Origin of the sequence: Sphingobacterium sp. SRCM116780 (assembly GCF_021442025.1) — a bacterium.
Classification (GTDB): Bacteria; Bacteroidota; Bacteroidia; order Sphingobacteriales; family Sphingobacteriaceae; genus Sphingobacterium.
This window is the reverse complement of sequence record NZ_CP090446.1, coordinates 749727-980412: the sequence shown is the minus strand read 5'-3', so window position 1 is coordinate 980412 and position 230686 is coordinate 749727. Positions and strand designations below refer to the sequence as shown.

210 protein-coding genes, 10 tRNA genes, 1 pseudogene and 1 riboswitch (2 of these 222 only partly in view) are annotated in these 230686 nt (G+C 35.4%); of the genes and pseudogenes, 100 read left to right on the top strand and 121 right to left on the bottom strand.

What is annotated here, in order from left to right; all coding sequences use genetic code 11:
- On the bottom strand, positions 1 to 977 hold the 5' portion of the coding sequence (locus LZQ00_RS04290; RefSeq protein ID WP_234512221.1) for a bile acid:sodium symporter family protein. It extends 4 nt beyond the left edge of the window; 977 of the gene's 981 nt are visible here — the first part of the coding sequence; its start codon is at positions 975 to 977; its stop codon lies beyond the left edge, outside the window.
- A 172-nt stretch (positions 978 to 1149) separates the two neighbouring features.
- Between LZQ00_RS04290 and LZQ00_RS04285 the strand changes: the two genes are divergently transcribed.
- Complete coding sequence (locus LZQ00_RS04285; RefSeq protein WP_234512219.1) at positions 1150 to 2355, top strand: pyridoxal phosphate-dependent aminotransferase; 1206 nt, start codon at positions 1150 to 1152, stop codon at positions 2353 to 2355.
- 110 nt (positions 2356 to 2465) lie between these two features.
- Here the strand turns inward: LZQ00_RS04285 and LZQ00_RS04280 are convergent, their stop codons facing one another.
- From LZQ00_RS04280 to LZQ00_RS04235, 10 genes are all read right to left on the bottom strand, one after another.
- A complete protein-coding gene (locus LZQ00_RS04280) occupies positions 2466 to 3881 on the bottom strand; it encodes a Gfo/Idh/MocA family oxidoreductase (protein WP_234512217.1) in 1416 nt (471 codons plus the stop codon).
- Between the two features lie 45 nt (positions 3882 to 3926).
- Positions 3927 to 5315, bottom strand: coding sequence for a DUF1080 domain-containing protein (locus tag LZQ00_RS04275; RefSeq protein ID WP_234512216.1), 1389 nt, complete (start codon positions 5313 to 5315; stop codon positions 3927 to 3929).
- 96 nt (positions 5316 to 5411) lie between these two features.
- The gene (locus tag LZQ00_RS04270) at positions 5412 to 6260 is read right to left on the bottom strand and encodes a sugar phosphate isomerase/epimerase family protein (RefSeq protein ID WP_234512214.1); all 849 of its coding nucleotides are present in this window, start codon (positions 6258 to 6260) and stop codon (positions 5412 to 5414) included.
- Between the two features lie 510 nt (positions 6261 to 6770).
- Entirely contained in the window at positions 6771 to 7694 is a 924-nt protein-coding gene (locus tag LZQ00_RS04265) for a YARHG domain-containing protein (RefSeq protein ID WP_234512213.1), read from the bottom strand.
- Between the two features lies 1 nt (position 7695).
- Positions 7696 to 8343, bottom strand: coding sequence for a DUF2306 domain-containing protein (locus tag LZQ00_RS04260; protein ID WP_234512211.1), 648 nt, complete (start codon positions 8341 to 8343; stop codon positions 7696 to 7698).
- Between the two features lie 55 nt (positions 8344 to 8398).
- Complete coding sequence (locus tag LZQ00_RS04255; protein ID WP_234512209.1) at positions 8399 to 9670, bottom strand: glucose-1-phosphate adenylyltransferase; 1272 nt, start codon at positions 9668 to 9670, stop codon at positions 8399 to 8401.
- 1 nt (position 9671) lies between these two features.
- Entirely contained in the window at positions 9672 to 11090 is a 1419-nt protein-coding gene (locus LZQ00_RS04250) for a glycogen/starch synthase (RefSeq protein ID WP_317259289.1), read from the bottom strand.
- On the bottom strand, positions 11090 to 13000 hold the full coding sequence (gene glgB / locus LZQ00_RS04245) for a 1,4-alpha-glucan branching protein GlgB (protein WP_234512207.1): 1911 nt from the start codon (positions 12998 to 13000) through the stop codon (positions 11090 to 11092). The genes LZQ00_RS04250 and glgB overlap by 1 nt, the downstream gene beginning before the upstream one ends.
- Before the next feature lie 24 nt (positions 13001 to 13024).
- Complete coding sequence (locus LZQ00_RS04240) at positions 13025 to 15481, bottom strand: glycoside hydrolase family 31 protein (RefSeq protein ID WP_234512205.1); 2457 nt, start codon at positions 15479 to 15481, stop codon at positions 13025 to 13027.
- Between the two features lie 113 nt (positions 15482 to 15594).
- Entirely contained in the window at positions 15595 to 16839 is a 1245-nt protein-coding gene (locus tag LZQ00_RS04235) for an ABC transporter permease (RefSeq protein WP_234512203.1), read from the bottom strand.
- Positions 16840 to 17031: 192 nt separating this feature from the next.
- On the opposite strand from LZQ00_RS04235, the gene queA reads away from it, so the two are divergent.
- The gene (gene queA / locus LZQ00_RS04230; protein ID WP_234512201.1) at positions 17032 to 18081 is read left to right on the top strand and encodes a tRNA preQ1(34) S-adenosylmethionine ribosyltransferase-isomerase QueA; all 1050 of its coding nucleotides are present in this window, start codon (positions 17032 to 17034) and stop codon (positions 18079 to 18081) included.
- Positions 18082 to 18167: 86 nt separating this feature from the next.
- Positions 18168 to 18866: a 2-C-methyl-D-erythritol 4-phosphate cytidylyltransferase gene (locus tag LZQ00_RS04225; protein WP_234512199.1), complete on the top strand. Its 699-nt coding sequence runs from the start codon at positions 18168 to 18170 to the stop codon at positions 18864 to 18866.
- Here the strand turns inward: LZQ00_RS04225 and LZQ00_RS04220 are convergent.
- The 9 genes from LZQ00_RS04220 to LZQ00_RS04180 all read right to left on the bottom strand — a co-directional run bounded on the left by LZQ00_RS04220 (position 18863) and on the right by LZQ00_RS04180 (position 25720).
- The gene (locus tag LZQ00_RS04220) at positions 18863 to 19015 is read right to left on the bottom strand and encodes a lmo0937 family membrane protein (protein ID WP_234512197.1); all 153 of its coding nucleotides are present in this window, start codon (positions 19013 to 19015) and stop codon (positions 18863 to 18865) included. The two genes, LZQ00_RS04225 and LZQ00_RS04220, sit on opposite strands and share 4 nt — an antisense overlap.
- Before the next feature lie 83 nt (positions 19016 to 19098).
- Positions 19099 to 19863 (bottom strand): MBL fold metallo-hydrolase, encoded by a 765-nt coding sequence (locus tag LZQ00_RS04215; protein ID WP_234512195.1) that lies wholly within the window; start codon positions 19861 to 19863, stop codon positions 19099 to 19101.
- A complete protein-coding gene (locus LZQ00_RS04210) occupies positions 19860 to 20132 on the bottom strand; it encodes a hypothetical protein (protein ID WP_234512193.1) in 273 nt (90 codons plus the stop codon). Before LZQ00_RS04210 ends, LZQ00_RS04215 begins: the two co-directional genes overlap by 4 nt.
- A 59-nt stretch (positions 20133 to 20191) precedes the next feature.
- Positions 20192 to 21319 carry a glycosyltransferase gene (locus tag LZQ00_RS04205; RefSeq protein ID WP_234512191.1) on the bottom strand — a complete coding sequence of 376 codons (1128 nt, stop codon included), beginning with the start codon at positions 21317 to 21319 and terminating at the stop codon, positions 20192 to 20194.
- A gap of 8 nt (positions 21320 to 21327) precedes the next feature.
- The gene (locus tag LZQ00_RS04200) at positions 21328 to 22278 is read right to left on the bottom strand and encodes a glycosyltransferase family 2 protein (protein WP_234514784.1); all 951 of its coding nucleotides are present in this window, start codon (positions 22276 to 22278) and stop codon (positions 21328 to 21330) included.
- Positions 22279 to 22379: 101 nt separating this feature from the next.
- Complete coding sequence (locus LZQ00_RS04195; protein WP_234512189.1) at positions 22380 to 22976, bottom strand: DUF4199 domain-containing protein; 597 nt, start codon at positions 22974 to 22976, stop codon at positions 22380 to 22382.
- Positions 22976 to 23650, bottom strand: coding sequence for a hypothetical protein (locus LZQ00_RS04190; protein ID WP_234512187.1), 675 nt, complete (start codon positions 23648 to 23650; stop codon positions 22976 to 22978). The genes LZQ00_RS04195 and LZQ00_RS04190 overlap by 1 nt, the downstream gene beginning before the upstream one ends.
- 3 nt (positions 23651 to 23653) lie before the next feature.
- Positions 23654 to 24919, bottom strand: a complete 1266-nt coding sequence (locus tag LZQ00_RS04185; RefSeq protein ID WP_234512186.1) for a dihydroorotase — start codon at positions 24917 to 24919, stop codon at positions 23654 to 23656.
- A gap of 237 nt (positions 24920 to 25156) precedes the next feature.
- Positions 25157 to 25720, bottom strand: a complete 564-nt coding sequence (locus LZQ00_RS04180) for a UbiX family flavin prenyltransferase (RefSeq protein WP_234512184.1) — start codon at positions 25718 to 25720, stop codon at positions 25157 to 25159.
- Between the two features lie 356 nt (positions 25721 to 26076).
- On the opposite strand from LZQ00_RS04180, the gene LZQ00_RS04175 reads away from it, so the two are divergent.
- Positions 26077 to 26730: an ankyrin repeat domain-containing protein gene (locus tag LZQ00_RS04175; RefSeq protein ID WP_234512182.1), complete on the top strand. Its 654-nt coding sequence runs from the start codon at positions 26077 to 26079 to the stop codon at positions 26728 to 26730.
- A 1-nt stretch (position 26731) separates the two neighbouring features.
- Here the strand turns inward: LZQ00_RS04175 and LZQ00_RS04170 are convergent, their stop codons facing one another.
- Both LZQ00_RS04170 and ribD read right to left on the bottom strand, forming a co-directional pair.
- Positions 26732 to 28009 carry a DUF2851 family protein gene (locus LZQ00_RS04170; RefSeq protein ID WP_234512180.1) on the bottom strand — a complete coding sequence of 426 codons (1278 nt, stop codon included), beginning with the start codon at positions 28007 to 28009 and terminating at the stop codon, positions 26732 to 26734.
- A gap of 48 nt (positions 28010 to 28057) precedes the next feature.
- Positions 28058 to 29107 carry a bifunctional diaminohydroxyphosphoribosylaminopyrimidine deaminase/5-amino-6-(5-phosphoribosylamino)uracil reductase RibD gene (ribD, locus tag LZQ00_RS04165; protein ID WP_234512178.1) on the bottom strand — a complete coding sequence of 350 codons (1050 nt, stop codon included), beginning with the start codon at positions 29105 to 29107 and terminating at the stop codon, positions 28058 to 28060.
- Between the two features lie 190 nt (positions 29108 to 29297).
- Here ribD and prmC point away from each other — a divergent pair, with 190 nt between their 5' ends.
- Positions 29298 to 30152 (top strand): peptide chain release factor N(5)-glutamine methyltransferase, encoded by an 855-nt coding sequence (gene prmC, locus LZQ00_RS04160; RefSeq protein WP_234512176.1) that lies wholly within the window; start codon positions 29298 to 29300, stop codon positions 30150 to 30152.
- Between the two features lie 141 nt (positions 30153 to 30293).
- Positions 30294 to 30369: transfer RNA gene (locus LZQ00_RS04155), tRNA-Lys, on the top strand.
- Between the two features lie 95 nt (positions 30370 to 30464).
- Here the strand turns inward: LZQ00_RS04155 and LZQ00_RS04150 are convergent.
- The 5 genes and pseudogenes from LZQ00_RS04150 to LZQ00_RS04130 form a co-directional block, all read right to left on the bottom strand.
- Positions 30465 to 30653 (bottom strand): annotated as a pseudogene (locus LZQ00_RS04150) (transposase); the annotation flags it as partial.
- 37 nt (positions 30654 to 30690) lie between these two features.
- Entirely contained in the window at positions 30691 to 31674 is a 984-nt protein-coding gene (locus LZQ00_RS04145; protein WP_234509124.1) for a transposase, read from the bottom strand.
- On the bottom strand, positions 31667 to 32020 hold the full coding sequence (locus tag LZQ00_RS04140) for a transposase (RefSeq protein WP_234509126.1): 354 nt from the start codon (positions 32018 to 32020) through the stop codon (positions 31667 to 31669). Before LZQ00_RS04140 ends, LZQ00_RS04145 begins: the two co-directional genes overlap by 8 nt.
- 56 nt (positions 32021 to 32076) lie before the next feature.
- A complete protein-coding gene (locus LZQ00_RS04135; protein ID WP_234512175.1) occupies positions 32077 to 32886 on the bottom strand; it encodes a transposase in 810 nt (269 codons plus the stop codon).
- Positions 32879 to 33232: a transposase gene (locus tag LZQ00_RS04130; RefSeq protein ID WP_234509126.1), complete on the bottom strand. Its 354-nt coding sequence runs from the start codon at positions 33230 to 33232 to the stop codon at positions 32879 to 32881. The genes LZQ00_RS04135 and LZQ00_RS04130 overlap by 8 nt, the downstream gene beginning before the upstream one ends.
- A gap of 465 nt (positions 33233 to 33697) precedes the next feature.
- Between LZQ00_RS04130 and LZQ00_RS04125 the strand changes: the two genes are divergently transcribed.
- The 5 genes from LZQ00_RS04125 to LZQ00_RS04105 all read left to right on the top strand — a co-directional run bounded on the left by LZQ00_RS04125 (position 33698) and on the right by LZQ00_RS04105 (position 38222).
- On the top strand, positions 33698 to 34810 hold the full coding sequence (locus tag LZQ00_RS04125) for an acyltransferase family protein (protein WP_234512173.1): 1113 nt from the start codon (positions 33698 to 33700) through the stop codon (positions 34808 to 34810).
- A gap of 258 nt (positions 34811 to 35068) precedes the next feature.
- Positions 35069 to 35458 (top strand): hypothetical protein, encoded by a 390-nt coding sequence (locus LZQ00_RS04120; RefSeq protein ID WP_234512171.1) that lies wholly within the window; start codon positions 35069 to 35071, stop codon positions 35456 to 35458.
- A gap of 336 nt (positions 35459 to 35794) precedes the next feature.
- The gene (locus tag LZQ00_RS04115) at positions 35795 to 36745 is read left to right on the top strand and encodes a pentapeptide repeat-containing protein (protein ID WP_234512170.1); all 951 of its coding nucleotides are present in this window, start codon (positions 35795 to 35797) and stop codon (positions 36743 to 36745) included.
- 382 nt (positions 36746 to 37127) lie between these two features.
- A complete protein-coding gene (locus LZQ00_RS04110; RefSeq protein ID WP_234512168.1) occupies positions 37128 to 37610 on the top strand; it encodes a hypothetical protein in 483 nt (160 codons plus the stop codon).
- A 102-nt stretch (positions 37611 to 37712) separates the two neighbouring features.
- Positions 37713 to 38222 (top strand): hypothetical protein, encoded by a 510-nt coding sequence (locus LZQ00_RS04105; RefSeq protein WP_234512166.1) that lies wholly within the window; start codon positions 37713 to 37715, stop codon positions 38220 to 38222.
- Between the two features lie 146 nt (positions 38223 to 38368).
- Here LZQ00_RS04105 and LZQ00_RS04100 read toward each other — a convergent pair whose 3' ends face one another.
- Together LZQ00_RS04100 and LZQ00_RS04095 are read right to left on the bottom strand one after the other, a co-directional pair.
- On the bottom strand, positions 38369 to 38863 hold the full coding sequence (locus LZQ00_RS04100; protein WP_234512164.1) for a hypothetical protein: 495 nt from the start codon (positions 38861 to 38863) through the stop codon (positions 38369 to 38371).
- A 75-nt stretch (positions 38864 to 38938) separates the two neighbouring features.
- Complete coding sequence (locus tag LZQ00_RS04095; protein WP_234512162.1) at positions 38939 to 39340, bottom strand: EthD family reductase; 402 nt, start codon at positions 39338 to 39340, stop codon at positions 38939 to 38941.
- Positions 39341 to 39664: 324 nt separating this feature from the next.
- On the opposite strand from LZQ00_RS04095, the gene LZQ00_RS04090 reads away from it, so the two are divergent.
- Positions 39665 to 40171 (top strand): DinB family protein, encoded by a 507-nt coding sequence (locus LZQ00_RS04090; RefSeq protein ID WP_234512160.1) that lies wholly within the window; start codon positions 39665 to 39667, stop codon positions 40169 to 40171.
- A gap of 268 nt (positions 40172 to 40439) precedes the next feature.
- Here the strand turns inward: LZQ00_RS04090 and LZQ00_RS04085 are convergent, their stop codons facing one another.
- A complete protein-coding gene (locus LZQ00_RS04085; RefSeq protein WP_234512158.1) occupies positions 40440 to 40766 on the bottom strand; it encodes an Imm30 family immunity protein in 327 nt (108 codons plus the stop codon).
- A 523-nt stretch (positions 40767 to 41289) separates the two neighbouring features.
- On the opposite strand from LZQ00_RS04085, the gene LZQ00_RS04080 reads away from it, so the two are divergent.
- A complete protein-coding gene (locus tag LZQ00_RS04080) occupies positions 41290 to 42084 on the top strand; it encodes a helix-turn-helix domain-containing protein (RefSeq protein ID WP_234512156.1) in 795 nt (264 codons plus the stop codon).
- A gap of 61 nt (positions 42085 to 42145) precedes the next feature.
- Positions 42146 to 42823: a DUF6624 domain-containing protein gene (locus LZQ00_RS04075; RefSeq protein WP_234512154.1), complete on the top strand. Its 678-nt coding sequence runs from the start codon at positions 42146 to 42148 to the stop codon at positions 42821 to 42823.
- Positions 42824 to 42963: 140 nt separating this feature from the next.
- Here the strand turns inward: LZQ00_RS04075 and LZQ00_RS04070 are convergent, their stop codons facing one another.
- The gene (locus LZQ00_RS04070; RefSeq protein WP_234512152.1) at positions 42964 to 43737 is read right to left on the bottom strand and encodes a type 1 glutamine amidotransferase domain-containing protein; all 774 of its coding nucleotides are present in this window, start codon (positions 43735 to 43737) and stop codon (positions 42964 to 42966) included.
- 97 nt (positions 43738 to 43834) lie between these two features.
- A complete protein-coding gene (locus LZQ00_RS04065) occupies positions 43835 to 44401 on the bottom strand; it encodes a Crp/Fnr family transcriptional regulator (RefSeq protein ID WP_234512150.1) in 567 nt (188 codons plus the stop codon).
- A gap of 199 nt (positions 44402 to 44600) precedes the next feature.
- Here LZQ00_RS04065 and LZQ00_RS04060 point away from each other — a divergent pair, with 199 nt between their 5' ends.
- A complete protein-coding gene (locus LZQ00_RS04060) occupies positions 44601 to 45119 on the top strand; it encodes a transposase (protein WP_234509135.1) in 519 nt (172 codons plus the stop codon).
- Positions 45116 to 46144, top strand: a complete 1029-nt coding sequence (locus LZQ00_RS04055) for an IS3 family transposase (protein WP_234509986.1) — start codon at positions 45116 to 45118, stop codon at positions 46142 to 46144. The genes LZQ00_RS04060 and LZQ00_RS04055 overlap by 4 nt, the downstream gene beginning before the upstream one ends.
- A 504-nt stretch (positions 46145 to 46648) precedes the next feature.
- Here LZQ00_RS04055 and LZQ00_RS04050 read toward each other — a convergent pair.
- The 7 genes from LZQ00_RS04050 to LZQ00_RS04020 form a co-directional block, all read right to left on the bottom strand.
- Entirely contained in the window at positions 46649 to 46870 is a 222-nt protein-coding gene (locus LZQ00_RS04050; RefSeq protein ID WP_234512148.1) for a transposase, read from the bottom strand.
- 339 nt (positions 46871 to 47209) lie between these two features.
- Positions 47210 to 47437, bottom strand: a complete 228-nt coding sequence (locus LZQ00_RS04045) for a hypothetical protein (RefSeq protein WP_234512146.1) — start codon at positions 47435 to 47437, stop codon at positions 47210 to 47212.
- 904 nt (positions 47438 to 48341) lie between these two features.
- Entirely contained in the window at positions 48342 to 49229 is an 888-nt protein-coding gene (locus tag LZQ00_RS04040; RefSeq protein WP_234512144.1) for a helix-turn-helix transcriptional regulator, read from the bottom strand.
- Positions 49230 to 49588: 359 nt separating this feature from the next.
- Positions 49589 to 51487 carry a hypothetical protein gene (locus LZQ00_RS04035; RefSeq protein ID WP_234512142.1) on the bottom strand — a complete coding sequence of 633 codons (1899 nt, stop codon included), beginning with the start codon at positions 51485 to 51487 and terminating at the stop codon, positions 49589 to 49591.
- 45 nt (positions 51488 to 51532) lie between these two features.
- Positions 51533 to 51718: a hypothetical protein gene (locus LZQ00_RS04030; protein WP_234512140.1), complete on the bottom strand. Its 186-nt coding sequence runs from the start codon at positions 51716 to 51718 to the stop codon at positions 51533 to 51535.
- Positions 51719 to 51927: 209 nt separating this feature from the next.
- Positions 51928 to 52881 (bottom strand): helix-turn-helix transcriptional regulator, encoded by a 954-nt coding sequence (locus tag LZQ00_RS04025; RefSeq protein ID WP_234512138.1) that lies wholly within the window; start codon positions 52879 to 52881, stop codon positions 51928 to 51930.
- Between the two features lie 999 nt (positions 52882 to 53880).
- Complete coding sequence (locus tag LZQ00_RS04020) at positions 53881 to 55683, bottom strand: hypothetical protein (protein WP_234512137.1); 1803 nt, start codon at positions 55681 to 55683, stop codon at positions 53881 to 53883.
- A gap of 378 nt (positions 55684 to 56061) precedes the next feature.
- Between LZQ00_RS04020 and LZQ00_RS04015 the strand changes: the two genes are divergently transcribed.
- Positions 56062 to 56250 carry a hypothetical protein gene (locus LZQ00_RS04015; protein WP_234512135.1) on the top strand — a complete coding sequence of 63 codons (189 nt, stop codon included), beginning with the start codon at positions 56062 to 56064 and terminating at the stop codon, positions 56248 to 56250.
- Between the two features lie 371 nt (positions 56251 to 56621).
- Here the strand turns inward: LZQ00_RS04015 and LZQ00_RS04010 are convergent, their stop codons facing one another.
- Complete coding sequence (locus LZQ00_RS04010) at positions 56622 to 58418, bottom strand: fimbrillin family protein (RefSeq protein WP_234512134.1); 1797 nt, start codon at positions 58416 to 58418, stop codon at positions 56622 to 56624.
- A gap of 555 nt (positions 58419 to 58973) precedes the next feature.
- Here LZQ00_RS04010 and LZQ00_RS04005 point away from each other — a divergent pair.
- Positions 58974 to 59162 carry a hypothetical protein gene (locus tag LZQ00_RS04005; protein ID WP_234512132.1) on the top strand — a complete coding sequence of 63 codons (189 nt, stop codon included), beginning with the start codon at positions 58974 to 58976 and terminating at the stop codon, positions 59160 to 59162.
- Positions 59163 to 59327: 165 nt separating this feature from the next.
- Here the strand turns inward: LZQ00_RS04005 and LZQ00_RS04000 are convergent, their stop codons facing one another.
- Positions 59328 to 59702, bottom strand: coding sequence for a helix-turn-helix transcriptional regulator (locus tag LZQ00_RS04000; RefSeq protein ID WP_234512130.1), 375 nt, complete (start codon positions 59700 to 59702; stop codon positions 59328 to 59330).
- Between the two features lie 1642 nt (positions 59703 to 61344).
- Here LZQ00_RS04000 and LZQ00_RS03995 point away from each other — a divergent pair.
- Positions 61345 to 61417: transfer RNA gene (locus LZQ00_RS03995), tRNA-Lys, on the top strand.
- Positions 61418 to 62305: 888 nt separating this feature from the next.
- On the opposite strand, the gene LZQ00_RS03990 is transcribed toward LZQ00_RS03995, so the two are convergent.
- Positions 62306 to 63052, bottom strand: a complete 747-nt coding sequence (locus LZQ00_RS03990; protein WP_234512129.1) for a hypothetical protein — start codon at positions 63050 to 63052, stop codon at positions 62306 to 62308.
- Between the two features lie 162 nt (positions 63053 to 63214).
- Between LZQ00_RS03990 and LZQ00_RS03985 the strand changes: the two genes are divergently transcribed.
- The 6 genes from LZQ00_RS03985 (at position 63215) to LZQ00_RS03960 (ending at position 69468) form a co-directional block, all read left to right on the top strand.
- Complete coding sequence (locus LZQ00_RS03985; RefSeq protein WP_234514837.1) at positions 63215 to 63523, top strand: hypothetical protein; 309 nt, start codon at positions 63215 to 63217, stop codon at positions 63521 to 63523.
- Positions 63442 to 64671 carry a serine hydrolase domain-containing protein gene (locus LZQ00_RS03980; RefSeq protein WP_234512127.1) on the top strand — a complete coding sequence of 410 codons (1230 nt, stop codon included), beginning with the start codon at positions 63442 to 63444 and terminating at the stop codon, positions 64669 to 64671. Before LZQ00_RS03985 ends, LZQ00_RS03980 begins: the two co-directional genes overlap by 82 nt.
- Positions 64672 to 64961: 290 nt before the next feature.
- A complete protein-coding gene (locus LZQ00_RS03975; protein ID WP_234512125.1) occupies positions 64962 to 65963 on the top strand; it encodes an SPFH domain-containing protein in 1002 nt (333 codons plus the stop codon).
- Positions 65964 to 66039: 76 nt separating this feature from the next.
- Positions 66040 to 66219, top strand: coding sequence for a hypothetical protein (locus tag LZQ00_RS03970; protein ID WP_234512124.1), 180 nt, complete (start codon positions 66040 to 66042; stop codon positions 66217 to 66219).
- A gap of 33 nt (positions 66220 to 66252) precedes the next feature.
- Positions 66253 to 67443: a hypothetical protein gene (locus LZQ00_RS03965; protein ID WP_234512122.1), complete on the top strand. Its 1191-nt coding sequence runs from the start codon at positions 66253 to 66255 to the stop codon at positions 67441 to 67443.
- 288 nt (positions 67444 to 67731) lie between these two features.
- Complete coding sequence (locus LZQ00_RS03960) at positions 67732 to 69468, top strand: family 43 glycosylhydrolase (RefSeq protein ID WP_234512121.1); 1737 nt, start codon at positions 67732 to 67734, stop codon at positions 69466 to 69468.
- Between the two features lie 48 nt (positions 69469 to 69516).
- Here LZQ00_RS03960 and LZQ00_RS03955 read toward each other — a convergent pair whose 3' ends face one another.
- The 4 genes from LZQ00_RS03955 to LZQ00_RS03940 form a co-directional block, all read right to left on the bottom strand.
- The gene (locus LZQ00_RS03955) at positions 69517 to 69954 is read right to left on the bottom strand and encodes a carboxymuconolactone decarboxylase family protein (RefSeq protein WP_234512119.1); all 438 of its coding nucleotides are present in this window, start codon (positions 69952 to 69954) and stop codon (positions 69517 to 69519) included.
- 165 nt (positions 69955 to 70119) lie between these two features.
- Entirely contained in the window at positions 70120 to 71580 is a 1461-nt protein-coding gene (locus LZQ00_RS03950) for a PLP-dependent aminotransferase family protein (RefSeq protein WP_234512118.1), read from the bottom strand.
- Positions 71581 to 71835: 255 nt separating this feature from the next.
- Positions 71836 to 72270 carry a carboxymuconolactone decarboxylase family protein gene (locus tag LZQ00_RS03945; protein WP_234512116.1) on the bottom strand — a complete coding sequence of 145 codons (435 nt, stop codon included), beginning with the start codon at positions 72268 to 72270 and terminating at the stop codon, positions 71836 to 71838.
- Positions 72271 to 72489: 219 nt separating this feature from the next.
- On the bottom strand, positions 72490 to 72849 hold the full coding sequence (locus LZQ00_RS03940) for a winged helix-turn-helix transcriptional regulator (RefSeq protein ID WP_234512114.1): 360 nt from the start codon (positions 72847 to 72849) through the stop codon (positions 72490 to 72492).
- Positions 72850 to 72938: 89 nt separating this feature from the next.
- Between LZQ00_RS03940 and LZQ00_RS03935 the strand changes: the two genes are divergently transcribed.
- A complete protein-coding gene (locus LZQ00_RS03935) occupies positions 72939 to 73310 on the top strand; it encodes a DoxX family protein (protein WP_234512112.1) in 372 nt (123 codons plus the stop codon).
- Positions 73311 to 73463: 153 nt separating this feature from the next.
- Here the strand turns inward: LZQ00_RS03935 and LZQ00_RS03930 are convergent, their stop codons facing one another.
- On the bottom strand, positions 73464 to 74318 hold the full coding sequence (locus tag LZQ00_RS03930; RefSeq protein ID WP_234512111.1) for an AraC family transcriptional regulator: 855 nt from the start codon (positions 74316 to 74318) through the stop codon (positions 73464 to 73466).
- A gap of 122 nt (positions 74319 to 74440) precedes the next feature.
- Between LZQ00_RS03930 and LZQ00_RS03925 the strand changes: the two genes are divergently transcribed.
- From LZQ00_RS03925 to LZQ00_RS03900, 6 genes are all read left to right on the top strand, one after another.
- Positions 74441 to 77575, top strand: coding sequence for a SusC/RagA family TonB-linked outer membrane protein (locus tag LZQ00_RS03925; RefSeq protein WP_234512109.1), 3135 nt, complete (start codon positions 74441 to 74443; stop codon positions 77573 to 77575).
- A 3-nt stretch (positions 77576 to 77578) separates the two neighbouring features.
- Complete coding sequence (locus tag LZQ00_RS03920) at positions 77579 to 79081, top strand: RagB/SusD family nutrient uptake outer membrane protein (RefSeq protein ID WP_234512107.1); 1503 nt, start codon at positions 77579 to 77581, stop codon at positions 79079 to 79081.
- 20 nt (positions 79082 to 79101) lie between these two features.
- A complete protein-coding gene (locus tag LZQ00_RS03915; protein WP_234512105.1) occupies positions 79102 to 80070 on the top strand; it encodes a hypothetical protein in 969 nt (322 codons plus the stop codon).
- Between the two features lie 22 nt (positions 80071 to 80092).
- Positions 80093 to 81607: a hypothetical protein gene (locus LZQ00_RS03910; protein WP_234512104.1), complete on the top strand. Its 1515-nt coding sequence runs from the start codon at positions 80093 to 80095 to the stop codon at positions 81605 to 81607.
- A 92-nt stretch (positions 81608 to 81699) separates the two neighbouring features.
- Positions 81700 to 83256 carry a sodium:solute symporter family transporter gene (locus LZQ00_RS03905; RefSeq protein WP_234512102.1) on the top strand — a complete coding sequence of 519 codons (1557 nt, stop codon included), beginning with the start codon at positions 81700 to 81702 and terminating at the stop codon, positions 83254 to 83256.
- Between the two features lie 287 nt (positions 83257 to 83543).
- Entirely contained in the window at positions 83544 to 84119 is a 576-nt protein-coding gene (locus tag LZQ00_RS03900; protein ID WP_234512100.1) for an AAA family ATPase, read from the top strand.
- Between the two features lie 89 nt (positions 84120 to 84208).
- Here the strand turns inward: LZQ00_RS03900 and LZQ00_RS03895 are convergent, their stop codons facing one another.
- From LZQ00_RS03895 to LZQ00_RS03885, 3 genes are all read right to left on the bottom strand, one after another.
- Positions 84209 to 85483: an ATP-binding protein gene (locus LZQ00_RS03895; RefSeq protein ID WP_234512098.1), complete on the bottom strand. Its 1275-nt coding sequence runs from the start codon at positions 85481 to 85483 to the stop codon at positions 84209 to 84211.
- Positions 85484 to 85823: 340 nt separating this feature from the next.
- A complete protein-coding gene (locus LZQ00_RS03890; protein ID WP_234512097.1) occupies positions 85824 to 86789 on the bottom strand; it encodes a D-2-hydroxyacid dehydrogenase family protein in 966 nt (321 codons plus the stop codon).
- A 526-nt stretch (positions 86790 to 87315) separates the two neighbouring features.
- Positions 87316 to 88473, bottom strand: coding sequence for an AbiH family protein (locus tag LZQ00_RS03885; RefSeq protein WP_234512095.1), 1158 nt, complete (start codon positions 88471 to 88473; stop codon positions 87316 to 87318).
- Between the two features lie 259 nt (positions 88474 to 88732).
- On the opposite strand from LZQ00_RS03885, the gene LZQ00_RS03880 reads away from it, so the two are divergent.
- Complete coding sequence (locus tag LZQ00_RS03880) at positions 88733 to 88873, top strand: hypothetical protein (protein WP_234512093.1); 141 nt, start codon at positions 88733 to 88735, stop codon at positions 88871 to 88873.
- A 207-nt stretch (positions 88874 to 89080) separates the two neighbouring features.
- Positions 89081 to 89647 carry a hypothetical protein gene (locus LZQ00_RS03875; RefSeq protein ID WP_234512091.1) on the top strand — a complete coding sequence of 189 codons (567 nt, stop codon included), beginning with the start codon at positions 89081 to 89083 and terminating at the stop codon, positions 89645 to 89647.
- A gap of 77 nt (positions 89648 to 89724) precedes the next feature.
- Here LZQ00_RS03875 and LZQ00_RS03870 read toward each other — a convergent pair whose 3' ends face one another.
- Positions 89725 to 90447, bottom strand: a complete 723-nt coding sequence (locus LZQ00_RS03870) for a hypothetical protein (RefSeq protein WP_234512089.1) — start codon at positions 90445 to 90447, stop codon at positions 89725 to 89727.
- A 123-nt stretch (positions 90448 to 90570) separates the two neighbouring features.
- Positions 90571 to 92412 carry a hypothetical protein gene (locus LZQ00_RS03865; protein ID WP_234512087.1) on the bottom strand — a complete coding sequence of 614 codons (1842 nt, stop codon included), beginning with the start codon at positions 92410 to 92412 and terminating at the stop codon, positions 90571 to 90573.
- 120 nt (positions 92413 to 92532) lie between these two features.
- Here LZQ00_RS03865 and LZQ00_RS03860 point away from each other — a divergent pair, with 120 nt between their 5' ends.
- Positions 92533 to 93855 (top strand): hypothetical protein, encoded by a 1323-nt coding sequence (locus LZQ00_RS03860; protein WP_234512086.1) that lies wholly within the window; start codon positions 92533 to 92535, stop codon positions 93853 to 93855.
- A gap of 1158 nt (positions 93856 to 95013) precedes the next feature.
- Here the strand turns inward: LZQ00_RS03860 and LZQ00_RS18490 are convergent.
- Together LZQ00_RS18490 and LZQ00_RS03855 are read right to left on the bottom strand one after the other, a co-directional pair.
- Positions 95014 to 95115, bottom strand: a complete 102-nt coding sequence (locus LZQ00_RS18490; protein WP_411028065.1) for a RagB/SusD family nutrient uptake outer membrane protein — start codon at positions 95113 to 95115, stop codon at positions 95014 to 95016.
- Positions 95116 to 95188: 73 nt separating this feature from the next.
- Positions 95189 to 95268 (bottom strand) — tRNA-Leu (locus LZQ00_RS03855).
- 230 nt (positions 95269 to 95498) lie between these two features.
- Here LZQ00_RS03855 and LZQ00_RS03850 point away from each other — a divergent pair.
- Positions 95499 to 96455 carry an aldo/keto reductase gene (locus tag LZQ00_RS03850; RefSeq protein ID WP_234512084.1) on the top strand — a complete coding sequence of 319 codons (957 nt, stop codon included), beginning with the start codon at positions 95499 to 95501 and terminating at the stop codon, positions 96453 to 96455.
- 36 nt (positions 96456 to 96491) lie between these two features.
- On the opposite strand, the gene LZQ00_RS03845 is transcribed toward LZQ00_RS03850, so the two are convergent.
- The 3 genes from LZQ00_RS03845 to LZQ00_RS03835 all read right to left on the bottom strand — a co-directional run bounded on the left by LZQ00_RS03845 (position 96492) and on the right by LZQ00_RS03835 (position 102259).
- On the bottom strand, positions 96492 to 96923 hold the full coding sequence (locus tag LZQ00_RS03845) for a c-type cytochrome (RefSeq protein WP_234512083.1): 432 nt from the start codon (positions 96921 to 96923) through the stop codon (positions 96492 to 96494).
- Positions 96924 to 97082: 159 nt separating this feature from the next.
- Positions 97083 to 99269 (bottom strand): glutamine synthetase III, encoded by a 2187-nt coding sequence (locus LZQ00_RS03840; RefSeq protein ID WP_234512081.1) that lies wholly within the window; start codon positions 99267 to 99269, stop codon positions 97083 to 97085.
- A 185-nt stretch (positions 99270 to 99454) separates the two neighbouring features.
- A complete protein-coding gene (locus LZQ00_RS03835; protein WP_234512079.1) occupies positions 99455 to 102259 on the bottom strand; it encodes a prolyl oligopeptidase family serine peptidase in 2805 nt (934 codons plus the stop codon).
- 137 nt (positions 102260 to 102396) lie between these two features.
- On the opposite strand from LZQ00_RS03835, the gene LZQ00_RS03830 reads away from it, so the two are divergent.
- The gene (locus LZQ00_RS03830; protein ID WP_234512077.1) at positions 102397 to 103131 is read left to right on the top strand and encodes an SIMPL domain-containing protein; all 735 of its coding nucleotides are present in this window, start codon (positions 102397 to 102399) and stop codon (positions 103129 to 103131) included.
- Between the two features lie 85 nt (positions 103132 to 103216).
- Here the strand turns inward: LZQ00_RS03830 and LZQ00_RS03825 are convergent, their stop codons facing one another.
- The 5 genes from LZQ00_RS03825 to LZQ00_RS03805 form a co-directional block, all read right to left on the bottom strand.
- On the bottom strand, positions 103217 to 104068 hold the full coding sequence (locus LZQ00_RS03825; RefSeq protein ID WP_234512076.1) for a hypothetical protein: 852 nt from the start codon (positions 104066 to 104068) through the stop codon (positions 103217 to 103219).
- Positions 104065 to 104448 carry a GntR family transcriptional regulator gene (locus LZQ00_RS03820; RefSeq protein ID WP_234512074.1) on the bottom strand — a complete coding sequence of 128 codons (384 nt, stop codon included), beginning with the start codon at positions 104446 to 104448 and terminating at the stop codon, positions 104065 to 104067. The genes LZQ00_RS03825 and LZQ00_RS03820 overlap by 4 nt, the downstream gene beginning before the upstream one ends.
- A gap of 1 nt (position 104449) precedes the next feature.
- Entirely contained in the window at positions 104450 to 105265 is an 816-nt protein-coding gene (locus LZQ00_RS03815) for a hypothetical protein (protein WP_234512072.1), read from the bottom strand.
- Entirely contained in the window at positions 105249 to 106100 is an 852-nt protein-coding gene (locus LZQ00_RS03810) for an ATP-binding cassette domain-containing protein (protein ID WP_234512070.1), read from the bottom strand. The genes LZQ00_RS03815 and LZQ00_RS03810 overlap by 17 nt, the downstream gene beginning before the upstream one ends.
- Before the next feature lie 457 nt (positions 106101 to 106557).
- Positions 106558 to 107742, bottom strand: coding sequence for a thiolase family protein (locus tag LZQ00_RS03805; protein ID WP_234512068.1), 1185 nt, complete (start codon positions 107740 to 107742; stop codon positions 106558 to 106560).
- A 382-nt stretch (positions 107743 to 108124) separates the two neighbouring features.
- Between LZQ00_RS03805 and LZQ00_RS03800 the strand changes: the two genes are divergently transcribed.
- Both LZQ00_RS03800 and LZQ00_RS03795 read left to right on the top strand, forming a co-directional pair.
- On the top strand, positions 108125 to 109315 hold the full coding sequence (locus LZQ00_RS03800) for an acyl-CoA dehydrogenase family protein (RefSeq protein ID WP_234512067.1): 1191 nt from the start codon (positions 108125 to 108127) through the stop codon (positions 109313 to 109315).
- 48 nt (positions 109316 to 109363) lie between these two features.
- On the top strand, positions 109364 to 111478 hold the full coding sequence (locus tag LZQ00_RS03795; protein ID WP_234512065.1) for a 3-hydroxyacyl-CoA dehydrogenase NAD-binding domain-containing protein: 2115 nt from the start codon (positions 109364 to 109366) through the stop codon (positions 111476 to 111478).
- An 85-nt stretch (positions 111479 to 111563) separates the two neighbouring features.
- Here LZQ00_RS03795 and LZQ00_RS03790 read toward each other — a convergent pair whose 3' ends face one another.
- The 3 genes from LZQ00_RS03790 to prpB all read right to left on the bottom strand — a co-directional run bounded on the left by LZQ00_RS03790 (position 111564) and on the right by prpB (position 115110).
- On the bottom strand, positions 111564 to 113015 hold the full coding sequence (locus LZQ00_RS03790; protein ID WP_234512063.1) for a bifunctional 2-methylcitrate dehydratase/aconitate hydratase: 1452 nt from the start codon (positions 113013 to 113015) through the stop codon (positions 111564 to 111566).
- A 63-nt stretch (positions 113016 to 113078) separates the two neighbouring features.
- Positions 113079 to 114233: a 2-methylcitrate synthase gene (gene prpC, locus LZQ00_RS03785; protein ID WP_234512061.1), complete on the bottom strand. Its 1155-nt coding sequence runs from the start codon at positions 114231 to 114233 to the stop codon at positions 113079 to 113081.
- The gene (gene prpB / locus LZQ00_RS03780; protein ID WP_234512059.1) at positions 114217 to 115110 is read right to left on the bottom strand and encodes a methylisocitrate lyase; all 894 of its coding nucleotides are present in this window, start codon (positions 115108 to 115110) and stop codon (positions 114217 to 114219) included. Before prpB ends, prpC begins: the two co-directional genes overlap by 17 nt.
- A 694-nt stretch (positions 115111 to 115804) precedes the next feature.
- Here prpB and LZQ00_RS03775 point away from each other — a divergent pair.
- A complete protein-coding gene (locus LZQ00_RS03775; protein WP_234512057.1) occupies positions 115805 to 116383 on the top strand; it encodes a porin family protein in 579 nt (192 codons plus the stop codon).
- Between the two features lie 291 nt (positions 116384 to 116674).
- Here the strand turns inward: LZQ00_RS03775 and LZQ00_RS03770 are convergent, their stop codons facing one another.
- On the bottom strand, positions 116675 to 117253 hold the full coding sequence (locus LZQ00_RS03770) for a hypothetical protein (RefSeq protein WP_234512056.1): 579 nt from the start codon (positions 117251 to 117253) through the stop codon (positions 116675 to 116677).
- Positions 117254 to 118331: 1078 nt separating this feature from the next.
- Here LZQ00_RS03770 and LZQ00_RS03765 point away from each other — a divergent pair.
- The 5 genes from LZQ00_RS03765 to LZQ00_RS03745 all read left to right on the top strand — a co-directional run bounded on the left by LZQ00_RS03765 (position 118332) and on the right by LZQ00_RS03745 (position 121749).
- Positions 118332 to 118568 carry a helix-turn-helix domain-containing protein gene (locus tag LZQ00_RS03765; protein ID WP_234512054.1) on the top strand — a complete coding sequence of 79 codons (237 nt, stop codon included), beginning with the start codon at positions 118332 to 118334 and terminating at the stop codon, positions 118566 to 118568.
- 13 nt (positions 118569 to 118581) lie between these two features.
- Entirely contained in the window at positions 118582 to 119409 is an 828-nt protein-coding gene (locus tag LZQ00_RS03760) for a VanW family protein (RefSeq protein ID WP_234512052.1), read from the top strand.
- Between the two features lie 283 nt (positions 119410 to 119692).
- Positions 119693 to 120283, top strand: coding sequence for a TetR/AcrR family transcriptional regulator (locus LZQ00_RS03755; protein WP_234512051.1), 591 nt, complete (start codon positions 119693 to 119695; stop codon positions 120281 to 120283).
- Positions 120284 to 120290: 7 nt separating this feature from the next.
- A complete protein-coding gene (locus LZQ00_RS03750) occupies positions 120291 to 120518 on the top strand; it encodes a hypothetical protein (RefSeq protein WP_234512049.1) in 228 nt (75 codons plus the stop codon).
- Between the two features lies 1 nt (position 120519).
- Positions 120520 to 121749 carry an MFS transporter gene (locus tag LZQ00_RS03745; protein WP_234512047.1) on the top strand — a complete coding sequence of 410 codons (1230 nt, stop codon included), beginning with the start codon at positions 120520 to 120522 and terminating at the stop codon, positions 121747 to 121749.
- Positions 121750 to 121849: 100 nt separating this feature from the next.
- Here LZQ00_RS03745 and LZQ00_RS03740 read toward each other — a convergent pair whose 3' ends face one another.
- On the bottom strand, positions 121850 to 123541 hold the full coding sequence (locus LZQ00_RS03740) for a sodium/sugar symporter (RefSeq protein ID WP_234512045.1): 1692 nt from the start codon (positions 123539 to 123541) through the stop codon (positions 121850 to 121852).
- A 188-nt stretch (positions 123542 to 123729) separates the two neighbouring features.
- Here LZQ00_RS03740 and LZQ00_RS03735 point away from each other — a divergent pair, with 188 nt between their 5' ends.
- Together LZQ00_RS03735 and LZQ00_RS03730 are read left to right on the top strand one after the other, a co-directional pair.
- Positions 123730 to 124293 (top strand): hypothetical protein, encoded by a 564-nt coding sequence (locus LZQ00_RS03735; protein WP_234512043.1) that lies wholly within the window; start codon positions 123730 to 123732, stop codon positions 124291 to 124293.
- On the top strand, positions 124290 to 124751 hold the full coding sequence (locus tag LZQ00_RS03730) for a hypothetical protein (protein WP_234512041.1): 462 nt from the start codon (positions 124290 to 124292) through the stop codon (positions 124749 to 124751). Before LZQ00_RS03735 ends, LZQ00_RS03730 begins: the two co-directional genes overlap by 4 nt.
- A gap of 6 nt (positions 124752 to 124757) precedes the next feature.
- Here LZQ00_RS03730 and LZQ00_RS03725 read toward each other — a convergent pair whose 3' ends face one another.
- The gene (locus LZQ00_RS03725; protein WP_234512039.1) at positions 124758 to 126629 is read right to left on the bottom strand and encodes a M1 family metallopeptidase; all 1872 of its coding nucleotides are present in this window, start codon (positions 126627 to 126629) and stop codon (positions 124758 to 124760) included.
- Between the two features lie 184 nt (positions 126630 to 126813).
- Here LZQ00_RS03725 and LZQ00_RS03720 point away from each other — a divergent pair, with 184 nt between their 5' ends.
- The 4 genes from LZQ00_RS03720 to LZQ00_RS03705 all read left to right on the top strand — a co-directional run bounded on the left by LZQ00_RS03720 (position 126814) and on the right by LZQ00_RS03705 (position 131452).
- Positions 126814 to 128145, top strand: a complete 1332-nt coding sequence (locus LZQ00_RS03720) for a BamA/TamA family outer membrane protein (RefSeq protein ID WP_234512037.1) — start codon at positions 126814 to 126816, stop codon at positions 128143 to 128145.
- A gap of 63 nt (positions 128146 to 128208) precedes the next feature.
- Entirely contained in the window at positions 128209 to 130290 is a 2082-nt protein-coding gene (locus tag LZQ00_RS03715; RefSeq protein WP_234512036.1) for a TonB-dependent receptor, read from the top strand.
- Position 130291: 1 nt separating this feature from the next.
- Positions 130292 to 130774, top strand: coding sequence for a GNAT family N-acetyltransferase (locus LZQ00_RS03710; RefSeq protein WP_234512034.1), 483 nt, complete (start codon positions 130292 to 130294; stop codon positions 130772 to 130774).
- 78 nt (positions 130775 to 130852) lie between these two features.
- Positions 130853 to 131452 carry a hypothetical protein gene (locus LZQ00_RS03705; RefSeq protein ID WP_234512032.1) on the top strand — a complete coding sequence of 200 codons (600 nt, stop codon included), beginning with the start codon at positions 130853 to 130855 and terminating at the stop codon, positions 131450 to 131452.
- Between the two features lie 42 nt (positions 131453 to 131494).
- Here the strand turns inward: LZQ00_RS03705 and LZQ00_RS03700 are convergent, their stop codons facing one another.
- Genes LZQ00_RS03700 through LZQ00_RS03690 form a run of 3 tightly spaced genes read right to left on the bottom strand, consistent with a single transcriptional unit; the run spans position 131495 to position 132739 of the window.
- Positions 131495 to 131845, bottom strand: a complete 351-nt coding sequence (locus LZQ00_RS03700; protein WP_234512030.1) for a hypothetical protein — start codon at positions 131843 to 131845, stop codon at positions 131495 to 131497.
- Position 131846: 1 nt separating this feature from the next.
- Positions 131847 to 132392, bottom strand: coding sequence for an RNA polymerase sigma factor (locus LZQ00_RS03695; RefSeq protein WP_234512028.1), 546 nt, complete (start codon positions 132390 to 132392; stop codon positions 131847 to 131849).
- On the bottom strand, positions 132392 to 132739 hold the full coding sequence (locus LZQ00_RS03690; RefSeq protein WP_234512026.1) for a DUF6249 domain-containing protein: 348 nt from the start codon (positions 132737 to 132739) through the stop codon (positions 132392 to 132394). Before LZQ00_RS03690 ends, LZQ00_RS03695 begins: the two co-directional genes overlap by 1 nt.
- 106 nt (positions 132740 to 132845) lie before the next feature.
- Between LZQ00_RS03690 and LZQ00_RS03685 the strand changes: the two genes are divergently transcribed.
- From LZQ00_RS03685 to LZQ00_RS03655, 7 genes are all read left to right on the top strand, one after another.
- Complete coding sequence (locus LZQ00_RS03685) at positions 132846 to 136205, top strand: DEAD/DEAH box helicase (protein ID WP_234512025.1); 3360 nt, start codon at positions 132846 to 132848, stop codon at positions 136203 to 136205.
- Between the two features lie 34 nt (positions 136206 to 136239).
- Positions 136240 to 137100 (top strand): alpha/beta fold hydrolase, encoded by an 861-nt coding sequence (locus tag LZQ00_RS03680; RefSeq protein ID WP_234512023.1) that lies wholly within the window; start codon positions 136240 to 136242, stop codon positions 137098 to 137100.
- 110 nt (positions 137101 to 137210) lie between these two features.
- Positions 137211 to 137606, top strand: coding sequence for a DoxX-like family protein (locus LZQ00_RS03675; protein WP_234512021.1), 396 nt, complete (start codon positions 137211 to 137213; stop codon positions 137604 to 137606).
- On the top strand, positions 137590 to 138330 hold the full coding sequence (locus tag LZQ00_RS03670; RefSeq protein ID WP_234512019.1) for a DUF2071 domain-containing protein: 741 nt from the start codon (positions 137590 to 137592) through the stop codon (positions 138328 to 138330). The genes LZQ00_RS03675 and LZQ00_RS03670 overlap by 17 nt, the downstream gene beginning before the upstream one ends.
- A complete protein-coding gene (locus LZQ00_RS03665; RefSeq protein WP_234512017.1) occupies positions 138318 to 139067 on the top strand; it encodes a methyltransferase domain-containing protein in 750 nt (249 codons plus the stop codon). Before LZQ00_RS03670 ends, LZQ00_RS03665 begins: the two co-directional genes overlap by 13 nt.
- Positions 139060 to 139470 (top strand): hypothetical protein, encoded by a 411-nt coding sequence (locus LZQ00_RS03660; protein WP_234512016.1) that lies wholly within the window; start codon positions 139060 to 139062, stop codon positions 139468 to 139470. Before LZQ00_RS03665 ends, LZQ00_RS03660 begins: the two co-directional genes overlap by 8 nt.
- A 36-nt stretch (positions 139471 to 139506) precedes the next feature.
- A complete protein-coding gene (locus tag LZQ00_RS03655) occupies positions 139507 to 140283 on the top strand; it encodes a Cof-type HAD-IIB family hydrolase (RefSeq protein ID WP_234512015.1) in 777 nt (258 codons plus the stop codon).
- On the opposite strand, the gene LZQ00_RS03650 is transcribed toward LZQ00_RS03655, so the two are convergent.
- The 4 genes from LZQ00_RS03650 to LZQ00_RS03635 form a co-directional block, all read right to left on the bottom strand.
- On the bottom strand, positions 140276 to 140890 hold the full coding sequence (locus LZQ00_RS03650) for a hypothetical protein (protein WP_234512014.1): 615 nt from the start codon (positions 140888 to 140890) through the stop codon (positions 140276 to 140278). The two genes, LZQ00_RS03655 and LZQ00_RS03650, sit on opposite strands and share 8 nt — an antisense overlap.
- A 9-nt stretch (positions 140891 to 140899) precedes the next feature.
- Complete coding sequence (locus LZQ00_RS03645) at positions 140900 to 141262, bottom strand: iron chaperone (protein ID WP_234512012.1); 363 nt, start codon at positions 141260 to 141262, stop codon at positions 140900 to 140902.
- 93 nt (positions 141263 to 141355) lie between these two features.
- On the bottom strand, positions 141356 to 141955 hold the full coding sequence (locus LZQ00_RS03640) for a DUF502 domain-containing protein (protein ID WP_234512010.1): 600 nt from the start codon (positions 141953 to 141955) through the stop codon (positions 141356 to 141358).
- A 48-nt stretch (positions 141956 to 142003) separates the two neighbouring features.
- Positions 142004 to 144445: a bifunctional UDP-N-acetylmuramoyl-tripeptide:D-alanyl-D-alanine ligase/alanine racemase gene (locus tag LZQ00_RS03635; protein WP_234512008.1), complete on the bottom strand. Its 2442-nt coding sequence runs from the start codon at positions 144443 to 144445 to the stop codon at positions 142004 to 142006.
- A gap of 72 nt (positions 144446 to 144517) precedes the next feature.
- On the opposite strand from LZQ00_RS03635, the gene LZQ00_RS03630 reads away from it, so the two are divergent.
- The 3 genes from LZQ00_RS03630 to LZQ00_RS03620 all read left to right on the top strand — a co-directional run bounded on the left by LZQ00_RS03630 (position 144518) and on the right by LZQ00_RS03620 (position 145279).
- Positions 144518 to 145006 (top strand): regulatory protein RecX, encoded by a 489-nt coding sequence (locus tag LZQ00_RS03630; protein WP_234512006.1) that lies wholly within the window; start codon positions 144518 to 144520, stop codon positions 145004 to 145006.
- 99 nt (positions 145007 to 145105) lie between these two features.
- A tRNA-Gly gene (locus LZQ00_RS03625) sits at positions 145106 to 145181 on the top strand.
- A gap of 13 nt (positions 145182 to 145194) precedes the next feature.
- Positions 145195 to 145279, top strand: a tRNA-Leu gene (locus LZQ00_RS03620).
- Between the two features lie 91 nt (positions 145280 to 145370).
- Here the strand turns inward: LZQ00_RS03620 and LZQ00_RS03615 are convergent.
- A complete protein-coding gene (locus LZQ00_RS03615; protein ID WP_234512005.1) occupies positions 145371 to 145832 on the bottom strand; it encodes an SRPBCC family protein in 462 nt (153 codons plus the stop codon).
- 204 nt (positions 145833 to 146036) lie between these two features.
- On the opposite strand from LZQ00_RS03615, the gene LZQ00_RS03610 reads away from it, so the two are divergent.
- The 4 genes from LZQ00_RS03610 to nudK all read left to right on the top strand — a co-directional run bounded on the left by LZQ00_RS03610 (position 146037) and on the right by nudK (position 149180).
- Positions 146037 to 147026 carry a GlxA family transcriptional regulator gene (locus LZQ00_RS03610; protein WP_234512003.1) on the top strand — a complete coding sequence of 330 codons (990 nt, stop codon included), beginning with the start codon at positions 146037 to 146039 and terminating at the stop codon, positions 147024 to 147026.
- 135 nt (positions 147027 to 147161) lie between these two features.
- Complete coding sequence (locus LZQ00_RS03605) at positions 147162 to 147458, top strand: hypothetical protein (RefSeq protein ID WP_234512001.1); 297 nt, start codon at positions 147162 to 147164, stop codon at positions 147456 to 147458.
- A gap of 37 nt (positions 147459 to 147495) precedes the next feature.
- Positions 147496 to 148404 carry a hypothetical protein gene (locus LZQ00_RS03600; RefSeq protein WP_234511999.1) on the top strand — a complete coding sequence of 303 codons (909 nt, stop codon included), beginning with the start codon at positions 147496 to 147498 and terminating at the stop codon, positions 148402 to 148404.
- 197 nt (positions 148405 to 148601) lie between these two features.
- Positions 148602 to 149180 (top strand): GDP-mannose pyrophosphatase NudK, encoded by a 579-nt coding sequence (gene nudK / locus LZQ00_RS03595; RefSeq protein WP_234511997.1) that lies wholly within the window; start codon positions 148602 to 148604, stop codon positions 149178 to 149180.
- Positions 149181 to 149322: 142 nt separating this feature from the next.
- Here nudK and LZQ00_RS03590 read toward each other — a convergent pair whose 3' ends face one another.
- Genes LZQ00_RS03590 through LZQ00_RS03580 form a run of 3 tightly spaced genes read right to left on the bottom strand, consistent with a single transcriptional unit; the run spans position 149323 to position 153624 of the window.
- A complete protein-coding gene (locus LZQ00_RS03590; protein WP_234511996.1) occupies positions 149323 to 152001 on the bottom strand; it encodes an outer membrane beta-barrel family protein in 2679 nt (892 codons plus the stop codon).
- Positions 151967 to 152980, bottom strand: coding sequence for a FecR family protein (locus LZQ00_RS03585; RefSeq protein WP_234511994.1), 1014 nt, complete (start codon positions 152978 to 152980; stop codon positions 151967 to 151969). Before LZQ00_RS03585 ends, LZQ00_RS03590 begins: the two co-directional genes overlap by 35 nt.
- A gap of 38 nt (positions 152981 to 153018) precedes the next feature.
- Complete coding sequence (locus LZQ00_RS03580; RefSeq protein WP_234511992.1) at positions 153019 to 153624, bottom strand: RNA polymerase sigma-70 factor; 606 nt, start codon at positions 153622 to 153624, stop codon at positions 153019 to 153021.
- Positions 153625 to 154402: 778 nt separating this feature from the next.
- Positions 154403 to 154501, top strand: a riboswitch (TPP riboswitch).
- Between the two features lie 64 nt (positions 154502 to 154565).
- Between LZQ00_RS03580 and thiS the strand changes: the two genes are divergently transcribed.
- The 10 genes from thiS to LZQ00_RS03530 all read left to right on the top strand — a co-directional run bounded on the left by thiS (position 154566) and on the right by LZQ00_RS03530 (position 161637).
- On the top strand, positions 154566 to 154772 hold the full coding sequence (thiS, locus tag LZQ00_RS03575) for a sulfur carrier protein ThiS (RefSeq protein WP_234511991.1): 207 nt from the start codon (positions 154566 to 154568) through the stop codon (positions 154770 to 154772).
- A 27-nt stretch (positions 154773 to 154799) separates the two neighbouring features.
- Positions 154800 to 156614 carry a phosphomethylpyrimidine synthase ThiC gene (gene thiC / locus LZQ00_RS03570; protein WP_234511989.1) on the top strand — a complete coding sequence of 605 codons (1815 nt, stop codon included), beginning with the start codon at positions 154800 to 154802 and terminating at the stop codon, positions 156612 to 156614.
- Entirely contained in the window at positions 156611 to 157201 is a 591-nt protein-coding gene (locus LZQ00_RS03565) for a thiamine phosphate synthase (protein ID WP_234511988.1), read from the top strand. The genes thiC and LZQ00_RS03565 overlap by 4 nt, the downstream gene beginning before the upstream one ends.
- Entirely contained in the window at positions 157174 to 157920 is a 747-nt protein-coding gene (locus LZQ00_RS03560; RefSeq protein WP_234511986.1) for a hydroxymethylpyrimidine/phosphomethylpyrimidine kinase, read from the top strand. The genes LZQ00_RS03565 and LZQ00_RS03560 overlap by 28 nt, the downstream gene beginning before the upstream one ends.
- The gene (locus tag LZQ00_RS03555; protein WP_234511984.1) at positions 157910 to 158536 is read left to right on the top strand and encodes a thiamine phosphate synthase; all 627 of its coding nucleotides are present in this window, start codon (positions 157910 to 157912) and stop codon (positions 158534 to 158536) included. Before LZQ00_RS03560 ends, LZQ00_RS03555 begins: the two co-directional genes overlap by 11 nt.
- Entirely contained in the window at positions 158524 to 159294 is a 771-nt protein-coding gene (locus LZQ00_RS03550; protein WP_234511982.1) for a thiazole synthase, read from the top strand. Before LZQ00_RS03555 ends, LZQ00_RS03550 begins: the two co-directional genes overlap by 13 nt.
- 10 nt (positions 159295 to 159304) lie before the next feature.
- Entirely contained in the window at positions 159305 to 160423 is a 1119-nt protein-coding gene (gene thiH / locus LZQ00_RS03545; protein ID WP_234511980.1) for a 2-iminoacetate synthase ThiH, read from the top strand.
- A gap of 12 nt (positions 160424 to 160435) precedes the next feature.
- Positions 160436 to 161146 carry a HesA/MoeB/ThiF family protein gene (locus LZQ00_RS03540; protein WP_234511978.1) on the top strand — a complete coding sequence of 237 codons (711 nt, stop codon included), beginning with the start codon at positions 160436 to 160438 and terminating at the stop codon, positions 161144 to 161146.
- 317 nt (positions 161147 to 161463) lie between these two features.
- Positions 161464 to 161539 (top strand) — tRNA-Gly (locus LZQ00_RS03535).
- Positions 161540 to 161552: 13 nt separating this feature from the next.
- Positions 161553 to 161637, top strand: a tRNA-Leu gene (locus LZQ00_RS03530).
- A 626-nt stretch (positions 161638 to 162263) separates the two neighbouring features.
- Here LZQ00_RS03530 and LZQ00_RS03525 read toward each other — a convergent pair.
- Positions 162264 to 163292 carry an IS3 family transposase gene (locus LZQ00_RS03525; RefSeq protein WP_234511977.1) on the bottom strand — a complete coding sequence of 343 codons (1029 nt, stop codon included), beginning with the start codon at positions 163290 to 163292 and terminating at the stop codon, positions 162264 to 162266.
- Positions 163289 to 163807: a transposase gene (locus LZQ00_RS03520; RefSeq protein WP_234509135.1), complete on the bottom strand. Its 519-nt coding sequence runs from the start codon at positions 163805 to 163807 to the stop codon at positions 163289 to 163291. Before LZQ00_RS03520 ends, LZQ00_RS03525 begins: the two co-directional genes overlap by 4 nt.
- Positions 163808 to 164202: 395 nt before the next feature.
- On the opposite strand from LZQ00_RS03520, the gene LZQ00_RS03515 reads away from it, so the two are divergent.
- The 4 genes from LZQ00_RS03515 to LZQ00_RS03500 all read left to right on the top strand — a co-directional run bounded on the left by LZQ00_RS03515 (position 164203) and on the right by LZQ00_RS03500 (position 167245).
- A tRNA-Gly gene (locus LZQ00_RS03515) sits at positions 164203 to 164278 on the top strand.
- A 13-nt stretch (positions 164279 to 164291) separates the two neighbouring features.
- Positions 164292 to 164376 (top strand) — tRNA-Leu (locus LZQ00_RS03510).
- Between the two features lie 585 nt (positions 164377 to 164961).
- A complete protein-coding gene (locus tag LZQ00_RS03505; RefSeq protein WP_234511976.1) occupies positions 164962 to 166467 on the top strand; it encodes a hypothetical protein in 1506 nt (501 codons plus the stop codon).
- 16 nt (positions 166468 to 166483) lie between these two features.
- The gene (locus LZQ00_RS03500; RefSeq protein WP_234511974.1) at positions 166484 to 167245 is read left to right on the top strand and encodes a hypothetical protein; all 762 of its coding nucleotides are present in this window, start codon (positions 166484 to 166486) and stop codon (positions 167243 to 167245) included.
- A 61-nt stretch (positions 167246 to 167306) separates the two neighbouring features.
- Here LZQ00_RS03500 and LZQ00_RS03495 read toward each other — a convergent pair whose 3' ends face one another.
- Positions 167307 to 167573: a hypothetical protein gene (locus LZQ00_RS03495; protein ID WP_234511972.1), complete on the bottom strand. Its 267-nt coding sequence runs from the start codon at positions 167571 to 167573 to the stop codon at positions 167307 to 167309.
- 209 nt (positions 167574 to 167782) lie between these two features.
- Between LZQ00_RS03495 and LZQ00_RS03490 the strand changes: the two genes are divergently transcribed.
- Positions 167783 to 168508, top strand: a complete 726-nt coding sequence (locus LZQ00_RS03490; protein WP_234511970.1) for an acyl-[acyl-carrier-protein] thioesterase — start codon at positions 167783 to 167785, stop codon at positions 168506 to 168508.
- Between the two features lie 37 nt (positions 168509 to 168545).
- Here LZQ00_RS03490 and LZQ00_RS03485 read toward each other — a convergent pair whose 3' ends face one another.
- The 13 genes from LZQ00_RS03485 to LZQ00_RS03425 form a co-directional block, all read right to left on the bottom strand.
- Positions 168546 to 169178, bottom strand: a complete 633-nt coding sequence (locus LZQ00_RS03485; RefSeq protein WP_234511969.1) for a gluconate 2-dehydrogenase subunit 3 family protein — start codon at positions 169176 to 169178, stop codon at positions 168546 to 168548.
- 19 nt (positions 169179 to 169197) lie between these two features.
- A complete protein-coding gene (locus tag LZQ00_RS03480) occupies positions 169198 to 170625 on the bottom strand; it encodes a Gfo/Idh/MocA family protein (RefSeq protein WP_234511967.1) in 1428 nt (475 codons plus the stop codon).
- A gap of 19 nt (positions 170626 to 170644) precedes the next feature.
- Positions 170645 to 172333: a GMC oxidoreductase gene (locus tag LZQ00_RS03475; protein WP_234511965.1), complete on the bottom strand. Its 1689-nt coding sequence runs from the start codon at positions 172331 to 172333 to the stop codon at positions 170645 to 170647.
- A 48-nt stretch (positions 172334 to 172381) separates the two neighbouring features.
- Positions 172382 to 173629 (bottom strand): nucleoside permease, encoded by a 1248-nt coding sequence (locus LZQ00_RS03470; RefSeq protein ID WP_234511964.1) that lies wholly within the window; start codon positions 173627 to 173629, stop codon positions 172382 to 172384.
- Between the two features lie 93 nt (positions 173630 to 173722).
- Positions 173723 to 174643 (bottom strand): hydroxypyruvate isomerase family protein, encoded by a 921-nt coding sequence (locus tag LZQ00_RS03465; protein WP_234511962.1) that lies wholly within the window; start codon positions 174641 to 174643, stop codon positions 173723 to 173725.
- Between the two features lie 16 nt (positions 174644 to 174659).
- Positions 174660 to 175697, bottom strand: a complete 1038-nt coding sequence (locus LZQ00_RS03460; RefSeq protein WP_234511961.1) for an FAD:protein FMN transferase — start codon at positions 175695 to 175697, stop codon at positions 174660 to 174662.
- Between the two features lie 16 nt (positions 175698 to 175713).
- Positions 175714 to 177027 (bottom strand): Gfo/Idh/MocA family oxidoreductase, encoded by a 1314-nt coding sequence (locus LZQ00_RS03455; protein ID WP_234511959.1) that lies wholly within the window; start codon positions 177025 to 177027, stop codon positions 175714 to 175716.
- A 30-nt stretch (positions 177028 to 177057) separates the two neighbouring features.
- Positions 177058 to 177984, bottom strand: coding sequence for a formylglycine-generating enzyme family protein (locus LZQ00_RS03450; protein ID WP_411028064.1), 927 nt, complete (start codon positions 177982 to 177984; stop codon positions 177058 to 177060).
- 237 nt (positions 177985 to 178221) lie between these two features.
- The gene (locus LZQ00_RS03445; RefSeq protein ID WP_234511956.1) at positions 178222 to 178818 is read right to left on the bottom strand and encodes a hypothetical protein; all 597 of its coding nucleotides are present in this window, start codon (positions 178816 to 178818) and stop codon (positions 178222 to 178224) included.
- A gap of 3 nt (positions 178819 to 178821) precedes the next feature.
- A complete protein-coding gene (locus LZQ00_RS03440) occupies positions 178822 to 179565 on the bottom strand; it encodes a hypothetical protein (protein ID WP_234511954.1) in 744 nt (247 codons plus the stop codon).
- A 170-nt stretch (positions 179566 to 179735) separates the two neighbouring features.
- Positions 179736 to 179999 carry a 50S ribosomal protein L27 gene (gene rpmA / locus LZQ00_RS03435; protein ID WP_045753477.1) on the bottom strand — a complete coding sequence of 88 codons (264 nt, stop codon included), beginning with the start codon at positions 179997 to 179999 and terminating at the stop codon, positions 179736 to 179738.
- Positions 180000 to 180042: 43 nt separating this feature from the next.
- Positions 180043 to 180354, bottom strand: a complete 312-nt coding sequence (gene rplU / locus LZQ00_RS03430) for a 50S ribosomal protein L21 (RefSeq protein ID WP_234511953.1) — start codon at positions 180352 to 180354, stop codon at positions 180043 to 180045.
- Positions 180355 to 180446: 92 nt separating this feature from the next.
- A complete protein-coding gene (locus LZQ00_RS03425) occupies positions 180447 to 182489 on the bottom strand; it encodes a M13 family metallopeptidase (RefSeq protein ID WP_234511951.1) in 2043 nt (680 codons plus the stop codon).
- A gap of 119 nt (positions 182490 to 182608) precedes the next feature.
- Here LZQ00_RS03425 and LZQ00_RS03420 point away from each other — a divergent pair.
- The 5 genes from LZQ00_RS03420 to LZQ00_RS03400 all read left to right on the top strand — a co-directional run bounded on the left by LZQ00_RS03420 (position 182609) and on the right by LZQ00_RS03400 (position 189327).
- Positions 182609 to 182696 (top strand) — tRNA-Ser (locus tag LZQ00_RS03420).
- 407 nt (positions 182697 to 183103) lie between these two features.
- Positions 183104 to 186292, top strand: a complete 3189-nt coding sequence (locus LZQ00_RS03415; RefSeq protein WP_234511949.1) for a P-loop NTPase fold protein — start codon at positions 183104 to 183106, stop codon at positions 186290 to 186292.
- A gap of 612 nt (positions 186293 to 186904) precedes the next feature.
- Positions 186905 to 187783, top strand: a complete 879-nt coding sequence (locus tag LZQ00_RS03410; RefSeq protein WP_234511947.1) for a lipocalin family protein — start codon at positions 186905 to 186907, stop codon at positions 187781 to 187783.
- Positions 187784 to 187874: 91 nt separating this feature from the next.
- Positions 187875 to 188780 (top strand): lipocalin family protein, encoded by a 906-nt coding sequence (locus LZQ00_RS03405; RefSeq protein WP_234511945.1) that lies wholly within the window; start codon positions 187875 to 187877, stop codon positions 188778 to 188780.
- Between the two features lie 106 nt (positions 188781 to 188886).
- On the top strand, positions 188887 to 189327 hold the full coding sequence (locus LZQ00_RS03400; RefSeq protein ID WP_234511944.1) for a VOC family protein: 441 nt from the start codon (positions 188887 to 188889) through the stop codon (positions 189325 to 189327).
- 247 nt (positions 189328 to 189574) lie between these two features.
- Here the strand turns inward: LZQ00_RS03400 and nrdI are convergent, their stop codons facing one another.
- Positions 189575 to 189967, bottom strand: a complete 393-nt coding sequence (nrdI, locus tag LZQ00_RS03395; protein WP_234511942.1) for a class Ib ribonucleoside-diphosphate reductase assembly flavoprotein NrdI — start codon at positions 189965 to 189967, stop codon at positions 189575 to 189577.
- A 587-nt stretch (positions 189968 to 190554) separates the two neighbouring features.
- Here nrdI and LZQ00_RS03390 point away from each other — a divergent pair.
- Together LZQ00_RS03390 and LZQ00_RS03385 are read left to right on the top strand one after the other, a co-directional pair.
- Positions 190555 to 191307, top strand: a complete 753-nt coding sequence (locus LZQ00_RS03390) for an SDR family oxidoreductase (RefSeq protein ID WP_234511940.1) — start codon at positions 190555 to 190557, stop codon at positions 191305 to 191307.
- A gap of 215 nt (positions 191308 to 191522) precedes the next feature.
- Positions 191523 to 191963: a GNAT family N-acetyltransferase gene (locus LZQ00_RS03385; protein ID WP_234511939.1), complete on the top strand. Its 441-nt coding sequence runs from the start codon at positions 191523 to 191525 to the stop codon at positions 191961 to 191963.
- Positions 191964 to 192068: 105 nt separating this feature from the next.
- Here the strand turns inward: LZQ00_RS03385 and LZQ00_RS03380 are convergent, their stop codons facing one another.
- Together LZQ00_RS03380 and LZQ00_RS03375 are read right to left on the bottom strand one after the other, a co-directional pair.
- Positions 192069 to 193475, bottom strand: coding sequence for an MFS transporter (locus tag LZQ00_RS03380; protein WP_234511937.1), 1407 nt, complete (start codon positions 193473 to 193475; stop codon positions 192069 to 192071).
- Between the two features lie 79 nt (positions 193476 to 193554).
- Complete coding sequence (locus LZQ00_RS03375; RefSeq protein ID WP_234511935.1) at positions 193555 to 194475, bottom strand: helix-turn-helix domain-containing protein; 921 nt, start codon at positions 194473 to 194475, stop codon at positions 193555 to 193557.
- Between the two features lie 576 nt (positions 194476 to 195051).
- On the opposite strand from LZQ00_RS03375, the gene LZQ00_RS03370 reads away from it, so the two are divergent.
- Positions 195052 to 195522, top strand: coding sequence for a hypothetical protein (locus tag LZQ00_RS03370; RefSeq protein WP_234511933.1), 471 nt, complete (start codon positions 195052 to 195054; stop codon positions 195520 to 195522).
- 47 nt (positions 195523 to 195569) lie between these two features.
- On the opposite strand, the gene LZQ00_RS03365 is transcribed toward LZQ00_RS03370, so the two are convergent.
- From LZQ00_RS03365 to LZQ00_RS03355, 3 genes are all read right to left on the bottom strand, one after another.
- A complete protein-coding gene (locus LZQ00_RS03365; protein ID WP_234511932.1) occupies positions 195570 to 195965 on the bottom strand; it encodes a VOC family protein in 396 nt (131 codons plus the stop codon).
- Between the two features lie 510 nt (positions 195966 to 196475).
- Positions 196476 to 196928: a nuclear transport factor 2 family protein gene (locus LZQ00_RS03360; RefSeq protein WP_234511931.1), complete on the bottom strand. Its 453-nt coding sequence runs from the start codon at positions 196926 to 196928 to the stop codon at positions 196476 to 196478.
- A gap of 122 nt (positions 196929 to 197050) precedes the next feature.
- Positions 197051 to 198358 (bottom strand): serine hydrolase domain-containing protein, encoded by a 1308-nt coding sequence (locus tag LZQ00_RS03355; protein ID WP_234511930.1) that lies wholly within the window; start codon positions 198356 to 198358, stop codon positions 197051 to 197053.
- Positions 198359 to 198593: 235 nt separating this feature from the next.
- Here LZQ00_RS03355 and LZQ00_RS03350 point away from each other — a divergent pair, with 235 nt between their 5' ends.
- A complete protein-coding gene (locus tag LZQ00_RS03350) occupies positions 198594 to 199493 on the top strand; it encodes a LysR family transcriptional regulator (protein WP_234511929.1) in 900 nt (299 codons plus the stop codon).
- Positions 199494 to 199625: 132 nt separating this feature from the next.
- Here LZQ00_RS03350 and LZQ00_RS03345 read toward each other — a convergent pair whose 3' ends face one another.
- From LZQ00_RS03345 to LZQ00_RS03330, 4 genes are all read right to left on the bottom strand, one after another.
- Positions 199626 to 200609, bottom strand: coding sequence for an aldo/keto reductase (locus tag LZQ00_RS03345; RefSeq protein ID WP_234511928.1), 984 nt, complete (start codon positions 200607 to 200609; stop codon positions 199626 to 199628).
- 479 nt (positions 200610 to 201088) lie between these two features.
- Entirely contained in the window at positions 201089 to 203362 is a 2274-nt protein-coding gene (locus LZQ00_RS03340; protein WP_234511927.1) for a xanthine dehydrogenase family protein molybdopterin-binding subunit, read from the bottom strand.
- A complete protein-coding gene (locus tag LZQ00_RS03335; protein ID WP_234511925.1) occupies positions 203346 to 203987 on the bottom strand; it encodes a hypothetical protein in 642 nt (213 codons plus the stop codon). The genes LZQ00_RS03340 and LZQ00_RS03335 overlap by 17 nt, the downstream gene beginning before the upstream one ends.
- Positions 203988 to 204029: 42 nt before the next feature.
- Positions 204030 to 204494, bottom strand: a complete 465-nt coding sequence (locus tag LZQ00_RS03330) for a (2Fe-2S)-binding protein (protein WP_234511924.1) — start codon at positions 204492 to 204494, stop codon at positions 204030 to 204032.
- A gap of 291 nt (positions 204495 to 204785) precedes the next feature.
- On the opposite strand from LZQ00_RS03330, the gene LZQ00_RS03325 reads away from it, so the two are divergent.
- On the top strand, positions 204786 to 205916 hold the full coding sequence (locus LZQ00_RS03325; protein WP_234511922.1) for a cysteine desulfurase family protein: 1131 nt from the start codon (positions 204786 to 204788) through the stop codon (positions 205914 to 205916).
- A gap of 8 nt (positions 205917 to 205924) precedes the next feature.
- Here LZQ00_RS03325 and moaCB read toward each other — a convergent pair whose 3' ends face one another.
- The 11 genes from moaCB to LZQ00_RS03270 all read right to left on the bottom strand — a co-directional run bounded on the left by moaCB (position 205925) and on the right by LZQ00_RS03270 (position 217241).
- Positions 205925 to 206839 carry a bifunctional molybdenum cofactor biosynthesis protein MoaC/MoaB gene (gene moaCB / locus LZQ00_RS03320; protein WP_234511920.1) on the bottom strand — a complete coding sequence of 305 codons (915 nt, stop codon included), beginning with the start codon at positions 206837 to 206839 and terminating at the stop codon, positions 205925 to 205927.
- A 1-nt stretch (position 206840) separates the two neighbouring features.
- Positions 206841 to 207269 carry a molybdenum cofactor biosynthesis protein MoaE gene (locus LZQ00_RS03315; RefSeq protein WP_234511918.1) on the bottom strand — a complete coding sequence of 143 codons (429 nt, stop codon included), beginning with the start codon at positions 207267 to 207269 and terminating at the stop codon, positions 206841 to 206843.
- A 4-nt stretch (positions 207270 to 207273) separates the two neighbouring features.
- Positions 207274 to 208398: a HesA/MoeB/ThiF family protein gene (locus LZQ00_RS03310; RefSeq protein WP_234511917.1), complete on the bottom strand. Its 1125-nt coding sequence runs from the start codon at positions 208396 to 208398 to the stop codon at positions 207274 to 207276.
- A 1-nt stretch (position 208399) separates the two neighbouring features.
- Positions 208400 to 208627, bottom strand: coding sequence for a MoaD/ThiS family protein (locus LZQ00_RS03305; protein WP_234511916.1), 228 nt, complete (start codon positions 208625 to 208627; stop codon positions 208400 to 208402).
- A gap of 76 nt (positions 208628 to 208703) precedes the next feature.
- A complete protein-coding gene (locus LZQ00_RS03300) occupies positions 208704 to 209438 on the bottom strand; it encodes a sulfite exporter TauE/SafE family protein (protein ID WP_234511915.1) in 735 nt (244 codons plus the stop codon).
- Between the two features lie 6 nt (positions 209439 to 209444).
- On the bottom strand, positions 209445 to 211208 hold the full coding sequence (gene glp / locus LZQ00_RS03295) for a gephyrin-like molybdotransferase Glp (protein WP_234511914.1): 1764 nt from the start codon (positions 211206 to 211208) through the stop codon (positions 209445 to 209447).
- On the bottom strand, positions 211208 to 212188 hold the full coding sequence (gene moaA / locus LZQ00_RS03290) for a GTP 3',8-cyclase MoaA (RefSeq protein ID WP_234511912.1): 981 nt from the start codon (positions 212186 to 212188) through the stop codon (positions 211208 to 211210). The genes glp and moaA overlap by 1 nt, the downstream gene beginning before the upstream one ends.
- Positions 212189 to 212194: 6 nt before the next feature.
- On the bottom strand, positions 212195 to 213325 hold the full coding sequence (locus LZQ00_RS03285; RefSeq protein WP_234511910.1) for an XdhC family protein: 1131 nt from the start codon (positions 213323 to 213325) through the stop codon (positions 212195 to 212197).
- Between the two features lie 70 nt (positions 213326 to 213395).
- Positions 213396 to 215603 carry a xanthine dehydrogenase family protein molybdopterin-binding subunit gene (locus tag LZQ00_RS03280; RefSeq protein WP_234511909.1) on the bottom strand — a complete coding sequence of 736 codons (2208 nt, stop codon included), beginning with the start codon at positions 215601 to 215603 and terminating at the stop codon, positions 213396 to 213398.
- A gap of 70 nt (positions 215604 to 215673) precedes the next feature.
- Positions 215674 to 216651 carry an FAD binding domain-containing protein gene (locus tag LZQ00_RS03275; protein ID WP_234511907.1) on the bottom strand — a complete coding sequence of 326 codons (978 nt, stop codon included), beginning with the start codon at positions 216649 to 216651 and terminating at the stop codon, positions 215674 to 215676.
- Entirely contained in the window at positions 216648 to 217241 is a 594-nt protein-coding gene (locus LZQ00_RS03270; RefSeq protein WP_234511906.1) for a (2Fe-2S)-binding protein, read from the bottom strand. The genes LZQ00_RS03275 and LZQ00_RS03270 overlap by 4 nt, the downstream gene beginning before the upstream one ends.
- A 1403-nt stretch (positions 217242 to 218644) precedes the next feature.
- Between LZQ00_RS03270 and LZQ00_RS03265 the strand changes: the two genes are divergently transcribed.
- Both LZQ00_RS03265 and LZQ00_RS03260 read left to right on the top strand, forming a co-directional pair.
- The gene (locus tag LZQ00_RS03265) at positions 218645 to 219262 is read left to right on the top strand and encodes a hypothetical protein (RefSeq protein ID WP_234511904.1); all 618 of its coding nucleotides are present in this window, start codon (positions 218645 to 218647) and stop codon (positions 219260 to 219262) included.
- A 44-nt stretch (positions 219263 to 219306) separates the two neighbouring features.
- Positions 219307 to 219873 carry a YdcF family protein gene (locus tag LZQ00_RS03260; RefSeq protein WP_234511902.1) on the top strand — a complete coding sequence of 189 codons (567 nt, stop codon included), beginning with the start codon at positions 219307 to 219309 and terminating at the stop codon, positions 219871 to 219873.
- 131 nt (positions 219874 to 220004) lie between these two features.
- On the opposite strand, the gene LZQ00_RS03255 is transcribed toward LZQ00_RS03260, so the two are convergent.
- Both LZQ00_RS03255 and LZQ00_RS03250 read right to left on the bottom strand, forming a co-directional pair.
- Positions 220005 to 220175: a hypothetical protein gene (locus LZQ00_RS03255; protein WP_234511901.1), complete on the bottom strand. Its 171-nt coding sequence runs from the start codon at positions 220173 to 220175 to the stop codon at positions 220005 to 220007.
- Positions 220176 to 220251: 76 nt separating this feature from the next.
- A complete protein-coding gene (locus LZQ00_RS03250; RefSeq protein WP_234511899.1) occupies positions 220252 to 220851 on the bottom strand; it encodes a ferritin-like domain-containing protein in 600 nt (199 codons plus the stop codon).
- 229 nt (positions 220852 to 221080) lie between these two features.
- Here LZQ00_RS03250 and LZQ00_RS03245 point away from each other — a divergent pair, with 229 nt between their 5' ends.
- The 3 genes from LZQ00_RS03245 (at position 221081) to LZQ00_RS03235 (ending at position 223334) form a co-directional block, all read left to right on the top strand.
- Positions 221081 to 221437: a hypothetical protein gene (locus tag LZQ00_RS03245; RefSeq protein WP_234511897.1), complete on the top strand. Its 357-nt coding sequence runs from the start codon at positions 221081 to 221083 to the stop codon at positions 221435 to 221437.
- A 339-nt stretch (positions 221438 to 221776) separates the two neighbouring features.
- On the top strand, positions 221777 to 222349 hold the full coding sequence (locus LZQ00_RS03240; RefSeq protein ID WP_234511896.1) for a DUF4142 domain-containing protein: 573 nt from the start codon (positions 221777 to 221779) through the stop codon (positions 222347 to 222349).
- Between the two features lie 199 nt (positions 222350 to 222548).
- On the top strand, positions 222549 to 223334 hold the full coding sequence (locus LZQ00_RS03235) for an alpha/beta fold hydrolase (protein WP_234511894.1): 786 nt from the start codon (positions 222549 to 222551) through the stop codon (positions 223332 to 223334).
- A gap of 69 nt (positions 223335 to 223403) precedes the next feature.
- Here LZQ00_RS03235 and LZQ00_RS03230 read toward each other — a convergent pair whose 3' ends face one another.
- A complete protein-coding gene (locus LZQ00_RS03230; protein ID WP_234511892.1) occupies positions 223404 to 223952 on the bottom strand; it encodes a hypothetical protein in 549 nt (182 codons plus the stop codon).
- A 268-nt stretch (positions 223953 to 224220) separates the two neighbouring features.
- Complete coding sequence (locus LZQ00_RS03225; protein WP_234511890.1) at positions 224221 to 225171, bottom strand: hypothetical protein; 951 nt, start codon at positions 225169 to 225171, stop codon at positions 224221 to 224223.
- Between the two features lie 179 nt (positions 225172 to 225350).
- Between LZQ00_RS03225 and LZQ00_RS03220 the strand changes: the two genes are divergently transcribed.
- The 3 genes from LZQ00_RS03220 (at position 225351) to LZQ00_RS03210 (ending at position 226879) form a co-directional block, all read left to right on the top strand.
- Entirely contained in the window at positions 225351 to 225677 is a 327-nt protein-coding gene (locus LZQ00_RS03220; protein WP_234511888.1) for an ArsR/SmtB family transcription factor, read from the top strand.
- Between the two features lie 112 nt (positions 225678 to 225789).
- Complete coding sequence (locus tag LZQ00_RS03215; RefSeq protein WP_234511886.1) at positions 225790 to 226251, top strand: DUF6428 family protein; 462 nt, start codon at positions 225790 to 225792, stop codon at positions 226249 to 226251.
- A gap of 13 nt (positions 226252 to 226264) precedes the next feature.
- Positions 226265 to 226879: a low molecular weight phosphatase family protein gene (locus LZQ00_RS03210; RefSeq protein ID WP_234511884.1), complete on the top strand. Its 615-nt coding sequence runs from the start codon at positions 226265 to 226267 to the stop codon at positions 226877 to 226879.
- Positions 226880 to 226986: 107 nt separating this feature from the next.
- Here the strand turns inward: LZQ00_RS03210 and LZQ00_RS03205 are convergent, their stop codons facing one another.
- Positions 226987 to 227637, bottom strand: a complete 651-nt coding sequence (locus LZQ00_RS03205; RefSeq protein WP_234511882.1) for a metal-dependent transcriptional regulator — start codon at positions 227635 to 227637, stop codon at positions 226987 to 226989.
- 128 nt (positions 227638 to 227765) lie between these two features.
- On the opposite strand from LZQ00_RS03205, the gene LZQ00_RS03200 reads away from it, so the two are divergent.
- Complete coding sequence (locus tag LZQ00_RS03200) at positions 227766 to 230066, top strand: TonB-dependent receptor (RefSeq protein ID WP_234511881.1); 2301 nt, start codon at positions 227766 to 227768, stop codon at positions 230064 to 230066.
- 534 nt (positions 230067 to 230600) lie between these two features.
- Positions 230601 to 230686: the 5' end (the start) of a ferritin gene (locus LZQ00_RS03195; RefSeq protein WP_234511879.1), read on the top strand. Its footprint extends 469 nt past the window's final position; only the first 86 of its 555 coding nucleotides appear in the window; the start codon lies at positions 230601 to 230603; its stop codon lies beyond the right edge, outside the window.

Genomic DNA, 230686 nt, shown 5'->3' with positions numbered 1-230686 from the left:
TTTTTAACATCCATTCTTTTCGCATAGCGTTGTGCAATGATACTCGCAACAAATATCTGAAAAGCATGATAAATCATAATGGGGAAAAAGACAAGTCCGAATCCCAATCCAACGTGTGTGAAAATAATTTTCGCAAATACAGATCCATGAGTTAACGACTTTTTTGATCCACAAAAAATGGCAGTAATTTGATCTTCAATTGGAAATTTCAATAGTTTACTAGCACTATACCAAATCAGAAAGTACACCAAACCGAACAGGACTATTACACCTAAAAAAACAGCTATAAAATACCAAACGTCTACAGTATCAAAGATCTTTTCAATAAAAGAATCGGCAAAACTTTTATAAACAATCAAAAGAATAATTATTTTATCAAATGTACTGAGTCCCTTTGAAAACTTACGTGCCCATTTACCAAAATAAGGCTGTAAGACCACTCCTAATATTACAGGAAGTATAATCTCCAAAAACAAGCTCAAATAAACATGTCCAAAATCAAATTCATGATCAACTGTTAAAAACAAACCCATCCAAAGAGGCGTGACTATCACACCAATAATCCCTGAAATGCTTGCATTAAAAATAGCAGCAGGCATATTTCCTTTTGCAATCGATACCATGACCACGGAAGAAGAAACCGTAGAAGGTAATGCCGCCAAAAAGAAAAATGAAAGCCAGAACTGCTGTTGTATCTCTGTTTTTACAAAAGGTAGAAAAATCAAGACCAATAATGGAAAAAGAATAAAGGTGGACAAATGAACCAACAGATGTAGTTTCCAATTGGATAGCCCTGCCTTTAAATCAGAAAAACTCAATTTTAATCCATAAAAGAAGAAGATAAAGGAAATGCCTAATGTTGTGATTGAATCTAAGGAATACCGACCTTCTATCAAAGCCAAATTAGGATAAATATAAGCTAAAATAATAGCCACAAATAACCCAATAACAAAGGAATCTATTTTTATTTTCATCATATCCGCATATGCTAATCATCTACAAAAAGCATGCGTCAAAACTACAAGTAATTTTAAAATAAATAGAAGTATCTATTATTTTACATTTTTTTTAAAAAAAGGAAGCTATCGTTTGTCTTTTTTCTTAAAATTAACGTATTATTTATATTCTAAATAATATCTTTGTCTTATCATGAGCACACAATCATATTTATCAGATAGGATAAACAAGTTATCCGAATCGGCTACGCTTAAAATGACTAAGCTTGGTCGCGAATTAGCATCAAAAGGCGTTAATGTTATCAGCTTAAGTGTTGGTGAACCAGATTTTAACACACCTGATCATGTTAAGGAAGCTGCAAAAGCAGCGTTAAACGAAAATTGGACGCGTTATTCTCCAGTACCCGGATACCCAGAATTGCGTCAGGCTATTGTGAATAAATTGAAGATTGAAAATAATCTTGATTATGATATTTCTCAAATCGTAGTTTCAACTGGTGCTAAACAATCTTTATCAAATATTATCTTGACATTGATCAATCCAGGTGACGAAGTTGTCATTCCAACTCCTTATTGGGTGTCTTATTCCGAGATGGTTATTTTAGCAGAAGGAAAATCTGTTTTTATTAACACAGAGATTGAGAATAACTTCAAAATTACACCTGAGCAACTAGAAGCGGCGATAACACCAAAGACTAAGTTATTCATGTTCTCTTCACCGAATAACCCTACAGGTACGGTATATAGCAAAGATGAATTAGCAGCTTTAGCAAAAGTTTTTGAGAAACACCCACATGTATTCATTTTATCAGATGAGATTTATGAACACATTAATTTTGTCGACAAACACGAATCCATAGCACAGTTTGACAGCATCAAAGACCGCGTTATTATTGTAAATGGTTTCTCTAAAGCATTTGCAATGACGGGATGGAGATTAGGCTACATTGCTTGTAACAAAGAAATTGCAGCGGCAAATGATAAATTACAAGGGCAAACCACATCAGGAACTTGCTCCATCTCGCAACGAGCTGGTATTGCAGCATACGAACAAGGATTAGAAACCGTAAATAAGATGAAAGAAGCTTTTGCTCGTCGTCGTCAATTGGTCTACAATCTATTATTAGATATTCCGGGTGTGAAAACGAATTTACCAGAAGGTGCTTTCTATTTTTTCCCTGAGATTAGTTCTTTCTTTGGTAAAAAAGATCACGATGGCAATGAAATCAAAAACTCTTCTGACTTGTCTTTATACTTATTAAACGTAGGACATGTTGCAACAGTAGGAGGTGATTCGTTTGGAAATGATAAATATATTCGTTTATCCTATGCAGCCTCTGACGAAAGTTTAGTCGAAGCATTGAAACGTATCAAAGAAGCATTAGGAAAATTAGCATAAATATGCTTTTAAAAATGAAATAACAAAAGCGAGCGTTCTAATCAGAACGCTCGCTTTTGTTTATGAACTGTTGTTTTAAATATCGTTTATCAAAAAACATCATTACCGATCTATACTACATAATACTGTTCCCAACCTTTTCGAGGCGGAGGTCCCATCAGCATCGCATTGGCAAACTTATCGTTTATAATTTCTTTTTTTATAGGATCAAATAAAATTTTATTATTCATTTTTTGTGTCATCACACCCAAGCAAAACACTTGGCTCAACGGCCCTGCAATCTCAAAAGGCGAACGCGTTTTCTCTTCCCCCCTACATGCTTTCAGAAAATTAGCAAAGTGATTTGAAGGAGAAGATTGTACCTCAGGAAGGTGATTTGCTAGATCTTTCGCTTTGGCTTCTGGGATAATCTGTAAGGTACTACCATGAGAATCACCCTTAAAGATAAGGTCTTTACCATAAATGATCTTACCAGGATTTAGTTTTACAGGTTGTAAAGCTCCAGTACTAGGTGCAGGAATATTTGGATCTAGCCCAGAAACACCATATCCATCTGGTATAGGAGGTAGATTATCTAACCCATCATACCAATTAATATCTACAGCAGGCATATTCTTTCGCTTTGGAAAGTGAAATTTAAGCGTTGATGACATTGGAAAGAAAAAGGAGTTATGACCATCCAATTTGACTGCTTCAACTTCCGTTGGAAGACCCAGCTCTAAAAACTCATGTGCTGTATCCAGAAGATGTGCACCCCAATCTCCTAAAGCTCCCATACCAAAATCAAACCAACAACGCCACTGTCCATTGACGTAATCTTTATTATAATCATGTCCAATAGTCTGCATTTGCCACAGATCCCAATCAAGAGATTCTGGAATACGCTCAGGATAAGGATAACCTTGTATTTGTGTATCCCAACCATGCCATCTTCTTGGCATATTCATATGTGCATCAATGCGGGTCACTCCATTAATAATACCTGCATCTTTCCAAGCTTTAAATTGAAAATAGTTTCCTTCCGAATGCCCTTGATTACCCATTTGGGTAACAACTTTATTCTGTTTTCGAGCCTTTTGCATCATCAACTCTACTTCCCAAAATGTACGGGCCATGGGTTTTTCCACATAAACATGTTTGCCCAAATCTAAAGCCATCATGGTAATAGGGAAATGAGAGAAATCTGGTGTCCCAATTGATACTGCATCAAACTGATTGCCCATTTTATCAAATAGCTGTCTAAAATCAGTAAAACGGGGTACATCAGGGAATTGTTTAAGAATTTCTTGTGTATGTTTTGCGCCCATATCCACATCACATAAAGCAACAATATTACATAGGCCTGTTTTGTAAAGTTCTTTAATAATATCAGATCCCCGATTACCGATCCCTATGCAAGCTAAATTTACACGTTCATTGGGTTTTGCCAATGCAACATTACCCAATAAACTATTAGCTGTGACAACTGCTCCACCCGCCACCACAGACTTTTTCAAAAAACTTCTTCTCGATATATAATGGTTCATAATAAATATTGGTCTAGTTTAAAATTTTAATGCATCACTTTCTTTTTACAAGACTTTTATTTTAATGTTACGATAAGATACATTGTCTCCATGATCCTGAATTAAGATATGACCTTTTTCAGCTTCACCAAATGCAGTCCAATCTTTATATTTACTAATCGCCACTAGATCCCTAAAAGCTTGTCCACCTCGTTGATACTCCAGCATTTTAACCCCATTGAGATAATGCGTAACCCGATTATCAGGTGTCACAACAATACGTCCCCTATTCCACTCACCAATAGGTTTCCTTGGTCGAGGATCACGATTGGAAGTGATCAGATCATAGAGCGAAGCCAATGTACGGTTTCCATCTCGACCTAATTTAGCATCAGGATGCTTCTCATCATCAAGCACTTGATATTCCAATCCAATAGCTGATCCATTGGTTTGTTCCTTCAATGTTACAAAATACTTCACACCACTATTCGCACCAGGTGTTAACTTAAACTCAAAAGAAAGATCAAAAGCCTGATACTGATCTTTTGTGATGATGTCTCCCCCATTTGTCGACTCAGCCCCATCAGCTTTTTGAACACTGATCACCCCATCGGCAATCTTCCATCCTTTCTCTGGAAATGCTTCTGATCGTGTACTACGCCAATTACTGTTATCCTTACCATTAAAAAGTAATTGGTAACCTGAAGCCTTTTCCGCTTCCGAGAGTTTATTAGGAGTTAAATTAACCAAGTAGATATCTTTCGAAAATGCTTTCTTTTTGAGATTTTCAGTCTGGATTTGAATATTTTTAAAAAACACTTGTTTACCATCAAGATCAACAGGAACACTATGCACCTGCAAACCAATAAATCCCTCTGTATCTATTGTATCAATCACGTAGGCAACAGGAATGTCATTGATCCACGTTTTGGTTTCATTACCAATAGCTTCTATCCGAACATGATTATATTCACCTGGTTTATAAGCAGATTTTGCAGATTCATTTAAATCTAGCGGATATAACCATCCACGACGAGCTTCATCATAAATCCCACCTGTCCAAGCACGTTCTGTAGGATCGATTTCCACCTGACGTCCATATACTTTACCCTGTCCTTTATTAGCATCCTGATCCAAATGACTACGGATCTGCACGCCTGAATTCGTGCTATTCCCTTCCAACTTAATATCCAATTCCAAGACAAAATCGCCATATTCCTTTTCCGTTATTAAAAAAGAATTAGGGGTACCTTTGGTCATCGTTCCCACAATAGCTCCATCTTTCACGTTGTAAGGAGCCTGTCCACCAACAGTTTTCCATCCCGCCAATGTATGCCCATTGAACAAAGGTTTCCATTGCGCTTGTACATTATCGGCACTTAATGTCATCAGAAAAACCGATGCAATAACAGATAATGTATATCCTTCCCTATTCAAAAATTTTCCTTTTACCATGCGTCTATAATTTGTAAATCTTCAGTACCAATTCAGATTTCAGTTTAAAAACTAATTAACTTCGTCCATAATTTGTATTGACAATGACTTGTCTTTTTATTTTCCTGCAGCCACTACACCATTAAAATATCCTGCAGATTCGGCCAATCCTGCCAAAGGATCTTTCATATCTTTTTCAAACTCTAAACTACACACTCCTAAATACTTGATCTTTTTTAACCCACTGACGAATTTTGGAATATCAATGATACCCCTACCTAACTCACATGTATTTCCTTCAGCATTTGCTGTTGTCACATTTTTTAAATGAATATCAAAGATTCTATCTTTATATCGGATCAAGTCTTTGACCGAATCTTGTGCATCCCTTACATTATGTCCCATATCAAAACATAAGCCCATTCTTCCATCTAAGTTTTTTATATGATTATAGACAACAGTTGCATTGGGGTATATTTTATCTTCAGGTCCATGATTATGTATAGCATAACGAATATCATATGCTTTCACTTTTTCAGCGACATATTCCAAATCTTTTACCTCTGGAATACCAATTATCAAATTCACACCTACCCTTTTTGCATATTCAAAAGCATTGTCTATTTCTTCTCTTTTCTTCATATAAATAGGTCCAACCGCATATCCTTTCACATTAGACTCCGATAACTGTTTATGAAAAGCCGATATTTCTTCTGTGGTGCTTTTATAGGGTAGATGAAAATCTTTAATACTTAAATATCGAATATCCATCCTTCTCATCATGATCAAAGATTGTTCAAGATTGAAATTAACAAAACTATAACCCGCTATTCCTAGTCGAATAGGTGATTTATGCGCTAATGATTTGCGAGTTTGTCCTGATACAGGAGCAATCAAAGATGTTCCTGTATATACAGCAGACAGTCCGAATAAGCTTTTAAGAATAAAGTTTCTTCTCGAATTCATGATGATATTTATTTATAATTAGCTAAAAAGCAATTTAAAACAATAAGATTTCTCTATCCTTCAAAGCACGACACTATGCAAATCGGTAAAATCAATCAAGCGGTAGAAAAATAATTTATATTGGTTGAAAACTGTTTTGCACCCAATCAGATCAATCATAATCAAATTATGGATGTATCAGATACGCTAAATTACATACCCTATACACAATAATATCAATTTTCATTGCTATTTTAATGAAAAATCAAATATTTATTTACGAAAACGTTAGCGTATCAAGAGGTTAAAGCAAACGGTCTAGGTAGAGTAATCAACCTTCATTACCTGATAAGTAAGTAAATGTTGGCTGATTTGGAGACAGAAAAGATATTAGGAGAAGGTTTGAAAATCAACAATTGTATTATCATTCTTATTCATCAATAGACGTGATCAGAAGAACAGTTTAATTCTATTCAGTAATTGATTTTCAAACCTTTTCTCAAAATTTTATTCTAAAACAACTTGCGTTCATTAACGACCAAATTGTTCATAATTGTCAGTCGCATATTTTTCAAATCGTGTTAGTAAAGCAATATTATCACGTTCCAATTGTGATAATTCTTTGGTTACATCATTTGAAACGGGCACATACCAATCTACAGGATCAAAAAACTGACGTACATTGATTTTTGTAAAAGCATAACCATGGCGTGCAAAAATAGTATTACGAATGATTTCCAAGTCTAGTTTTTTTAAGTTTTTCAATTGTGCTTCTGTCAATCTACTTTTTGAAGCATTCAAAGTAAAAACAACTGGTGATGCTGTACGATATAGATTATTAATATAGGTATAAGTTGAATCACCATTTGCTATAGTTTGTTTTTCCTTTTTCGGGTTATACCAATCTATTAGATCCCCTCCACTATCGTCGTTAAGTAACATGAGATTCGGATTATAAACAAACTGCTTTTTCGTTAATTTGAAATTACGCTTATTCACTTTCACTGTTTGATCAAATGCTGTCCAAGATCCTGTCAAGGTATCTTTATTCAATTTAAACTCAAATCTTCCATCTGATTTTTTATTGCCTGGTTCATCTAGAATAAAAGAAATTTCATTTCCATTTTCTTCCATTTTACCGACTAAAGGTCTTAAATTACCTTTGACAACATTTTGAGCAATTACCGTATCTGCTGTAATTCTTTTGATAGTCAGATTTATCTTGGGACTATAATCAAAATCAGCTGGAAATTCTCCTAGATTTTCAACAATTCGTTCTGCGATTTTTCCATCGACCGTAAAGTTGCCCACCCAATTTCCATACAGTTCTTTATGCATTTCATTTTCAATAACTGTAGCTATAGTGTCATTTAGAGCGGTTTTCTTTTTCTCTGTTTTATTATGACAGGAAATCAGCACAGCAAGGCCGAATATTACAAAATAAAGTCTTTTCATCTTATTTATTTTTATTATGGTTAATGATCCATTGCGCAATTAGCAGGTTTGGCACCCAACCTAACCAAGCGACCAATTGGTACAGATCCATTGGATTGGGGTGAAAAAAGTAAACAAGTACTACTTTCCAATAGCGCAAAGTCAACGCCGAACAAGTTAAAGAAAAGCTTCGAATCATAAAATTTTTATGGGCTATAAAATTTCCTTGTTTTGCCTTCCATATTGCTTGAAGCGTAAACAAAAACCACAATATGGCCAATAAAGTAAATGCAAGTTGAGCAATTATTCCCCCATTCGCTTCGCAACCAATCAAAAAACCAGAAGGTGCAGCAAATATTAAAATGGCAATCACATATATATAGCCAAGCTTTTTATGTAAAACTGGATATTTCCTTAAGAAAACTTTATTAAACTGTGTAAATCCAGCAGGCAAGGCTAGGATAGCAAAAGCAACATGTACGTAGAAAGCATATTTGTACCAAAAAATCTGCGTAATTTCTGTTTGTTTAATTTGTAAAAATGAAGCATCAAGTTCTAAATGACGATAACCCCAGATAATCTCTAGCATCAACGTACAACTATAGGCAAACAAAAGTATAAGACATAAAACAAATACTTTATTTTTCCAATCAACAATCATCACACACATGATAATGAATTAAGGTAATTATGCTCCCATAATTACCTTAATTTCAGTATTCAATTTAACAGCCAATCGTAGTACCGTTCACGATAACAGCTTCTTTTTTGACAACGACGATACCATCATAAACTGAATAAGTATCAAAATCACCATCTTTCAAATGTTTTCCACCCTTTATCCGTACATTATTGCCAATACGACAATTTTTATCTAGAATCGCATTTTCAATATAACAACGTTCACCCACTCCTACTGGTGGAGGTGTTTGTGAATTTCCCAATTCCAATACCTCTTCTAGTTGTTCGTAATAATCACTCCCCATCATGTACGTGTTTTTAACCACAGTACCATGTCCTATACGCGAACGAATTCCGATAATCGATCGTTGAATTTTATCACCATTTAGAATACATCCATCTGCTACAATCGTATTATTTAACGTTGTACCTGATATTTTAGATGGCGGAAGCATACGTGCCCTGGTATAAACCGTCTCGTTGAATAAATTAAAATCAGGAATATCATCGGTTAAGCCAATATTTGCTTCAAAAAAAGAACTTATGGTACCAATATCTGTCCAATATCCATCAAATTGATAGCTCAGTACATTTTTAGAACCTATACTTTCCGGAATGATCTCTTTTCCAAAATCCATTCCCGGGTTTTCTTTTAGCAAAGAGGTCATTACACCTTTTGAGAAAACATAAATACCCATCGATGCCAAATAGTTTCTGCCCTGCTTACCCATCTCTTCCGAAACTTCTGAACTCCAGTTCACTAATTCTTCTTTATTTGGCTTTTCAACAAATGATGTAATGACGTCATTTTCATCAGATTTTAAAATACCAAATCCAGTTGCATCTTTTCCATTAACAGGAATGGTAGCAATGGTTACATCACCCTTGTTTTTAACATGGAAATCAACCAAGGCTGAATAATCCATTTGATACAATTGATCTCCCGATAAAATAAGGACATAATCGTAATCCACGTTCATCAAGTTTTTTTGCGTTCTCCGCACTGCATCTGCAGTTCCTTCAAACCAACGATCCCCTTCATTATTTTGATCTGCGGCTAGTATATCAACAAAACCTTTACTAAAAATACTGAAATTATAAGCGTTTTTTATGTGCTTATTTAAAGAAGCGGAGTTAAACTGTGTCAGTACAAAGATTTTATTATATCCAGAATTTAAACAATTCGAAATCGGAATATCCACCAAACGGTATTTACCAGCAATCGGTACAGCTGGTTTTGAGCGCTGTTCGGTCAAAGGGAACAAACGAGTACCTCGTCCTCCCCCTAAAACAATAGAGACTACTTTGTGAGACATATTAGTTTAATAATTTAGTGTACAAATCCAAGTATTTTTGAGCTGATTTATGCCATGAAAAATCCAATTTCATTTCCCTATCTCTAATCTCTAGCAACAAATCGCCCTGATTTACAATTTCTAAAGCCCTCATTACCCCTTCTACCGCATCTTCTACTCGTGCCTCTGGGAATACAATACCATATCCACCTGGTTCTTGCACATCAATAACTGTATCTTTTAACCCTCCAATACCCCTTACGACTGGAATTGTTCCGTATTGAAGTGCATATAATTGGTTTAAGCCACAAGGCTCTACACGCGAAGGCATCAACAACATATCCGTAGCCGCATATACTTGATGCGCAAGCGATTCGTTATAACCAAAATAGACTGCGATCTGTTTCGGATATTTTTCCAAAACCTGCTGCAAATCCGATTGAATATTCTGATCACCAGAGCCTAAAATAAATATAATCATTTTAGCCTTAACTTTCCCTAAAAGTTGATCAATTATTTCAGCTAATAATTCTGCACCTTTTTCAGTAGCAAATCGACCAATAAATGACATGAGAGGCAAAGAAGCATCTAATTTATACTTTTTGCACAAGGCCTTTTTATTCTTCAATTTACCCTTACTAACCGTATTTAAATCGTAATTAGCATCGATCAACGTATCCACTTGAGGATTCCAATAATCGGTATCAATGCCATTGACAATACCATATCCCTTTTGAGATTCAGATTCAAATAAAGACTGTAAACCATTGGCATCCACATACAATTCTTTCAGATATCCTTCTGACACTGTCGAAAATGCATCGCAACATTTCACTGCTGCTGCCATTGGATTAATCAAACCGTCCCAATCCAATAATCCCCATCGCCAAGTATCAAAACCTGGCAATAAAATTCCTTTATTCCAATTCATCCAACCTTGATACTGACCATTATGAACAGTAAAAAGTGTTTTCACATGTGCGAACTGTTGAAATTCATGCGAATACTTTAACAAGAAAGGTACTAATCCCACATGATGATCATGGCAATTGATTAGATCAGGTGTTAACTGATCAGCTTTTAACCAATGTAAAAACGCATGCTGAAAAGATAACCATTGATCAGCCTCATCAGGATAACAGTAAACTTCCTCCCGATCCAACTTCCCAGGTATTCGGATCAGATATAAAGGAAAACCGAGTTGATCGTTTGCCTCTTTCAAGACTTCATACTGCAACAGTTCAGAACCCTGATAAAAAGAACCCGAAGCGATTGAATCGAATTCATTTTCTTGTGTGAACTTCCGATCATACCAAGGCATCACAACAGATGCATCAATCCCTAATTTACGCTGATATTTAGGTAAAGCCCCTAAGACATCAGCCAGCCCTCCCACCTTTGCTATAGGAAAGCATTCGACACTTAAATGTATAACTTTCATTATGCTTTTCGTTTTAAGATTACACCTCCTAACGGTGGCAATGTCATGCTTATTGATTGATCTAATCCCATCCAGTAAACCGTTGATGATTCGTATCCAGAAGCAACTACACCACTTCCATAAAAATCAAGCTGGTCTGAATTCAGAACTTCTTCCCATGTTCCTTGCTTAGGAACACCTATCCGAAAATCTTGGCGAACCACTGGTGTTAAATTCAAAACAACTAATAAATCATCTTTCTCCTCATAACCCTTGCGCAAATAAGCATACACACTATTTTTATCATCCCCTTGCTCTATCCATTGAAATCCTTCTCCAACAAAAGCTTTTTGATAAAGAGCTGGTTGATTTTTATACGTGCGATTCAAGGCACTGATGAATTGTAACATACCTTGATGAGGAGCATATGCTGTTAAATGCCAATCCAAAGATTTGTTTTCATTCCATTCTGATGTTTGACCAAACTCATCACCCATAAATAACAATTTGGTTCCCGTTAACGTAAACATATACAGATAAAGCGCTCTCAAATTCGCGAACTTCTGCCACTCATCACCAGGCATTTTATATAAAAGAGACTGCTTTCCATGAACAACCTCATCATGAGACAAAGGCAACATAAAATTTTCATGATAAGCATATACAGTTGCAAAAGTCAATTTATGATGGTGATAGCTTCGATTAATAGGATCTTCTTTGAAATAATCCAACGTATCGTGCATCCATCCCATCATCCATTTCATCCCAAACCCTAAGCCACCTAAAAATGTAGGTCGACTCACAGCTGGCCATGAAGTGGATTCTTCAGCGATAGTTTGTACATCAGGAAAATGTTCATAAACGGCCTCGTTAAACTCTTTCAAAAACTGAACAGCCTCTAAATTTTCTCTTCCGCCAAATTCATTCGGTTCCCATTCTCCCTCATTTCGAGAATAATCTAGATAGAGCATAGAAGCTACGGCATCGACCCGTAAGCCATCCACATGATAGCGATCCAACCAGAAAAGAGCATTACTAATCAAAAAAGATCGCACTTCATTCCTTCCATAATTAAATATATAGGATTTCCAATCTGGATGAAATCCCTTTCTCAAGTCCTCATGCTCATACAAACAACTACCATCAAAGCGATGTAATCCATGTGCATCACCAGGATAATGAGAAGGTACCCAATCCAAAATAACACCTATATTATGCTGATGCAAAGATTCGATCAAGTACATCAGATCCTGAGGCCCTCCGTATCGAGAAGACGCGGCAAAATAACCCGTAATCTGATAACCCCAAGAAGGATAAAAAGGATGTTCCATGACCGGTAAAAACTCAACATGCGTAAATCCTGTTTCTACAATATAAGGTACCAATCGATCTGCAATCTCTCGATAATTGAGCATACGATCAGGATTTGAAGGGTCGCGTTGCCACGACCCTAAATGCATTTCATACACAGACATTGGACGATCTAATCCATTGAATTGTGCTCTTTGCCTTAGCCATTTTGTATCTTGCCATTCATACCACGTTGTTCCCACAACAGAGGCAGTCTTAGGCGGTAATTCGTTGATCAAAGCAAATGGATCTGCTTTCTCCAATCGCTCCCCATTCGTCGATTGGATATAGTATTTATATACTTCGCCACTCCCTATAGCTGGAATAAAGCCTTCCCAAATACCACTACCATCCCATCTTACATACAGTTGGTGTGCATTAGGGTTCCATCCATTAAAATTTCCGATAACAGAAACTTCACTTGCATTAGGAGCCCAAACGGCAAAATAAACACCGGATTGACCAACGTGTTCAACAACATGAGATCCAAGTTTCTCATATAATTTATAATGTCTTCCAGCCCTAAATAAGGATACATCAAATGCTGTAAGTAATGAAAAAACTTCTACTGGTTGACTCATAGGATTAGGTTTAATGATCGTAAATTATGCTATAATTAAGTTTCTAAAATCTTTTTCTACCAAGGCATATTCATTACCTGATTCGTCTCTTGACAATTCAACCTCTACACCATCCACCTTGATAGTTTTTACCTCGAAAGGAATACCAACTAAATAGATTTTATAATCATCAAACCTTTCGTTGTATCCACCTTCTACTTGTTGTAATATAACTAAATTATGATCAGTTCCCTCTACCAGAAAGTGTTTTTCTGCATACGCACCCTGCTCATAAGCAAACGTATCGCCATGATCTGTGTAGATGTAAGAATCAAATTTACCCTTACTGAAATAAATATTCAGTCTTAAAGCATCTATTTTTTGCTCATAAGTGTATTGCATCACTGGATATTCAGGAATAACACTACCCCCTTTAATAAAGATAGGCATCTCATCCAAAGGTGTATCAATGGTATATTCTTGTAATCCTGTATACATTTTTTGATTAAAATAATAATACCAGTCTCCTTCAGGTAAATAAACTACTTTACTTTTTTGACCAGGATTCAATACTGGTGAAACTAAAATTTTATCTCCAAAACAAAACTCTTCTTCACGTAATAAATTTTTTGGAATATGTTGTTCTATCAACGAAATCGGTCTTAAGATAGGTTCACCATAGCGATGTTGTTGCCAAAATATCGTATAGATGTAAGGCAACAATTTGTATCTCATTTCAATAAACTTCTTACAAATCGCTTCCCATTCTGGACCAAAACTCCAAGGTTCACGGTCACGCGTATCTCCTGCAGAGTGTACACGCATAAATGGAGAAAAGACACCAAATTGCATCCAACGTGTAAATAATTCACCATCAGGTTCTCCCGTGAATCCTCCTATATCCGTTCCACAGAAAGAAAGTCCCGAAACAGATAACCTTTGCAATTGTAAAAGACCGATACGTAAATGTTCCCAAGTAGCGATATTATCTCCTGTCCAAACAGAGGAATAGCGTTGTGTACCAGAATAAGCAGCTCTTGTAATCGTAAATGGACGTTTATTTTTATATAAATCTTTCAACCCATCATAAGTCGCACGCACCATCTGCATACCATATACATTATGTGCCTTACGGTGTGATCCTCTAAATCCATCATAATGATGTCTCACATCATCAGGAAAAGTCCCACGTCCAAATACTGCAGGTTCATTCATGTCGTTCCAAAAACCAGCAACACCATCTTCAACCAGACCTTTATATAAAGTACCCCACCAATCTCTCACTTTAGGATTCGTAAAATCAGGAAATTGACATCTTCCTGGCCAAACAAAACCTTCCATAAAATAATCATCTCCACGACGACAAAAATATCTGTTCTCCTGTCCTTCTTTGAATACCCAATAATTTTCATCAACCTTGATTCCAGGGTCAATCATGACAACGGTTTTAAATCCATTAGCAGCTAGATCAGCGATCATTTTTCTAGGATCTGGAAAATATTGCTTATTCCAAGTAAAACAGCGATATCCATCCATGTAATCAATATCTAGATAAATCGCATCACAAGGGATCTGTCTTTTTCTAAATTCGGATGTAATATCACGGACATTTTTCTCTGGATAATAACTCCAACGACATTGGTGATAGCCAATACCCCACATCGGTGGCATATAATGCGTTCCCGTGATCTTATGATAGCGTTTCACAACATCCATCATATTAGGGCCGTGAATATAATAATATTGCATCTCGCCTCCTTCAGACCAAAAGCTTGTCCGTTGTTTATTTTCTGAAGCAAAATCAAAAAATGTTCTAAAGGTATTATCAAAGAAAATACCATAGGCTTCCCCCCCCGTTACACCGATATAAAAAGGGATTGTTTTGTATAGAGGATCTTGGTTAAAAGCATAACCATAAGTATCGGAGTTCCAATTTTTAAATCGTTTGCCCCTCAAATTTAGATTAGTCGCTTTATCACCTAAACCAAAGAAAGCTTCGTCTTCGTGTGCTTTTTTACTACAATACACATAGTAGCCTCCAAAGTCAGGATTCTCTTCCCAGTGCATCGGTTTATCATCTGTGTTGAAAACCTTACCTGAAAGATCTTGAAATGAAACTAAAAAATCAGCTTTACGAATCGAACAAACAACTTTATTTGTTCTTACGTAAAAACTAACCTCATCCTCGTCTGCAGAAAAAGACACTGCATGGTGATCGGTATCAATCACTGCGTATGAAAAATCATCCAAAAAGGATCCTTGTGGAGCTAAGCGAACACGAATAATTTCATCTGAAACCACCTGAATTTCAACTTTAGCTCGACCATCTGTAAAATAGAAAGTATTTCGATTCTTAGAATAACCTCTTACTTCTGTGAGGTATTTTTTCTCTATTGTAGGTAAGTCTAATACAGGATTGTTGACATGCTGAATATTGCCATCCAATGATTCCACATCCAACAAGTCACTTGCAAATTCCTCTTTTTTTCCTGAGTCTGCCATTGTAAATTTCTTTTAAATAATTTAATAAGTTTAAGTTGAACTTAAATTACATAAAAAATACAAAAAACCATCACTCGATGACGAAAAAAAAGAACTATATTTTATTTCATAGCTTATTTGCTACGTATTGCCTCCACTGGATCTAATCTAGAAGCCATTAATGCGGGCACAATACCCGAAATAAGCCCAATCAGCGTAGAAATCAATACTGTTAATAGCACCATTTTCAAACTGACAACAATAGCCATCCCTATCGCTAATTTTACTAATAAGGTGATGAGGTAAACAATTGTTAATCCTATAGCGCCCCCTAGAAGGCAAAGAATAATCGATTCAATTAAAAATTGTGAAAGAATAAAGAAATTTTTAGCGCCTAAAGCTTTTTGAATACCAATGATATGTGTCCGTTCCTTAACACTGACAAACATGATATTAGCAATACCAAACCCACCAACTAATACAGAAAATATACCAATACAAAATCCAGCTAGATTAACAATCCCAAACATTTTATCCAATTGAGAAGTAATCATGGTGGTTTGATTAATAGAAAAATCATCATCTCGCTGTGGTGCTATCCGATGAATAGAGCGCATCAATACTTTTATTTCACTTTCTGCTTCTGCTAGCGAGTATTTTGATTTGACACTAATCGCTATACTAGGAGAAAAATTATCATAATTAACTAAATTTCGAGCAAGCTCAAATGGAATGAAGGCACTATTATCAGGAGATGTATTGATTAATACACCCTCTCCTTCTTTCTTTAATACCCCAATAACCTGAACCTTCCGTCCCAACATGGACACATATTTTCCTAAAGGATCTGCATTTGGAAAAAGCCCCTCTGCAATAGACGCGCCCAATACAGTAACTAAAGCACCTGCTCTTGTTTCACTTTCTACAAAATATCTTCCCTTCTCCACATTTAAGTTTTGAATGCTATATTGATCTTGTGTCCCTGCAGATATGGATACACCTGAAGCATTATTATTTTTATATTTAATAGTTGAACTTTCAATCTGGATAAGATAAGCCATTTTATCGGCTGTTGTCATTCGTTCCTTAAGGGATAAATAATCTTCATACTTTGGCTCTGGTCGGTTTAGATATTTCCACCAAGGAAAATCAGGTCCTCCAGTCCAAGGCCACTTTTCAATATATAGGGTATTTGACCCTATTTTTTTGACAGAGTTCTCGATATTATTCCGTAGTGTATCAACAGCTGAAAAAACACCAATAATCGTTAAAATACCTATTGTAACCCCCAATAGGGACAATAGGGTACGTGTTCGGTTATCTTTCAGAGCCGTTAGTGCAAATTTTGCACTTTCTTTTATGAGACCAAAAATTAGCATATTCTGCTTCTAAAATACAATTTAGTTTTGATTTTATGTCAAAATCAATTCATTAATCAATTTAATGCTGAAATAAACTCAATTTTAACTAAAAAAGTTACTACCTTTGTATGCTTATTTATGCTCCTATAATTCCATTATTTGGAGCTTAAATCAATATAAAAGCAATCATTTAAAATATCAATATTAAAGATGAAGTTATCTCAATTTAAATTCAACTTACCAGAGTCTCTCTTGGCGTCTGAACCAACAGAAAATCGTGATGAGTCACGCTTAATGGTTTTACACCGTGATACTGGTAAAATTGAGCATAAAATTTTTAAAGATGTATTAGATTATTTTGATGACAAAGATGTCATGATTTTAAACAATACAAAAGTTTTCCCAGCACGTTTATATGGTAATAAAGAAAAAACTGGCGCTACTATCGAAGTTTTCTTATTACGTGAATTAAACAAAGAACTTCGTTTATGGGATGTTTTAGTTGATCCAGCTCGTAAAATTCGTGTAGGAAATAAACTTTACTTTGGAGATGATGATCTACTAGTCGCTGAAGTTGTCGATAACACAACTTCTCGAGGACGTACTATCCGTTTCTTATTTGACGGTACAGATGAAGAATTCCGTCGTAATATTGAGATCTTAGGGGAAACACCTCTTCCAAAATACATTAAACGTAAGGCTACTCCTGAAGACAAATTTCGCTACCAAACGATCTATGCGAAAAATGAAGGTGCCGTAGCAGCTCCAACTGCAGGTCTTCACTTCTCTCGCGAACTGATGAAACGTTTAGAACTAAAAGGAGTTGATTTTGCAGAAGTAACTTTGCATGTAGGTTTAGGAACATTCAGAACCGTTGAAGTAGAAGATTTGACAAAACACAAAATGGATTCTGAGCAATTCATTATCACAGATGAAGCTGCTAAAATTGTCAACAAAGGTATTGATGCGAAAAGAAGAATTTGTGCTGTTGGAACTACTTCCATGCGTGCTATCGAATCTTCTGTTTCAGCAGATCGTCATTTGAAAGCTGCTAACGATTGGACTAGTAAATTTATTTACCCTCCATATGATTTCAGTATTGCAAACTCAATGATCACGAACTTTCACACACCAGAATCTACATTGCTGGTAATGATTGCAGCATTTGGTGGTTACGAACATGTTATGAATGCATATGAGCAAGCTGTTAAAGAAAAATACAGATTCTACAGCTATGGTGATGCTATGTTGATTATCTAATCAACGTTATAAAATATAAACGTGGATAAGTGTTACATTTATCCACGTTTTTTGTTTTCAACCAATTATTTAGTATATGATATATCATGATGGATCAAAATTTTGTTTTAATAGTAGCAGCTGGTAAGGGAAGTCGTATGCAGTCTGATTTGCCTAAGCAATACCTACTCTTGCATAATAAACCTGTTTTAATGCATACGATTGAACAATTTTATGCAAGTAAAACACAACCTCAGATTATCGTAGCCCTCCATCCTGAAATGGAGGGGTTTTGGGAATCATTATGTCAAGAATATCAATTTCATATTCCGCATGCTATTACTTATGGCGGTAGCAGTAGATTCCAAACAGTAAAAAAAGGAATTGCATATATCAAAAACCTCCAGCTCCAATCAGATCATTGTGCTATTGCGGTACATGATGCCGCCAGACCTTTGATAGCAATCGAAACAATAGATGCTGCATTTGAAAAAGTAAAAGAAGGAAAAGCTGTTGTTGTGGCTAAACAAAGTACAGACTCTGTTCGGTTAACAACAGCAAATAAAAGCGAAGCTATAGATCGCAATATTGTTTGGCTTGTGCAAACACCTCAAATTTTTGAAGCAAGCTTATTGGAACGAGCTTACCAACAAGAAGAAGAGGTCACATTTACAGATGATGCTTCTGTAGTTGAAAAATTGGGCAATTTCATTGAAATTGTTCAAGGTCATTATACCAATATCAAAATAACCTATCCAGAAGACATCGAAATTGCCCAGTTTTATTTAAAAAAACTAAAATATTAAGCGTTACCCCGTATTACACGTAATAAAACTACAATTATAGCAATTACTAATAAAATGTGGATAATTCCTCCCGTATAAAAATTTCCTAGAAAACTAATCGCCCAAATAATAACCAATATTACAGCGATGATGTATAATAAATTTCCCATAAATATTAAATTTTTGTTATTCAATTCATGTATATAACACTAATGATATAACATACAAAAGCTAATATTGTTCGCGAAATAAATTAAAGGTAAATTTCTAATTGATCATAAGCTAATGCAATTTGCTCTGGTAGTTCAGACGAAACAAGAGCATGTAATCCCATTCGGTGACCGATATGGGTCAAATATGTTTGCTCTGCTCCTATTTCCCGAGCAAATGAAATTGCTTCATCTAAATTCATATGGGAGATATGACTTTCTTTTTGCAACGCATTAATAACTAACACTTTTAGGCCAGTTAATTTTTCCTTTGTATCTGTTGAAAAAGTTTTTGCATCTGTGATATAGGCAAAATCATCTATACGAAAACCTAAAACTGGCATATTATGATGCATGACCTCCAATGGAAGAATTTCTTTACCAAATAAACTAAAGGATTGTAAAGGTTCAATTTCAACTAATTCCAATTGTGGTATTCCTGGATATTTAGTACTGGAGAAAGCATAATAGAATTCTCTTTTTAAAGCATCATGGAGTTCTTTTGTACCAAAAATGTCAATAGAGGATTGTTGTTTAAAATTAAACGCTCTCACATCATCCAAACCAGCAATATGATCTTTATGCGCATGTGTCATCAAGACCGCATCCAGATGCATGACCTGTTCCCTCAACATTTGATATCGAAAATCAGGACCTGTATCTACAATAATATTTTTATCATCATAGCTGATCAATATAGAAGAACGCAACCGTTTATCAAAATGACTGTTTGATCGACAAACAATGCATTGACAAGCTATAACAGGTACACCCTGCGAAGTTCCCGTTCCTAAAAACTTGATTTTCAACTTACAGATTTTAATTTAGTAATTTGTGCATATATAGTCAGATGTTTCTCCTTAATAAGAGACTCATCTACTTCAATTTCATTCAGAATACTAATCAAGGATTGAATTTTCATTTCTAGATTAGAAAACTTATTGACAACCACTACATGTGAGTTTTGCAACATACATGCTCCTGTCTTGAATGTTCCTTTTTCATATCGGACTTTATAACCCTGATCTTTAAAAAGTTCTTCAATCTTATCGATATTACCTTGTGTAAATGCTACCAATTTTTCTTCTAATTATAGGATTGCTTCTATTCAAATATACTAATTTTTAGATTTAAAAATCAGCGTCCTAATCGAAAAATTTCATCTCCAAACGTCTCCCAGCTGTATTTCTTCTTCTCTTCTTTTATATTTTGGATGAAGATTTCTCTTTTATTTTCTTGATAAAAGCTTACAATCCCGTTTGCAATATCAGGTACATCCGGTTCTACAACAAGTCCGACAACCTGATCATGTACGAGTTCTGGAAGTCCTCCGACTTTGGTCACAATCATAGGAAGATCATAGTGATACGCAACTTGTGTGATACCACTTTGTGTTGCTGTTCGATAAGGTAAAATAACAGCATCAGCAGCACAAAAATATTTTCCGACTTCATTATTCGGAATAAAAGAAGTGTGCAAATAGATACGTTCTTGTAAGTTATATTTTTGAATCAACTCTTGATAAAACTCTTCATCACCATAAAACTCTCCAGCTAGCAATAACTTAACATTTAAATCGCTTAGTTCAGATTTTGACAATGCTTCTAACAACATGTCCAAACCTTTGTACTGACGAATAAAACCAAAAAAAAGCACCACCTTTTCCGTCATTGGAATAGCCAATTGTTCGCGTGCCTGTTCTTGGCTGATTCCAGGTCCATAATTATCATACAAAGGGTGTGGGGTATAGACTGCTGGCACTTGAGGACTGATGATCTTCAAATCATCCAATACACTTTTGCTCATTGTCACACAGCCATCAACAGATTTTAAAAAATATTTTGCTAATAGCCTATCTCCTATTCTTTGCTCATGTGGAATAATGTTATCTGCAATGCACACAACTTTAGTATGCTTATTCTGACGCACTAATCGTTGAATAGTGCCCAAACATGGTCCAAAAAAAGGCATCCAAAACCGCACAATCAACAAATCATATTTTGCCTTTTTAAGCGCTAAACCAACTTGAATCCAATTAAAAGGATTAACAGAATTTACTTTGGAAAAAATTCGTAAACCTAAAGGTGCAGGCTCGTCCGAATATTGCGATTTACCAGGGAATAGAAAATTAGGATACTGCAACGAAAACGAATAGATATCCACTTCATGTCCCATCTGCTGATAATGCTCAGCCAATCGTTCATTGAAAGAAGCAATACCACCACCTCGCAATGGATAGGCAGATCCTAAAATAACAATACGCATATCGATTATTAAATTACTTTCTCGATCTGATAATTATTACGATCCGTACTATTTCTAGAAACCAACTCTGCTAAAAATCCTGTCAAGAACAATTGCGTACCAATAATGATTGCTGTCAAAGACAAGAAAAATAAAGGTTGATCTGTAATATCTCGGAAAGGTGTTCCTGCAGCAATACTCATCAATTTATGACAGATCAAATACAACGTGATGACCAACCCCACCAAGAAGCTAATCACCCCCATAACACCAAAAAAGTGCATAGGGCGCTTGGCAAATTTTCCAACAAAGAAAATAGACATTAAATCCAAAAACCCTTTTACAAAACGACCAGCACCGAATTTAGTCGTACCATATTTACGTGGATAGTGTTGTACAACTTGTTCTTGAATATTTGTAAACCCAGCCCATTTAGCGATCACAGGAATATAACGATGCATTTCACCATAAACCTCAATATTTTTAACAACATCTTTACGATACGCTTTCAATCCACAATTAAAATCATGCAAATTGTGAATACCAGACATACCGCGAGTCACGGCATTGAACAATTTCGTAGGTAATGTCTTTGTTATCGGGTCATAACGTTTTTGTTTCCATCCAGAAACTAAATCTGCACCCTTATTCATAATCCGATCGTACAATTCAGGAATTTCATCAGGACTGTCCTGCAAATCAGCATCCATTGTAATGACAGCATCCCCTTGAGCTGCGGCAAAACCAACATTTAACGCCGCCGATTTACCATAATTACGTCTAAATTTGATTGCCGTAATGTTATTGTTGCTCTTTTTTAACTCTTCAATAACTGCCCAAGATTTATCTTTACTTCCGTCATCCACTAAAATTATTTCGTAAGAAAATTGGTGCTTAGTCATTACACGGTTTATCCATGAGGTCAACTCTGGCAAAGATTCTTCTTCATTAAAAAGAGGAACAACAACTGAAATATCCATATGTACGTTGATCATTGTCAATTTATTCACTTTATAAACAAATTAAGGTATCGTCTACTTGACAACACCTTATTGTATTAATTTTTTTTAATTTATTCTTTTTAAACTACAGGATTACCCAAACTCTTTTGACCATTCTTGGTCAAAGCTGCCAATAAAACCGCAAACAAAAAATAAGGTAACAATGTAATGATAAAACCTTTCACTCGCGCTCCAAATGTCATCGTTGCAACAGATTCGTTATCTTTTTCCATCTGTTCAATATTGGTATCTATTGTTTTCTGCTTCTCTTCTTCATTTGCAAACTCAGTACTCTTTTCCATACTTTCAATCCGAGCATTCATCATGACATGGAAATTTTCTTCCTGAATCGTAGGTTCAACATACGTTAAATAAGAAAAAGTACCTACAGAAGCAATTAAATGATTGATGACAAGCATAATATAGATGCATTTCAACGCTTTGGTAAAATCCCAAAAACCGCCCATTTTTTTCCGTAGAGAAAAAGTCAATACAACAGTAACCCCAATAAATAAAATGAAATTAAAAAACGGATTGGTGTATTGTAATAAAAAAGACCCTTCTAGTGGTCTTACCACATAAATGGAACATAATCCTAAAACAAAAGAAATTACGCCTAATACAACACCATATAGGATACTCGTGATCTTGCTGTTTTTATCTACACCAACTTCCATTATCCTTTGTAAAAGTTAACGATGATCTGATAAATTGCTGCATCAAAAGCTTTATTTCCACTTTGAGACTCATATTCAGCAAATTGTGCCTCATTCGGATTAATCTCACTGAAGAAACTTAAGATAGCATAGAACAATTCATATACTTCTGTGCCTGGTTGAATTGTTTTTGCTGTTTTTGCAATTTCGGCAAAGGTACTTTCTACTAGAATCTGGTTAGCAATAATATCTTCATAAATCTCATGCTCATCTTGAAATTCATCTTCGTCAACCAACAAGAATTCTTTTAAATAATCGTCCAAGTCTGGTTCAATTTCATCATCCTTACACTCACGTAAATACAAAAATATATTTAACAATTCTGTACCACGATCGATCGTCTCATCTTCAATTTTTTCCCATTCCTCAGAATCTAGATAATCTTCTTCTAATTTTTGAACATCTGTAGAGAAAAAATTCATCAATAATAAATCGACATATACTTCTCTTAATTCATCAAATAGTGGATAGTCATCAAATGCTTCATCTAATAAAGCTAATTTATCAATGTATTTTCCGTCGGTATCAAAAACAGTTTCAACTCTCGCTAAAAACGCTGTTTTTGTATCGATGTTATCTACTCTACCATATGTACTGATACCTGCTGCAACAGCTGATTTAATATTCGCTTCCATCCTTTAATTTTTTATGATTTGACCATTATTGATCACTAATTTAACTTTACCTTTCAACTCTTCTCCAAACAACGGACTATTTCTTGATTTAGATTTATTTGATTGTTGATCGAATCTCCAAGTTTCAGCCAAATTAAATACAACTAAATTCGCTAGTTCACCTTCTTCGATTTTAGGAACTTGCAATCCCACAATCTGACGCGGATTTACAACTAATTTCTCTACGATTTGCGTTTCATTCAATCCCGCTTTAATCAACAACGGTAATACGGTTTGTAAACCAATAATACCATTTTTTGCAATGTGAAACTCCACATCTTTAAATTCAATTTCATGTGGCGTATGTTGTGATACCACGGCATCAATCACGCCATCTTTTAATCCTTTTATTAACGCTTTTGCATCATTTTTGGTACGCAATGGTGGATTTACTTTATAATTGCTATCAAATCCAACTACATCATCATCTGTAAATACCAATTGATGCGCGGCTACGTCACAAGTCACACGAATTCCTTTTGACTTCGCTTTTTTAATTAAGTCAACAGCCTCTACCGTACTAATGGAAGTAAAGTGAATAGGAGCTTCTGTATATTCAGCGAGGTACAAATCGCGAGAAACCATCAAAGATTCTGCTAGATTGGGAATACCCTTCATACCCAAATAAGTACTCATAATTCCTTCATTCATTTTATTTCCACCTGCCATGGAAGCATCTTCAGCATGAGCTATGATCAAACCTCCAAATCCTCGCGCATACAATAAAGCTCGGCTCATCAGTCCAGCCTGCTGAATACTTCGATTGCCATCACTAAAAGCAATAGCACCCGTCTGTTTCATATCATACAACTCTGCCATATCACTACCCTCTCGTTTTTTGCTCACAGCACCAATAGGTAAAACATCAACCAAATTGCCTTTTGCTGTATTCACAATTAACGCTACTTCTGCACGACTTTGAATAGCTGGCTCCGTATTGGGCATAACCGCTACTGCAGTATAACCGCCCGCTGCTGCTGTTGCTGATCCCGAAGCAATATCTTCTTTCGTTTCTAATCCAGGTTCGCCAAAATTGGCATTTAAATCAAAAAAACCGCCAGAAAGAATATTTCCGGAACCGTCTACTATTTCTATGTTTTTATCAGCGACTTCAATGGATTTTGCAATTTTTGAAATTTTTCCTTTTTCAATGAATACATCAACCACCTGTTGGTCAAATTCATTTCCTGGCAAAACCACTTTTACTGAAGTAATTAATACGCTTTTCATATGCTTAAGAAGTTGAAATTATGGGATTTGAATAGTAATAATGAGTTGCAATTTTAGGGCATAACGTCATCTTTCCTTTACAGGCATTCCATAAAAATAACAAGTTTTCTCTTTGAATATTAGAGGAAGGGCAATTTTTAACACGTGTAGCTTTAGACTGCTTCATTTCAAAAAACAAAGTTACAAAATAGTATCGATTCTTTATTGAATTTTAGAAAATATTCATGTCTGTATTGTTCATTCTTTGCCCCATTGATAATGATCAAAATCAAAACCTGCTAAACTTAATACACGATCGACAACCGTTCCAGCCAGCTCATCAAAAGTCTTTGGCAAACTATAAAATGATGGAGATGCAGGACATATAATCCCCCCAGCCTCTGTAATGAGCTTCATATTTTGTATATGCACAAGACTTAAAGGCGTTTCTCTTGTCACAAGAATTAATTTCCTTCTTTCTTTCAAGATCACATCTGCTGCCCGAGTTGTTAAATCCGAAGAAATACCATGCGCAATACGCGCTAGCGTACCCATAGAACACGGACAAATAATCATCGTATCATAGCGAGCAGACCCAGACGCAAATGGAGCAAAAAAATCATTCTTACTATAAAATTGAAAAGGGAAATTATTATAAGCCTGATTTTGCAACTCTTCTTGCCACACATCCTTGGCATTATCAGACATCACGATACCAACTTCACTGATCTGATCTTTTAATTCTATCAGTCGATTCAGTAGAACCTTTGCATATATGGAACCACTTGCCCCAGTTATTGCCACTACAATTTTTCTAGCCATAATTTCATTTAAAAAACAAAGCTATAAAAAAGGCTCGAATAAGAAATATTCGAGCCTACATCTACCTATGAAAAACATGCCCTTTGGGAGGGGCATTACAAATGTACAATTCCAAACAATATTTAAAAACAAATTTGTAACCAATAAGTAAACCTGTAAACAAACGACTACAAAAACCCTGTATGCGCTATATTTTTGTTACAAATATTGATAAAAATAGTCTATAAGTCATCGTTTAAATAACATATAAACCGAATTAGCTGAAAATTACTTTAAAGAAATTTATTTATCATTTTATTGATCCTCTTCGTATATTTTTTCTATTTTAGTCCACATTACGATCGAATAAAACTAAAATGAGCTTAAGTATATTAGAAGAATATATCGAATCAGGAAATAGCAGAGATTTAGATTTACTTTTAACCGGTAATCCTGATTTAATATTAGAAAGAACTAGCCACGGTATTTCTCCGTTATTATTAGCCTGCTATTTTCATAAACCGCAAATTATTCGGGTACTCCTACAGCATAACCAAGGATTAAATATTCATGAGGCAGTTGCCACTGGTTTAATAAATTACATAGAAGAGATGATCAAACAAATGCCTAAAGTCGTGAATGAAATATCGACACATGGGTATTCAGCACTGGCTTTAGCAACACATTTTAATAAAGAAGATACCGTTCGTTTATTACTTGCAAATAAAGCAGATCCAGATATCCCCACTCAAAATGATGAACAGCTTTTCCCTCTTCATATTGCTCTTTTTAATAAAAATATAGCTATTACCAAATTATTGATCGAGGCAGGCGCAAATGTAAACAAGCAACAAAACACAGGTATTACTGCGCTCCATCTGGCTGCTCAACAGGGAAATATTGAATTAATTGTTTCACTTCTGGAAAATGGCGCTCAAATTGAATTAAAATCAACAAATGGTAAAACAGCTTCTGATTTTGCAGCATCCAAAGGGTATAGTGAGATTGCCGAAATACTGAAAGTGCAATAATTTATCGTTTCAATAGTTCTACACCTATTCCACAACTCAAACATTGTTTTCGATCGCAGTACCTGCTTTTTATATGTAAAAGAGCTTGAGAATGTGCGGCATGCACGGTTCGTATTCCAATGTTTTCAAATTTTTGAGTAATGCTATTTTTCTCGCCTGGCAAATCTTCTAACCATTTAATTGCTTTTTCCTTTCGAGCCTCTTGTTTAAAATACAAACCATAAGCAAAAGTAAATAGAACAACCACATTAATGATCAAACCATCTTGACTCCGTTTACTCAATTGACAAGTATGGGGTGAAGAAGTTTGTTTTTCAAAATTAAAATGCGTGTGCCAGTAATGAGCTACTTGGATCTGATCAAGCATAAGACGAAAATCACGTGGATGTTGCAAATTTAATATCTGTTCGAGATGAACCCCCTCTTGCATTAAACTTGTCAATTGTGCTAAGCGAATCGTTGGAAAATTATAAGGACGCATTCTTAGAAATTTCAAAGGCAATGATATGTCTTCTAACAGATAAATTTTCTGTAGATATACATATTCTTTTTGTAACTGCAAAGGATAAGCATCTTCAAAAGTACGGTTTAAAAAACCTGCTTGTCCAAAAATTATAGCCTCTAATTTAAGAGTATCTTTTCGATATTTTTTTAGCAATAAAAGTGGTAATCTTGCTCCTAATTCTTGAAAAGCTTCAGCATTGACTTTAAATCCAAAGCTTCGAAACAACCAAATAAAAAACGTTTTCTCCCAATCTCCATTCGATTGATCAAGTAAATCTAAAATCACCTTCGATTTCTCTTCCATTCGCTCAATCGTCATACGATCCAACCAGCTTTCGGTTTTAAAGCTATCCAAGTCTTGAACTTGATTTTCACAAGGAATCCAAGTTGCATTTTTCATTAAATTTTGATACCGCCACAGCAATCTTTGTGGCACATAATCTGCTAATCTAAGTGTAGGAATACAGGAACCATCTGTATAAAAGATATCTTGATTGTGCTCCCAAACCACATGTAGAATAACGTTATGATAATGCGCATTGTCTTGATGTTGATGCAATAACCAATCCGATGATTTGACATGAATTTCGACACTACCTACCCATTCCACTTCTCCGATCCGAATTTTTGAAAACAGAAAATCTGGGCCAGCATTACGATTATGCTCACCTACATTAAGAACAGTGATTTGCTTGCCTTCAACGGTTAATAATTGGTCTGTCTGAAAAAGGCGCAACTTCCATATAAAATGCAAAAGATCTTCAGGAATAGCCATATCCTAAAGATAATAAAATAATTTTAAATCAATAAACAATTAAAATAATTATTTATTAATCCAAATTTCCAATTGATCATCAGCGACCTGAAGAGTTTCTTTTAAAGTCCCTCCTATTTGAGGAGATTTTACACCAGCATTCCAAACCTGCCTCCCTTTAAATATACGTGCTTCATCCCAAAGTCCAGCTTGTATGAATAAATCAAGAGTTTTAGCCCCTCCCTCAATAATAATGGATTGCACATCCATTAAATATAACTGATACAAAATATTTTGTGGCAAATACCAATCAAAGTTCTCCAATGCAATGAACTTATTAGTCTCACTCCATTCTGTTTTAACATCATTAAATATAATCGTCTCCGCCTCTTCGTTTAATACAGCAGCATCAGCTGGTACAGCAAGCAACTTATCAATCAGGATACGCTTTGGATTGCTTCCCTTCCACTCTCGTACAGTCAAACTCGGATTATCTACCAATGCAGTCTTTGTACCAATTAAAATGGCATCCTCTTCCGCTCGCCATTGATGAACCAGCTGTTTACTCGCATTGTTGCTTATCCACACTTGCTTGCCATCTTTCGCGATAAAACCATCCGAAGTCTCTGCCCATTTTAAAATAATATAAGGACGATTCTTTAGTACACGGGTAAAAAATCGTCTATTTAACCATAAAGCTTCACTTTCCAGAAGCCCTACTTCAACCGCGATCCCTGCTTCCTTTAAGATCATTAATCCTTTCCCATTTACTTTTGCAAAAGGGTCTAAACAAGCGATGAACACCTTGTTTGGTTTGTATTTGGCAATTAAATCTGCACAGGGAGGTGTTTTCCCATAATGAGCACAAGGCTCTAAGCTGACATAAAAAACAGATCTGCTTAACTTATCCGCAGCCTCATCACTATCATAACGATCCAATACCTGCTGAATAGCATTTACCTCTGCATGCGGTCCTCCATAAGGAGAAGTATAACCCTCACCGACGATTCGATCATCGCAGACAATTACTGCTCCTACCATTGGATTAGGACTTGTTGTGCCTGCTCCCAAAACTGCCAAATCAAGGCATCTACGCATGTAGCTCTCGTGCTTATTCATATACAAAAGTATCAAAACAATGCTATAACAGAAAATATAGGATATAGTGTAAATTTCTGCTATAAAATAATTCTTAGTGATAGAGGAGAGATCGATAATTGTATAAATAAAAAAGACTCGAACGAATAAATTTGTTTTAGATATGATGCAATTATATTGTAAGTAAAACAAATTTATCTAAGTTTGATCTATGGAAAAATTACAAACCTACCACAGCTTATTCCAAAAGAATTTAGCGACATTTTATGATACAGAGGAGATTAAAAACTTATTCTTCATGGTGATTGAAGATGTTTTAGGTCTTTCTAGCATACAATATAGTTTAAATAAAGATCTCGAATTATCAGAGGAGCAACATATTCGAATGAATAAACTGTTAAAAGAGTTGGTAAAACAAAAACCCATTCAACACATATTGAAAAAAGCAGATTTCTATGGGGAGGTTTTTGAGGTCAATGAGTTTGTCCTAATCCCGCGTTCAGAAACAGAGGAATTGGTGGATATGATTATCCGTAATCATCAACATCAAGCACCTCTTCGTATCATTGATGTCGGAACGGGCTCTGGTTGTATTCCAATTACATTAAAAAAGCATCTCAAAGAAGCAAATATATCAGCATTGGATATTTCGAAAGAAGCTATTGCTACTGCAAAACGCAACGCAGATCGGTTGAATACACCTATTAATTTTGTTAATGCCGATATTTTAGAGTGGGAATATATTTTTCAAAACCAACAATATGATATCATTGTCAGCAACCCACCCTATATCACCCCCAAAGAAAAAGAGCAAATGCATCCCAATGTTTTGGAATTTGAACCCCACCTCGCTCTTTTTGTAGAAGAGACAGCACCCTTATTATTTTATGAAACGATCGCATCCTTTGCTTTGAAACATTTATCTGCAGAAGGGGATCTATATTTTGAAATAAATCAGTATTACGGAACAGAAACCGTCGATATGCTGCGTAAAAAAGGTTTTAAGACTGTAGATTTATATCACGATATGCAACAAAACCCACGGATGATACATGCTAAAAGATAAGAAAATAAAAAATTAATTGTTTCATTACTAAATAGTAACAAAATAATCAACGCATACTTTTTGATAAGTTTGGCATATATCCATATTTTTTCTACCTTTGCATCACTCCAAACAAAGAAGGAAACTTCAAAAAAAGAGTAAGATTCCGTAGCTCAGCTGGTAGAGCAATACACTTTTAATGTATGGGTCCTGGGTTCGAATCCCAGCGGGATCACCAAAGAAAAGCTAATCGCAAGATTAGCTTTTCTTGTTTAAGACAATTCGGATTCGAACAGAAGCGGGATCATACCGAAAAGTTGGGGGATCATATTTTTAAGCATATAATTTCATCACTCTGTATAAGAAGAATGTAGTATCCCTTACTCCGCGAAATACACTTCTAAAAGCTTTAAGTTTAGCATTGAAGGATTCTGCAGATGCATTTGTACTTCTGTTATCGAAGTAATGTAAGATATATTGATGATGTGCAGCTATTGACCTTGCTACACTCTCAAATGAAATTATTCGGATCATACCGAAAAGTTGGGGGATCATATTTTTAAGCATATAATTTCATCACTCTGTATAAGAAGAATGTAGTATCCCTTACTCCGCGAAATACACTTCTAAAAGCTTTAAGTTTAGCATTGAAGGATTCTGCAGATGCATTTGTACTTCTGTTATCGAAGTAATGTAAGATATATTGATGATGTGCAGCTATTGACCTTGCTACACTCTCAAATGAAATTATTCCTACATTCTCAACCTGATTATGCCACAGGCCTAGCTTGGTAAAAGCTATTTTCTTGTCTTTGCATTTGTTGAAGATATCGCCCAGGGCAATTCCTAGATCGTAAGCTTGTTTTAGTTTGGGAAACCGCAGGAATAAAAGTTCTGCACGATGTTTCTGACTTTCTGTCCATCTACTTGGGTGCTTGAAAAGGAGATGCCTAGATCTAGCTAAAAGCTGCTTAAGAGTATCTCCGTTGGCTAGCAGCTCAGGTTCATAGGTTTGTCCCTGTTTTCTGGATACCGTCATATTCTTACTTTCAGTATCCAATACTTCCCAACGATATTTTATTCGAAGCTCCTGAACAGCGTCGTAAGCTAGCTTTTGAACATGAAATCGGTCGACCACTCGTCTAGCATTCCTGAAACATCTGCGGATAGCTTTGGCCATGTTTGGCGCCATATCCATGGTCACTTCCTTAACCTTGTTTCTTGATCGTAAAGGAATCTTTTCTAAGACAGTAATGATGTCTTCGGCCTTAGTGCCCCGTATAGTGGCTAAAATGGTTCCTTTCCTACCTTTTGCAGATTTGCTACTTATTATCGTATAAAGTTCGCCATTACTAAAACTGGTCTCATCAATGCTTAGGTGTTCGGAGATGTTTTCAGGGAAAAGAATCCATTGTTCAGCATGAGGCTTTTGATCCCAGTCATGGAAATCACTGAGATGATTCTTGTATTGATCCTGTAATTGCTTACCATCCACATGAAAAAATAGTCCCACCAAATGGGCGCTTACAGGATGGTTATCCAAATATCTTCTTTAAAAAAAGCCCGAATTCCGTTGTCATTCGAGCACCCTCACGTACGAGGTTCCAATCTCTTGTGATAATATCTCCAGTATCAAGAACCGTCCAACGACGACGACGAATATGTAGCGTAACTTTCTGCCCTCGAATAGGAAAGTCTGAAATCTCGGTGGAAGGCATAAAACCTTTCGACTCCAGCTTACTGTTCTCAAAACCAGCTGGAACTATATTAAGTTCATCTAAATAAATGTGGAGTTGATTATCAACCTGATCGACCTCTAAAATTTGAAAGTATTCTAAAAGCCCTTCAGGCATTAATAAGGATAATAATTTACGTTCAGCCTCTTGCAAAGTATATTGTATTTAAAATGCTAAACTAACAAATTTTTAATATTCCCCCCAACAATTCATCTTGATCCAATTATTCCTACATTCTCAACCTGATTATGCCACAGGCCTAGCTTGGTAAAAGCTATTTTCTTGTCTTTGCATTTGTTGAAGATATCGCCCAGGGCAATTCCTAGATCGTAAGCTTGTTTTAGTTTGGGAAACCGCAGGAATAAAAGTTCTGCACGATGTTTCTGACTTTCTGTCCATCTACTTGGGTGCTTGAAAAGGAGATGCCTAGATCTAGCTAAAAGCTGCTTAAGAGTATCTCCGTTGGCTAGCAGCTCAGGTTCATAGGTTTGTCCCTGTTTTCTGGATACCGTCATATTCTTACTTTCAGTATCCAATACTTCCCAACGATATTTTATTCGAAGCTCCTGAACAGCGTCGTAAGCTAGCTTTTGAACATGAAATCGGTCGACCACTCGTCTAGCATTCCTGAAACATCTGCGGATAGCTTTGGCCATGTTTGGCGCCATATCCATGGTCACTTCCTTAACCTTGTTTCTTGATCGTAAAGGAATCTTTTCTAAGACAGTAATGATGTCTTCGGCCTTAGTGCCCCGTATAGTGGCTAAAATGGTTCCTTTCCTACCTTTTGCAGATTTGCTACTTATTATCGTATAAAGTTCGCCATTACTAAAACTGGTCTCATCAATGCTTAGGTGTTCGGAGATGTTTTCAGGGAAAAGAATCCATTGTTCAGCATGAGGCTTTTGATCCCAGTCATGGAAATCACTGAGATGATTCTTGTATTGATCCTGTAATTGCTTACCATCCACATGAAAAAATAGTCCCACCAAATGGGCGCTTACAGGATGGTTATCCAAATATCTTCTTTAAAAAAAGCCCGAATTCCGTTGTCATTCGAGCACCCTCACGTACGAGGTTCCAATCTCTTGTGATAATATCTCCAGTATCAAGAACCGTCCAACGACGACGACGAATATGTAGCGTAACTTTCTGCCCTCGAATAGGAAAGTCTGAAATCTCGGTGGAAGGCATAAAACCTTTCGACTCCAGCTTACTGTTCTCAAAACCAGCTGGAACTATATTAAGTTCATCTAAATAAATGTGGAGTTGATTATCAACCTGATCGACCTCTAAAATTTGAAAGTATTCTAAAAGCCCTTCAGGCATTAATAAGGATAATAATTTACGTTCAGCCTCTTGCAAAGTATATTGTATTTAAAATGCTAAACTAACAAATTTTTAATATTCCCCCCAACAATTCATCTTGATCCCAGAAGCGTTGGGATGGGTTCGATCTATACGAGGCTCAGGATAAGTGTTTGGGGATTGAGCGACTGAGCCAATCCCAGCGGGATCACCAAAGAAAAGCTAATCGTAAGATTAGCTTTTCTTCTGTCTATAGGGTTCGAAGAGATGTGTAAAAATGAGACTATCTGTCTGGATTTTGATACGATTTAGTCGAATTCAGATAAGTTATTTATTTAATTTTAAAAATTCATTAAATAGCAAACTCATAATGGTAATCAAATAGCAAACTCATAATGGTAATCAAACACACGATACCAATAAATATAGTTCACAGCGATAGTGTGAAAGCTTTTTTGAACGAATACAGCATAAATTTTAACCATTTTACTATTATACCCTACGTTCCATATCCAAAGACCAATGAATAATAATAGCCTCTCAGCAAAGCCACATTACCCTATATTGGATGGATTACGTGGTGTAGCAGCCATTATCGTTGTCACCTTTCACCTGACCGAACCATTAGGAACTGGGCACCTGGATATCTTGGTCAACCACGGATATCTAGCCGTTGACTTTTTCTTTCTGTTGTCTGGCTTTGTGATCGGCTATGCTTATGACGACCGCTGGCATAAAATGACCATCGGAACTTTCTTTAAGCGCCGGATCGAACGACTTCAGCCTATGGTTATTTTAGGGATGACCCTTGGAGCAATTGGGTTCTATTTTACAGATTCAACGATCTGGCCGTTCATCCATACCATCCCCTTCTGGAAAATGCTGTTGGTAATGCTCATCGGTTATACTATTCTACCTGTTCCCTTGTCAATGGATATAAGAGGTTGGCAAGAAATGCATCCGCTCAATAGCGTAGGTTGGTCATTGTTCTTTGAATACATTGCCAATATCCTGTATGCTATCGGCGTTAGGAAGTTCTCAAAAACAGCGCTGAGTATTTTGGTATTGATTGCAGCCATAGCCCTTGCTCATTTAGCCATTACCAGCCCCAACGGAGATGTCAGTGGTGGCTGGACACTAAACCTTGAACAAGTACGTATAGGTTTTACTCGGATGATGTATCCCTTCTTTGCAGGTCTGTTACTTTCACGAATAGCTAAACCCACCCATATTAAGCATGCCTTTTTATGGTGCAGCCTCTTAATCGCTCTTGTTTTATATATGCCACGCATAGGTGATGCTGAGCATCTTTGGATGAATGGAGTCTACGAATCAATATGTATAATTATTATTTTTCCACTCATTATTTACCTGGGTGCTAGCGGTGTGATACATACCCAGACTGAGCATAAGATATGCAAATTCTTAGGTGATATCTCCTATCCACTTTACCTAGTACATTATCCACTGGTCTATTTTTATGTCGCCTGGATCAGCAACCATAAAGGCGTAACCATCGTGCAAGCCTGGCCTTATGCGGCGTTGATCCTAATTGGTAGTATTATTTTGGCCTATGCTAGTTTGAAATGGTATGATGAGCCGGTTCGCAACTGGTTAAGAAAAAAACTTAGGTAATAAACCAATTGCCCATTTTCGTAATTTCATTCCGCCCTATTTCCAGGCAGCTTCTTTTTCATATTAGATTTATTGATAGCAGAAATAGCGAGCACCTACACCAGAGATTATAGATTAGTTTTTATACTCGCTCAAACCAACTATATTTAAGTCAATAAAGTTTATGGAAATTTGAAATTCAAGCTTTTAGACGAACTGATGTTACATGTAACCAAAATTACATCTATATTTTTTACACCTTTAATTAAATAAAACGGCATGACTAAGAAAACAACTTTTATATTTTTAACAATTTTTGCAGTACCAATTTTTGCCTTTTCTCAAAAAGCTTATAACGCTATTTATTATAGCGGTAAAATTCCAAGAAGTACTGTAAAATTTACTCTTGCAGACGGCTACAGCGCAGGATGTGAAATAAAAACTATTGATAACAAAACTAAAAAAATATCAAAATTCTCACCAGAAAACGGATATGCTGACAACAATAAGAAAATGAAATTTTACCGTTACTCAACTTCGGGGAAGACATGGAGTGACTACTTTATTATAGAAGGTATTGAAGAGGTATATGACACTATACCTACTAAATTCTATGGTGAATATTATTACAATGGGACAGCATACAAAATTGTATTGACAAAATTATAATGATTAACAGAATTACTAATAATATCAAACAGAGCAACTGACCCAGAATGTAATATGCTTTCCGTTTTATAGTAATCCTTTATAATTTCACTCTTTTCAAAAAAGTGTTCTTGCACACACTTTGCAAATTCTATTCACTAATTTATGTCAGCTTCTTAAAATCAACCTATTTTAGTTAGACATTAACCTTAAATCCAACTCTTTACTGCTTATATTTGTTAATAACAACTATAAGTAACGTAAAGACAACCACAAGTAGTTGTATTTTTTTGATTTTGGAAATACACCCAGATACCTTTGTTATGTCAAAAAAATAAAAACTAAAAGATAGTGGCTATGTTAAACACGAAGATGATTGGCAATAAAATTGCCGAAGCACGAAAGAAAATCAATATATCGCAAGCACAACTTGCTCAATTTCTATTTATAAGTCCACAAGCAGTTGGAAAATGGGAACGCGGGGAATCAAGTCCTGACATCATTACTTTTAACCGGCTCTCGGAAATTTTGGGTGTTGATCTGAATTATTTTTCAGAAAACTTCCAATCCGCGGACGATGGAACAGCTTCTAAGACACCCATTGATCCTAGTAGCGACATGGAACAAACGATACAAGAGGATACTCAACCAATAAATACCCAAGAGCATCAGGTTCGCATAAACCTCAATGCAGTCAATCTGCAAGAGAGTGACTTCGCAGGCGTTATGCTACACAAAGGAAAGTTCAAAGCAACCCCATTATATGGAGCCGACTTTACCAATGCCGATTTAACAGGCAGCTCTTTTGAGGTTAGCGATGCACACGATGCCAATTTTGATGGAGCAAATCTAACAGACTGTAGTTTTTCCATCACTGACCTTGCGAATGCAAGCTTCCATAAATCCATACTCGTACGTACCGACTTCAACAAGTCGTTACTGGTCGGAACAAAATTTACAGATGTAAAACTGACTGACGTAAGGTTAACCATGATTGATCTTAGAAAAACAATCTTTGATAACTGTATTTTTAACCATGTGGATTTTAAATATTCTGACTTGCGAGGAATGCGTTTTGACGGGCACACCTTCATCGATGTCCAATTTGACAAGTCTGCACTAAATGATGTTTCGTTTGCGGGAGCGACGCTCAGGAATGTGTCATTCCGTCTACCTTTTTCCATAACAAACAAATCTTACCGAGACTTCAAAACCGTCAGCTTTGACGGTGCCATAATGGATAAGTTGACTTATGCTGGACTTAAAGGTCTATGGGATATCAATTTGTCCAAGGTAACAATTATATAAAGCAGAAAGTATGCATACGGATCTTGTGCGACACAACTTATCGCAACCGAATTACAACAAAAAGCTAATCGTAAGATTAGCCTTTTTTGTGTGACGAATCGGATTGGAAGCCAAAAAAATTCGCTAATAGATAGAAGACACATCAAGTGTGTTTTTAGATCTAAATAAGATTCCAACATTTAGTTAGATTAAGCATAATAATAGCTACTACAAAAACATTTACGAATCATAAATCATTCCTAACGAATTGTAAATGCTCTTAAAATCTACCTTTTTAAAAACCTATTTTTAAAAAGGAGATTTTAAGCTATCCTAGTATTAGAATATGCTTTTACAATACAGCGACAAGGAGTATGATATTATTTAGAGAAAATAAAAACATATGAGCAATCAATTTTATAAATTTTCGAATCAGAAATACATCCTAAAGAAACCTTTAGGGATGACTTTTCTTGTTGAACTTCTGTTTATCACGGTTAATATTTATTTATTGTTGATGAGCATTATCGATAAAGAAATTGACGCCCCCCCTTATTTATTCTTATTCATTTTTACGCTACTCCCAGCATTCCTCTCCTGGATATTACTGTTTAGAAAAATAATGATCAGTCCTTCCATTCAGCAAGTTCAAGTAAAAGATTTGGGATTTTACAATCGAAAATACCAGTTTTCTGACTTTATAAATTTCGAATTTACCAAACATCATTTTACAGTAATCCCAATTGGTTATGCTGTGTCCTTACTTTTTGATAAAAATGGAAAAACGAAAAAGGTAGAAATACGAAGATTTAGAACCCAAATTGCAGCACAAAAATTTATAGCAAATACCCATGAGCTCTTAAATACGGGATGCATCAATACCTGACACAATTCCTCTTACCAACTGGTAAAGTATAATTTACGTTAAAAAAAAGACAAGAATAACTGAACGAATTAAAGCGATTAACCCAATAAAAAATCATTCCATATGTTTTCATTTTTTAAGAAAAAGCAAAAAGGTAAGGAATTAGTAGTTCCTCCTGCAGATAAAGGGAATTTCCAATTTCAGTTGGAACTAAAACCTTATTTAATTGATAACTTATTAACGATTCAGCTCCCCATAGAATTTATTCCATATGAGAGTGATAAGTTCAGGGCAAAAACGGAAAATGGAAAAAAAAGTATTTCCATTGCTAGCTATCAAAAAGAATGGAAAGGAGAAAACATCAACAAAAAATTTTTTGAAGAGTTAAAATTGAATCTTTTTGACCGATTTGTTAATGAAGGTGGGTATGAAGCTTATGATGATTTAAAAGTAACCGATGAATTTATCCGAAAAAGTTTTAAAGTTGAGGAAGAAACACAATACTACTTTACAAGTGCACGCCTTATTAATAACAATTTGATTATTACTGAATATATTATAAGGGAAATTGGTTTATATAATAGATATATGATGCCGACACTCGAAATAATTAATCGTTCAGTAACGTTTTAATTTTAACTACTGTATAGATTTCAAATATAACTTCTTATTGATAAGAGATGATGAGCGGTAAAATTGTGAATAATAAAAAAACTTGTTTATTTCGTATAGCCATCAAAATTTGTTCTACGTAATACCAGTAATTAGCAGATGTTTTTTTACTTAAATAAATTTTGAGGTAAGCGATTACTATATTTATTTCTTAGAAATATGATCAACTTTTTTGTGCCTTGAAAAATCAATAACCCTAAAACCCACCCCGAAAATGCCCCACAAATAATTCCAGCAATAATAGAAATGTCTGTTTCCCACCAACCTTTTACTGAATTTATGAACCAAAAGAAGATAACAGAAACAAAGGTACTACCAAGTATGGAAATCAGCAAAAATAAAGTTTTAAAACCCTTACTTACAGATCTTTGATGTATACCAACTAAAACTGAAGTCGAAATGACTCCTCCACTTATCAGAAAAAACAGAATAAGCATAAGGGTTAAAATCAAAACAGTGCCAATGATGAGTGCTAAAAGAAAAAATAAAGCACCCATGAGTAACATAACCACTAAAAAATCATCTTCATTTTTGAAAGAATCAATCAGATAGAAATTCAAAACGGAATATGTATTCAATATTACGGACAAAAGACTCTTCATTATAATTACCAATTATATCCAATTCAACTTATTTAATCTTTTTTTATCAAAAAAAATCTTTAGTTTTTTACTTCACTATCTGATTACTTCACTGATTTGAACCACAGGTTTTATATTTGTATATTTTGGAAAGTCCGCTGCAAATTTCTCAGCGTTATTTTCTAAAATTTTCTGATAAGATTCCTTGGATTTAAAATATAAATGGCATATAACAACATTTGGAGCGGCTGAATTAGGTGATCCGCCTTCTAAACCGCGATCTATAGCTACTTTTTTCAAAGCATCGCCAAAAACACTATCAACTAAGGGTATATGCTTGTCTAAATAATAATTCATATCAAACGTTTTACCTGCAGCATTGGGATAAAAAATACTAACTTTTATCATTCCTTTTACATTAATGTCATGCTTTGGTTGACAACCTGTGTAAGCTATCAAGATGAGTAATCCAATAAGTAAAATATTTCTATTGTTCATAATGGTTAATTTTAACTAAAGATAATCATATAACTTTAGAAATTCTATTAACTAGCGTCTTGTCTACATAAACCATTTTATTTTACAAAGAATAAACTAACTCCGGTTAATTATAAATAACTTTATATATGGGTTGAAAAATTTGTTTTCTTTTTAATACGTTAATTCATAAGGAGCAAAAAGAAAATAATGGCTAGTCACCATTCAAAAATTATACAATTCAAAATAGCATTTTAACTTTGAGATGCTACGTGTTAAAATACAACGATTTTTATTAGAAAAAATACCACAAAATAAATATTCATAAATTAAAACTTAAGCAAAATGATGAAACAAGCACTTCTCGGCGAGATGTTACACGAAGCCGAAAACACACGTAAACTATTATCGATGATCCCTGATGATAGTTTGGATTATCGTCCACAACCTCATTTATGGTCGGTGGCTCAATTGGCATCGCATATTGCCGAGGTATACAATTGGTATGATGCAACGTTTAATCAAGATAGTTTCGACATGGCCACTTATCAATATGATAAGGGTGATATTTCAAAAGCTAACAACATTCTACAAAAATTTGAGGAAAATGCCGCTAAAGCTAAGGCTGCTATCGAAAAATCAGATGAATCGCAATATATGAATACCTGGACAATGCAGATGGATAACAACCCTATAATGCCACCAATGCCAAAGATACAGGTCATCAGAGGATTTTTGTACAACCACCTGTATCATCATCGTGGTGAATTAATTTCACATTTGAGAGCTACAGGAAATAAAGTACCTTCTCTTTATGGTCCTAATTACGAAGAATCTCAACGACCAATGTAATAAAAGCACATACTGGTCTGGCAATGCGGAGTTAAAGTACTTCTATCAAACAAGTTCTTTAACTCTGTATTGACAAACCTTTAAATAAAGATTAAACCACCTTTTAGACAGTAATATCTTTAATATGATAACTTCTGCAACAGTATATTTCCTTTTTCTTGAAATTTAGTAGGATTTCTTTGAATCAAGCCTGCTATGATTTTTTTGAAATATAGTTGATTTTCTTGATCATAATAATGAATTATATTTAGAAGAATTGAAAATCCTTCTAAATATAATTCATTATTCTAAGAAAAAATGTTTCACTCCATTCATAAGCATCTTTCTCTAGTAACCTTAGCAAGGGTAATAACTTATTCATATATATTTCTAGGTCTAAACTCTTACCGTAATATTCTATTGCATGAAGCGTTGAAAACATGACTTCACGATCTTCACTAAGATCGGAGAATCCATAAATAAGAGAGTCAATGGCAGATATGTTTTCTCTGTCAAATAGTTTCTCAACAGCTTCTTCATAAAGAGAGATCTCCTCACTGGAAATCATTAATTTATTTTCAATTAACTGCTGGGTATATTGTTCTTGATTTTTCATTGCATGAATTTCAGTATTTTTTAAAAACATGTAGAAGTTTTATTTTACATATAAGTTTTTGAATGCATTTATGAGACCATCCAATCGCAAGATCACTTTTAGTAAAATCGTCATATGCTATATACAAACTAAATATTTAACCTTTGAATAATTTGATAAGCATTTGTAATAGATACCTTCTATTAGGTTTTCTTTAGACTAACTCCTAACCAACTTCTACCCTTCTTCGAACCAACTTCGGAGCCCAAACACTAAAATACCACCCTTGCACCGCCTTTTTACCACACTTGTACCGGAAAAAGAGCGGTGCAATAGCGGTAAAACAGCGTTCCAGGTATAATGGAACTTAGAAGTTGGTTCGAAGAAAGTCCGAACGTGGTAGCTGTTAGATGCGTCTTCCTTTGCCTTTTCTCTCTGATTTTTTTCATATATTAAAAAAATATACAATAAATCATTGCAAAGCTGAATGCTTAGTGACAAATTATTGTCCCTAAAACTAACTCTGATATTTTATAAAAAAGTTATGCTAACATTTTATAAACCCAAAAACCAAATATTAGCGACGTATATTGAAGGCTATTATTTTTTAAGAAATAACGAAAAGGATTTTTCATTATCTTATTATACCTTCCCTAACAATTTCCAAATTGTTAGTTGTGCTGCACATGTTGACATAGCACTAAAAGAAAACCAGCTAATTTCAAAACATAACAAGACAAAAAAGTTTATTTCTACGTTTACATACAATTATTTTACACCTATTCAAATTGATTATTATGGAAAAATAAATGAGATAACGATCTATTTTAAGCCTTTGGGATTAAATCATTTTGTAAGCAATCTTGAAAAATATCATAAAAAAGAGAATTTTATTTCATTCTTACCTTTTCTTGATTTTCAATACGAAATGCAAAAGATATTGTCTATTGATGATATAGAAGAGTCCAGAGATAGGCTTGAAAAGTATTGGATAGGCAAACTATTAGAAATAAATGTATTATCAATTTATCAAATTATTACGATGATGGATGTTATGAATATTGGCGAGATTTCTGATAAGCTTAAAATTTCAAGACAGTATCTTTATAAAACTTTTAAAGCATATACTGGAAAGTCTCCCGTTGAATTTAAACGAATCCAACGGTTTAGAAACGCATTGGAATTTCCACAAGCTAGTTTAACAGAAACTGGATTACAGAACTTGTTTTATGATCAATCGCATTTCATCAAAGAAGTACAGAAGTTTACGAACATTCTTCCTAAAGTTCTTTTCAAAAACGTAAAATATAAAACAGCTAATCCGTGGTTGATCATTTAGTTTACATTTATACAATTATTTATTCTTTATTACTTGCAGTTTTATATAAAAAATTATTTATATGAAATATTTATTTCTTGCTATCGTCTGTATTTCCATAACAGCGTGTAAATCACAAAAATTATTAAACATGGAACTCAAAAAAGAACTGGATCAAATCCTTTTTGATGATCAGATTTATCGTGAGTTTAGTGACAATGAGACTTCAGAAAAAAGAAAAGATGAAATTGCTCAAAGTCTCCATCTTTCAAGGGATTCTTTGCAGCGAAATATTTGGACATTCATCAATAAAACGGATACAGAGAACCTTAAAAAGGTGGAAAGTATAATTGCTAAATACGGATATCCAGGAAAATCATTAGTTGGAGAACCGACGAATACTGCTGTATTTTATGCAATACAACATTCCAATAAAATTGAACAATACTATTCGTTAATAGAAAAAGCAGGAAAAACAGGAGAACTTCCTTTTAAATATACAGCCATGCAATTGGATCGGAAATTAACAAATGAAGGAAAACCGCAAATTTATGGAACGCAAGTAGGATTTCGAATGATCAGGAATCCAAAAACTGGAATCCAAGAAAATTTTATCTATGTATTACCCATTGAAGATGCCAAAAATGTCAATCGTAGAAGAAAAAAAGCTGGCTTTGATACAACAGTTGAAGAAAATACGAAAAGATTCGGGATTGAATACAAAGCGTATACCTATGAAGAGCTGAGTCAGATAAAATAAATATTGATTTTATGCCTGTTTTAAGAGGGAAATCTTCGATCTTATTAACCCTAAGATATAATCACAATATTCGTTATACAATAACTGCCACAGATAGCGGGATCTGTGGCAGTATAACAATGTTTTAAAATTAATATAACTTATTGTAAAGCAGATCGAATAGCTTCTCCTACAGCTTTAGCAGATTGTGGATTTTGTCCTGTAATTACTCGACTATCCGTCACAACATGAGGTTCCCAAAGTCCTGATTTTTCAAATATTGCACCGCGTTCTTTAAGTTTATTCTCTAATAAAAAGGGTACTATATTTTCTAGTTTTACAGCAGTTTCTTCTTCATTCGTAAATGCATTTATCTTTTTCCCATCTACCAAATATTTTCCATCACTGAGTTGGATATTTACCAATCCAGCTGGTCCATGGCACACGGCACTAACGATTCCATTATTTTCATAAATTTTTCGAGCAATTTCAGCAATCTCCTTATTGTCAGCGAAATCCCACATGGCACCATGGCCTCCAGCATAAAATATGGCCACATACTTGGACGGATCTACATCTGAAGGTTTCATTGTATTTTCAATTTTATGGTGATATGTTTTGTCTTCCCAAAATTGTTTATTTACAGGATCACTAAGATCAAATCCATCTACAGGCGCTTTTCCTCCTTTAGGGCTTACAAAATCGATATCGTAACCCGCTGTATGTAGTACTTCCCAAGGATGGGAAACTTCTCCTAAGTAATATCCTGTAGATTCTCCTGTGTTGCCTTTTCTATCGTGGCTGGTTACCACAAATAATATTTTCTTTTCCATCTTATGTTGATTTTTTTTAATTTGTGCAGCTGCTGGATTTAACCAGGCAATGATGGTAAACATCATTACAACTACAGCTATCGAAATTTGTTTGCCATTCATCTCATTTAATTATTTAAATAACATGACAAAATTAACGACAGCTAATAAAATATCACAGGAATTAGATCACAAATTTGATGTGATCTACATCACATCATCATTTTGTAAAGCGACTAAGTGTCTCTCTAGACACGCCCAAATAAGAGGCAATAAGGGATTTGGGAACCCGTTGAAAGAGCGAAGGATAACTGGCCAACAGATTATTGAAACGTTCTTTTGCGGAGTTTGTTAATAAAGATAAGATTCGTTGTTGCAAAGCGACATATCCACTATTGGATTTACGTCTAAAAAAGTGCTCGATCTGATGCATCTCTGCACAAATTTTATCCCTATTTTGAAGCGATAAACAAAGCACTTCTGTTTCCTCAATACAATCGATATTAAGTGTAGCGCTACCTCCATTGAAGTATGCTTGATAATCTGATATCCACCAGTTTTCCCAAGCGAATTGTAGAATATTTTCCTTACCATCTTCGGGATTAACGTATGTCGCTTTTAATAAACCTGAAAGGACAAAATGGTCATTTTTAACTTCATTTCCTTCTTGGATAACAAATTGATGTTTTTTAAATTTTTTGACTGTAAAATGCGATAAAATATACGCGAACTCATGATCAGTAAGGGATATAACTTCTTCTATATGTTTTCGGAGTGGATGGATCATGAATCTCTGTAAATCACTGCCTAAAAATATGAAAATAAATGGACATTTATTCTACTCTCTTTGTTTCTTAAATAAGAAAAATACCCAATAACATCAATTGATTGATTTTTCTGCAACTAAAACTCTATAATGTCCAAAGTGTCTCGTCCTAAAAAAACTATACATCAGACTTATTAATTCTTAAATAGTACTTTAGAAGATGTCAATAGAAAAAGCGGACAAGAAATTTGGGCGATATTATTTAGACTCCTTTAAACGGGAAGTGGTATCCGAGGTTGAACGTGAAGGGAATTTAGCTTTAGTCTGTAGCCGTCATGGAATAAGTTATAAATCTATACATACCTGGTTGAAACAATATGGGAGTATTTCTTATCAACAGAATAAGATTAAACTACGTAGCCTTTGCGAACGGGAGGGTATAGCCAGGGAGATCGTTTCGGGCCATATCAGTATAGAGGAGGCGATGCTGAAATATAATGCGAGGAATCGTGATACAGTGAATATGTGGATCCGTCATTATAAACTCAGGCAGCAGGAACTGATAGATTTATTGCCTGCTGAGATCCCCTCAGCAGAGAGAGAATTTGTATCCTCTAATATTGCCACCGATGCTTTAAAGCTGGCGGAGCTGAAAATCAGGTCACTGGAAATAATGCTTGATATTGCAAGTAAAGAATTCCATGTGGACATCAGAAAAAAGTTTGGGGCCAAACCGTGATCACGCTCCGGTTACAGGAACCGGATGTAAGTGTTAAAACACTATGTTCACTGTTTGGCAAGACCAGACATGCCCATTATGATTATCTGTGGGGCCTTGAACGTGATATTCTTCTTCAGGATGTTGTGCTACGGGAAGTAGGTCAGATCAGGGCTGACCTACCAAAGCTGGGCACCAGAAAACTGCATTTTTTGCTAAAGGACCCGTTGTTGAAACATGGCATATCTATAGGACGGGACTATCTGTTTGATCTGCTCTGCAGCCGTGGGATGCTTGTCAAAAGGCGCCGAAGGCGCAGCATTACTACAGATTCCAATCACTGGATGCACAAATATGACAACCTGATCCAGGAAATAGAAATCATCCGTGCCGAACAGGTCTGGGTGAGTGATATTACCTATCTGACCCTGAACAACTCATTTGTGTACCTGAGTTTGATCACGGATGCTTATTCTCATCAGATTATGGGTCATCGGGTGCAAAATGATCTCTCGGCAGCAGGTTGCATCGGGGCCCTGGAGATGGCTGTATTAAAAAGGACAACACCCCATTTATCGCTGGTCCATCATTCAGACCGCGGGTCACAGTACTGCAGTAAATCTTATATAGATATATTGAGAACGCAAAAAGTAGCCGTTAGTATGACCCAGAACGGAAGTCCTTATGATAATGCCATTGCAGAAAGGATCAACGGCATTCTTAAATCAGAGTTTGAAATAGAGCGAAATACGGGATCTATGATACAATTACGGGATAAAATAGACCATGCCATCAACATCTATAATAACCTTAGGCCCCATGACAGCTGTGAATCACTTACCCCAAACCAGGCACATCTAAAAACCGGGGTCTTAAACAAAAATTGGAAAAACTACAGAAAAGTCAACTGGGAACGTAAAAAACAAGAAAGTGTAAATGCTAAAAACAGCACTTCAATTGATATAGGGGACTCTTCGACCGCTATATCAACTGAAGTCGCCGAAGGCTTAATCCAATTCAAAATACAAGAAATGAAGCAAACATAAAAAGCAGAGAAAAATTAACTACATTACTGAAATATCCGAATGTATAGCCATTTCAGTACTATGAAAATAGTGTATAGTTATTATAGGATTGTATGCACAAGGTGTATAGCTAATCTAGGATAATCAATCAAATGCTGTATAGCCAATTCAGGACGAGACAAAGAAAGCTTTTTCTCTACCTTCCATACTATTCCTAGGTAGGGCTAAAGCAGTGCCTAAGTAGTGCCTAAGCAGGGTATAAGCGTAGACTAAGCGTACATACAGTATTAAAAGTATACCTAAAACGCACTATCAACGCACTTAGAACGCTCTTACCAGTTCCAAATATCATGCGCTCTTGAATAACGCTTTATCTATGCTTATACTCTGTAGTATCCCTGCTTAGGGATCGCATCAATAGCTGGAAACGGTTATTTTTATATCGAAAATACGTTTATTTTTAAACAAGTGCTCGTGTTCACTTGGATAAATATCATGATCTAAAAATTTGGTTATCTCCAACTTTTAAACGTCGATTGTTTTAGTTTTAGATTGAGATTTTTTCACCCATTTTATAATTGTTAACTCTGCCAATATATCATATTTTTCCATGGCTTCTTTTAACAATAGCTCTCCATTAAGAATAGCATTAACAACTTCCTCTTTTACTTCATCAGAATATCGAATTATTTTAGAATGTTTCATATTGACATCGGTTGTTAACACAAACTTAGGTAAGTTTCCCATTTTTTTTCGTTTAAGTAATACCTCATTGGTATTCACAAGATACCACACAGGTCTTTTTTATTAAATTAATTACCATAATTATACGAAATATTTCTCTAAATGACAATACATATTGTTTCTCAACTCATTATTCTTGATATTCATTCGCAGTTAACGAATATCATATGAAAAGTTATTTTTTTCAATTTTCTATTTTTTACAATAAAATCTATCCCTAACTGTCTCGATGAATTTATTAAATTTCAGGTGGATTAGCCGTATATTTCAGACTCTGATTATTTTAACAGCAATTATATTTAACGTGTTTATAAAGAGATTTAAGCAGCGCTAAATATGATTTTAGAGATCGGATTTACACTGATTTTTTTTCTTTTTCAATTGTGCTTTTTTTATCCATTTTACAATTGTTATATGTGTCAATATGCCGTATTTTATCATGGCTTCTTTTAGCAATAGCTCTCCATTAAGAATGCCATTAACCACCTCTTCTTTTACTTGGTCTGGATATCGAATTGCTTTACAATCTTTCTCTTCGTCTGGATACGGAATTACTTTATAATCTTTCATATTAGACATCGCTAGTTATACAAAACTAAGGAAGCCATTCCTGTTCACTTCTTTAAGTAGTACCTCATAGATACTCATAAAGATACCGCACAGATACTTTTAGTTAAAATTATTAGCTATATAACTACAAACATGTACCTTTTAGATAGATGAGGGTTTTTAATTTCCAACTAATTTGTCATTCATCATTCTTGACCTTCACTTTGCAATCGAAAAATGTCTTGTGTTAAATGAAAAATTCTATTTTTTGATATTCTTCGACATATACATTAATATTCAGACTTAACTTTTCCTACTAATTTGGAGGATGTGATACAGCTAGCTATAAAAAATAACCCTTCAAAAGGATACAAGAGATTTCTTCATTTTTATTTGAAAAATAGCTACCATAGTATAACTTTGTTCGACAATTAAAGCTATAACAAGGACAAATACTGATGTGTCATACGTGCATTTATACTCTTTAAAACCACATTTTCTTTCAATTGCGTAATTTTGAGTATTCGTTGCAAATGATACTATATTATTCGAAGCAGCAACAGGATTTACCATTCTATTTGACAAAAAATTTCATCACTTACTCAAAAATAGATGTGGAAAATTATGCTTCAATAACATCCATCTAGATCTGTCATTCACAAATGGAAATTACATAAGAACAGCTCCTGGGTTATCTATTGGGTCAGCGATAATACGATCAAAAGAAAAAGGGTATAACTAGGAATAGTGACCTGAACAACAGCATAAGAAATTGTTAGAAATAGAGTTAAAAGAAGTATACCCAATCAGCATTTCCTTTACATGATATATTTCATCTCGATATTTTTCAAAATAGAGATGTATATGATCATTATAAAACTCAAAAGGAATCAGACTAGGATTTAATGAACAAGACTAGGTTTCTTTAAAATTCATTAATCCATACATATAAATCTGTGTCTGGAGGTATATCAAAGGTTTTGCGCAACCTACTCTTTCGAGTTTGTACTGTTCTAATGGCCAAATAATTAGATTCTGCAATATCTTTAGTTGAAAAACCAAGTTTCAATAAAGCACAGAACCGAAATTCTTCAGGAGTAATATCCCGATTAACTTTCAACAGATTATCATAGAAATCAGGAAACACTTTTTTAAAAAGAGTGATAAAGGCAATATCATTCTCCATAGCTAGAGACACCAATTTCTCCACTTCTTTATTGGAAGTATTATCCAAATTTACTTTCAATTCCGAAATAATCACTTCACTTCGTTGTGACTGTTGAAATAATTTAATTAATTTTTCGTTCTTCTTTAAATTAAAATATCCACCAATAATCACCAGACCAATTGCCTGGATAAATATAGAAATACGGGTATTCTTTAAATATTCTTCACTTTCATTACTTAAACTAGGAAAAATACGAAAATTATGGAAGTGGTTTATTGAAAAAAATATAATAACAAATAGCACAATTAATATACTATATCGGAAATTCTTCCGATCTGTATAGACTAATAATACGGAAAAAAGTAAAGGAAAATACAATGTGCTAACACCACTCTCAAGACCTATGAGACAGGAATAATAAAATATTAGCAAGATCAAGGCTACATAACAGATAAACAAGGATAAAGGTTTAAATCTAATTCTAGAAAAGAGAAAGAAGAAAGCGAAACCTGTTGTACTTAATATACCAAAACTAACAAATAACCCAAAAAACAAATCTTTGACCGCATTTAGCATAATAATGACGGAAGCGAAAAAGGCATACTGATTTAGCATTTTGGCCTGTAGCACTTCTAATTTGTCCATATTCTCTTTAATATGGAAATTCACTATCCTGCTCCAAAAGTTGTTTAGTATTTTTAAGATTAATCGACAACATTTCATTGATACCAAAATACAACAATATATATATTGTTGAAAGCACAGCTTTTATTTTTGTAGCTGTATATAGTGAAGGAAAAATTGATATAGAAAAGTTTAGACTAGCTTTTTAATAATAGATATTAAAAAGGGGCAATCGCTATCGATTACCCCTTTTTAAATAGGATTCATGATGATAAAAATAATCTTCTGATCATAAATGGGTGGCTCAATCATGTAATTAAGCCGATCTATTGGTTTCTATCAAAAATCATCTATTTAAAATTTGCTCTTAATTTTATTCATTATGGATTCTTCACACAGCGGATCGGTATACGATCATCTTCCGTATAGGTAAGATCATTTGCAATAGGTCTATCTGAAAGAAAGTTTTTTGTACCACCACTAGACGAACCTTCATTAACTCTCACCGGATGTAGTCTGCTATTATTACCAGCTGGATATGGTGTTCCATCATTTTGTGTCAGTGGATCCTGAACCATATATTGAGCCGTCCATGGCTCATATGTATTCGTATTACCTATTCCATAGGTACCATAAGCAGGCCCATTGATATTGTTTGTCATATCTGCAGCAGTTATCTGACCCCAATAACGACCATTTTTATAAAATCTCAGACGTTCTGCTCCACCTATTGTTTCTACCGTTCCATCAAAATAAATATATGGAAAAGTATTTGCTAAACTCCCGTTAGGTGAATATGCAGTTCCCCCAGTAAAAGCGGTCGTTGTCGCTCCTTCAGCACCACTTCCATCATGTACTTTAAATACACCTAAAGCAGCATATTCAGCTAATGTTGGGGTACGCCACTTTCCTCCAGCGACCATGCTACATGGATCCACAACAAAAGCTGTATAATCTATACCTTCATTTGTAGCCACTCGTTTAGGTAATGGTGGATTTAATGTATTCGCATTATTTCCCCAGTGCCAAAAATCAGTATTCATGTAGTTGCTACCCGACTCTTGTGGATAATATCTATTAAAATATATTTTATTCGTCCAATCATAAGATAGGTTACCTCTTGCCCAGATCAATCCACCTACTTTAATACCAGTTGGTTGGAAGGTAATATGTACCGTGTAACTTACTCCCGATGCAAATGTACCAGCTGGCACGACAATATTAGGGATATCAGTTCTGGCTGTACCTCCATTCATGGCTACTGACGGAATGCTTATCGTATGGGGATTGCCATTAACCGTACCTGCTGAACTTATAAAAACAGCTGAACTCTTTGCTACTGAAGGGCCTCCTATAGCTGTACTTGAGCTGTATGTAAATGGTGTTAAAGTTATATTATTATAAGGAAACGAGCCTGCTACAGCAGTCTTCGTGCCATCAGATGCTAAATTTGTTTTTCCTGCACCACTTATTGTAGCAGTAGTGGCGGTAATATTTCCCATCTCTGGTGAAGCTTCCACGCTGAGTGTAACCTTACTATTCACATGCTTAAAATTGATATTAATGATATGATTACCACTTTCTGTTTTGTTTCCCACATATTGTCGTTCAACAAAATGCAATGCGTCTACCGTTCTATCGACATCAAAAAGTACATCTTCGATTCGAGTTATAGCAGTAGTCCCTCCTGGAGCAGTACTTGGAGAAGTTAATGCAGCAAGAGCTACAAAATAATAATATTTTCCAGCATCTAATTTTATAGCATTTACATCCTGACTCTGCGTTGATGCTGTATACGTGCTATTGATATAGCTACTGCTCCCAGATATTTTTACACGATCGCCATTATCATCAAATACAAGCACTCTATATTGAAGATTAGCAGGTACTGGAGTAGTCGTAGAAACTCCAGGTGTGGTTGTCCATGCAGCACGGTTGTTGGATGCCTTTGCTCCAGTTGGAGAAGATCCGCTCACTGATGCTGCTGGAGCATCTGCTGTTATTGTGGTCACCATATTGTAGTCTTTATTAAGAGCAGTTTCTTTTACAAATACAGTTCCTGTTTGTTCTAACTTTATCTCATTTAATGATGCTGCTTTCGCAAGAGCTGAAGGCTTTCCTCCCTCAATAATACCTCCTACTTTAAACTGTACGGCTATTTTTCCACTTTCTTCTCCAGAGACACTGTCATCTGATTTTCGACATGACATAACACAACATAACAGACTTAGTAACAATATCCATGTTACATTCTTTTTACTAAATATTCTACTTTTCATTATTTTTAACAATTGCTTTATATTTTATGCTTACAGGAATTTAAACTACCAATATGTTGGTGTATCTGTTACTAAATCTGCATTATCCCAAGTTTCGTTTAAAGGAGTAGTGCTTGCAGATGGTAATGCAGCTCCTGATCCCGCTGCAATACAGCTTTCCATTTCTATCACACTTTCGACGATACGTGGATTAACATACTTTTCCTTTTTTTTAATTTTTTGTTCATTCATAACTTTGTTAATTATATTAAATTTCAGGTCACAAAATTAGATGCATTCTTATCTATTACCGATAAAAACACATACGACATGAATACGATGAATTACTACACACATGTCTATTTTTAAAGAAAAAAGAAATAAGTAGACTAACAACTACACAAAAGAGAACTTTTTTTGCAGATAAGATTTGCTGGAAATAAAGAGATAAATTATGAAACTTATACTTTACCTATCCATATATATAGATCCGTATTAGATAGAATATTAAATGATTTCCGTAAGCGACTTTTTTTCGTTTGAACAGTACGAATGGAGATATGACTACAATTGGCGATATCTTTTGTTGTAAACCCTAATTTCAACAATGCACAAAGTTTAAATTCATCATTGGTCATCTGCGGATTAATAAGTATCAAGTTATCATAAAATTGATGAAAAACCTGTTTAAATAAGGGGATAAAAGTAATGTTATCACCAATAGCCAATTTAACAATATTATCTATATTGATTAAGTTTTCTGATGCAAATTCCTTTCTTAAATCTGATATAAGCGACTCGCCGCGTAAAACCTGAAGATGCAATTCTGTAATCATATTATTCTTTTTTATAGCAAAATATCCATTCAGAGTCATTATTATAAAAACCTGAACAAAAGTGATGAGTCGCTGATTCTTAGAAAAAAGAATATCATCACGTTTTTGTATTTTAAAAATTTTAAAGTCGTATTCATGGCTGAAATAAAAAAGAAAAAAAACGACTAAATAAATAATAATGCTAAATGGAATAGTTTTTTTATCATTAAAAATAAAAAAAACGGCAGATAATAGCGCAAAATAATATAGGACAACTCCATTGCCAAAATTGCCTACAGAAGAAAAATAAAAAACAAGCAATGTCAACAATAAACAGCATGTTAACAAAATATAAGGACTAAAACGCAGATTTTTAAATAAGAATAAACCAAAAAAAATATAACTTAATGAAAATAATACATAAAAATTTATAGTCAATCCAAACCATATATACCTAATAGAGTTCATAAATAAAATTATAGAAATAAGAAATACGTATTGATTAGTTATCCGCATTTGAATAGATTCCAACTTATTCATTTCTTTAGAAATATGATTATTACATATTTGATCCCATCTTTTTTTTACTATACTTTTCATAAAATAACGTGTTATCCCATATTAGGAGATTCTTTAGCGAAATTCATCTAACTATTAATACAATAACACAACAGCTTATAGCGCTAACTTATTTGCATTATGATCTTATTGTTCCATATAAATGATTATTCAAAATTGCATTAAACAAAACAGACCATTAGCGTAATATCAGTTGCCCATTAATGGGACTCATCTCAGGACCAATCAAGAAAAATATAATATGGAATCTAAATCTTAAACTGATTAGTTTAGCGAAAAAACAAAGAGTTTAAGTTGCAAATAATTATTTATTTACTTTTATCCAAAATTCAGATTAGGTTGATATATATCAGAAGCATATCTAAATCGAAGTATAATAGTATCAATAATAAACAACCATAATCAATTCTTTTTAGTGATATTTTTATTTTGAAGTGAAATACAACTCCTTAATTTTATCTTTCCTTATGATTACTGGTCAATTGGCTTCTATTTAACAAAAATTTTACACACAATGATAATAATATCTTAGCCGCACTTTATTCAGAATTCTACTACACACATACGGCAATAGATACCACAAAGATACCTTATGACTTATTCTAAGGATATAAAGTTTGTTTAATGTATTATTATAAAGATTGTATTTCTCAAATAAAAAGATAATGAGAGTTCATCCTAAATAGACTATTTTTAGTTATTTATCTCTTTGAGAAGAGACAAAACTTGTAGCTAAGTGAATAGAGCAATACGCTTTTAATATACAGATTATGAACTAGGAGAAATTCGCTGTAGTCTCAAGCTCGAGAATTGTGAGACAAAATTTAATTCTAGGGAAGTCAAGGAAGAAAATCTAATCAATATGTTGATCTGTTCAGACACAAGCTTTTTCATTACCCCTTCTAACAAAGAAGTCATGGATTATTGATTATCCATGACTTCGTTTATTTTACAGTTTCAAAATAGTCGTTTAAAATTTAGAAACTGGCATTATTACCCTATTCTAAAATTCGACTTTAATTAATTTATATTAGGTGTATAAGTCGTAAAAGTTTTATTTCTTACACATCGTATATTCATTCCATTAGTTTTGGCCATATTCAAAGAATTATTAACAGTCATTGTAGTTCCAACGTCAGATGAATTCGAAATAGTAAAATAATTTGCATTCGTAGCTGAAAATTGATCAGAAGTCCAATAATACACTGCGGAATTACTAAAACTACCTGTATTATAATCTGTCATCGCATCGCTACCAACATTGCGACGCCCTAGTAACAACATCGGTAAGCCATTAGTAAAGTCATCGTAAGGAGCAAATTTTCCTGCGGCTAAGACAATATTAATATAACGCACCGGGTCTCCAGAACGGGCATTAGATTTTCTTGGATATGTAGTTGATAAACTTGAATTTGGAATAGCCGTTATAGTACTGAATTCAGCTTGATTTGGCATTTTCCATCTACCAGCGGGGTATACTAAGGAACACGGATCCACTACACCAGAAGTTTGATCATGCCCTGGTTTTGCTGCTTTCCAATTAAAATATTCGCCTGAATGTGTACTTGTAACGGGCAAGCCTGTTTCATAAAAATTGGAATTGTAATGTCTAAAACCGTACACTTTAGTCACATCATTATAAAAGAGATTCCAATAAGCCCAGTCTGCACCTGTCGCACCCCCTACAGTTCTAGAAGGAGCTAGAAAATCAATAATAATTTTATATCTTTTCCCTAATTCAGGAGTAAAAGATTTGGTAAAACTATATAGCATAGGATTCTGCGCATTAGGTATAAATATTCGATTAGAATATCCCTTAGTAACACCCAAATCCGTGACAAATGCAAGCTTACTTAATTGTACAGAATAAGTAGGTATCGCCTGAGCTGCATTGACTGTATATAAAGTTAAACTTCGAATGGTATCATTCTTTGCACTTGTAGATGCTGAAGTAACAAAATTTGTTGAGTTTGTTGGTGTACCATACGAAACATAATTTCCACCTTTCAGATCAAATGTACCTGAATATAACGGAATATTTGCTGCGCCCTCCAATACTGAAATTCTGTCAAACACGCCTCTGCCATTGAATACAACTTCAATAATGGCTGTCTGGTGTTTGAATAAAATATTAACTTTATTATTATCATTCTTAATATTAGATGTTGTAATACTTCCAGAAGCATATAATAACCCACCTACATTAGAACTAGCAATATTTAACTGTGCTGGAGTCGGATTTGCTGGTATTGCTGGCGTTATAGTACTTGATGTATTATAAGAGTATGCTTTCCATTTGTAAGTTGTATTTCGAAGAGCCTCTGTAAATTTTGGAACTGTACCTACTGTGGCATCCAATGAGGTAATAAAATTATCCGAAGCATCGAAAATTAATATTCTATATTTAATTCCAGCTAACATATCTATTTTTGCCGCAACTAATGATTTATTAGCCACACTAGCCTTTTTCACTTGTAAAGAACTGCTTGATGTATTAGTATTGCTAAAACGAATACCTTCAGTTACTTCATAAACACTGGCAACGGCATCAAAAGCCTCTCCATTTTGTTTAATTTCTTGTTGAGCTATAAGTTTCATTGAACTGTTAGAATTACTCTCCGCAGTTCTTTGCTTCGTATCTCCAAAAAGTTTTAAAGAACTACTCTCATCCAGATTAGTCTCAATACCCTCTATTTGAAAATCAACACTAAGATCACCTTTTACAACAGGTTTATCTTCTGTTTGCTTTGCACATGAAAATATAGTCATCAGAATTAGCATTCCGAAAATATTTTTAGTTACAATATCTTTATTTAATAACATAATTATTCAATTACAAATTTAGTAATAATTTTTTTGCAAAGATAGTATACATTTTAAATGTAAAATTCATCTTTAAGCAGTTAAAATTTAGTTTAAAATAATTTGTAGTCATAAATCTACAGCAATATTGTAATTTAATATCTAAGCTCTCGCTTATTATTAATCTACCGTTGTATAAAATTTTAAAGTATAGATTATAAAGTAATAAATACTAGATTTTTAAATATTTTAAACGTAAAATTTATATTTATAGCATGAAAAATGTGACTCGCACAATATTGTAGCTATATTTCTACAATATTATTATTGACAATATATAAGCTTCTGTTTATGATGAAATTAAATCTACTTTTGTCAAAATTAAAAAAAACAAAGGTAATGAACAACAAAAAATATCTTTCTCCAAAGGTAGAGACATATATAATACAACTGGAAGAGTCAATTGCTGCAGGATCTACTAATATTGTTTTTGGAGGTGGGAGTGCATCAAATTATCCTGAAATTGAAGATTGGACGGACACAAATGGAAACACAAGTGGAGGGTTTACACTAGATGGACAAAATTAACCTACTATATTTTAACTAGTTAACTTACCGCATATATTAGCTGAGTTTTTCGATTCAAAATTTCGATGTTCAAGAAGCAACTTGTATTTACAATCATTTCTTATTGTAAATACAAGTTGCTTCTTTTTTGAATCTTTATTATTTTTCATTAGAAAATTTATAATTCCAATAGCATTGATCAATGCCAACTTTTTAAAGGACTACACCTTACCTATCTGGGCTACACAAGCTATTTTTCATTAGTTCTTATAATGACAAAGTCATGGATAATACGTATTGATTATCCATGACTTCGTTTATTTTACAGTTTCAAAATAATAGTTTAAAATTTAGAGACTAGGTATAATACCTATTCCTAAATTCAACTTTACTTAATTTATATTAGGTGTATAGGTCGTAAAAGCTTTATTTCTTATACATCTTATATTCATTCCATTGGTTTTAGGCAGATTCGAAGAATTATTAGCAGTCATTACAATTCCAAACTCACTTGTATTTGTAATGTAAAAATAATTTGCATTAGCAGCAGAAAATTGATCAGATGCCCAATAATATACTCCAGAAGTACCACTACCATTTGTATTATAATCCGTCATCGCATCACTACCAACATTGCGACGCCCTAGCTGTAACATCGGCAAACCATTGGTAAAACCATCATAAGGAGAAAATTTTCCTGTACCCAAAATAATATTAATATAGCGAACCGGGTCACCAGAACGGGCATTAGCTTTTCTTGGTATTGCCCCAGTTGAACTTGGAATAGCCGTTATAGTACTGAATTCAGCCTGAGTTGGCATTTTCCATCTACCTGCCGGGTAAACTAAGGTACAAGGATCCACTATACCTGTAGCCTCACTAAATCCAGGTTTTGCTGCTTTCCAATTAAAATATTCTCCTGATTTTGTACTGCTAACGGGTAAGCCTTTTTCATAAAAATTGGAATTGTAATGTCTAAATCCGTATACCTTAGTCACATCATTATAAAAAAGATTCCAATAAGCCCAATCCACCCCGCTCGCACCACCTACAGTTCGGGAAGGGGCTAGTAGATCAATAATAATTTTATACCTTTTACCTAATTCAGGGGTAAATGGTTTGGTAAAACTATAATTCATAGCACCTGTAGTTGCAGTTGTATATGCTCGATTAGCATATCCCATTGATGCCCCCAAATCTGTGACAAATGAAAGCTCACTCAATTGCACAGAATAACTGGATATCGCCTGAGCTGCATTTACCGTATATAAAGATAAACTTCTAATCGTATCATTCTTTATGCTCGTAAAATCTGTAGTAACAAAACTTTTCGAGGCTGTTGGCGTACCATATGAAAAATAAGTTCCATCCTTCAGATTAAATGTACCTGAATATAACGGAATATTTGCTGTACCAGTCAATTTAGAAATTCTGTCAAACATTCCTCTGCCACTGAATACGATTTCAATAATAGCTGTCTGATGTTTGAATAGGATATTAACTTTATTATTGTCATTCTTAATATTAGATGTTGTAATACTGCCAGAAGCATATAATAACCCACCTGTATTAGAACTTGCTACATTTAACTGCGCTGGAGTCGGATTTGCTGGTATTGCTGGCGTTATAGTACTTGATGTATTATAAGAATACGCTTTCCACTTATAAGTCGTATTTCGAAGAGCCTCTGTAAATTTTGGTACCGTACCTACTGTCGCATCTAATGAGGTAATAAAGTTGTCTGAAGCATCGAAAATTAATATTCTATATTTAATTCCAGCTGCCATATCTATTTTTGCAGCTACTAGCGACTTATTAGCGACACTAGCCTTTTTCACTTGTGAAGAACTGTTGGATGCATTAGCATTGTTAAAATTAACGCCTTCATTAACTTCATAAACACTAGCAATGGCCTCAAATGGCTGCCCATCCTGCTTAGCTTTTTGCTGATCTATCAGTTTTAAAGAACTTTTAGGATTACTATCCATACTTCTTTGTTTCGTATCCCCGAAAAGTTTTAAAGAACTACTTTCATCCAGGTTAGCCTCAATACCCTCTATTTGAAAATTAACACTAAGATCTCCTTGCACAACAGGTTTATCTTTTGTTTCCTTTGCACATGAAAATATAGTCATCAGAATCAGCATTCCGAAAATATTTTTAACTGCAATACCTTTATTTAAAAACATAACTATTCAATTTACAAGTCATTAATAATTTTTTGCAAAGATAAGATGCATTTTAAATATAAAATTCATGTTCATACAACTAAAATTTAATTTATATTAATTTGTAGAATTATAACCACATCCATGTTATTATTTAATAATATATAAGCTTCCATTTCTCATTAATCTACCTTTATTCAAGATTTCAAAATAAAAATTATGAAATAATATATATTAGAGCTTGTACATATTTCAAATGGAAATATATATCTATGCAACCAAAATTTAAATTGCAATAATTTGTAACACACCTACTGTAATATTATATTATTACTTAATATATAGGCTTCATTTTATCATTAATCCACTTTTATTTAAAAATTTTAAAATAAAGGTTATGAAATAATATATACTAGAACTCATAGATATTTTAAATAGGGTGCTCTGTTTATGCAACTAAAATTTAATTACACACAACAGTAGCTAAATGCCTACAAAATTGTTATTACCTAATACATAAACTCTGAATATCATTAAATTAAATCTACTTTTGTCAAAATTTTAAAATAAGTGTATATGAATAATAAAAAATATATTTCTCCCAAGATAGAGACATATATAATACAACTGGAAGAATCAATTGCTGCTGGATCTACTAATATTGTTTTTGGAGGTGGGAGTGCATCAAATTACCCTGAAATTGAAGATTGGACGGACACAAATGGAAACACAAGTGGAGGGTTTACACTCGATGGACAAAATTAGTTTCAATTTGGTACTGTTTTAAAATATCATTTAAATTACCTTGCTATATTTTAACCCACCTCTGTATATTACAAAGGATTCTTCCATAAAATAGCCAACTCGGTTTTTCATTCAAACTGTATAAATTACGAGTAACTAAGCTCAATATTAAGCCACTTAAAGAATTCATACTTTTCCTATCCATATGTAAAGATCTATATTAGATGGAATATTAAATGACTTTCTTAAACGGCTTTTTTTAGTTTGAACAGTACGAACCGCGATATGGGTATAGTTGGCAATATCTTTTGTTGTAAATCCCAATTGCAATAATGCACAAAGTTTAAATTCATCATTGGTCATCTGCGGATTGATGAGCATCAGTTTATCATAAAACTGAGGGAAAGCTTGTTTGAATAAAGGGATAAAAGCGATATCATCATCTATCGCCAGTTTAACAATATCATCTATACTTAGCAAAGTATCAGATGTAAACTTCTTTTTTAAATCTGAGATGAGTGATTCGCTACGCAAAACTTGATGATATAAGTCTACAATCATATTATTCTTTTTTATAATAAAATAACCATTAAGACACATAATAGTAAAAACTTGAATAAAAGTAATGATTCGTTGATTTTTGGAAAAAAGTATATCATTATACCTTTTCATTGTAAAAATGTGAAAATCATATGTATGACTCAAATAAAAAAGGATAAAAACAACGAAATAAATAATAATACTAAATGGAACACTTATTTTATTGTTGAAAATAAATAAAACAGCAGATAATAAGGCAAAATAGTATAAGACAATCCCATTGCCAAAATTGCCCACAGAAGAAAAATAAAAAATAAGAAACGCCAACAATAAGCAACATATTAGCAACACATAAGGATTAAAGCGTAGTTTTGCAAATAAAAATGAACATAGAAAAATACAACCTAATGATAATAGTATGTAAAAATTTATTGTTAATCCATACCATATATCCCTTATAGAATCTATGATTAAAATGAAGGAGATAAGAAATACATATTGATTGATTATTCTTGTCTGAATAAATTCCAATTTGTTCATTTCTTTGGATGTATGTTTATCACGTACATTATTCCATTTTTTTTTCAATATATTTTCCATAAAGACAACGTTATATCCCTTTTAAAGAAATGCAAGACAATCTGAATCCTGAAACAATAAAATACTTGTTTACCGGTTTAAATTATTTTTATGTGTGATCATACTATTTAATAGCAAAGGATGTTTCCAAAATTGTATTACAAAAGTGGATTACTAGAAAAACATAAATTATCAAGCCAACATTACTAAACAAGAAAAAAGTAAAGAATATCGGATTTCCAATTCTTTGATTTAGCTAAAACAGCATCAGTTTATTATCCAAATAATCATTTACTTACATCTATTTGAGATATGGAGTAGGTGGATAATAAGAATATACTTTATCTCATGATGTCTGTTCTAAGCAAAATTCATCTATATTACAAGTACAACATTAATAATGATTCTAACGCTCTTCCTTTCTATAGCTATCTTCCCTATATAAATAGCTACTATTTGATCTGAAAAGTGTATCATTTTGTGTGCTCCCCATAACATCTATGCTATTTGATAAAATGTATGCACAATATTACTTATATCTAGTTACTACTCATTGGGAAAATATACGTCACATATACGTTAAAAGCTACTACACAAATACACTTTTACCTCTTAATAATAAAAGAAGGCGTGTTTATTGTTGTGTTATCCTGCCAAAAAGATCAGGAGCGTTGCTGTTTGGAAAAAATTGTGACTTTATTTCTTTTGATTGGAAGAATTTGTAAGATCATTAAGTAAGAATCCAATCCCTCCCTCCTATTTTAGTAATCTATAGCGATCATTATTGGTCTAAGAATAAGCTTTGACGTAATCTTTTGAGGAGAAAATTATTTTAATATACATAAGCGAGAAAAGCTTATGTGGTAGGAACCAAAACGGAATCATGTTATTTACCTTTGTATTATCAGAAGAGCTGAACCATATAATTTAAGAGAACCGTAATACATAAATATAAAATCAATAGAAAGCGGTATTTATTCAAAATATTCTTCCTCAAAATAAAGGTTTTAACGATTATTAATAAGATATATTTGGACTGTATAGACTATTTTTCTACCTTTGCATCACTTCAAACAAGAAGTAAGATTCCGTAGCTCAGCTGGTAGAGCAATACACTTTTAATGTATGGGTCCTGGGTTCGAATCCCAGCGGGATCACAAAAGAAAAGCTAATCGTAAGATTAGCTTTTCTTGTTTAAGACAATTCGGATTCGAACAGAAGCGTAGGGATGGGTTCGATCTATACGAGGCTCAGGATAAGTGTTTGGGGATTGAGCGACTGAGCCAATCCCAGCGGGATCACAAAAGAAAAGCTAATCGTAAGATTAGCTTTTCTTGTTTAAAGATATAAGGATTCGAACGAAAGGTCGGCCGGGTTAGATCCAATGGAGGCTCAGGATAAGTGCTTTAAATATTTTATGATGAAATCGATAGCAATTCTGATATTTTGAACTATAAATATTCCGAAAAGAATCAATGGAAAAAACATCAAAAACCCGTAAGGATTCATATTATTTCTATCAAACAAATTCACATTTCCTGAATGAACAAAATAGTAAAATGAAATTGCAACAATAAGGTAGAAAATGATAAATATCTTTTCATATTTTTTTTAAGAATCAATTTTTCGTGAATTAATTTTGAAAAATAAATTCCACTAAATACACTTGAAATAATTATAATGATAAATAAAATGAAGAGCAAATCTGCATTTACTCCAACATTTGGCTTTTTTTGAAAAGTTAAAAACAAACAAGTGATTATGGATATTCAAAGATGCTATTGAAAATTTGCTGAATGTATTCATCGGACTTAGTTGAACTCTATTATATTTGATTATTCTTTAGGATAAATTGCTAATCCATTGCTATGGTGAAAGCTGACGCACAACTCTCAAATATACGCAACTCACTGTGATTTCAAAATTTTTAAAATATTGCTGAATAGACTATTTCAACACATATTTTAACTTTTTCTTTATGTTCCTTTTAGATAGAATTTGACCCCAAGTGACTCATTTAATCATAGACAATCAAACAATTATTTTTAGTGATTCAGTTTCTTCTTTTGCTTTTGATGTGAGATAATAATCATTAGAAACATGAGTCCTAAAGACACTAACGATGCGTTAAGTGTACCAAGATTTAAACCTCCTTTTGAAATAGACTTAGTAAGAAAATCACCAAAAGTTGCTCCGAATGGTCTTGTAAAAACAAAAGCAATCCAGAACAGTACAACACGGTTGATTTTTGTGAAATAATGAAGTAGAATAACAATAAGTATAATAACACCTGTGATAATGGCTCCGGTTAGATAACTAAAACCTAGATTATCATTCAGAAAATCTCCAAATGCCGTTCCCAAGCTATTGGAGAAAAGAATTGCAATCCAATAATACATCTCTTTATTCTTTTCAAAAATTGGATAGACTTCAAGGTTATTATACTTTTTATGCCATAAAAAAAGTGTCAATAAAAGTCCGCTTATCAATATTAAACTACCCAATAAATAACCGGTTTTCAGCGTTCTATCGATAAAATCTGAAATCTCTGTACCCAATGTTGTTGTACCTACAATTACCAGCCAGTAAATAATCGGAATATATTTTTTGATATTTAGCTGTATTGAAATAATAAAGACAAAAAATAAGAGCGTGATACCTATTCCTATAGTATAACCTAGATTAAGCGTCATAGAAATAAAATCTCCCAAGGTCTCCCCCAGTGTAGTTGCCGTTATTTTCATCAACCAAAATAGAATAGTCACGGCTGATACTTTATTTACTGCTTTCATATTTTTTCTACAAATTTCATATTCGAATTTGTAGAAATTTAGAATGGTTATTATTCATATTATTTTTTAAACCATAAAGGACTTAAAGGATTGAATGGAATTAACATATAATATTTCTCTTGGGAAACTTGTCTAATACAAAAATGAAAGATAAACTAAGTGATGACGAGAATATTTTTTGGAATACTATCTATATTTTTTGCTATAACCTCTTTAGCATTTGCGCAAAAAATAAATAACAAAAATAAAATATCTGCTGTGGAAAATGGATTACCGTTAGGCGTTATCTTTCAAGATAGTACGGAAACGAGGTTCAATATTATCGATAGGATGAAATTTTACAAAGTTCCATCTGTCTCCATAACAGTTATCGATAATGGACAGATAATATGGTCCAAGTCTATGGTTATCGTGAACTATCGAATAAGCAAATTTCAGATAAAAACACATTATACCAAACCGCTTCAATGAGCAAGGCAATAAATGCCGTTGCCGTTTTAAAACTTGTTGAAGAGGGAAAGATTTCTTTAGATGAAGATATTAGAAAATATCTCAAGACATGGCATTTTCCAGATAATAAATTTTCTGACTCCAAAAAGATTACTTTGGAGAACTTACTCAGCCATACCGGTGGTTTGGGAACCAGTGGCTTTTTTGGCTACAACATAAAGGATTCAATACCCACTTTGAATCAAATTTTAGATGGAAAAGCACCTGCAAATAGTGACGCTGTTATCCCAATAAATTATCCTGATGTTGCATACCTATATTCTGGAGGAGGAACGACTGTAATTCGAAAGATCTTGGAAGACAGATTCAACAAAGACTATTCGGAAATGATACGAACAATCTTGTTGAAACCTTTAAAAATAAACCGTAGTACATATAATCGACCACTTGATCAATATGAAAAAAATTACGCAGTTGGCTATTTTGGGGAAAACCAAATGATTGAGGGTGGATATCATATTTTTCCAGAGCTCGCTCCCGATGGTCTTTGGAGTACTTCAAATGATATTGGTAAGGTTATCGTATCTATTCAACATTCACTCCAGGGAAACCCATCTTTACTCAATAAAGAAAGTGTCTTGACAATGTTTGCTCGCGTTATTCCATCATCAAATTACGCATTGGGTTTTGTTGTGGAAGAAAAAGGTAATGAAACTTATTTTTCTCACAGAGGTGCAAATTATGGATACAGAGGCGTCTTCTATGGAAGTATGACCTCTGGTAAAGGAATCGTTGTACTTACTAATTCTGAGCATGGCGAACCACTAATTAATGAAGTTGTAAATAGTGTAGCTATCGCCTATAATTGGAAAGGGTTTTATAATCCACCAATCAAAAAGTTAATCGCTATTTCTCCAAATGATATTGACTCGTTAGTTGGTGATTATAGTAATGGTGATGCCACTTTCTTAATTAGAAATAAGAATGGGAAACTAGAAATGACAGGGAATTCAACGGAGGTGTTGTACCCTATTGGAAATAGGAAATTCTTCTTATTATCCACTCCAAATATAAACGTCCATTTCGATTTCTCGAATGATGAAAAAACAGCTCATACATTGACTATACAAGAAAATGGAAAGATTCTGATAACAGCCATTAAAAAGTAATTATAATTAAAAAAGAAAAAACCTTTTTCGCAGATGGAGAACCGATCCATTCTTTATTGAATATTTAAAAAATTGAGAACGAATTATTGCCCAAATCATACGAATTGTAATTCAATCCCTGCGAATTGTAAACAGATGATTCCATTCGAATAGCAAGCTGTATTTTTATTATTTAATTAGTATCATTACATGATTGTTTATCTCAGTTAAACCTCAATACATTTAGAAATAGCTATTCCATCATCGATAAACAATAAGGATAAATCATCAGGACATAAAGTGAACGCATTATGAGTTTAAAAGAATTTTTTAAAAAGCAATTATCGCAAGTTATTGAGTGGAAAGATCAACAGTCTGATTTGCTGGTATATAAATTTCCCTCAGAAAATGATGAAATTAAAAACGCAGGGAAGCTCATTGTATCTCCTGGTCAGGGAGCTATCCTGGTTTACGAAGGACAAGTGGCCGATCATATTACCGAGTCAGGTATTTATAATCTTGAAACAGATAACCATCCTTTTATAACGACGCTCTTAAAGTTGAGAACAAATTTTGAAAGCGAGCATAAACTTAAAATCTATTTTTTCAGAACTTCAGAAAATGTAAATCAGGGTTGGGGTACATCACAACCCATAAAATACGTTGATCCTGTTTATCAATTTCCTGTGGAATTAGGCGCTAACGGAAGTTTTTCCTTTAAGATTGACAAAGCATTACAGCTTTTTACCCAAGTTATTGGCTCTAAGAATGTGTATTCCGTTCAAGAGGCTCGACAGCTTTTGCAAAGTCGTTTTCCACAAGCCATAGCTTCTGTACTGGCAACGGCTGGCATTTCTTATCAACAGATTGATGCACAGTTGGCTACATTGTCAGAAATGCTACACGTACAGATTAATATTGAATTGGACAAACTGGGCTTTGAGCTTACCGATTTTAAGTTAAACGCGACAATATTTGATGAAGGCACGAAAGAAAGGATCGACAGAATTGCAGACATAACTGCTGACGCTATGGCTGCAGATAAAGGAGGTTTAACCTATGTTGAACTTGAAAAGCTGAAAGCGCTTCGAGATGCTGCAAGAAATGAAGGTGGACTTGCGGGTGCGGGTTTACAATTTGGGGCTGGTATGGAACTCGGGAAGGCGTTTAATGTAGAGAAAGATAGTCAGTTAAATGCTCCTGCTGCTGATCCTATTGTCAAATTGCAACAGCTTAAAATTTTACTTACCGAAGGAATTATAACCGAGGAAGAGTTTGCTGCAAAAAAGAAAGAATGGTTAGATAAATTATAAGCTTAAATCTGTTTAATATGAAAAATTTATAGGCATTCTTGCTACCCTATTGATTATGGCATTTGTGGCCATTGTTATGTTAAGAATATGGGGTATCCATCTAGTAAGTTTGGATGAGGTAATCAAAAGTAGTCTAACTTTAGTCCTACTAGCCATTTTAATTGTTGTTTTATTGATTGTTTACGGCTTTTTCTTTAAGGGTAATCAGACAGGCTATAACAAAGAAGGGGGAAACAGAGCACAGCCAAAACTGTAATTTATGAACGATAAAATTGAATGTTAACCAGCTATGGCTAAAAATATTAAAGCAATAAAATGCCCTAACTGTGGCAGTATCCGTAAAACAGTAATTAAGCCAGATTATTATAAATGTGATAGCTGCGAAACGGAGTATTTCCTGGATAGCGATGATATTAATGTGAATGTAAACTATAATCATAATTATCAAGGTACTTCAACCACATCTGTTGATCCAGCTAAAAATAAAACTGCCCTCGCTATTTTAGCAGGTGTTATTTTTGTAATTTTGTTATTCAGTATCCAATTACTTGTTCCAGAGAAACAGGAACCAGACAAAGTGGAAAAAGAAGCATATGATTTTTCAAGTGTTGACGATATTGTTTATACGAATTCGATTTCTGGGAAACCGATGTTTTTAAGATTAGCCAGAGAATTTTTAAGAGATGAAAACGAACATAATGATTTTGTGAATACACATGTTGTCATCATTGATCCAGTAACAAAAAAACAGGTGAAAGATGAAATTCTTTTTAATAAAATAAGACGTCTTGATAATTCTTCTTCAACCTATCGTGTTACCACTGATCAATCGGTATATATGATTTATAAAGAATCTAAAATCTTCAAAGTTGATCGTGCTGCAAATACCTTGGTTGAAGTAACAAAAACGATGTTTAAGAATCATCCTGAAATAAGTGCAGGTATTGCAAATGTAAGTTTTGATGATGACAATTTAACGATTATGACAAACGAAGGTAACAAATTTCATTATATCATTGCATCTGATCAACTTTTTAATGGAGACGACTGGACTTCTTTTAGAGATGCAGAAGCCAAACTCATAACTGACAGTTATTTTAGTTTTAATTATTCAGATAAATTGTCTAAAATGAGACCTGGTCAGATTAAAAATCAAGGAGAGCTAGAAAATTTCACACCTAACAGGAAGTATTTTGATCCTGAGATTATTTATCAAGACAAAACAACCCTCCTAATCGCAACCAATATTAATGCTAGTGAAGATGCTCCAACAACTTTACAAAGTCTAGATGTTCAGACAGGTAAAATTTTATGGGTCTTGCCAGCGAAATCAATGACGTATGAGAGTAGTGCCAAATGTAAAGAGGGTTTTGCAGTGCAATATAGTGCTGGAGAAGAAATGGATTATATAAGTGGTATGTACGTGATCTCTCCCGATGGGAAAATTTTATACGATTATCAGCTAACAAGAAATCAGTAACTGATTAAATGCACCTTAACACCAAATGTTAATTCCTGCGCGATCATATAAGAAAAGCTAATCGAAAGATTGGCTTTTCTTTTTACAGAGTTTTTAGTATTATCACGATTTTAAATTTCAAAATTTTAAGTATATTACCTATTCTTTGCGAAATAGTTAACAACTAATCCTTTCCTAATACAGAAAGATGGACTCCAAAAGCTTAGAAAATCAATACAGGTTCCCTGATGTGAATAAATAAAACATCAAGGATAGCAGAATAAATAAAAGACGAACAAACAAATTAAGATGAACAAGCTAATCGCCATTTTACCTTTTTTGATCCTACTGGGATTGTGCAATCGATCTCATTTACAAGCACAAACGACTCAAATGAGCACCTATTGTAATCCAATTAATGTTGATTACACCTATATGATTTATAATGCGCATAAGGATATCTCTTACCGTTCAGGAGCAGATCCGGCTGTGGTTAAGTTTAGAAATGAATATTATATGTTTGTCACCAGGTCTATGGGATACTGGCATTCGACGGATTTGCTCAATTGGAATTTTATTACTCCTGAGAAATGGTATTTTCAGGGTTCAAATGCACCTGCTGCTCATAATTATAAAGATTCGGTTTTGTATGTTGCTGGTGATCCTTCTGGTTCCATGAGTATTCTTTATACCGACAATCCTAAAAAAGGAGATTGGAAAGCTGTACCTGGTATTTTAAATGACCTTCAGGATCCTGATTTATTTATTGATGATGATGGACAGGCTTATATGTTTTGGGGTTCTTCCAATACATTTCCGATCAGGGCAAAAACCTTAAATAAAGATCTCCGTTTCCGTCCATCGGACGAGACCTTTGAGCTATTTAACCTGGATGGTAAAAAACATGGCTGGGAACGTTTTGGTGAGAACCATGCGGATACGGTGTTGGGAGGATATATTGAAGGGCCATGGTTAACTAAACATAACAATAAGTACTATATGCAATATGCTGCTCCAGGTACAGAATTTAATGTTTATGGTGATGGTGTATACATGAGTGACTCTTCATTAGGACCTTATCATTATGCCCCTAATAACCCTGTTTTTTATAAACCTGGAGGATTTATGAATGGAGCAGGACATGGTAGTACGGTGATTGGTCCACAGGATACCTACTGGCATTTTGCTTCGATGGCTGTTTCTGCAAATATCGGATGGGAAAGACGTCTAGCGATGTTTCCAACTTATTTCGATAAAGATGGACTGATGTATTCCAATACATCTTTTGGAGATTACCCACATTTTGCTCCGACCGTGCCAGACAAACAAGGTGATTTTAGAGGCTGGATGCTGTTATCTTATAATAAGCCTGTAAAGGCATCTTCTTTTAAAGAAGATTTTAAACCTGCTAATATTACGGATGAAAGTGTAAAAACATTTTGGCTGGCTGAAGGAAATGACGATAAGCAATGGATAGAGATCGATTTGCAGAAACCAGGAAAGGTATATGCCATCCAGGTAAATTACCATGATTATAAATCAAATCTTTATGGAAGAATAGATGGGCTATATCACCGCTATCTGATTGAAGGTTCCGTTGATGGAAAAATATGGCGTACACTTATTGACAGAGCAAATAGCTATAAAGATGTACCAAACGATTATGTGGAACTGAAAGATGCTGAAACAGTCCGATATGTCCGATATAAAAACATTCATGTCCCAACTCCTCACCTTGCCATTTCTGGCTTACGGGTATTTGGAATTGGCAATGGAAAAGTTCCTGCAAAAATCAGCCACTTCACTGTAAACCGTCATACGGATCGCAGAGATGCCAAAATTACCTGGGATAAACAGCCAGGTACGCAAGGGTATAATATCCTTTGGGGTATTGCTCCTGATAAGCTCTATAATTCGTGGATGGTTTATGAGGATAACTCACTTGAATTAAAAAGTCTAACCACAGACCAATCTTATTACTTTTCGATAGAATCATTTAATGAAAATGGTATTTCTGAAAGGACAAAGCCTGTGAAAGTCAACTAATAAGGTCGAGATCCTGGATGCTATTCATTTTATATGTTCATCAGATGGTTATTCAGGTTCTCTTCCAGTTGTTATCCCAACACGATTCCAAGCATTCATCGCAATGATTGCCATCATTACTTCTGTCGTATATTGCTGTCCTAATACAGTTATGGCTGTATCGTACACCTCATCAGAAACACCATGTTGAGCAATTAAAGTTATTTCTTCCACTAGAGCCAATATGGCTTGTTCTTCCTTAGAGAACAAAAATGTATCTCTCCAAACACTAAGGAGAAAAATTCTACGCGGTTGCTCTCCATATTTTAGGGCGTCCTGAATATGTTTGTCGATACAATAGGAGCAACCATTAATTTGAGAAACTCTGATTTTGATTAACTCCGCATGGATTTTACTCAACGAACTTGTTGTTAAGTACTTTTCGAATCCAAGCATTGTATCAAATGCTTGTGGATCAACATCTTTTAATAATTTCCTTTTAGCCATTTTTTTATACAAATTTAAATACAAATTGGCCCATGTTCATGTACCAGATATCAAAATTTAAATAGCCCAGAGATCACCTTTCAAAATCTTATAAAAATTGGTTTCAAAGGTAATAGTTGTTTAATCTGAAGATTGTTTATTATTTTGCTACTTAACGCAGCTTATTTATAGACTTTTTTTCAAAATATCAAGAGCCTGTTGAATTTCAGCCTCATTAAGAGATGCAAATCCCATCCTTATACCGTTTACATTAAATACTTCATTTTTATAGAAGGAACCGTCTTCGACATTTAGCCCATTGCTTAATGCATTTTCAGACATTTTTTTCAAATCAATATTTTTGTCAAAAACGGACCATACTGCAAGTCCTCCTTCTGGAATTTTAAAATCTATAACTCCATTGAAATTTTTCTGTAAGAGTTCGCAAAACAGATCTCTTCGCGTTTTATAAACTTTTAGGGATTTTCGATAATGCCTTTCCATCTCTCCATTTTCAAATAATGCTGAAAACGCTTCCTCTAACAAGGAATCTCCCTGTCTATCAACCATATGCCTCAATGCTGTAGCAGCTTCAACAAAAGGTTGTGAACTTATCAAAAATCCTATCCGTAAGGCTGGAGCGAAAGTTTTGGTAATTGAGCCTATATAAATAACATTATGATGATGATCGATGCTAGCTAGTGGAAGATATGGCTTATTGTTATAATGAAAATCAAAATCATAATCATCCTCAATAATAGCAAAACGATATTCTTTGGCAAGATTCAACAGTTTTAAACGTCGCTCCATAATCATCGTCACAGTTGTTGGAAAATGGTGATGAGGAACAATATATACCGCTTTAATATTTTTTTCTCTTAAAACATCTTCTAGGTAATCGACATCCATACCATATTCGTCAATAGGAATCCTTACAAGATTTGCCCCCCTATATTGAAAGGTTTCATCTGCAGCATTATAATTGGATACACCAACAGCCACATGATCCAATGGGTTTAATAAAAGTTGAGCAGAGAGAAAAATACCCATTTGACTGCCTTTGGTGATGAGTATATTTTCAGGGTTAACAACCAAACCTCTTGTATTTGCAAGATAGCTGCTCAGTATTATTCTAAGACGTTCAGATCCTTTTGGATTTCCATATTTTAAAAAATCTTTTCCGTAAAACTTTCTTGAGATGCTACGATATTCACGCATTAACAGATCAACAGGTGTCATACGAACATCTGGGAACCCACCGTCAATCGTTAGATTTAGTTTTTTAAAATGCGCTCGTTCTCCACTTATTTCAGGAGGTTTATTCCATATAAATGATTCATCCGATTTAAATTTTTCCAGTTCATGATCCATTTTATTAGTAGAGCGGATAGGAAGATTAGATAAAGCAAAAACGCCTTTCCGTTCGATCGATTCAGCCCATCCTTGACTAATTAATTCTTCATAAGCTAATTTAATCGTGTTTCTATTGACTTCTATTAAATCGGCAAGTATTCGAGAACTTGGTAATATATCCGCTGGCTGCAGTATACCCTTAGTAATCAATGTTATAAAGTTATTACAAATCTGAATGTACAATGCAATAGAAGAATCCCGATCTAGCTGTATGAGTGATTTGTACGGTAACATTTGCGTTATATTTTTGTAAGTTTTATAATGCAAATATAACCCAAAAGACCTTTGTTTTTTCACAGTATACGATTAGACTTACATAAACAGCAATCAGATTTTAAAAATGGTTTTTCGATCATCATACAACAATTTGTTTAAACCATCTTTAATCGTTTGCTGCAATCAATGGTAGAATAATTATAAAAAAAAGAGACTGCTTCATAAGTTGAAACAGTCTCATTCTTTACTATTTTAAATCAATTGCTTAAAGAGCTATACTGGCATTAACTGGGTTGCTATCCCAATTCTATTCCATGCGTTAATGGTGATAATCGCTAGAATAACCTGAGCCAGATAGGTCTCACCTAATACTTTTAAAGCCGCTTGATAAGTTTCATCTTTCACATGATTACTTATTAAAGTTACTTCCTCTGTCAAAGCTAGGATTGCGCGTTCATCTTCAGAAAAGAATGACGTATCGCGCCATGCATTAAGGGCGTATATTCGCTGTTCTGTCTCACCTGCCTTACGTGCCTCTTTGGTATGCATATCTATACAAAACGCACAACCGTTAATCTGTGATGCTCTGATTTTTATCAACTCCTTGTGGGTTCTGCTCAAAGGAGTACTTTCAATAAATTTCTCTAGACCCAAGATTGCTTTATATCCAACTGGCTCTACTTGATCAATTTTAATACGTTTTTCCATTTTTTCTTTGTTATTATTATATTTTAAATGTCTTTTCTACAGATCTTCTAACTTCCATAAAATACAGCTCTTCATGAAAATACAGCTCTTCATGCTTGACAAAAATAGATGCTTCCGAACTCATATTAGTACCCCAGTTTAATGAAAAGTGATAGCCCAGCTATTATTCGTTATAAAACCGTAAATCTCATTAACAATATAAGTAAAGAGTCGATAAGTTTATTTCTTGGTTTCATTTAGATTTTCCTCTCCCCATTGGTCCATCAACAGAAGAATATCCTTTAAAGAATACGCCAATGCTGTTAATTCATATTCTACTTTTGGTGGTATTTGTTGATGAACGATACGATTTATCAAACCATCTTGCTCTAATTCCTTTAATTTTGAAATCAACATCCGCTCTGAAATCCCCTCCAGTCTATTCTTTAATTCGCTATACCGAAGCTTCTTATTGTTCATCAAAAAGGCTAGAATATTTATTTTCCAACGACCATCAATTTTCGACATCGTGAAAGTAATACCACAATTCTTATTCAAATATTGCTCATTTAGACTGTTAGTCGATTTTTCCTTTCTCATTGTCACTTACTTTTTTGTCAGTATCATACAATTATGTATGTTCTTCCTTTACTGAAAGTTAGGAAATATCTTTGAATAAAAATTTTAATATGGAAAATTACAAAATGATTATTTATTGGATGAGTTATGCATATTATGTCTACGTCTTTGGCTATGCATCATTGTTTAAGGTATTTCAGAAATCATCCATGATGCAAAACATGCAAGCACTGGGTTTTAGCAAAACTCCTACCCTTCTTATTGGTATTGGTGAACTATTGGGGATTATTTTAGCACTGGTTGGTATTTTTAAACCCGCTTATCGAAATATAGGTATTTTATTTTTATTCCCATTTGCAATCGGCGCTTTTACAGCGCATATGGCTCATCAAGAATACCATCATTTTTATAATGCATTAGCGATGTGCATCTTAACCTGTGTTATGCTTTTATTAGACAAAAACTTTAAAATAATTCCATAATTAATTCATTATTAAAGAGTTATAAAAACACTTTCAATCTAATTCTCTCAGGTTCTATATTTTCTTATTTTCATAAGTATAGGACCTGAGTAGATTTATCCGAATCAGATCTGACTCATTAATGCGAAAGGTATTTTTTAAATCTTGTGCAGTCTATTCATTAACCATCGTTTTGCGATAATCTGACGGTGTTAACCCTTTTACACTTTTAAATGTTCTATTGAAATTAGAGAGATTATTGAAACCGCAACTGTAACTAATTTCAGAAATAGTATGCGTTGTATTGATCAACAATTTTAACGCTTGACTTACGCGTACTTCTGTTAAGAACTTAGAAAAAGTTCTGCTTGTTCTTTTTTTAAAGAAATGGCTCAGCGAAGTTTCTGTCATACCGATCATATCGGATACTTGTGCTAAGCTGATTTGTTTCTCGTAGTTATTCTCGATATAATTACATATCTGCGCTATCCTCCTACTTTTGTGTTCATGCATAATCTTAGATCGATCATACGAAATACTTGCTAAAGGCCTTTGTGAAGGGCATTCTGCCAATTCCTGAAGGATAGACAGAAAAAGCAATGAAGAATTAAAGCCTGTAGTTTCACTTAGCTTAAACAACATATCGACTACTTTTAACTTTGTTTCTTCTGAAAAATCTAAACCGTGTTTAGATCGCAATAACATTTCCTTGATCTGTCTAAAATGACTTTTATTGAAAAAAGAATTGGAAAGTAAATCATGAAAAAATACGGTGATAACAGTCGTATTGTTATACGTCGGTGCTTTCCATTTATGGGGTAAATTTGGTCCAACTAAAATGAGATCTATAGTGTCAAAGGATTCAATGGAGTCCCCAATGATTCTTGTTCCCTTTGTATGGCACACCAAATTGATTTCATATTCATGATGAATGTGTAATGGATAATCAAACTTTGCTTCTACATACTTATAAACAGCAAATAAATCGTCCTTTTGTAGTAATGTGGTTTCTCTGGTTATACTTTTCATTTACTTTCCGTAAACAACAAATATATTCATTAGAATTCAATTATAGTATAATATTGAGCAAAAAAGTATCACCCTAGACTTTGGTTTAGGATTACATTTGCCTTTATAACCCAATTATAATTATGCTATTCGGGAATCTATCATTCACAGAAACAGGAAAAGTGTACCTTGTAAAATCTACCAAAAACAGATTCCTAGGTCATCAACTACCGTATGCTATTTTGCTATTATTTTTGTTGCTTACTGCTAACTCTGCTTGGGCACAAATCAATGGATCAGTACATGCTAAATCTGGCACTTCCATACGGGGAGTATCTATTATTAATTTAAAAAATCTTGCTACAACCAGTACAAATGCAGATGGTCAATTTACAATTGCTGCCCATGCACAAGATAGCTTGCGCTTCACTGCTGTAGGCTTTAAAAGGGCAACCGTTATCGCCTCTCCAGGAATGCAGGTTCATTTAGAGGAAGACCTTGTTGGTTTAGAAGAGGTCGTCGTTGTTGGTTATGGTACCGTTAAGAAATCGGACTTAACCGGCTCTGTGGCTAGTGTCAACATGAAGCAGGTAAAAGGAATTCCAGCAAACTCTATTGAGTCCTTATTACAAGGTCGAGTTGCAGGTTTACAGATTACTAAAGACTCCCAAGATCCTGGCTCAGGAAATACCGTTCGAATTCGCGGTAGCAGCTCATTAAATGGTTCCAATGCTCCTTTAATTGTCGTTGATGGATTTCCATTAGGAGATGCTGGAAATCTAAAACAAATAAACCCCTCAGAGATTTTATCTGTTGAAGTTTTAAAGGACGCTTCAGCTTCAGCAATCTATGGATCAAGGGGAGCGAATGGAGTCATTATGGTGACAACAAATCGTGCTAAAAGTGGTGTCAATACAATATCTTTCAGACAGCGAACAACGTTATCACAGTTCAGCTCAGACGTAGTACGCTGGAAAGATGGTGCTTTGATGGCTCAAATTGATAATGAAGCGAGAATAAATGGAAATTTACCTCCCTTATATATAGGAGAGACAGCATCAACAGGGAATTACTATCCATCTGTTAATGAAATTTTAACGGGTGAATGGCCTCATTTTACCGATTGGTCTCAGGTCGTTTTTAGAGACATGCCCGTGCTGAGCACATCAGACTTTTCAATCAATAGCGCTAACGACAAGACATCCTTCAATTTGAATGGTAGTTTTATGAACCAAAACGGTGTTTATATTAAAGACAATTATGCGAAAGGTTTGGTTGGGCTTAATATCAAACACAAGTTCAACGATAAATTCAGCATCTCAACGATCAATAACGCTTCTAAGGATCGAAGAAATCAAAATACAGGTTTATCTTATTGGCGTAACCCGCTATGGCCAATCTACAATGAAGATGGTAGCTATTTCTTGAATGGAATCAACGATTACGATCATCCATTAGCTTGGACAGATCATCGAAAAAATGTGTTCAATGGTACTGACTTTATCTCTTCCTGGATATTTGATTGGCAGATTACTCCAGAATTAAATGCAAAAACAACCGCGAACTATAAATATGGAAATTCCATTCAAGATCGTTTTGATCCTGCTATCTATACCGAAAATGGAACAAACAATAATGGAGCTGCTTATATTGATAACTGGCAGGGCAATGTCTTCACATCAGAATCTTATCTTACTTACGACAAGACCTTTCAGAAAAGACATCATTTAACAGCAATGGCAGGATATTCCTATGAAAATTCGGTATCCAGAACATCGAATCTAGAATCATACGATTTTAAAAACGGTTCATTAGGAAATGAAAATATGGGTTCCGGTACTGCAGAGCTAAACAGACATACCAATGGACAAACGGAAACGAAATTAGAGTCTGTATTTGGTCGTGTTAATTATGCATTAGATGATAAATACCTGCTTACCTTAACGATACGAGCAGATGGATCCTCTAAGTTTGGAGCCAATAATAAATGGGCTTACTTTCCTGTTGCTGCTGTAAGTTGGAAAATGCATGAAGAATCTTTTATTAAAGATCTCGATTTTTTCAATGAGTTAAAAATTAGAACAAGTTATGGTGTTTCGGGTAATCAAGGTATTTCTCCTTATCAAACCTTAAGTCGCTATGGGTTGGAACACTACTACAATGAAGGGACATGGCAAACGGCTATAGGTCCTGGATATGTCATTGGTTATACCGGTGCAGATTGGCGATATAAACTATGGGGCGGTATCCCCAATAAAGATCTAAAATGGGAAACGACTGCACAGCTTAATCTTGGATTGGACATGAGCATCTTTAATAATCGGTTACGTATAGTCGCCGATTACTATGATAAAGTTACCAATGATTTATTGCGAGAACGTTTCTTACCCTTAAGTTCTGGATATGATAAAATGTGGGTAAATGATGGTAAAATTAAAAATGAAGGATTTGAGGTATCTCTTGATGGACAAATTATTCGTTCAAAAGATTGGGATTTCTCGGCAGCCTTTATTTTCTCAAAAAATAAGAACACCGTAGTAAGTTTAGGAAATAATATAAGTTCAGGCTTAACCACAGATTATTTATCGGGTATTCCATACGAATATTACGGTGGTAATATCGGGCCGTTTAGAGAAACTTCGCCCAATATTCTAGCAGTGGGTCTTCCAATGAATGTATTCTATGGGTATCGCGTTGACGGTATCTTGCAAACAGATCGAGAAGGTGCTGAAGCAGGATTAGTTGGTCCTGAATCTAAGGCAGGAGAATTTAAATATGTAGATCTCAACCAAGATGGGCAATTTGATACCAGAGACCGAACCATTATCGGTGATCCAAATCCCGATTTTACGGCCAGCCTAAACTTAAGTACACGTTATAAAAATTTCGATTTAAGTGTCTTTCTGAATGGTGTATTCGGACAGGATATCATGAATGGCGGACGGTACAATGCTGCAGATCTAGCGCCATTACGCTGGACTCCAGATAACCCAACCAATGAGTTTCCAAGCGCTAGACAAGGAAGGCTTTATTATACTTCAGACTGGTTTATCAGCGACGGATCATTCGTGAGAATTCAGAATGTCAATCTGGGCTATAATTTAAAAACAGAAAAAATAAAATGGTTGAAAAACCTGAGATTATTCGTGAATGCTGAAAACCTATACACCTTCACCAAGTTTGAAGGCTACAATCCTGAAGTAGGATTAGATGGTCGATATGCTGGTGGATATCCCTATTTGAAGAGATTTACTTTTGGTATTGACTTTACTTTTTAAACAATGAAAACAAAGATAAATAGCATGTATATCTACATGCTGAGTATAATATTATTAGGTTCTTGTAGCCTTGATGAAGAACCATACGGTTTCTACTCAGAGGATAATTTCTATAAAACAGCTGAAGATGCCACTTCTTCCCTATTGTATGCTTATAATGCTGCTACGCATAATGAATATGCTCGTTCCATATTCTACATCAATGAACTCGCAACAGAATCTATTGATGTGAAAGGCGAGGAAGGTTTTGGAGCGCAAGAGATCAACAAATGGGATTATAACCAATTCAAGCAAAATGAACAGCTGGAATTGTTCTATAAGTATTCTTACATTGGTATAAACCGAGCGAATGCTGTTATTGAAAATGTTGTAGGAAGTAATATTAATGAAGATGTTAAAAACAAATTAGTAGGTGAAGCCCTGTTTTTACGCGCTTGGAATTATTTTAGTTTGGCAACCATGTTTGGTCGCGTTCCCATCCATAAGGAAATGATTAAAACTGCTGACCAGGCACAAGCACCATTGGTGGAGAATCTCAATGAATTATATTCTTTTATTATTCAGGACGCTTCCCGAGCACAAGAATATCTCTCTATAAACAGATCCGTTGGACGAGCCGACAAAGTTGCTGCACAAGCCTTATTGGCAAAAGTTTATTTAACAATGGCATCTGCAAAAGAAAGTAATGTATCTCTGTATCGAGATATACCAAGAGATGTAAAAACCATGTATGATAGTGCTGCCTATTGGTCGAGTAAAGTGCTGACCGAACAAAGCACCTATAAATTTGACGAGAATTTATTGAACATTTATGATGTCAAGCATCCAGATGGACCCGAGCATATTTTTCTTTTATCGCTCGATAAATCGGGTATTGCCGAAGGAAATTTCTCTTCTATTGACAAGTTATTCATGCCTTATAAAGATGGTGCTATGTTATATTTTAAGAATCTCGATGGTACCTATACAGGAGCTACGAATCGTGGTTGGGGTGTTTTTAAGATTACAGAACAGTTTGCCAATACGTTTGCAGATAACGATTTAAGAAAGAGCACCCTGATGTCCAAGGGATTTTATAAAGATGCAAATGGAACGAATTGGCAAGACAATGATTATTGGTTAACACGAAAATTCATTGATCCTGATTTTGTAGGCGAAAAATCAAGTGTTAAACCGTTCTTGATCCGTTTTTCAGAAGTTGCCTTGATATATGCTGAGGCTGTGGGACCTACCCCTGAAGGATATAATTGGTTAAACAAAATAAGAAACCGCGCTGGTTTATCAGCAGCAACAGCAGGAATGAGTGTCAGCAACTTTAGAAATGCTGTCGTGCAAGAACGTTATTGGGAGCTCGCGTACGAAGGTAAACATTTGTTAGATTTAAGACGTAAAGGACGAGTAACACAAACGAATCCGCACGCTTTATCTGCTGGAGTTACAGAGGAACAAGCCTCCTTCTATCCTATTCCTCAGAAAGAAATTGATCTTAATTCATTAATTCACTAATTATTGCTGTAGCCATGAATATGTTGATATTTAAATATAGAATACCGGTACTACTACTCGCTTGTTTGAGTTTACTTCAACTATCTTGTAAGGATAATACCCTAGAATATATAGATAGTGGTGACTGGAATAACGAAAGAAGCATTATTAACATCATGTTTGAAAATCAGGTTGGTGTTGCTACCGTTAAACGTGATCAAGATAATAATGGTGAAATATCCTTTATGTTAAATGAGCAGAACGTTTCTATTGACCAATTAAAAATTACGGACATGGAAATATCAGTTGGTTCGCAATCCAATGTAAAAGTTGGTGAAGTCTTAAATTTTAATAATAAAGATAAAACTGCGCATATTATCATCACCAGCAAAACAGGTATCCAAAAGGAATGGAAGATCACTTATGTACCATTTAAAGACGATCTTATTGGTACTTGGAAAATTACCAAGATGTCCTTATATGGTGGTTTTTGGCCACAATGGGGAGGTGCAGCATTATTCCCAAACTTAGTCGATCGTCCATGGGATTGGCGTGATAATGGAACAGGTCCAGTCGCAGAATATGATAATACTTTCACTTTCGCATTAGATGGCGTAGATGAAAACGGAAATGCATTTGGAACCCTAGTCAATGATGCGGGTACAGATAAATTGTTTGCAGACTTCTATTTTGTTGATGACAATAACAACCTTAATGTCAACAACCTATATCGAAAAATACCAGTTGGCACGAGCAAATGGAAAAGAGATGCTGCTAAAGGAACCATCATCTTTACGGATAAGGATGGGAAAACAAGTACGGCAGTATGGCTAAATAAAACAGTAGAGAAATTGGTTGGGGAACAAGGTGACCTGCTGTTAGAAGTACCAGACTATGCATTCCGATTTGATTATGTACCTACGCAAATATGGATAGACATTTATAAGGATCGAGAAAAAGTCGTTGAGAATCTGAAGAATTACTGGATTCAAATCAAAAAAACAAATTAACCAATTACTAAACTTAAAAATTATGAGAATGAACATCTTAGTAAAAACAATGTTTGCCGCATTGGGTATCAGTATGTCCACTGCGTGCGAAACTACCACAGTCAATATTTCACAGAATATTGACAATGACTTAATCATACAAACCACACAGCCATCTGCTTTACCATTTGCAGGTATAGGTGCCCAATGGGGCGGTTATGATAACCTATGGCAGTGGATTGGAACAGGAACTTTAAGTAACCAAGATTGGACAAAATTATTTCAACGAATTGATTTTATGCGTCCAGGATTGGTTCGCATTATTACAAGTCAGGGCTGGAATTATTATGATAACGGTATTTATGATCCCGATAAAAGTGCAGGTACTTTATTTAAGATGTTGGATTACTGCCAAAGTCATAATGTGAGTGTTATTTTCGGAGAATGGGGAGAAGAAGAACTGGCCAATAATCAAGTCGATGAAGCTTGGTTAGATCGAGCGACAAATTTCTTAGGTTACCTCATTAATACGAAGGGATATACCTGTATCAAATATTACAACATGTGTAATGAACCTGCAGGATCTTGGTCAACTATTGGAGGTGATTATGATCTTTGGCGCAGAACTTTCCAGAAATTAATCACACTGATGGATCAAAAAAACTTAAGTAGCAAAGTCAAATTGATTGGACCTGATGTAGCAGTATGGAATAACAATGATTTGTTGTGGTGGTTGACATATGCGCATAATGAATTAGGAACAGGATTAAAAGCTTTTGATATACACACCTACCCGAGTCAAGATCATATCAATGGAACAAGCTATCTGAGCACTTTACAAGCTTATCGGGCTGAAGTTCCGCAAAACGTAGAAATGCTCATGGGAGAATTGGGAAGTAAATACGATTATGATGCAAACCATCCTTTAAATGTAGAAAATAAGAGTAGAATTGCCAGTGATCCAAATACTGCTGATGACTCCAATATGTTCGTCTATGATTCGTTTTATGGAATTGACGTTGCAAACGCGCTTATTCAAAACTTACAAGCTGGGTACAATGGTGTTGTTGTTTGGAATATGGATGATGCGATGTATGATGATGGTCAAGGAAAACTAAAAAGATGGGGATTTTGGAATATTTTAGGTGCTGAAAAATTCAATAGTCCCCAGGATGAGAATATCAGACCTTGGTTTTATCCTATTTCATTATTCAGCAGATATGTACCTAAAGGAAGTCTTATTTTTGATATGCAAATTCCTGATAAAAAAGGCCTTCGTGCTATAGCTACGCAGGCAAATAATAAAACCACTATCGTTATCTGTAACTCTAATGCTGTTACTTATAATCTTAATTTAAAGTCAACAACTACAATGCAGTTATCGAACGCTAAAATTTATAAATACACGGCGCTCGATGGTGCTAATTTCACAGGAACTGTCGATCAAAATGGTTTTGCACAGCCACAGCAAACAACAACTATCAATTTAACTAATGGTGCAAGTTATAGCCTAGAAATACCTGGGAATACATTTGTATTAATAACAACAATGGACTAAACACATTCTATTTCTTTATTGGTTATACCTCTTAAATGGTGGATTAAATTATTATATTTGACACCAGCTTAACGTATAACCAATAAAGATTCATGACTTATCCTGTTACATATGAAATTGTAGTATTATTACTCTATTTTATAGGGATTATTATACTCAGCTTTTACTTATCCAAGAAACAGAAAGTTTCTTCTGAATCGTATTTCTTAGCCAATAGGTCTGCCAGTTGGCTTGTGGTTGGTTTTTCATTATTTGCAACAAGTATATCCAGTACCACATTAATCGGCCAGATTGGTGACGCTTATCTTTCCGGGTTCTCCGTTTATAACTATAACCTGACGGGAGCTGTTGTCTTGGTGTTTTTCGCAATCTTTCTACTCCCCCTTTATATTAAGTCTCGTATATTTACTATTCCTCAATTTTTAGAATTACGATACGACAAAAAAGCAAGGTATTATTTCTCCTTCATTACCATCATCAGCAGTACTTTTTTAGATGCTTCTGCGGCACTATATGCTGGAGCAATCATCTTTAAACAATTATTACCGCAACTCAGTATTCAAGAGATTGTCATTATTTTTTCCATTATTACGGCGTTATTTACTATTCCAAGAGGTCTTTCCGTGATCATTAAAATTGAAGTTATCAATGCGATCATTATTTTAATCAGTAGTATCGCTTTAGCCATTTTTTGTTTTAATGTAGAATGGACATATTTTATCGACCTGATACAAACGAATAGTGACACGATCAAACTTCTTCGTCCTGCGGGAGACCTGATTATGCCCTGGACGGGTGTCCTATTTGGCATGCCTATTTTGGGGATATATTTTTGGGCAAATAACCAAACAATGGTTCAACGGGTATTGGGAGCCAAGAATATTAATGAAGGTAGAAAAGGCTTGTTACTGACGGCCATTTTATCGCTTATCGCCGCATTCCTGATAACGACAACGGGTATACTGGCTAAAGAATTGGTACCCGGAGTATCAAATCCTGATGCCGTATACCCTACACTATTGTTTCATTATCTACCTACTGTTCTTCGAATATTTATTCTCTTAGCTTTATTTTCGACACTGACCACGACCCTTAGTGCCATCATCAATTCTGCTTCTACGCTATTGACAATTGATTTTTACACCCAATTGAAACCTACGTTAACCTCATCACAAAAAGTAATTGTAGGAAAAATATTTTCTATTATCTTATTGGTCATCGCTTGCATATGGGCGCCATTTATTTCAAAATATGACTCGCTTTTAAAGTACTATCAAGAAATGCTCTCTTATTTAGCCCCCCCTATTGTGTCTTTATTTATTGCAGGTATATTCTTTAAGCGAGTAAATGCAAAGGGTGCTTTTATCGGATTCCTAGGGAGTTCTATTTTGAGTGTTTTAATTTTCTTAACGAAAGAAACGTACTTTCCAACAATCCATTTTTTGAATATTGTACCTTTTAGCACATTATTCGGTATGTTCCTCATTTATTTATCGAGCCTTTTGTTTCCGAAGCCAAGCGATCAAAAACTAGAAAATTTATTGTTCTCCTGGGACAAATTTAAAAATGACTTAAACAGTCACAAATCGTATTACATCGCCTGTTTATTAACGCTAATGCTTATTTCACTTTGTTGGTTCATATTTTGATAATTTAAAAAATCTACTTTGATCTGTGTACATGACGAAACATATAAGTTTCTTCTCACTAATTTTTAGTACTCATCTGCATCTTGAACTTCTTAAAAAACTTCATTATCTTTGTCAATAAGAAGTTTCGCTATTATCTACCTATTGATTCAGCCCATTTAGCTCCACCTCCTGAGTCTTACATATTCATTTTATGAACCTTTATAGCTTAAAAATCACAACAATAATTTTAATTCTTTAACTAGAAAATCCTATTCAATGCCCTTGAGTATTTAATATAAAAACCAATGAAACAGCAGTATATCAATATAATTATAAAAAATAATTTTTACATTATAACTGGCGGCCCAGGAGTTGGTAAAACAACTTTAATACATGAATTGGAACGGAAAAAGATGAACTGTGTCCCTGAAGTTGCCAGAGTGATCATTAAAGACCAGATAAAGAATAACGGGAAAGCTCTACCGTGGCAGGATCCCGAAGAATATTCGAAATTAATGCTTTCTTATTCCATTCAGGATTTTATCAAACTTTCCAATACGGACGAACTGTATTTCTTCGATAGAGGAATACCTGATACTTACGGTTATGCACGCTTAATGAATTTTAATGATGACGAAAATCTAACGCATGCAGTAAATAAGTACAGATACAATAAAATGGTTTTCATTCTTCCTCCCTGGGAAGAAATATACGAACAAGATAACGAACGCCAACAGGATTTTCAAGTAGCTAAAGAGACCTATCAAGTAATGAAAGACAGCTATGTACGTTTGGGATATTCTTTAATTGAGGTACCTCATCTCCCTCCTGCTGAAAGAGTTGATTTCATATTAAGCATGATCCCCAAATCTATTCCATAAATAATCAGATATAGCATCATAAATATGATCCACAAAAATTCGTTGAATAAAATAGGATAAGAATAGGTAGGTGATATCGTTCGATTCGTTTAGTTTTTTTCCAATACAGCAGTTAGTTTTTGTTTTTCAAATTCTGAAAGTGTGACAATCTGTTCGATCATAGATTGTATAGCTCTTCTTTTGTCAGATCGCAAGAGTAATTGCAGCATACCTAAAAAAGTTTTTTGTTGACTCGGTCGCAATCCATTAAAAATTTTAGGTTCAACACAGTACAATTCCCGCAGAACATCAAGTAAATCTTGTTGATCCACTTTATCTCCAAAATCTTCAGAAATTAACGGTAGTAGCTGCTTTTCTTGCGTTTGCAATAAATGTTTGTCAGCAGCCAATTCCCGTAAATATTTTTTCTCTTTCTTTGCTAAAAAGTCCTTTAGTTCAGCACGCAGTTTTTTATAAATAACAAATGTACCCGTATGACTGAATAGATTATCTTCTTCACTTTCATCAAGCGCTTCCTTCTCTAAAAGATCAAAAAATGAAGACTCAATGAAGACGCTATGATGAAAATCTATCGCATTATTATTGAAACTTGTCAATTGTTTGCTGACTTCAGTTTTATCCGGATTAAGGAAGTAGTAATAGTATTTATCACCAATACGTTCACCCCAACGGATAAAATCTACTTTGAATCGGTAGCTGTTATCATTGTGATCTGCGATAATCCAAGTAATGGATTCATTCTCCAAGATAAGCTGTTCGTATTGAATTGCTTTACCATTAATCGTCAAAGCATAATCTGCTTCTTTATTAAGCAAGAGAAACCAGCCAAATTCTTGTGCCAGGAAATCATAAAATTCAACAGAAGACAAAGCATCAGCTGTAAGTCCAAATATTCCTTCTAATTTGACAGTTGTTCCAGTATGTTTCTGATTAGAAACTTGTTTATCCAAATCTTCATATTCCTCTTTTTTATCGTAATCTATAACGATTTTATATTCCCAAAGTTGATTACCATCCTTATAAACGGTCAACCACGTTGCTTTTGAAGCGAAAAGAGAAAAAGAGAAACGACCCTTACCCTTTTTTCCCCGCATATAGGAAGACCGTTTTAGTGACTTTCTTTTTTGTGAGTCTAAGAAATTACCAAAAGATTGGGATAAGGTATCATGCAAAATTCCAGAACCGTTATCAACGATATTAATCACCGTGAGGAAGCCTAACTCGTTTGCTTTAAAATTCAAATCTATTTGAGAAGCGCCTGCATCAAACCCATTCCAAATATATTCTGCAATTGCATTTTTATAATCCTTCGGGAGACCGGCAGAATCAATGCTGGCATTCGTGACGGTAGCTGTGTTTCTCATATCTAGTTAAGCTATTTATGCTACATTAAATATATAACTTTTTCTCATGAACCGAAATATGTAAATGAATTTATTGAAATTCTTGATAGCTCATTTTTAAAAACAAGATGCTGACAATAGGTTCAGAATAGGTGAAATATTAATTCTAAAAGAGCTTATTAATCAGTTCTTTCCATTTATTAGTACAATGAATTGATCATGTATCATAAGCACTTTCCTCTGTTATGATTATGGTTTGATACGCTGTTTGTAACAACTAATGAGAAGCGATTACTTAAGAGATTGCTAAAAAACGAGCAAACTACTATTGCCAAGGATCCGATGTTGACTGTAGGTTTTTTTAGTTCAGCGTTTCTGGGTTTGCAATATTTGTTGGGTTTCCGTTTATATAATTTATAACATTTTCAAAAGCCTTACCAAAATATAGTTCATATCCATTTTGTTCTACATACCCTAAATGTGGTGTACAAACAACATTATTCATCTTCAATAACTCGAAATCTTTGTCATAGATGGGCTCTGTTTCATAAACGTCAATACCTACGAGCATGTTCTTTCCGCTTTTTAAAACATTTTCTAGACCGTTCTTTTCAATAAGTTCAGCCCTTGCTGTATTTATCAGAACAGAGGTTTCTTTCATATTTAGTAAATCTGCTTCTTTTACAATTCCGATTGTCTGTTCGTTTAGTCTTAAATGTAAGGTGACAATATCTACATTTCTAAAGAAAAACTCCTTACTTTCTGCTTGTTCAAAACCATCTTCAACAGCTTTCTTTCTTGAACTTTCACTACCCCAAACGACAACCTTAGCACCAAATACTTTAGCATATTGTGCTATTTTTTGCCCTATCTTTCCGTATCCCCAAATTCCTAAAATCTTTCCATTTATCGTTGTGCCTATATTTATTTGCCACTTTCCATCTTTCAGTCCCTCAATAGCTTGTGGAATCTGTCTTACCGTATTCATTAATAATGCCCAAGTCAATTCTGCAGGCGCTATTGGCGAACCAACACCTTCTGCAACTGAAACTTTATATTTAGTACAAGCGTTAAGATCTAAATGATTCGAAATTTTTCCTGTTTGACTGATGAGTTTTAGTTTTGGTAATTTGTTTAAAAGTTCATCTGTTATCTCAGTTCGTTCTCTCGTTAATACCAAAATTTCTGTGTCAGATAATAATACCGAAAGTTTATTGGGGTCTTTTTCGGTTTTGTGTAAGATTTCTACATGTTGTCCGCTTAAGCGTTCAAAACATTTCAATGTTTCTATAACATTTTGATAGTCATCCAGAATAGTAATTTTCATCTGTTATAATTTTAGTTTTGTTTTTCTACACTTACAGCGGATTAGGGCTTTGCGTTCGTAGCGGAAATGAAGCGTTATTGATCGCTGACTTTTTTTTCTCGACATAATATCCAAGCATGAGATAATGCTATTTATGCTGTATTAAATATATAACTTTTTATGATTTTACTGAAATTTCTAACACATCCTTCTCAAAACAAGGTATAATGAATGGGTCAAAAGAACAAAGGAAATATCAATTCGAAAAGAGCTTATTAGTCAGTCCTTTTCATTTATCTAGTATAATGAATTGACGATGTTTCATTAACACGTGCGTCTGTTCTAAAATGGGTGGTAAGATGACAACTAAAAATAAAGCATCCTAATCACTTCCAATTCTACGTCTTCCGATGGAATCAACAAATCCTATCAGATAGCTTCAAATATTTGATGATGTGTTGTGAATGGCGGAACTTGGTTAAGTTACGATCGAATAGAATTGAAGATACAACACCAGTGTAGAATAGTAAAGTGTTTTTAAACTTTACTATTCCATTTTTAATGCTTCATTAAAATGTTGCAAAACGCTTCGTAATTTTACTTTATCTTTAAAATTACGAGCAATATTGTAGGTAGTTGTAAGATAAGACTCCATTCCACTATAATGGAATACATGGATCTTTTGGCAGTATTTATCTTCAAATAACATATTTAGTAAGGTACGATCAGTAATACTACAAGAATGGCCAAGTATGTATATTTCATAATTCCCTTTAGCTATAAAGCCAAGGAGTTTGCTATAGCTACTAGTTCTAAAATAATGAAAAGATTTCATGCTCTTTAACCATTCATCATCATACAAAGTTTCTATCTCAGAATAAAAATCATTCTGTTCATCACCAATTCCAAATATAACATTATCAATATTGCTATGAATGTCGCCATGAATATTTACAATTTCAAAATTCGTATAATAATCATCAACATTACGTTTAACTTCGGCACTAATTGATGTAATATAATTTGTATAATTAAAATTCAAAAAAAGTACATTTCGTTCGGTGTTTCCAACAGTATCCATTTGAGATGATTGTTTAAATTTATTTCCCCAATCAACATGATTTCTAAATAAGTAGTCTTTAAAAGATATTGGTGAGTTTTGTGTTTTAAGATAATCAATAAGCTTACTTTTCAAACAAGCAACAGAATCGTTTAAACTTTTTATATTTTCATATTCCTCGCAATAAAGAATAGATTTTTTTCTATGTATGCTTATCACACTTTTATCCTGAACTAATTTAGAATGGGAAGTTTTAAGAAATCTTAATATTGCATCTTCTATACCATTCCAGTCGCTTTCGAAACATTCTTTCAAAATAAAACGGACAAAATCATTTTTTGGAATTAAGCGTATTTGAATATTTTCATCAAAATAGTTAAACACTCCGTCCGAGATGTCAATTCGTGGACTTTTGATCATATTATCTAACGATTCTAAATCTTTAAACATTAAATTAATTTCACAGTCATGATTCACTTGAATCTCAAAACATTCATCTTGATAAATTCCTTTGACTTGATTTTGAGCAGATATGAAGGAATTTTTTAGGTAATCGACTATAAAGTTCCTATAGCTCGTCTTTAATCCATGATTTAAATCAAAACCATTTCCTATTAGAAATATTTTATTGCTACGTTTTAACATATTTGTGGGTTTGTTTGAAAGTAAGATATTAAAATGACTTATCAAACTGTCCTTTATCTGCACTTAAGATAGAAGCATCTTTGACTCAAATCAAGATAAAACAATGTCAATTTATGAAGCTATAGCTGAAATGCGTCGACTTTCTTAATTCAAAAATCAAGTTAGTAACCGTACTCGCAGACAATATTATCATTCATTAATAAAAGAGCAATCAATTGATTACCTTTTTGGTTATATTGGAAACTCAAATATTAACCATATGAATATATTTTTACAAACAGCATATAAGGTAATAGACATTCCAACACACTCTTGCTATGATATAGCTAAAGATTTTATTATCCCTGTAGCAGGTTCTTTTATTGCATTTGGAGGTGCATATTTAATTATGTCTTGGTAACATAAAATAAACGTTAAAGCTAATGTTAAGAAAGAATATGAAACAAAAACAATCTTTAGAGATTTCCTTGGTTTAACTTTAGATAAAGTACTCACACAAAATAATGAGAACTTAAAAATATTTGATACATATGTTAAAGAATTCAATTTTGATAAAAGGCACACTATATCAAGGTATTTAATTGGTCAATCAGGATTAAAAACAATTATGAAAATTGACGAAAGTAAAATTCATTGGGCTTTCTCAGAAAGCAATAAAGAAAAGATATTTAGACAAGTTTTATCAGATTATTTTACTGCAATTCACACCTTAAATGATGCTTATTCGCTTTTCTCAAAAATTTTTGAAGATTTCTTGACATTTCATTCATCAATAGGAGTAGAAATTAATGAAATGTATTCCCAATTCTATAAAGAGTTTGATTTGTTGGTTCAATCAGACAAAGTAGATTCCACTAATATATTAATTATTAAGGATGGTTGGCTGGATCGACAAATTATAGAAATTAAAAATAAATTTAAAGATCCGAAGGTTGATATCTCAAATTTTAAATTGCTTAGTGATTTCATTGATGACATCTTCAACAGAGTTCGACCAACTGGTGTAAAAGAGCAAGATCAATTATTTTTACAAAACTATATTGTGGAAATCAAAATAAAACTTAATCAACTAAAGTTTAAATATGAAAATTTTACTTCAAACATTGAAGAATTGAAAACTATAATCTTAAGTTGTCATAAACAACTACAGATTTTTAGGTTAAAAATAAAATAAAAACATATCAAAATACTGTTTATAAACGAGGTAAATTCTTTTGAACTCCGAAGATGGCCAATCATAGATATGTTTAGTTAAGATTTCGGTGTCGGACTGTTATTTGCCAGATCTGTCCGTCTTTTAGCTGATTGAAATTCAGCCTTTTTCCTCAATTCTTCCATAACATTAACCGGCCGTAGTTCAGATAACTTTTCATCAAACACCACGAAATCAGGCATTTCCGTTTGTGACGATGGAAGTTGGCTTTGTTTTAACGAATAATCAAAAACCTTATCAATCACCATCAGAATTGTTTCTTCAGACAGTTCACCGTCTAATTTAAAATCAGTTAGTTGGCCGTTGTTAAATCCAATACGTAATCCGACGTTTGTTTTTTTTACCTGACCTGACATCGAAGATGAGTTGTTTTTATTCCTGACTTTCCTCCACACCTTGATAGCAGTCGCTTTTACTGCTTCCCAAGCAGTATTTTTCCCAACATGTTCCAGAATAAGTTTAAAGGCAGGAGAACTAATAAACAAGGCTATATGAAGCATATAATCGTCAATATTGGCGTAAGCTATGCCGCTTTTATCAAAACGACTAAGTTCTAACCCTGCTCCTTTAAATGTACTTTCTATTTCAACGATATCACGATCATCAAGTAAACCTCCATAATATTCTAGATGAACCACATTGGGACCATGCTTGATAAGGGAGTGCTTTAACTTCATTTTTTCAGTAAGATTATCTGCTTCCTCAGATGTATAGATACCATTATCCTGAAGTGCCTTTATATAAGTGGCTTTATCGAACATATTTATTAAGTTTGTTTACAGAGAATATATGTAAAGTTAACACAAATTGCAAAGAGTCTTATAATGGGGTTGAGTAATACCTACCTGTCTCAAAAATTTACACTTGTATTTGCTTTATAAGACCTAAAAACTGTACTTTTTCCAACCCTTTTTTTGCAGGTGTTTCTCAAACCGCTCCATCGCAAATTTATAAAGTAAAGTATACAATGGTGTCCGTTCAAAAAGTATATGGTGATCGATACCCTGACTGGCTTTAAGCTCATATAAATCTTCATCAATTTCTAAATCATTCTCAAAAGGCTTCTTATAATCAAAGGGTGCCTCATCAGCATAGAAGAACTGCACTTTGAATGAAGTTTTTTTACCAGCAACCATTCTGAACTTATAATATCCAATAGCTGGTGGTTTATTTAACTTATCAGCAAACTCATGGAGAACAAAGATCAACAGATCATAGTCTTCTTCAAACTTCAGCTCATCAAACAGCTCATTAAAAAACAAATAGATAAAAGTATTATAAGTTGTAATTAAGTTACTGACCATTGCTTTCATGTTTTCAAACATCACCTCTTTCGAAAACCCGCTCCAGATCAACCCACCCCCAATATCTCTATCCCTATCTAAATACGGCTTAATGGCATATATAGCCCCGTTACCAATTAAATAATCTAGCAATTTAACTAAATAAGGAATATCAAACAAGCTACTGTTCAGTTGAAGCTTATCTTTATACTTTTGATATATTGCCGTGATCTCATAATTGGCAAATAACTTTTCCAAATCATCCTTTCTACTGAAGCTCTTTTCATAGAGTTTTTTAAGATCGACAGGGATCACAATTGCATTAGCCAGATAATCCTCGGGGATATCACTATGCGAATAATTCATCAATAAACACGGCCACTTTTCAAGCACAAGAAATCGAAGAAACTTTAATGTTATCTGCTCTGAACCATCAGGATCAATAAGAATTAATCGTTTATAGTAATTTAAAAATGCGGAGATATATTCATGAGCTATACAGTCATTGATCACAAATAATCTTTTACCTTCTATTACCTTTTTTAGTCCTTCATAAATTTCCTGATAAGCGGTTTGAACTGGCTTATCAATGATGGGGTTAGACATCGCTCTTGTAAAACCATATTCATTCATGAGTCCACGCGCCCTTGGAAAATCAATCTTCTTAATTAGGGAATCGTTCAGTTTATAATTTACGGTGTATAACAGATAATCGATCTGGTTCACCTCGAAGTTCACATAAGCTAGTCCGACTTTCCATACACCAGGAAAAAGCAGTTTCTTCATCGTGTTGAATTTATAGTCTAAAAGATTATTATAAAGATCTAAGAATCGATGGATGTGAACGTAATTCTCATCCTCTGTCCCTACAGCCTCTTTGGTTAGTTTGGTCAGTTCCGAAATGGTTAAAAGTGAGTTCCTCAGACGTTCATTAACCGAATTGAAATTACTGATACTGAAATGATGCGCTTTGCAGATCGACAACCAGTGTCCATAGTAGTTGGTATCGTTTTCTTTAATGTAGTTATTCTTATTAAAATGAATAACTAATGTATTACCCTTAGCACCATCAAAAAGTTGGCTCGATCTTTCTTTAGAAAAATACTCCCAATAAGCACATTTGTTTCCAATGTCAATTACAATAAGCAAAACGGGTACGGCGGCAACATCCCGGCAATACATAATAAAACTTAAGTGCACCTGAAATTTAGGAGCTTTACTGTTAGATCTATGTAGCTTTTTGAGTTGGACTTCCATTTTTCCTTGCGGAATTTGATCCTGGTCAGTAAGCTCCAGATAGCCATCGATATTGGGGAATTTGTCCAGTTCTTTGATATCGGGTTTAACCCGTTTTAAATCCAGAAGCGTACGAAAAACAGCCAAGGCACTAATTTCCTCAGTATTCATCGCTGGGTAAGCTGCGGGTCGGATTCTCTTGCTCAATTTCTATTTTTTTAGATTGACGGCAATGATTTAGGTTTAAAGATAAGCATTCTCTCTATTTTGACATAACAGTTCCCCTAATAAAAACATTATCTTGGTTCCAAGTTTAAACCAGACAGTATGTTAAACAAGACTCTAGAGGAACTTTCTAGTGAATATCCTGAACGCTGTATTCTGCCAGTCAGCATGAATGAGCCGAATGAGCGAATTAATATCTATTCAGGAAATTTTACCATTAGTGCTAATCAGAAAGAATATCCGTTAACAGGAACACTGTCTTTCAGATGGTTTCCATTTATATCTGTAGAATTTAAAGGTTCTTATGCGAGCAAAGAACGGCCCGACTTCAAGACAGATGAATATGAATTGTTGATCGATGACATAAATTATGGAATTGTTAAATTATCAAATGTTAATGACGCTTCTTGTAGTGGTTATAGCAGGAAATTTCTGTGGGGTGATTTTAGCGTTCCGGTGACCGAGGTCACATTTGCCCTACCAAATATGAGGGAATACTTTGGTGAGGGAGTCAAAGATGTAAATAAAGGAGATGTCAAAGTTGATAAAGCCAGATTGGTTTTCAATGACGATCCTTACACTATTGTTCTTGACAAACTTGCAGATTATAAAACAAGGACAGAAAAACTTGAAAATAATGGTGGATATCTGTTTCAATATGTAGGTAAAATAACCAAAAAGAAAGGATCGATAACGCTTTCAGAATTGCACAAATGGCATCTGCGGTTTCATAATTTTTTATATTTTCTAAATGGTAGGCGGACTGCACCATTTTTTTATACAGGAATACACGAGGGTGAAAACAGATGGACAGATTATTCAGGATATACTGTTGATGAGTATAAATACACACTTAGCTGGTCGAATATCATACGGGTCAACAGCCTGCCAGAATTATGGAAATCTTATAACAAATTATGGAAAGATGATGTTGACCAGGACTTTTTGATAACCGCCATACACTGGTATATTGAGGCGAATTCTAATACTGGTATGGTTGAAGGATCTATCATCCTGATACAAACCGCTTTAGAATTAATTTATAATTGGCTGATCGTTGAAAATCAGAAGATCATTATTGGTGATGACGCCGTTAACCTTTCTGCGGCCAATAAGATTAGACTTTTAATTTTTCAATTTAAGATTGATGCTGCTGTACCAGCTGCCTTTGAAGCCCTAGGAAAATTACCTAATGTGAAAGATGGCCCTGAAGCCTTTGTCAAAATCAGGAATGCGCTTGTTCACGGTCAGGAATCCAAAAGAATTGAATTGATGAACATCAGTAATCAAGCAAAATATGAAGCGCTTCAACTGGGTATCTGGTATGTTGAATTGGCTCTGTTATTTATCTTAGGTTATCAAGGCAAATATAGAAACCGTACTGATGGTAATCTCTGGAGAAATACTGGCACTTATGTCCCCTAGGCAGTTACAAAAAAAATTAGGTACCAGCCAGACACTAAAATCAAAAAGTCCCTGCACAAAAAAATGTTACAGGGCTTTTCCCAAAACAAATATAATTTTATTTTCTCTCTTTGTTGTTCAGTTCAGTAATCTCTTTAACTTCCTAAGCCAGTTTTTTAAGTTCATAGTAGGCTTTAGCAAGAATGCTTCCAATGGATCAAGTTGAATTGTTGGGGGATATTTAAATAATTCTTAATTTAGCGTTATTAAAGAATATATACCCAGCAAGACACCGAACGTAAACTTTTGACTTTATTGATGCCCGAAGGGCTATTAGGTTGGATGGTAAACGGTATGGTTAAAAGTATCCCCCCAACAATTCCGTATGATCCGCTTTTGTACCTCCAGACAGTTAAATCCTTCAGTATCTTACAATCAAAAGTCCTTGAAAGTCCATGCAGGTCCTTTAAAGTCCATAGAAGTGCCAACAATGTTCGGTACTAATTCGTACATACTACGATACATCTCCAGTTGTGTCTTACCCGACCTGTGATAGTTGTAAGGTCTCCATTCCATATATCTTCAAAAACAAGGCAAGTAAAACTCTTTCCCCAATCCAAGCGTCGTCAAGTCAGTTTTGAAACACTGTCAGAACCAACCTGAACAATAACTGAAACCTATTAAAAAAACAGTTGACTGGCAGTTGTTCTAAACTCATCATATATGCGCACTACAGATAGCCATCAAGGTATACACGTATCAACTTAACATGCTTAACCTGCAATTTATCTGTGCAAATCATCTGTTATGATGGTTCTTCTCGAGAAAACGCTTTTACAACGCCTAGCATATGCTTTATCCCTGCCTAGTCCCTGCTTTATCCGCGGCTCAGGAGTATGATTTACAAGTAATAATCAGCTTGATTAGTACAATCATGGATTTTAAACTCAGATAAAATCCATTAATGATTGAAGAAGACAGAAGATCTATTGGATACCCTTCTCTCAGATAGCTATATTTTCTGTCAAAAATGGGAAAAAGCGTTAAAGATTGTATGATTTATAAAGCTACTTGACCAACACTTTGAAATTTTATTTGAGGTATCTGAAAATAGTACCTCACATAGAATAAATAAAAATAGAACAACCTCAGTGGTTCCATCTCTACTTGTACACTAATTTATCCAAGAGGATTTTGTGTAATATTAGGATTTTTTGAAATCACATTGATAGGGATCGGGAAATAATAGTTCTTACCTTCATTAAAAGTCCGGAAATTGATCTGAGGTGACCTGCCACACGAAAAGTCTTAAAGCAAAAAAAGCTTGAAAGAAAATCTTTCAAGCTTTTTAATGTACCCGGAGCCGGGATCGAACCGGCACGGTTTCCCACTAGTGTTTGAGACTAGCGCGTCTACCAATTCCGCCATCCGGGCGGTCCGTTCAAACAATTCTTATGTTGTTTGGAGTGATGCAAAGGTAGATATTCTTTTGATATATGCAAAATAAAAATACAACCACAATAGAAAATAACTGATAATGAACACGATTATTTTACATATAGAACTTTACTCCTAGAAAATGTAATCTCAATTTCACTATTTATCATTCCTACCCTCGCCTACCTGATAATTTCCTAATTTTAGGTGAACTAAAATAGGATACCATGAGTAAAGTAAAATTAGGCAAAACAGACTTAACATTTGAACCTATCGTTTTTGGAGGTAATGTATTTGGGTGGACCATTGATGAGCAGGATTCCTTCCGTATATTAGATGCATTTGTAGATCATGGATTTAGTTTGATCGATACAGCCAACCAGTATTCCTATTGGGTACCCGGAAATATTGGCGGAGAATCTGAACAGATTATTGGTAATTGGTTGAAAAAATCAGGCAAGCGCAAACAGGTTTTAATTGCAACGAAAGTCGGTGGGGCAAAAGCAGACAGCCCTACTCCCAATACAGCTAAAGACTATATCATTAAAGAAGTTGAATATTCACTGAAAAGGTTACAAATTGAAGTCATCGATTTGTACCAAACGCATTTCGATAATGAATCTATTCCTGTTGAAGAAACATTAGCCGCTTATCAGCAATTGATCAAAGAGGGGAAAGTAAGATGGATTGGTGCTTCGAATTTAAGTCCTGCACGTTTGGAAGAGTCGTTAACCAAGAGCGCACAGCTTCATCTTCCTAAATACGAATCTCTGCAACCAGAATACAACTTATACAACAGACAAAAATATGAACAGCTCTATGAAAAAATAGTGCAAGAGAACGACTTGAGTGTTATCACTTATTACTCCTTGGCGAGTGGTTTTTTAACAGGTAAATATAGAAGTCTGGATGATCTCTCAAAATCTGCGCGTGGTGGAGCTGTCAAGAACATGCTAGACAATCGTGGGTTACGTATTTTAAAAGCTTTGGATGAAGTTTCTGCTCAGCACAACAGATCCATATCAAGTGTTGCATTAGCTTGGATCATCGCACGACCAAGTATCACTGCTCCTATTGTCAGTGCGACCAGCTTACAACAGCTAGAAAGTTTTACAGAAGCAATTCAGATACAATTGCGTGAACAAGATCTTGAAAAATTAAATCTGGCCAGCAGTTATGCATAAAAAAGGAAAGCTAAAGCTTTCCTTTTTTATTGCTGATTACAAACCAGCTATTTTCATTTCAGGATGTTCCTGTCCATTATGACAAGTCTTACATGAAATGGCTTTTATCTCACCCTCTTTATTTGCGGTATGGAAATATTTCTTATTGATTTTAGCCGTCATTTTCATCATCGCACGTGCTACATTTTTATGTTTATTCGCGTCACTGGCAAAATCCAACTTTTTAGGATCATCTTGAGATGGAGCATGACAGAATCCACATTTAACACCTAAAGAAGCATTAAATTCATGCATCGCTCCCATGAGTTGATCTGGGGTAGTACTCTTTGGTAAAACCTTCAGATTAGTAAATTTTTTCTCCTCTTTCGGTTTCTCCTGATTGGGAACAAAAGCACTTAACGTCATGGCAAAGGCTAGCACCGAAGTCACTAAGACTATTTTCTTGTATTTAAAATTTAATAATTTCATTTCTTCTTCTATTTGAAATCTAATGTAAGAAACAGGAGAGCTAAATGCAACAAAAAAATGAAATTAATATGACAATACAATAAATTGTTACAGAAGAATACAAATAGAAAAAGCTACACCTAAGGTATAGCTTTTTCCATTTTTAAAACTGGGAGCTTATTAGCTAATGAATAGTAATTCTCTCAATTTTGGTAATGGCCATTTTTGGTCATCAACAATTTTTTCCAATTTATTAACGTGGTAACGTATTTCATCAAAGTAAGGTTTCACAGCCTCGTCATAAGCGATTGATTTTTCGCGTACGTCCTCGATTTGATTCGCTTTTTTACGTTCTTTACGCATAGCTTCTGTTTTTTCTAGAACAGTATTCACATGTAATGAAATACGCTCTAAGAAATTCAATTGCGAACTATAAGATTCTTTTCCTAAACCTAATTCTTTCAATCCTTGTACGTTTTTAATCAATTCGTTTTGATAGATTAAACAAGCTGGAGCAATTTGATTGTTTACGATCTCTTCGATAACACGGGCTTCAATTTGAAGTTTTTTAAAGAAGTTTTCTAACAAGATTTCATGACGCGCTTCGCTTTCACGTTTTGTATAGATTCCTAGTCTTTCAAACAGTTCCAGTGTTTCTTCTTTTACATATACATCTAATGCCTTAGGTGTAGATTTGATGTTTGACAAGCCTCTAGCTTCTGCTTCTTTCTCCCACTCTTCGCTATAGCCATTTCCTTCAAAACGAATTGATTTCGAATCTTTGATATATTTACGAACAACATTCAATAAGGCTAAGTCTTTCTTTGTACCTTTTTTGATTTGTTTATCGACTTCAATTTTAAACTCGTTCAACTGATTCGCAACAATGACATTGAGTACCGTCATTGGCAATGCTGAATTGGCAGAAGAACCTACTGCTCTAAACTCAAATTTGTTACCTGTGAATGCGAATGGAGATGTACGGTTACGGTCTGTGTTATCCAATCTCAATTCAGGAACTTTAGGAATTCCGTGCCATAAGTTTGCTTCAGATTTCACTTTTTTAGCTACACGAGCTGATTCTACTTCTTCCAATAACTCATCCAACTGAGAACCTAAGAAAATAGAAATGATCGCTGGAGGAGCTTCATTAGCACCTAAACGGTGGTCATTACTCGCACTTGCAATAGATGCACGTAATAAATCGGCATGCTCATAAACCGCTTTTATCGTGTTGACAAAAAATGTCAAGAACATCAAGTTGTTTTTAGGTGTTTTTCCTGGAGATAGTAAGTTAACACCCGTATTGGTTATCAATGACCAGTTGTTATGTTTACCAGAACCATTCACCCCACTATATGGTTTTTCGTGTAATAATACTTTAAAGTGATGACGCAATGCTACTTGATCCATCAGATTCTGTAACAATTGGTTATGATCAATCGCTAAGTTGATTTCTTCGTACATCGGTGCACATTCAAATTGTGAAGGAGCAACTTCGTTGTGACGTGTCTTCAATGGAATACCTAATTTCAAAGCTTCATTTTCCAAGTCTACCATGAATGCTAAAACGCGTTCTGGGATCGCTCCGAAATAATGATCTTCCAATTGTTGTCCTTTTGCTGACATATGACCAAACAAAGTACGACCTGTTAATTGCAAGTCTGGACGTGCATTATATAACGAAAGATCAACTAAGAAATACTCTTGTTCAATTCCTAAGGAAGCATTTACTTTCGTGATTTGTTTATCAAAGTATTGTGCAACTTCTGTAGAAGCTTTGTCAATCGCATTGATTGCTTTTAATAAAGGAGCTTTATAATCTAATGATTCACCTGTATAGGAAACAAAAACAGTAGGGATACATAAGGTCTTACCTGATCCTGTTTCATAAAGGAATGCTGGTGATGAAGGATCCCAAGCAGTATAACCACGTGCTTCAAACGTATTACGAATACCTCCATTAGGGAAACTAGAAGCATCAGGCTCTTGTTGTACCAATGCATCAGCTGTAAACTTTTCAATCGCTTCACCATTATCATCGGGCTCAAAGAACGCATCATGTTTCTCTGCAGTCGAACCTGTTAACGGTTGGAACCAGTGTGTATAATGTGAAGCACCATTGGAAAGCGCCCAACTTTTCATTGCTTGAGAAATATGTTCCGCCAAATCACGAGAGATTGCAGTTCCTTCTTCTACAGCTTGTGCTAGTTCTTTATACGAATTCTTGGGAAGATAATCTTTCATCTTCGCATTAGAAAAAACATTTTTACCGTAAATTTCGGTTGCTTTTTTAGTTTCTACTTTTAGAGAAGTATTTTGGCGAGATGCCGCGGCTTCAACAGATTTAAATCTTAAATTAGACATTTTATGGTTGATATTTTAAGTTTTCAATACCCTGATTTTGATTTTTAATCAAACTACTTTGTAAAAATAGATTGTTTTCAATAAAAAATGAAATTTTTTTTATTTTTTTACTAAAAACAAGCGCAAAACAAAACTAAACAATAAAAAGAAGAGATTATTTGCAACAAATAAGCTACAAAATCAAATTATTCAGTAGAAAATCCCCAATCCACACCTTTTTCTTTTGCTAAAACACCCGATTTCAACCATTTTGGAGCAGCAGATCCTTTTAAATAATGATCAAAAAACTGCTGTTCGCGGATCTGGATATCTTTTCTATTTTGTCTTAGCATCAAATTATGTTCGTCTCCATTATAGTTAAGCATCCAAACTGGTTTCTGCAAACGACGTAAAGCGGTGAACATTTCGATACCTTGATACCAAGGCACAGCACCGTCGTTGTCATTGGACATGATGACAACAGGTGTTGTCACTTTATCTAAGTGAAATAAAGGTGAATTCGCTAGATAAGCATCACGATCTTCCCAAAGTGTCTTCCCTATCCGACTTTGTGTATTTTCGTATTGAAATTGTCGAGACATTCCGGTTTGCCAACGAATTCCTCCATAAGCAGAAGTCATATTCACAACAGGAGCTCCAGCCCAAGCAGCTGCATACATATTTGTTGCCGTAATTAAATATGCGACTTGATATCCTCCCCAGCTTTGCCCCTGTATACCCATCTTTTTAGCATCTACCCAGGTATTTTGAGCCAAGTATTGCATACCTGAATTAATATATTCTTCAGCAGACTTACCTGGCTGACCCGTCACATAGGAAATATCAGGTGCAAAAACCAAATAGCCATTGCTGACAAAATAGGAAATATTCAATCGAGAAGGTGTTGGCGCAGGAGCTTGGTAATTATATAGACCATCTGTCAATTTTTCATAGAAGTAAGCAATAATGGGGTATTTTTTATTGGGATCAAAATCTTCAGGTTTATATAGAATTCCTTCGGCAGCATGTCCTGCAGGTGTTGTCCATTTCACCAATTCAGCCGTTCCCCAATTATAATTGGCCTGTTGCGGATTAAGATTCGTCAACCGATCTTCTTTTTTGAACGCATTGTCATTCAAATATAAATCTGGACTATTTGCATAATCCTCTTTTGTATACAACACGTATTTTTGATCACCTGAAGCTTGTAAATTTTTAAAAGCTTTTGGAGCCATGACGATTACCTTTGGATCGTTATGCTTTCCTTTTAATTCATAAAATCCATTCTCCTTCGTTTTCTCATTAAAAGCAGTTAAAATAACACGCTGACGTTGATCGAGTATATTTGTTTCTTTCCTTTTGTCTTTTGCATGTAGAAGATTTTGATAACGCAATACAATACGAGATACGCGGCCATACCCATTTGTTACCATATAATGATCAGAACCATCTAAAGCAAAATACCAAATATCATATTTATCATAGATATAAATACCTTTGTTATCCACTGCCCAGGCGGCCATGCCATATCCATTCGGCTTAGCTGGCATATCATTATCTTCATCAACAAATGATACAGGTAGGCCATCATTCAATGTTGTTGTTTTCCTAAGATCAATTTGATAGGAATACCAATTTCCATTTTCTTGATTAAAATATACGACATATCGCCCATCAGGAGTTAAAAAAGACTGTCCCGATAAATTCTCTATCACGAGTTGGCGTGCACCTGAAATCGTGGAGATGACATACACATCTTGTCTACTTCTATAATCCCATTGCGTCTCTATTCTTTTGCCATAATCACTCGTTGCCAATACATATTCTTGGTCAGCCTCGAGCGTGGTTCTTACAGGATTAAATTTGTCATCCACAAGTGGGATAATGGGACTATTTTGTTTGGGATAATAAACACTTAAAAAACTCTGCGCTAAATCTTTTTTCAAATTGATCAATTGCTGAGGTTGCAAATAATCATCTTGCCAATGCCAGACATCTACCTTTGCATGTTCAAAGTCAACTAATGTGGTATCTTTAACTGGAGGAATAGGTGCTAGCCCCAAAAATAGTTTTTCTCCATTTTTACTAAATTTCAGGTCACCATCACCACTTACATACCAATTTTTAGGAACACCAGCGGTCTGTTGACGAACTACAATACGGGAAGAATCTTGTTTCGTCGTGTAATAATAGATATTGAAATCTTTAAGTAACGATTTCTCCGAAGATCTGTCTCCTAAGTATACAAGCTGTTGTCCTGAATCGTCAAAAGTGAAATTTTTATAATCTCCACGGCCGTTTGTGATCTTTTTTAACGACTTTTTAGTGAAGTCATATAAAAAAACACCCGATATATGAGATATCGAGTCTTTAGCATCTACTTTCTTAGAAAAAACTAACATATTGCCAGCTTTATTAAAGTCATACTGATCAACATACTGAAAATTTAAGGTATCCCCTGTTGCGAAATCAAAAACATGCAAGGTAGCTCCTTTAACTGTTTTCTTAGTTTGTGAAGCGGTTGTATCTGTTTTAGTACGCACCTCTATTTTACCATCTGTTAAAAAACCGAAGTAACGATTTCCTTCTTCTGCTAATTTGTATGATTTAACATCAGAAAACTTGGATAATTTTCCCGTTACTATAGAAAAAACAGCAATGGAATCTTTCGGCATATCTTCTGGCTTCTTTTTCTTTATTTTAGCTTGTCGTGTATCTTCAAACTTAGGTTTTATTAAGGAAACGAGATTTGTTTCATCATTTGTTAAACTCGCATTATAACCTCTTGGTAAAGAAAACAGATCCTTATTTAAATTATTCTTTACATATAATTTCCCATCCCCTTCTTGAGGGAGTATTTGAAAATAAATATATGTACCCGTTCTACTGATCTCATTTGCTGTTATACTTTGCCAGTTATCATATACCGTATGATTTAATGGTTGTTTTTGCGCCCATGTGGACGCTATTTGTAATGCAAAAAATCCGAGTAGGATGATTCTTTTGTTCATGTTGATCAATTTTTTCGATAATTAGATAAACCTATTCGCAAAATATTTATTTCTATTCAAATTTACCCGTTTTTTTGGTATCATGATTGCTACATATTAATCAAAAGAAATTTTACTCCTTATTACATAATAACATCATGAAATATATTCCCATTTTTATTGCATTGCTAGCAGGTATTGTTATTATTATTGCTGCAAGTCTTTTCAGCAATGCTTATCGTTATAAATTTAAATCATCACAAACCATTACCGTTAATGGGAATGCTAAAAAAGATTTCGAATCTGATTTAGTAAAATGGAACGCGAGCTACAGTCGTAAAAATTTTGATTTAAAAAGTGCATCCGCACAACTTGCTGAGGATAGAGAATTAGTACGCAAGTTTTTAATTGCACAAGGATTAAAATCGGATGAAATTAGATTTGAAGCGGTTAATATTAATAAAGATTTTGAATATCATACCGACGAAAAAGGAAATAGCTACAATACGTTTTCAGGTTATACGCTTTCGCAAACTGTGGGTGTAGAATCTAAAGATCTGAATAAAGTCGACAATGCATCACGTGAAATATCAACTTTGATATCACAAGGGCTTGAATTAAGCTCGAGCACACCGAATTACTATTATTCAAAATTGGAAGACCTGAAATTAGAGCTGATCTCTCAAGCGTCTAAAAATGCGTATCAAAGGGCAGAAAATATTGCAACAGAATCTTCCTCTTCACTTGGGGAATTAGTAAAAGCGGATCTTGGTGTGTTTCAGATTACGGGTCAAAATGATAATGAAGAATATTCTTCTGGTGGAGCATTTAACACAACTTCAAGAAAAAAGACGGCAACTATCACCGTCAAAGCAAGCTACTTACCTAGATAAAAAGAATTAAAACGAAGTACAAACAAAAAAGATCTTTAATGTAATTAAAGATCTTTTTTGTTTGTAAATCAATTAATTATATATATTATTTCAACAACTTACGGAGTATCTGTGCAGGAAGATCCGTCTTTGTCCCATCAGATAACTGCCCCTGCAATGTTTGCACCTGAAGATCATTCAATCCGATAAAAGTATTTCCCACTGTTTTCACATCCAACCATTTCACAATTGCATCTGGATTACCGCTTTTAAAATAAACTTCAGAGTCCTTCGCTTGAATAGAGACACTTTCATAATTTTGCTTTGAAAAATTCACCTTACTACTATCTAGCGCTAAGGTTAACTGCTTAATTTGGGTTGGTCTTAAATCGTTTCCATTCCTTTCATCATCAGCTTCTATGTGGGAGTTTTTCATCCGTAAAGATAAGGTATTGATTGCCATTTCGGGATAGAAATGTAATTCATGGAGCTGATTACCTGTTATTTCCAATTGATCTTGCTTAGCCGAAAAAGAATTGATTGCTATTTGTGTTAGATCAATCTGTTTAATATCAGGTGTGAAAATATAGATAGTATTATAATATCTTTGAGATGCTTCTTTTAGTTCAATCCTTAATTGACCATTTTCATCCACATGAATAGCGACCTCTTTTTCATTACTTTTTGCAATTTTTACTGCATACTGATCACTTTTCACGATAAAAAGTCCTATGGATGCTTGATTATTTCCCTTAATCTGTAGCTGATGAAAATCTTTTGTTTTAAAGGTTTTCAGATAGGTATCTTTTGCATTGGGATTATTTGCTTCTTTTCGCATTGTTTCTTCATACAATTTGACATCTATACTATTATTTCCTACAATATAGGCAGTCGTGACGATAGGAATCACAAACATTGCTATTCCTAAACCTATCAATATTTTAGTACTCAATTTCATGATTTGTTATTTTTAAAGTTTCGTTCGATAAAAGCTTGATAAGGTTGTTTTAATTCATCCAAGCTAATTTCTAATAAATAAATATTTCTGAAAAATGGAACAAGATCTTCTTCCAAAAAGGTTGCTTTCCGATATTCCTTGACATGACCGATCGAGTCTGCTGTCAAAAAAAATCCAACTCCACGTTTATTGACCACAATTTCTTTTTGTTGCAACAAGTCGTAAGTACGCATCACGGTATTTGGATTAACTTCCAATTGTATAGCTAGCTCTCTTACTGATGGTATTTTATCATCCACTTGCCATGTCCCTAGCAGAATATGATCACAAACATGTTCTGCAATTTGGAGATAAATGGCTTTATTTGCGTTAAAATCCATATTAAACCTCCTTTTCCTTTAATCTCAAAAATGCTAATCCCCAAAAAATGAATGTCAAAACAATTCCAATGATCATCATCAACTGAAAAACATGTTCTTGATTCTGAAAATAGCCATCATTTGTCACATTAATGGTGTTATCTGTTATTACTTTCATCACAGATACAAGTGTGACAACCCAAACTCCTACATATACAATCATACTAATAGCGGTTTTAATGTATTGAAAATTTTTGAATGAGATCGATCCTAGCAAAAATATCCCATTCAGGAGAAAGGGGAGAAAATAAAAATAAGCAACAAACCTCTGCCGTTCGATCTTAAAAAAGTATGTCCAATTATCAACCACAGACTGATCGCCATTGTATAATGTTTTTGTTGTAATGGAACTTCCAATACTTCTTAGATGCGATACAAAAGCATAATCGATTAGGAAGAATAACAATAAATAAGATCCTAAACTAACAATAACGGTATAAAAAATAGCGGCTAGGAATTTTTCCAAACGAGAAGCGGGAATCATCAATTCAAAAATAGCTTTTGCTTTTTGCCCTAAATCTGAAAAATAACTACTCGAAATAATAGTCACGAAAAATAAACCCAAGATTTTGAACAGCATGGGTCTGAATTCCAATACCTCAGTTCCTGCCTGAGGATTCGTCGATATTTCATTATAATATTGGCGCAGATTATCCCCATAAAAGGCTAAAAAAATTCCGCCAATGATGACTAATGCCATTAGGTAGATACGACCGATGGTAATCCATTGTCGACGAATCAATGCGAATAAACGATTAAAATTAAGCTGGTTCGACATTTTCTGTAATAGTTAAAAGGTTTGTAATCAGTTCTTTTTTCTGCAACACAGCATTAAATAAGATTTCCAGATCCAATTTAGAATCTTCGTTCATCGTATTCTTCTGTAGGGTATTATACCCTCCTAATGCAGGCTCTGCATAAAGAACATGATCGTCCAATTCTCGTACTTTCTTGAAGCAGATGCGATCTGTAATCATATAGACAGGCGCATTGAGCGCGACTCGATTGTCATCTAATAAGATGACGGCATCAATTAGGTTCTCCAAATCACGAACTTGATGTGTTGAAATAATAACACAACGTTCTTCTGAAATAGCAGAAGCCATAATTTTTCTAAATTGTACCTTAGAAGGGATGTCTAGACCATTGGTAGGTTCATCCATGATGATGATCTTGGTATTCGAAGCTAAACCAAAAGATATGATATATTTCTTCTTTTGTCCATAACTCATGTCCGCTAACTTTTGCTGAACTGGAATCTCAAATTCTTCAATCAATTCCTTGAAATAACGATGATCGAATTTAGGGTAAAATATAGCATTCGCTTTCACAAATTTCTCCGATTTCACTGCTGGCAGATAAAACTCTTCTGGAATAAAGCTTATCTCCTGTAATAAAGAGGGATCTCGCTTACACGGGTTTTGCTGTAATACCTCAATGGTGCCACTCACTGGATACACCAAGCCGGCAATATTCTTGAGTAATGTGGATTTACCTGCACCATTTTTTCCCAGCAAACCATAAATATGTCCTTCCATTAATTGTAGGTCCATATCTTTAAATAACGGTCGTGTTTTGCTGTAACTGAAATTTAGATTTTTAATGGTTATCATACTACTGTATTAATTAAATAATACACTAATATAGAGACTAAAAATAAGAAAGCAATATTTTTTTTATTTTTTTTCACAATAAGCTGCCATCATCTCTTAAAAACAATAGCAGAACAAATTATCCAAATGATTTAAAACATAACATCCTGCTCTTAAATGATAGGTTAATCCAATAAATGAGCAAAATTATGCTGTCATTCATTCTTCTTGTAGCAGATCTGTAGCAACGAAAATTAGTGTCGTATTCTTGATAAAAAAGACCATCTACCCTACAGTTGGAGATGGTCTTTTAAAATTATCCTGTGTTTTTAATGATATGCTTACGTTATCGTTCGCTTAACTTTTACTTTTATTTAAATCTTAGATCAATATTAATAAATATAATAACAAGGTATACAAATAGTTATACCTTTTACAATTACAACTTAACCAATACACTTACATCGTTTGATGATGCTTAATGATTCCATTTTTTAATAATCATGGCTGAAGCACCACCCCCTCCATTACATATTGCAGCTAAACCATATTGTCCTCCCTCTTGTCGTAGCACACTTGTCAAGGTGACCAGAATTCTAGCCCCTGAGCAGCCTAATGGATGCCCTAAAGAAACAGCACCTCCATACACATTTATTTTTTTGGGCTCAATTCCCAATATTTTTGCATTTGCTAATGCAACCACTGAAAATGCCTCATTAAACTCGAAAAAATCAATGTCAGCTAACGAAAGATTTGCCTTTTTCAGAACCTTTTCTACCGCTAGACTTGGCGTTGTCGTAAACCATTCAGGTTGTTGTTCAGCATCTGCATAAGCAACAATTTCTGCTAACGGTTGAAGACCTAGTTCCTCCACTTTTTCCGCACTCATTAATAATAGTGCTGCAGCGCCATCACTTAACGTGGAAGCATTTGCCGCTGTAATTGTTCCTTCTTTTTTAAAGGCTGGTTTCAAACCAGAAATTTTATCAAAATTTACTTGAGAGAATTCTTCATCTTGTTGAATAACTTGATCCCCTTTGCGCGTTTGTATGGTGATGGGCACAACTTCTTTTGTAAACTTACCACTTTCCCAGGCTTGACGACTACGCGTATAAGAAGAAATGGCATAGTTGTCCTGTTCTTCCCGGCTAATACTATATTTTTCAGCACATAGCTCTCCAAATACCCCCATAGCATCTTGTGAATACGCATCGCTTAATCCGTCTTTTTGAAGTCCATCTACCAAGGTTTGATTACCATATTTTGCTCCCCAACGTGCAGCAGGCACATAATAAGGGACTTGGCTCATGCTCTCCATTCCACCAGCAACTGCAACAGACGCGTCACCTAACAAAATAGCCTGAGTAGCTAAAGCAACAGCTTTCATACCACTTGCACATACCTTGTTTATTGTTGTAGCAGGAACATGATCTGGCAAACCAGCGAATTTACTCACCTGACGAGCCGGAGCTTGTCCTAAGTCTGCCTGTAAAACACAACCCATCAACAGTTCATCTACTTCTTTTCCACCTATTCCCGTTTGACTCAAAACCGCAGCAACGGCTTGTCCCCCCAATGCTGTCGCTGTTAAAGAAGATAGTCCTCCTCCAAAACTTCCAATTGCTGTACGCTGTGCAGCTACGATAAATACTTTTTTTGTCATCGTTTATTTTTTTGGTTATTAATTTTCCTAACGCAGATCTACTTTGGAATATTTTTAACATTCGTTCCGTATATTCCTGCATTTATCTCACCCTTTCAGAATAAGGTTAGAAATGCTTGTTAGGGCAATCATTCATTTATAAAAGTTCAGTCTAAAGGTACGTAAAATCGTCTGTAGTAAATCCATCTCTTCACGCACTTATTTAAATTTCACACAAAAAACACGTTTAAAGTTCAGGTAGCAATATATCGATGGATTCAAAAAGAGTTTTATAAAAATTTAACTTAAATAGCTGAAAAATCAGCTATTTAAGTTAATTTCGTATACATCTTACATGGAAAACTTCCCTGTGGAAATTATAACCAATATAACTTTATAGTATATGCAAGCAACCCAATTAACGGCTGAGCATCACGTATTTCGCGAAAGTTTAAGAGCATTCATTCGAAAAGAAATTCTTCCCCATATCGATCGTTGGGAGGAACAGGGACAAATTGATCGTTCTATTTGGAAAAAAATGGGCGATATGGGTTTTATGGGACTCAACTATCCCGAAACTTATGGCGGTCTGGACGTAGATTTCTATTATTCCATGATCTTGTGCGAGGAACTCTCCTATTGTTTTTCTGGAGGTTTCACCATAACAGCTTTAGTCATTCAGTACATGTCAGCTCCTTATTTATTAAAATATGCTTCTGAAAAACTAAAGGATCATTACCTACGTGCTGTCATTGCTGGCGATCTGATCAGTGCAGTTGCCATCACCGAACCAGGTGCAGGATCTGATGTACAACACATCAAGACTACAGCCATACGAGAAGGAGATTATTATCTAGTCAATGGTTCGAAAACCTTTATCACCAATGGTTTTTATGGCGATTTCTTCATTACAGCAGTCAAAACTGACTCAAGTAAAGGCAGCAAAGGTATCAGCCTTTTATTGATCGATCGTCATGCTGCTGGTGTTAGTGCCACTAAAATCAATAAAATGGGATGGCATGCTTCCGATACCGCAGAGATAGGTTTTGATCAAGTGAAAGTTCCGGTGTCCCATTTAATTGGTGAAGAAGGAGCTGGATTTCGGTATCTTATGGATGGCTTACAGCTGGAACGTCTAACGGCGGCGATCCATAGTCTAGCCAGTGCAGACTCTGCGCTGCACTATACATTGGAATACATCAACAAACGGGAAGCTTTTAAGAAGAAGCTTCAGGACTTTCAGGTGATTAGACATCGGGTAGCACAAATGGAAGCAGATATTGCAACCACAAAAGCTTTTATTGGATATTGTTGTGATTTACAACAACAAGGAGCATATGCGGTAAAAGAATCTTCTATCGCAAAATTGCAAGCGAGTGAATTAGCGATCCGAGTGGTTAACCAATGTTTTCAATTTTTCGGTGGTTATGCTTTTACGGAAGATTACAAAATTGCTCGTCTCTATCGAGATGTACGTGTAGGAACCATTATTGGTGGTACTTCGGAAATTATGTTAGAAATTATTGCCAAAATGACCATTGACAAAGTCAATTATCAAGCAAAGTCTGATGTTCATACGGTACCAAATACATAAGATATTGGATGCGTTTTGAATACCCAGTTTTAAGATAAAAAAATCACTATGAATTCATTAACTAATACATATTCTACTTATTTCCAAATCACACATGACAGTCAGGGAGTTGTATTCATCAGTCCAAATACACAGGACACGACTAACACAGGAAGTTTTTTAGTTCGTTTGGAACAGCTTGTTGACATGATTTCCAAACAGCTTGAACAAGCGGAGGTAAAAGGAGTAATTTTTAAAAACCCGCTTTTCGAAAAGAGCATAGATTATCGATCTCTTTTTAAAGAAGCATTCGACAAGGAAAAATTTAAACAACGTTTAACAACACTGGTGTCTAAATTCCTCGCCTTACAAAGGCAACAAAAACCGTTGGTGGGACTGCTGCATGAGGACTGTTTCAGTATACAACTTTCAAGTATGCTTTGGGCACAACATCGGGTTGCCATTAGTACGATTAAATTGGGATTTCCAGAATCTAAAAATGGCCTCTTTCCAGGATTTGGGGCAACAGTATTCGCTTCTCAATTACTCGGATTTGAAAAGGCACTTCCATTCTTAACTCAAGGAAATATCCTGTTAGCAACAGCAGCGTCTGGATTGATTGATCAGATAGCGGTTGATTTTGATGATGCGCTTTTTAAAGCGAAAGAATGGATACAACAACAATCTCCTGTTGCAATAAAGCAACAGCACATCGATTTTGATGAAAATGTATGGAAAACCCTTTCAGAACCTATAAAAAAACGTACCCATCAATTAATCCCAGGTATCAATGCTTGTCTGGAGACTATTTATGATAGCTTTACCTTACCCAAAGAAGAGGCATTAATACAGGAAACTGAACGATATACAGAGGTCTTGAACAGTACTGAAGCTTTAAGCATGGTGCGAACACAATACTTTGGTATCCAAGAAGCTCTTCATTCCTCTGGTCCACAAGAGCAAACAAATTACAACTTGCGTAGGTTAGCCGTATTGGGAGCAGGCATGATGGGGTCTGGTATTGCCTTTGAAGCAGCACGTGCTGGTATTGATGTCGTCCTGAAAGATGTTAGTTTAAAACAGGCCGAACATGGAAAGGCTTACGCTGAAAATGTAACTTCTAAATTGGTGCAACAAGGGCGAATGGATGAACAAAAAAGACAAAAACTCCTCTCCCATATTCATCCTACTGAAAAGATGACCGACTTGAAAGAGGTCGACTTGATCATTGAAGCCGTTTTTGAAGATAAAGAACTAAAAGCTGCTGTAAGTACAGAAAGTTTACCTTATCTCTATAATAATGGCTTTTTTGCTTCCAACACCACCTCTCTACCGATCACAGAGCTGGCACGAGTAACCACAAAACCAGCGGACTTCATTGGTATGCATTTCTTTTCTCCTGTAGATCGTATGGCATTAGTAGAGATCATTTGTGGTCAGCATAGTAGTGCGGAAACTTTGGCGAAAGCCTTAAAAGTAACCCGACAACTCGGTAAAATTCCAATCGTCGTTCACGATGGACCAGCCTTCTTTACTTCACGTATCTTTTTTAATTACTTACTGGAAGCGATCACCATGCTGTTAGAGGGTATTCCAGCGACAACTATTGATGAACAAGCTCGTCAAGCAGGATTTGCTGTAGGCCCTCTGGCTGTACTGGATGAAATTTCCTTGCAGCTCATGTTAAATGTCTATGATCAATTACCCCAGTTACATAATAGTCAGCAACGTTGCTATCATTACTTAGAGAAGCTTGTAAAAGAGGGTCGAAATGGTCGAAAATCTAATAAAGGGTTTTATGATTACGATCAGGATAGCGGGAAGAAAACCATTTGGCAAGATCCTTCATTACCTAGACCATCTGTATTACCAGAAAATAAGATTATACAAAGTCGACTTTTGCATGTCATGGCTTTGGACAGTTACCGCTGTTTGGAAGAAGGTGTACTCGACCGCCCTATTGATGGCGATATTGGCTCAACCTTAGGCGTTGGTTATGCAGCACAAACTGGGGGAGTATTTGGTCATATAGATCAAACTGGTCTTCAGAATTTCGTAACTGCATGTCAATCCTTTAGCAATTTAGGTGAACAATGGGAAGTTCCTATATCCTTAAAGCAACTTGCTGAAAAGAATTTCAGTTTCTACTCAGGATTTGAGATGAATTGGCCAATCAAATCCTAACAGATATATACTAAAAAAACTGCTGTCCGTTTGCAATGAATGCTATTGGACAGCAGTTTTTTTGTTCTATTGATCTTTCTTTCGTTTATTTGACCATCAAATCGACCAATTGATTGACGTCCTGTGCAATAAACGTATCAAAATCCAATGTCGCACTCAAGATTTCCTTTTGTTGTTTTTCTTCAAATATTCGCGCAAGATTAATTCTATATTTTTCGATTAATTTCGGAATACCTTCTTCTCTTCGACGTGGGTGACCTATTGGATACTCTACGAGTACCTCTGATAAAACTGTCCCATCGATTAGTTCGACAGTTAAAGCATTGGCAATTGCTCGCTTCTCAGGATCGTGATAATCTGTTGTAAATTGTGTATCTTCTACACAGTTCATTTTTTCACGTAATATATCAATCTGGCTATCTTCGGCAACATGGTTTTCATAATCTTCCGCGGTCAACCTACCAAAGATCAAAGGCACAGCAATCATATACTGTATGCAATGGTCACGATCGGCTGGATTGTGCAGAGGTCCTTTTTTATCAATAATTCGTATAGCGGCTTCGTGCGTACGGATAGTAATACGAGCAATATCCGCTGCAGTCTTACCAATTTCCTTCAGTTGTTCATGTAATTGCATCGCTGCTTCTACTGCTGTTTGTGAATGAAATTCTGCTGGGAAAGAAATCTTAAACAGCACATTTTCCATCACATAGGAACCATAAGGACGTTGAAATTTAAATGCTTGACTTTTAAAAGATACATCATAAAATCCCCATACAGGAGCTGATAGTACAGAAGGATAGCCCATTTCACCTGTTTTGGCAATTAAAGCCAGACGCACAGCACGCGAGGTTGCATCTCCAGCAGCCCATGATTTACGACTACCTGTATTGGGAGCATGACGATACGTTCGGAGTGATTGTCCATCAACAAAGGCTAAGGAAACCGCGTTAATCAGTTCATCCCTACTTAACCCAAGCAGTTTACCGACTACGGCTGTAGATGCTATCTTGACCAAAAGAACATGATCCAAGCCAACTTTGTTGAACGAATTTTCCAAAGCCAGTACGCCTTGGATTTCATGTGCCATGATCATGGCTTCTAGCACTTCTTTTGTTTTCAATGGTTTTTCGCCATTTGCGATACGTGTTCGGCTCAACCAATCGGCTGTCGCCAATATTCCACCTAAATTATCGGAAGGATGTCCCCACTCGGCAGCTAACCAAGTATCATTAAAATCCAACCAACGAATAATCGCACCGATATTAAATGCAGCTTGTATTGGATCCAATTGGTAGGATGTTCCAGGTACTTTAGCACCATTTGGAACAATCGTTCCCGGAACAACAGGCCCTAATAGTTTGGTACAAGCCGGATAAGTCAACGCTTCGAAACCACATCCAAGTGTATCTAAAAAGCAGTAAAATGCCGTCCTCCAAGCGACTTTACTATCGATTTTGTAATTTTGTACATAATCAACAATATCCGTCAGTACCTGATCGGGTTGCGGTCTTTCATTCGAAATTATTGAAGCCATTTTCGTTTAAAAAGCTATAGTTTAATATTAAATAGATGATTTATATTTTCTTTTCAGTATCGCCTATCGTTCAGAGATAGGTACAAAAGGACGGTTCTCAGGTCCAATGTAATTCGCACTTGGACGAATAATCTTTCCATCCTGACGTTGTTCAAATACATGGGCAGACCAACCTGTTATCCGTGAAAGAACAAACAGGGGGGTAAACATTTCTGTTGGAATGCCCATTAAATGATAAGAAACTGCAGAATACCAATCCAGATTAGGAAACATTTTCTTTTCTTCCCACATCACGGACTCTAAACGTTCAGCAATCAGGTACAAAGTCATATCGCCAGCCTCTTCTGAAAGCTCTTTAGCGATACGCTTAATGACCTGATTACGTGGATCTGAAATGGTATAAACGGGATGTCCAAATCCAATAATGACTTCTTTATTAGCCAATCGTTGTCGAATATCAGCTTCTGCTTCATCTGCATTGGCATAACGGCTCTGTATTTCAAAAGCCACCTCATTAGCCCCCCCATGCTTAGGTCCACGCAAAGCACCTATTGCTCCTGCAATACAGGAGTAAATATCAGATCCTGTGCCTGCAATTACCCGTGCTGTAAACGTCGAGGCATTAAATTCATGTTCCGCATATAGGTTAAGCGATACTTGCATCGCTCGTACCCAAGATGCTGGTGCTGCTGTACCATGTAAAAGATGTAGGAAATGTGCACCTAATGTACCATCAGTTGTTTCAACAGCTATCTCACGTCCATTTTGACTAAAATGATACCAGTATAATAGTGCTGAAGCCATGGAAGCCATCAATCGATTCGCAATATCTCTTGCTCCTGAAAGCGGATGACTTTCCTTTTCGGGTTGAATACTGCCAAATACCGATACATACGTACGAAGCACATCCATTGCATGTGCTGTAGTTGGCAACTGTTTTAAGACTTTTTGTATGGCAGTAGGCAAACCCCTTTGACTGATCAACTGTCCTTGATAAGTAGTCAATTGTGATTTGGTTGGTAAAACACCGTAGATCAATAAATAAGCGACTTCTTCAAAACTAGCTTGTTCAGCCAGATCTAAAATGTCATAACCTCGATAATGGAGGTCATTTCCACTTTTACCTACTGTACTTAACGCCGTATTGCCAGCTGGAACGCCAGATAGCGCTACACTTTTTTTTGGTTTAAAACCCATTTCATTAGTTTCTGTCATCATGCTTAGTATTGAACAATTGATCTAATCGATTTTCATATGCGTAATAATCAATGCTGCGATACAGTTCTTCACGTGTTTGCATTTCTGCAATCACAGCAGCTTGTGTACCTTCTTTTCGAATGTGATTGTAGACATTTTCAGCAGCTTTATTCGCCGCTCTGAAGGCAGAAAGCGGATATAAAACAATCGAAACATCTGCCTGACTTAATTCTTCAACAGTATAGAGCGGTGTCTGTCCAAATTCCGTAATATTTGCTAAAATGGGTAGACCTGTTGCGGCACTGAAACTTTTATATTGATCGAGATCATGTACAGCCTCTGCAAAGATGAAATCTGCGCCCGCTTCTTTATAAGCAATAGCTCTTTCCAATGCCTGTTCCAATCCTTCTGAAGCCAATGCATCTGTACGGGCGCCGATAACAAAATGAGCATCTGTACGGGCATCTACTGCTGCCTTAATCCGATCGACCATTTCCAATCGAGACACAAGTTCCTTTCCAGGACGATGACCGCAACGCTTTGCCCCTACCTGATCTTCGATATGCACAGCAGCGGCACCAGCTTTGATTAAAGATTGAATTGTTCGCGCAACGTTAAATGCTGATGGGCCAAATCCTGTATCAATATCGACCAACAAAGGAAGATTACATACATTTGTGATCCTATCGACATCAATCAATACATCTTGAAGGGTTGTAATACCGAGATCTGGGATTCCTAAAGAACCTGCAGCTACCCCTCCTCCGGATAAATAAATTGCCTGAAAGCCTGCCTGCTGAGCCAATAATGCATGATTGGCATGAATGGCACCAACCACTTGTAACGGTTTTTCATTTTTAATTGCTTCTCTGAAAAGAAGCCCTGCGGTTTTTATCATATAATTGGTTATTGAAAATAAGCTGAAAAATTCAGATTATCTAAAAAAGCTTCCCGCCGAAACTAATCATGTACGAAGTCAAATTCATAACATACACGGATAATCATTCGCCTTCACTAAAGGTAAGAAAAAGAATTTATCGATGAGCCACTTTTTATTAGAAAATAGATCTCATCGAGCTATAATTGCATAGATTACAAAATGATCTGCAACAATGTCAAATAGTGGGGTTATCAGCATTCTGCTATTCTTTCAGCATCATATGAAAAACAACTTCATGCGTATGAATAATAAGATTATACTTAGAAACTGATGGAGATAATAGCTCACATGATAGATGACCAACTTTTAATATTCGCTAGATAATAGACGCATCTTAAACGGATATTGATCGCTTGTATCCTAAGCTTATGCGTCCAGTATCCGAACAAATAGCGTCGAATAACAAGAGTTGGTTAAAAATCTATTCAAATTCACTTCAATATTTTTCGAATTTTAGTCTGTAAAAATTAACATATAGATCGCTCTATCTTATTCAATTAAGAGCGGAAAACCAACATTAAAAACATAGAGATAAACAACTGACTTATAGATTTATAACGAGATGATTTTAAAAAATTAAAACTTTATTTGCTCAAGCATGTTCTTATAACAAGTACGAAACATTAATATTTAGCAAAAAAACTTAATAGATATGAAAAAACTAGCACTAATACTTTCGATAATTGGTGGAATGACTGTAAGTGCACAGGCACAAAAAATAGAAACTATTCCACAAACTACAGCAGATGTTGGTACAGCTCCAATACAAAAAGGAAACTGGATGGTCGGTGGTTCTATAGGAAACATTGGTTATAGTTTTGAAGGAAAGGCTTTTAATATTCAATTACAACCAAGAGCAGGTTATTTTGTTTCTGATGGCATTGCTGTTGGAGCGCAAGCGAATTTAGGTTTAACGGCTATAAAAGGGGAAGATAATGAGTGGAATTATGGCATTGCGCCTTTTGTTCGGTATTATTTTCCTGAAGGCGGCACATCATCTGGTCGATTTTTCGCGCAAGGAGATATCGGGATTGCAGGTAGTTCTGTTGGAAAAGGTGCATCCTTAGCTCTGGGTGCGAATGTAGGATATGCACATTTTATTACCAGAACAGTAGCATTAGAAGCCACATTAGGGTATAACTATACGAAAGCGAATGTGAATTTAGGTGATAAACAAACAGGATTAGGTGTTGGGTTAGGATTCCAAATTTATTTACCAGGCCAGAGATAGTATATACTATATCCATATTCAAAAAAAGCGTATGCTAAAAAGCATACGCTTTTTTTGAATAATTTTCAACGAACAGTTCCTATCAAATTAAAAAAAATCCGATGCATCCAAACCGCTATTCCAAAATCCTTTGTTCATTTGTGCACATAACGCAAATGATGAATTGATGCGAACTCATCATCAATTAGAATGCTGAAAAACGAGCCTAATACCTGTCATATTGCATCCTTTGATTCCAAGATTATCTATTTAATAGCCCACACAAATCTCTGTATCGTATTGACAAAAAACTTATGGATAAATAACTTCTCTTGGTCGGATAGTCATGACCGTTTGTTCATGCCAGCTTGTTGCTTCAGGATATCCCATTTTTTCATTAAAATAGATATCTGATACGACTTGTTCTTTTTCAATCTTTACTTCTAATTGAAACGTAGCATCTAAATCATTCAAAATTCGTTGTTGATATTCTTCGCGTTCTGTATCTGCGGGCAACGTAATTTCATAACAGTACAGATGTTGTTTTTTCCATAATGTTACATCACCGCACTCTTGACCATAAATATATTGACAACGATTGCCATTATATACTAGAATTCGAGAAGTTGGGAAAGTTGCAGATAAGCTATGTGCAAATAAGTAAAATTCATAGATAGCCATATTGACTAAAGAAATCCGTATAATGTCAGTTTTTTCATCTCTTACAACACAACTATAAGAATCTAATTCTTCTAATGGAGGTGTAAACATAGCATAATATCGTCCCTGTGGCCTTACTTTCAAAATACTTTTGAGAGGTTGTTCTCGATTCTGATATTGAGATTCTTTCATTTGACGAATTTTAAAGCGCTCTAACAATAGTGTCTTCATTTTATTAGTTTTATAATTGGATATATTCTTATTTTAAAACTTATTCTTGTTGTGTGGATTTTGTCAATAAGTAGTTTAGTATCATGAGGTAAAAAATCACAAATACCGATATAATTTTTAATCAATCTTGAAATCATTCAACTGATTTTAACCTGTTATATAGGTCATTTATCCTATTGACATGCAAGATCTTATGAGACTGCATGTACATACTTCGCTATGTTTAGGCAGGATAGATTACCTATAAATTTCAAGTTGATACAATCTCCATGGACCAAACAGTTAAACCTAATTGAATCATCAATAAGATCGTGTACATGTTACAATACAAACTCAATGAACATCTTTCGTGACAACGAAATAGAAAAAAAAACCGACCTCCTTCATTCCTATCAAACAAGTGTGAAAAATCAAGAACGCTTTCATTTGCTTACTAGGAAAAGATATACTACATTTATTGTGTCAAGAATAAAATAGTATCTGATTTCCCTTTTAGCAGAGGATGAAAGAAAAGCAGGTCGGTAAAAACAAATAGTATAACCTGGATCCTTACCCTATATAGGTTAAGGAATTATGACATGAACGCTTCACCATGCATAATTAGGCTAAAAAATTTATTGTTTTTTCATGAGCAAAGTTATTCTCGACAACAATTAATGTTCTTTATAAATAGTGCATGTGAAAACTTGCGACTTTGACTTTGGATCTCGTTGTGTAATTTACAATTCGTGTTTGTTTTCGTTCTCATAGTTTAAAATTGGTTTGTGAACAAGTTTACATTCAACCTATCGTTTCTGTGACTTACAATAACACATAGCTGTAAAACAGTATTGCTTAAATATGTCTAAAAATTAATCGAGCATACCTAAGTGTCAAATTTAATCTGTCCAATAGCGATGAGTTTAAATTGCTTATCCTAAGAGGCGGAAGCTCGTTCAACTCATTATTTATTTCATAGATGATGTTTTTCATATGGTCTTCAATCTATGATCGATGACCAATGAAAACACTTAGTAAATGCTAAGCTAAGCAAATATATAAACTTAGTATATACTAAGCAAATATTTTATAAAATAGTATGCCTAAAACACTTATAGAATTTGAAATAGTTAATCTTGTACGTAAGAAAAGAAAAGGTTTAAAAATGAGTCAAGCGAAAATTGCAGCTCTCTTTGATGTATCTGCAGGTTATATCGGTCAAATTGAAATGGAGAATTCTTCCAGTATGTACTCTTACGAACAGCTCAATATGCTTGCCCTATTCTTTAACTGCAGTCCAAAAGAATTCATGCCAGAGAAGGCTCTTGAATCATGATAAGCACAAGATCTTGAAAAAGCGAAAATTATTAAGTCAACGCCACCCTATTTTTTATTTTTTAGCCGTATGGATGAGGCGAACAATGCGTATGGTCACTTGGTACGTGGATCGTAAACATTATGCAACGCATCGAAGTGTTGAAAAAATACCGTTCCGTATTAAAAAACATCAATCTGTTTTATTAAAAAAACTTGGTGAAAATAATATGGAATTACAAATCAATAAGGTAACGAATCTGAAGATTGCTGCAAAAAAAATTGATGGTATATTGATCCGACCTGGCGAAACGTTCTCTTTTTGTAAAACGGTGGGACGTCCTAGCAAATCGAAGGGATATTTGCCAGGTATGGAGTTATCATTTGGTGAAGCCCGAGCGGGCATTGGTGGAGGAATTTGTCAGATTTCCAATCTTATTCATTGGTTGGTTATCCATAGTCCACTTACTGTCACAGAGCGTTACCATCATTCATTTGATCCTTTTCCTGATGATGGTCGCGTTTTACCATTTGGAAGCGGTGCAACCGTATTTTATAATTATCGAGATTATCAATTTACAAATACAACGGCACATACTTTTCAAATCAACCTTTGGTTTTCCGAGAAATGTCTGGAAGGAGAACTTCGAGTAGATACGGAGTTAGCTTATGGTTATCATGTGTTTGAAAAAGAGCATCAATTTTTAAAAATTGATGGACAATTCTATCGTAAAAATGAAATCTGGAGAGAAAAATTTTTAAAATTCAAATCAGGACAAGTCATTGAAACAACTTTGATTACCAAAAATTTCGCTCGTGTCACGTATACGCCTGAACAGTACAGCGAGTCCAATCTTAAATAGCGTTTTTTTTTGATCAATAATAGGTGATTCTTCCTTGAGTTTTCAGCTATAGGCTTTCTCTCTCCTAACTTATCCAGGTGTTCATAATAATTCCGTATTGTAACGATTATTAATATAAATTCTAAGCAAAATATGTTTCAAAACTGAACTAATTTTTAAATCAATACAAAATGTTTGCTTACACAGGACATCAATTTCATATGAATATGTCGTTCCTTAAAAAAATGAAAGTTTTTTTACAAAGAATAATATAAATGAATGAACATTCATTTATATTTGCATCATGAGATTGAGAAATGAAGATAAAGTATTACTTGTCAAGTTAAAAGCAATTGAAACAATTGCAAAATATGGTTTCGACGGTTTCAGCATGAATAAATTAGCGAAAGCATGCCATATTTCTGTCGCTACCTTATACATCTATTTTAAAGATAGAGATGATTTGATTGTCAGTATTGCAAAAGAAGAAATAGAAAAAATGAGCAGTTCCTTTACAAAAGACTTTGTTTCATCTGCAGATTTCGAATCGGGAATGCGCATTCAATGGCGGAATCGGAGAGATTACGTATTAGCAAACCCATATGGTTATCAGTTCCTAGAACAATTAAGAGGTTCTACTTATAAACTGGAGATTTTAAAACCGATGTTAGCCAATTTCAAAAAAGCGATGGAGACTTTCTTTAAGGGTTGTATTGAAAGGGGTGAAATCAATGCGATAGCTATGGAAGCATTTTGGTCTGTAGCTTATGCACCACTTTATTCGTTACTTCGTTTTGATCGGGATGGAAAAAGCATAGATGGGAAAAATTTTAAATTATCAGAAGAAGTTTTCTGGCAGACATTTGACTCGGTTATGAAAGCATTAAAAAAATAAACTTATCATGGGAAACTTTAATCATATACTCATATTTAAAACGAACATTGCAACTCCCCAATGTAAAGACAAGTTACAACCAGTTTTAGACCAACACGAAGAAATTTCATTATGGACGATTGATCAGGACGACTGTGATTGTGTGTTAAGAATCGAATCGAATACGTTGAGTCATCAGCAAATCAATACATTAATCAATCAACATGGCTACGACTGCTGTGAATTAACCTATTAAGATGGAACAGGAAAATGCCTCATTTACAGGCTATCAGAAATTAGTGATATTTCTATTGGCGATTACACAGTTTACCGTAATTTTAGATTTTATGGTCATGTCTCCTATGGGTGACATTTTAATGAAATCGTTAAGTATTGAACCGAAACAATTCGGTTTTGCCGTATCCGCATACGCTTTTAGTGCAGGGATATCGGGATTATTGACCGCTGGTTTTGCGGATAAATTTGACAGGAAAAAATTGCTGTTATTCTTTTATATTGGTTTTATAGTGGGCACTATTTTTTGTGGTTTGGCACAAAGTTATGTCGCATTAATAACCGCACGTATCATTACAGGGTTATTTGGAGGGGTGATCGGCTCCATTTCTATGGCTATTATTTCGGATTTATTTAGCTTAAAGAAAAGAGGTCGTGTTATGGGATTTGTGCAGATGGCATTTGGGGCAAGTCAGGTTTTAGGAGTTCCTATTGGACTTTATATTGCTAATGTTTGGGATTGGGAGGCTCCTTTTCTAATGGTAGCAGGTCTAGCCGTTATAATAGCGATTATCATTACATTAAAAATGAGACCTGTAGCGGACCATTTGAAGATTCAGACAGATAAATCCTCCATTTTACATCTATGGCATACCTTATCCAAATCAGAATACAGGATTGGATTTGCAACTACCGCGTTACTCTCTATCGGTGGTTTTATGATGATGCCATTTGGTAGTGTATTTGCCGTCAATAATCTAAAGATCACGCAAGAACAATTACCAATTTTATTTATGATCTCTGGATTAAGTACACTGATTATCTTACCATTAATCGGGAAATTAAGTGACCGAGTAAGTAAATTTAAAATATTTCTGTTCTCTTCAATTTGGCTTATGACCATCTGTGTGGTATATACAAATCTGGGACAAACGGCCTTTTGGTTGGTGGTGATTTTTAATATCTTCATGATGATCGGAATTGTTAGCCGCATGGTTCCTTCTTCAGCACTGACAAGTGCAATACCGAATATGGAGGATAGAGGAGCTTTTATGAGCATCAATTCTTCACTACAACAAATCGCTGGAGGTATCGCTGCATCTGTAGCGGGTTTTATTGTTGTTCAGAAAACAAAATTCAGTCCTTTAGAACATTATGACAGAGTTGCTTATGTCATTGTTGTGATCTCTATTCTCAGTCTTTTTTTAATGTACCATGTGGATCGGTATGTTACTAAAAAGACAGCGGCATAAAAATAGTAAATTTCAATACCTAATATTGTTTTAAAAAATATAGCTATTATACAAAAAAGGCATCCAATGGATGCCTTTTTTGTATAATAGATGTTCTTGATTACCAATAGATGGAGTATAAAGCGACAACGATCATCAGCACTAATAATGCCCCAACGACAAACCCATTGTGCGACTTAAACATTTTCGCATCGATTTCAAGTCCTTTTGGTACAATACCACGTTTATTGTCAACCAAACTAATAATGATCATGAAGGTGATACAGATAACGAATACAAAACCCATACGATCAATAAAAGGAATTTCATATAGACCAGACGATGGATTTAATACCGAGAATCCTGTACTTGATAAGAAAGATAAGTCTGCCCAACCCGGTAGATTCTTAAAAACAACCGACAGAATAAAACCGCCAATTGTAGCAAACATAGCCGCGTTTGACGTTGTTTTTTTCCAAAAGAAACCCAGAATAAACATGGCAAAAATACCAGGAGAAACAAATCCAGTGTACTCTTGGATATATTGAAATCCTTGTTTTCCCTCTCCCATTAACGACTCTCCCAAAATGAGCGCTAAACCTGTTCCCAATATCATAGAAACGATTACTGCAATTTTACCAACACCAACCAAATTCTTTTCAGAAGCATTTTTGTTGATTGCTTTATTATAGATATCTAATGTAAAAATAGTTGCAATACTATTCGCTTTACCGGCCAAAGAGGCTACTATAGCTGCTGTTAATGCGGCAAAGGATAAACCTTTTAATCCAGCAGGAAGGAGGGTCAACAAGGCAGGATATGCTTTATTCGGATCTTGAGCTCCTGTAGAAGTCAATAGACTAGCAGAGTCAATAGCCCCAAGGTTCTTATTCACGATATAATAAACAGCAATACCTGGAATAACGACGATAATAGGCATCAAAAGTTTTAAGAATGCCGCAAATAAAAGTCCATTTCTTGCCGTTGGTAATGAAGCACCTAAAGCACGTTGGGTAATATACTGATTACAACCCCAGTAACTTAAATTGGCGATCCACATCCCTCCGATCAGCACACTAATTCCTGGTAAATCCATGTAATTTGGATTATCAGTCTTGAAAATCATATGAAAATGCTCTGGAGCGTCGTTATGCAAAGTTGTAAAGCCTTCCAATACACCTTTTCCACCCGATATAATATTTAATGCTAAATAGGTCGCAACAAGACCTCCTAATACCAAGAAGAATACCTGGATAACATCTGTATAACCAATCACCTTCATCCCCCCCAAGGTGATAATGATTGCAAATACGGCCAATAACATAATACATAACGTCAAATCTAAACCTGAAATACCACTAATCGCTACAGCCCCTAGATATAGGATAGACATCAAGTTGACAACAATATAGAGCATAAGCCAAAATACCGCCATAATCATCGCTACAGTTCCATTGTACCGTTGATTTAGGAATTGAGGCATGGTAAATATCTTATTTTTAAGATACACGGGCATAAAAAAGACCGCAACCACAATTAACGTAATGGATGCCATCCATTCATAAGCTGCAATGGCAAGTCCCATTTTAAAACCTGAACCACTCATCCCAATAAATTGTTCTGCAGAAATATTTGATGCAATCAAGGAAGCTCCAATGGCCCACCAAGTTAATGACCCCTCAGCAAGGAAATAATCTTTCGCCCCGTCAGAAGCAGACTTCTTCTTGTAGTATATCCACAAGCCATAAGAAGCAACGATTATAAAGTATACAAAAAATACAATATAATCCTTTGTACTTAAAATAGTATTCATTGATGTAATGATTAAGTTAAATTAGATTTAGTAATGATTTCTGACATTAAATATATAAATATTTCTTTCAGAATTTCCAAAAAATAATAATAAAATCATCGCATAATGGATATGATGAATCAAAAAAACAGGTGACTTTATTATTTGTATGTGAATTAACTTTGTACTTTTGTAAAATAATATCAAAAATGTCCTCAAATAGAGTTATTCGTTATACATCCATATTACTTCTTTTTGTAATACAATTGCTGTTTCTATTCGCTATTTTTAAAGAAAACAGTTCGTCAATTGTCCTTCCATTTTTTATCGTTCTCATTTCTTTTCTATTACTTTTTTCTTTCTTTAGATCGCCAATTCATCACAATAAGCTCGCTTTTGAAAAAGTTTATATCGCGGTATGGGTACCTATCGGAGCAGTCAGTTCCTATTTACTCAATCACCATTTAGGTTTAGGTGCTGTATTTTCAGCAAGTCTTGTTGGCCTGATGGGTGCTTTGATTCCTTATTTAAACAAAAAATCAACTTATTTATCACATTTGCCTGCGGCTATTTATTGTGGTTCCTTTATCGGAATGTCGAGCACAAAAGTGGCACACGACATCTATTTTATTATTGCCGCAAGCATTTGTACAGCTGTTTTGCTGATTATTTCAAAAAGTTTGCTAAATGGAGTGGGTGGAAAATTAGGAACTTTAGCCTTTGCAGGAGTAGCCATTACCTATCTGATATTATTTTTATTCTCTCATTCATGATCCATACAGCAATCCTCATATTTACTGGAATCTTTGGAGGTTTATTAACGTACTATTTTAATAATAAATTAAAGCTTGGTGGGGTTTTATCTTCGTCTCTCCTAACCTGTATTGTCGCAGGAAGTATTCATTTTTTTCCGTCATTACTACCAGAACCATTAGCAAAACATATTCCGTTGGTTTTTATTGGTTCTTCTTTTGTCGGAATGGTGTCCAGCAATCAACTGTCTACTTTTATCGGAGTGGCTCTTTCTGGGTTGGTATACAGCTTAATTTACATCAATACCAGTCAATTTTTTGATGGTTTTGGTGGAGCCTTAGGTACTTCAGCATGTATCTCCTTATTAGTCATCATGAGCATCCCCTATTTAAGATCCAATAAAAAAATGACGCTTGGTTTTTTTCAGCTCCGTAAGATGATTTTTAAGGATAAAAAGAAGAAAAAATCTCTAAAATAATATGGATTAAAGCGCTAAATGATTATCGGCAATTGTATAATCCATAAAGATGTCATTAGCCAATGTAACGTCTTTTACTTGCCCCTTTACCTTTACTTTTAACTCAATTGATTTTTGATTTTTCTCCCAAACCTCAGGTGTGAAATGAACGTTCTCCTTTTGACCGTTTGCATATGTTACAACGACATCAAAAGGAATGACAAAACCACCTACATTATCGATATTCAGGGCTAACACGTTATTTTTCTGTTGCACTTTTGTTAATTTCAAATCGATATAATGATTACTGAAATACCAATTATTCCAAAACCAATTTAAGTTTTTTCCAGCTCCAGTATTAAAGGAATAGAAATAATCCCAAGGTGTTGGATGTTTACCATTCCAGTTATTCATATAATGATGTAAGGCCTTTTTGAAAAGTTGATCTCCTAAATAATCTTTCAGTGCTAAATACGATAAAGCAGACTTGATGTAGGCATTATTCCCATATCCTTTACCACTCAGCTGAGAGGAAAGTGTTATTAAAGGTTGGTCTTCTTCTGAAGATGGGTCTTCAATCCATCCTTTGACACGAAAGTCTTTAAAGAGTTTTTTTGCAGCCTCTTCTCCGTTTTCATCGATACCAATCAGCAGTTCCAAGGCTGTTGCCCATCCTTCATCCATAAAAGCATAACGTGTTTCATTTATACCCATATAAAAAGGGAAATAGGTGTGTGCGATCTCATGATCGACTGTTTGCCTTGCATCCATCAAGTTATCAGGTACACTACTATCATTGACCATCATTGGGTATTCCATATCCGCAAAACCCTGAACAGCTGTCATCGTTGAGAAAGGATATTCTACCCCTGGCCAGTTTTTGGAGAACCAATCAATGCAATAACGCTCCCACCCTACATATTGTTCAAAATCTTTGGTACCGTTCAAATAAGCTGCTTGTACACTGACTCTTTTGTCCTTCAACTGAATACTTGATGCATCCCATACATAATGGTTGCTGAGCGCAAAACAAAAATCTGAAATATGATTTGCTTCAAACTTCCAGGTATTCCAGTCATTTTGTTTGGTGACTTGATTTTCTTGCATTTCTTTCACACTAGCAACAGCAATAACTTCATCTGAAACCAGTGACTTTTGAAAGCGTTCTTGTATTTTTTCTTCTAAAACCTCCTCTGGGTTCAGAAAAGTTCCTGTCGCCCATACCACATAATTTTTGGGAACACGAACTTCAAATTTATAATCGTTAAAGTCCTGATAAAATTCTTGACGTCCATTATGTTCTAACACATCCCAACCATTATAATCATCATATACAGAAATCCGAGGGTATGCATAGGCACAATAATAGGTTCCCGAGTCAATCTGTCCTTCTCGATCACTCTCTGCTGATAACGGATATTCCCATTCCATGTCAACTGTAACAGCTGATTGAGCGGGAATAGCTTCACTCAACTTTACTAAAGAAACGGTTGTCCATTCTTTACTATCGATCAAATATACTTTACCATTCAATTTAAATGACTTCAATTTCAATCCTGAAGTTAGAAAATCTTCACTCGCTCCTAATGCTCTTACAGCGGTTGGTTTGTGTACATTATTGACAAAACGAATAGCAAGATCATTTAATGCATGTAGACTATTATTTTTGTACAGAATACGTTCCTGACCAGACACTATTTTTGTGTCAGGATTAACCGTAACTTGAATAGCATATTGCCCTTTGTTTTGCCAATATTTTGCACCAGGAGCTCCTGTCAAGCTTCTTGTTTCACTTTGATAAGCCAGCTTGATATGACGGGGTGTATATAATTCTTGTGCATTTGCGATCATGCTCCAAGTGAGCACATACAGCAAACTAATTAGAACCTTCATTTTCATATTACTCGATTTTTTGATAAATATAAGTAGTTACAATGCGATAGACAACTTAGACCTTGAGTTTTCCATAAAAATAAGACGTTTAACGATATCATAACTTCTTCTTTTAACTATATTTGCAACACTATTACATGAAGAAAAGCGTTTACATTTTATTATCGTGTAACATGCTAAACCAGAATAAATGAAAAAACCTCTACCTTATTTAAGCATATTCAAAATTATTTTAGCACTTGTGATGTTGATCACTGCAACTTTTGTCAGTAAAACCAGTCAAGCACAAATCAAGTTTGTAACGGATTCTTCTAGAATAGAAACAGATTCTTCTTATGTTATTCATCAAATTGATTCCAACTCCGCTTATCAATACGATATCGCTGATTTATTTAGCAGTATGTTTCATCCGAAACGTCCAAAAAACTTAAATAAAAAACGTTCTGGTCTTACATTGATGCCTGGTATCGCTTTGAATCCGACAATAGGAGCACAAATAGGTATAAAGGGAGTTGCAGGTGTTGTACTTGGCGATAAATCCAATACAACCATGTCTACAGCAGCTTCAACAGCTTCTGTAACAACCAAGGGAATTATGGTATTTTATGTCAGTCACAATATCTATACGCGAGAGAATAAATGGAATATTCAAGGTGGGTGGGCCATCGTGAAAATGGTCAACCCAGATGCTGGGCTTGGAATGACGAAAACATTCTCTGGAGAGACAAATGATGATATACTCACAAATCCAAATAAAGACATCTTTGTCTATAAATACACCTCGCTTAGCATCAATGAAAAACTGTATAAGCGTGTATCAAATAATCTCTTTTTAGGTGCTGGTTTTGCATTCGATATCCGTAGAAATATCAAATCCTCTTCTGGAAACAATGACAATCCAAACTATGTCTATAGCAAACGTTATGGATTTGACCCAGAGCAATATAATTCAAATGCACTATTGTTCAATGTACAATACATGACACGTGATAATCCAAACCGAGCATACAAAGGAATTTATACGGACGTAGGCATTCGGATGAATCAAGAGTGGATGGGTAGTAGCAAAAATGCGTTACAACTAACGACAGATTTTAGAAAATATTTCAGTCTTTCTGATGAAAACCCGGAACATGTACTTGCTTTTTGGAATTATGGTTCTTACCGTATTTCTGGAAGACTCCCCTATCTGGATTTACCTGGAACAGCAAAAGATGCAACAGCCAGATCTGGACGTGGATATACACTTGGTTTTTTCAAAGGCCTATCCTATTTTTACAATGAGGTTGAATACCGTTTTCCAATACTTCGTAATAAATTTCTAAGTGGAGCCACTTTTTTCAATATCCAATCTACGAATAATGATATGGATAGCAGATTGTTTCAATCTTGGCGAGCAGCAGGTGGTGCAGGATTACGTGTTTTATTCAATAAAGCAACTCGAACTAATTTATGTATTGATTACGCCATTGGTGGATATAACCGAAGAGGATTATTTCTAGGACTCAATGAATCTTTTTAAAAACAAACTAAATTAAAGTTTTTTTATATTTTAGGGCTAAATATTTTTTACGTCCTGTACCTTATGTTTGTTTTTAAGTCTGTCTTCTTCTGTTTACTATTCTTGTGTACCTCATCTTTATATGCGCAAGAAATAAAGAAGGATACCCTTTCATCCTATCAGCTAGAAACAGCAAAGGTATCGGGCTATCTTACAGAGCAAGCTTTATTAACAACCGCAAATTCTGTCTCCGTCGTTGGACAGCAGGCAATTAACAGTCAAAACAACTCAAGCTTCCTACCAGGTTTAAATACGGTACCAGGTCTACGAATGGAGGAACGGTCTCCTGGAAGCTACAGATTAGCCCTACGTGGTAGTTTAATCCGTTCTCCCTTTGGTATTCGCAATGTTAAGGTATATATGGATGAGTTTCCGATAACGGATGCTGGAGGGAATACCTACCTTAATATCATCGATCCTGCTTCCATCTCACAAATTGAAGTATTAAAAGGGCCAGATGGTTCTATTTTTGGCTCAAACTCAGGGGGTGTCCTCGTCATGAAACCAAATGGCTTTCAAAAAATAGATAAATCCAAAACGTCAATCAATTTAGCTGGGGGATCATTTGGTTTTGCTCAACAACAACTGTCAACCGTTCAACAGGTAAACCCGAAATATCGGTTTTCCTTTGATCAAAGTTTCACCAGAACGGATGGTTATAGAGAAAATTCTGCATTGAATAAGAAAACATTTCAAACGGCACATCAATGGAATTATATACCTCAAGCCAAATTGAAACTTTTTGCCGTCTATAGTGATTTATATTATCAGACCCCCGGAGGTCTTACGTTTGCACAATATCAAGATAATCCACGTGCTTCCCGCCCTGCTACAGCAACGACTGCCTCTGCTAAAGAACAGAAAGCGGAAATAAATAACAAAACATTCTTTGCTGGGCTATCACATAACATACAGATCAGTAAGAAGCTCAACAATACCACAACTATTTTTGGTTCTTCAACAAAAATTGAGAATCCCGTTATCAACAATTACGAGTATCGAGATGAAAAGAACTTAGGGTATAGAAGTTACTTCTCTTATGTGTCTGAAGATCCGTTGAACTGGCAGGTACAAATCGGAACAGAAGGTCAAAAGGGTTGGTATGATATCGCCAATTATGATAACAATAAGGGAACACCCGGATCTCCACAAGCGAAAGATAAATTAGAGAATTGGCAGAATTTCTATTTTGTACGAACGAAAGTAATGATCGTTAAAAAATGGACAATAGAGGGTGCCATCGGATTAAATCAGAATCAAATTGCTTACAAACAAGTATACCCCGTACTTTCCAACAACAAGGAGCAGATCAAATTTGGGACAGCATGGATGCCCAAAATTGCCTCTTCGTATTTAATTACGACTAATCTTGCCGTACGTGCTTCCATTTCCTCGGGTTTTTCGCCCCCAACAATTGCAGAGATACGATCTTCAGATAATGTGATTAACACAGGATTACGTCCCGAATCTGGTAAGAATAAAGAGATCGGATTACGTTGGGAATGGATGAACCGTCGCATCATCGGTGATTTCTCTTATTATCAATACAACATGGATAACGCTATTATCCGTCAATTAAATGCGGATGGAGTTGAGTTTTACCAAAATGCAGGAAAGATAAAACAAAAAGGAATAGAAAGCGCTATTATGGGTTATATCATCACACCTAATCCCTTACATATTGTACGGTCATTATATATCAATTCGAGCATTACCTATAATGACTATCGATTTTCAGCCTATCAGGTCGGCGATAAAAATTATAGCCATAATAAGCTCACAGCAGTACCCGATTGGATTATTGTTCATCGTATCAACTTAGAACTTCCACATCAATTGGGATTGTATATACAACATAACTTTACGTCTAAGATTCCGTTAAATGATGCGAACACAGATTTTTCAGCTGCCTATCAGCTGTTGCAAGCAAAACTGAATTGGGGTTTTCAATTCTCAACGCAGCTACATGCCCATATATATATGGGTATTGACAATATAACGAATGAAAAATACAGTTTAGGAAATGACATCAATGCATTTGGATCTCGATATTATAATGCCTCTCCTACTCGAAACTTTTTTGCTGGATTAAAACTCACGTATTAATATGCACTTACAAAAACACTATGAAATTAAGGTATTGGAAGCTAATGCAGCCATACCCTATGATTTATTATTACTAGCAGATGAAACAAAAGAAGTAATTGATACCTATATTTTTAATTGTACCAATTTTATCCTCATCGACAAACAATCGGAAACAACAGTTGGCATTTTGGCATTCTTGAAATTAGATGATGACACTCTTGAAATTAAAAATATAGCAATTGCTGTGTTAGCACAATCGCAAGGTCTTGGATCGTATATGCTCAGTCTCTTTAAAGCATATGGACAACAACAAAAATTTAAAAAACTTGTTGTGGGAACTGCTGATGTAGGCTTTGATCAACATCGGTTTTATATGCGAAATGGATTTGAAATGGATCATATTCGCAAGAATTTTTATCTCGACCATTATCCAGACCCCATTATTGAAAATGATTTACAGTTAAAGCATATGCTTGTATTCTCATATTGTTTACCTAACTAGCATTGATATCTTTCTATATAATTTCAACAATTTTCTATATCTTTAAAAAACAAATTTTTAAAGAAAATTAAAATCAACATGGCCAATTTCAATTATCCATTACAATTTCTATTCAAAATATCTACTTTTCATAACGACTTTACCATCAAAGACAATGAAGATCGCACGATCTTTTACGTTCGTCAGAAGATGTTTAAATTGAAGGATGAGATTATGATATTCTCAGATGAAAGCCGTGCGGAACAACAATACGGAATAAAAGCAGATCGTTGGTTAGATTTCAATGCAAATTATACGTTTACGGATACCAAAACGACTGAAATAATTGGTAAAGTAGGTAGAAAAGGAATGAAATCGATATGGAAAGCCAACTACCAATCTTTCAATATCGATAGCCTAGAAGATTATCGAATACAGGAAGACAATGCTTGGGTAAAAGTTGGCGATAGCTTTTTTGGAGAGATTCCTTTAGTGGGTATCTTATCAGGATATGTGTTCAACCCCTCTTACTCGATGTATGATCAAGATGGGAATAAAGTATTACAACTAAAGAAAAAACCTTCTTTCTTTGGTCGTAAATTTACACTAGAAAAATTAGGCGAATTCAAACCACAAGATGAAACCAGACTTATTCTTTGTTTCATGATGATGGTTTTACTCGAACGCCAAAGAGGATAATATGAGTGGAGAAAATATTCGCTATTTTCTCCATCCATTTTCTTATAAGCCTTTTATCATGCGATTCAATTGATACAATTTGACGAGTCTTTCAACAAAGAACAAAATTAATAAGGCGTAGATAAGTTGTGAAACTAACAACGCATTTTCTTGCTGAAGCTGATGTATACTAAAATTATGTAAATAGCTTATCAACAAATAGTTAAGAACCAACCCAAATAACATACCCGCTAAGAAAAAATAGACTCCTTTCTTACGATCTTGCAATATGGATACCGCTTTTTCATCTTCCTTTTCAATGGTCTGCATCACCCGATTTTCAAAATCTGAATAGGGCATTTTAAGCTGACTACTTTTCAGAAGATGCTTCATTAATTCATCTTTATGCTCCATGTTACACAATTGATTTTTTCATTAATTTTTTTAAGATCCCATACATACGCTTACGTGCGCGATGCAGAATAACACGTGTATTTGCATCCGTCCAACCTGTTATCAAAGAAACTTCTTTTATACTTTCTTCTTCTAAATAGAATAAACGTAAAGCCAGACTTTCGTTTGCAGGCAACAAACAAAGCGCCTCATTGATCATTTGACTACGCTCGGTCTCTTCCAATGCAGTGAGTGTACTTTCATCGATTACATCGTCCTCATAGTCGGACTGAAAATCTAACACTTCAATTTTAATCTTACGCAATTGCATAAAAGCAGTATTGACAACAATACGATATAACCAACTGCTAAATTTTGATTGTTGATTAAAACTTTCCAGTTTATGATAACATTTGACAAAAGCATCTTGCGCGACTTCTTCAGCAATCGTTTCGTTTTTCACGATACTCATTGCAACGGAGAAGACCATATCCTGATATTTCTGTAAAAAATACCGAAAGGAATTCCGATCTCCCGACAAGACTTTATCAATATAATGTTGATCCATTAATCTTTATCTTGCTTTGGTTTGTCTACGTATTTCGCAACAATCATCGCCAGCCCCCCACATAACACGACAATCGAAATCCTCAACACCCCATGGATACCTTCATCTTGATATTGTAAAATCAAACCCACAATTAGTAATCCTAAACCAATTCCAACAGCAAAAATACCCCAGCGTAACCAATATGAGATTGGAGATTGCTTCTTGTAAAATTGTGATAAATTTACTCCCGCCTCTATCAACGCCATACGTTCTTTATTTCTAGCTTGAAAATAATAATAAAGCGTAAAAAAGATTGTGCCAAGTAAGGACATCCCTAGAATAGTAACCATTGTTGCATTTCCCATAATCTTATATTTTTCTCATTGGATGCATGAAAGTCTTGAAATGTTACAACAAATCAGCATAAATTTAAAAAAACATTCTCATTCCCTTTTTTTATCTTTGAATAGCATGTATATAAAAGACGCTTCACAACAACATTTAGATGATTTTCACTCCTTTAGGTTCTCCGATATTGATTTTGAAAAACTAGATCGATACAGCTATTTTCCATGGATGGAACATTTATCTGAACTAAATTTAACTATTCAGATTCAAACAGTTAAAAAAAATGAAGGGTATTTTTCTATCCAATCTCTTGGAAGAACTTACATCGTCATTGTTATTTATGAGAACCCAGTGCTTTCTCTTTTTTGTAACTGTTCAGAACAAGAAGAATTTTGCATACATCAACAAGCTATTTTTAATCAAATAATCAAAAAAGATTATTTAGCTCTTTTTTTCACGACATCCGCCTATGAAACCTATTTAAAAAAGATAGCAACAGCATATGGTCTAGAGCAGGAAGAACAACTGGAGGATTATTTTGAAATTCAGTTCTATAATGTTGAAATACAAGTTATAAAAAAACAGGACAACCTGATTGACTCTTCGTTAGCCATTTTAAACACTTCCAATATTACAGAGCTGAATAAAACAAAAAAGGAAATACAACCGCAAACAAACATACTAGTCCTCAAAGAACATAAGTACTATAAACATCCACAAGTATTCCTTTACCAATCTACTCGAGCGAAGAATGGGGGACTAAAAAGTCCGCTAGAACAAATATCTAGTGAAGCGCTTATTTGGAAAAGTAAAGATATGGCTGAAAGTCAATTTTTTACCGCTTTATATTTTCTGGGTCAGAATACATTAGAAGATAGCAATCAACAAATTTTAGCTTTCAAAAATATACTTAAAAATCCGCTTGGTCTGGAGATATATAGACATGATAAATCGATATCTGAAAATGTAAGCGTATCTGCATTGACACAAATTACACTGCGAAGTATACCAAAAACGATTCGCATTGAAGTAGATAAATCAGATCATTTCTTTCAGATTCGAAGCTTTATAGAAGTTGCAGGACAAGTACATCCTTTACAAGAATTACCGATCGTACTCGATTACTTCATCCAAGTTCAACAACATTACTACTTCATTGAAAATGAACACATAAGTGCACTTTTCAAACTTTTCAATACCCAAGAAGATCACCTCAAAGTACATCAATCCAAATTTGACGACTTTAAAAAGAATTTCTTGGATCGTATGGAAGAGATCGTAGAAGTAAAATACCTCCATATACCTCTGGCAAGTCCCAAACAAATTAAAGATCAGCAGTTCTATGCAGATACGGAAGCAATTATTTACCTAGAAGAATCTGGGGATTACATCAATTTAATTCCAACCATGCGCTATGCTGATGTGGAAGTCCCTACGCGCAGTAAACGTGCTATTTTCGGAATAGATGAGAATGGTAAAAAATTTCTAGTCAGTCGAAATTTGGAAGCAGAGCTCCAAATCGTCAGTTTGATTATTAAACAGCATCCGTATTTCGAAGAACAATTGGAGGGAGAATTTCAACATTTTTATCTCCACCGTAAACATTTCCTCGATCAAGACTGGTTTTTAAATGTTTTTGAGGAATGGCGAAACCATAACATTTCAATTATTGGGTTTAACGAAATAAAAGCAAATAAGCTCAATCCCTTTAAAGGTAAAATAACGATTCAAGTCCTCAGTGGACAAAATTGGTTTAATGTGCAGGTCGATTTGCGTTTTGGTAAAAGTCGCGCGTCTCTTAAAAATCTACAAAAAGCCATTCGCAATAAATCGAAGTTCATCACCTTAGACGATGGTACTTCGGGTATATTACCTGAAGAATGGTTAAGTAGGTTTGAACATTTCTTTTTAGCAGGAGAATTGATTGATGACACTTTATTACAAATAGCGGAAACAAATTACAGTGCTATCGATCAATATTTTGAAGAACAGTGGCTCTCACAGGAAGCCAAAGAACGATTGGAACAGATCAAAACCAAAATCAAACAGATTGATCAAGTGCAACCTGTGGTACTTTCCAACGATTTTGCAGGCACATTACGTGATTATCAACAGGATGGTCTCAATTGGCTCAATTTTCTAGATGAATTTAATTTTGGAGGATGCTTGGCTGACGATATGGGACTGGGAAAAACAATCCAGATTATTGCCTTTATCTTGGATCAAAGGAGAAAAGTCAAAAACAATTGTAACCTGTTGGTTTTACCCACTACTTTGATTTTCAATTGGAAAAATGAACTGGAGAAATTTGCACCTTCGATCCCCTACTTGTTATTACAAGGTGCTGATCGTCAAAAAAACAGTGCTGATTTTGATCAATATGAGTTGATCGTCATATCTTATCACAACCTATTGACCGATATCAATTATTTAAAAAAACACGATTTCAATTATATCTTTTTAGACGAGTCACAGCAAATCAAGAACCCCAACTCACAACGATACCAAGCTGTTAGCAAATTAAAATCACGTAACCGAATCGTGATTACGGGTACACCTATCGAAAATAGTACGATGGATTTATTTGCACAATTGTCGTTTGCGAATCCTGGACTCTTGGGATCCAAAAAATATTTCCAAGATGTATACACAACACCCATTGATGGATTCAGTAATAAAAAAAGACTGGAAGAGTTACAACGAAAAGTAAAGCCATTCATCTTACGTCGTACGAAAAGTGAAGTCGCAAAAGAATTACCTCAAAAAAATGAGCTGATCCTTTATTGTGAAATGAAGCCTGCTCAAAGACATATCTACGATACTTATGAAAAGGAATTTCGAGAATTTATCTCGGCAAAAGATGGTGATGATATTCGAAAAAGTCCGATGCATGTGTTAAAAGGATTGACCAAATTGCGTCAGATATGCAATTCTACAAAGCTCTTAAAGTCGGAAGATTTAACTGTTGAACAAGATGCCTCTAAAATCGAGACCCTTGTTGAACAAGTTGTCGATAAAAGTCCTTATCAAAAAATCATCATCTTTTCGCAATTTGTCAGCATGTTGAATTTGATTGCAACAGCTTTAGAAAAACAGCATATAGCCGTATTGAAACTAACAGGACAGTCAAAGAACAGGCAACAAATCGTAACGCAGTTTCAAGAAGATGAAGCACAACGGGTGATACTCATCAGCTTAAAGGCAGGAGGAACGGGATTAAATCTAACTGCTGCAAGCTTAGTCTATCTGGTCGATCCTTGGTGGAATCCTGCTGTCGAAACGCAGGCGATTGATCGTGCTTTCCGTATCGGTCAATCCAAAGAGGTAACCGCCATACGCTTGATCTGCCCCAATACCGTGGAAGATAAGATCATGAAACTGCAAGCCAATAAAACAGCAATTGCCGAAAACATCATTTCCGCTACACATAATCCTATTGCTGATTTTATGGATAAAGATCGATTATTAGCATTATTTCAATAATATAGCGAGTCTACTTTTCGTTTAAGGAGCAACTATGAAAAAATTAAAACAAATCATCACGCATTTAAAATCTTTAACATCTGTTTCTGAACAAGAATATATTGATTTGATGTGGCCCTATATCTGCTATTCACCAAAAATGCCTTTGAGACATCATCAAGAACAGCTACTGCAATTCGCTTCAAAAGAATGGTTGGTCGTTCAAGATGAGTTTTTCAGTAAACGCACATTATCTTTCCCTGTTTATACTTGGGGAACAGGAGAAAAACTCATTTTACTGACCCATGGATGGGGATCGAAAGCAGCAGATTTTTCTATGTTAATCGAAAAATTGATTCTTCATCCTGAGTTTACCATTATTGCTTTTGATGCTCCTGGAAATGGAGAAGCTGAAGGAGATCTTTCAAATCTAATTTTATATATAGAAGCTGTTCAAGCGATTATAAAAAAGCATGGTGCACCCTGGGTTACTGTCGGTCATTCTCTTGGAGCAATGGCCAATGTTGCGGCCTTGGCTAATTTAAAATTAACAGCTTCATTAATCATCAGTTTAACGCCGCTAGTGAAATTAAAAGAGAATTTTGCTGCGAGTATGGATTTCGTTGAAGTTCCTCCAGAAATTCAACAGCTATATTTTCAAAATTTTGAAGAAAGGTTCAATATGAAAATAACCTACTTTGATTTGAACACCTTATTCCAATTTAAAGCTATTCAGCAGCATTTGGTTATTTACGATAGCGAAGATAAAATCGCTCCATACCCTTATCTACAATCCTTTCTATCTAAATTTCCTGAGACAGTTTCCATTGATTTCAAAGAAACTGGGCATGAAAGAATATTAAAATCTACTGCAGTAAATGATTTACTGTTGGATAAAATAATGCATTTACTGTAATCAATGCAAAACTAAGATGTAAAGGAGTGTTTACATTTGTAAAAATCAAGGTGATATAAATTGAATAAATTGTTAAAAACTAGGTAGATTTATTCGGTATTAAAGCCACTATGCCCTATAAATTTTTTCATATCACACTGACCTATATCATCGCATTCGTTTGGTTGGTCAATGGGCTCTTTTGTAAAGTATGTAATTTAGTCCCTCGCCACCAACAGATTGTATCCCATATACTAGGCGATCAGTATGCAAAGCTGTTGACGATCTTGATTGGTATTGCTGAGATCTTAATAGCAATCTGGATTGTCAGTCGAATCCAATCCCGATTAAATGCATTACTACAAATCGTCATCATTACAGTGATGAACAGCCTAGAATTCACACTTGTTCCAGATTTATTGCTTTGGGGACATTGGAATGTTCTCTTTGCTTTTCTATTTATATTGACAGTCTACTTCAACGAATTTTATCTTTCTAAAAAGGCACAGCATGCTCAAATTTCTTAAAAATCACCCTTTCGCCGTAGAAGCATTTTTTGAAAGTTCTGTTGTCTTGACATTTGCCCTACCCAAAGAGCAATTACAATCATTAATTCCAGAAAAATTGGAATTGGATACCTTGAACGATCAATATGCTTTTTTAGCGGTAGCGATGGTGCAAACCAAAGCATTACGACCAAAGGAATTTCCTCGGATCTTAGGACATGATTTCTTTTTAATAGGCTATCGCATATTTGTGAAATATCACAATAAGAAAGGTAAAAGGCTACGTGGACTTTACATCATCAAATCTGAAACAGATAAAAAGAAAATGGCGTTATTGGGCAATATTTTCACGCATTATAACTACAATAAAATAGCTATTGAAAAACATCAACACGGAAATCAGACGCAGATAACTTCGAAAAAATCCAATTTCGATATCAGGTTTACAGCGGAAGAAGCGGAAGTTCAGCTACCAGCGAACTCCCCTTTTCAAGATTGGAAAGAAGCCAGAAAATATGCTGGACCTCTTCCCTTTACCTTTAGCTACGATGTGGAGCAAGAAGAAATGCTGATCATTGAAGGTGTAAGACAAAATTGGACACCAAAACCGATTACGGTAATCAGTTATCAGGTTGACCTACTTAAAAAATTGCAATTAGAAGATGCCATTTTGGCCAATGCCTTTATCATTGAAAATATTCCATATTATTGGAAAAAGGGAGAAATAGAAAAATGGAACAAGTAAGAAAGCCATTTCAGGGAGTATTGAATATCATACGATTCAATTGGCATTTTTATATCATTGCCTTATTGTTTTTTGCAGGGTTATTCTTCTGTTACGTTCATGTTCCTCCAGAGTTTAAAATTTACGTATTGACGTTCACTTTTTTAGCGATCTCTTCGACTTTACTCTCACTTCTTGCATCACTCTATATCTATGATTTAAGTGATTTCTATGCATTAAAATGGTTGAAAAAAGAAGATAAGTTTCTACATATTGTCAATATTAATGCGGGTTTTGATGAAACAACTCCATTATTACAGCAGGTATATACGAACTCAACAGTGCAAGTTTTTGATTTTTATAATGAAGAGAAACATACAGAGGTTTCGATCAAGCGCGCTAGAAAAGCATACCCGCAATCCGAGTCAATCATTAACATTGAAACAAATAGCATCCCGCTAGCATCCCAAACAACGGACAAAGTATTTCTCATTTTAGCAGCACATGAGATCCGAAATTCAAAAGAGCGTACACGCTTTTTAAAAGAAATCAATCGTATCCTAAAACCAAATGCTGAAGTATACGTAATTGAACATCTCCGAGACATTCCCAATTTTCTCGCTTTCAATATTGGTTTTCTTCATTTTCATCGTAAAAAAACATGGATTAAAAATTTTAAAGAAGCAGACCTAACCATCGTAACAGAACATAAACATACAGCATTCATCACTATTTTTAAACTAGCGAAAAATGATTGAACATCTTCACATTATTGGTTTTATTTTAATCGTTCTCGGCTTCATACATATGATATTTCCAAAGTATTTCAATTGGAAAGAAGAATTAAAATCACTCAGTCTCATCAATAAGGAAATGATGATGATTCATACTTTTTTTATTGCTATCGCAGTTATTCTTATGGGTACATTGTGCTTATCTTCTGCTCAGGAATTGGTACAAACCAGTTTAGGTAAAAGAATTTGTTTTGGAATGGGTATTTTTTGGATATTACGATTGATCATCCAATTCTTTGGTTATTCCAGCAAATTATGGAAAGGTAAACACTTGGAGACGATTGTTCACATTGTCTTCTCCTGTTTATGGTTATACCTAAGTATCATTTTTATTATGACAGCATTCAGTCAAAACACTCTTTTGTAATGATTATATTTGTAGGACACATACTTATACGTAAACATGATTAAAGCAGTTTTTTTTGATATTGACGGAACTCTTTTAAGTTTCAACACCCATAAAATCCCCTCTTCAACCGAAAAAGCCATCGAGAAGTTAAAATCAAAAGGCATTAAAGTTATTGTCTCTACTGGGAGATCGATCAATAGTTTGGATCACATCAAATATTTAGATTTTGATGGTTTTATTACTTTCAATGGTGGATATTGCATCACCAAAGAATGTGATCTCCTGTTTAGAAAAGGAATCCACGAAGCAGATATTGCATCTTTAATTCAGCATGCAGAAAAAAATCAAGTGAGCTTTTCCTTGATGTCTGAAAAAGAAATTTCTATTTTTCAGGTTACACCTGAAATTACTGCGATGTATCAACAGGTGAATTTACCGATTCCCCAACAACGCTCTTACACAGACTTTGATATGGGATCTGTTTTGCAAACAAATATCTTTATTCAACCAGAAGAGCAGGACGAATTCATGACCACGATCATGCCCAATTCTGTTGCCTCACGTTGGACTCCCTTATTTGCAGACGTCAACCCAATCGGTCAAAGTAAACAAGTTGGTATTGATGTTTTTACGCAGCATTTCAATATTGATTTAAGTCAGACAATGGCATTTGGTGATGGTGGAAATGATATCACGATGTTGAAACATACTGCCTATGGTATCGCGATGGGAAATGCGAATCCTGAGGTGAAAGAAATCGCTGATTATATTACCGATGATGTCGATAATGACGGTATTTATAATGCACTTGCTCACTTTGAAGTTATTTAAATCTTAAGGTAAGATGTGATCGAAAAGTATGTGCATTACTATTCATAATGAGCGTATGCTGTTCACCAAATTCGTGATGCAGTCTTGCTTGATAATACGTTAGTAAATCACTTACTTTTTGATCTGTAACATGATGATTGACATGATTGCTAATGTCTAATGAGATCACTTTTTCAGATACTGAAATCTTGATTTTCATGGGATATTTTTCAGCAGTGTGATAACCCTTGAAAAGGGCATTTTGAATTAAAGGAACTAGAATAAAACTAGGAATCGGTAAAGTTGGATACGCAATATTTTTAGTCCAAATGATCGAAATATCAGCGGTTGAAACGTATTGAAATAGGGAAACATACTGTTCCAGAAAATCAATTTCCGAAGCAACTGAAAGGATACGATCTTGTTGAAGAGCAGCACGTTGATAGTTTAAAAAAGACTGCAATAAAGTTTCATTTTCAGGTTCACTGGCTATCTTTTGAGTACATCTTTTTATCAACTCCGTATCGATCTGGCTGGATAAATAAGATAACTCCGCTTGATCTTTCCATTCTTGACGTGAAATTTTCACTGTTTTATCTCCCACAAAACGATTCCATAAACCACTCATAAAGAAATCTTATTTAAGTTTTTTAAGTGTCTCCATGACTCTGAAATCAACTATTCTGCCAATCAGAGCAAAAGGAATCGGTTGATCTAAGGCAAATTGAACAGAACCCTTACCTTGCTTATAAGAAGAGAGTTCCGTTTCAAATTCCGAATGCCCAGTGGGTGTTGCGTAAAAACCAATATGTTTTTTGAAACCTCCAAAATAAACCAGTGGTTTTCCATGTAATTTATAGGCTGGCATGCCATAGGAAATACTTTCAACAGCTGCTGGAGCATGTTGCTGAATAGTTGAACGAACTTCTTGTAACAGGACTTGGACTTCTTCAGGAAAAGAAGCGATATATTCTTCTACAGAGCTGATGTCAGCATTCATATGTAATACGGTTTATTTTGCCAGATAAATGTAAACAAAAGGGAACCATTTTGCCAATGATTCCCTTTTGTTTTTTTGTAGTATAATTGCTTATTAATGTTCTAAACCACTTACACCACCAGAAACCACTAACTTCATCGCATCAGTAGCAGACATATTCAATTTTGTCACCAAAGAAGATTTTACCACAACAACTTGTCCTGCGAATGAATAAGAATAGGGAAAATAAACGACTACTTCATCTGCTAGATTAATTTTTGATAAATCTGTCTGTGTTAGAAAGCCAATCTTACTCACACCTATCTCATTAACTTTCACCAGTACTGGGACATTGAATTTCTTTGCATCTCCAACAAATGCCTCTGTAAAATCTTTAATAGAAGAATAGAGTGTATTCAATAAGGGAATACGATTGATTTGATGATTCAGCCAGTTCTTAATTGGGTCGGTTACAAAATTTGTAAAAATAATCCCTGCTAATACCAATATCAAAATAACGGTTAGAATACCTATTCCCGGGATATACAAGGGATGACCTGTCTCATCTTGCAAAAACAATCCAGTCAAATTCAACGCTGAATCAACGGAAGCAACAATCCAAACAATTAAAAATATAGCACCTGCTAATGGGACGACAACTAAAGTCCCTCTTATAAGATAATTTAAAAATGCCCTTACTAATTTTGATAACATATTATTTCTACCTAATAGACTTTACAAAGATGCAAAATATGCCTTGAATTACTCGTAAAAATAAACTCTTTTCACGCGTTGGGAGATATTAACAAGCAACTCATAAGGTATTGTTCCAATGGCAAGAGCAGCTTCCTTAAGATCTGGGTAAACGATGACTTCATCTTCCTCTTGAACGTCAATATCGGTTACATCCAACATACACATATCCATACAGATATGTCCAATTGTAGCAACCAACTGACCATTTATTGACATCTTACCGATTCCATTACCAAACCGACGATCATAACCATCTGCATAGCCAATCTTAATCGTTGCAATTCGACTTGGGCGACTTAACTTTCCTGCCCGATTGTAGCCAACGGTTTCTGTCTCTGGAAGAAATTTGATCTGCGTAACGTTCGTCTTCAAAACACTCACTTCTTGCACAGGTAGATCAGCACGATCCATATCAATCCCATATAAGCCAATCCCCAATCGTACCATATCAAAATAGGCTGAAGGCCATAAATCAATACCCGATGTCGCTGCGATATGACGAATAAATGTATAGCCTAATTCATGCTGTAGCTTTTTTGTAAATGCATCTAATAGTGTAATTTGCTTTTCCGTAAATTGATTATCGCGGGCATTTCCTGCAGAAGCCAAATGTGAAAAAACAGATTGTACTTTCATCGCCTTTTGATTTTTCAAAATGTCCAATAGGGAATCAATTTCATCGGGCATAAATCCCAATCGATGCATACCCGTATCGACTTTGATATGAACAGGAAAGTTTTTCAAGTCATGTTGTTCTAGGTATCGAAGGAAAGAAGCTAAAATCCTAAAACTATAAATCTCAGGTTCCAAATTATTGTGTACAATCGCATCAAAAGCACTTTCGTCGGGGCTCATGACGACAATAGGAAGTGTGATTCCCCCATTTCGAAGATCAACTCCTTCATCTGCAAAAGCAACCGTTAGATAATCCACATGGTTAAACTGCAATAAATTAGCAATTTCAAAACTTCCACTTCCATAAGAAAAGGCTTTTACCATTGCCATTAACTTTACACCAGCAGGCAGTAAACTTCGATACACATTCAAATTATGCTCCAGTGCATTTAGATTAATTTCCAGCGTCGTATCATGCGATTTGGCAACCAAACGTTTACTGATCTGTTCGAAATGATATTCCCGCGCTCCTTTGATCAGAACTGTCGCATCATGATAGTCGATATTTTTCAGATCTTCAATAAAAGATTTGGTATCTGCGTAATTTTTTATGGGTAATGCAAATTGGGATAATAATTGACTCAATATAGGTCCTACAAAAATCAATTCTGTTAATTCACTTTCAGCAATCAACCGCCTCAATTTAGTAATACTCTTTTCATCGTTCAACTGGACACCAGGGATATCGGAAAGAATCAATATCTTTCGCTGATGTTGCTTTTGTTGTTTCAGAAAATCTAAGGCGATCTGTAGGGCAACTAAATCATTGCTATAGGAATCATCAATAATGGAACTATTCTGTTTTCCCTTTTTCAATTCCAACCGCATCTCCATCGGTTGAAGCAAAGCAATACGTGCAGCAATGACCTTGAAGTCATAACCAAAGCTAATCATGACCGCAATACAAGAAATAGCATTTTCAATCGATGCTTGATCAACGAAAGGAATTTTTACCGTAAAAAACTGTCGGGAAAAACATAAACTAACCAATGTGGATTGATCGTTCTCTCTTTTCACTGAATAAATTTCCAACTGACAAGATTCATCTTCTCCCCAAGCAAACTTATAGATTTGAGAAGGTATATAAATGTTTTCTAAATACTTTTGAGGATAGATCAATGCTTCAGCATGTGTGAAAAGTTTCAATTTTTCAGCAATTTTTTCTTGCTTGGATTCAAAACCACTTTTATGTGCAATACCAATATTTGTGAGTAAGCCATGTGTCGGTTTGATCATCTGTTCTAATTTGGCCATCTCACCAACCTCGCTGATTCCTGCTTCTATAATAGCAAAATTATACTGATCGTTCAGTTCCCAAAGTGATAAGGCAACACCTAATTGAGAATTATAGCTTTTAGGGCTACGATAGATTTTATAATCAGGAGACATCAATTGATATAACCACTCCTTAACAATCGTCTTCCCATTACTTCCCGTAATTCCCAATACTGGAAACTTAAATTTTGATCGTTGATAAGCCGCCAGACTTTGTAAAGCCAAAAAAGTATCCGACACCCATAAGATATTAGCATCAGGTAATGCGAACTCCTGCTGCATATCTTCTTGCAAGACAAAATTACGGACTCCTTTCAGGTAAGCATCTTTAATATATTGGTGTCCATCTCGACGATTGATCAACGCAAAAAACAATCCTGTTTCTGCATTCACGATTTTACGTGTATCATAAATCAAACTTTGAATGATGGCGTCAGCTGCTATAACAATCGATCGTGTAGGTACTAAAATCCCCGAAATATCCGCTATGGTATACATTTTTAAAATTTATATTCAATCAAAGCTCCACATTTTTTCAGTAAGTTCAATATATTTTTGAAATTTGTAAAGATGTTTGACGAAGAGAAAACGAAAAAGAAAATATATACGCCTAAGCAGGCACTGCTTAAGGCTGAAAGCTATTGCGCTTATCAAGAACGAGCACAACAAGAGGTGCGCGATAAATTGTACGAATGGGGATTACATCAAGAAGATGTCGAACTCATTATTTCTCAATTGATATCCGAGAACTTTCTCAATGAGGAACGATTTGCCATTGCCTATACCTTGGGAAAGCTTCGTATGAAAAGCTGGGGTAAAATAAAAATCAAACAAGCTTTAAAATTTAAAAAGGTATCCGAACCATTAATAAAAATTGCATTTTCTAAAATCGATTTGGATGAATATGAAAGCAAAGCCAGTGATTTGATTGATAAAAAACGCTTGTTGTTAAAAGATAAAGATCCTTATATTCTCAAAAATAAAATTTTCCAATATGCGTTATCCCGTGGTTTTGAAAGTGATATCGTTTCTTCTCTCCTGAAAGAAAAGGGCTTATAAAAAAAACAAGACAAAGCAGGTGTTAAAATTTGTTTTTATCATTTTAAGCGCTATATTTGCATCACCAAAACAGAAAACAACTCGTTTACTGTTGGAAATGCGAAAATAGCTCAGCTGGTAGAGCACAACCTTGCCAAGGTTGGGGTCGCGAGTTCGAATCTCGTTTTTCGCTCCACAAAATTCACCTTGCCTAGGTGGTGGAACTGGTAGACACGCAGGACTTAAAATCCTGTTTCCGTTAAGGAAGTGCGGGTTCGATTCCCGCCCTAGGTACGAAAAGGGTTGCTCCAAAAGAGCAACCCTTTCTCTTTGTATGTTCATCCCTAAATAATAGATGTATTGAAATGGTTCTACTTGAAATATTCTATTCTTTATCTTCAACCTTCTTAGGTGTAGCCTGTCCCTTACCTGTCATAATGAGGTCTTTTAAACTGTCTTGAATATAATGCGTCCATGCGTCGTGACAAATTTGATAGCATTCATATCCCTCAACTAAACCTTGGTGAGTAAATTTCAGCACTGTTTTTTCATTTTTCTCAGACAATTCGAAGATCACATAAGTATCTTTCCATTCTGTCTTATCCTTAGTGAATTTAAAGTAGTTGTCCAATACATGCCAAACTATTTTTTGATTTGGTACCAGTTCAATAACCTTTATTTTCGCTCGGTGTACATCCTCATAGTGATACTGAAATTCACTGTTGAGCTGATCGGTAGATCCATCAATATTTTCTGACCACCACCCCCGTACATTATTAATGGCATCAAACACCTCCTGTGTTGTTGCTTCAACCAATAGGGTTGTGTTAAAATCTTTGCTTTCCATAGTTTTATAATTTTTATTAAAATTTCTCCGCACTTTCATCAAATGCTTATCAAATTTAGCAATCAGCAAACACTATTTTAGGGTGTAAAATAGACTTTATAGTGGGTTGATTTGGACAAAACAATTCTGTAATTTCGTATACATAGAAAAAGGCAATTGATCAGGCAAAATATCTTTGCTTGGTAAAGCTAAAAAGTGAAGCCGATGAAACATCTGACCATATTAGTACCTGATATACAAACGGCTAACAGTACCATTGCTTGTATCGTTGGCGCTTATCAGATTTTTACCGCAGCAAATAGCTATTGGGAGACAAAAGGCAATAAAGCATTGTTTAAAATCGAAACCGCGGGTGTAAACGAAGCGTCTGCATTTATTGACGGTCTGTTGACCATAAAACCTCAGGTGAAAATTTCTGCTCTTTATAAAACTGATCTCATTTTGATTCCTTCATTAAGTACAGAATTTAAGATGGCTATAGAAGGGAATATCTTGTTGATTGATTGGCTACAAAATCAATATAAAAATGGGGCTGAAATAGCCAGTATGTGTACAGGGGCATTTATGCTAGCATCATCTGGTCTACTTGACAAAAAAAGCTGCTCTATACATTGGAGTTCAGCAGATCACTTTAGGGTACTATTTCCCGATGTGCATTTAAAAACTGAAAAAATAATCACTGATGAATATGGTATTTACACCAATGGTGGTGGTTATTCCTTTTTAAATCTTTTGATTTATCTGATCGAAAAATATTACGACAGAGAAGCAGCCCTTTATTGCTCTAAATTTTTCCAGGTGGAGATGGATCGGCAAACACAGTCGCCATTCGTCATATTCACTGGACAAAAGTCACATGGAGATGAAGTTGTAAAAAAAGCACAGCAATATATTGAAGACAATTTTTGCGAGAAAATATCCATAGAAAATCTTTCAAAAAGATTTTCAGTTGGTAGAAGAAACTTTGATCGACGATTTATAAAAGCAACCGGCAACACCCCTATCCAGTATGTACAGCGAGTAAAGATTGAGTCAGCAAAAAAAGCATTTGAAACTACTGGTAAAACCATTCATGAGGTTATGTATGAAGTTGGTTATTCCGATTTAAAAGCCTTTAGAGAAGTTTTCAGAAAGATAACCGGTTTATCACCATTGGATTATAAGCATAAATTTAATAAAGAAGCTGGCATCTAAATAAGAGTAAAACCTAATTCATAAATGAATGGCCTATTTATTTTAGTACGAATAATAAATCTTCCCTAGCGAATTATAAACGCTGTTATTCTCACATAATAAAAAACGTATATTCAGAGACTAGCATGAAAGGTTATGATCATTACTTTAAAAACACAAAAAGAGTCACTCAACAAACTCATGGACATTCCGTTATTAGGAGCATTCCTTTTCTTTCTATTGGCCATGTTACCTGTACCATTACTGTTTATCGTAAACAGTTTATTTGACCTTATGGATAATGCTCTTGTTGAAAAGACTAATGCATTGATTACGGGGGTATGGAACGTGCTACTCACTTTCGGTTTACGGATACAAATCGGTATTTTCTTTATCCCTTGTTGGATCTTGTTTCTGGTCATCGGGATATTTCGGTATATCAAGCTCTCCTGAAATAAGTTATTTTAAATGTTCTTTCTAACAAACAACAATGAATAGAAAAACACGAAATAGATTTTTTGCTGTTGCGATGCTTTTGCCTGTATCTTTTCTGTTTCTTTATTTTATAAATACCAATATCCACAATCAGCTTACAAGAACTATTTTTCAATGGAATAGAAACACCGTAACTGTACAGGCTAAAGTGCATGGCTGGGGGTTTACAGCACATAAGTCAAGATCTGGATCTAGTTTTACTTATGCTTATGGAGTAACCTATATCTTTAATAAGCACACCTATTTTGGTACTGTAAAGATTGTTTCTCATACCAACAAGAAAAATGGCGAACTTTATTATAAACCTTTACCACAACACATTCCATTATTTATAGATACAGCACAGCCACAAAAGTATCTATATAATAACAAACAAGAAACAGGCAGCCAAATGTTCAGTATTATTTTCTTAGCCATCATGGTGGCTTCTGTTTATTGTTTTATTCGTCCTTATACTTCCTTCTATTTTAAAAAACCACATCGAGGATTTAGTGCAGCTAGCAATAATTTTGTGCTAAACTTATTGGCTTTTGTTCCTGTTGTATTGTGTTATTTTTTAATAAAAAATGCGCGACAAGGAAGTGAAACAATATTAATAGATGGGTATAAGATCATCAGTGATCGGACAGCATTTGCCACTCAAATCTTTAGCAACGTAACCACCTACAATGGGCAAACGACAGATTATATTTCCATGGAAATGGATAAAAAATATATACAAAGTAACGATGTGATTAAGGCTTATTCCGATACAAGTTTTGATGATTACGATGAATTACTCGTAGAAAAAACGGAACATGCATCAAGCATAACAATTAAAATTTATAAAACTCCACGTCAAGGTTATATCTATATCCTCACACCGAATGGAAACTATCTTGCAACGCCTTATTTATACCATTAAAAAGAGATTTGACTGCTGTAGTACCAATTGCGGTTATCTATCCTATATTTTCAAAATTTAATGATGATATCAAGTTTTATATATGATATATTTGATCGCAAGAAAAGCTCACTCACTTACATCGTCTCTATTTAAAACATGCATCTGAAAAAAGATACGTAAGCGAAAAGAACAGCAATTGCAAAAACAAGCTACCTATGATCGATAACATCAAAATCACGAATACAGAAATTTTATCCGACAATTGGTACGTACTCAAAAAAATAACTTACGAGTATTCCAAGAAAGACGGAACAAAAATGACCCAAAGTAGAGAAGCCTATGACAGAGGAAATGGCGCCACTATTTTATTGTATAACAAAGAACAAAAAACGGTTATTCTCACCAGACAATTTAGACTTCCAACATTTGTGAATGGAAATGAGACGGGTATGCTCATCGAAACTTGTGCAGGACTATTGGACGAAGACAATGCGGAAGACTGTATCAGACGAGAAACGGAAGAGGAAACAGGATATAAAATCACAGAAGTTCGCAAGATATTTGAAGCGTATATGTCACCAGGATCGGTTACAGAAATTTTACATTTCTTTATAGCCGAATATGCAAAAGAAATGAAAGTCAGTGAAGGGGGGGGGCTTGAACAAGAGGAAGAAAATATTGAAGTACTGGAGCTGGATATTACCGAAGCCATGAATATGATCACAAATGGTGAAATCAAAGATGCCAAAACAATCATGTTACTTCAATACATTAAACTCAACCATATTTTATAGTCGTTGTCTTTTCCATTTAATGCTCATTGCTGAAACTTGTTGTTCGGCAATGAGCATTTCATACTGTTGATTATATATTCAGGTCTTCAGTAAACAGTAGTCTAATTGTAATCTTAAGCAAAAAACGGTTGTTCATCTCCAATTAATTTACCCGCTTTTTTTCGGCTTCATTTGATTGGATAATTTTCTTATCCTGAAATTTTACACCTTTTGAAATCGTGTAGGATAACGATATACCAACGGTACGCGTAGGACGTTTTTGGTAAAAATTAATAGTCATACCGTTATGATTTGTAAACTCTCGTTCTCTTTCTGTGTTAAAGAGATCATTAACATTAAGCGTAACCTTTCCTTTTCCTTTAAGAATACCTCGAGAGACCATCAAACTAGAATAAAATTGATCTGCGTACTTTGTATTACCAGAATAAGATGGGGTACGATAACCAACATATAGATTAGCATCAAACAAAGCGTTAAATTTTAAGGAATTTGATACACTTCCTTCAAAAACTTCTTGCGATAGATCAATATCTGTATAATTAAATTTTGATTTAAAGTAGGACACATTACTTTGCAGATTCCAAAATTTGGTAATCTTCAGAGGAACGAAAGCACTCATTCCATAATCGATTCCATGTTTAAAATTTATATTTTGATACTTAATCTGACGGTTATCAACCGTGCTAGCAAACTGTACTATTTTATCCTGTGTATTCGAGTAAAATAAATCTACTGAAATTCCTTTTTTTAAAGTAACACCCGCTTCAATACGATGAATATATTCTGGTTTTAATTGTGCATTTCCTTCAATAAGAAGAAAATCATCTATTTGCAAAGTATAAGGATTTAAATCTTTAAATGAAGGTCTACGCACTCGTTTTCCATAATTCAAATGAATGGAAGCACCACCGTTAGCAATATCTTGTAATAAAAAGAGAGAAGGAAACAGATTTAAATATTTTTGTTCTACTCTTTCGGAACTGGTGACAGACATCCCATCAATCAATGTTTCTTCAGCTCTCAATCCAGCCTTAATGGATAGGTTTTTTATCTTATGATTGAATGCAAAATAACCCATAATCAAATTCTCTTTGTAAATAAAGCTATTGCTGTACGCACTATCTTGCAACCAATGATCTGCTATAAAATTATTTCTGATAACCTCATTATTTCGTCGCGTATCCACATACTTTAAACCTAATGCAAAGCTAGTACCTGAACGATAATTTTTATTGAAGTCAGTTTGAATACTATATATATTAGTTGTATTGGGAGAAAGATTCTGATATATCTGATCTTCAGCAGTATTGAGTGAGGTCAGACGGTAATCATTAGATTCTTCATTATCATTGTACAAGTGATCTGCAATAATTTTTAAAGCTGATTCTAAAGTATCTATTTTCAACAAATAATTGAACGTAGAGTTTAACATGGTTGGCTTATTCAGCCAATTATTATACGTTTTTTTATAGAGTGTATCGTTGGCAAAGTGATGCGAATTGTTTGTATAAAAATCTTGATCTGAATTAGAAGTCGTCCAGAGAGACTGTAAACCAATACTCTGTTTGTCATCTACTTCATAGTTCATCGTCAGACGAGCATTATAACCATCTAAATCTCTGAACCGTTTTGTATCGCTCAGGTATTCGGAGTGATCGGCATATTGAATATCATTAGTTGCAATATAACGCTGCTTATCTTTTCTGTACCCTACTGCAGCAGCGAGATAAAATTTATTTCTTTTATAATCAAATAAAGAACCGCCATTAAAAAATGGATCTTTGTTATTCTGCGTGTATCTCGCTAGCAATGTAGCTTTTAATCCATCATTTACTCCTTTCTTCAGTACAATCCTCACGATCCCTCCTCCTCCTTGAGCTTCATATTCAGCTCCAGGATTAGGAATAACTTCAACTTTTTTTATACTTTCTGATGGAAGCGATCGTAAATATTCCGCCAATTCTGTTGAAGACATTCTCTGAACGATGTCATTTATCATAACGATTACAGACTCATTTCCACGAATTTTTATATTCCCATTATGATCCACCCATAAACCAGGGGATCTTTGTAATACTTCCAAAGTAGATAATCCACTTCCCAAAATACTTCCCTCAACATTGATGACCATACGATCTGCTAAACGTTGATAAGGAGATTGAACGGCAGTAACATTAACCGTTTCCAATACGGTACTCTCATTCTCCAGCATTATGCTCAATTTAGATCCTTGATCAAAGTCCTCAACAATAACTTTTGTTGTTTTATACCCTAACAACGAAAATTCTAAACGAAGATCTTTACGTTCTATTGGTAAAGAAAGTTCAAAATTACCTTCTTTATCCGCAATTGTTGTTCCGAGCAAATTATCTCCACGAAAGAGTTTCACGGTAACATAGGATAAAACTGAATTTTTATGATCCGTAATTTTACCCGTTAATATGCGTGATTTTATATCCAATCTTTGATTCTCAGCTTGCGAAATCACTAAGATCTTATTATCAATAAATTGATAATTTAAATTATTGTTTCTGGTCACAAGACCCATTAATTCATCAAGAGCAAATTCAGGTGTTGCAATTTTTATAGTCATTTCATCTTTAACAACTTCATCACTATAAAAGATCGAATAATTAGTTTGATGTTGAATGACATCAAATATTTGTTTCAGAGCATGTTCTCCCAACTGAATCTTGATGCGTTTATTTTGTCCATAACTGATAAGTCCGAAAAAAACTGCTATTACGAGAACAAAATATTTTAAGTTTATCGCCATCTTTAACCCCTTATCGAATCGTGACTTCCTTATTTTTAATTTCATATTTAAAAGGATATGAAATCTTAAGAACCTGTAATAACTCTTCAAATTGCATATCTTTTAATGTGCCACTAAACTTCTTCTCACTGATCAATTTATTTGCGAAGATTAATTTGACTTGATATTTTCTTTCTATTATACGCTGAATATCCTTAAATTTTTGATTTTTAAAAACAATGGCATCTTGAAGATTCATTTTCTGCATAGCTAATATTTGTGCATCCAACGTATCAATTTTTAAAAGATCTACGGCACCCTTTTCATTACTCACTAATTTCACCTTTTGATTGGGTAAGACATGAAATACTTTTTCAGGATATCGCAGTTGAGATAATTGAACTTTACCTGTATACAAAACAAGTTCCGATTCTTTTGCATTTGCTGATGGTCTTATCATAAATGATGTACCGACAACTCGTATATTCCAATCGCCAACCCGAATGTTCATCGGTACAGTTGTATCCTTGGCAACATCAAAAAAAGCAGTTCCATTTAAAAGCAGATCTCTATCCGATGCACCAAATGTTTTATTATAACTTATTGAAGAATTACGGTCTAATGTAATTTGGCTACCATCATCTAAAGAAAAAAGTAACTTTTCCCCAGTACCGGTTTTGGTCACCATTTCAAATTGTAGATTATCCTGTGTGAAAAATCTTTGATATAAAACCGTAGTTGCTATAAAAAATACGATAATCGCAGCAGTCATACCCCATATCCTCATCTTTACTTTAGCAGGTCGAATAGCAACTATTTTCTGTTCAGCACTTTCGTTCTCTATCCGACTCCATATGCTATCCAAACCACTATGAGCATGATCATTTACCGTGTTTACATCCTTGTAAAAGGTTTCAAAAACTTTTGTTACGGGTTCATAGTCCTGATTTTCTGCCAGGTAAATATCATAATCACATTGTTCACTTTTGGAAAGACCATCGACCATTTTTTTGCTCAATAATTTTAAAAAATCCTCTTTGTCCATAATTTTTTTGTTGAATATTAATTTAAAACAAGGGGTTTCTAGAAAGACAAGAAGAAACGTCTGATGTTCATCTTGTTATTTTGATTTGATTCTTTTTTCATATAGGTTTCAATATAACCTGTGAGATATTTCATCGCTCTATACAGCTGATTTTCTACCGTTCGAACAGAAATATTTAAGAGTTCCGCAACTTCTTTTTGTTTTAGTCCTTCTTCTCTGATAAGCGTAAAAATTATTTTTCGCTGCGTTGGTAAGGTTTCAATAGCAGCATGAAGCAGACTCCATAATTCTTTATTTATTAATATTTGAGAAGGATCGGGAGAAGACAATTCCATTTCTTCATCCAAGACATCTAGCGGTAAAGATTTTTTCCGCAATTCATTCAAACACATATTTCGAAGCGTTTTATATAAATACATTTGCGGGTTTTTGATTTCTACTAACGTCTCCCTCTTCAGCCATATCTTGACAAATAAATCAGATACAACTTCTTCTACTAAGGCATCATTTTTCAAAAGTTGAAACGCAAAAGTCTTTAATCGAAAATAATATGATTTATAAAATGAGTTGAATGCTTCTTTATTCCCCTTGCTCATTCCGAGAAACCATTCCAATAAATGTATGGAGGATGTATTTGAAATCATATTAATTTTACTTTGTAAATTGCACTATAGCGTCTTCAATATGTTTATACTTTTTATTTGTAAGTGATATATTCATGAGAATTTCATCATAATAAACGATTCTTTAGTAGTAAGACACATAAATTGTAATTAGTACTCATCCTATAATCAATTATTTTTTCAAATTGGATATGTAAATCAGTACTAGCTAAATTTATATAAACTCCAGATTCATAGCAAAATAGAATCTTTTAAAAAATTAAATTCTTCGGGCGTATATTACCCCCTTAGTTCAAAAATAGTTTTTTTTGTTTTATGGGTTCTATATACTTGATCGTGAAGCAAAATAATAATAGTCTTATTTTAAATCTTAGAAAATCTATGAAATAAGAAATTAACAGGAACGATTACCTTTTCAACCACTAAAACCTAAAATGAGTGACTTTGATGTTACGCATTTTAGCTTATCAAAGTATCATGACAAAATAGAAGAAAATGTTTAAAAAGAACCATTCTTAATTTTAAATATTTTCCATATTATATAGTTATATCAACTTCATTGTTAATATAGCTATAAGAGGGGGTTTATAGGGGGTTTATAGGGGTTTAGTAGGGGTAAATCCCTACTAAACCCCTATAAACCCTAACTTACTACTATAGTATAACTTACTAAATTCCGAAGTTAGTATCCTACACTCACTCGTAAGTCTTATGATAAAAAATCCTTCTTCATACAACAGCATTTCAAAAAATAGTACACCTTAAGATTTGTATTTAAGTTTTTTTTCACCTACATTAGTACAAACTTTAGGGGTGTCTGCATCATGTGCAGGCTGAGATTTTACCCTTAGAACCTGATCCGGGTCATACTGGCGTAGGGAAAAGTAAGATGTCTTCATCGTGCTATTACGAGCACTTTTTGTAGCCATTCCTAAAGTTTTTTATTAAAAATTTTTATAGGAATGGAACTTACAATCAATCACCAATCACATTTTTACGATCAACTCCCCTCCTCTTTGGAAGGATTAATGCTATTGGAATTTCCAGAAAAAACCAAAGGCATTGCTGTCGCCGTCAATAATCAGGTTATTCCTAAAACAGCCTGGTCTAATACCACGTTGCAGCATCAAGATCATATTCTCATCATTTCAGCCACACAAGGCGGATAAATTCACTCATTACCTAAATATAATACTATGTTAGAACAGAACATCACCCAAAGCCCTTTTCCAAATTCGAAAAAAGTATATATCCAAGGACAACTCTTTCCGATACAGGTGGCCATGCGTGAAATTACGTTGAGTCCAACCAAATTGAGTAAAGGAGGGATTGAAATCAATCCACCTGTTACCATTTATGACACCTCCGGTCCTTATACCGATGAGCATGCCCAGATTGATATTCGGAAAGGCTTACCTCGAGTTCGTGAAAAATGGATACTGGAAAGAAATGATGTACAGGTATTATCGCAAATAAGTTCCGCATATGGGAAAGAGCGATTAGCAGATACCCAACTGGATGAACTGCGTTTCGAATATAGTCATAAACCAAAAAAAGCCAAAGAAGGTAAAAATGTAAGCCAATTGCATTATGCTAGAAAAGGAATCATCACCCCTGAAATGGAATATGTGGCTATTCGAGAAAATCAGCGTATAGAACAACTAGAGGCGGCAACAAAAGGTATGAATCAACAACATACAGGCGAAAGCTTTGGAGCTCGTACCCCAAAACAGCGCATCACTCCTGAATTTGTACGGGATGAAATTGCAGCAGGTAGAGCCATTATTCCCAATAACATCAATCATCCTGAAAGTGAACCGATGATCATCGGTCGTAACTTCCTGGTAAAGATCAATGCTAATATTGGCAATAGTGTTGTCACTTCGAGTATTGAAGAAGAAGTCGACAAGGCAGTATGGGCCTGTCGTTGGGGTGCAGATACGATTATGGATCTTTCCACAGGAAGAAATATCCACGAAACCCGCGAATGGATCATTCGCAATTCACCAGTACCGATTGGAACTGTTCCCATTTATCAAGCGTTAGAAAAAGTAAAAGGTGTAGCCGAAGATTTGACCTGGGAAATCTTTAAGGATACGTTGATTGAACAGGCAGAGCAAGGAGTTTCTTACTTTACGATTCATGCGGGTGTATTGTTGCGCTACATTCACTTGACGGCTCAACGTGTGACAGGAATTGTCTCTCGGGGAGGTTCTATCATGGCAAAATGGTGTTTGTTTCATCACAAAGAAAATTTCTTATATACGCATTTTGAGGAAATCTGTGCCATTATGAAGCAATATGATGTTGCCTTTTCTTTAGGTGATGGATTGCGCCCAGGTTCCATAGCAGATGCAAACGATGCCGCACAATTTGCAGAACTGGAGACTTTAGGGGAATTGACTAAAATCGCTTGGAAACATGATGTTCAGGTGATGATTGAAGGACCTGGTCACGTACCGATGCATATGATCAAAGAAAATATGGAGAAACAACTGGAAGTGTGTGATGAAGCTCCTTTTTACACCTTAGGTCCCCTGACAACAGATATCGCTCCTGGCTACGATCATATTACTTCTGCTATTGGTGCAGCCATGATTGGTTGGTATGGATGCGCTATGCTCTGTTACGTAACGCCCAAAGAGCACTTGGGTTTACCCAATCGGAAAGATGTCAAGGATGGTGTGATCACCTATAAATTAGCGGCACATGCAGCTGATTTAGCGAAGGGACATCCTGGTGCACAGTATCGGGATAATGCATTAAGCAAAGCTAGGTTTGAATTTCGTTGGGAAGATCAATTCAATCTTTCTTTAGATCCTGATACAGCAAGAGAATTTCATGATGAAACTCTACCTGCTGATGGAGCCAAGGTCGCTCATTTCTGTTCAATGTGCGGTCCAAAATTCTGTTCGATGAAAATCACACAAGAGATTCGAGATACAGCAGAACAAGGAATGATGGACATGTCTAAAGAATTTATAGAACAAGGGAAAGAGCTTTATTTATGATCATTATACTGACACCTGAACAAAACGTCCGAAATGAATTGACTCGGATACATCAACTTTTTCAGGCTGGATTGGAATTATTGCATATTCGAAAATATACCTACTCCGCATTAGAGATGTACGGTTATATTTCTGCAATAGACGAATCCTTTAGAAATCGTTTGGTCTTACATACGCATCATGAGCTTGCACAAAAAACAGCTGTCAACAGGTTGCATTTTAATGAACGTGATCGTGTAGCAGGCAAACAGAATAGCTATACGAAAGACTATATCCTGTCGACATCTGTACATAGTATGGACGATTTTAATGCATTGGATCAGCAATGGTCTTATGCCTTTCTGAGTCCCATGTTCACCAGTATTTCCAAACCTGGCTATGGACAGAACAATAGCGTACAAACGGATTTGCATCTTCGAAAGAATAATCAAGTACAATTAATTGGCCTTGGAGGTATTCGAGAAGATAATATCTCCTTATTACTGAACAATGGTGTTGATGGTGTTGCCTTATTAGGCACGATCTGGAAAAATCAACAACCCATAACAAATTTTAAAGCATGTCTACAGCAAGACCTTTCGTATTGAGTATAGCTGGGTTTGATCCCTCAGGTGGTGCAGGTGTATTGGCTGACATGAAAACCATGGAGCAGTTAAACATCCAAGGGATGTCCGTATTAACAGCCAATACCCTGCAATCCGCAGATAAATTATTCAACGTGGAATGGTTTCCCATTCAAGATGTATTGCATGCCATTGAAACACTTTTATTAACATATCCGATTCAAGTCATTAAAATCGGTATTGTACCTAACCCTTCTTTTCTAGTCAAAATTTTGAAGACTATACAACACCATCGGAAAGACGCATTCATCATTTGGGATCCTGTGATCAGGAGTAGTTCTGGATTTCAATTTTTTAAACTCGACCATTATGAAGGGTTTCCAGCAGGATTAAATCAGCTTCAACTGATCACACCCAATCAATTGGAATATGATTTTTTCCAAGAAAATGGCCTATTGGATACTATAGATACCCAGCAAGTAGCCATACTTCGAAAAGGAGGTCATCGGGAAGAAATGAAAGGTACAGATATACTCTATCACCAACAAGAGGAAATAGTTCTTCCACCAACCATTCCTCAAGCAGGAGACAAACATGGATCGGGTTGTGTATTGTCTTCCGCAATAGCTGCCTATATAGCAAGAGGTTATACACTTATTGAGGCCTGTCGATTGGGGAAAATTTATATCGAACAATTTTTAAACAGCAACCAAAGCTTATTAGGTCATCATCATGTACAGTAAATTACAATATATTTCACAAGGAAATAACGCGTTCGAGCAGGAAAAAAACATCTTATATGCACTCCAAGCAGGAGCTCGATGGATACAACTTCGTTGGAAAGAAGCTAATGATGATCAGCTTATGGATTTAGCCATTCGTGTGCAGAAACTGTGTATGCAGTATCAGGCAATATTCATTATCAATGATCACATCTATATTGCGAAAGTTATCGACGCCGATGGTGTTCACCTTGGATTGACCGATAGTACCATACTAGAAACTCGACAACTGTTAGGTGCTCATAAGATCATTGGAGGTACTGCCAATACGCTTGCTGATGTACAACAACGTATAGCAGAAAAATGTGATTATATCGGACTTGGTCCCTTGCGTTTTACGACGACAAAAGAAAATTTAAGTCCTGTTTTGGGTATCGAAGGTTATGCACATATCATTAACAGTCTCCAAAATCAGGACGTGCAACTACCTCCTATTTATGCCATCGGAGGAATTTTTTTGGAGGATATAACAGCATTACAAACAGTCGGTGTCTATGGGGTAGCACTTTCAACGCTCATTACCAAACAACCAAATCTTGTTCAAAAACTTAAAAACAAATTGCAATGTATATATTAAAAATAGCAGATCGTCAGTTCCATTCTAGGCTTTTCTTAGGAACTGGAAAGTTTGGTCAGCTCAGTCAAATGAAGCAAGCAATTCTCTCCTCAGGATCTGAATTGGTTACTATGGCTTTAAAGCGACTGGATCATGAATCATCATCTGATACTTTCCTAGAAGCATTACAAATACCCAATGTTAATCTCTTACCGAATACTTCAGGAGCTCGGAATGCAAGAGAGGCCATTTTGGCTGCACAGTTAGCACGAGAAGCATTAGAAACCAATTGGGTAAAATTAGAAATTCATCCAGATTCCCGTTACTTAATGCCCGATCCCATCGAAACTTTACAGGCAACAGAACAGCTGACCAAATTGGGTTTTATAGTTCTTCCCTATATACATGCTGATCCTGTTTTATGCAAAAGATTAGAAGAAGTAGGTACAGCAGCTGTGATGCCGCTAGCAGCACCTATTGGGAGTAACAAAGGCTTGCGTACGATCGACTTTTTAGAAATCATCCTAGAACAAAGTCAGGTTCCGGTTATTATTGATGCTGGAATTGGATCTCCTTCTGATGCCGCAAAAGCAATGGAAATGGGAGCTGATGCTGTTTTAGTCAATACCGCTATTGCTACCGCACAAGATCCAATACAAATGGCAGAAGCATTTAAAGAAGCCGTGATTGCTGGTAGAAAAGCTTTTGAAGCTGGCCTAAGTGCTCCCATACATAACGCATCCGCTTCAAGCCCATTAACTTCATTTTTAATCGATTAACAACAGAATTATGCACGCTTTTCAGGAAGTATTTGAACAATATAGCTGGCAGGAAATTAAGCAAAAAATATACAACACTACGCTCATCGATGTAAAACGTAGTCTCAGCAAAGAAAAAAGAAATCTGGATGATTTTATGATCCTACTTTCTCCTGCTGCTTCGCCATTATTGGAAGAGATGGCACAACAAGCACAACGGGTGACTCAAAAACGATTTGGGAAAACCATTCAACTTTATGCTCCGCTCTATCTCAGCAACGAGTGTCAAAATATCTGTACCTATTGTGGTTTTAGTATGGATAATAAAATCAAACGTAAGACACTCTCCAATACGGAACTGCTCATGGAAGCTATGGCGCTCAAATCGATGGGGCTCCATCATATCTTATTGGTCAGTGGAGAAGCAAATAAAACGGTTGACATCAATTATTTCAAAAATGCGATAACCTTATTAAAACCGCATTTCGCCCAACTATCCATGGAAGTGCAACCTTTACAATTGGAAGAATATCGTGTGCTACAGGAATTGGGTGTGAATACGGTCTTGGTCTATCAGGAAACCTATCATCAGGAAGTATATAAATCTTATCATCCAAAAGGTAAAAAATCAAACTTCGAATATCGTTTGGATACGCCAGATCGAATTGGAAAAGCTGGCATTCATAAAATTGGTTTAGGTGTGCTATTGGGCTTAGAAGATTGGCGGGTAGATAGTTTTTTCAATGCCTTGCATATTGACTATCTACAAAAACAGTATTGGCGAACAAAATATACGGTTTCTTTCCCTAGATTAAGACCTGCAGCAGGTGTTGCGGCTCCTAATTTTATCCTCGAAGATCGTGATTTATTGCAGTTAATCTGTGCATATCGTTTATGGAATGAGAACTTGGAGCTATCCATATCGACCCGAGAGCATGAGAAGTTCAGGGATCATATCATCCCCATTGGCGTGACCACCATGAGTGCTGCTTCTAAAACAAATCCTGGAGGGTATGTTGTTGATCCGCAATCGCTGGAACAATTTGAAATCAGTGACGAAAGAAGCATGGAAACCATTCGGAACAAAATTAGACAGGCAGGTTATGATCCGATTATGAAGGATTGGGAAATGAGTTATTCAGGGCAGTAATTAGAATCTCTTATGCAACAATATACCGCTTTTGATCGTTATAGTCGTCAAATTTTCATTAATGAGATCGGTGTTGAAGGCCAACAAAAAATTAGTACTGCCAAAGTATTGGTTGTCGGTGCAGGAGGATTAGGATCTCCCGTACTTCAGTATCTCGCAGCCGCTGGCGTAGGAACTTTAGGAATTATCGACTTTGATCAAGTAGAAATCCATAATTTGAATCGACAGGTGATCCATAATGAACACCGAATACAGCAGAAAAAAGTACACAGTGCTGCTCAATTTATCCAGGATCTGAATTCCTCCATCTGCATAAAATCCTATACCAAGAAAATCAATGTGGAGAATGTAGATGAAATTATTGGAGATTATGACATTGTTGTAGATGGCTCTGATAATTTTACCACACGTTATATCATCAACGATGCTTGTGTACGTTTACAGAAAGTATTGGTTTACGGTAGTATTTTAGCCTTTGAAGGGCAAGTAGCAGTATTCAATCATCAAGGAAGTAAACAGCTACGCGATTTGTTTCCAGAACCACCACATCCGGAAGATGTACCTAATTGTGATCAATATGGGGTATTGGGTCCTCTTCCGGGTATCATTGGTAGTATGATGGCGATGCAAGTCCTCAAAATTATTACGGGTCTTCCTGTCGATAGTAACAAGCTGACAATCGTAGATACCTATTATTGGAGGTTTAATACATTAAATTTTTAATAGGGTTTGAAGAACAGGAGACATAGTATCATACTAATGCTATATTTTTCAGGCATGTATAGATACTTTCAATAACTACTAACACGTACATTATTGATGACGTAACCAAAATAGGCTATACAAGCTGAATCTTGTTGGGTATATAACTCTTCTTCATTAGCTAATTAAAGTAGAAAAAGGAATGAATGATCTCAATCGACCATATATTCGAGATTGTATATCCTAAAATTATCTAGCTTCTTTTGAGGGAATTACAGTTTTACGGTGAAAAAACATTTTGAGGTATCTACAATCTACTTATATTTGTGTTATCAAAAGCGAAAATAGCTCAGCTGGTAGAGCACAACCTTGCCAAGGTTGGGGTCGCGAGTTCGAATCTCGTTTTTCGCTCCACAAAATACACCTTGCCTAGGTGGTGGAACTGGTAGACACGCAGGACTTAAAATCCTGTTTCCGTTAAGGAAGTGCGGGTTCGATTCCCGCCCTAGGTACAATAAAAGCTCCTCTTCTGATGAGCTTTTATTGTTTTTCGAAGCGTTATATTTTCCATTGTAACCGACTGGAACATCATTTATCCATTCCAATTATATTCTTCAACACTAATCTTCTTTTGGAAACACAATATGGAGCATCTGCGTTCGATTAATCCGCATGCGGATAATTGGATACAAATCTTATCAGCCAAACGGAAGAACAATTTTTATTTGTTTCTACCAGCCGGCTATACGCTATTGATTCAGTCCCTAAGCAGGGATGCTTCAGGGTATAAGCATACTAAAAGCGTTATTCAAGAAAACACGATATTTGAAACTGGTAAGGGTGTGGTAAGAGCGTACATAGTGCGTTATAGGTATACTTTTTATACTGTATGTACGCTTAGTCTACGCTTATACCCTGCTTAGGCACTACTTAGGCACTACTTTAGCTCTACTTATGAATAGTATGGAAGCTAAGGAATGTCTCGTCCTGAATTGGCTATACAGCATTTGATTGATTATCCTAGATTAGCTATACACCTTGTGCATACAATCCTATAATAACTATACACTATTTTCATAGTACTGAAATGGCTATACATTCGGATATTTCAGTAATGTAGTTAATTTTTCTCTGCTTTTTATGTTTGCTTCATTTCTTGTATTTTGAATTGGATTAAGCCTTCGGCGACTTCAGTTGATATAGCGGTCGAAGAGTCCCCTATATCAATTGAAGTGCTGTTTTTAGCATTTACACTTTCTTGTTTTTTACGTTCCCAGTTGACTTTTCTGTAGTTTTTCCAATTTTTGTTTAAGACCCCGGTTTTTAGATGTGCCTGGTTTGGGGTAAGTGATTCACAGCTGTCATGGGGCCTAAGGTTATTATAGATGTTGATGGCATGGTCTATTTTATCCCGTAATTGTATCATAGATCCCGTATTTCGCTCTATTTCAAACTCTGATTTAAGAATGCCGTTGATCCTTTCTGCAATGGCATTATCATAAGGACTTCCGTTCTGGGTCATACTAACGGCTACTTTTTGCGTTCTCAATATATCTATATAAGATTTACTGCAGTACTGTGACCCGCGGTCTGAATGATGGACCAGCGATAAATGGGGTGTTGTCCTTTTTAATACAGCCATCTCCAGGGCCCCGATGCAACCTGCTGCCGAGAGATCATTTTGCACCCGATGACCCATAATCTGATGAGAATAAGCATCCGTGATCAAACTCAGGTACACAAATGAGTTGTTCAGGGTCAGATAGGTAATATCACTCACCCAGACCTGTTCGGCACGGATGATTTCTATTTCCTGGATCAGGTTGTCATATTTGTGCATCCAGTGATTGGAATCTGTAGTAATGCTGCGCCTTCGGCGCCTTTTGACAAGCATCCCACGGCTGCAGAGCAGATCAAACAGATAGTCCCGTCCTATAGATATGCCATGTTTCAACAACGGGTCCTTTAGCAAAAAATGCAGTTTTCTGGTGCCCAGCTTTGGTAGGTCAGCCCTGATCTGACCTACTTCCCGTAGCACAACATCCTGAAGAAGAATATCACGTTCAAGGCGCCACAGATAATCATAATGGGCATGTCTGGTCTTGCCAAACAGTGAACATAGTGTTTTAACACTTACATCCGGTTCCTGTAACCGGAGCGTGATCACGGTTTGGCCCCAAACTTTTTTCTGATGTCCACATGGAATTCTTTACTTGCAATATCAAGCATTATTTCCAGTGACCTGATTTTCAGCTCCGCCAGCTTTAAAGCATCGGTGGCAATATTAGAGGATACAAATTCTCTCTCTGCTGAGGGGATCTCAGCAGGCAATAAATCTATCAGTTCCTGCTGCCTGAGTTTATAATGACGGATCCACATATTCACTGTATCACGATTCCTCGCATTATATTTCAGCATCGCCTCCTCTATACTGATATGGCCCGAAACGATCTCCCTGGCTATACCCTCCCGTTCGCAAAGGCTACGTAGTTTAATCTTATTCTGTTGATAAGAAATACTCCCATATTGTTTCAACCAGGTATGTATAGATTTATAACTTATTCCATGACGGCTACAGACTAAAGCTAAATTCCCTTCACGTTCAACCTCGGATACCACTTCCCGTTTAAAGGAGTCTAAATAATATCGCCCAAATTTCTTGTCCGCTTTTTCTATTGACATCTTCTAAAGTACTATTTAAGAATTAATAAGTCTGATGTATAGTTTTTTTAGGACGAGACAGAAAAATATAATAATTTGCAGTACTTGAAACCATTGATTTGGGACAATAACAGATATCGAGTTGAGAATTCCGAAATTTCTTTCCTTAGTTTTAAATGAATAAAAAAGTCTATTTCTAAAAATTATTGCTTCACAGCTACAATAGTTCTACCTATTTTACAAGCATAGATACATGCAACTAAAAAAAACAGTCTTTAATCCTTAAAAATAAAATCCAATATTTGAGGGTGTTACATGAAAACTTAAAAAAATCATAAAGCTAAATTTTGAATTTAGAAAAATCACCGTATATTTGCATCACCAAAACAGAAAACAACTCGTTGACTGTTGGAAATGCGAAAATAGCTCAGCTGGTAGAGCACAACCTTGCCAAGGTTGGGGTCGCGAGTTCGAATCTCGTTTTTCGCTCCACAAAATACACCTTGCCTAGGTGGTGGAACTGGTAGACACGCAGGACTTAAAATCCTGTTTCCGTTAAGGAAGTGCGGGTTCGATTCCCGCCCTAGGTACAAAATCCCTTTGATTATCTGATCAAGGGGATTTTGTTTTTTATACCCTCCAAATCTCATAAAGAGCCTCCGCTCCAAAAGGGGATCAACACCAAAAGTTGTGGATCTGTTTAAATTTTAGGCATACAAGCGAGTCAATCTAAACAGGAAAAAATATCCCTTTCTAGTTTAAGTGTTCGCTCTTTCAGCGGTCACTTAAACCCAATATAAAATCGAAGACTCTGTCTGGGAATAGAGCAGAACCAATGAAATTTAAAACTGAACAATGACAACAACATATGGATTTAAGGATAATAGTGTCCCGCATTTTATAACTTTTGCAGTTTCCAACGCTAACGTTTATGCCATAGTATTTCGGTCTGGAGACCAAGTTTTCAAAGAAGATTGAAGTGGCCCTTTGGAACACTTCAACCAGAGAAACAATCCACTACTTTTGTATAAGATCCGTCAAAAGCTACAACACTAATTTTGTCAAACTGAATGACAAAAGATGAATCATCTAAACTTCCTTAAAGATTCAGATAAAGAAATATTTACATGGTTCAAATTAGGTATTTTCCTATATTTAAATAAGTTTACATAAATATGAAAAGAAGTCAGCTGCTAACAGGCTTAACATTCATTGCAATGAGTATCATACTACATGCCTGCGCTCAGAATAAATCTACAAAAAACACGGATAAACAAAATCCACTTTTAAAAACAGGATTTATCATCGGGAATTACAAAATCGTTCCTGACGAGCAGGCCATTTATCGATTTGAAATGACTGGCGGTGTAGATTGGGATGGTTTTAAATACGAAAAGGATCCTAAAATTGATTTCAACAAGACAACGTTGTATATTATAGGAGATTTTATTTACCTAAAAGAGGATCTACCCTTTGGTAAAATGGATCTATCTCAACTCCGGATCATGCAACAAAAAGAAGGAGATATGCTATTGACTGATTCCAAAACAACTGCGCTACTGAGCAGGAGATACAAAGAGGATGCCTTTCCTCCTATTGCCATTGGAAGCTATTCGAAAGTGAATGACTATATCTATAAAAAAGGAAACCTGTATTATTTATTGACAAATCGCTATGCTCTTCAACAAGCGGATTTATCAACTGTCGATGTCGCAAATTTGAAACATATTGATGACAATTTCTTTTATGACAAAAACGCTTTATATTATTTTAACGAAGAGACAGAAAACGAACTAAAGCCGACCATCGTCGCCAAAAGCAATAACCAAAATCCTATTGTAGAAGAGCATGAACGTTATTTTTGCTTTGAAAATAACGTATTCGCGAAAACAGATAATTCTCGAATAGAAAAACTTGATCTGGATCGTACAAAAATTAAGGAACTTGTTATTAACGCTTATAATAACAGTTCGTTTGTTACGGATGGACATAATTATTATGAATTTAACTATGGTTATAGCAATCAAGAGAAGAATACTTTTGGTTATGGAAATCAGATCATCACAAAAGCCAAAACGTCCCTAAATCTATTAGCAACTAATTTTAAATTTCGTTATTTGGATACTGCTCAGAAGGAAGGATTGCTGGTCACGAAAGATATTGGAGAAACAGAATATATGACTCCTGAAGAAAATTTTATTGCACAGGTAGATGGTCAATATTTTCGATTTTTCCGTGGTCAGGATAAACCACAAGCCTTGGACAATATATGGATTTATAATGCCACAGCTAAGAAAAAAGAATTGTTAGACCTTGCCTCATTAAAAACATTTGATGTCGAAGAACTTATATGGTATAAAAATGTATTATACTATGCTGGTTATGTCGTAGATACAGAAAATTGGGACTTAACACATTTCAAAAGAATAGAAAAAACTAATTTTTATACCGATGGAAATCTTGTGATCTATCTGGGAGATATATCAGGTATCAGCATGATCAACAAAAAGGGAGAAGAAATGGTCGATTTCTCAGAAAATATCGTCCATGATATCCATTTTTCAAAAGATCTAAAAATCATCAATAAAGATGCACTGACAGATGACCATTCTATCATTTATAAAACGCAAGCCATAACATTTAATGACTTGAAAATGAAAGTAAAGGTTGTATTGCCTTAAGAAGATTGTGATCAACATGAAACATAACAACATTAACAAACAGCTGAAAAACTCTTTTAAATTAATAAGCCCTGTATTCAGTTTGCTTCTTCTTATTGGCTGTAACAATTCTTCTGTTTCCAAAAAGGAAGTAATTATTCAGAAAGATAGAGTCGTTCGTGATACGATAAAGTTGAATGGTATACAGAGGAAATACGAGCCAAATACCGTAGAACAAACTGCGGATACCATTGCAACGATTTCATTTCCAAATTTACAGGTGGCAATCAATAGATTGGTGGTGATGGAGCAATCTTCTCAACCAAATAAAGACCCCTCAGATTCTCTTATCCTTTCTGTAGATCTGGGAGAATCCATAGAAGGGCAACAAATCAGCTTATCCTCAGACAAATTTACAGACTTAAAAGTTGAGCAAAGCTACGAAACGAGTGTTACCATCATGAATGAAGGTCCTCACTGCGATTTGTTGGACTGGAAACATTATACATCAGCATGGAAGTTGTTAAGTAAGAATAATGATGGCCAATTTATTGGGGCGAGTTACGGAGACAAAGAAACACAGTATTTTCCAGAAGTTAGTACTGAAGAGTTAAAGAAAGCGATTCAACTGCACTGTGGTACAGACTGGCATGATTTGTTAGAAAATATCAAATCAATCCATGATTACCCATCTGCAGTTGGCATTAGTCGTTATTTTTTAAGAATTACAGGAAGGGATAAAAAAACTGGGCAAGAGATGCAAAAAATGATCATATTAGAAAATCCAATGGGTTGCTGATTGCTACATTTAAAACAGAAGAGAAAAAAGAAAAGTGCTGAGTTTTCAGCACTTTTCTTTTTTAATAATCTATTGCTAAGATTGACCTTAACGGGATCAATACACCACTTTTTATCTGAAGATATTTATCTGATAATGACCATACGGTCGTTTCTACTCTTTTAGGACCAGCTTCCGTCTGAAAGGCGATAGAGGTCTTCGATTTAAATTCATTTCCCAACCGCACAGCTCCTTTTAACTTCTCTAAAAACGTTTGACTTTGATCTTCATTCGCTGCTACTATTTTGAATGAAGCAATCTCTTCTTTTTCTATCAATTCTCCGATCATACTTTCTATTAATTTACAATTGACAATTACTTGATTAAATAAGGTATTTCATATATAACGTTACTAATTGCGATAACATATGTTTAACCTTAATTAAATGTAAGGAATACTTGATAAAATCGCAATACTATTTAGTTATTAACATTTATTTTACAAAACGATTATACTGACTTGATTATAATAACTAGTTTTGTTGAAATTTATCGTAAATGGGCAATTCAACATTCGAAAAAGATTGGGAAATCAATTTTACACAGTGCTATTCCAATGGCAGAATTAGATATTCAGATCTTTCTAATCTACTTCAACTGACAGCGGGGGAGCATGCTACACATGTAGGTTTTGGATTTAGAGAAATGGCCAAAAATAATCAAACTTGGGTATTAAGTAGAATCCGCCTAGAAATTAATCGCTTACCCAAATGGATGGATACTGTCACTATAAAAACGTGGATACAACAACTCGAGGGAGCAAAATCCATTCGTAACTTTGAAGTATTTGTCAATCAACAGCTGTATGTTACCGCAACGACTTACTGGGCAGTCATCAATACTGTTAAAAGAGGCCCTGAAGAACTGGCGATTCCATTGGGGGATTTCCAAACTTTTCCAGAGCGATTCAGTACGCAAAAACCCTTTTCCAAATTGAATCTTACACAGCATGTAAAACCTATCGATAGTTATACCGTCAAAATATCTGATTTAGATATTGTCAATCACGCTAACAATGTGAAATACTTGGATTGGTGTATGGATCGATTACCGATGGAGCTGGTATTGACCAATCAGATACAAGTGATTGAGATGAATTACTTGAAAGAGTTAAGATACAATAATACTGTTGAAATTAACGGCAATTCAACAGAGAAGGGATATTTTATGACTGTTGCCAAACAGCAACGCATTTCATTTGCTCTAGAAATAGAAACAAGATAAAAAAAAGAGTACTTCTTCTCGAAGTACTCTTTTTTTATTAAAGTGCAAAAGCTTTATCGCCTTTTTTGTATGGATAATTACCATCAAATTTACCAGGAATCTTCACATACCGCAATGCTTTTGTTAATCCCAACTCGGAATTAAAATAGCCTGTTAGTGTCAACTGCTTAAACAAAGTAAACCAGTGAGGTGCTTTCTCTTCTACATCCCTGTACAACTCATTTTGCTTTACTGCATTTTTTTCACGCTCAGCTTTCGTTTCTTCATCTTGTTTCTTGTTAAACTCATTGGCTTCTTTATCCAATAGATTAACAAAATTTGTACGCTCTTCAGCGGATAAATCCAAGAAATTTTTCTTCGTTAACTCTTGTGCTTTTTTATCTAAGTTATTGATACCATCCATGAAAACTGTCTGTTGTTCATCTGTATAGCAATCTCTAACCATTACTGGAATAAAACTACCTACACCAGCTTCTTTAGCACCAGGAGTAGATGTTTTAGGTAAAATAGCTTCTGCTAAGTCACCTAATAAATCGGTCGTCTTAGCTTCAAACAAGGATTCAATCTGTTTAGTAGCTGTACGAGAACAACCCTCAAGAAAAAGGCTTGAACCAATGACAACACCGCCCATCAACATGGCTACACGTTGAATTGCTTCTCTTCTATTCATAATCAATCTCTTTTAATACTTAAAATGTATAATTTAATTCCCAACCTGCACGATAATTACGTTTGACAAATTGATTTACTTCATCAAAGTTAGTCACACGCATATTCTCATTATCCCATAACAAACGTAAATTTCTTCCTGGATACTTATCGTTAACTCTTAAGTCAGATCCACGGATCGCTAAGTTGGCCATCAATAAAGCTTCTGTTAATGGACCTGCAATTTCAAAAGGAGAAGACATTTCCATATTACCGTAACCAGCAATACAACCCTCTACCCATTGTGCCCAGTGACCATCGGCTCCACCTTTAACACGCGCATATTTCTGTGCTGGATTTGTATAAGTTGCAGACGTAGGTAATAATCTTGGATTCGCAGCATACGTATCCGCTAAAATTTTACCTTTTGTACCAATAAATAAGATACCATTACCACCGTCACCAAATTTTTCATTCGGGCCAAGTTCTTCTGGTCTTGGTGGTTGAATGCCACCATCCATCCAATGTAGTTTCACATCGCCTGTTGTTTTTGCAGTTTTCGGGAATGTCATCACTGCATAACTTGAAGGGGGGCAACTTTCAGGGAAATATCCGCGTTTAAATTCGTCTACATAGACAGAACCCACTGTTGCTTGTACATCTTTCACATATTGAAGGCCATAGATACTAAACGGAGCTTCCATATTGTGACACCCCATATCTCCTAATGCACCCGTTCCATAATCCCACCATCCTCTCCAATTGAAAGGAAGTAACTTCTCTACATAATCTTTTTGAGGAGCAGTACCTTGCCAAAGATTCCAATCTAACTCTTTAGGTATCTCCGCTTTTTGCGTTGGCCATTGAATTCCTTGTGGCCAAACAGGTCGATCGGTCCAACAGTAGATTTCTTTCAAATCACCAATCATACCGGCATCAACCCACTCTCTCATTTGTCGAACACCATCTCCGGAAGAACCTTGGTTACCCATTTGCGTAACCACTTTATACTTCTTCGCAGCATGTGTCAACGCGCGAGCTTCCCATACATCATGAGCCAATGGTTTTTGAACGTACACATGTTTTTTCAATTGCATCGCTGCCAAGGCAACAATAGCATGTTGATGATCAGGTGTTGATACAGAAACTGCATCGATATGTTTATGCTCTTTATCGAGCATTTCACGATAGTCTTTATAAAATTTTGCTTTCGGGAACTTCTTTACAGAATCCGCTGCACGGCGTGTATCTACATCACATAAAAAAGCAATATTTGCTTTTCCACTTGCTGCAAAGTGAGCGACGTCAGATCCCCCCATTCCCCCTACTCCTACAGAAGCAACATTCAACATATCACTAGGAGCAACAAAACCGGGACCTCCTAAAACATGACGAGGTACAATGGCAACACCAGCACCAAATATGGCTGCTTTTTTTAGAAAGTCTCTTCTTGAATTTTTATTTTCCATAATTAAAAATAAATAATGATTATAGGTTACCTTTTTTCAATTCACTAACCGCAAAATCAACTGCTCTTGCTGTTAATGCCATATACGTTAAAGAAGGATTAACACATCCCGAAGATGTCATCGCTGCTCCATCCGTTACGAAGACATTTAAAGCATCCCAAACTTGGTTATTCCCATTCAATACAGATGTTTTTGGATCTCTACCCATACGAGCTGTACCCATTTCATGGATACCTTGACCAAAACCATATACATTGTCATATGTATACGCATCTTTTACGCCAATTTTCTCCAACATCTCTTTCATCTCGTTCTGCATATCGGCACGCATTTTCTTTTCATTATCTTTGATTTCAACATCCATAGATAAAACAGGAAGCCCCCATTTATCTTTTTTAGTTTTATCTAAACTAATTGTATTTTCATGATAAGGTAAGGTTTCTCCGAAGGCCGTAAATCCTATATTCCAATCGCCAGCTTCCGTAATCGCATCTTTCCAAGCACCACCTACACTCATCTCAGCAACCGCGCCAGACCAACGACCACGACCGGCACCTCCTTGATAACCAAAACCACGAACATAATCACGTTTTTTCTCGTCTCCGGCTACATTCACAAAACGTGGTACATATAGACCCGTTGGTCGACGTCCAAATACGTAGCTATCTAAATAACCTTCTACGTTTCCACCGGCACCACAACGGAAATGGTGATCCATCACATTATGACCTAATTGTCCACTGCTACTTCCAAGACCACCTTCCCAAACATCGGTAGCTGAATTCATCAATACCCAAGTTGAATTGAATGCAGAAGCATTTACGAAGATAACTTTAGCAAAAAATTCGTAAGTTTTATTCGTCTCTGCATCCATAATTTCTACCCCTTTAGCTTTCTTCGTATTCTTATCGTAAATGATCTTGGTTACGATAGAAAAAGGGCGCAAGGTTAAGTTACCTGTTGCAACAGCTGCAGGTAAAGTTGCTGACTGTGTACTGAAATAAGCTCCAAAGTTACATCCCAACCAACATTGGTTCTGATATTGACAATTGACGCGGTTATGGTGAGGAACCGTAATATTAGCTGTTCTTCCCATAATGAAATGGCGATTACCACCATATTCTTTTTTCAAACGTTCTGCTAGATCTTTTTCGACAATATTCATCGCCATTGCAGGCATAAAATCACCATCAGGTAATACATCTAAACCATCACGATTACCGCTGATACCCGCAAATTTCTCTGCATAACTATACCAAGGAGCGATATCTTTATATCGGATAGGCCAGTCTACACCGTGACCATCTTTCAAATTTGCTTCAAAGTCCAAGTCTCCCAGACGGTATGACTGTCTTCCCCACATCAAAGAACGACCACCTACGTGATATCCCCTATACCAATCGAAACGTTTTACTTCTGTATAAGGACTTTCTTGTTCATTCACCCAATAATCTAGGTTTTTTTCATTCAAAGGATAATCTCTGCTTAATACAGGACGCTCTTTGATCATTTCTTGCGTACGACCTCCTGCATGCGGAAAATCCCACGGATTTTTATTCGGCGAAGGATAATCTTTCACGTGTTCAATATTGCGACCACGCTCCAACATTAAGGTCTTTAAACCCTTTTCTGTTAATTCCTTTGCTGCCCATCCACCACTGATTCCTGAACCAATGACAATTGCATCATAAGTGTTATTTTCAGCCATTTTATTTATATTGTTTAGTTTAGTATTGTTTATTAAAATTCAAACTTATTAAGACTCTAATTTATTTTCTACCTTTTCATCTTTAAAGGCTACTAAGAAAATAATGAAAACAACAAAGGCGATTCCTGCAGGAATAATCCATGTTTGTTTCCAAAAATCTGCCACACTTGATTCTTTCAAGTATGCATATTTTTCTCCTATAAAACCAGCAACCCAGAATCCGATTAATTGACCTACTCCATAAGTCGCTAATGTGATCAAGCCTTGTGCAGCACTCTTGTATTTGACACCTGCTTTACTATCGGTATAAATCTGTCCTGAAACAAAGAAGAAATCATAACAGATACCGTGTAATGCGATACCAATTAACAGCATGAAAGAAAGGTCTCCTGCATTGCCATAAGCAAATAAAATATAACGCACTGCCCATGCTAGCATACCTACTAGAATCGTTTTCTTAAAACCAAATTTCGTAAAGAAAATAGGTAACGCTAATAAAAACAAGACCTCAGAAATCTGACCAATAGTCATTTTTCCAGTCGGGTTTTCCATCCCTATTTGATCTAAAAAGGCATTTGCGTTTTGATAGTAAAAAGCTAAAGGGATACAGATCAAAATTGAAGAAACAAAGAAAATTAAGAAGTTTCTATCTTTCAATAATTTGATTGCATCTAGACCAATAATGGATGCAAACGATGGTTTTTGATCCGATTCAATTTTAACTGGAGGAGTTTTAGGTAACGTAAATGAAAAAAGACCCAACACCAAAGAAGCGATTGCGCCCATTAAAAAGGTATTTTTCAAAGCGCCTCCAGTAGAAGAAGCTGCTGAATCCCATTTAAATAAATAACTAATAGAAAGACCAGCGATGATCCAACCTATAGTACCCCAGATACGGATATTGGAGAATTGTTTTTCCGGATTACTCAATTGTCTGAAAGAAACCGAGTTCACGAGAGACAATGTTGGCATATATAGTACCATATAAGCCAAAACGTATGGATAAAATGATGATATTGCTGTTGCATTATACATCTGATACATCAATACAGCACCAATAATATGCAGTACCCCTAATATACGTTCCGCATTAAAATAACGATCGGCAATCATCCCAATAATAAAGGGCGCTATAATCGCTCCCAAAGATTGGGTAGAAAAGACATTCGCTATTTCAAGCGGTTGTGCCTGTAAATTTTTAGTTAGGTAAGTACCCAATGTAACGAACCATGCGCCCCAGATAAAAAATTCCAGAAACATCATGAACGATAGTTTAAATCTAATTGATGTAGACATTATAAGTTTATGTTATTATTGTTTTTAAAAAGTGATTCTATAAATAATTGGTTTTACTAAGACAATTTAGCATAAAAAAAACAATTGTACAAGTTACACTAAGAAATTATCAACTTCTTTATAAGCGTTCAGCAAAGTTTCTTCACCAGCTTTTCCACTTTTTGAAACACCATGCTCCATTCCTAACACGCCCTTATATCCCTTATTATGAAGCCATTTGAACACATTCTTATAGTTAATCTCACCTGTAGTTGGTTCTTTTCTTCCTGGATTATCCCCTATTTGGATATACGCAATTTCATTCCAACATTCATTCATTTTATTAATAATGTTACCTTCATTCTTCTGCATATGATAAATATCGTATAGAATTTTACACGAAGGACTACCCACTCCCTTACAAATTTCGTAAGTCTGATCAGTGTGTCTCAAAAATAAATCAGGGGTATCACTTAAAGGTTCTAACACCATGGTTATTCCATGTGGTTCAAATATTTCGGCCCCTCTTTTCAATGCTTCTATCACATTCCCCGTTTGTACCCCAATCGACAACTCGCGTTGGTAGTCACCTGGAACCACCGTTGCCCATTTGGCATTCACACGTTTGGCGATTTCAACAGATTCTTTACATCCCTTTAGAAAAATATCGATATACTCCTGCTTTCCTGCTGCTAATGTATTGGCACCGTTACCCCCCTTCGGAACAACAAACACGCCCATTCGCATACTTAGTCTAGCCAGCGTTTCGCCAATTGCCTTTTGCTCGGCAACGCTACGTTCCGACAGTCCGTTGTCTTCAATACTTTTAAAGCCTAAATCGTGCATATATTTTATTTCATCAATAAAATTTTTACCTGCACTGGCGCTAAACATGCCCTGATGGGGTGCATAGTCTAAGTTAAATGATGGTACAGTCATATCTTTTTTTTGCTTTGATTGTTCTCCAAATGCGTTTAAACTAACAGCAGAACCAGCTGCAAGTAATGTATTTTTTAAAAATTCAGCTCTTTTCATAACGTTATTTTATTGGTTATTTTAAGAAAAAAGTAGAAAAACCTGTTGAAAATTTTTCTTCTATTTCCCCGTTTTCATTCTTAAATATAATATAAACTTCTAAATTCTTTCTTCTTTCTACAAAATTGATTACCTGATCGGGTGTCAATGCCATAAAATAATTATCCAAAGCATCTGCTTCCATAGCTGTTTTTGCATAAACCGTTACACTAATAATTGGACTCGCAAACATATACCCAGTCAATGGATTCACATGATGGGTAATCTTTTGGTTTCCACGCATCATAAACTTTTCAAAATTACCCGCAGTAGTCAATGCTCCTGATTTGATGCGAACCACTTCCGTTTTCAATTGTTGATCATGACGAGCAGAAGGCCTTTCAATACCTATTTTAAAAAAATCATCTTGTAAATTTTTCCCCTTTACTCGCATTTCTCCTCCCAGTTCCACAATATAATTTTTGATATGCTTGCTTTCGAGAAAATCTGCTAAGACATCAACCGAATACCCTTGAGCAATACCGTTGACATCGATGCTTACCATGGGTTTTGATTTTTGGAGGTAAGGAACTTTCCAGATCAGCTTATCCATTCCTACAGATCGTAAAGTCGTTGAAATCTCGTTTGAATCTGGAAAATGATTGACCTTTTTAGGACCAAATCCCCACAATTGAATAAGCGGAGCCACGGTGATGTCAAAAATGCCCTCTGTAATACGATTGTACTCAAACGATGCTTGGATGACCTTTTGAAAATGGGAATCGAGTTTTACTGTCCCTTCCCTAAGTTGATTAAACTGACTAATTGTTGATAACGGATTGTATATCGACATGGATTGATCAATGACTTGCAGTATACTATCAATCTCATTTTTTGAAATCGTTTCTTGTCGATCAAAATAGGTAATGTGATAAGAAGTACCTTGCGCAGGGCCTGTTAGTACTATTTTGTAGGGTGATTTTAAAGAATAAGAAGTTTGTTCAGCTCGTGCGGAGCCATTACCGCACAAGCTAAAAAAACTAATTAAAATGGATATCCATGATTTAAAATACATGAATGCATCCGTTATATTAAATGTATAAATTTGTATTCTGACCTGGTATTGCTACCGGGTAGAAACCATCTTCTTTTGGCAGCAGCTTCGGCAATGCATCCCATGCATAATTGGTCGGCATAATATCAATATTCGATTGCAGGGCAGCATCCCATTTGATTACTGTACCTGTATAACAAGCGATACGGCCAATGATACCGGTTAATGTACTATATGCGCCATATTCAGCATTATTAAATTTGTATTCACCTTTCGAAATGGCTTCAAACAATTCTTTATGCTCTTGTTGGTAAGGATTCGGATTCCCTTTCGGATCATGACGATAGATTTCATTGCCTTTTGCATCATAAAGAACAGCTTGTCCGCCTCCAGAAAGATACACCCTTCCTTTGGTTGCTTGAAACTGCTCATCCACACGGTTGGTCACTCCTTCGAAGTGTGCACATTGGCTATAAACCACCGAGTTATCCGCATAAGTAAGTTCTAATGCAAAATTATCATAGATTTCACCATATTCTTTGCCTGTACGATGGGCACGACTACCTGTTCCTTGAATGCGTACTGGATAAGCACCTTTCACCCAATTAGCAATATCAATATTATGCACATGTTGCTCTACAATATGATCACCACATAACCAGTTAAAATAATACCAATTACGCATCTGATACTCCATCTCCGTTTGTCCTGGTTTACGAGGTCTCACCCACACACCGCCACTATTCCAGTATACCTGTCCGGCCACAACATCACCAATAGCACCATCATGAATTCTTTTAATTGCCTCTCTATAGTTTGTTTGATATCTTCTCTGAAGACCAACAACAACGTTTAGTTTTTTCTTTTTAGCGATTTCAGCAGCAGCTAACACCTTCCGGATCCCCGGGATATCCACAGCAACTGGTTTCTCCATAAATATATGTTTACCTTGACGTACAGCTTCTTCAAAATGAATAGGGCGGAATCCTGGAGGAGTTGCCAAAATAACAACATCTGCTACTTTAATGGCTTCTTTGTAGGCATCAAAGCCAACAAATTTATGATTCTCCGAAACATCAATTTTATCTTGCCATTTATCCTTTAATGTTTTATAAGTACTCTCCAGATTATCTTTGAATGCATCAGCAAGTGCTACTATTTTGATATTGAATCCTGAGCTTAAGGCATCAAAAGTTGCTCCGGTACCACGACCTCCGCAACCAATCAATGCGACTTTAATCACATCACTTCCTGCGGCAAATGCTCCTGTTAAGGGCATTGCGCTCAAAACGGTTCCTCCAGCGATCGCTGCTGTCGTTTTTAAAAAATCACGACGTTCAAATTTTTCCATATTTTAGGTATTTTAGGTTATTATTATTGATTAATAATCTTTAATTGGAGCTTTATCATAATAAGCTAATATTTCTTCATGCGATGGTGGGTTAACGGGTCTTACTAACCGCATCCCCACGAAAGGAGCTTCTGGAAACCACCAATTACTTTTAGGAATCTGTGGATCCAATTGTTTCCAAAAAGGATCAGAAGCCAGCCTAGCTGCACTTCTCAAATCTACCGCCTCACTATCAAAAGAACCTCCTCTTACACTATTGGGATATAATGTCGTGGGAACTGCCACTGGATTACTAGCCACTTTACCAGCAAACTGTTGGTAATAATCAGCTATATATTGATCAAAAGTCCATTCGGAAACATTTCCATGCATATCAAATAATCCCCATGCATTTGGTTTTTTCTGCCCGACTAAATGTGTTTTACCTTCACTATTTCCTTTATGCCAAGCATATTGATCCAGCTGTGTTGCATCGTTTCCAAAACTATAAGCTTGATCACTTCCAGCACGACAAGCATACTCCCATTCCGCTTCAGTCGGCAAGCGATAAAATACACCTGTACGTATATACAACCATTTACAGAATTGAATCGCATTGTAATGGGTCATCGCCAAAGCAGGATGCCCTTCTTTCCCCATACCAAAGGTCATATCCAAATAAGGTTTTGTTGGACGAGTGACCGCATCCACTTCAGGCGCAATCTTTCCTTCAATGCTTTGTGTCAACTCATAATCTTTATACAGGAAAGGTTCAAACAAATTCCAGGTAACTTCATATTTACCGATCCAGAAAGGATCAATTTTCACTTCATGAATAGGTTTTTCATCTGGTTTCACATCACTGCCTTGTTTAAAAACTCCAGCAGGAATAGCAACCATGTCAAATGTCAATTTTGTGCCTTTTATCTCCTGTACGTAGTTTTCCAACTTCTGTTGTGCCAACGAGGCACTGGACATTCCTAACAAGATAATAGCAAGTAAACTTTTACACATTTTTGTTTTTCTATAAATAATTGGTTTTCAAACTTTGATGAAGTTCTATGTATTATTTGTCTAATATATTAATTCATTGTGTATTATAAACAATAAGTAGCATAACTTTTTTATTACAAAGGCTTATTATCTGAACAATATAAAAACAGGAAGGCCTGTAAAACTTTGTTTTACAGGCCTTCTTTATTAAATTTTTTCGAGCTACAGTAAAATTTTGCGACTCACCTCTTTATCAATGGTAATATACCCTGGATAGAAAATAGACTTACCTCCCACCTGGATAGATGGTTTAATCTTGATTGTAAATAATCCCTTTTTTGTATCTGAACTAGATCCGATAAAGCTTGCCAGATCACCATTGTTGATTAATTCATAAATATTAGTATTCAATCGAACAGAAGCGACTGTTGATTGTCCAGGATCTAAAGAAACTGATTGATTCACGATCCCTTCTGCTAATTGTTGCTTTTCAAACAACACAATATACTGAAATTGATTAATTGCTGCTTTTTTCAAGGTTGGATTCTCAATCTTTAATCTGATAACCGCATCCAAGGGGATATTTTTACGCAACATACCCAAAGCAACACTAGGCAGAGATGATAAGTCAATTCCACCACCTTTGATCATTTTCTGAATGGAGGTTCCTGCCACTCGAACACTATCAACAGATTGGATATCGAACTTACATTTTCCAAGGTTTTCAATTTGAGCCTTTTGTCTACTAATTCCACAGCTACTCAAAAGCGCTATGCTCAACAGCGCCACTAGCCAATTCTTTTTCAACACGTTTATCATGATTTATTTTTTCCCTCCAAATTTATAAAGAACTCCTAAACTATTAATAGGATGTCCTGCTTTTAAATAATCATTACTTTGAAGACCGAAATTCATTCCTGTCATATATTGTACTTGCCAACCTCGTCCAACTTCCATACGTGTATAGAACACAGGCTCGATGAACAGATTATTCTCTTTCTCTGCCGCTATCTTGTCAATCTTAAAATCTGTCATATCCAAGTGCGATAACCTGACAATCGTACCGTAATTCAGAGAGCGATCACCTCCAAACAAACGAATCTTCTTTCTTCGTGTGGAAGAATAATTGACTTGAACGAATATCTTATCAAAATCCATATCCCGAGTTTCGACAACAGCCTGTCCAGCAGTTGAGGATCGTTGATCTACTTCATTTACCACCCCTTTTCCATAACCAGCATATACCTCAAAAACACGATTACGATATTTTCCAAAACTAGTAAAATAACCAACACCTAGCTCACCCATTTTTTGAGCAAAATTCGTAGGACTCTCTTTATGGTCGATATAAGAACCATTTGCGATCACACCGATATGATCGGTAATAGCCAGTCCGCCACTAGCAGAGATATTTCCTTTTAAATTGATATTTCCCGACACATATACCTCACCAGCGTCTTTAAACATGGGTGCCGCAGGTACATTCGGCATATACATAGAACTACAAGATGACAACAGTAATACAATAACTGCCGGGATACTGTAGGATAGACTTTTAGAAATCATGAATGTTTAATATAACCTATAAACTGCATTTCATAGATAAAATTGTACCAAACTCCCGTTCAGTCGCAAATAATTATGAAAAACACCAATAAAGAACTCGTTATTAAGCTTTAAAATAAAAAAGGCGTTAAGTGAACTTAACGCCTTTTACAAATATTGTGTAGCAAAACTTATGCTTGTTCTGTAGGGATTACAGATACATAAGATTTATTGTTTGCTTTTTTACGGAAAACTACTTTACCGTCAACTAAAGCGAACAATGTATGATCTTTACCAATACCAACATTTAAGTCAGGATTGTGATTTGTACCACGTTGGCGAACGATGATGTTACCAGCGATAGCAGCTTGACCACCGAAGATTTTGATACCTAAACGTTTCGAGTGTGACTCACGGCCGTTCTTAGAACTACCCGCACCTTTTTTATGTGCCATTTCTTTATCTTAATTTAAGACTAGTGTCTGATTAAAAATTCAATTATAATGTAATACCAGTGATCTGGATTTTAGTGAATTGTTGACGGTGACCGTTTTTCTTTTTGTAGCCTTTACGACGTTTTTTCTTGAAAACGATAACTTTATCACCTTTTAAATGAGACAAAATTTTAGCCGAAATTTTAGCACCTGCCACGTTCGGAGTACCGACTGTGAATTTACCACCATCTTCTGCTAACAATACATTGTCAAATTCAATACTAGCGCCTTCATCTCCTTGTAAACGGTGAACAAAAAGAAATTGGTCTTTTGCAACCTTGAATTGCTGTCCTGCTATATTTACTATTGCGTACATTGTTAATAAATTAATTAAATGTGTTTATTGTTAATGAACGGCAAAAGTAGCAATTATTATTCACTTACAAAAATAAATTATACTTTTTCTTGTTACCAAACTGCTACCCTTTTTTCTGGTGCTACATACATCTTTGCCGTCTTAGGAATATGAAATGCCTGATAAAAAGCTTCCATATGATACAGAGGTCCATTGATACGAAACTCCTCTGGACTATGTGGATCTACTTTCAAGCGCATACGCATTCTTTCATCACTATTTTTCACCCGCCATACTTGCGCGAAACCCAAAAAGAAACGTTGATCTGGTGTAAAACCATCTATTTTAGTTGATTCTTTTCCTTGTTTTGTTTTCTTGAAAGCATCAAATGCAATGTTTAGTCCACCAATATCTGCTAAATTTTCGCCTAAGGTCAATTTACCATTTACATGTTGATTATCCAGCAGCGTGAAGCTATCATAAAGCGAAGCTACTTGGCTGGCTTTCGTCGTAAATTTCGCAGCATCTTCTGGCGTCCACCAATCTTTCAGGTTTCCTTCTTTATCATATTGACGACCTTGATCATCAAAACCATGCGTCATTTCATGTCCAATCACCGCTCCAATAGCGCCATAATTGATCGCATCATCAGCATTTGCATCGAAGAATGGGAATTGTAAAATTCCTGCAGGGAATACAATCTCGTTATAAGGAGGATTGTAATAAGCATTGACTGTTGGTGTTGTCATCAACCATTCTGCCTTATCAACTGGTTTTCCCATCTTGTTAATCATCTCTTGATAAGCATGACGTGAAGCCGATTGTAAATTAGCATAATAGGTGTCCTTATTAATTTCAACATCTGAATAATCTTTCCATTTATCCGGATAACCGATCTTTTTGGTAAAAGCCTCTAATTTTTCAATTGCCTTTTTCTTTGTTTCTGGTGTCATCCAATCTAATTTTTCAATACGCTCACGATAAGCAAGTTCTAAATTGTTCACCAACTCGATCATTCTCTTTTTCGCCTCAGGTTTGAAATATTCATCCGTAAATAATTTACCCAACACTTCACCTAGACTTCCATCAACAGTCGTTACCATCAGTTTCCAACGTTCTTTCTGTTCTTTTTGACCATTTAAGGTTTTACCGTATAGTTCAAAGCTAGCATCCCGAAAATCTTTTGTTAAAGCTGTGGCTGAGGAATTCAATACATCAGCTTTCAATTTCAGTTTCCATGTATCTAGCGATTCAGATTTCAGCAAGTTATTCAAAGCAACATAAAACTTTGGTTGCTGCACCAATAAAGTATCCGTTTTTATCGCTAATCTATTCAGAATATCATTCCATTTCAGATTAGGTGTTTGTTGTTGAAATGCTGTTACTGCTACTTTATTGTAATTCTTAATCGGATCACGTAATTCAACAGGACTTAAATGTGATTTTGCTATTGCTGTTTCTAGTTTCAAAACAGATTCAGCAGCTGCCTTAGCTGTAGTTTGATTACCAGCCAATGTAAATAATTTGGTCAAGTAGTTGGTATAAACTTCCCTGATTTTCTTCGCTTTATCATCTTGATCCAAATAATAACTCGCCTCAGGAAGATTTAATCCCCCTTGTACAAAAGTAGCTGCGTTTTTATTGCTGATTCGATCATCAGCAGCAATATAAAATGAGAACAAGTCCCCATCCCCTTCTTTAAAACCATCGGCACTATAGGCAATCAGTTCCTCTATTGATTTTAGACCGTCAATCTTTTTCAGTTTTTCTTCGATTGGTTTAATACCCAATTTCTCGATGGTTACGGTATCCATTCCACTGGTATAGAAATCACCTACTTTCTGTTGATCACTTCCTTTGCTGCTATTTGATTTTGCAGCTTTCTCTAAAATACCGTGAAGCTTCTGTAAGTTTTCATCATTTAAGATATAGAATGATCCCCAACCAGACTCTGAAGCAGGAATAACCGTATTCTTAATCCATTTCCCATTGGCATACATAAAGAAGTTATCCCCAGGATTCACGGTTGTATCCATTCCAGACACATCAAAAAATACCGTTCGCTCTGCTTGCTTTTGATCAGAACTTGTATTGGATTGGCAACCAAATGCTAAGGCTGCAAGTGGTAATAAGGACCACAGTTTTTTATTTACCATAATTTTCTAGTTTCAAATACCTTAGTAAATTTAGATTTTTTTTAACGAGAAAATAACACATTTCAAGTAAAATTGTTTTGGAAAATAGAATTATACTTCTATTTTTGCCAACAGACTACGGAGAGATGTCAGAGTGGTCGATCGAGCACGCTTGGAAAGCGTGTGTACTTAACGGTACCGAGGGTTCGAATCCCTCTCTCTCCGCCATCAAAAAATAAAGCCCAACTACAAAGTTGGGTTTTGTTGTTTATAGGGTTTTGTAAGCTTGCTTAAACAAAATCGTATAAACAACAAAAAGAATGAGCGTAGCGAATGGCTTTGTTGTTTGATGAAGCCACCCCCCACCGGGGATCATGGAGTAATCCCGTTCTTTTTGCGCTAATGAGGGTGTTCATCAATAAGATCCTCTTTTTTAATATACAAGCAACCCTTTTATTTTCAGATAATTTACACATAAATACAATTAAAAATATTAGTATTCAGAATTTTATCTTCTAATTAGTTATAGGAAAAAACACTAATTTAATTTACGGGAAAACATAGTGTAAATTCTTCTTCTTTTTGTATTTTCGATAAAATATGCCATGATTTAACTAATCAATTAAATACAGAGTATGGAAGATAATTCTAAAACTGATAATAATTATACTTTTTTAACGAATCAACCGCTAGGTGAAGATTTATTCAAGAACAAATCCCAAGAAAAAATTGCTTCAGTAATTAGTTCGAAAATTATAAATGAAGAAAAATTCAAAATTATAGGGATAGACGGAACCTGGGGATCTGGAAAAAGCAATTTAGTTCATCTAATTGAGAAAAAAGTTAAGAATACTCATTCATTTTTCATATATGACGTTTGGGGACATCAAGAAGATGAGCAAAGGAAAGCAATCCTTGTTGAATTGACAGAATTTATAAAAATTGAAGAGGGACTTTTAAAGCAAAATGGAAATAATTGGGAATCAAAACTTAAGGTCCTTTTGGCAAATTCTAAAGAGACCATTACGATAAATCAACCATATCTAAGTGTAGGATTTATTTTTAGTTTATTATCAATTATATATATACCTTCTGTAAATGTTTTCAAAGACGATGTATCGTCCTATTTCGAGATTACATCCATATTGGGAAAAGTCCTTTTGGTTATGGCACCAATACTTATTGTAATTGGTATTTATTTATATAACTATTTCAAAAACTGGTTATGTAATGGTAAAGGATTTTCGTCATCGTTTCGAATCTCTGCAGAAGAAACTTTTCAAGTTTATACAAATAAACAAAAAGAAGAAACTAAAATTGAAACAATTTCAGAAAACCAACCCTCTGTTCGAGATTTTCAAAAATGGATGGAAGAAATTGATAATGATCTAAATAAAAAAATTGTAATAGTTTTTGACAATTTCGACAGATTGCCAAAAAAGCATATTTTAAATATATGGTCCTCAATTCACATATTCTTTGCTGAAAAAGAATATAAAAATATTAAAGTCATTTTACCTTTCGATAGGGAACATGTTCAAAATGCATTTAGTGAATTAAATGGATCAGATAAAAATAAAACATTTGGCGATGATTATGTAAATAAAACATTTGATATCGTATTTAGAGTTACACTTCCTATCATGTCAGACTGGAAGCAATTTTTTGAAAATCAATGGAAAAAAGCTTTTTCAAGTTTTGATAAGGATGAATTACAACTGGTAATCCAAGTATATGAGTTTTTAAGTAAAAAGAATACACCAAGAGAGATTATTGCATTCATTAATGAAGTTCTAACAATAAAGCTTTTAGATAAAGCCTTTAAAGAAAGATATGTAGCAGTGTTCGTGCTAAAAAAAGATGAAATATTGGAAGATCCATTAAAGGCTATTACGATATTAGATTATCTTGATGGTTTGAAATCTATATACCATAATGATCCTGATTTTGCGAAACAAATTACAGCCATTACATACCATATTGATGTAGATGAAGCTTTAGAGTTAATTTATACTCAAGAACTTATAGATTCATTAAATAAAAATGATATTGAGAAATTGAATTCAATCTGCAATTCTGATTTTGCAGATTCTATTTTTATTTCAGCATTATCAGATATTCAAGTTCTGGATAATCCTATTAAAGCATTGTCAAAAATTGATGACGAATCCAAGATTTCAAAATTACTTGTAAGACAAGCATGGAAAAAATTCTATTATCAAGCCTTACACAGTAAAACTATAATTGAAAAGTTAATAATTGAAGATTGGCAATTAGTACTGATAGAAAATTATAGTGACGAGGAATATTTAAATAATCTTTTGCAAAACTATAATCAATTATTGACAGATTCAAATGTATTGGAATATGTTGCTCTATTAGATTTAATGGTTACAAGGTTAGGACATAACAGAATTTATCTTCTATTAAAATCTAAAGATATCAATGCCGCAAATCTTGTTGAATTAATTAACCAAAAAGGCAGTGAATTTAAAGATTATAAATTATCTGCATTTGGCACTTCTGTTGATCAATATTTATCTGAACAAATTATTGATGTGTTATTAGAACTTAAACATTCAGAAGTAATATGTGACAATTTTAAGCTACCTAAATATAAAGAATTGTTACAAACAAAATTTACAGCCTTTGTTGATCAAAATAATATCGAAAAAGCAAATGATGTCCTTATCAAACTTAAAGAATTAGATAAAGGCCAAAATGCAAGACTGGCAGATCTACTCGACGAAAATCAGATACATACGCTTTATATAAATAATCCCTCTTCTTCTTTACCAATAATAAATGATCTCATAGCAATGAGAATAGCTGAGGGTACAAATTTTCATCGAACTTATAAACCTAGTTTTGAAGCCATACTTGAAAGGGAAGATGTTGAAATGGCAAAGAATGTAGGAGAAACATTGCTTAATTATACTTCATATGGTGATCTTTTGTTAAATAGCGAATATTTTAAAGATTTTAATTTATTTAAAAATTCTTTACTTTATATCTTTTCAAGTTCAATAAATAGAGAAATTAAAAACGTTCCTGCAATAATAACTGATCAATATTCAAAACTGAAAGAGTCCTTAGATATAGAAGGTAGCAAACTGTTAAAAGAGATAAATAACAATCATATTGACTTTTCGTTAATTGTATTAAATGAATTAGATGACAGCTTTATACAGGATTGTTTTAATTTTAGAGAGTTTCAGATCTCTAATGATTTTATAAAGCAATTCAATATTCAATTTCAAAATTTAAATCAGGATGGATTAAAAATGATATTTGATAAAGGAGATGATATTTATTTTAAATACTTTGATAATGTGGATTCTGATTTATTAACCCAACAATCCTTGGACGTGTTCAAAGAATGTTTTCTATTAAAAATTGAACAGGAAAAAATAAATGAAAAATGGTACAAGATTTTAGGAAAATATGAATCAAATAATTCTTATTTGTCTGTTGTTAATACACTTAAAGATCTAAGAGATAAATTTTTAAATAATAATCCAGAAATAGATTTAACTACCGCACAATATTTATTAACTCTTTTTATTAAATACGGACTTTTGGATGTTAATACTGATGTTTTTAGAACAATTATTAAAAACAACTTTTTAAATTATGATGAATTCGTAAATATTTTAATTAAGGAATCTGATTTCGTAAAGAAATTTTATCAGAATTCTCCAAATTCAAAAAAAGAAGATTTCAGAAATATAATTAATGAGTTAAGATCCTCAAAACCGAAGATTGAAGATTTAGCGAAAATTATTGGAATGAGAAAGCCTAAGGACAAAGATGGTAATGAATAATTTATTCCCCACCAATAATATTATCAAAAAATTAATCTGGTATAGATTTAATAAAATGGGTCTGAATCACAACTAGTGAAAATGGGCTTTCTTTATGATTTTTCTTATAATAGAGTGCTTTGCAAAGTTGGGTTTTATTGTTTATACGGTTTTGTAAGCTTGCTTAAACAAAATCGTATAAACAATAAAAGAAATGAGCGTAGCTAATGGCTTTATTGCTTGATGAAGCCCCCCATCAGGGATCATGAACATAATGCCCCTTACCTTTCTGACGAATTAAAAATAAGATCTGAAACATGATTATTTTTTAAATTATGTCCTAAATTTTCCTTAAATTTAGTAGTACAAAAACTACGCTATGAAAAGACCTATTTTGCACCCATTACTATGGTGTGTATTCCTCAGTTTTCTGTTTAGTTTTACTTCTTCTGCCCAAAATCATCGAGTTACTTCCATAGAACAGCAATCTTTTTCAATTAAAATGGATTTTTTACATTGGTGGATTTTATCAGGGGGTTGGAAGTCCTGTTTATCATAAAGCATTCAACAAATATCTTAGACTATTTGAATCATGGAGTAGTATTAAAGTTATGAATCTTAAACTTCATCAAAATGCAAAATCTACTTAGCTTTTTATTTATAGCATATACAACACTGAGCTCGTCAATATGTTTTGGTCAGTCAACATCAATACTTGCCAACGAAAACGGACTTGTATTACAATACAAAAAATTGGATAAAATAGGTAGCCGGTATGATGAATACTGTAAAACTACTTTTGATATTTATCAGGTAGAAGGAACTGTTATAAACAACAACAGTGATAAAGCTGCCATGGTTACAGCAATTTTAAGTTTTGAAGGTCAGGCCTGTAATAAGATCTATAGCAATGATGCACCCGCAGGTGGAGAGGTTATTAATAAGATGTTTAATCTCGATATTGCTCACCTGACGAAACATCAAACCCAATACTGGGTCAATAGATATGTTCATCTTCTACCAAACGATAGTATGATAGCTAGAGGCTATGTGGAAGTAAAGCAAGGAGAGCAGGTCCCTGATCCTGATAAATACTTTACCTATGAACTGATTCCATCGCAAAATACCAGCTCAACTGTCAATGTTGAAGGAAAAACCTCTGCAAACCAACCTGTAAAGCCAGATAATAATACCTCAAAATACAATTCACTCATTTTAGGGGAGTGGTATTTTAATAGTTTGACATATGAAGATGAGAACGGAAAAGAAGTCGTAGAAACTGATAACTCTGGAAAATATGTGATTAAATCTGATGGTACCGCTATTCAAATTGCATACGATAAAAAATACAACATTAGATGGGAAATATCGGAAAACGAAATTCATTTCATATATGAAGATGGCCTTAAAATAATTCGTGAAATATTACAGTTGGACAATAAAAGAATGGTTTTGCAGGGCGCTTCGGAATCAGTAATGGGCTTTATGAAATTTACCTATACCAAAAAGTAATTCAAGTAGTCCACTAAATGACATAAATCGGAAAAATTTCTAAACTAATTAGGATAAGAAAAACATTATTAACCATTTAATCTTCATCAAAATGCAAAATCTACTTAGCTTTTTATTTATAGCATATACAGCACTAAGCTCGTCAATATGCTTTGGTCAGTCAACATCAATACTTGCCAACGAAAACGGACTTGTATTACAATACAAAAAATTGGATAAAATAGGTAGCCGGTATGATGAATACTGTAAAACTACTTTTGATATTTATCAGGTAGAAGGAACTGTCATAAACAATAACAGTGATAAAGCTGCCATGGTTACAGCAATTTTAAGTTTTGAAGGTCAGGCCTGTAATAAGATCTATAGCAATGATGGACCTCCAGGTGGAGAGGTTATTAATAAGCTGTTTAATCTAGATATTGCTCACCTGACGAAACATCAAACCCAATACTGGGTCAATAGATTTGTTCATCTTCTACCGAATGATAATATGGTAGCTACGGGTTACGTAGAGGTAAAGCAAGGAGAACAGGTCCCTGAGCCTAGTAAATACTTTACCTATGAACTAATTCCTTCTAAAGGGAATGAAACAAATAGTAAAACCGAAGGTACCGCTACTGTTGACCCGTCTGAAAAAACTGCTATTTCAACCACAGGAGAAGACAACCATTCTAAACTTATTGTTGGAACATGGACTATTACTGAAGATGTATATGTATATAAAGATGGTAAGGAAGTTCAAAGAGGTGAATTATTTCAATCTTTTGTATTTAGAGCTGATGGAAGCGGAAGAGATATTGGAAATGGTGAAGAATATGACTTTAAATATTTTATATCTGGTAATAAGATTAATTTGGTCTATAATGATGGTGAAAAATCAGCTAGTGAAATAGTGAGACTGGATGGCTCGATCTTGATTTTTAAATTCAATTTTCCAGATGAAGATAATACTGGAATAGCTTCTCAAGTTTCAACTTTTAAAAAAGAAGAAAAATAGTAAATGTATATTTACGTCTTGGATTTATTGACTGCTGAAAGAACGAACACTTAAACCAGACTGGAAATACAGAATAGCGTAAACAGAAAAATTAAAAAATAAAGTTATGAGAACAATCAATCCCTGGATCAACTTCAATGGAAATGCTGAAGAAGCATTCACTTTTTACAAATCAGTTTTTGGCGGAGAGTTCACAAAGATTATTCGTTTCAAAGACCTTTCAAGCCCTGAATTTCAGGTAGCAGAAAAAGATGCAAATAAAATAATGACCATTGTTTTGCCTATAGGAAAACACAATGTGTTAATCGCTAATGATGTTCCTGAATTTATGGGACGGGTAAACGAAAACGAAAACAGGTCTAAAATATCAATCAGTGCAGAAAGTCGTGAAGAAGCAGACAGACTTTTTAACGGACTGTCAGCAGGTGGAAATATTGAAGGACCTATTGACGACAGTCCTTGGGGTACATATGCTGGAATGTTTAGAGACAAATATGGTATTGAATGGATTGTGGAATTTGACCCAAATGATAACGAGCGAGTTTAACTGAAGAAGAAGCGATCCCTTATATGGCGCCGAGAACAATGTCTTTAGGCGAAGTCAACCATTTGTTCGTAAAGATTGAATTTACGGTCACCTCCCCTCTGGTTTATTGTTCCAAAGGGTCAATAAATCCTCTTTTAAAAACTCCAGTCTCTAGACCGAAATACATCGCTAAATCTATATTACATTTTGGATTTATTGACCGCTGAAAGAGTGAACACTTGAACCAAACTGTGTGTCCATAGCTCGTTTATTTTTTGAAGGTATTTTCTAATTTTTCTATACCAGCAATAAAGTGTGAAACATCTTCTTTAAAGCCAGACAGTTCAAATTTCAATAATGTCGGTATAGCAAACTCTTGTGTTATGATGTCTGCTGATAAGGCAAAATCATGACCGAAATTTCTATTGCCGGAGACCGAAACGGACAATAAATATTTACTGTTAAGTGATGCAAAATGAAGTGATAGTTTTGGACATTCACCCATTGATGCTGTATAGGTTACCAAATGTCCATATTCATGGATAGAATGTTGAACATCTACAATATTGCTAAATTGCCAATGGGGTCGTTTGGCTCTTATCTTGTCGATAAACCGCCGAACATTATTTGTCTTACTTTCGTAGTAAATAGTCGTATTCATTAGCTATTTATTTAATCCTGAAGTATTGTATCTGACGTTTATGTATCCATTGTAAATTCTAATGTTCATTCTTGAAAGTAGGTACGATAAAGGGATTCAGTTTCCCTAGTTTATATCACAAAGGGAAGTAAATACTTTGTTTTCCGGAACAACATCCATAGAGGTTCGTTTAGTAAAATTGTTCCTATGTCTAACGAATAGATAAGCTCATTTGTTCATCATTTCTCCAGTATATTTTTTCCCACCCTGGTTTATTGTTCCGAAGGGTCAATAAATCCTTTTTTGAAAACTACGGTTTCCAGACCGAAATAGAACACTACAGATATATTCTATTGGATTTATTGACCGCTGAAGGAGCAAACACTTAAACCAGCCAGTGGTATTTTGGTTAGGCGTAGTCCTCACATACAAGTTCTTTGAAGAGCGAATAGTCAGTGCTATTTTGAAGATGCTTTCTGCCCTTCAAATTATTCCATTGCAACATTGTTGAAGGAATTAAAGCACATTTTGAATGTATTCAGCAAGTTTCGGATTTTATGGCGACTTAACTATATGAATCTTTGTATAGAAATTTAAATTAAATAGAAATGCAAAAATTTAAAAACAAAGTGGTCTTAATCACTGGTGGAACAAGCGGAATGGGTTTTGCCACAGCTCAAGAATTTATTTACGAAGGGGCAACTGTAATCATTACTGGACGTAGCAAAGAAACAGTAGATAAGGCGATAAACAGTTTAGGTTCAAATGCCATTGGTCTTGTATCAAATGCAGGAAAATTATCTGATATTTTCGATTTACAAAAGCAAGTTCAAAAGCACGCAAATAAATTGGATGTTTTATTTATAAATGCCGGTTATGGTAAGTTTGCACCCATTGAAATGGTTGACGAAGTTCACTTTGATGAACTATTTAATATGTTGGTCAAAGGAACATTCTTTACCGTTCAACAAATGTTACCAATAATGAATGTAGGAAGTTCTATTATTTTAAACACCTCTTTCGTAACAGCATTTGGAATAGAAAATTTTTCAATTTATTCTGCAGCAAAAGCTGCCGTTCGATCATTCATAAAGACATTTTCTGTTGAGTGTACAGCAAAACAAATCCGTGTAAACGGAATAAGCCCAGGTTATATCAAAACCAATATTTTTAATAATACAGGTCTTTCACCTGATCAAATCGAAGGGGCAATAGCAAGCATTACCCCCACCCTTCCATTTAAACGTTTTGGTGAAGCTTCTGAAATTGCTAAAACAGTTGTATTTCTTGCATCTGAAGATGCTTCATACATACATGGAGTTGAGATTTTAGTTGATGGAGGGTTATCGAATACTAAATAATATAAGAAAAATCAATAGTAATTCTTTTGTTGCATAAGCCACTTATGTTTTCTTTTTTCCTAATTTAGAAGCATGAATTAGCCTATGCTAAAGTTGATACAACTTTCAAAGTTTCAGCTTACTTCTCCACGGTTACCAAGCTTGCAATGTGAGTGGTCAAACTATGACAACACAATAAGTTCAATACACATTGATATAATTTTAAGAAGACAAAGATGAATACGACAATAAATGAATACCATGATAATTATAGAGAGCAGATTTTGACCGTTTGGGAAAACTCGGTTCTTGCCACACACAACTTTTTGACTCCATCCGACTTTGAAGAAATTAAAGAACTTGTAAAGAGTATAGATTTTAATGACTTTCAAGTATTTTGCTTAACAAACGAAAAATTGGTACTGGGTTTTATTGGAGTTATGAACCAAAAAATTGAGATGCTTTTTTTAGATCCAAATTATTTTGGACATGGACTCGGATTGAAATTATTAAATTTTGCAGTAAAAGAATTAAAGGCGAACACACTTGATGTCAATGAACAAAATACAAAAGCTATAAAATTCTATCAAAAGTTTGGATTTCAAACATTTGAGAGAACTGACAAGGATGACCAAGGTAGGAACTATCCACTGTTAAGAATGAAATTAGCAGAGTAATAATAAAGCCCGAATAACATCGGGCTTTGTTGTTTATAGACTTTTGCAAACGACGTTTGATCAAAAGGAAATTATTATATTATTCCTTAACGAAAGAACAACACGTTACTTATTTATCTTCCTAAAGATGATAATCGCCATGAGAGGAGCTATCGAGAATAACCCAAATAGCCACAGCGCAGCTTGTTGACTACCGGATACACCACCGGGAGTTAAAATACCTGTAGCATTAGCCACTAAACCACAAAGAGCTGTTCCAAACGCTGTTGAAAAGAGTTGAACGGTCGTAATGGAGGCAGATGCTTTTTCTTCTTCCCCTTTTGGCGCAGAAGATAATACTTTCGTTAACAAATGAGGCCACCCCATTCCAACGCCAACACCAATAGATAGAAGAAAAATACACATCGCTACGAATCCTATCCCATTTGTGCTATGAAATGAAGGTATGATAAAAGACAAGCCACACAGTCCGACAAAAACAATCATGATTCCTATGGATATTAAACGGATGACTTTATTTTGTTTAGCGCCTGAAAAGAAAACCGAAGATAGCGACCAGCCTAAACCAATGAGAACGGTTAAATAACCCGCCTTCAGAGGTCCAAATTTATGGATCTCCCGCATAAAATAAGGAATATAAATTTCTACTGCAGTACTGATCGTAAGCAAAGCCATAATCATATAAGTTGCACCCAAAGATGAAGTCATGTTATAGCTACCACGTGGTAATAAACTATTCGTACTTTTTTTATCTGTAATGACCATGATGACGAACAATACAACAGCTATTAAAATTCCTGATAGCTTAATAATGACATGCGTACTAGCAGCACCCATTGAAACAGCCAATGTCGCTGCAGTAATTAAGATCAATTTACTCCAAGGAATAACCGGTAGTGCTTTCGTTTCTTTTATGCTTTTAGGAAGTACGACTTGAATGAGTATAATTAACAAAAGAGCACATACGGCAAGCGTCAAGAAAGCCATACGCCAATGACTATATTGAGCGAAGGATCCTCCAATTAATGGTCCGAAAAAAGTGGAAACACCCCACATCGCCGAAACAAGTGCCATCGCTCTTGGCCAAAGCTTTTCTTGGAATAAAATACCGATCATCGCATAGGATAATGCAAACAATAATCCTCCTCCTATTCCCTGGATAAACCGTCCGATCAGTAAGATATACATGGCAGGTGCAAGGGTACAGATTACTGCACCGATAGCGAAAATCAATGCAGCCAGGGTATATGCTTTCTTAGGCCCCTGCTTGATCAGGTTACTGGATGAAATTACTGAACCGATGATTGCGGCAACAACATAGATCGTAGTTGCCCATGAATAAAACGAAAGTCCTCCGATTTCTTCGATCACGGATGGCATAATGGTGGTCGCCAGATAAACATCTGTTGCATGGAGTATCACTCCTGCAGCCAGTGCAATAGCCCTTAAACCATTCTTACCAGAAAGCAATTCATTCCAACTTCCCTTTTCTTTTTCTGCGATAGTAGCCATAATTTTAATTTGATATGGCTCAAAATTAATCGTTATAAAAAGGGAAATACGTCAAGTATAGGGGTAAATACGACCAATTTTACCTATTGCCTTTATATTTTAAAGGCGTTGTACCCACCTTTCTTTTAAAAAAACGACAAAAGTGAGAAGTTGAATCGAAACCAAGAATTCCTGCTATTTCTTTGATACTTTTTTTTGAGTATTTTAAAAGATATTGAGCCTCCATCAATAAACGTTTGTGCACAATATCCAATGCAGCCGTACCTGTTTCTGACTTAATGGTATCACTCAGATATTTAGGACTAATATTTAACAGACTGGCATATTCTGCAACTGTTTTTATGGACAGAAATTTCTCATCAACCAACCTCTTAAATGAATAAGTTAGCTGATATTGTCTATTCATCTGTTTTTTAAATAAAAGAAGGCAATATTCACAAGCTCTATTATAATCATATAATAATTCGATGATTTTTAAACGGATTATATTTAAGTAAAATGGACCCTGCTGTTTAAATTCATCTTGAATATCCTCAAACTTATGACGTATCTTCACCCGATTTTGTTCTTCTGTTAACAGGTAAGTAGGCGGATAATCGGGATTAATATAGACTAACTCCTCAATGACAGGGTCTTTCACATAACTCTCCGTAAGAAAATCTTTTTTAAATAATATGACATCTGCTCGAAAGTCATCAGAGCTATCTGTGAAACAGCAAAGTTGATTTGCTGCTAATAAAGAAATGGTGTCTGGAAGAATTTCAAAAGTATGATATCCTGCTGTTACATGGCAAGTACCAGTGATACCTATAATCAAAAAATAATGTTTTGGTTTAAATGGAATTAGGTTTGCCAAGGGAGCGTTGAAAGTGACAATGGCAAACTCGTCTAGATAAGAACAACTGTTTTGAATGTCTGCTATTAACGTATGGTTGACTATGTTTTTGTCATCTATAAACCGAGAAATCGTTGTTTTAATATCGAAAAATTCTGTCTCCATTCCAAATAAAATAATAGCCTAATTTCATATAAAGATAAGCAAACTGGATTTAGAAAATATGGAGATTTCTTGTGCTTAATTATCGATACACAAAAAATGGTTATCACATCCCTTCCTCCATTAAGAGTAACCCCCTCGGTTTAAATGTTCCGAAGGATCTCTTAAACCTTTTTTGAAAACTAGGGTCTCCAGACCAAAATATACCACTACATGTATATTACGTCCTGAATTTATTGACTTCTGAAAGAGCGAACACTTAAACCAGACTAAAGTCAATAATTCTTTTTATCCATTAATTATTTAAATTCTATTTTTTATTAAATTAGTAACCGGGTTTATACTATTGTGTTGTAAAGTTAAAAATTAGTATTTTCTTTTTCACCAATTTCACTAAACTTCACATTATTAGAGTACATAAAATTACTTCTCTCATAATAAATTATGGAAAGATTTAGCATTTTTATTAAGTCAAATAAAATTAGGATAAATATCGATTTATTAATACCCATCATCTTTTTTTTCTTGGCTTCTATTCTATACTTATGTTCATATTTAAATATAGATGTTGACAATAAAATGAATAAGCCAATTGCATATTTTATGTTTGGAATACTCGCTTTTGCTGTTATACGAAAATTTTATATGATCGGAAAACCTGAAAAATTAAATGGCATATTAAATGGTTTTCTTGAGTTTCAAAATGATTTTATTGTGATAGACGATAAGAAAATTGATTTATCCATGATAAAAACAATATCAATTTATAATGGAGATTACTTTGGAAAATCAGTTGTTGGGAACACTTACGCTTCCGATTTTTCAAATGGCGTTGACAATCAATTAATTATAATACTTAATAATGGGACTGAAACTACTACATATTTTCAATTATATAATAAATATGATATGGGAAAAATTCAAGATATTCTGATATATTATCATACAATAGGAAAAATCTCTTTCAAGAATCTTTCTAATGTGCTAAAATTATCAAAAAGTGAATCATTAGAATTGGAAAATTCATTAAAAGAAAATCACCTGCTTTAACACTGATTTGACACAATGCGTGATGGAGATTAACATCCAAAACTTCATCACATCCCCTCTTCCATCAGGAGTATATTAAATTTATGACCATCGGGATCAGCGAAGGCAAAACCATAGTAATTGGTTTTATCTCTGCCCGCTTCGTTAAAAATGGTACCTCCAGCCTCTTTAACTTTATCCATCCATTCTTTCACTTCTTCCTTTGTCTCAGCAGAAAGTGTAAATATAATTTCACAGCCTTTTGATGCTAGGGGTAGATACTCATCTATCTGTGAGCCCTGTTCAAAAAAATGAATCACAAAATCATCATTACCGAAAAGAAAACTAGCTAGCTTAGGATGGTTATTTGGCTTATTGGGCGTAAAACCCAATTGTGTGTAGAATTGATTAGTACGCTTGACATCTTTTACACTAAAATTAGCCCATATTTTTTTCGCTTTCATCTTGTAGAATTTTAAAACAAGATAGCGAAAAATTTTAGCTTGAATTTCCTCATGAAGCCTTCACAAATAGGCAATCTTTTCTCCCTTAAAAATAGTCAAGGTTTTTAAGACGATTTGTTTGTCCTCTTTAAAAAAGTGTAACAACAAAAAGGAATAAACGTAGTGAATGATTTATAGTTAAAGACCCCTCTGGTTTATTGTTTCGAAGGGTCACTTCAATCCCTCTTTTGAAAATCAAGATCTCCGGACCGAAGTACAGCACGACATGTCTATTACATTTTGGATTTATTGCCAGCTGAAAAGCGAACCTTTAAACTGTATTGGGATAATTGAAGAAGTGCACAATATGTATCAATTCTGTTCTTTGTTACATTCTGGAATAATTGCGCTCTCCATATGCCAATAAAAAAAGTCGCTGACCTTAACGTCAACGACTTTTTTGTATAGATTTGAAATTCTTGCTCAACAAGTTCACATTACTTCCCTCCAAATCTTAAAAAATTAATTCAACTAATGTGCGATCTTATGGGTGTCTCGTACACTGCTAAATGTCAGTGCTAACAATTTCCAGTCGTTTCCGTGCTTTTTATAAACTTCGGTAACGGTAAATTCAGTTACCGCATCATTACCGCGAACGACAGCAGTCAGCGTAATACGGTTCCAAACAATGGCTACATCGTCAGAAATTTCTACAGCAACATCATGAACATCTGCTTTCTTATACCAAATGCTTCCAGTTTTGATGATGTCGAGTTCTTCAGCCTTTTTCCATGTGCCACTCATGTGAACAAATTTTGACTTATCATCGAAAAGTGAAGCCAGCTTATCCACATTTTTATCGGCCATCCATTGCCATTTTAATTTAGAAAGCTCCTTAATTTCTTGTACAGCAGTAGAGTCTTGTGCAAAAGATAACTGCACACTCAGCATGATTAATAATAATCCAAAAAGTGTTTTTTTCATTTTTTCAATGGTTAAATTCATGATATCACAAATATGCACATTGAAATTGCGTGTATTGGGATATATATTACTGTTTCTTCTACCAATATTACAGATTAGACATTTTTACTTACTTTACCCTCTTAGTTTTTAATCGCCTGATAAACCGCTACTTGAAATTCTTCTCCAATAGAGAACCAAGGTGATAAATACTCTTGGGTAAATAAAAGCGCGATTATCCCTTCTTTCGGATCTGCCCAACCATGTGTATTAAATGCTCCTCCCCAACCAAATGCACCAATACTTTGTGGCGATAAATAATGGTTCTTTTCGGTCACAACGGCAAAACCACCTAAGCTGAATTGAAAATTCTCAGGTTGTGGAGGTAATGGAGAAATCTTTACATCGTCATTCAACTGATTGGTCAGCATCAGGGCTATGGTCTTGCTACCGATTATTCTTTTATTTTTATACATTCCCTTATTGAGGTAAAGGGAATAGAATTTAGCCATATCTGCCGTCGTAGCACTTAATCCAGCTCCTCCTGACAGATAGCTCCCATTTTGTTTTGGAAATAAAGGATCGACTCCTTCATAAAGCGGATGCTCCACTTGCAATAAATTACCATTTTCAGCTGTTTCATAAAGAGTTACCAATCTATCCTGTTTCTCTTTCGGAATATGAAAATAGGTGTCGTTCATTTCCAATGGTTCCAATACGCGTTGTTTAAGAAAAGCTTCTAATGACTGCCCACTCCATATCTCAATCAAGTACCCCAGTAGATCAATATTTAAACCGTAGGTGAAACGTTCACCAGGGTGATGCTGCAAAGGCAGGGTCGCTAGTAATTCCATTTTTTCTTTGCTGGTAGATTTTATTGTACCGATACCGGAGGGAATACCTGCCTCCTCATAGATGCGCCACATCGTCGGATCACTGAAAATAGCCGGATAAGCAATACCGGAAGTATGTCGTAACAGATCTCGAACAGTTATTTCTCGATTCGCAGGTTTTGTTGTATAACTTCCATCTTTTGCATGATAATCTACCAGTACTTTCGGATTTTTAAAAGCAGGAATATAGTTGGAAATCGGATCGTCCAACAGGAATTTACCATCTTCCCAAAGCATCATCACCGCAAGGCTGGTAATTGCTTTCGATTGTGAGGCAATCCTAAAAATATCATCTGTCTTCATCTTTCTTTTTGTTCCGATATCCGCATACCCAAAGGCTTTGTTGTATACGACCTCCCCGTTACGAATGATAAGAGCAGTAGCTCCAGGTATATGATGAGCTGCGATCTGACGATTAATGACTTCATCTATTTTAAGTAATCGTTCTTTGTTAAAACCAGCCTGCTGTGCCTGTGCATGCAAGATACTTCCTATTAAAAATAAAAGGATCGCTGCTATTGAATAACTGCTCCTTTTGAACTTTAGTAATTGTTTCATCGTCTTATTTTATAAAATTGTTTATACCACATCCCCCGCCCATACGCAAAGAACAACCATTCCTGACCAATACCACAGGTTTAAAACAGCAACAAATTGGTATGATTTCTTTGTTTTTACATTGCAAATGTGAGGAGCATTTATGCATAAATAAAATAGTATAATTTATATTTTGATATAAATTAATTTATACTAATAAAAGTAAGCGTAGTAGGAATATTGCTAACTTTGTATCATGGTAAATTTAGAATGGTACAGGTCTTTCAAGGCAATATATCAAATAGGTACGTTAACAGGTGCTGCACAGGAATTACTGATATCTCAACCCAATGTGAGCCAGCATTTATCAGCATTGGAAGCACATATTGGGAAACAATTATTTGAGCGCAAGCCACGCCGAATGGTACCTACAGAATATGGTAAGTTGTTTTACACGCAGATCATTGAAGCTGTAGATAAACTCGAGCATGTGGAAGCTGAGTTTCGGTATACGCGTACGTCCAATATACCACTAACCTGTATAGGTGCTCCCAAAGAATTTTTTTATAGTGTATTAGCCTCACGCATCAGCCAAGCTCCTGCTAACCTCGTGTTTGAATTTGGCCTGACCAAAGACCTGATGCAAAAGCTTGGAAAGGGAAAATTATATTTCGTCATCGCGACTCACTGTACCGATGAAAAGGATATTGTGTATGAGCCCATCGTTTATGAAAATTTTCTTCTCGTTGGCCATCCAGATTTTGAGACCAAAACCCTGGATGAATATATTTCTAAGGGTGATCTCGATAAAGCTGAACGTCATCTTTGTGAACAGGATTGGTATGCATACAGCAGCAATCTCACGATCATCAGGCGATTCTGGTTAGAAAATTTCAAGAAACGACCAGCAATAAAACCTCGTTTTATCATTCCAGACTTCAATTCCATCTTAAAGGGTATTAGCTGTGGTACAGGTATTACCGTTGCAGCAGACTATTTGGTGAACGACTTGATACAACAGAAAAAATTGAAAGAAATATGGAAAGGTAATCATCCGACATCAAACACACTTTATCTGACTTACAATAAGAATAATGTGACGACTGAACAAATAGAAATGGTCAGAAAAATTTTGAAAGTAAACGCAACTGATTAAGAATTTTTATCCATAAACTGAACACGATAATTTTAGTTACAATTCATTCGACTTCGAATATATAAAAAGAATGATATTTCCATATAGTGATAAATCAATATATAGAAATATCATTTAAATTTTTGAAAATACCTACTTCCCTACTCTAGCCTGTAAATGCTGTGGATACCTATCTCCTGCAATCTCAATTTTTGATGTACTTTCTTGTATTTTCATCAAATCGGCTGTTGTTAATTCCACTCGAACAGCACCTATATTCTCCTGTAAGCGTTGTATTTTAGTTGTGCCTGGAATAGGTGCAATCCAAGGCTTTTGTGCCAATAACCAAGCGAGTGCAATTTGTGCAGGGCTGGCATCTTTTTCTACAGCAATCGCTTTGATCAGATCAACCAATACCTGATTGGCTTTACGATTTTCTTCAGAAAAACGAGGTACAATATTTCGAAAGTCGGTTTTATCAAATGCTGTTTGTTCATTGATTGCTCCCGTTAAGAATCCCTTACCCAACGGACTGAAGGGGACAAAACCTATCCCTAATTCTTCCAAAGTAGGTATAATTTCATGCTCAGGTTCTCGGAAAAATAACGAGTACTCACTCTGCAAAGCAGCAACAGGTTGTATAGCATGTGCTTTACGAATGGTTTCAATCCCTGCTTCCGACAATCCCCAATGTTTGATCTTTCCCTCCTTGATCAATTCTCCAATCGTTCCTGCAACATCTTCTATCGGTACATTCGGGTCAACACGATGTTGGTAATACAAATCAATGTGATCCGTTCTTAATCTTTTTAAAGCAGCTTCTGCAACTGCTCTGATATTTTCTGGGTGGCTATCCATTCCCAAATCAGGTTTCCCCTCTTTGAATCCAAATTTCGTTGCAATCACTACCTTATCTCTAAAAGGAGCCAAGGCTTCTCCCAATAATTCTTCATTGGCAAATGGACCATAAGCCTCAGCAGTATCAAAAAATGTGATTCCTTCTTCATATGCTGCACGCAATAACTTAATAGCTTCGCTTTTTTCTGTTGCAGGACCATAACCAAAGCTCAATCCCATACATCCTAAACCTAATGCGGAGACCTCTAATCCACTGTTTCCTAATATTCTTGTTTTCATATGCTTTAAATTTTTCTATTCTTAATAACTAGAGGTCGTGTGTAAATTGACCAATTTCCATTGGTCATTTTTCCGTGTATAGACTTCGGTATAAATCAGCTGATAAATACTACCTCCATTAATTGCAAGTTTTGCTTTACCCACTAAACATTGTTATAAATTGAACAGATGCATCCTAACCACTCCATTCTTTTTAAACTTTGGAATATGTATTCCTCTTTACTTATAATACAAATTTCCAAACTACAATCCATTTTATACTTATACAGATTACGGTAATGTTTACCATTATTACAGATTGCGAATACGTATTTATGATAATATGCTAATCCTATATCGTTAGGTTCGGTAAAACATGTAGTGTATTGTCACGATAGCAAACATGTTAATAATCTGCATTAAAAAGTTTAGAAAAAAGTTGATATAAAAAAAGCTTCTATTCGAATAGAAGCTTTTTTATACGTTATTACATCTTGTAATTACACTTTCTTTTTAGCATCCGTTAATCGGTTTATAAAAGGCTGGTTATAAAACCGCTGTCCAGTATGTTGGTATAATGCATTTGCAACCGCCCCGAACATAGGAGGAAATAAAGGTTCTCCCATTCCGGTTGGGTTCTCTTGATTATCGACAAAATGAATTTCAATATGTCGAGGGATCTCATTCATACGAATGATTCTATAGGTATTGAAATTGCTCTTTTGTGGTATCCCGTTTCGGAATAACTGTTCCCCATATAACGAGTTGCCGATACCATCGATCACAGCTCCTTCAGCCATATTGGTAGCAGCATCTTTATTGACAACAATACCACAATCCATAGCAGCAACAGCTTGCACAACACGAGGTTCATTATTTTCAACCAGAACATCGACTAATGCCGCTGCATACGTATTATGACAAAAATAAGCCGCGATACCCCTTCCCGTTCCGGCAGGTCTTGCTAACAAATCACCTTTTTCTTTCAACAATTGAATGACCCCTGCATAACGAGCCGCGTCATAATCATTGCTCTTACCTACAGGATTTTCCTTTGCTCGAGTCAACAACTCCAATCGGAAATCAATGGGATCTTTTTTCATTTCAAATGCCAGTTCATCCAAGAACGACTGCTCCGCACTTGCTATAAAATTTGATCGAGGAGCTCGAAATGCTCCCACTGTAATTTCTGAATCAACCTGCCACGATTCTGCCAGATAATTATCTATAGCACCTGCAGGAAATCTATTTTCATGAAGGGGTGATTCTGGAACCCCACCTGCTTTTACATGGAATCCAATCAGTTGATTGTCTTTGTCTAAGGCTGCTCGATAAGTAGCGCTATAGGTAGGTCGATAGATTCCATAAGTTGCTTCATCTTCACGGGTATACATCAATTTAACAGGAGCTTTAATCTTTTGTGAGATGATAGCTGCTTCTACTAAATGATGACCATAAGCACGTAATCCGAAACCTCCTCCCATACGCGCCAAATTGATTTTAATCTTTTCTTTTGGTAAACCCAATCGTGCAACCAACGTTCCTGTAATAACTTCTGGCGCTTGAATAGGTGCATATAAAACTGCTGAATCTGCTGTGACATGTGCAAAACAGGACACCGGTTCCATGGTATTGTGTACCAGATAAGGTGCAGTATATGTTCTTTCGATGATGCGTGCAGCATTTTTAAATGCCGTCTCCGGATCACCGTCTTTACGTTTTATCTCACCTGGAATTTTAGAATATCTGTCCATATCAGCATAATGCCGTTCCGTACTTTCTAAATTCCCATTGGAATCCATATTAGTCTTTTTGGCAACATGCTCGAATTCCAAAATTAGTTTTTTCTTTGCCTGCATTACCTCCCAGGTGGAATCACCCACAACCACAGCTAACTTGCTGAAACTTGTCGCATCAAAAAAATTCTTCTTAAAATCTTTCGTTAAGGTTTCGATAACAAATACATCACGGATACCTGGCATACTTCGAACAGCGCTATCGTCTATTGACTTGATCTCTTGTCCGAAAGCTGGTGGATGTACGATCATAGCAATCAACATGCCTTCTTGTTTATAATCACTGGTAAACAATGGTTTTCCTGTGATGATATTGTCCAGCTCTACATTCTGTTTTGATGTACCAATAATCTTAAAGTCCGCTACATTTTTAAGCTTCACTTCCTTGGGAATCGGTACAGAAGCTGCTGCTGAAGCAACTTCCCCATAAGTTAATTTTCTATTGGTTTTTTGATGCAATAATACGCCCGCATTAGTCGTGATCTCTTCTACCGGAACAGACCATTTTTGTGCTGCGGCAATTAAAAGCATTTGACGAGCAGTAGCTCCAGCATTTCTTAAAACCGGCCATGCTTGTCGTATCGATTGACTACCACCTGTAAACTGTCGACCATATCTTTCAGGAAAAAAATCAGCTTGTAAGACTTGCACCTTGTCCCAATCTACATCCAGTTCTTCTGCCAAAATCATCGGCAAAGAGGTTTTTACATTTTGTCCAAATTCAGGATTCGGATTGAATAATGTAATCTGTCCATTTTGATGGATTTTGATGTAACTGTTTAATTCAAACACCTGTTCATCAAGTAGGATGTTCTCAGTTGCCATTGCTTCAGCACCTGGCCAATTGAAATGCAAGACCATACCTCCACCAGCCAATAAAGCTGCTTTTAGAAATGATCTTCTGTCTATCGTTGTTTTACCTGCTGTCATAGCGCGTAACTTTCTCTCATGATAATTATACTTATTTTGTTGGTGCATAGGCACCTGTCGTCAACCAAGTAATCCAAGCCTCTTTAAAGGCTGCATGGCTTATTGGTGGTAATGTTCTTCCCTCTCCAGGTTCCCATCCCCATTTGACTAAACCATCATCTGCATGGGCGATTAATGCCTTCAGGTCTTTATTCCCATTTTGTTTTCGATCCACTAACTGTTTCGCCAATTCATACGCACTTTTCCCCTGGAATACCATTTTCATATCCGCCGGAGGCAAATGCCAATTGGGGCTACCTGGAGGTGTCTTCAACCCAGCAGTATTTTCATCTTGATGACAATTACCACATTTCATGGTCAACATACCCTTACCTTCATGTCCTCGCTTTGGAAACATCGCGTGCAATTTGCTTTTATCACCCTGTAAAGGAATATCGCCACTTGGATGACAGTTCATACAGCGTGGACTTTGAAGTACAGCGTATACCTTCTTAAAGGCTTCGACCGATTTGATGCTATCTTTCTTCACCTTAAGATTCAAGTCACCGGAAGGTGTTAAGTTTGTATCATAAGAAAAAGCCGAAACGATGGCAGTCAGAACGAGCATAATAACACCTAAAGTGAGGAGTAGTTTATACTGACCTAAGGTTTGGTTTCTTTTAAATATATTCATTAGCTATATCTTATAAAGTATATATCGCGATTCATTCTATATTTAACCCTTATTTCGTTGGATATCAGCAGCATGATGGATTGCTGTACGAATACGGGAGTAAGTACCACAACGACAAATATTACCCGTCATGGCATCATCAATATCTTGATCGGTTGGATTTGGTCTTTCGCGCAACAGTACTGCTGCAGACATGATCTGACCGGCATGGCAATAACCACATTGCGGAACATCGACATCCTTCCACGCAAGCTGTAGTGGATGATCACCATGCTCCGAAAGACCTTCTATGGTGATGACCTCTTTTCCTATCGCTCGTTTTACTTTGGTGACACATGATCGTACAGCTTCTCCATCTAGGTGAACAACACAAGCTCCACATTGTGCAACTCCACATCCATATTTAGTTCCTGTCAATCCAACAACATCACGCAAAAACCACAAAAGAGGCATTTCTTTATCTGTATCTACCTTATATTTCTTTTTATTGATTTGAATAGTGTCCATAATCGTTTATTGTTAGTAGTTGTATAACCTATTATAACAAGTTTTATTTGATCCGCAATAGCCTGTTTTTTAAAGCCATATGATCTTAAAAATTATCTTTAGATCCCATTAGTCAGAACATCAACAGCACAATGATGATCATCCTAAAATAAGATAATAACTTGGCTTTTTTTTATGAAGGCATAGGAATCAGTAATTTGGGTAGACAATTCCGTAATATGTATACCAATTTGTATCATAAACACGTGTTTTGAAGATCACCGAGTCAACTTAAATCAGTACATTTAACCTATGCAATCACCATTCGTATATCTGGATAATAATGCGACAACAGCAGTGGACGATCGGGTACTGGAAACGATGTTACCGTATTTTAAGTATCAATATGCCAATCCGAACAGTCCCCACTTATTCGGCATGCAAGTGCAGGAACAAATCGAATTTGCACAACAAGATTTAGCTCATCTCGTGGGTTGCAGGCCAGCTGATCTTATTTTTACATCGGGAGCAACAGAAGCCATTAATCTCGCTATAAAAGGGATTCAAAATAAGGGGCGTAAACATATTGTTTGTGCATCAACGGAGCATGAGGCAGTATTGGACTGTTGTCGATTTTTGGAAAATAAGGATTATGATGTTACTTATCTTCCGGTATCTGCTGATGGACTTATTGATCCAGACGTACTGCAGGCGAGTATACATGCAGAAACGCTACTTGTCTGTATCATGTTGGTCAATAATGAAACCGGAGTCATACAAGATATACAAACAATTGCCGATATCGTGCATAAAACCGGTGCTTGGCTGTTATGCGATGCAACCCAAGCGGTAGGTAAAATACCTATTGCTGTCAAAAAAATGGGAATTGATCTGATGCCTCTTTCAGCCCATAAGTTTTATGGTCCTAAAGGTATAGGTGCCTTGTATATAAATCCCGATGTTGAAAATTTAAGCCCACTTTTGCATGGTGGAAAACAACAAAATGGAGTAAGAAGTGGAACATTGAACGTCCCTGGAATCATTGCGCTTGGAAAGGCTGCCGAGATAGCCGAAAAAGAAATGGCAACTGAAACGCAACGAGTTAGATCTTTAAGAGATCATCTAGAAACATCCTTACTAAAAATTGATGCTGTTTTTCTCCATGGACATTTGGAAAAAAGAATACACAATACAACAAATCTATGTTTTCCAGGTGTGCAATCGCAGCAATTGCTATTGGCATTGGGAAATATTGCTGTATCCAGTGGGTCGGCATGCTCCTCAATTACCAACAGACCATCTCATGTCCTGAAAGCTATGGGATTGGCAGACACTTATAGTCTCAGCGCTATACGCTTTAGTTTAGGAAGATTTACAACCGCAGATGAAATCGACTATACCATTGAGATGGTCGAAAAAATCGTCAAAAAACTTCGACAATAAAGGACCGTTTAATCGTGTCCTTTATTGTCTTTCACTGGAAATACATGAAGGATCTGTGGAAATAAAGCTTTCATATTTTCCTTAACCGCATTCGTAGATCCTGGAAGAGTCAAGACCAACATTTGGTCAGAAAGACCGGCAACAGCTCTGCTTAGCATGGCTGTTGGTACAAATTGCTGACCATACTGCCGTGCAATTTCCATAACACCTGGCAACGGTTTAGTCAAAAAAGGTAAAACAGCCTCTGGTGTAACATCCCGATCAGAAACACCCGTTCCTCCAGTATACAAAAGGATATCAATAGCCTTTTCTTTAGCGGATAGCAATTGCTTTTGAATCGCGTCAATATCATCTGGAATCACTTCATAATGAACCACCGTTATCCCTTGTTCTTCCAAAAGCTCTTTTAACACTAAACCAGAGCGATCTTTTTTCTCATCGGCATGAATAGAATCACTACAAACAATGACAGCCGCTTGAAGCGATGTGTGTTTACTTGCTGTTTCAATACTACTTTTGCCTCCTTCTTTATGCAACAATCGAATGGATCCTATTTCGACTTTTTTATCAATAGGTTTTAACATATCATATAAAACTAATGCCGCCACTGAAGCACCATGCATGGCTTCCACCTCTACCCCAGTCTTGTAAATCGTATGTACTTCTACAGTGATGACAATATCAAGTCCTTCGATATGAAAATCGACCTTTGCATACTCGATAGGTAAAGGATGACAGTCGGGAATCAGATCACTGGTCTTTTTAATCGCTAGAAATGTCGCTGCCCGAGCAAAATCATACACATTGCCTTTTGGAACTTTATGTTGTTTTATCGCCTCTATTGTTGCCTCATCCGAAGTCATCACTGTGGCTGTAGCAATAGCCTTACGTAGTGTATAGTTTTTATAAGTAATATTGACCATGCTAATTATTTTTTTTCCATTGATGTGTATTGTCTTCAAAGAGTTCCTTACCCCAGATGGGTAACTCTTTCTTAATCTGCTCAACAAGTTCTTTACAAGCCTCTTGGGCATCACGTCTATGTTTGGAAGAAACAAACACAAATAAACAGAGTTGTCCGGTTTGCACTTCTCCCAAACTGTGGTATACATGCATGCAGATTAAGTCATACTTCGCAAACACATGTTCGCGTATGGTATGCATCTTTTCCAAAGCCATTTCCTCATAAGCAGTATACAGAATAGCCGATACGCGACGATCGTCTACCTCATCAGCTCTTACTTGTCCCAAAAAAAGTGCATGTGCCCCAATATCCGTTTTCTGTGCATGTTTTGAAATGCTTGCAGCAATTTGGTCGGGCGATATCGCTCCATCAACAAATATATTCTTCACGGTTTTATGCTTTACTATAATTTAAATACCCCATTATACCACCTTCAAGATGACTGATTCTTTTTTGATTTCCAAAATATTTTTTTAGAATTTTCCCTGCCTGTAAGCTTCGTTGACCACTTTGGCAAACAACAATAATATGTGCTGCCGTTAATTCATCCAAATGATTGGGTAAAATAGAAAGTGGCATTGCATGATGGGTAAGCGGAAATTCAGGTCGTTCATGAATTTCACGTACATCCAATACACATACTGTAGGTTCATGAACAAACTGTTCGATTTCATGGACCGTTATCATTGCTATTTCTTCCTGAATAGTGGTTTTTCTTTCATCTGTCAAATAGAAGTGATCTAAAGCGTCTATACGGGTGTTTATTTCACGGGGATCAACGATGGAAACGGTTGAATTGTGCGTGATCTCTAGGATCATCGACTGATAAGTAAGCAAATTGAAAATCATTAATTTGTTCACTAAAGGTTCTCCAATGTGTGTGATTAACTTGATGACTTCCGTAGCCTGCATCAGACCAATTAACCCTGGCAATACGCCCAATACACCATTATCGACACAATTAGGAGCCTCCTCTGCACGAGGCACCTCAGGAAAAAGGTCTCTGTAATTACAAGCAATTCCCTGATCATCCTTTACATTGAATATGGCTACCTGTCCTTCGTATTGGTAAATTGCAGCAAAGACAAGCGGTTTTTGCAACAGGACACAGTAGTCATTTATGAGATAGCGCACAGAGAAATTATCCGTACAATCCACGACAATATCATATTCCTGTAAGATATCATGTGCATTATCTTGATCCAAGCGAATGGGGTACTCGATTATTTGAATGTCAGGATTAATCAATCGGATTCGTTCTACCGCAACTTCCGTCTTTAATTGACCAACAGTTGCTGTTGTGTAAAGTGGCTGACGCTGTAGATTACTCAATTGGATCACATCAAAATCCACTACGCCAATCCTTCCAACACCAGATGCCGCTAAATATTGCAAAACAGGGCAACCAAGCCCTCCTGCCCCAATTACCAACACTTTGGAGAGCGCCAATTTTTCCTGTGACTCAGATCCAAATCCAGGTAAACTATAATGTCTTTCGTATCGCGGATTCCACTGCATATTAACCTCCAGAATAAGGGGGTAAAAGTGCTACAGTATCCTGATCCCTTAAGACCATTGTTTCGTTGGCAACTTTTCCATTAACCGCTACTGCAATTTTTCGATCTGCAATTGCAGGAAACCGTTTCACAAGGGTATCTAACAAAGCCTTCGTATCACTCGCTTCCACAAATAATTCACGATCCATCATATCTAAAAGTGGTCCAAATGCAAGCACCTTAATCTTCATCTTCCTATTTTTTTATATAACCCGTTATACCATCATAAAATTACTAAATTCCTTCTGAGTTTTTTTATCATGTAGCTTAAGCTGCGGTAAAAAGAAGCTTATACGCCGCGACCAATAGTACTGTTGCTAGAACATATTTCAATACCTCCTGATTGAACTTTTTTGATCCCAGGTAAGATCCTAACAGACCTCCACAAAATGCGATAACAATATACACGACCATATGGGATGTCAACGAGATACCTTGCGTCAACATTCCTCCTAATCCAGCCAAAGAATTGACAAAGATAAAAGCTGCACTGATGGCTGCCGTTTGTTTTTGATTGGTCCATAATAGCAGGATCAATATCGGCGACAAGATAATTCCTCCACCTATCCCAATCATTCCCGACAACAGTCCAATTATTGCCCCTATTAGCACCGATAACCAGCGTACGGAGGGAATCAAACGATCATCCTCCACATTCTTAAAAAAGAAAAAGCGAATGATAGGTAACAACAACAAAACTCCTAATATTTTTTTATACAGATGATCGTCGATGGTCAGCATACCTCCTAGAAATGCAAATGGAATCGATGCCAGTGCTATGGGAATGAAAATATCCTTTTTAAAATGATTGCCTCGATAATACTGGATAAATGAAGTGAGCGATACAAATAAATTCAGCAAGAGTGCAGTTGGTTTCATTTCTTGAGGGGCAATACCATATAAAGCCATCAAAGCCAAATAGCCACTTGCTCCACCATGACCCACAGATGCATATAAAAAGGCGACTATAAAAAGTATACTATAAAAAATTTCTGTCTCCATTGATCTTTAGGGTAACAAAATAACCTCAACTTCATCCCCAACTTGACATCCTGATGAAGTTTCATCTAGTACCATGAGGCAGTTCGCCTGTGCATACGAATGCAATCGATAAGATTCTTGCGCATGTAATGGTATTACTTCACCTGCTTTCAATTCTGCTTTAATAAAATGTGTCAGCCCTTTATTTTTACTATAATCAACTGTTGAGATTGCCGAAACCGTTATTAACGAATTTGGTCTATGTAGAATATGGTCGATTGCAGGAAGGACATACAAATAAAAACAAGTCAGCGCTGATGAAGGATTACCAGGTAAACCAAAAATCATTTGTTTACCTTTTGTCCCGAAAAACAATGGTTTTCCAGGTTTCTGTTTTACTTTATGGAAGTGTGGCTGCACCTGTTGTGCGAGAGTGGTTTGCACAACAAAATCATAATCGCCAACACTTACACCCCCAACCAGCAGCACGATATCAGCCGTCTGCAATGCTTCTTTTAGGACATGATTTAATTTTTCCCGATCATCCTCACATCGGTATAGAGAAAACTCCTGAACTCCAGCTTGCTGTAAAGCCGCTTGTAGCTGCCAGGAATTTGATTCATACACCTGTCCGAATGTAAGAGGTTTTCCCACTTCCTGCAACTCATCACCTGTCACAATAATTGCAACTTTAGGAGCTTTAAATATCACAACCTCTTCGCAACCGATACCTGCCAAAAATCCGATAGCCGCCGCTGTCAATACAGTACCCACTTCCAAAGCCAAAGAGTCCTTTTTTACCTCACTCCCTTTTTGACGAACATGCATCCCTGCTACAAGATCATCTGCATCAATTGTTATGTTATCTCCTTCGCGGATGACTTTTTCCTGCATCACCACAGTATCTGCATTTTCGGGTAACGGCGCACCAGTAAACACGCGCACAGCTTGTCCACTTGTCAACTGTATAGCTGTTTGTCGACCTGCGGGCATTTCATCAACAACGGTCAACGTTTTATAGCGATCTTCGAATTTGATGGCATATCCATCCATGGAAGATTGCACATAATTGGGAATATCCAGCGTAGCTACAATGGACTCTGCCACGACATATCCTGCAACGTTTCCAATCTTCTCTATCCCTTTATGTTCCAGTTGACAGTTTGCTTTGATGATATCCTGTGCTTCAGATACAGTAATCATTTGCGTGATCAAATGCGTCATATCTTCTGGTTCATCGATATCAATTACCCCTTTCTCAAAGGAGATGATAGCCACATCATGCATATTATTTTTCAGTACTATTTTTGCTCCGTTCTCTCCTTCAAGTGACAAAAGTGTCTGAAAATAGTTTTGACCAAATAGTACTGGAACACCAATTGCAGTTCCATAATCCGAAGCAACGATTTCTTTCTCTGAAGTCGAATAAGTAGCCAATAATTGATTGAAAATGGCTGTATTTAAATACGGCTGATCGCAGACAGATAAAATACAGTTCTCCACAGATGGGTGTTCCGTTATTAATTGCTGTACCGCTTTTCGGATAGAAGATGCCATGCCTGAAGACCACTCCTCATTGTAGCATATGGAAATAGGTTGATTCGCTAATGAGGGCACGATATCCGCTTGATTTGCTCCTACTACAACGATGACTACAGCAGGTTGACTGGCTAATGCTTGTTCAACCGTATGCAGCAGTAAAGATTTTCCTTCGAATGGCAACAATTGTTTTGCAGTACCTAAGCGAGAGGAATTACCTGCTGCCAAAATAATTATTCCAGTATTGTTCATTAGCCTCCTATAGTAATCATGCTTCTATTTTCCAGTTTATCTACATCTATTTGCGTAAAATCTTTTTCCAGTTGTCCACCTAAGGCATATGCTTTAGATTGAATGTTCGTCTGTATAAGTGGTAAAATCGGTTCTCCTTGACGAAGTGCGCCTAATAAATCCGTCTCATGTGTAGAAAATAAACAATTTTTTAATTTTCCATCAGCTGTTAGTCGAATACGGTTACATCCTCCACAAAAGGGTTCGCTCATGGTACTGATCACGGAGAAAGATCCCTGATGACCTGCGATTTGGAAGTGTTTAGCTGTGTCGTGCACATCTCCTACCACAGCCTGAATCTCAAAAGCACTTGCGATAACCTTCTTGATCTCATCCAGTGTAAATACCTGATTACTTGTCCACTTATTACCACTGAAAGGCATAAATTCGATAAAACGGACGATCAAAGGCAATTCTTTGGTGAGCCTTACAAAATCTAAAATTTCATCGTCGTTTAGCCCTTTCATCACCACGACATTCAACTTACAACGAATCCCCTCTTTCAACAACAGATCAATATTGCTACGCACTTTATCAAAAAGATCTCTGCGTGTTATGCGATGAAATTTTTGAGCATTTAAGGTATCCAAGCTAATATTCATACTACTAAAATTTGCTGCTTTGATCATAGGTAATAAAGCATCAATACGAATACCATTTGTGGTACAAGTAAGTTCAACCGGAAGTTTAGACAAACCCGCCAAAATAATGTCTACATCCTTTCGAACAAAAGGCTCGCCACCTGTAAGCCGTATTTTTGTGATCCCCTGATCCACAAAAGTTTGTGCGATTTCCAAGATTTCCTGCGGTTGCATCAGTTTGGAGGGTGCAGCAAAGGCATACTCCTCTTCGGGCATACAGTAGAAGCACCGTAGGTTACAATTGTCGGTAAGGGATATCCGCAGATAGGTATGTTGTCTACCAAATTTATCGAAGAGCATAATACGTTATATAATAGAAATATCTTGGTGCATTTTTCCCGTTCGGTCTCGAAGTGAGCAGGCTGATTTATGATGAAGTACCGCTTTAATTTCAGCTAATATAGCGAGCGCAATTTCTGCTGATGTCTCCGCTCCAATATCCAAACCTACAGGACCAAATAATTTAGCCTGTTGCGCTGAATCCAACGTAATTCCTTCGGCTTGCAACTCTTCAACCATACGCATAAAGCGCTTTTTAGGGCCCAATAAACCAATATAAGGACAATCAGTCGTTATAAGTTGCTGTAAGATTGCTTTGTCATAGTTATAATTATGTGACATCAAAACACATACACTGTAGGGATCTATGGTTATCTGCTGCTGAAATTCATCCGAAGAAGTTACAGTGATAGATTTTGCCGTTGGAAATCGCTTTTTCGTGGCATGTGTTGAACGTCCATCCACAATCCAACTTTCCCAACCCATGATGTTTGCCATTTCAACCAAAGGTTGTACATCATTGCCAGCGCCAATCAGAATCAATCGCGTGACAGGTATCACATATTCAAATAAAACTTCATAAGTAGATTGCCCGTGTGCGAATACCGTTCGTAAGGTTTGCTGGCTTGCGAACACCTGCTCGATGGAAGCCGATAAATCTGTAAGGGATAGGATTGTCGTATCACTGAATAACGTTTCATTTTCCAATTGTACGCAACATGTCCCAGGTTGGTCGGCATTTCTATCCAACGAGCATACCGTAACCACAACAGAAGCAGTACGTTTATCCAGTAACTTTTCCAGTAAAGTAATCGGGTTATTTGGTTTTGCGTGATCGATATACTCAAATAAGATATGAACGATTCCATTACAGCCCAATTGAACGCCGATCGTTACATCAGCATCATTGGAGGTATCATAGGTAACCAATTTATTCGTTTGTTGTGTTAATGCCAGCATAGCTCTTCGTAATGCGTCTCCTTCGAGGCACCCTCCACTGATAGCACCGGTCATTTCCCCGAATTCTGTGACCAGCATCCGAGCCCCAGGCATGCGGTAGGAAGATCCTTCAACCTTCACGACAGTAGCCAGAACAGCTTTGATATTTGCTTGTTCTGCTTCCTGATAAGCTTCAATTATGGCACATAATTCATTCATCTTTTAACGTCTTTTTGTCCAACAACACATGATATATCATACTGATAAACATATTGTTGAACTATCATTTTTAAACCAATATTTTATCTGGAGTAATCGGTAAATTTCGAATCCTTTTACCTGTTGCATGATAAATCGCATTTGCAATCGCAGCAGCTGTCCCGATAATTCCCACTTCACCCAATCCCTTTGCTCCCGTTGGATTAATATATGGATCGGCCTTTCCTATAAAACTCACATCAATGATGGGAGCATCGGCATTCACAGGAAAGTGATAACCTGCCAAATCATCCCCAATCAAACCACCACTTTTTGGATCCAATAGCTTTTCTTCCATCAATGCCATTCCAATGCCTCCAATAGCTGCTCCTGACATCTGATTTGCTGCCGCTTTTTCGTTTACTATCTTTCCACCATCAGCCACGCAAACCATCTTTTCAATCTTAACTTTACCCGTTTTAATATTTACCCGAACTTGGCAAAAATGAGCCGCAGAAGAACAAAATGCATATTTCTTCCTTTCTTCTCCAGGACCTGAAGTAGCATCCACAACGATGGTATCCAATTTATTTTTAGCCCATAGGTCAGCATAAGAAACCGTTTCACCAGTTATTTTTTTCAATGAAATTCCTTTTTCTGATAACAGAATATCATCTGGAGATAGGTTTTTAAATTTTGGATTCGTCAAAGCAGCATATTCCGCTAGCTTAAGTTTTAAAGCGTTGGAAGCTTCCACAACAGCTCCACTGACAGATGACATCCCTGTACTTCCTCCTTGACTAGGCGCTGGAGGTAAATTGGAATTCCCCAATTCAATCTTAATCAGATCCTTGGGTATACCAGTAGCTTCATGTGCGACATTTTTCATTCCTGTTCCGGTACCTGTGCCAATATCAGTCATTGCCGTTTGAATCGTAATGGTTCCATCTTTTTTCATGACAATGGCTGCACTGGTTTTATTGCGTCCTGCATTCCACATCCCAACAGCCATGCCATATCCAATTCGCCAATCACCCTCTTTCGTAGCATTAGGAGCAGAATTTCGATCATTCCATTGTATACGGGTTGCACCGATTTCCATACATTCTTTTAAATGGTTGGAAGACCACGGTAGTTTGTTGTCCGGATGATGACTGGAAGCTATATTTTTTAATCGTATTGCCAGAGGATCCATTTTTAATTGATAACTTAACTCATCAATGGCACATTCAATGGCAAAATCACCCGTGCAATCACCTGGTCCACGCATCCATGTTGCGGCATTCAGGTTCAAAGGCACCAAAGCATCCTCCGTTTTCAGGTTATCAAAGTTGTAGATCAATCGAGCAATCCGCGTAATTTGATCCGAAAAACGTTCATAAAGGGAAGTTTCGTTTTTAGCCTGATGGAATATCCCTAGAAATTTACCCGAGTTATCTGCCCCTATCTTGATCTTTTGCCAAGAAGCAGGTCGGTAACCCGTACCGATAAACATTTGAGGTCTGGTTAGCATCAATTTAACGGGTCTTTTTACTTGTTTTGCAGCCATTATACTTGCCAGCACATGTGGCCAGACACGTAAGCCTGAACCAAACCCACCTCCAACAAACTCACTTACCACCTCTACATTTTCTTTTTTAAGCTTAAATAAAGGTGCAATTACCTGCTGTACATTGTTGACTCCCTGCGTTTTATCGTATAGCTTTAAGCGATCTTCACCGATCCAATGTGCAAGCGTAGCATGCATTTCCATCGGATTGTGCACCTCAGCTTTAATGGTATATTCTTCTTCTACAACATGCTGTGCATCCTTCCATGCATCGATTAGACCTCGTTCCTTACCTGCCTCTTGAAGAGGTATGGTAGGATGTACAGCATCAAAATCCACTTGAAAGCTTTCAGACTGGTATTGCACTTCCACAAGCGATGCGGCAAAAGTAGCCTCTTCTAACGTTTCGGCAATTACCAGTACAATGGGCTGACCTTTGAAATATATTTTGTTTGTGTGGAAAATGGGAAGACCAAAGCGCGATTCTTTTATTAAAGACTCTGTAGCAAATCCTGGCACATCAGGTTTGTGAAGGTGGGTTACAAAGTCTACGACCCCTTTTACCTGTTGTGCTTTTGTCAAATCAATAGCTGTTATAGTGCCACTAGGAATGGTGCTACCGACCAAAACCGCATAACACATATTTTCCACCTCATATTCGGCTGCATATTTCCCTCTCCCAGTAACTTTATCGACAGCTTCCACACGTCCTTCAGGTATAGTATAATTTTGTTGATCGAAGATGCTCATCCTTTTAATTTTTACGGAAACTCGCTCCTCCTTTTTCAAGAGCTGAACGAGTAAATTTATTTACACTACTTTAAACAGTTAGGCATTGTGACAATGCGGTCTCAACAGCACCCTTTAACATGGGTATTTTAAAACCGTTATGTGACAATGGTTTTAGATCGCTAACAATAAGCTCAGCAGCTTCACTAAAAATTGATGCGGTCGCTTTTTTACCTTTCAAAAACTGCTCTGCTTTCAACCATCGCCAAGGTTTATGGGCTACTCCTCCTGAAGCTAATCGCGCCTCTACAATTTGATCACCATCCAATTGCAAAGCTGCAGCGACAGATACCAAAGCGAAAGCATAAGAATCCCGATCTCGAACTTTAACATAAGCACAATGCTTAAAAATAGCATTAGCTGTCAATTCAACGGATGTAATTAATGCATGTTCGGGTAGGGTATTATCGCGATGCGGTTCATTGCCTGGTAAGCGATGAAAATCTTGAAAAGCAATGACTGATTTTTTTTGATCTTTATGCGTAACATGTACTTTGGCATCCAAGGCAACTAAAGCAATGCAAAGATCAGAAGGATGTACTGCAACACAGTCCTTGCTATATCCAATAACAGCACTCATTCTATTCTGTCCATCATATGCGCTACAACCCGAACCGGGCTTACGCTTATTACAGGCGGTTGTGCTATCATAAAAATAAGGACAACGCGTACGTTGCAATAGATTGCCCGCGGTAGAGGCCATATTACGGATCTGAGGGGATGCACCTGCTAAGACAGCTTTTGCAAGTAATGGAAAATGTTCTAAAATAATCCAATCTGTAGCAATGGTCGTATTACGTGTCATGGCACCAATATGAAAGTGCGCACCCTGCTTTTCTATGGTAGACGATAACGCTGTTGCTATATCAAGTAAAGTATCGGGTTGGCTAATATTCTTCTTCATCAGGTCAACCAGATTGGTTCCCCCAGCGATAAATTGAACTTGATCCTTTTTATGTGTGAGTGCAGTTTTTGGACTGTCTACTTTTTTTAAATCGAATGGTCTCATAATGCCGCTACTTTTTGAATAGATTCAACAATTCCATTATAGGCTCCACAACGGCAAAGATTCCCACTCATGTACGCTTTTATTTCTTCAACAGAATGCGTATGTCCTTCCTTAACACATGCTATAGCCGACATGATTTGACCAGGCGTACAATATCCACACTGAAAACCATCACAGGATATAAATGCTTCTTGCATAGGGTGCAGTTGATCACCTTGGGCTATTCCTTCAATGGTAGTCACTTCCTTTCCAACAACCATAGCGGAAAGCGTGAGGCAACTTAATACCCGTTCTCCATCAACGTGAACAGTACATGCGCCACACTGTCCATGGTCGCATCCTTTTTTTGTACCCGTCAATGATAAGTTTTCCCGCAATAAATCCAATAATGTCGTACGTGTATCCGAATTTAATGTATAAGCTTTTTTATTTATGGAGACCGTTAACGGTACCACTTTTTTTTCTGGGATAATGAAATTCTTGACGTGTATATAAGTGGCTTTTAAAGCAGTTGGAATTGCTGCCAATAGGGTTAATGCTCCACTAGCCTTTAAAAAAAATCGCCTACTCAATTTATCATTCTTTCTCATAATTGAATCATTTTCATTGTTGTCAAATGGTTAGATGTCTTAATCTACACCCTATATTTTTAATATTTTATGGAAGATCATCTACCAATAAAGTATGTGTACACAAAACACTTATCATAAAAACACATAAAACTACCTATTAGTTTTATTATTTATTCTTATCGTACGATAAAAATTCAGATGGTGATAACAAATCCTCATATAGCGTCAAAAAATGGATATAACAGGCTACTATTATCCATTACGAAGATTAAAAATATTATGTAATAAAAAAGACCCACATTACTGATTTTTTTACCATAATTACGGTTTTAGGTTTTACACCTCCAACGAGCATCAACAATACTGTTCTCTGGTTTATTGTTCCAAAGGATCAATAAACCTTTTTTGAAAACCAAGGTCTCCAGACCAGAATATTATTGTATAAATGTTATAAAAAGCAACTACAACCATTATAAAATGCAGGATAGTATTGTGGTTCTGCTCTATTTCCAGACAGAGTCTTCGATTTTATTGGATTTAAGTGACCGCTGAAAGAGCGAACACTTAAACCAGATAAGGTTTTTTTTATTAACTTAGCCTAAAGCGATACTGCTTTGATTAAGTTTCGATTTATTGAACTTTCACTCAGTTCTAACTCATATTGACACTTAATTATTCTCAACTATTTTATCATCATGAACCTTCACTGGTTTAAGTGTTCCGAAGGGTCACTTAAATCTTTTTTGAAAACCAAGGTCTCCAGACCTGAATAGTATTGCATAAATGTTATAGGAGCAACTACAACCGTTATAAAATGCAGGATAGTATTGTGGTTCTGCTCTATTTCCAGACAGAGTCTTCGATTTTATATATGGATTTAAGTGACCGCTGAAAAAGCGAACACTTAAACCAGAGAGGGGTATAAATGTTATAGGAGCAACTACAACCGTTATAAAATGCAGGATAGTATTGTGGTTCTGCTCTATTTCCAGACAGAGTCTTCGATTTTATATATGGATTTAAGTGACCGCTGAAAAAGCGAACACTTAAACCAGAGAGGGGTATAAATGTTATAAAAAGCAACTACAACTATTATAAAATGCAGGATAGTATTGTGGTTCTGCTCTATTTCCAGACAGAGTCTTCAATTTTATTGGATTTAAGTGACCGCTGAAAGAGCGAACCTTCACTGGTTTATTGTTCCGAAGGGTCAATAAATCCCTTTTTGAATCAAGGTCTCCAAGACTGGAATATTATTGCTAAATGTTGGAGCAACAACGAATTGTAAGCCATTCTCAACACATTGTAAAAAGATGCTGAAAGAAACAGATATTTTTACTTCTTTTGAGTAGGAAAGAATCTGTTTGTAACCAATTAAAGAACAGCGAAATTCCATCATATTTACAGCTTATAAAACTGAAATGAAAAAATATCTCCTATATTATCTATCAGCATTTTTATTGTTTTCCTGCAAACAAAAGAATGAAAAAAATCAAGCTATTCTGGATAAAACAGTTTCAGAAAAATCCAGTTCAGTCCATGTGAGCCGGGCTGATACTGAAAATCTAATTACACATAAACAGGAAGAAGTTCAAAATAACCATCAGCAGAATGGAAAAGCTTGGTTAGAAAATATTTTTACATGTAATAACAAGAAGAATAAATTTTGCTTCTACCTAGAAGACGAAGAAAAACTATGCACAAAGAGATTCTATCAATTTATGATTGATTCCGAAGAAATATTTGGCGCATCTAATCTCACTGCAAGTGAGTATCCAGATGCTGTTAAAAAATATCAACAGAAATGGACGAATATTTATCCTTTAAGAACCGATAGTATTGGAGAAACCTGGCTTTTTGGAAGAAGTAATGATGATATGGAAAACATTCAAGATGTGAAAATAATACCTACAGCTGACCTTAAATATGATGTTTTTGTTGATTATGGAGGAGGCATTAAAACAGAGAATCAAGTCATTTTGGTTGAAGAAAATGGTCATTACAAAATTGATTATTGCGTCACTACATTTGTTAAATAATGAGTCCACATATAACGCTTTACCAGTAACTTTAAAATTAGACAATGAAAAGAACGTTTCGGATTGTAAAAATAATTTTAGGCGTTTTTATGCTGTGGTTTTTAATACATTCCATTTACATAACAATTGATGGATTGAGCGATAAAAATAAACATGCTGACGTGGCAATAGTACTTGGGAACAAAGTGAATGAAGACGGAACTTTATCACAAAGACTACAACAACGTTTAAATAAAAGTATAGCATTATATCAGCAAAAACGCGTTAAGGAAATAATTGTCAGTGGAGGTATAGGAAAAGAAGGTTTTTGGGAAGGTAATAAAATGAAAGAATATCTTCTTGCGAACAATATCCCTTCTGAAAAAATTAGTGTCGATAATTATGGCAATGATACCGAAAAAACAGTACACAATTCCATAAGAATCATGGATAGCCTGCATTATAAAAGTGCCATTTCTGTTTCGCAATACTTTCACCAAACGAGAACAAAAAAATTATTTCGGAAAAATGGATTCAAAAATATTGAAAGTGCAAGTCCTGACTATTTTGAATGGCGAGATGTTTACTCTATATTTCGTGAATTTGTTGCCTACTACAAAGAAGCATTATAACAAACCGAATACCTGAACTTTCATTACGAATGGTTTTGGTTACCAGTATCAATCAAACTCTGGATGAGGTATTTTTCACCAAACAATCCATCCAGAGCTTTTAAAATAAAAACAGAGCTATGCGCTCTGTTTTATTTTTTACCCTCACTTTTTCTTTCTTTTTTATTGTGCGTGATATCCTCACCTTTAAATTCATTTTCTTCAAACTCTCTACTATCGAGATCATCTTTATTTTGAACAGGTTTCTTGGGATTTAGCCGATTAATAGGCTTGGCTCCATCCCTTGTATTTGATGGCTGCATACTATGATAATTTTATATAAATGTGATTTCCAACAACATTAAAGCAATCCAAACAGTATTTCGTTACAAATAGACTTTATACTGCCTTTGAATTCAGGTTTGTATCCGCAATAGCAGTTAAATCCTGATCGCATTTTTTTTCTTCTTCCAGTGTTTCAAGAAGAAGATTTAATGCTTCCTTACAGTCCAATACTTTGGCAAATGCGGCTAAAGTTCCATAAGTAGCGATTTCATAATGTTCCACTTTCTGTGCTGCTGCTATGATCCCAGCATCCCGAACAGACCCTACTTCAGTTTCCTCCATAATACCCTCTCCTTCTTCAATCAGGCCTGCCATAGCATCACATTTTTTTGCTTTTGCCGCTTTTCCAATAGATTCAAAACAAGCTTCCAGACGTTCGACATGCACCTTTGTTTCTTTCAAATGCTTGGTAATAGCTGCTTTAAGTTCATCCGAGGTCGCATTTTTTTCCATTTTGGGTAATGCTTTTGTGAGTGCCTTTTCTGCCCAATAAATATCTTTCAAACCATCTTCAAAGAGTTCACTTAGATCTTTTGCAGCGCCTGATTTAGCTTTATTTTTTTGCGCAACTGCAGTCTTTGTTGCAACTGAAGAAACATCTTCTGTTTTTTCTGCGGCGTTGCTTTTGTTCGCTGTACTTTTTATTGTTGCCATAGTTCATCATTTTAATGCTCTTACAAGCGGTTCTCTTAAAGAACAGGCTGACCAATAGTTTCGTTCATTTTATTTTTAAAGAAGCATTACCCAAAATATACTTTAAAAAATACAGTAGAAAACCCTCCAGTTAAAGTACTAAATCAGCCAACTATTTTTCTAACCAGGGTGTTCATTCAATAGTAAATTCAATAATAAATAAATTATAAACCCTTTAAATTAATGTCTTATGAACACAACAAAAAAAACAACCCAAGAAGCTGATCAAAAAAATAGCCAGGGAAAAGGTACTGACAAGAACCAAAACATGAACAAAAACAGTAAATCTGCAACAAATTCAGATGAGCAATCAGGTAAAACAATGGATAAAACCAGTAAATCCGCAACAAATTCGAATTCAGATGAGCAATCGGGTAAAACAATGGATAAAACCAGTAAATCCGCAACAAATTCGAATTCAGATGAGCAATCAGGTAAAACAAAAGAGGAACTGCTAGAAATGGCAAAAAAGCTTGACATCACTGGACGACATGATATGTCAAAAGATGAACTTTCAAAAGCAGTTGATCAACATGCTAAAAAATAATTTGTAAACTATTTTATACCTGATGATAAATATTTAAAATAGATGGTGTCCAAAAAAAATCGGACACCATCTATTTTTTTTAATTTTATTTGCGTCCCAACCCAAAGTTGTATTTTCAAAGATTCAATTCACAGAGGATTAAATGTACTTTTTAGACACCCTCTCTAATTCGACTACTATCGGAATAAACATACGAAACCCAAATAAATAATAAGCTTTTTAATCAAATGTTAATACGTGTGTAAAAAGCAATTAATACGCTAATTTTCATATCATACAACTCTTAACTGACTCGTCATGTTCTATAAATAAGAAGAAAAGGTAATCAATCATAATATCATGAAAAAGTTTTTAATTATAGGCTTTATTATTCTAGGACTAATAAGCCTGCAATCATTTAAACCACATCAACATGACAATTTTATCAATAAAGCAATTGCGTCAAATCGTTTTGAAATAGCTATTTCTGAACAAGCAATGAATAAATCTCAAAACAAGGGAGTTCAAGACTTTTCTAAAATGCTTGTTGACGATCATCATAAGTTGCAATCTCAATTGGATGCCTATGCAACAGCGAATAATCTGACTGTAGAAAACGATATGAGTCGTGAACAACAACAATTGTTAACAGAGACCGCTAACTTAAATGGGGCGGCTTATGACGAAAGATTCAAATCTGAAATAATTGCTTCTCATGAAAATATTATCACTTTGTTTGAATCTGCCATAAAAAGTAATATGGCAAAAGATGATACCAAGAATACTTGGTTAAATCAAACGATATCTTCTTTAAAAAATCATTTAGAGCTTGCAAAATCACTGAATGTGACAGACAAAGTGGACACTCCTATTTCAGATACAATTTCGAATAAACATGTAGACGATATGCCAAAAAAAATGAAGCTTAAGTAAGTCCGATTTAGAAATTAATAGCATAAAGCATAAATCAAACCTAATGTTTTAAAGATTTTAAATTTATGCGTTAAGTAATAAAACAATCAAATCTTACTAAATTAGTAGAATTGAATATCGGTTATATACGATTGGAAAATGGTAATGCCTAACATCTTAAAGTAATCGTGGTTATATAAGACTTAACAAAATAAGACAAATGGAAAAACATGTATCATCTTCAGATGGATTGAAGATTCACTATATAGAGACTGGAAAAGGAAATATAACACTAGTTTTCGTCCATGGATGGTTGGGCAACATCGATTGGTGGAATAATCAACAGACGTATTTTAAAGAGAAATATAACATTGTCCAAATAGATTTAGGTGGGCACGGAAAATCAGAAAAAACAAGACGAAATTGGACTAGCACACAATATGCTGATGATATTAAAGCGGTACTTGACCAAATTCATACGACCGAAATTATATTGATTGGTCATTCCATGTCAGGAGCTTATGTACTTGAAGCATCTGTAGATTCCCCAAAAATAAAAGCGATAATTTTAGTAGACACGTTAAAAGACTTAGACCAAGTTTTTACTTATGAACAAGCAGAGCAAATCCTGTTTAGCAATTATCGAAAAGATTTTAAAGAAGCCGTGGAGCAGATTCTTCCTCAACACCTTTTTGTTGTGGAAACTCCTGCATCTATAAAAAAGCAACTTCAAGAAGAGTTTATTCAAAATCAGCCGGAACTCGCCATCAATACGCTTGCACCTTTATACAAGATGGATATTCGCCAACTAGCCAAATCAATAGAGGTCCCTGTAAGAGCCATAAATTCTGACGCATCGGCAACAAGTCTGGAAAATAACCAAAAGTATTTGAAAGATTATAATTACAAAATCATTAACGGAACAGGACACTATCCTATGCTAGAGAAACCAAAGGAATTTAATTTATTATTAAACGAAATAATAACGGAATTAATCGCCCATTAAGAGCAAGAGTGTGCTTGGAAATTCCATTTAAAAATGAAAATATTTTATTGTACAAGGGCTAAATACTTGTTAAGTTTCTTCATTTATCTGGATACCCACTTCTTTCAAAAAAGCAATCTGCGCTGCTAAGCATTTATCTTCCAACGCTGATAGTTCTTCTTTTTTGGTCTCCAATTGCGTACGTATTGCTTTCCGAGCAGTGCTATCCTGTTCCTCCACATACTGAGTTAACAATACCGTATATTCATCTTCAATTTTTGACATATACCTGATAACAGCTTCATGAAAGACATTTGCAACTTCACTATGCCCAAGTTGACTTGCTTCGGTTTTAATTTCATTGCAATAACTACCCAAACCTTTTGCGTCTTTAAGTTCCATATCAAACGCTGTTTTACTGCTTTTGTCTGCATCAAAATCACCTGCCAGTAGTTTCTTGTGTCGTTCATCCAGACGTTCTTTGCAAGAATAGAAATTACTCGTCATTTTTTCATTATAACCAAAATCCTGATTATTGCCACAAGAAGATAATACCATGACTAGAAAGAGAATAACCGTAAATAATTGGTTTTTTATTCCTGGGATTTGGATAAATTTCTTTTCTTTTATAAATTTCATATATAAGGTTTTCTTGCAACAATCTAGGCTATTTTAATAACTTGTTTTTAAGTTTTAAAGATTCGTTTGACAGCTATCAAGATTCGTTTCAGATCTTTCGATATTGATCGTAGTTGTTCAGAACGAATAACGAAAAATTAGTCAGAAATGACAAACACTTAGTGTATTAGTATGTGGGCTGCTCTTATTTTTTATATTGACTGATTTGGACTCCTCATCATATCTGCTTTGAAGTGGAATCGTGGACAATCAATTGATATGCTTAATATCAATCCTTTCGCTCATATTTATGGATAAGTGCATAATCATAAGGAATGCGTATACTCAGTTCTTTTGCTTCCCAAACATCCCCTTTAGAAGGCTGATAAAAATCGTAGGCATTACTCAAAAAGTTTTCCCCATTAGGAGCTTCTTGCCAATCTTTTTTATCCCGATTATATAACAATATCATACAACTCACACAACGGAAATTACCGTCTTTGTTTGGATTTTCATAACAAGTTCCAATCTTTATGTTCAACTTTTGATCAACAATAACGTCTGCTAATCTCCCTTCAGTCAAACGAATCAATGCCGCTTGTGCATCCTCGTCAGTTGGGGGATCTGTTACTCGTTTTAGTTTGTCAAAATGTGCGTACTTAATGATCTTTATTTCAGTCGCTCTTATTTCTGGAATGAGGTTATTCGTATCTACAGGGTATAAGTCAGCAGAAGTCAATGCGAAATCAGTTGTGTCTACTTTTAGAACACCCTTATTGGCTACAGAATCTACATCTATAGCTGCAACACCTTTGTTTGAACCAAAAACAACATCCTTAAGCTCTCTTAAGTGGTGACCAACATGATGAAATCCGACAACATATTTAATCACAACAAATCCGATCAAGAAGATACATAATAAGAATATAAGCCCATTCTTGAAACCTGACTTGGGCTGTTCGTGGTCATGTTCCAATATGCTATCTGTTATCCTTTCATCTCTTTCCAGTGGATCTGTATTGGGCACCGTATCATAGTCATCCAAAAATAAATCTATCCCGTCAAAACGATCAATATGTCCATCTTTAAACATTTCCACAATGTCCCTACCTGTTTTATACCTGACATTCGCTTGATTACAGATAAATTCTATGGCATCTGCGGAATTATGTTGTTTGATAAAGTCATAAATGATGACTTTCGCTATACGAACGTTATTGACTAAAATATTTTCTTTCATATAGGATTAAGGTCTTGGAAATAACAACTTCTTGACAAGATAAATATAAATATTCAATCTCTACAGTAACATAGAACTGTTTTTGTTATTTTTTAATGCTGAACCATCTGTTTGAAATCAATTATTTTGGTTTTAAAAATATTAATCGTAATATTGCGATATACAAATATAGAATTGACATGGGAGTTACTAAAACAGATCATTTTACAGAACAGCAAAATCAAATTGCTATGATCACGAAAGCACTTGGTCACCCAGCACGTATTGCAATTATTGAATATTTATTAAAAGTAAATGCATGTATCTGCAGTGATATCGTGGAAGAATTGCCATTGGCTCAATCCACCATATCTCAACATCTAAAAGAATTAAAAAATGCAGGATTGATCAAAGGAAATATTGAAGGTACATCCATCTGCTATTGTATTGATGAAAAAACATTCAGCTTGCTCAAGAACTACTTCAAAGAAATTGTGATCCATACTAATAATCAGAAATGTTGTTAATGCGCATTTAAAAGAGTTTTTTATCATCAAATATCGTAATATAACGATATATTAAATAAATCAGCGTATCACCATTCGCTAGTATGCATTAAAACAATTAAACACCAGTAATATGACACTCGAACAAATTAAACAAGTTCTTCCAACATTAGATAATGTGGAATTTCAATTAGAAAATGGAACATTTGTACCAGAACACTTTCACGTAACAGAAGTAGGTCAGATCAGTAAACATTTTATTGACTGTGGCGGTACTATCCGAAAAGAAAATGTTGTCAATTTTCAACTGTGGAATGCTCATGATGTTGAACACCGTGTAAAGCCAGGAAAATTATTGGATATCATCAAATTATCTGAGGAAAAACTTCAAATGGGAAATCACGAAATTGAAGTAGAATACCAAAGTGATACCATTGGCAAATATGGATTGCAATTCAATGGCAAAAATTTTGTTCTTACGAGTAAGACTACAGCTTGTCTTGCTTCTGATGCATGCGGAATTACACCCAAACCTTTAACAGTAATAGCTTCAACCAATGACGTGTGTACACCAGGATCAGGATGTTGCTCATAAAAACTTGTATAATATGAATGCTGTACTTAACGAAACCATTCAGAAAATTCTGACTAAAGAGATCAATCAGGGACGTAAAGCAATTTTACAACCCTTGATTGATCTTATTCAAGAAAAAGTGAACGCAGATAAACCAATCCATATAAACTTTATCTGTACACATAATTCTCGCAGAAGTCATCTTTGTCAAGTATGGGCACAAGTAGCTTCGGCATTTTATCAAACTCAAAAAGTTTATTGTTATTCCGGAGGAACTGAAGAAACGGCATTATTTCCGAAGGTTGCAGAAACATTAGCAGCAGCAGGAATAGATATTCAAGTGATTGCCGCAACATCAAATCCCATATATGCGATAAAATATAACGAAAATACAATGCCTATCATTGGATTCTCTAAAAAATATGATGACAGCTTCAATCCGCAATCCGAATTTACAGCTGTTATGACTTGTTCGCAAGCAAATGGCGGATGTCCCTTTATTCCAGGTGCTGAAAAAAGAATCCCCATCACATATGAAGACCCGAAGATAGCGGACAATACCAATCAACAAGATGAAGTCTATCAAGCAAGAAGCTTAGAAATAGCTTCCGAGATGTTTTATGTTTTTTCGATGATAAAATCTTCATGACTGTTTTAACATATCGTATGATATAGCCTTTAAATAAAAAAAGAAAACATATGTTTTCTTTTGCCATCGCTTCCATATTTCACAGTTGCGATTCGAAATTGCGTCCTTTATTGAACAAGCAATTTATCACAAATTATACTACTCAAAATTTCATTCTTTCTTTTCGAATAACTCACGGACATGCTTCCATCAAAAGATTCGACAGCATTGATCTTAATTGTTGTGCCTAATATTAACTCACGACTGTTTAAAAACCTAAGAAAATCTTCTGAAGAATCCGTTATAGCCATAAAAGTTACCTTATCTCCTTCCTTAAATTTTCCCAATTTTACATAGCTATTATCTTTCATATTTCCATTTCGATCTGGGATAGGTGAACCATGCGGATCTACCTTAGGATACCCAAGAAGTTCATCCATTTTATCGAAAAAAGCTGGCGATTTTATATGTTCGATCTGTTCAGCAATCTCATGCACCTCTTCCCATCCAAATCCCATCTTCTCAACCAGATACATTTCTGTTAGCCGATGTTTTCTGATAATAAGAATAGCCTCTCCTTCTCCTTTTTTCGTTAGTTTAATAGGTTTATAACTTTCATAAACAACAAGATTTTTCTCGGCCAGACGCTTCATCATGCTACTCACTGTCGGCATTTTGACTGTTAATTGTTTACCAAGTTCATTTAAGTTTGCTTCCCCTTTTGCACTGGTTAGCATAAACAGTGCCTTTAGATAATTTTCTTCCGTCTGTGAGATCATGAAACAAATTTAACATAATTAGACCTTACTAACAATTTTGTTAGATTTATTTTGTTAGATCAATCTAACTTATTACTTTTGCTTTACTAATTAATATAATTAGTACATTAAAATTACCGATGAAAATTATGACAAAGATTAAAGAGCTGATAGGTACAGTATGTTTTATCCTGATAACCTGTATTGCATTAGCCCAAACTGGAAAGATAAAGGGGAAGGTTACCCAAAGGGATCATGAAGATGTTCAGGCAGCAACTGTTTCTATTCCAAAATTGAAGAAGAGTGTGAAATCAACTATTTCAGGTGCTTACGAACTGACTGATATTCCATATGGAACATGGGAACTAGAAGTTAGGTTTGTTGGATTTCATACCTTAAAAAAAATGATTACATTAAATAGCGATTCATTGGAACAGCATATTGAACTATCTGAAAAGTCAAACACAGATCTGGATGAAGTTGTTGTTTCAGGAACAATGAAAGAGGTGTCAAAGCTGGAAAGTTCTGTGCCTGTTGAGGTCTATACCTCCAAATTTTTTAAGGCTAACCCGACACCTTCCCTTTTTGATGCTTTGCAGAACATAAACGGTGTACGTCCACAGTTAAACTGTAATGTATGCAGTACAGGTGATATACATATCAATGGTCTTGAAGGACCTTATACCATGATACTTATTGATGGTATGCCTATTGTCAGCGGACTCTCCACCGTATATGGACTCAGTGGTATCCCACAATCACTCATCGATCGGGTCGAAATTGTGAAAGGTCCTGCTTCAACACTTTACGGTAGTGAAGCCGTAGGTGGTCTGATCAATATCATTACGAAAAGACCTGAAAATGCGCCCTTGCTATCCTTAGATGCATTTGGTACAACTTGGGGAGAAATAAGTGCGGATGTTGCTGCAAAATTTAATGTTGGTAAAAAAGCACAATCTCTTCTTGGGATAAACTACTTCAACTATCAACACCCTATTGACAATAACAACGACAATTTCACAGATATCACCCTACAACACCGCATCTCCATATTCAACAAATGGAACTTTGAAAGGAAAGATAACCGTATTTTTTCTTTAGCAGGTCGCTATGTCTATGAAGATCGTTGGGGAGGAGAAATGAACTGGGGAAAAAAATACAGAGGTGGTGATGAAGTATATGGTGAAAGTATTTATACAAGCCGCTGGGAATTTTTCGGAACCTATCAGTTACCCATCAAAGAAAAGATTTTGTTTCAGTTCAGTACGAATGGACACAACCAAAACAGTGTGTACGGTAACATTCCATATTTAGCAGATCAATATATCGGATTTGGGCAATTCACTTGGTTTAAAACATTGGGTCGACATGATCTTCTGACTGGTCTGACTTACAGGTATACCAATTACGATGACAATACACCAGCAACTGCATCTGCTGGAAACATAGCGTTGAATAAACCAACCCAAACGCATCTACCTGGATTATTTCTACAAGACGAGATCACCTTGAACGGAAACAATAAACTTTTGTTAGGCGTTCGTTATGACTATAATTCGATACATGGTAGTATCTTAACGCCTCGTTTAAATTATAAATGGAATTCTGTTGACAAGAATAATGTGTTACGGTTGAGTATCGGAAACGGATATCGTGTGGCTAATGTATTTACGGAAGATCATGCTGCACTTACTGGCGCCCGAGAAGTTGTATTCATGCATGCACTTAAACCAGAAACCTCCTGGAATGGAAATATAAATTTTGTAAAGAAAATAGATGCTGGCACTACATTTATTGGTTTAGATGCCACAGCTTTCTATACATATTTTACCAATAAAATTATCCCTAACTACGACAAAGATCCCAATAAGATCATCTACGATAATATAAACGGACATGCGGTATCTAGTGGTGTTTCATTAAACATTGATGTTGTTTTTGCTAATGGTTTGAAAATATTAGCTGGTGCTACCGCAATGGACGTTTACAATACCGAAGAAGGTAAAAGATCTGGTCAGATGTTTACAGAAAAATTTACGGCAGTATGGAATATTGGATATACGTTTAAGGGAATTGGACTGACAGCAGATTACACAGGGAACCTGTATGGACCGATGCGTCTTCCATTACTAAGTGCTACCGATCCGCGTCGTGAATATTCACCATGGTGGAGTATTCAAAACATACAGTTGACAAAACACTTAGGTAAAAAAATCGAAATATATGGAGGAGTAAAAAACCTATTGAATTGGACACCAAATAAGGGAAATCCGTTTATCATCGCAAGAACTAATGATCCATTTGACAAAAAGGTACAGTTTGGTACTGATGGACAAGCAATGGTAACAGCCGATAATCCGTATGGATTGACTTTTGATCCATCCTATGTCTATGGTCCCAATCAAGGAATCAGAGGATTTTTAGGTTTTCGTTATCATTTATTTAAGTAATAGTGTTACAAGTAAATTTTCGAGGTAGTATGGTTAATAGACTCTTCTTTATTGTAAACCTATTTCAGGAATAAACAATTGTATTTCCTAAGCATAATTCAGGATAAGACACAACTCGACTGTAAGGGTATACCCGTACAAAGAAAAAACAATGTAAGGATATATCCGTATAACTGTCCGAATTCTGTCAGGATAATTCAACATAAGACAAAGCATAATTCAGGATAAAACATAGTGTTCAACTGGTAACATAGTAGGGAGCTGGTTCGTACCTGATTCGTACCTTGTTCGTACCTCGTTCGAACAAAGACGAATCAGGTACGTTTGAAGTACGAACAAAGTTCGTTCAAAATACTAGGTAAATTAGAAGTTAGTAGCGACTTAACTCCTCTCCTAATACTTCCAAACATTTTCTTATCCTGAATGTTCTACTATAAAAGCGCACACATTTTAAAAAGCTGTGCTTAACAGAGAAGTTTAAAAAGAATCACCTTGAACGACTACTTACATTCAAGTATTTAAAATCCTAAAGAAATGACAATGAAAACAGATCGATTATCACAAACACTTTGTCGTGCATTGAATGATCAAATTACACTCGAAGCTTACTCCGCTCAAGT

Excerpts from the sequence above, each read along its gene's own strand:
- nrdI (WP_234511942.1), bottom strand. The coding sequence starts at position 189,967 with ATGAATACGACTATTTACTACGAAAGTAAGACAAATAATGTTCGGCGG.
- LZQ00_RS04075 (WP_234512154.1), top strand. The coding sequence starts at position 42,146 with ATGAAATATTTATTTCTTGCTATCGTCTGTATTTCCATAACAGCGTGT.
- LZQ00_RS04015 (WP_234512135.1), top strand. The coding sequence starts at position 56,062 with ATGAACAACAAAAAATATCTTTCTCCAAAGGTAGAGACATATATAATA.
- thiH (WP_234511980.1), top strand. The coding sequence starts at position 159,305 with ATGCACGCTTTTCAGGAAGTATTTGAACAATATAGCTGGCAGGAAATT.
- LZQ00_RS03605 (WP_234512001.1), top strand. The coding sequence starts at position 147,162 with ATGATCATTACTTTAAAAACACAAAAAGAGTCACTCAACAAACTCATG.
- LZQ00_RS04030 (WP_234512140.1), bottom strand. The coding sequence starts at position 51,718 with ATGAATGAACAAAAAATTAAAAAAAAGGAAAAGTATGTTAATCCACGT.
- LZQ00_RS03250 (WP_234511899.1), bottom strand. The coding sequence starts at position 220,851 with ATGGCAACAATAAAAAGTACAGCGAACAAAAGCAACGCCGCAGAAAAA.
- LZQ00_RS03990 (WP_234512129.1), bottom strand. The coding sequence starts at position 63,052 with ATGAAAGCAGTAAATAAAGTATCAGCCGTGACTATTCTATTTTGGTTG.
- LZQ00_RS03230 (WP_234511892.1), bottom strand. The coding sequence starts at position 223,952 with ATGAAATTTATAAAAGAAAAGAAATTTATCCAAATCCCAGGAATAAAA.
- LZQ00_RS04280 (WP_234512217.1), bottom strand. The coding sequence starts at position 3,881 with ATGAACCATTATATATCGAGAAGAAGTTTTTTGAAAAAGTCTGTGGTG.
- LZQ00_RS04260 (WP_234512211.1), bottom strand. The coding sequence starts at position 8,343 with ATGTGTGTGATGATTGTTGATTGGAAAAATAAAGTATTTGTTTTATGT.
- LZQ00_RS03940 (WP_234512114.1), bottom strand. The coding sequence starts at position 72,849 with ATGAGAAAGGAAAAATCGACTAACAGTCTAAATGAGCAATATTTGAAT.
- LZQ00_RS03735 (WP_234512043.1), top strand. The coding sequence starts at position 123,730 with ATGTCCTCAAATAGAGTTATTCGTTATACATCCATATTACTTCTTTTT.
- LZQ00_RS03380 (WP_234511937.1), bottom strand. The coding sequence starts at position 193,475 with ATGGCTACTATCGCAGAAAAAGAAAAGGGAAGTTGGAATGAATTGCTT.
- LZQ00_RS03585 (WP_234511994.1), bottom strand. The coding sequence starts at position 152,980 with ATGGACAAAGAGGATTTTTTAAAATTATTGAGCAAAAAAATGGTCGAT.
- LZQ00_RS03415 (WP_234511949.1), top strand. The coding sequence starts at position 183,104 with ATGGAAGATAATTCTAAAACTGATAATAATTATACTTTTTTAACGAAT.
- LZQ00_RS03375 (WP_234511935.1), bottom strand. The coding sequence starts at position 194,475 with ATGGAGACAGAATTTTTCGATATTAAAACAACGATTTCTCGGTTTATA.
- LZQ00_RS03815 (WP_234512072.1), bottom strand. The coding sequence starts at position 105,265 with ATGTCGAACCAGCTTAATTTTAATCGTTTATTCGCATTGATTCGTCGA.
- LZQ00_RS03265 (WP_234511904.1), top strand. The coding sequence starts at position 218,645 with ATGAAAAAATATCTCCTATATTATCTATCAGCATTTTTATTGTTTTCC.
- rpmA (WP_045753477.1), bottom strand. The coding sequence starts at position 179,999 with ATGGCACATAAAAAAGGTGCGGGTAGTTCTAAGAACGGCCGTGAGTCA.
- LZQ00_RS03255 (WP_234511901.1), bottom strand. The coding sequence starts at position 220,175 with ATGCAGCCATCAAATACAAGGGATGGAGCCAAGCCTATTAATCGGCTA.
- LZQ00_RS03235 (WP_234511894.1), top strand. The coding sequence starts at position 222,549 with ATGGAAAAACATGTATCATCTTCAGATGGATTGAAGATTCACTATATA.
- LZQ00_RS03455 (WP_234511959.1), bottom strand. The coding sequence starts at position 177,027 with ATGGAAAAATTTGAACGTCGTGATTTTTTAAAAACGACAGCAGCGATC.
- prpB (WP_234512059.1), bottom strand. The coding sequence starts at position 115,110 with ATGATAAAAACCGCAGGGCTTCTTTTCAGAGAAGCAATTAAAAATGAA.
- LZQ00_RS03260 (WP_234511902.1), top strand. The coding sequence starts at position 219,307 with ATGAAAAGAACGTTTCGGATTGTAAAAATAATTTTAGGCGTTTTTATG.
- LZQ00_RS03655 (WP_234512015.1), top strand. The coding sequence starts at position 139,507 with ATGATTAAAGCAGTTTTTTTTGATATTGACGGAACTCTTTTAAGTTTC.
- LZQ00_RS04255 (WP_234512209.1), bottom strand. The coding sequence starts at position 9,670 with ATGTCTCACAAAGTAGTCTCTATTGTTTTAGGGGGAGGACGAGGTACT.
- LZQ00_RS04070 (WP_234512152.1), bottom strand. The coding sequence starts at position 43,737 with ATGAATGGCAAACAAATTTCGATAGCTGTAGTTGTAATGATGTTTACC.
- moaCB (WP_234511920.1), bottom strand. The coding sequence starts at position 206,839 with ATGGTCAATATTACTTATAAAAACTATACACTACGTAAGGCTATTGCT.
- LZQ00_RS03615 (WP_234512005.1), bottom strand. The coding sequence starts at position 145,832 with ATGGAAAGCAAAGATTTTAACACAACCCTATTGGTTGAAGCAACAACA.
- glp (WP_234511914.1), bottom strand. The coding sequence starts at position 211,208 with ATGAACAATACTGGAATAATTATTTTGGCAGCAGGTAATTCCTCTCGC.
- prmC (WP_234512176.1), top strand. The coding sequence starts at position 29,298 with ATGGAAAAATTACAAACCTACCACAGCTTATTCCAAAAGAATTTAGCG.
- LZQ00_RS04225 (WP_234512199.1), top strand. The coding sequence starts at position 18,168 with ATGATGGATCAAAATTTTGTTTTAATAGTAGCAGCTGGTAAGGGAAGT.
- LZQ00_RS04105 (WP_234512166.1), top strand. The coding sequence starts at position 37,713 with ATGTTTTCATTTTTTAAGAAAAAGCAAAAAGGTAAGGAATTAGTAGTT.
- LZQ00_RS04175 (WP_234512182.1), top strand. The coding sequence starts at position 26,077 with ATGAGCTTAAGTATATTAGAAGAATATATCGAATCAGGAAATAGCAGA.
- LZQ00_RS03790 (WP_234512063.1), bottom strand. The coding sequence starts at position 113,015 with ATGGCTTCAATAATTTCGAATGAAAGACCGCAACCCGATCAGGTACTG.
- LZQ00_RS03955 (WP_234512119.1), bottom strand. The coding sequence starts at position 69,954 with ATGGCTAAAAGGAAATTATTAAAAGATGTTGATCCACAAGCATTTGAT.
- LZQ00_RS03665 (WP_234512017.1), top strand. The coding sequence starts at position 138,318 with ATGGAACAAGTAAGAAAGCCATTTCAGGGAGTATTGAATATCATACGA.
- LZQ00_RS03550 (WP_234511982.1), top strand. The coding sequence starts at position 158,524 with ATGTATATATTAAAAATAGCAGATCGTCAGTTCCATTCTAGGCTTTTC.
- LZQ00_RS03580 (WP_234511992.1), bottom strand. The coding sequence starts at position 153,624 with ATGATTTCAAATACATCCTCCATACATTTATTGGAATGGTTTCTCGGA.
- LZQ00_RS03845 (WP_234512083.1), bottom strand. The coding sequence starts at position 96,923 with ATGAAATTATTAAATTTTAAATACAAGAAAATAGTCTTAGTGACTTCG.
- LZQ00_RS03365 (WP_234511932.1), bottom strand. The coding sequence starts at position 195,965 with ATGAAAGCGAAAAAAATATGGGCTAATTTTAGTGTAAAAGATGTCAAG.
- LZQ00_RS03460 (WP_234511961.1), bottom strand. The coding sequence starts at position 175,697 with ATGTATTTTAAATCATGGATATCCATTTTAATTAGTTTTTTTAGCTTG.
- LZQ00_RS03980 (WP_234512127.1), top strand. The coding sequence starts at position 63,442 with ATGGTCCAAGTCTATGGTTATCGTGAACTATCGAATAAGCAAATTTCA.
- LZQ00_RS03695 (WP_234512028.1), bottom strand. The coding sequence starts at position 132,392 with ATGGATCAACATTATATTGATAAAGTCTTGTCGGGAGATCGGAATTCC.
- LZQ00_RS04125 (WP_234512173.1), top strand. The coding sequence starts at position 33,698 with ATGAATAATAATAGCCTCTCAGCAAAGCCACATTACCCTATATTGGAT.
- LZQ00_RS04200 (WP_234514784.1), bottom strand. The coding sequence starts at position 22,278 with ATGGATATTTCAGTTGTTGTTCCTCTTTTTAATGAAGAAGAATCTTTG.
- LZQ00_RS03370 (WP_234511933.1), top strand. The coding sequence starts at position 195,052 with ATGAATAAGCCAATTGCATATTTTATGTTTGGAATACTCGCTTTTGCT.
- LZQ00_RS03985 (WP_234514837.1), top strand. The coding sequence starts at position 63,215 with ATGACGAGAATATTTTTTGGAATACTATCTATATTTTTTGCTATAACC.
- LZQ00_RS03930 (WP_234512111.1), bottom strand. The coding sequence starts at position 74,318 with ATGAAAAGTATAACCAGAGAAACCACATTACTACAAAAGGACGATTTA.
- LZQ00_RS03860 (WP_234512086.1), top strand. The coding sequence starts at position 92,533 with ATGTTAAACAAGACTCTAGAGGAACTTTCTAGTGAATATCCTGAACGC.
- LZQ00_RS03895 (WP_234512098.1), bottom strand. The coding sequence starts at position 85,483 with ATGAGAAACACAGCTACCGTCACGAATGCCAGCATTGATTCTGCCGGT.
- LZQ00_RS03885 (WP_234512095.1), bottom strand. The coding sequence starts at position 88,473 with ATGTTAAAACGTAGCAATAAAATATTTCTAATAGGAAATGGTTTTGAT.
- LZQ00_RS03390 (WP_234511940.1), top strand. The coding sequence starts at position 190,555 with ATGCAAAAATTTAAAAACAAAGTGGTCTTAATCACTGGTGGAACAAGC.
- LZQ00_RS03200 (WP_234511881.1), top strand. The coding sequence starts at position 227,766 with ATGACAAAGATTAAAGAGCTGATAGGTACAGTATGTTTTATCCTGATA.
- LZQ00_RS03240 (WP_234511896.1), top strand. The coding sequence starts at position 221,777 with ATGAAAAAGTTTTTAATTATAGGCTTTATTATTCTAGGACTAATAAGC.
- LZQ00_RS03540 (WP_234511978.1), top strand. The coding sequence starts at position 160,436 with ATGCAACAATATACCGCTTTTGATCGTTATAGTCGTCAAATTTTCATT.
- LZQ00_RS04020 (WP_234512137.1), bottom strand. The coding sequence starts at position 55,683 with ATGTTATTAAATAAAGATATTGTAACTAAAAATATTTTCGGAATGCTA.
- LZQ00_RS04195 (WP_234512189.1), bottom strand. The coding sequence starts at position 22,976 with ATGGAAGTTGGTGTAGATAAAAACAGCAAGATCACGAGTATCCTATAT.
- LZQ00_RS03450 (WP_411028064.1), bottom strand. The coding sequence starts at position 177,984 with ATGTCCAGTGCCTCGTTGGCACAACAGAAGTTGGAAAACTACGTACAG.
- LZQ00_RS03245 (WP_234511897.1), top strand. The coding sequence starts at position 221,081 with ATGAACACAACAAAAAAAACAACCCAAGAAGCTGATCAAAAAAATAGC.
- LZQ00_RS03905 (WP_234512102.1), top strand. The coding sequence starts at position 81,700 with ATGACTTATCCTGTTACATATGAAATTGTAGTATTATTACTCTATTTT.
- LZQ00_RS03920 (WP_234512107.1), top strand. The coding sequence starts at position 77,579 with ATGAAAACAAAGATAAATAGCATGTATATCTACATGCTGAGTATAATA.
- LZQ00_RS03645 (WP_234512012.1), bottom strand. The coding sequence starts at position 141,262 with ATGAATGCTGACATCAGCTCTGTAGAAGAATATATCGCTTCTTTTCCT.
- LZQ00_RS03805 (WP_234512068.1), bottom strand. The coding sequence starts at position 107,742 with ATGACAAAAAAAGTATTTATCGTAGCTGCACAGCGTACAGCAATTGGA.
- thiC (WP_234511989.1), top strand. The coding sequence starts at position 154,800 with ATGTTAGAACAGAACATCACCCAAAGCCCTTTTCCAAATTCGAAAAAA.
- LZQ00_RS03400 (WP_234511944.1), top strand. The coding sequence starts at position 188,887 with ATGAGAACAATCAATCCCTGGATCAACTTCAATGGAAATGCTGAAGAA.
- LZQ00_RS03305 (WP_234511916.1), bottom strand. The coding sequence starts at position 208,627 with ATGAAGATTAAGGTGCTTGCATTTGGACCACTTTTAGATATGATGGAT.
- LZQ00_RS03820 (WP_234512074.1), bottom strand. The coding sequence starts at position 104,448 with ATGGATTTTAACGCAAATAAAGCCATTTATCTCCAAATTGCAGAACAT.
- LZQ00_RS03705 (WP_234512032.1), top strand. The coding sequence starts at position 130,853 with ATGGCCAATTTCAATTATCCATTACAATTTCTATTCAAAATATCTACT.
- LZQ00_RS03870 (WP_234512089.1), bottom strand. The coding sequence starts at position 90,447 with ATGTTCGATAAAGCCACTTATATAAAGGCACTTCAGGATAATGGTATC.
- LZQ00_RS03470 (WP_234511964.1), bottom strand. The coding sequence starts at position 173,629 with ATGTCTACATCAATTAGATTTAAACTATCGTTCATGATGTTTCTGGAA.
- LZQ00_RS03680 (WP_234512023.1), top strand. The coding sequence starts at position 136,240 with ATGAAAAAATTAAAACAAATCATCACGCATTTAAAATCTTTAACATCT.
- LZQ00_RS03830 (WP_234512077.1), top strand. The coding sequence starts at position 102,397 with ATGAAATATATTCCCATTTTTATTGCATTGCTAGCAGGTATTGTTATT.
- LZQ00_RS04240 (WP_234512205.1), bottom strand. The coding sequence starts at position 15,481 with ATGGCAGACTCAGGAAAAAAAGAGGAATTTGCAAGTGACTTGTTGGAT.
- LZQ00_RS03960 (WP_234512121.1), top strand. The coding sequence starts at position 67,732 with ATGAACAAGCTAATCGCCATTTTACCTTTTTTGATCCTACTGGGATTG.
- LZQ00_RS03650 (WP_234512014.1), bottom strand. The coding sequence starts at position 140,890 with ATGAGTGGTTTATGGAATCGTTTTGTGGGAGATAAAACAGTGAAAATT.
- LZQ00_RS03775 (WP_234512057.1), top strand. The coding sequence starts at position 115,805 with ATGAAAAAACTAGCACTAATACTTTCGATAATTGGTGGAATGACTGTA.
- LZQ00_RS03285 (WP_234511910.1), bottom strand. The coding sequence starts at position 213,325 with ATGAATGAATTATGTGCCATAATTGAAGCTTATCAGGAAGCAGAACAA.
- LZQ00_RS03385 (WP_234511939.1), top strand. The coding sequence starts at position 191,523 with ATGAATACGACAATAAATGAATACCATGATAATTATAGAGAGCAGATT.
- LZQ00_RS03740 (WP_234512045.1), bottom strand. The coding sequence starts at position 123,541 with ATGAATACTATTTTAAGTACAAAGGATTATATTGTATTTTTTGTATAC.
- LZQ00_RS03755 (WP_234512051.1), top strand. The coding sequence starts at position 119,693 with ATGAGATTGAGAAATGAAGATAAAGTATTACTTGTCAAGTTAAAAGCA.
- LZQ00_RS03715 (WP_234512036.1), top strand. The coding sequence starts at position 128,209 with ATGTTTGTTTTTAAGTCTGTCTTCTTCTGTTTACTATTCTTGTGTACC.
- LZQ00_RS03425 (WP_234511951.1), bottom strand. The coding sequence starts at position 182,489 with ATGGTAAATAAAAAACTGTGGTCCTTATTACCACTTGCAGCCTTAGCA.
- LZQ00_RS03590 (WP_234511996.1), bottom strand. The coding sequence starts at position 152,001 with ATGAAATTAAAAATAAGGAAGTCACGATTCGATAAGGGGTTAAAGATG.
- LZQ00_RS04035 (WP_234512142.1), bottom strand. The coding sequence starts at position 51,487 with ATGAAAAGTAGAATATTTAGTAAAAAGAATGTAACATGGATATTGTTA.
- LZQ00_RS04270 (WP_234512214.1), bottom strand. The coding sequence starts at position 6,260 with ATGAATTCGAGAAGAAACTTTATTCTTAAAAGCTTATTCGGACTGTCT.
- LZQ00_RS04000 (WP_234512130.1), bottom strand. The coding sequence starts at position 59,702 with ATGATTGTAGACTTATATCATCAAGTTTTGCGTAGCGAATCACTCATC.
- LZQ00_RS03875 (WP_234512091.1), top strand. The coding sequence starts at position 89,081 with ATGAAAATTGACGAAAGTAAAATTCATTGGGCTTTCTCAGAAAGCAAT.
- LZQ00_RS03825 (WP_234512076.1), bottom strand. The coding sequence starts at position 104,068 with ATGAAATTGAGTACTAAAATATTGATAGGTTTAGGAATAGCAATGTTT.
- LZQ00_RS03700 (WP_234512030.1), bottom strand. The coding sequence starts at position 131,845 with ATGGAGCATAAAGATGAATTAATGAAGCATCTTCTGAAAAGTAGTCAG.
- LZQ00_RS04170 (WP_234512180.1), bottom strand. The coding sequence starts at position 28,009 with ATGGCTATTCCTGAAGATCTTTTGCATTTTATATGGAAGTTGCGCCTT.
- LZQ00_RS03975 (WP_234512125.1), top strand. The coding sequence starts at position 64,962 with ATGAGTTTAAAAGAATTTTTTAAAAAGCAATTATCGCAAGTTATTGAG.
- LZQ00_RS03355 (WP_234511930.1), bottom strand. The coding sequence starts at position 198,358 with ATGAAACAATTACTAAAGTTCAAAAGGAGCAGTTATTCAATAGCAGCG.
- LZQ00_RS04285 (WP_234512219.1), top strand. The coding sequence starts at position 1,150 with ATGAGCACACAATCATATTTATCAGATAGGATAAACAAGTTATCCGAA.
- LZQ00_RS03360 (WP_234511931.1), bottom strand. The coding sequence starts at position 196,928 with ATGAAAAAAACACTTTTTGGATTATTATTAATCATGCTGAGTGTGCAG.
- prpC (WP_234512061.1), bottom strand. The coding sequence starts at position 114,233 with ATGATGACAGAAACTAATGAAATGGGTTTTAAACCAAAAAAAAGTGTA.
- LZQ00_RS04110 (WP_234512168.1), top strand. The coding sequence starts at position 37,128 with ATGAGCAATCAATTTTATAAATTTTCGAATCAGAAATACATCCTAAAG.
- LZQ00_RS04040 (WP_234512144.1), bottom strand. The coding sequence starts at position 49,229 with ATGGACAAATTAGAAGTGCTACAGGCCAAAATGCTAAATCAGTATGCC.
- LZQ00_RS03745 (WP_234512047.1), top strand. The coding sequence starts at position 120,520 with ATGGAACAGGAAAATGCCTCATTTACAGGCTATCAGAAATTAGTGATA.
- LZQ00_RS04100 (WP_234512164.1), bottom strand. The coding sequence starts at position 38,863 with ATGAAGAGTCTTTTGTCCGTAATATTGAATACATATTCCGTTTTGAAT.
- LZQ00_RS04060 (WP_234509135.1), top strand. The coding sequence starts at position 44,601 with ATGTCAATAGAAAAAGCGGACAAGAAATTTGGGCGATATTATTTAGAC.
- LZQ00_RS03850 (WP_234512084.1), top strand. The coding sequence starts at position 95,499 with ATGAGTAAAGTAAAATTAGGCAAAACAGACTTAACATTTGAACCTATC.
- LZQ00_RS04185 (WP_234512186.1), bottom strand. The coding sequence starts at position 24,919 with ATGAAAAGCGTATTAATTACTTCAGTAAAAGTGGTTTTGCCAGGAAAT.
- LZQ00_RS03440 (WP_234511954.1), bottom strand. The coding sequence starts at position 179,565 with ATGATTTCTAAAAGTCTATCCTACAGTATCCCGGCAGTTATTGTATTA.
- LZQ00_RS04050 (WP_234512148.1), bottom strand. The coding sequence starts at position 46,870 with ATGGGAAACTTACCTAAGTTTGTGTTAACAACCGATGTCAATATGAAA.
- LZQ00_RS03520 (WP_234509135.1), bottom strand. The coding sequence starts at position 163,807 with ATGTCAATAGAAAAAGCGGACAAGAAATTTGGGCGATATTATTTAGAC.
- LZQ00_RS03935 (WP_234512112.1), top strand. The coding sequence starts at position 72,939 with ATGGAAAATTACAAAATGATTATTTATTGGATGAGTTATGCATATTAT.
- LZQ00_RS03565 (WP_234511988.1), top strand. The coding sequence starts at position 156,611 with ATGATCATTATACTGACACCTGAACAAAACGTCCGAAATGAATTGACT.
- LZQ00_RS03765 (WP_234512054.1), top strand. The coding sequence starts at position 118,332 with ATGCCTAAAACACTTATAGAATTTGAAATAGTTAATCTTGTACGTAAG.
- LZQ00_RS03900 (WP_234512100.1), top strand. The coding sequence starts at position 83,544 with ATGAAACAGCAGTATATCAATATAATTATAAAAAATAATTTTTACATT.
- LZQ00_RS03970 (WP_234512124.1), top strand. The coding sequence starts at position 66,040 with ATGTTAAGAATATGGGGTATCCATCTAGTAAGTTTGGATGAGGTAATC.
- LZQ00_RS03555 (WP_234511984.1), top strand. The coding sequence starts at position 157,910 with ATGTACAGTAAATTACAATATATTTCACAAGGAAATAACGCGTTCGAG.
- LZQ00_RS03480 (WP_234511967.1), bottom strand. The coding sequence starts at position 170,625 with ATGGAAAATAAAAATTCAAGAAGAGACTTTCTAAAAAAAGCAGCCATA.
- LZQ00_RS04080 (WP_234512156.1), top strand. The coding sequence starts at position 41,290 with ATGCTAACATTTTATAAACCCAAAAACCAAATATTAGCGACGTATATT.
- ribD (WP_234512178.1), bottom strand. The coding sequence starts at position 29,107 with ATGAATAAGCACGAGAGCTACATGCGTAGATGCCTTGATTTGGCAGTT.
- LZQ00_RS04190 (WP_234512187.1), bottom strand. The coding sequence starts at position 23,650 with ATGGAAGCGAATATTAAATCAGCTGTTGCAGCAGGTATCAGTACATAT.
- LZQ00_RS03280 (WP_234511909.1), bottom strand. The coding sequence starts at position 215,603 with ATGAGCATCTTCGATCAACAAAATTATACTATACCTGAAGGACGTGTG.
- LZQ00_RS03910 (WP_234512104.1), top strand. The coding sequence starts at position 80,093 with ATGAGAATGAACATCTTAGTAAAAACAATGTTTGCCGCATTGGGTATC.
- LZQ00_RS03490 (WP_234511970.1), top strand. The coding sequence starts at position 167,783 with ATGGGCAATTCAACATTCGAAAAAGATTGGGAAATCAATTTTACACAG.
- LZQ00_RS03635 (WP_234512008.1), bottom strand. The coding sequence starts at position 144,445 with ATGTATACCATAGCGGATATTTCGGGGATTTTAGTACCTACACGATCG.
- LZQ00_RS03795 (WP_234512065.1), top strand. The coding sequence starts at position 109,364 with ATGAATTCATTAACTAATACATATTCTACTTATTTCCAAATCACACAT.
- LZQ00_RS04010 (WP_234512134.1), bottom strand. The coding sequence starts at position 58,418 with ATGTTTTTAAATAAAGGTATTGCAGTTAAAAATATTTTCGGAATGCTG.
- LZQ00_RS03465 (WP_234511962.1), bottom strand. The coding sequence starts at position 174,643 with ATGAAAAGAGCTGAATTTTTAAAAAATACATTACTTGCAGCTGGTTCT.
- LZQ00_RS04180 (WP_234512184.1), bottom strand. The coding sequence starts at position 25,720 with ATGGCTAGAAAAATTGTAGTGGCAATAACTGGGGCAAGTGGTTCCATA.
- LZQ00_RS03890 (WP_234512097.1), bottom strand. The coding sequence starts at position 86,789 with ATGAAAATTACTATTCTGGATGACTATCAAAATGTTATAGAAACATTG.
- LZQ00_RS03925 (WP_234512109.1), top strand. The coding sequence starts at position 74,441 with ATGCTATTCGGGAATCTATCATTCACAGAAACAGGAAAAGTGTACCTT.
- LZQ00_RS03950 (WP_234512118.1), bottom strand. The coding sequence starts at position 71,580 with ATGTTACCGTACAAATCACTCATACAGCTAGATCGGGATTCTTCTATT.
- LZQ00_RS03215 (WP_234511886.1), top strand. The coding sequence starts at position 225,790 with ATGACACTCGAACAAATTAAACAAGTTCTTCCAACATTAGATAATGTG.
- LZQ00_RS03675 (WP_234512021.1), top strand. The coding sequence starts at position 137,211 with ATGCCCTATAAATTTTTTCATATCACACTGACCTATATCATCGCATTC.
- LZQ00_RS03410 (WP_234511947.1), top strand. The coding sequence starts at position 186,905 with ATGCAAAATCTACTTAGCTTTTTATTTATAGCATATACAACACTGAGC.
- LZQ00_RS03405 (WP_234511945.1), top strand. The coding sequence starts at position 187,875 with ATGCAAAATCTACTTAGCTTTTTATTTATAGCATATACAGCACTAAGC.
- LZQ00_RS03205 (WP_234511882.1), bottom strand. The coding sequence starts at position 227,637 with ATGATCTCACAGACGGAAGAAAATTATCTAAAGGCACTGTTTATGCTA.
- LZQ00_RS03965 (WP_234512122.1), top strand. The coding sequence starts at position 66,253 with ATGGCTAAAAATATTAAAGCAATAAAATGCCCTAACTGTGGCAGTATC.
- LZQ00_RS03610 (WP_234512003.1), top strand. The coding sequence starts at position 146,037 with ATGAAACATCTGACCATATTAGTACCTGATATACAAACGGCTAACAGT.
- LZQ00_RS03485 (WP_234511969.1), bottom strand. The coding sequence starts at position 169,178 with ATGAATAGAAGAGAAGCAATTCAACGTGTAGCCATGTTGATGGGCGGT.
- LZQ00_RS03840 (WP_234512081.1), bottom strand. The coding sequence starts at position 99,269 with ATGTCTAATTTAAGATTTAAATCTGTTGAAGCCGCGGCATCTCGCCAA.
- rplU (WP_234511953.1), bottom strand. The coding sequence starts at position 180,354 with ATGTACGCAATAGTAAATATAGCAGGACAGCAATTCAAGGTTGCAAAA.
- LZQ00_RS03210 (WP_234511884.1), top strand. The coding sequence starts at position 226,265 with ATGAATGCTGTACTTAACGAAACCATTCAGAAAATTCTGACTAAAGAG.
- LZQ00_RS03560 (WP_234511986.1), top strand. The coding sequence starts at position 157,174 with ATGTCTACAGCAAGACCTTTCGTATTGAGTATAGCTGGGTTTGATCCC.
- LZQ00_RS04250 (WP_317259289.1), bottom strand. The coding sequence starts at position 11,090 with ATGAAAGTTATACATTTAAGTGTCGAATGCTTTCCTATAGCAAAGGTG.
- LZQ00_RS03750 (WP_234512049.1), top strand. The coding sequence starts at position 120,291 with ATGGGAAACTTTAATCATATACTCATATTTAAAACGAACATTGCAACT.
- LZQ00_RS03345 (WP_234511928.1), bottom strand. The coding sequence starts at position 200,609 with ATGAAAACAAGAATATTAGGAAACAGTGGATTAGAGGTCTCCGCATTA.
- LZQ00_RS04090 (WP_234512160.1), top strand. The coding sequence starts at position 39,665 with ATGATGAAACAAGCACTTCTCGGCGAGATGTTACACGAAGCCGAAAAC.
- LZQ00_RS03670 (WP_234512019.1), top strand. The coding sequence starts at position 137,590 with ATGCTCAAATTTCTTAAAAATCACCCTTTCGCCGTAGAAGCATTTTTT.
- LZQ00_RS04085 (WP_234512158.1), bottom strand. The coding sequence starts at position 40,766 with ATGAAAAATCAAGAACAATATACCCAGCAGTTAATTGAAAATAAATTA.
- LZQ00_RS04115 (WP_234512170.1), top strand. The coding sequence starts at position 35,795 with ATGTTAAACACGAAGATGATTGGCAATAAAATTGCCGAAGCACGAAAG.
- queA (WP_234512201.1), top strand. The coding sequence starts at position 17,032 with ATGAAGTTATCTCAATTTAAATTCAACTTACCAGAGTCTCTCTTGGCG.
- LZQ00_RS03220 (WP_234511888.1), top strand. The coding sequence starts at position 225,351 with ATGGGAGTTACTAAAACAGATCATTTTACAGAACAGCAAAATCAAATT.
- LZQ00_RS04095 (WP_234512162.1), bottom strand. The coding sequence starts at position 39,340 with ATGAACAATAGAAATATTTTACTTATTGGATTACTCATCTTGATAGCT.
- LZQ00_RS03500 (WP_234511974.1), top strand. The coding sequence starts at position 166,484 with ATGAAACATAACAACATTAACAAACAGCTGAAAAACTCTTTTAAATTA.
- LZQ00_RS03835 (WP_234512079.1), bottom strand. The coding sequence starts at position 102,259 with ATGAACAAAAGAATCATCCTACTCGGATTTTTTGCATTACAAATAGCG.
- LZQ00_RS03270 (WP_234511906.1), bottom strand. The coding sequence starts at position 217,241 with ATGAGAAAGAATGATAAATTGAGTAGGCGATTTTTTTTAAAGGCTAGT.
- LZQ00_RS03720 (WP_234512037.1), top strand. The coding sequence starts at position 126,814 with ATGAAAAAACCTCTACCTTATTTAAGCATATTCAAAATTATTTTAGCA.
- LZQ00_RS04065 (WP_234512150.1), bottom strand. The coding sequence starts at position 44,401 with ATGATCCATCCACTCCGAAAACATATAGAAGAAGTTATATCCCTTACT.
- thiS (WP_234511991.1), top strand. The coding sequence starts at position 154,566 with ATGGAACTTACAATCAATCACCAATCACATTTTTACGATCAACTCCCC.
- LZQ00_RS03225 (WP_234511890.1), bottom strand. The coding sequence starts at position 225,171 with ATGAAAGAAAATATTTTAGTCAATAACGTTCGTATAGCGAAAGTCATC.
- LZQ00_RS03445 (WP_234511956.1), bottom strand. The coding sequence starts at position 178,818 with ATGATAAACGTGTTGAAAAAGAATTGGCTAGTGGCGCTGTTGAGCATA.
- LZQ00_RS03630 (WP_234512006.1), top strand. The coding sequence starts at position 144,518 with ATGTTTGACGAAGAGAAAACGAAAAAGAAAATATATACGCCTAAGCAG.
- LZQ00_RS03495 (WP_234511972.1), bottom strand. The coding sequence starts at position 167,573 with ATGATCGGAGAATTGATAGAAAAAGAAGAGATTGCTTCATTCAAAATA.
- nudK (WP_234511997.1), top strand. The coding sequence starts at position 148,602 with ATGATCGATAACATCAAAATCACGAATACAGAAATTTTATCCGACAAT.
- LZQ00_RS03685 (WP_234512025.1), top strand. The coding sequence starts at position 132,846 with ATGTATATAAAAGACGCTTCACAACAACATTTAGATGATTTTCACTCC.
- LZQ00_RS03810 (WP_234512070.1), bottom strand. The coding sequence starts at position 106,100 with ATGATAACCATTAAAAATCTAAATTTCAGTTACAGCAAAACACGACCG.
- LZQ00_RS03275 (WP_234511907.1), bottom strand. The coding sequence starts at position 216,651 with ATGAGACCATTCGATTTAAAAAAAGTAGACAGTCCAAAAACTGCACTC.
- LZQ00_RS03710 (WP_234512034.1), top strand. The coding sequence starts at position 130,292 with ATGCACTTACAAAAACACTATGAAATTAAGGTATTGGAAGCTAATGCA.
- glgB (WP_234512207.1), bottom strand. The coding sequence starts at position 13,000 with ATGAGTCAACCAGTAGAAGTTTTTTCATTACTTACAGCATTTGATGTA.
- LZQ00_RS04205 (WP_234512191.1), bottom strand. The coding sequence starts at position 21,319 with ATGCGTATTGTTATTTTAGGATCTGCCTATCCATTGCGAGGTGGTGGT.
- LZQ00_RS03660 (WP_234512016.1), top strand. The coding sequence starts at position 139,060 with ATGATTGAACATCTTCACATTATTGGTTTTATTTTAATCGTTCTCGGC.
- LZQ00_RS03350 (WP_234511929.1), top strand. The coding sequence starts at position 198,594 with ATGGTAAATTTAGAATGGTACAGGTCTTTCAAGGCAATATATCAAATA.
- LZQ00_RS03600 (WP_234511999.1), top strand. The coding sequence starts at position 147,496 with ATGAATAGAAAAACACGAAATAGATTTTTTGCTGTTGCGATGCTTTTG.
- LZQ00_RS03730 (WP_234512041.1), top strand. The coding sequence starts at position 124,290 with ATGATCCATACAGCAATCCTCATATTTACTGGAATCTTTGGAGGTTTA.
- LZQ00_RS04275 (WP_234512216.1), bottom strand. The coding sequence starts at position 5,315 with ATGGTAAAAGGAAAATTTTTGAATAGGGAAGGATATACATTATCTGTT.
- LZQ00_RS04045 (WP_234512146.1), bottom strand. The coding sequence starts at position 47,437 with ATGAAAGATTATAAAGTAATTCCGTATCCAGACGAAGAGAAAGATTGT.
- LZQ00_RS03505 (WP_234511976.1), top strand. The coding sequence starts at position 164,962 with ATGAAAAGAAGTCAGCTGCTAACAGGCTTAACATTCATTGCAATGAGT.
- LZQ00_RS03300 (WP_234511915.1), bottom strand. The coding sequence starts at position 209,438 with ATGGAGACAGAAATTTTTTATAGTATACTTTTTATAGTCGCCTTTTTA.
- LZQ00_RS04235 (WP_234512203.1), bottom strand. The coding sequence starts at position 16,839 with ATGCTAATTTTTGGTCTCATAAAAGAAAGTGCAAAATTTGCACTAACG.
- LZQ00_RS04220 (WP_234512197.1), bottom strand. The coding sequence starts at position 19,015 with ATGGGAAATTTATTATACATCATCGCTGTAATATTGGTTATTATTTGG.
- LZQ00_RS03945 (WP_234512116.1), bottom strand. The coding sequence starts at position 72,270 with ATGGAAAAACGTATTAAAATTGATCAAGTAGAGCCAGTTGGATATAAA.
- LZQ00_RS03340 (WP_234511927.1), bottom strand. The coding sequence starts at position 203,362 with ATGCACCAACAAAATAAGTATAATTATCATGAGAGAAAGTTACGCGCT.
- moaA (WP_234511912.1), bottom strand. The coding sequence starts at position 212,188 with ATGCTCTTCGATAAATTTGGTAGACAACATACCTATCTGCGGATATCC.
- LZQ00_RS03690 (WP_234512026.1), bottom strand. The coding sequence starts at position 132,739 with ATGGGAAATGCAACAATGGTTACTATTCTAGGGATGTCCTTACTTGGC.
- LZQ00_RS03770 (WP_234512056.1), bottom strand. The coding sequence starts at position 117,253 with ATGAAGACACTATTGTTAGAGCGCTTTAAAATTCGTCAAATGAAAGAA.
- LZQ00_RS03640 (WP_234512010.1), bottom strand. The coding sequence starts at position 141,955 with ATGTTATCAAAATTAGTAAGGGCATTTTTAAATTATCTTATAAGAGGG.
- LZQ00_RS03725 (WP_234512039.1), bottom strand. The coding sequence starts at position 126,629 with ATGAAAATGAAGGTTCTAATTAGTTTGCTGTATGTGCTCACTTGGAGC.
- LZQ00_RS03325 (WP_234511922.1), top strand. The coding sequence starts at position 204,786 with ATGCAATCACCATTCGTATATCTGGATAATAATGCGACAACAGCAGTG.
- LZQ00_RS03335 (WP_234511925.1), bottom strand. The coding sequence starts at position 203,987 with ATGAATATATTTAAAAGAAACCAAACCTTAGGTCAGTATAAACTACTC.
- LZQ00_RS04025 (WP_234512138.1), bottom strand. The coding sequence starts at position 52,881 with ATGAAAAGTATAGTAAAAAAAAGATGGGATCAAATATGTAATAATCAT.
- LZQ00_RS03475 (WP_234511965.1), bottom strand. The coding sequence starts at position 172,333 with ATGGCTGAAAATAACACTTATGATGCAATTGTCATTGGTTCAGGAATC.
- LZQ00_RS03800 (WP_234512067.1), top strand. The coding sequence starts at position 108,125 with ATGCAAGCAACCCAATTAACGGCTGAGCATCACGTATTTCGCGAAAGT.
- LZQ00_RS03330 (WP_234511924.1), bottom strand. The coding sequence starts at position 204,494 with ATGGACACTATTCAAATCAATAAAAAGAAATATAAGGTAGATACAGAT.
- LZQ00_RS03915 (WP_234512105.1), top strand. The coding sequence starts at position 79,102 with ATGTTGATATTTAAATATAGAATACCGGTACTACTACTCGCTTGTTTG.
- LZQ00_RS04005 (WP_234512132.1), top strand. The coding sequence starts at position 58,974 with ATGAATAATAAAAAATATATTTCTCCCAAGATAGAGACATATATAATA.
- LZQ00_RS04265 (WP_234512213.1), bottom strand. The coding sequence starts at position 7,694 with ATGAAAAGACTTTATTTTGTAATATTCGGCCTTGCTGTGCTGATTTCC.
- LZQ00_RS04120 (WP_234512171.1), top strand. The coding sequence starts at position 35,069 with ATGACTAAGAAAACAACTTTTATATTTTTAACAATTTTTGCAGTACCA.
- LZQ00_RS03880 (WP_234512093.1), top strand. The coding sequence starts at position 88,733 with ATGAATATATTTTTACAAACAGCATATAAGGTAATAGACATTCCAACA.
- LZQ00_RS03310 (WP_234511917.1), bottom strand. The coding sequence starts at position 208,398 with ATGCAGTGGAATCCGCGATACGAAAGACATTATAGTTTACCTGGATTT.